General features: G+C 46.9%; 176 protein-coding genes, 3 tRNA genes, 3 pseudogenes and 1 riboswitch (2 of these 183 running past the window's edge). Of the genes and pseudogenes, 85 read left to right on the top strand and 97 right to left on the bottom strand.

The window, feature by feature from the left end:
- Both ftsY and BN4_RS01495 read left to right on the top strand, forming a co-directional pair.
- Positions 1 to 1,116 carry the 3' portion of a signal recognition particle-docking protein FtsY gene (gene ftsY / locus BN4_RS01500; RefSeq protein WP_041720081.1) on the top strand. Its footprint begins 291 nt before the window's first position, so only the last 1,116 of its 1,407 coding nucleotides appear in the window; its start codon lies beyond the left edge, outside the window; its stop codon occupies positions 1,114 to 1,116.
- Positions 1,117 to 1,139: 23 nt separating this feature from the next.
- A complete protein-coding gene (locus BN4_RS01495; RefSeq protein WP_015413582.1) occupies positions 1,140 to 2,609 on the top strand; it encodes a 30S ribosomal protein S1 in 1,470 nt (489 codons plus the stop codon).
- An 85-nt stretch (positions 2,610 to 2,694) separates the two neighbouring features.
- Here the strand turns inward: BN4_RS01495 and BN4_RS01490 are convergent, their stop codons facing one another.
- Positions 2,695 to 3,525 carry a pseudouridine synthase gene (locus BN4_RS01490; protein WP_015413581.1) on the bottom strand — a complete coding sequence of 277 codons (831 nt, stop codon included), beginning with the start codon at positions 3,523 to 3,525 and terminating at the stop codon, positions 2,695 to 2,697.
- A 177-nt stretch (positions 3,526 to 3,702) separates the two neighbouring features.
- On the opposite strand from BN4_RS01490, the gene BN4_RS01485 reads away from it, so the two are divergent.
- The 6 genes from BN4_RS01485 (at position 3,703) to BN4_RS01460 (ending at position 14,210) form a co-directional block, all read left to right on the top strand.
- Positions 3,703 to 4,593, top strand: a complete 891-nt coding sequence (locus BN4_RS01485) for a DMT family transporter (RefSeq protein ID WP_015413580.1) — start codon at positions 3,703 to 3,705, stop codon at positions 4,591 to 4,593.
- A gap of 3 nt (positions 4,594 to 4,596) precedes the next feature.
- Positions 4,597 to 7,743, top strand: coding sequence for a UvrD-helicase domain-containing protein (locus BN4_RS01480; RefSeq protein ID WP_015413579.1), 3,147 nt, complete (start codon positions 4,597 to 4,599; stop codon positions 7,741 to 7,743).
- The gene (locus BN4_RS01475; protein WP_015413578.1) at positions 7,744 to 10,632 is read left to right on the top strand and encodes a PD-(D/E)XK nuclease family protein; all 2,889 of its coding nucleotides are present in this window, start codon (positions 7,744 to 7,746) and stop codon (positions 10,630 to 10,632) included.
- Between the two features lie 454 nt (positions 10,633 to 11,086).
- Positions 11,087 to 12,286: an L-2-hydroxyglutarate oxidase gene (lhgO, locus tag BN4_RS01470; protein WP_015413577.1), complete on the top strand. Its 1,200-nt coding sequence runs from the start codon at positions 11,087 to 11,089 to the stop codon at positions 12,284 to 12,286.
- 87 nt (positions 12,287 to 12,373) lie between these two features.
- Positions 12,374 to 13,474: an NAD(P)H-dependent flavin oxidoreductase gene (locus BN4_RS01465; protein WP_015413576.1), complete on the top strand. Its 1,101-nt coding sequence runs from the start codon at positions 12,374 to 12,376 to the stop codon at positions 13,472 to 13,474.
- 373 nt (positions 13,475 to 13,847) lie between these two features.
- On the top strand, positions 13,848 to 14,210 hold the full coding sequence (locus tag BN4_RS01460; protein ID WP_015413575.1) for a hypothetical protein: 363 nt from the start codon (positions 13,848 to 13,850) through the stop codon (positions 14,208 to 14,210).
- Between the two features lie 432 nt (positions 14,211 to 14,642).
- Here the strand turns inward: BN4_RS01460 and BN4_RS01455 are convergent.
- Positions 14,643 to 14,718, bottom strand: a tRNA-Lys gene (locus BN4_RS01455).
- A gap of 98 nt (positions 14,719 to 14,816) precedes the next feature.
- Between BN4_RS01455 and BN4_RS01450 the strand changes: the two genes are divergently transcribed.
- Both BN4_RS01450 and BN4_RS01445 read left to right on the top strand, forming a co-directional pair.
- Positions 14,817 to 16,634 (top strand): protein-disulfide reductase DsbD family protein, encoded by a 1,818-nt coding sequence (locus BN4_RS01450; protein ID WP_015413574.1) that lies wholly within the window; start codon positions 14,817 to 14,819, stop codon positions 16,632 to 16,634.
- Positions 16,635 to 16,655: 21 nt separating this feature from the next.
- The gene (locus BN4_RS01445; protein ID WP_015413573.1) at positions 16,656 to 17,846 is read left to right on the top strand and encodes an iron-containing alcohol dehydrogenase; all 1,191 of its coding nucleotides are present in this window, start codon (positions 16,656 to 16,658) and stop codon (positions 17,844 to 17,846) included.
- A gap of 171 nt (positions 17,847 to 18,017) precedes the next feature.
- Here the strand turns inward: BN4_RS01445 and BN4_RS01440 are convergent, their stop codons facing one another.
- Positions 18,018 to 19,241, bottom strand: a complete 1,224-nt coding sequence (locus BN4_RS01440) for a M24 family metallopeptidase (protein ID WP_015413572.1) — start codon at positions 19,239 to 19,241, stop codon at positions 18,018 to 18,020.
- An 80-nt stretch (positions 19,242 to 19,321) separates the two neighbouring features.
- On the opposite strand from BN4_RS01440, the gene BN4_RS01435 reads away from it, so the two are divergent.
- The 9 genes from BN4_RS01435 (at position 19,322) to BN4_RS01395 (ending at position 28,122) form a co-directional block, all read left to right on the top strand.
- Positions 19,322 to 19,741: a CoA-binding protein gene (locus BN4_RS01435; RefSeq protein ID WP_015413571.1), complete on the top strand. Its 420-nt coding sequence runs from the start codon at positions 19,322 to 19,324 to the stop codon at positions 19,739 to 19,741.
- The gene (locus tag BN4_RS01430) at positions 19,738 to 20,175 is read left to right on the top strand and encodes a YkgJ family cysteine cluster protein (RefSeq protein ID WP_041720079.1); all 438 of its coding nucleotides are present in this window, start codon (positions 19,738 to 19,740) and stop codon (positions 20,173 to 20,175) included. The genes BN4_RS01435 and BN4_RS01430 overlap by 4 nt, the downstream gene beginning before the upstream one ends.
- Positions 20,176 to 20,191: 16 nt before the next feature.
- Complete coding sequence (locus tag BN4_RS01425) at positions 20,192 to 20,971, top strand: J domain-containing protein (protein WP_015413570.1); 780 nt, start codon at positions 20,192 to 20,194, stop codon at positions 20,969 to 20,971.
- Between the two features lie 311 nt (positions 20,972 to 21,282).
- On the top strand, positions 21,283 to 21,924 hold the full coding sequence (gene hisH, locus BN4_RS01420; protein ID WP_015413569.1) for an imidazole glycerol phosphate synthase subunit HisH: 642 nt from the start codon (positions 21,283 to 21,285) through the stop codon (positions 21,922 to 21,924).
- Complete coding sequence (gene hisF, locus BN4_RS01415) at positions 21,914 to 22,693, top strand: imidazole glycerol phosphate synthase subunit HisF (RefSeq protein WP_015413568.1); 780 nt, start codon at positions 21,914 to 21,916, stop codon at positions 22,691 to 22,693. The genes hisH and hisF overlap by 11 nt, the downstream gene beginning before the upstream one ends.
- Positions 22,694 to 23,149: 456 nt before the next feature.
- Positions 23,150 to 23,932, top strand: a complete 783-nt coding sequence (locus BN4_RS01410; protein ID WP_015413567.1) for a FadR/GntR family transcriptional regulator — start codon at positions 23,150 to 23,152, stop codon at positions 23,930 to 23,932.
- A gap of 18 nt (positions 23,933 to 23,950) precedes the next feature.
- Positions 23,951 to 25,588: a choline dehydrogenase gene (gene betA / locus BN4_RS01405; RefSeq protein ID WP_015413566.1), complete on the top strand. Its 1,638-nt coding sequence runs from the start codon at positions 23,951 to 23,953 to the stop codon at positions 25,586 to 25,588.
- Positions 25,589 to 25,608: 20 nt separating this feature from the next.
- Positions 25,609 to 27,084, top strand: coding sequence for a betaine-aldehyde dehydrogenase (gene betB / locus BN4_RS01400; RefSeq protein ID WP_015413565.1), 1,476 nt, complete (start codon positions 25,609 to 25,611; stop codon positions 27,082 to 27,084).
- Between the two features lie 84 nt (positions 27,085 to 27,168).
- On the top strand, positions 27,169 to 28,122 hold the full coding sequence (locus tag BN4_RS01395) for an ABC transporter substrate-binding protein (protein ID WP_015413564.1): 954 nt from the start codon (positions 27,169 to 27,171) through the stop codon (positions 28,120 to 28,122).
- A gap of 101 nt (positions 28,123 to 28,223) precedes the next feature.
- On the opposite strand, the gene BN4_RS01390 is transcribed toward BN4_RS01395, so the two are convergent.
- From BN4_RS01390 to BN4_RS01355, 8 genes are read right to left on the bottom strand one after another with little or no spacing between them, the layout of a single operon-like run.
- Positions 28,224 to 28,793, bottom strand: coding sequence for a single-stranded DNA-binding protein (locus BN4_RS01390; RefSeq protein ID WP_015413563.1), 570 nt, complete (start codon positions 28,791 to 28,793; stop codon positions 28,224 to 28,226).
- 44 nt (positions 28,794 to 28,837) lie between these two features.
- Positions 28,838 to 29,182 (bottom strand): hypothetical protein, encoded by a 345-nt coding sequence (locus tag BN4_RS01385; protein WP_015413562.1) that lies wholly within the window; start codon positions 29,180 to 29,182, stop codon positions 28,838 to 28,840.
- 9 nt (positions 29,183 to 29,191) lie between these two features.
- Positions 29,192 to 29,842 (bottom strand): hypothetical protein, encoded by a 651-nt coding sequence (locus BN4_RS01380; RefSeq protein WP_015413561.1) that lies wholly within the window; start codon positions 29,840 to 29,842, stop codon positions 29,192 to 29,194.
- 44 nt (positions 29,843 to 29,886) lie between these two features.
- Positions 29,887 to 32,154, bottom strand: coding sequence for an acetyl-CoA carboxylase carboxyl transferase subunit alpha/beta (locus BN4_RS01375; RefSeq protein WP_015413560.1), 2,268 nt, complete (start codon positions 32,152 to 32,154; stop codon positions 29,887 to 29,889).
- Positions 32,155 to 33,573 carry a biotin carboxylase N-terminal domain-containing protein gene (locus BN4_RS01370; RefSeq protein ID WP_015413559.1) on the bottom strand — a complete coding sequence of 473 codons (1,419 nt, stop codon included), beginning with the start codon at positions 33,571 to 33,573 and terminating at the stop codon, positions 32,155 to 32,157.
- A gap of 12 nt (positions 33,574 to 33,585) precedes the next feature.
- Positions 33,586 to 33,969: a PilZ domain-containing protein gene (locus tag BN4_RS01365; RefSeq protein ID WP_015413558.1), complete on the bottom strand. Its 384-nt coding sequence runs from the start codon at positions 33,967 to 33,969 to the stop codon at positions 33,586 to 33,588.
- A gap of 45 nt (positions 33,970 to 34,014) precedes the next feature.
- Entirely contained in the window at positions 34,015 to 34,758 is a 744-nt protein-coding gene (locus tag BN4_RS01360; protein ID WP_015413557.1) for an OmpA/MotB family protein, read from the bottom strand.
- Positions 34,759 to 35,511 (bottom strand): motility protein A, encoded by a 753-nt coding sequence (locus BN4_RS01355; protein ID WP_015413556.1) that lies wholly within the window; start codon positions 35,509 to 35,511, stop codon positions 34,759 to 34,761.
- A gap of 89 nt (positions 35,512 to 35,600) precedes the next feature.
- Here BN4_RS01355 and BN4_RS01350 point away from each other — a divergent pair, with 89 nt between their 5' ends.
- Positions 35,601 to 36,440, top strand: a complete 840-nt coding sequence (locus BN4_RS01350) for a purine-nucleoside phosphorylase (protein ID WP_015413555.1) — start codon at positions 35,601 to 35,603, stop codon at positions 36,438 to 36,440.
- Between the two features lie 64 nt (positions 36,441 to 36,504).
- The gene (locus BN4_RS01345; RefSeq protein WP_015413554.1) at positions 36,505 to 37,167 is read left to right on the top strand and encodes a FlgO family outer membrane protein; all 663 of its coding nucleotides are present in this window, start codon (positions 36,505 to 36,507) and stop codon (positions 37,165 to 37,167) included.
- A 43-nt stretch (positions 37,168 to 37,210) separates the two neighbouring features.
- Here the strand turns inward: BN4_RS01345 and BN4_RS01340 are convergent, their stop codons facing one another.
- Both BN4_RS01340 and BN4_RS01335 read right to left on the bottom strand, forming a co-directional pair.
- A complete protein-coding gene (locus BN4_RS01340; protein WP_015413553.1) occupies positions 37,211 to 39,385 on the bottom strand; it encodes a RelA/SpoT family protein in 2,175 nt (724 codons plus the stop codon).
- A gap of 15 nt (positions 39,386 to 39,400) precedes the next feature.
- Positions 39,401 to 41,035, bottom strand: a complete 1,635-nt coding sequence (locus tag BN4_RS01335) for a peptide-binding protein (protein WP_015413552.1) — start codon at positions 41,033 to 41,035, stop codon at positions 39,401 to 39,403.
- Positions 41,036 to 41,228: 193 nt separating this feature from the next.
- On the opposite strand from BN4_RS01335, the gene BN4_RS01330 reads away from it, so the two are divergent.
- The 3 genes from BN4_RS01330 to BN4_RS01320 all read left to right on the top strand — a co-directional run bounded on the left by BN4_RS01330 (position 41,229) and on the right by BN4_RS01320 (position 48,030).
- Complete coding sequence (locus BN4_RS01330) at positions 41,229 to 44,438, top strand: DEAD/DEAH box helicase (protein WP_015413551.1); 3,210 nt, start codon at positions 41,229 to 41,231, stop codon at positions 44,436 to 44,438.
- A 117-nt stretch (positions 44,439 to 44,555) separates the two neighbouring features.
- A complete protein-coding gene (locus tag BN4_RS01325; RefSeq protein ID WP_015413550.1) occupies positions 44,556 to 45,443 on the top strand; it encodes a hypothetical protein in 888 nt (295 codons plus the stop codon).
- A gap of 313 nt (positions 45,444 to 45,756) precedes the next feature.
- The gene (locus tag BN4_RS01320; protein ID WP_157871235.1) at positions 45,757 to 48,030 is read left to right on the top strand and encodes a GGDEF domain-containing protein; all 2,274 of its coding nucleotides are present in this window, start codon (positions 45,757 to 45,759) and stop codon (positions 48,028 to 48,030) included.
- Positions 48,031 to 48,078: 48 nt separating this feature from the next.
- On the opposite strand, the gene ettA is transcribed toward BN4_RS01320, so the two are convergent.
- The 9 genes from ettA to BN4_RS01275 all read right to left on the bottom strand — a co-directional run bounded on the left by ettA (position 48,079) and on the right by BN4_RS01275 (position 59,234).
- Entirely contained in the window at positions 48,079 to 49,761 is a 1,683-nt protein-coding gene (gene ettA / locus BN4_RS01315; protein WP_015413548.1) for an energy-dependent translational throttle protein EttA, read from the bottom strand.
- 99 nt (positions 49,762 to 49,860) lie between these two features.
- Positions 49,861 to 50,691 carry a thiamine pyrophosphate-dependent enzyme gene (locus BN4_RS01310; protein ID WP_015413547.1) on the bottom strand — a complete coding sequence of 277 codons (831 nt, stop codon included), beginning with the start codon at positions 50,689 to 50,691 and terminating at the stop codon, positions 49,861 to 49,863.
- 17 nt (positions 50,692 to 50,708) lie between these two features.
- Positions 50,709 to 52,394, bottom strand: coding sequence for a 2-oxoacid:acceptor oxidoreductase subunit alpha (locus BN4_RS01305; protein ID WP_015413546.1), 1,686 nt, complete (start codon positions 52,392 to 52,394; stop codon positions 50,709 to 50,711).
- A gap of 73 nt (positions 52,395 to 52,467) precedes the next feature.
- Complete coding sequence (locus BN4_RS01300) at positions 52,468 to 52,974, bottom strand: ferritin (RefSeq protein WP_015413545.1); 507 nt, start codon at positions 52,972 to 52,974, stop codon at positions 52,468 to 52,470.
- Positions 52,975 to 53,126: 152 nt separating this feature from the next.
- Positions 53,127 to 55,334, bottom strand: coding sequence for an SF1B family DNA helicase RecD2 (gene recD2 / locus BN4_RS01295; RefSeq protein WP_015413544.1), 2,208 nt, complete (start codon positions 55,332 to 55,334; stop codon positions 53,127 to 53,129).
- A 20-nt stretch (positions 55,335 to 55,354) separates the two neighbouring features.
- A complete protein-coding gene (recR, locus tag BN4_RS01290) occupies positions 55,355 to 55,960 on the bottom strand; it encodes a recombination mediator RecR (RefSeq protein WP_015413543.1) in 606 nt (201 codons plus the stop codon).
- 9 nt (positions 55,961 to 55,969) lie between these two features.
- Positions 55,970 to 56,281, bottom strand: coding sequence for a YbaB/EbfC family nucleoid-associated protein (locus BN4_RS01285; protein WP_015413542.1), 312 nt, complete (start codon positions 56,279 to 56,281; stop codon positions 55,970 to 55,972).
- A gap of 29 nt (positions 56,282 to 56,310) precedes the next feature.
- A complete protein-coding gene (gene dnaX / locus BN4_RS01280) occupies positions 56,311 to 58,182 on the bottom strand; it encodes a DNA polymerase III subunit gamma/tau (protein WP_015413541.1) in 1,872 nt (623 codons plus the stop codon).
- 128 nt (positions 58,183 to 58,310) lie between these two features.
- On the bottom strand, positions 58,311 to 59,234 hold the full coding sequence (locus tag BN4_RS01275) for a branched-chain amino acid transaminase (RefSeq protein ID WP_015413540.1): 924 nt from the start codon (positions 59,232 to 59,234) through the stop codon (positions 58,311 to 58,313).
- A gap of 188 nt (positions 59,235 to 59,422) precedes the next feature.
- Between BN4_RS01275 and BN4_RS01270 the strand changes: the two genes are divergently transcribed.
- From BN4_RS01270 to BN4_RS01245, 6 genes are read left to right on the top strand one after another with little or no spacing between them, the layout of a single operon-like run.
- Complete coding sequence (locus BN4_RS01270) at positions 59,423 to 60,634, top strand: aminotransferase class I/II-fold pyridoxal phosphate-dependent enzyme (protein ID WP_015413539.1); 1,212 nt, start codon at positions 59,423 to 59,425, stop codon at positions 60,632 to 60,634.
- A 3-nt stretch (positions 60,635 to 60,637) separates the two neighbouring features.
- Positions 60,638 to 61,936 carry a homoserine dehydrogenase gene (locus BN4_RS01265; protein ID WP_015413538.1) on the top strand — a complete coding sequence of 433 codons (1,299 nt, stop codon included), beginning with the start codon at positions 60,638 to 60,640 and terminating at the stop codon, positions 61,934 to 61,936.
- 12 nt (positions 61,937 to 61,948) lie between these two features.
- Positions 61,949 to 63,145, top strand: a complete 1,197-nt coding sequence (locus BN4_RS01260) for a cofactor-independent phosphoglycerate mutase (protein ID WP_015413537.1) — start codon at positions 61,949 to 61,951, stop codon at positions 63,143 to 63,145.
- A complete protein-coding gene (locus tag BN4_RS01255) occupies positions 63,145 to 63,564 on the top strand; it encodes an acyl-CoA thioesterase (RefSeq protein ID WP_015413536.1) in 420 nt (139 codons plus the stop codon). Before BN4_RS01260 ends, BN4_RS01255 begins: the two co-directional genes overlap by 1 nt.
- A gap of 52 nt (positions 63,565 to 63,616) precedes the next feature.
- Complete coding sequence (locus tag BN4_RS01250; protein WP_051053297.1) at positions 63,617 to 64,459, top strand: amidohydrolase family protein; 843 nt, start codon at positions 63,617 to 63,619, stop codon at positions 64,457 to 64,459.
- Positions 64,460 to 64,509: 50 nt separating this feature from the next.
- Positions 64,510 to 64,737 carry a YgdI/YgdR family lipoprotein gene (locus tag BN4_RS01245; RefSeq protein ID WP_015413534.1) on the top strand — a complete coding sequence of 76 codons (228 nt, stop codon included), beginning with the start codon at positions 64,510 to 64,512 and terminating at the stop codon, positions 64,735 to 64,737.
- A 46-nt stretch (positions 64,738 to 64,783) separates the two neighbouring features.
- On the opposite strand, the gene dgt is transcribed toward BN4_RS01245, so the two are convergent.
- The 13 genes from dgt to BN4_RS01180 all read right to left on the bottom strand — a co-directional run bounded on the left by dgt (position 64,784) and on the right by BN4_RS01180 (position 77,931).
- Entirely contained in the window at positions 64,784 to 66,058 is a 1,275-nt protein-coding gene (gene dgt, locus BN4_RS01240) for a dGTP triphosphohydrolase (RefSeq protein ID WP_015413533.1), read from the bottom strand.
- A gap of 105 nt (positions 66,059 to 66,163) precedes the next feature.
- Entirely contained in the window at positions 66,164 to 66,874 is a 711-nt protein-coding gene (locus BN4_RS01235; protein ID WP_041720078.1) for an amino acid ABC transporter permease, read from the bottom strand.
- A gap of 56 nt (positions 66,875 to 66,930) precedes the next feature.
- Positions 66,931 to 67,692 carry a basic amino acid ABC transporter substrate-binding protein gene (locus tag BN4_RS01230; RefSeq protein ID WP_015413531.1) on the bottom strand — a complete coding sequence of 254 codons (762 nt, stop codon included), beginning with the start codon at positions 67,690 to 67,692 and terminating at the stop codon, positions 66,931 to 66,933.
- Between the two features lie 71 nt (positions 67,693 to 67,763).
- A complete protein-coding gene (locus BN4_RS01225; protein ID WP_015413530.1) occupies positions 67,764 to 69,299 on the bottom strand; it encodes an ABC transporter ATP-binding protein in 1,536 nt (511 codons plus the stop codon).
- A 3-nt stretch (positions 69,300 to 69,302) separates the two neighbouring features.
- Complete coding sequence (locus BN4_RS01220; protein ID WP_015413529.1) at positions 69,303 to 70,220, bottom strand: ABC transporter permease; 918 nt, start codon at positions 70,218 to 70,220, stop codon at positions 69,303 to 69,305.
- A gap of 8 nt (positions 70,221 to 70,228) precedes the next feature.
- Positions 70,229 to 71,293 carry an ABC transporter permease gene (locus BN4_RS01215; protein ID WP_015413528.1) on the bottom strand — a complete coding sequence of 355 codons (1,065 nt, stop codon included), beginning with the start codon at positions 71,291 to 71,293 and terminating at the stop codon, positions 70,229 to 70,231.
- Positions 71,294 to 71,308: 15 nt separating this feature from the next.
- Positions 71,309 to 72,442, bottom strand: coding sequence for a BMP family ABC transporter substrate-binding protein (locus BN4_RS01210; protein WP_015413527.1), 1,134 nt, complete (start codon positions 72,440 to 72,442; stop codon positions 71,309 to 71,311).
- A 127-nt stretch (positions 72,443 to 72,569) separates the two neighbouring features.
- Complete coding sequence (gpt, locus tag BN4_RS01205) at positions 72,570 to 73,052, bottom strand: xanthine phosphoribosyltransferase (RefSeq protein WP_015413526.1); 483 nt, start codon at positions 73,050 to 73,052, stop codon at positions 72,570 to 72,572.
- 67 nt (positions 73,053 to 73,119) lie between these two features.
- Positions 73,120 to 74,571, bottom strand: coding sequence for a dihydrolipoyl dehydrogenase family protein (locus BN4_RS01200; RefSeq protein ID WP_015413524.1), 1,452 nt, complete (start codon positions 74,569 to 74,571; stop codon positions 73,120 to 73,122).
- 4 nt (positions 74,572 to 74,575) lie between these two features.
- The gene (locus BN4_RS01195; protein ID WP_015413523.1) at positions 74,576 to 75,265 is read right to left on the bottom strand and encodes a TVP38/TMEM64 family protein; all 690 of its coding nucleotides are present in this window, start codon (positions 75,263 to 75,265) and stop codon (positions 74,576 to 74,578) included.
- Between the two features lie 5 nt (positions 75,266 to 75,270).
- The gene (locus tag BN4_RS01190; RefSeq protein ID WP_015413522.1) at positions 75,271 to 76,221 is read right to left on the bottom strand and encodes a glucokinase; all 951 of its coding nucleotides are present in this window, start codon (positions 76,219 to 76,221) and stop codon (positions 75,271 to 75,273) included.
- A 97-nt stretch (positions 76,222 to 76,318) separates the two neighbouring features.
- A complete protein-coding gene (locus BN4_RS01185) occupies positions 76,319 to 77,194 on the bottom strand; it encodes a motility protein A (RefSeq protein ID WP_231856562.1) in 876 nt (291 codons plus the stop codon).
- A gap of 14 nt (positions 77,195 to 77,208) precedes the next feature.
- Positions 77,209 to 77,931, bottom strand: a complete 723-nt coding sequence (locus tag BN4_RS01180) for an OmpA/MotB family protein (protein WP_015413520.1) — start codon at positions 77,929 to 77,931, stop codon at positions 77,209 to 77,211.
- A 182-nt stretch (positions 77,932 to 78,113) separates the two neighbouring features.
- Here BN4_RS01180 and BN4_RS01175 point away from each other — a divergent pair, with 182 nt between their 5' ends.
- A complete protein-coding gene (locus BN4_RS01175; RefSeq protein WP_015413519.1) occupies positions 78,114 to 78,737 on the top strand; it encodes a Maf family protein in 624 nt (207 codons plus the stop codon).
- The gene (locus BN4_RS01170; RefSeq protein ID WP_015413518.1) at positions 78,734 to 79,204 is read left to right on the top strand and encodes a phosphatidylglycerophosphatase A family protein; all 471 of its coding nucleotides are present in this window, start codon (positions 78,734 to 78,736) and stop codon (positions 79,202 to 79,204) included. Before BN4_RS01175 ends, BN4_RS01170 begins: the two co-directional genes overlap by 4 nt.
- A 58-nt stretch (positions 79,205 to 79,262) precedes the next feature.
- Here the strand turns inward: BN4_RS01170 and pal are convergent, their stop codons facing one another.
- The 12 genes from pal to cutA form a co-directional block, all read right to left on the bottom strand.
- On the bottom strand, positions 79,263 to 79,823 hold the full coding sequence (gene pal, locus BN4_RS01165) for a peptidoglycan-associated lipoprotein Pal (protein WP_015413517.1): 561 nt from the start codon (positions 79,821 to 79,823) through the stop codon (positions 79,263 to 79,265).
- A 124-nt stretch (positions 79,824 to 79,947) separates the two neighbouring features.
- On the bottom strand, positions 79,948 to 81,255 hold the full coding sequence (locus BN4_RS01160; protein WP_015413516.1) for a PD40 domain-containing protein: 1,308 nt from the start codon (positions 81,253 to 81,255) through the stop codon (positions 79,948 to 79,950).
- A gap of 5 nt (positions 81,256 to 81,260) precedes the next feature.
- Positions 81,261 to 82,115, bottom strand: a complete 855-nt coding sequence (locus tag BN4_RS01155; protein ID WP_015413515.1) for a TonB family protein — start codon at positions 82,113 to 82,115, stop codon at positions 81,261 to 81,263.
- 21 nt (positions 82,116 to 82,136) lie between these two features.
- The gene (gene tolR / locus BN4_RS01150) at positions 82,137 to 82,553 is read right to left on the bottom strand and encodes a protein TolR (protein WP_041720076.1); all 417 of its coding nucleotides are present in this window, start codon (positions 82,551 to 82,553) and stop codon (positions 82,137 to 82,139) included.
- A gap of 8 nt (positions 82,554 to 82,561) precedes the next feature.
- A complete protein-coding gene (locus tag BN4_RS01145) occupies positions 82,562 to 83,269 on the bottom strand; it encodes a MotA/TolQ/ExbB proton channel family protein (protein ID WP_041720529.1) in 708 nt (235 codons plus the stop codon).
- A gap of 113 nt (positions 83,270 to 83,382) precedes the next feature.
- Positions 83,383 to 84,033 (bottom strand): histidinol phosphate phosphatase domain-containing protein, encoded by a 651-nt coding sequence (locus BN4_RS01140; protein ID WP_015413512.1) that lies wholly within the window; start codon positions 84,031 to 84,033, stop codon positions 83,383 to 83,385.
- A 6-nt stretch (positions 84,034 to 84,039) separates the two neighbouring features.
- Positions 84,040 to 84,531: a bifunctional nuclease family protein gene (locus tag BN4_RS01135; RefSeq protein WP_015413511.1), complete on the bottom strand. Its 492-nt coding sequence runs from the start codon at positions 84,529 to 84,531 to the stop codon at positions 84,040 to 84,042.
- Positions 84,525 to 85,874 carry a tRNA (N6-isopentenyl adenosine(37)-C2)-methylthiotransferase MiaB gene (miaB, locus tag BN4_RS01130; RefSeq protein ID WP_015413510.1) on the bottom strand — a complete coding sequence of 450 codons (1,350 nt, stop codon included), beginning with the start codon at positions 85,872 to 85,874 and terminating at the stop codon, positions 84,525 to 84,527. The genes BN4_RS01135 and miaB overlap by 7 nt, the downstream gene beginning before the upstream one ends.
- A 74-nt stretch (positions 85,875 to 85,948) precedes the next feature.
- Entirely contained in the window at positions 85,949 to 86,527 is a 579-nt protein-coding gene (locus BN4_RS01125) for an adenylyl-sulfate kinase (RefSeq protein ID WP_015413509.1), read from the bottom strand.
- A gap of 2 nt (positions 86,528 to 86,529) precedes the next feature.
- On the bottom strand, positions 86,530 to 87,612 hold the full coding sequence (locus tag BN4_RS01120) for a phosphotransferase (RefSeq protein WP_015413508.1): 1,083 nt from the start codon (positions 87,610 to 87,612) through the stop codon (positions 86,530 to 86,532).
- A 29-nt stretch (positions 87,613 to 87,641) separates the two neighbouring features.
- Positions 87,642 to 88,577, bottom strand: coding sequence for a carbohydrate kinase family protein (locus BN4_RS01115; protein ID WP_015413507.1), 936 nt, complete (start codon positions 88,575 to 88,577; stop codon positions 87,642 to 87,644).
- A gap of 80 nt (positions 88,578 to 88,657) precedes the next feature.
- A complete protein-coding gene (gene cutA / locus BN4_RS01110; protein ID WP_015413506.1) occupies positions 88,658 to 88,972 on the bottom strand; it encodes a divalent-cation tolerance protein CutA in 315 nt (104 codons plus the stop codon).
- A 131-nt stretch (positions 88,973 to 89,103) separates the two neighbouring features.
- On the opposite strand from cutA, the gene nth reads away from it, so the two are divergent.
- The 3 genes from nth (at position 89,104) to BN4_RS01095 (ending at position 91,513) form a co-directional block, all read left to right on the top strand.
- Positions 89,104 to 89,739 carry an endonuclease III gene (gene nth / locus BN4_RS01105; protein ID WP_015413505.1) on the top strand — a complete coding sequence of 212 codons (636 nt, stop codon included), beginning with the start codon at positions 89,104 to 89,106 and terminating at the stop codon, positions 89,737 to 89,739.
- Positions 89,740 to 90,852, top strand: a complete 1,113-nt coding sequence (gene tgt, locus BN4_RS01100; RefSeq protein WP_015413504.1) for a tRNA guanosine(34) transglycosylase Tgt — start codon at positions 89,740 to 89,742, stop codon at positions 90,850 to 90,852.
- Positions 90,853 to 90,913: 61 nt separating this feature from the next.
- Positions 90,914 to 91,513, top strand: coding sequence for a YdcF family protein (locus BN4_RS01095; RefSeq protein ID WP_231856561.1), 600 nt, complete (start codon positions 90,914 to 90,916; stop codon positions 91,511 to 91,513).
- A gap of 13 nt (positions 91,514 to 91,526) precedes the next feature.
- On the opposite strand, the gene BN4_RS01090 is transcribed toward BN4_RS01095, so the two are convergent.
- From BN4_RS01090 to lysS, 12 genes are all read right to left on the bottom strand, one after another.
- Positions 91,527 to 92,915, bottom strand: coding sequence for a YihY/virulence factor BrkB family protein (locus BN4_RS01090; RefSeq protein ID WP_015413502.1), 1,389 nt, complete (start codon positions 92,913 to 92,915; stop codon positions 91,527 to 91,529).
- A gap of 77 nt (positions 92,916 to 92,992) precedes the next feature.
- Positions 92,993 to 96,160 (bottom strand): AsmA family protein, encoded by a 3,168-nt coding sequence (locus tag BN4_RS01085; protein WP_015413501.1) that lies wholly within the window; start codon positions 96,158 to 96,160, stop codon positions 92,993 to 92,995.
- The gene (locus BN4_RS01080; protein WP_015413500.1) at positions 96,160 to 97,068 is read right to left on the bottom strand and encodes a damage-control phosphatase ARMT1 family protein; all 909 of its coding nucleotides are present in this window, start codon (positions 97,066 to 97,068) and stop codon (positions 96,160 to 96,162) included. The genes BN4_RS01085 and BN4_RS01080 overlap by 1 nt, the downstream gene beginning before the upstream one ends.
- A gap of 134 nt (positions 97,069 to 97,202) precedes the next feature.
- Complete coding sequence (locus BN4_RS01075) at positions 97,203 to 98,036, bottom strand: LpxI family protein (protein WP_015413499.1); 834 nt, start codon at positions 98,034 to 98,036, stop codon at positions 97,203 to 97,205.
- 9 nt (positions 98,037 to 98,045) lie between these two features.
- A complete protein-coding gene (lpxA, locus tag BN4_RS01070; RefSeq protein WP_015413498.1) occupies positions 98,046 to 98,858 on the bottom strand; it encodes an acyl-ACP--UDP-N-acetylglucosamine O-acyltransferase in 813 nt (270 codons plus the stop codon).
- Complete coding sequence (gene fabZ, locus BN4_RS01065) at positions 98,858 to 99,316, bottom strand: 3-hydroxyacyl-ACP dehydratase FabZ (protein ID WP_015413497.1); 459 nt, start codon at positions 99,314 to 99,316, stop codon at positions 98,858 to 98,860. Before fabZ ends, lpxA begins: the two co-directional genes overlap by 1 nt.
- Positions 99,309 to 100,355 (bottom strand): UDP-3-O-(3-hydroxymyristoyl)glucosamine N-acyltransferase, encoded by a 1,047-nt coding sequence (gene lpxD, locus BN4_RS01060; RefSeq protein ID WP_015413496.1) that lies wholly within the window; start codon positions 100,353 to 100,355, stop codon positions 99,309 to 99,311. Before lpxD ends, fabZ begins: the two co-directional genes overlap by 8 nt.
- Positions 100,356 to 100,361: 6 nt before the next feature.
- A complete protein-coding gene (locus BN4_RS01055) occupies positions 100,362 to 100,880 on the bottom strand; it encodes an OmpH family outer membrane protein (protein ID WP_015413495.1) in 519 nt (172 codons plus the stop codon).
- A 24-nt stretch (positions 100,881 to 100,904) separates the two neighbouring features.
- Positions 100,905 to 103,328, bottom strand: coding sequence for an outer membrane protein assembly factor BamA (gene bamA, locus BN4_RS01050; RefSeq protein ID WP_231856560.1), 2,424 nt, complete (start codon positions 103,326 to 103,328; stop codon positions 100,905 to 100,907).
- 280 nt (positions 103,329 to 103,608) lie between these two features.
- On the bottom strand, positions 103,609 to 104,292 hold the full coding sequence (locus BN4_RS01045; protein WP_041720075.1) for an ABC transporter ATP-binding protein: 684 nt from the start codon (positions 104,290 to 104,292) through the stop codon (positions 103,609 to 103,611).
- Positions 104,285 to 105,514: a lipoprotein-releasing ABC transporter permease subunit gene (locus BN4_RS01040; RefSeq protein ID WP_015413492.1), complete on the bottom strand. Its 1,230-nt coding sequence runs from the start codon at positions 105,512 to 105,514 to the stop codon at positions 104,285 to 104,287. The genes BN4_RS01045 and BN4_RS01040 overlap by 8 nt, the downstream gene beginning before the upstream one ends.
- Positions 105,515 to 105,545: 31 nt before the next feature.
- Positions 105,546 to 107,054, bottom strand: coding sequence for a lysine--tRNA ligase (gene lysS, locus BN4_RS01035; protein ID WP_041720526.1), 1,509 nt, complete (start codon positions 107,052 to 107,054; stop codon positions 105,546 to 105,548).
- A gap of 275 nt (positions 107,055 to 107,329) precedes the next feature.
- On the opposite strand from lysS, the gene BN4_RS01030 reads away from it, so the two are divergent.
- The 5 genes from BN4_RS01030 to BN4_RS01015 all read left to right on the top strand — a co-directional run bounded on the left by BN4_RS01030 (position 107,330) and on the right by BN4_RS01015 (position 112,493).
- Positions 107,330 to 107,405 (top strand) — tRNA-Asn (locus tag BN4_RS01030).
- 545 nt (positions 107,406 to 107,950) lie between these two features.
- A complete protein-coding gene (locus tag BN4_RS17605) occupies positions 107,951 to 108,115 on the top strand; it encodes a hypothetical protein (RefSeq protein WP_157871233.1) in 165 nt (54 codons plus the stop codon).
- Between the two features lie 193 nt (positions 108,116 to 108,308).
- On the top strand, positions 108,309 to 109,967 hold the full coding sequence (locus BN4_RS01025) for a Na/Pi cotransporter family protein (RefSeq protein ID WP_015413489.1): 1,659 nt from the start codon (positions 108,309 to 108,311) through the stop codon (positions 109,965 to 109,967).
- 33 nt (positions 109,968 to 110,000) lie between these two features.
- Complete coding sequence (locus BN4_RS01020; RefSeq protein WP_015413488.1) at positions 110,001 to 111,035, top strand: hypothetical protein; 1,035 nt, start codon at positions 110,001 to 110,003, stop codon at positions 111,033 to 111,035.
- 72 nt (positions 111,036 to 111,107) lie between these two features.
- Positions 111,108 to 112,493, top strand: coding sequence for an MBL fold metallo-hydrolase (locus BN4_RS01015; protein ID WP_015413487.1), 1,386 nt, complete (start codon positions 111,108 to 111,110; stop codon positions 112,491 to 112,493).
- 156 nt (positions 112,494 to 112,649) lie between these two features.
- Here BN4_RS01015 and moaC read toward each other — a convergent pair whose 3' ends face one another.
- From moaC to BN4_RS00995, 4 genes are read right to left on the bottom strand one after another with little or no spacing between them, the layout of a single operon-like run.
- Positions 112,650 to 113,129: a cyclic pyranopterin monophosphate synthase MoaC gene (moaC, locus tag BN4_RS01010; protein WP_015413486.1), complete on the bottom strand. Its 480-nt coding sequence runs from the start codon at positions 113,127 to 113,129 to the stop codon at positions 112,650 to 112,652.
- 1 nt (position 113,130) lies between these two features.
- Positions 113,131 to 114,249: a molecular chaperone DnaJ gene (dnaJ, locus tag BN4_RS01005; protein ID WP_015413485.1), complete on the bottom strand. Its 1,119-nt coding sequence runs from the start codon at positions 114,247 to 114,249 to the stop codon at positions 113,131 to 113,133.
- A 2-nt stretch (positions 114,250 to 114,251) separates the two neighbouring features.
- Positions 114,252 to 114,479 (bottom strand): DNA-directed RNA polymerase subunit omega, encoded by a 228-nt coding sequence (gene rpoZ, locus BN4_RS01000; RefSeq protein WP_015413484.1) that lies wholly within the window; start codon positions 114,477 to 114,479, stop codon positions 114,252 to 114,254.
- 39 nt (positions 114,480 to 114,518) lie between these two features.
- Complete coding sequence (locus tag BN4_RS00995) at positions 114,519 to 115,859, bottom strand: DUF4340 domain-containing protein (protein ID WP_015413483.1); 1,341 nt, start codon at positions 115,857 to 115,859, stop codon at positions 114,519 to 114,521.
- Positions 115,860 to 116,030: 171 nt separating this feature from the next.
- Between BN4_RS00995 and BN4_RS00990 the strand changes: the two genes are divergently transcribed.
- The 13 genes from BN4_RS00990 to BN4_RS00930 all read left to right on the top strand — a co-directional run bounded on the left by BN4_RS00990 (position 116,031) and on the right by BN4_RS00930 (position 127,459).
- Complete coding sequence (locus BN4_RS00990; RefSeq protein ID WP_015413482.1) at positions 116,031 to 116,780, top strand: tRNA lysidine(34) synthetase; 750 nt, start codon at positions 116,031 to 116,033, stop codon at positions 116,778 to 116,780.
- A 60-nt stretch (positions 116,781 to 116,840) separates the two neighbouring features.
- Positions 116,841 to 117,746, top strand: a complete 906-nt coding sequence (locus BN4_RS00985; RefSeq protein ID WP_015413481.1) for a M23 family metallopeptidase — start codon at positions 116,841 to 116,843, stop codon at positions 117,744 to 117,746.
- 194 nt (positions 117,747 to 117,940) lie between these two features.
- Positions 117,941 to 118,732, top strand: a complete 792-nt coding sequence (fliR, locus tag BN4_RS00980; protein ID WP_015413480.1) for a flagellar biosynthetic protein FliR — start codon at positions 117,941 to 117,943, stop codon at positions 118,730 to 118,732.
- Positions 118,733 to 118,740: 8 nt separating this feature from the next.
- A complete protein-coding gene (gene flhB, locus BN4_RS00975) occupies positions 118,741 to 119,805 on the top strand; it encodes a flagellar biosynthesis protein FlhB (RefSeq protein WP_015413479.1) in 1,065 nt (354 codons plus the stop codon).
- Positions 119,806 to 119,868: 63 nt separating this feature from the next.
- Complete coding sequence (gene flhA, locus BN4_RS00970; RefSeq protein WP_015413478.1) at positions 119,869 to 121,971, top strand: flagellar biosynthesis protein FlhA; 2,103 nt, start codon at positions 119,869 to 119,871, stop codon at positions 121,969 to 121,971.
- A 15-nt stretch (positions 121,972 to 121,986) separates the two neighbouring features.
- Positions 121,987 to 123,066 carry a flagellar biosynthesis protein FlhF gene (locus BN4_RS00965; RefSeq protein WP_231856559.1) on the top strand — a complete coding sequence of 360 codons (1,080 nt, stop codon included), beginning with the start codon at positions 121,987 to 121,989 and terminating at the stop codon, positions 123,064 to 123,066.
- Positions 123,067 to 123,083: 17 nt separating this feature from the next.
- Complete coding sequence (locus BN4_RS00960; protein WP_041720074.1) at positions 123,084 to 123,911, top strand: MinD/ParA family protein; 828 nt, start codon at positions 123,084 to 123,086, stop codon at positions 123,909 to 123,911.
- Complete coding sequence (locus BN4_RS00955) at positions 123,853 to 124,638, top strand: FliA/WhiG family RNA polymerase sigma factor (RefSeq protein ID WP_015413475.1); 786 nt, start codon at positions 123,853 to 123,855, stop codon at positions 124,636 to 124,638. The genes BN4_RS00960 and BN4_RS00955 overlap by 59 nt, the downstream gene beginning before the upstream one ends.
- Positions 124,639 to 124,661: 23 nt before the next feature.
- On the top strand, positions 124,662 to 125,042 hold the full coding sequence (locus tag BN4_RS00950; protein ID WP_015413474.1) for a chemotaxis response regulator CheY: 381 nt from the start codon (positions 124,662 to 124,664) through the stop codon (positions 125,040 to 125,042).
- Positions 125,043 to 125,065: 23 nt separating this feature from the next.
- Positions 125,066 to 125,800: a flagellar basal body-associated FliL family protein gene (locus BN4_RS00945; RefSeq protein ID WP_015413473.1), complete on the top strand. Its 735-nt coding sequence runs from the start codon at positions 125,066 to 125,068 to the stop codon at positions 125,798 to 125,800.
- Between the two features lie 3 nt (positions 125,801 to 125,803).
- A complete protein-coding gene (locus BN4_RS00940) occupies positions 125,804 to 126,130 on the top strand; it encodes a hypothetical protein (RefSeq protein ID WP_041720073.1) in 327 nt (108 codons plus the stop codon).
- A gap of 90 nt (positions 126,131 to 126,220) precedes the next feature.
- Positions 126,221 to 126,628, top strand: coding sequence for a hypothetical protein (locus tag BN4_RS00935; RefSeq protein ID WP_015413472.1), 408 nt, complete (start codon positions 126,221 to 126,223; stop codon positions 126,626 to 126,628).
- A gap of 3 nt (positions 126,629 to 126,631) precedes the next feature.
- Positions 126,632 to 127,459 carry a hypothetical protein gene (locus BN4_RS00930; protein WP_015413471.1) on the top strand — a complete coding sequence of 276 codons (828 nt, stop codon included), beginning with the start codon at positions 126,632 to 126,634 and terminating at the stop codon, positions 127,457 to 127,459.
- A 280-nt stretch (positions 127,460 to 127,739) separates the two neighbouring features.
- On the opposite strand, the gene lpxC is transcribed toward BN4_RS00930, so the two are convergent.
- From lpxC to BN4_RS00880, 10 genes are all read right to left on the bottom strand, one after another.
- Complete coding sequence (lpxC, locus tag BN4_RS00925) at positions 127,740 to 128,660, bottom strand: UDP-3-O-acyl-N-acetylglucosamine deacetylase (RefSeq protein ID WP_015413470.1); 921 nt, start codon at positions 128,658 to 128,660, stop codon at positions 127,740 to 127,742.
- Positions 128,661 to 128,839: 179 nt separating this feature from the next.
- Positions 128,840 to 129,694: a peptide chain release factor N(5)-glutamine methyltransferase gene (gene prmC / locus BN4_RS00920; RefSeq protein ID WP_015413469.1), complete on the bottom strand. Its 855-nt coding sequence runs from the start codon at positions 129,692 to 129,694 to the stop codon at positions 128,840 to 128,842.
- A gap of 20 nt (positions 129,695 to 129,714) precedes the next feature.
- On the bottom strand, positions 129,715 to 130,782 hold the full coding sequence (gene prfA, locus BN4_RS00915) for a peptide chain release factor 1 (protein WP_015413468.1): 1,068 nt from the start codon (positions 130,780 to 130,782) through the stop codon (positions 129,715 to 129,717).
- 3 nt (positions 130,783 to 130,785) lie between these two features.
- Entirely contained in the window at positions 130,786 to 131,733 is a 948-nt protein-coding gene (locus BN4_RS00910) for a DUF1385 domain-containing protein (RefSeq protein ID WP_015413467.1), read from the bottom strand.
- A gap of 199 nt (positions 131,734 to 131,932) precedes the next feature.
- Complete coding sequence (rpmE, locus tag BN4_RS00905) at positions 131,933 to 132,154, bottom strand: 50S ribosomal protein L31 (protein WP_015413466.1); 222 nt, start codon at positions 132,152 to 132,154, stop codon at positions 131,933 to 131,935.
- 178 nt (positions 132,155 to 132,332) lie between these two features.
- Positions 132,333 to 132,650, bottom strand: coding sequence for a TusE/DsrC/DsvC family sulfur relay protein (locus BN4_RS00900; RefSeq protein ID WP_015413465.1), 318 nt, complete (start codon positions 132,648 to 132,650; stop codon positions 132,333 to 132,335).
- 213 nt (positions 132,651 to 132,863) lie between these two features.
- Complete coding sequence (locus BN4_RS00895) at positions 132,864 to 134,591, bottom strand: YcaO-like family protein (RefSeq protein WP_015413464.1); 1,728 nt, start codon at positions 134,589 to 134,591, stop codon at positions 132,864 to 132,866.
- Positions 134,588 to 135,310 (bottom strand): class I SAM-dependent methyltransferase, encoded by a 723-nt coding sequence (locus tag BN4_RS00890; protein WP_015413463.1) that lies wholly within the window; start codon positions 135,308 to 135,310, stop codon positions 134,588 to 134,590. Before BN4_RS00890 ends, BN4_RS00895 begins: the two co-directional genes overlap by 4 nt.
- Positions 135,311 to 135,335: 25 nt before the next feature.
- Positions 135,336 to 136,067 carry a Tim44 domain-containing protein gene (locus BN4_RS00885; protein ID WP_157871232.1) on the bottom strand — a complete coding sequence of 244 codons (732 nt, stop codon included), beginning with the start codon at positions 136,065 to 136,067 and terminating at the stop codon, positions 135,336 to 135,338.
- Between the two features lie 49 nt (positions 136,068 to 136,116).
- A complete protein-coding gene (locus tag BN4_RS00880) occupies positions 136,117 to 136,515 on the bottom strand; it encodes a response regulator (protein ID WP_015413461.1) in 399 nt (132 codons plus the stop codon).
- A gap of 186 nt (positions 136,516 to 136,701) precedes the next feature.
- Between BN4_RS00880 and BN4_RS00875 the strand changes: the two genes are divergently transcribed.
- The 4 genes from BN4_RS00875 (at position 136,702) to BN4_RS00860 (ending at position 139,619) form a co-directional block, all read left to right on the top strand.
- On the top strand, positions 136,702 to 137,031 hold the full coding sequence (locus BN4_RS00875; protein WP_015413460.1) for an SHOCT domain-containing protein: 330 nt from the start codon (positions 136,702 to 136,704) through the stop codon (positions 137,029 to 137,031).
- Positions 137,028 to 137,804, top strand: a complete 777-nt coding sequence (locus BN4_RS00870) for an HD domain-containing protein (RefSeq protein ID WP_015413458.1) — start codon at positions 137,028 to 137,030, stop codon at positions 137,802 to 137,804. Before BN4_RS00875 ends, BN4_RS00870 begins: the two co-directional genes overlap by 4 nt.
- Positions 137,805 to 137,854: 50 nt before the next feature.
- Complete coding sequence (locus tag BN4_RS18270; RefSeq protein WP_015413457.1) at positions 137,855 to 138,634, top strand: sterol desaturase family protein; 780 nt, start codon at positions 137,855 to 137,857, stop codon at positions 138,632 to 138,634.
- A 76-nt stretch (positions 138,635 to 138,710) separates the two neighbouring features.
- Positions 138,711 to 139,619, top strand: coding sequence for an NAD(P)/FAD-dependent oxidoreductase (locus tag BN4_RS00860; protein WP_015413456.1), 909 nt, complete (start codon positions 138,711 to 138,713; stop codon positions 139,617 to 139,619).
- Here the strand turns inward: BN4_RS00860 and BN4_RS00855 are convergent.
- A complete protein-coding gene (locus BN4_RS00855) occupies positions 139,616 to 140,251 on the bottom strand; it encodes a flagellar brake protein (protein ID WP_015413455.1) in 636 nt (211 codons plus the stop codon). The two genes, BN4_RS00860 and BN4_RS00855, sit on opposite strands and share 4 nt — an antisense overlap.
- Before the next feature lie 91 nt (positions 140,252 to 140,342).
- Here BN4_RS00855 and BN4_RS00850 point away from each other — a divergent pair, with 91 nt between their 5' ends.
- Positions 140,343 to 140,639 carry a hypothetical protein gene (locus BN4_RS00850; protein WP_015413454.1) on the top strand — a complete coding sequence of 99 codons (297 nt, stop codon included), beginning with the start codon at positions 140,343 to 140,345 and terminating at the stop codon, positions 140,637 to 140,639.
- Between the two features lie 10 nt (positions 140,640 to 140,649).
- Here BN4_RS00850 and BN4_RS00845 read toward each other — a convergent pair whose 3' ends face one another.
- Both BN4_RS00845 and BN4_RS00840 read right to left on the bottom strand, forming a co-directional pair.
- Positions 140,650 to 141,792: a YibE/F family protein gene (locus BN4_RS00845; RefSeq protein ID WP_041720072.1), complete on the bottom strand. Its 1,143-nt coding sequence runs from the start codon at positions 141,790 to 141,792 to the stop codon at positions 140,650 to 140,652.
- 71 nt (positions 141,793 to 141,863) lie between these two features.
- Positions 141,864 to 143,372, bottom strand: coding sequence for an alkaline phosphatase (locus BN4_RS00840; protein WP_015413452.1), 1,509 nt, complete (start codon positions 143,370 to 143,372; stop codon positions 141,864 to 141,866).
- A 230-nt stretch (positions 143,373 to 143,602) separates the two neighbouring features.
- Here BN4_RS00840 and BN4_RS00835 point away from each other — a divergent pair, with 230 nt between their 5' ends.
- The 8 genes from BN4_RS00835 (at position 143,603) to BN4_RS00800 (ending at position 150,663) form a co-directional block, all read left to right on the top strand.
- On the top strand, positions 143,603 to 144,343 hold the full coding sequence (locus BN4_RS00835; protein ID WP_041720523.1) for a cytochrome c3 family protein: 741 nt from the start codon (positions 143,603 to 143,605) through the stop codon (positions 144,341 to 144,343).
- 8 nt (positions 144,344 to 144,351) lie between these two features.
- Positions 144,352 to 145,563: a 4Fe-4S dicluster domain-containing protein gene (locus BN4_RS00830; protein ID WP_157871230.1), complete on the top strand. Its 1,212-nt coding sequence runs from the start codon at positions 144,352 to 144,354 to the stop codon at positions 145,561 to 145,563.
- A complete protein-coding gene (locus tag BN4_RS00825) occupies positions 145,560 to 146,567 on the top strand; it encodes an RnfABCDGE type electron transport complex subunit D (protein ID WP_015413450.1) in 1,008 nt (335 codons plus the stop codon). The genes BN4_RS00830 and BN4_RS00825 overlap by 4 nt, the downstream gene beginning before the upstream one ends.
- On the top strand, positions 146,546 to 147,124 hold the full coding sequence (gene rnfG / locus BN4_RS00820; protein WP_015413449.1) for an RnfABCDGE type electron transport complex subunit G: 579 nt from the start codon (positions 146,546 to 146,548) through the stop codon (positions 147,122 to 147,124). Before BN4_RS00825 ends, rnfG begins: the two co-directional genes overlap by 22 nt.
- Positions 147,125 to 147,135: 11 nt before the next feature.
- A complete protein-coding gene (rsxE, locus tag BN4_RS00815) occupies positions 147,136 to 147,813 on the top strand; it encodes an electron transport complex subunit RsxE (RefSeq protein WP_015413448.1) in 678 nt (225 codons plus the stop codon).
- A gap of 9 nt (positions 147,814 to 147,822) precedes the next feature.
- Positions 147,823 to 148,398 carry an electron transport complex protein RnfA gene (locus BN4_RS00810; protein WP_015413447.1) on the top strand — a complete coding sequence of 192 codons (576 nt, stop codon included), beginning with the start codon at positions 147,823 to 147,825 and terminating at the stop codon, positions 148,396 to 148,398.
- Between the two features lie 10 nt (positions 148,399 to 148,408).
- Positions 148,409 to 150,514 carry an FAD-dependent oxidoreductase gene (locus tag BN4_RS00805; protein WP_015413446.1) on the top strand — a complete coding sequence of 702 codons (2,106 nt, stop codon included), beginning with the start codon at positions 148,409 to 148,411 and terminating at the stop codon, positions 150,512 to 150,514.
- Between the two features lie 72 nt (positions 150,515 to 150,586).
- Positions 150,587 to 150,663 (top strand) — tRNA-Val (locus BN4_RS00800).
- A 405-nt stretch (positions 150,664 to 151,068) separates the two neighbouring features.
- Here the strand turns inward: BN4_RS00800 and BN4_RS17865 are convergent.
- On the bottom strand, positions 151,069 to 151,311 hold the full coding sequence (locus BN4_RS17865; protein WP_015413445.1) for a hypothetical protein: 243 nt from the start codon (positions 151,309 to 151,311) through the stop codon (positions 151,069 to 151,071).
- Positions 151,312 to 151,346: 35 nt separating this feature from the next.
- Positions 151,347 to 151,532 carry an Outer membrane lipoprotein (fragment) gene (locus tag BN4_RS17415; protein ID WP_015413444.1) on the bottom strand — a complete coding sequence of 62 codons (186 nt, stop codon included), beginning with the start codon at positions 151,530 to 151,532 and terminating at the stop codon, positions 151,347 to 151,349.
- Positions 151,533 to 151,548: 16 nt separating this feature from the next.
- On the opposite strand from BN4_RS17415, the pseudogene BN4_RS00785 reads away from it, so the two are divergent.
- Positions 151,549 to 152,723 (top strand): annotated as a pseudogene (locus tag BN4_RS00785) (IS3 family transposase).
- A gap of 31 nt (positions 152,724 to 152,754) precedes the next feature.
- Here BN4_RS00785 and BN4_RS18010 read toward each other — a convergent pair.
- The 7 genes and pseudogenes from BN4_RS18010 to BN4_RS00760 form a co-directional block, all read right to left on the bottom strand.
- Entirely contained in the window at positions 152,755 to 153,054 is a 300-nt protein-coding gene (locus BN4_RS18010; RefSeq protein ID WP_015413440.1) for a CbbQ/NirQ/NorQ domain-containing protein, read from the bottom strand.
- Positions 153,055 to 153,066: 12 nt separating this feature from the next.
- A complete protein-coding gene (locus BN4_RS00780) occupies positions 153,067 to 153,666 on the bottom strand; it encodes an AAA family ATPase (RefSeq protein WP_015413439.1) in 600 nt (199 codons plus the stop codon).
- Between the two features lie 297 nt (positions 153,667 to 153,963).
- The gene (locus tag BN4_RS00775; RefSeq protein WP_015413438.1) at positions 153,964 to 154,593 is read right to left on the bottom strand and encodes a hypothetical protein; all 630 of its coding nucleotides are present in this window, start codon (positions 154,591 to 154,593) and stop codon (positions 153,964 to 153,966) included.
- On the bottom strand, positions 154,583 to 155,467 hold the full coding sequence (locus tag BN4_RS00770) for an ankyrin repeat domain-containing protein (RefSeq protein ID WP_157871228.1): 885 nt from the start codon (positions 155,465 to 155,467) through the stop codon (positions 154,583 to 154,585). Before BN4_RS00770 ends, BN4_RS00775 begins: the two co-directional genes overlap by 11 nt.
- Positions 155,468 to 155,543: 76 nt before the next feature.
- Complete coding sequence (locus tag BN4_RS00765) at positions 155,544 to 159,629, bottom strand: hemagglutinin repeat-containing protein (RefSeq protein WP_231856626.1); 4,086 nt, start codon at positions 159,627 to 159,629, stop codon at positions 155,544 to 155,546.
- A 435-nt stretch (positions 159,630 to 160,064) separates the two neighbouring features.
- Positions 160,065 to 160,802 (bottom strand): annotated as a pseudogene (locus BN4_RS18265) (filamentous hemagglutinin N-terminal domain-containing protein); the annotation flags it as partial.
- 81 nt (positions 160,803 to 160,883) lie between these two features.
- On the bottom strand, positions 160,884 to 162,458 hold the full coding sequence (locus tag BN4_RS00760) for a ShlB/FhaC/HecB family hemolysin secretion/activation protein (protein WP_015413435.1): 1,575 nt from the start codon (positions 162,456 to 162,458) through the stop codon (positions 160,884 to 160,886).
- Between the two features lie 323 nt (positions 162,459 to 162,781).
- A riboswitch (cyclic di-GMP riboswitch) is annotated at positions 162,782 to 162,860 on the bottom strand.
- Positions 162,861 to 163,423: 563 nt separating this feature from the next.
- Between BN4_RS00760 and BN4_RS18285 the strand changes: the two genes are divergently transcribed.
- Entirely contained in the window at positions 163,424 to 163,783 is a 360-nt protein-coding gene (locus BN4_RS18285) for a tyrosine-type recombinase/integrase (protein ID WP_083863059.1), read from the top strand.
- A gap of 150 nt (positions 163,784 to 163,933) precedes the next feature.
- Here the strand turns inward: BN4_RS18285 and BN4_RS18280 are convergent, their stop codons facing one another.
- Positions 163,934 to 164,251, bottom strand: a complete 318-nt coding sequence (locus BN4_RS18280) for an IS5/IS1182 family transposase (RefSeq protein WP_051053197.1) — start codon at positions 164,249 to 164,251, stop codon at positions 163,934 to 163,936.
- 41 nt (positions 164,252 to 164,292) lie between these two features.
- Between BN4_RS18280 and BN4_RS17600 the strand changes: the two genes are divergently transcribed.
- A complete protein-coding gene (locus BN4_RS17600) occupies positions 164,293 to 164,730 on the top strand; it encodes a hypothetical protein (protein ID WP_157871226.1) in 438 nt (145 codons plus the stop codon).
- Positions 164,625 to 165,218, top strand: a pseudogene (locus BN4_RS17995) (tyrosine-type recombinase/integrase). The gene BN4_RS17600 and the pseudogene BN4_RS17995 overlap by 106 nt, the downstream one beginning before the upstream one ends.
- A 448-nt stretch (positions 165,219 to 165,666) precedes the next feature.
- Here BN4_RS17995 and BN4_RS00740 read toward each other — a convergent pair.
- A complete protein-coding gene (locus BN4_RS00740; RefSeq protein ID WP_015413432.1) occupies positions 165,667 to 166,227 on the bottom strand; it encodes a hypothetical protein in 561 nt (186 codons plus the stop codon).
- A gap of 182 nt (positions 166,228 to 166,409) precedes the next feature.
- Between BN4_RS00740 and BN4_RS00735 the strand changes: the two genes are divergently transcribed.
- From BN4_RS00735 to rfbD, 11 genes are all read left to right on the top strand, one after another.
- A complete protein-coding gene (locus tag BN4_RS00735; protein WP_015413431.1) occupies positions 166,410 to 168,137 on the top strand; it encodes an aldehyde ferredoxin oxidoreductase family protein in 1,728 nt (575 codons plus the stop codon).
- A gap of 97 nt (positions 168,138 to 168,234) precedes the next feature.
- The gene (locus BN4_RS00730) at positions 168,235 to 168,462 is read left to right on the top strand and encodes a MoaD/ThiS family protein (RefSeq protein ID WP_015413430.1); all 228 of its coding nucleotides are present in this window, start codon (positions 168,235 to 168,237) and stop codon (positions 168,460 to 168,462) included.
- Positions 168,463 to 168,465: 3 nt separating this feature from the next.
- Positions 168,466 to 169,302 (top strand): HesA/MoeB/ThiF family protein, encoded by an 837-nt coding sequence (locus BN4_RS00725; protein ID WP_015413429.1) that lies wholly within the window; start codon positions 168,466 to 168,468, stop codon positions 169,300 to 169,302.
- Positions 169,303 to 169,438: 136 nt separating this feature from the next.
- Positions 169,439 to 169,825: a winged helix-turn-helix domain-containing protein gene (locus BN4_RS00720; protein WP_041720068.1), complete on the top strand. Its 387-nt coding sequence runs from the start codon at positions 169,439 to 169,441 to the stop codon at positions 169,823 to 169,825.
- Positions 169,826 to 169,879: 54 nt separating this feature from the next.
- A complete protein-coding gene (locus BN4_RS00715) occupies positions 169,880 to 170,704 on the top strand; it encodes a substrate-binding domain-containing protein (protein WP_015413427.1) in 825 nt (274 codons plus the stop codon).
- 56 nt (positions 170,705 to 170,760) lie between these two features.
- Positions 170,761 to 171,456: an ABC transporter permease gene (locus BN4_RS00710; RefSeq protein ID WP_015413426.1), complete on the top strand. Its 696-nt coding sequence runs from the start codon at positions 170,761 to 170,763 to the stop codon at positions 171,454 to 171,456.
- A complete protein-coding gene (locus tag BN4_RS00705; RefSeq protein WP_015413425.1) occupies positions 171,453 to 172,109 on the top strand; it encodes an ABC transporter ATP-binding protein in 657 nt (218 codons plus the stop codon). Before BN4_RS00710 ends, BN4_RS00705 begins: the two co-directional genes overlap by 4 nt.
- A gap of 18 nt (positions 172,110 to 172,127) precedes the next feature.
- Positions 172,128 to 172,835 carry a molybdopterin-guanine dinucleotide biosynthesis protein MobB gene (locus BN4_RS00700; protein WP_015413424.1) on the top strand — a complete coding sequence of 236 codons (708 nt, stop codon included), beginning with the start codon at positions 172,128 to 172,130 and terminating at the stop codon, positions 172,833 to 172,835.
- A gap of 24 nt (positions 172,836 to 172,859) precedes the next feature.
- Positions 172,860 to 173,312, top strand: coding sequence for a tRNA (cytidine(34)-2'-O)-methyltransferase (locus BN4_RS00695; protein WP_015413423.1), 453 nt, complete (start codon positions 172,860 to 172,862; stop codon positions 173,310 to 173,312).
- 142 nt (positions 173,313 to 173,454) lie between these two features.
- Positions 173,455 to 174,471 (top strand): dTDP-glucose 4,6-dehydratase, encoded by a 1,017-nt coding sequence (rfbB, locus tag BN4_RS00690; protein WP_015413422.1) that lies wholly within the window; start codon positions 173,455 to 173,457, stop codon positions 174,469 to 174,471.
- Complete coding sequence (rfbD, locus tag BN4_RS00685; protein ID WP_041720067.1) at positions 174,471 to 175,352, top strand: dTDP-4-dehydrorhamnose reductase; 882 nt, start codon at positions 174,471 to 174,473, stop codon at positions 175,350 to 175,352. The genes rfbB and rfbD overlap by 1 nt, the downstream gene beginning before the upstream one ends.
- Here rfbD and BN4_RS00680 read toward each other — a convergent pair.
- Positions 175,349 to 178,027: a cyclic nucleotide-binding domain-containing protein gene (locus tag BN4_RS00680; RefSeq protein WP_015413420.1), complete on the bottom strand. Its 2,679-nt coding sequence runs from the start codon at positions 178,025 to 178,027 to the stop codon at positions 175,349 to 175,351. The genes rfbD and BN4_RS00680 overlap by 4 nt on opposite strands.
- Positions 178,028 to 178,295: 268 nt before the next feature.
- On the opposite strand from BN4_RS00680, the gene BN4_RS00675 reads away from it, so the two are divergent.
- On the top strand, positions 178,296 to 179,204 hold the full coding sequence (locus BN4_RS00675) for a glycosyltransferase (protein ID WP_015413419.1): 909 nt from the start codon (positions 178,296 to 178,298) through the stop codon (positions 179,202 to 179,204).
- A 98-nt stretch (positions 179,205 to 179,302) separates the two neighbouring features.
- Here BN4_RS00675 and BN4_RS00670 read toward each other — a convergent pair whose 3' ends face one another.
- The 5 genes from BN4_RS00670 to BN4_RS00650 all read right to left on the bottom strand — a co-directional run bounded on the left by BN4_RS00670 (position 179,303) and on the right by BN4_RS00650 (position 184,660).
- Positions 179,303 to 180,244: an aminotransferase class IV gene (locus tag BN4_RS00670; RefSeq protein ID WP_015413418.1), complete on the bottom strand. Its 942-nt coding sequence runs from the start codon at positions 180,242 to 180,244 to the stop codon at positions 179,303 to 179,305.
- 11 nt (positions 180,245 to 180,255) lie between these two features.
- Entirely contained in the window at positions 180,256 to 181,281 is a 1,026-nt protein-coding gene (locus BN4_RS00665) for an aspartate-semialdehyde dehydrogenase (RefSeq protein WP_015413417.1), read from the bottom strand.
- Positions 181,282 to 181,299: 18 nt separating this feature from the next.
- Entirely contained in the window at positions 181,300 to 182,172 is an 873-nt protein-coding gene (locus BN4_RS00660; RefSeq protein WP_015413416.1) for a methylenetetrahydrofolate reductase, read from the bottom strand.
- A 128-nt stretch (positions 182,173 to 182,300) separates the two neighbouring features.
- Complete coding sequence (locus tag BN4_RS00655) at positions 182,301 to 182,690, bottom strand: (deoxy)nucleoside triphosphate pyrophosphohydrolase (protein WP_015413415.1); 390 nt, start codon at positions 182,688 to 182,690, stop codon at positions 182,301 to 182,303.
- Complete coding sequence (locus tag BN4_RS00650; protein WP_015413414.1) at positions 182,687 to 184,660, bottom strand: ATP-binding cassette domain-containing protein; 1,974 nt, start codon at positions 184,658 to 184,660, stop codon at positions 182,687 to 182,689. The genes BN4_RS00655 and BN4_RS00650 overlap by 4 nt, the downstream gene beginning before the upstream one ends.
- Before the next feature lie 113 nt (positions 184,661 to 184,773).
- On the opposite strand from BN4_RS00650, the gene BN4_RS00645 reads away from it, so the two are divergent.
- From BN4_RS00645 to BN4_RS00635, 3 genes are all read left to right on the top strand, one after another.
- A complete protein-coding gene (locus BN4_RS00645; protein ID WP_015413413.1) occupies positions 184,774 to 185,079 on the top strand; it encodes a GIY-YIG nuclease family protein in 306 nt (101 codons plus the stop codon).
- 73 nt (positions 185,080 to 185,152) lie between these two features.
- Positions 185,153 to 185,386 carry a hypothetical protein gene (locus tag BN4_RS00640; protein WP_015413412.1) on the top strand — a complete coding sequence of 78 codons (234 nt, stop codon included), beginning with the start codon at positions 185,153 to 185,155 and terminating at the stop codon, positions 185,384 to 185,386.
- A gap of 8 nt (positions 185,387 to 185,394) precedes the next feature.
- Positions 185,395 to 185,862 carry a hypothetical protein gene (locus tag BN4_RS00635; protein ID WP_015413411.1) on the top strand — a complete coding sequence of 156 codons (468 nt, stop codon included), beginning with the start codon at positions 185,395 to 185,397 and terminating at the stop codon, positions 185,860 to 185,862.
- Between the two features lie 132 nt (positions 185,863 to 185,994).
- Here BN4_RS00635 and leuB read toward each other — a convergent pair whose 3' ends face one another.
- The 4 genes in view from leuB to BN4_RS00615 are tightly spaced (at most 55 nt apart) and all read right to left on the bottom strand, a layout consistent with a single transcriptional unit that may run on beyond the window.
- Positions 185,995 to 187,062: a 3-isopropylmalate dehydrogenase gene (gene leuB / locus BN4_RS00630; protein WP_015413410.1), complete on the bottom strand. Its 1,068-nt coding sequence runs from the start codon at positions 187,060 to 187,062 to the stop codon at positions 185,995 to 185,997.
- A gap of 55 nt (positions 187,063 to 187,117) precedes the next feature.
- On the bottom strand, positions 187,118 to 187,609 hold the full coding sequence (locus BN4_RS00625; RefSeq protein ID WP_015413409.1) for a 3-isopropylmalate dehydratase small subunit: 492 nt from the start codon (positions 187,607 to 187,609) through the stop codon (positions 187,118 to 187,120).
- 12 nt (positions 187,610 to 187,621) lie between these two features.
- Positions 187,622 to 188,881, bottom strand: coding sequence for a 3-isopropylmalate dehydratase large subunit (leuC, locus tag BN4_RS00620; RefSeq protein WP_015413408.1), 1,260 nt, complete (start codon positions 188,879 to 188,881; stop codon positions 187,622 to 187,624).
- Positions 188,882 to 188,884: 3 nt separating this feature from the next.
- Positions 188,885 to 189,657: the 3' portion of a 2-isopropylmalate synthase gene (locus BN4_RS00615; protein ID WP_015413407.1), read on the bottom strand. The gene runs 763 nt beyond the window's last position; only the last 773 of its 1,536 coding nucleotides appear in the window; the start codon falls outside the window, past its right edge; it ends in the stop codon at positions 188,885 to 188,887.

Below are 189,657 nucleotides of genomic sequence, written 5' to 3'. Positions count from 1 at the left end.
GGCATTGAAATAAAAGGGCCTGTTCTTTGGGATCGGCTTACTTTTCTCTTCAAGGCACTCGGTGCTCCTGCTTCAGAAGCTCAAGAGTTTGTCAGTCAATTCGATGCATGGCTGACCGAAATGGGCTACCAGGCCGTTTCCGAATTCAAATCTGAACTGCAATATCGTTTGGCCCTGGTGCTAGAACTCGAAGATGAAGAAGATGAACGTGACCGTCTCTTTCTAAAACTCTCCGAAGGTATTTCCAAAACCAGAGAACAGATAACAAAACGTATTGACAGTTTGCTCTCTTCCCATTCAAAACTCGACGATGCCTTTTGGGAAGAATTTGAAGAGATTCTGATCATGGCAGATGTCGGTATGGAAGCAGCAACTCAACTCATGGAAAACCTCAAGGAACGAGCCCGCAAAGCCGGAACGGATGATCCTGAGGATTTTAAAGACATTCTGCGCGATGAGCTTGAGGATATTTTCAAAGTTCCTCCCCGAATTGAGGCTGTTAATCCTCCTGAAGTTTTGATGATGGTTGGCGTCAACGGAGTTGGCAAAACAACAACCATTGCCAAACTTGCTCACCGGGCGCAAATGCAGGGACGCAAGGTACTGATCGCAGCAGGTGATACATTCCGCGCTGCGGCCATCGAACAGCTTGAAGTATGGGCTCAACGCATTGGTGCCGGTTTCTTCGCCAAGGCAGAAGGAAGCGATCCGGCTGCTGTGGCATATGAAGCAATGGACAAGGCTGTCAACGAAGGGTACGACCTGCTTCTTCTCGATACAGCAGGTCGTTTGCATACTAAAGTAAACCTGATGGAAGAACTCAAAAAAATTGAACGTGTAGTTGGTAAAAAACATGAAGGGGCACCGCACCGCTGTGTCTTGGTTATTGATGCTACTACCGGGCAAAATGCTCTGTCACAAACAAAACTTTTTAATGAAGCGGTCGGCGTGGATGAAATCATATTGACCAAACTTGACGGAACAGCCAAGGGTGGCGTCGTGGTGGCCGTAACTCTTCAGAACAAACTTCCGATCACCTTTGTGGGACTCGGAGAAAAGATGGAAGATCTTCGCCCATTCAACGGCAAAGACTTTGCGAAAGCCTTACTCACTTAACCCTATTAAACGACGGTAGAAACGTGTCTGAAGAATTCAAGGAACGTAATGGCGTGGAAGAAGGCGAAGCCAGCTTCGCCGAACTGTTCGAACAGTACAGCGAAGGCGGCGGAGATGATCTGAACATAGGAGACAAAGTCTCCGGACAGGTTATACAAGTTGGCGAAACCACAATCTTCGTCGATACCGGCACTAAACTGGACGGCATTGTTGAAAGAGAAGAGCTTCTGGACGAAGAGGGAAACTGCACAGTCCAGGAAGGCGATACGGTAGAACTGTACGTTGTCGGCAAGGATTCCGGCGGAATCAAACTTTCCCGAGCATTGTCTGGTATCGGTGGTATCGCCATGCTGGAAGAAGCCAAAAGCGCAGGACTCCCGGTTGAAGGCAATATTGACTCAACCTGTAAAGGTGGTTTCAATGTTACTGTCATGCACCGTCGGGCATTTTGTCCTGTCAGTCAGATTGACAACCGCTTTGTGGAAAATCCAGAAGAGTATGTTGGCAAAACCCTCGAATTTCTCATTACCAAACTTGAACAGAATGGTCGCAATGTCGTCATCTCTCGACGCACCTTGCTGGAACGAGAGACTGCGCAGGCCATGGAAGCATTTACAGCGGAATCCGGAGTCGGCGATGAAATCGAAGGCATTGTGACCCGTCTCGCTCCATTTGGGGCCTTTGTGGAAATCATGCCGGGTTTGGATGGCTTGGTACATATCTCACAGATATCCCATGGCCGTATCGGACACCCGGAAGAAGCTGTTTCCATAGGGCAGAAGGTTAAGGCAAAAATTACAAGCTATGAACATGATGACAAAGGACGTCTTAAAATTTCCCTGTCCATGAAAGAACTCGCACAGGACCCGTGGGAAACAATTTCCGCGACGTTTACTGAAGGAGACAAAGTTACAGGCAAGGTTGTTCGCCTTGCTGATTTCGGCGCATTCGTTGAGATAGCACCCGGTATTGATGGCCTCGTGCATGTGTCTGAAATGAGCTACACGCAGCGGGTGCACAAACCTTCTGACTTTGTGCAGGAAGGTCAAACTGTTGCAGTCAAAATCAAATCCATAGATGCGAATGCGCGCCGCATCGGATTGTCCATGAAAGATGCCGAAGGTGACCCTTGGATGGATATTGAAGAGAAATTCCAGTCAGGACAAAAAGTCACAGGAATTGTGGAGAAGCACGAACAATTCGGGATATTCATTCAGCTGGAACCTGGAATAACAGGCCTTTTACCCAAGTCTGTTATTGCCCGCTCTGAAAAACCTGCCTCGTTTGAAAAACTCCACTCAGGGGACTCTGTTGATATTATTATTGCCCAGGTACGAGCTGGGGAAAGAAAGATATCTCTGACGACCGGAGATGTCCAAGATGATGGTTCTTGGAAAGAGTTTGCTCCAAAGAAACAAAAAACATCTCTCAATACTGGCGGTATGGGGCTTTTAGGAGCCAAATTGCAGGAAGCGATGGACAAGAAAAAATAATGCACCATAATGAATAATAAAGAAAAGCCCGCCCAGTTTCACCTGAGCGGGCTTTTCTTACTTTAAAATTTCTTTTTGATACTCTCTATTGCCATGGCGCATCAATCGATGCTGAAAAACCAGGTAACTCAACCCGGTAATGACAAAGACTTAGCAACTTACCGTCTCCCCCATTGCCATAGAGGGGATCTCCGAGAATGGGATGCCCTAGAGATGCCAAGTGAACACGAATCTGGTGCCGCGCTCCTTTATTAATCAAACACCTGACAACAGTCGTATCTTTCTCATGATCATGAGAAAGGACGTCTACAGCCGTCCAACGCCTCTCGTCTATTGAATCTTCGCCAAGCGTCCGTGTCTTTTTTCGATTATCAGCATCAAGCGTAGTTTTGATCGTAAAAACTCCATCTAAACGCCCGTGTACTTTGGCCTGATAAAATTTCTTAATTTTTCCCGATGACTCAAGCTCTCGATACAAACTTGCCCCTTCATTACTCATTGCAACGAGAAGCAACCCGGACGTTAAGAAATCCAAACGATTGAGCAAGATTGGTGATTCCCCATCCAAAAGATCAGGTAATAAAGATTCAATACTTAGAGAGTCTTTTCCGGCAATATCGGCCGAATGGATACCCCCAGGTTTGAAAACAGCAGCAAACAGACCAGCTTTTTTGACAACACGCACGCCAAATTGATTCTGCGACATTTGCCTATCCTTTGAGAGCAGGACAATCTCTTGTCCGCCCTTCACCTTATACCCCGGTTTTCTAATTCTCTCTCCTGCCAAGACAGTCCCTTCGTTGCAAAGGCGACGCCGTAAACGCAACCCTGCATCAGGAACAATTTCTGCCAGGAGTTTATCAAGACGCACACCCTCCAGCTCATCCGGTACAATATATATATCCTTATTTTCCATACGGCGAAGTATATACGGACAGCCCCTTGGAAGGCAATGGATTATCTTGTCCCCCTTTGACGCAAAGAATGAAAAAGCCTAAATGAATTCTGCGGATAGTGCTTCACTCTAACCAGATCAAGGTAGATATATGCAAACGATTTATGCCACCCTCATTGTTCGAAAAAGGATATCTTAATGGACTTCCGTGGTTTTCTCTATGTCGTCTGTGCTGCCTTTATGTGGGGAAGCACCGGAATATTTGCCAAAGAACTCTTGGCAGAAGGCATTGCTCCTTTGGAAATAGCTTTTTGGCGAGCAATGTTAGGATGGGTTCTCTTCGCAGTTCATGCTTTCCTTCGGAAACAAGTCTCAGTCAGGCGAAATGATCTCCCCGTCATATGTGGATTTGGTATAATCTGTATTACGCTCTTCTACGGTTCATATCAAATTGCCATTCGTGATATCGGCATGGCAATGGCTGCAGTACTCTTGTATACAGCGCCTGCATGGGTAGCGTTGATGTCCTGGCTTCTCCTCAAAGAAGAAATGACACCAGTAAAAATGCTCAGTGTCCTCATAACCATTATTGGAGTTGGGTGCATCTGCCTCGGTCCCACAATAGTAAGCGCAACAACCATGCCATTGAACACATTTGGTCTGAGTATGGGCCTCATCTCAGGGTTCACTTATGCACTCTACTATATTTTCGGGAAAAAATTTTTCCACAAGTATCCTACCCCGACAATTTTTCTTTACGCTTTACCCATCGGTTCAGCCATGTTGTTTCCATTCATCGAGTTCCAACACAAAACACCTTATGCTTGGGGACTTCTTGTTGGTTTGGCCGTGGTAACAGCTTACGGCGCTTTTAGCGCATACTATGCAGGACTGAAACGACTTGAAGCCACGTATGCTTCTGTCATCGCAACCTTTGAACCTGTTGTAGCCGCAGTTTTTGCCTACCTCCTTTTTGATGAACACTTTTCTCTGTCAGGATATGCTGGCAGTTGCCTGATCATCGCAGCCGTTTTTCTGGTTGTTATGTCTGGTTCCAAAACAAGCCACACAGCCGGTGTCGAGGTATAGTCAATGTCAGAACTTAAACAGGTCAAAGCCTCAGCAGGATCAGGCAAGACATATCAATTGACCAGCCGATTCCTCAGCCTTCTGGAAAATGCAGAATCAGACAGTAAGCCCTTTGCCTGCACCAGCAGCCCCCGACACGGCTATGCATGGCCGGAAATCATGGCTGTGACGTTCACCAACAAAGCTGCAACGGAAATGAAAGAAAGGGTCGTAGTCGGCCTTAAGGAAGCTGCTTTAGGGTTGAATACCAACCTGTCGGAATGCTCCTCTGAAACAGCTTCAAAAGCCATCGACACTATATTACGTCGATACCATCGACTCAACATTCGTACTATTGATTCCCTCCTCGCATTACTTCTCCGGCTTTTTGCGCTGGAATTCGGCATCCGTCCTGATTTTCAAATCGTCTTCGAAGAACGGGAGCTTTTCGATACTGTCTATGATCATTTCATTAATATGTGCATAGAAAGCGGCAGTGAACAGGACTTACTCTCTTCCACAGTTTCCACCATGATACAAAACGAAGGGAAAGGTGGGTTCTGGATGCAGGACACAGTTCGAAAACGACTTTTCGAGATGGCACAATTCCTTCGGACCGAAGAAACGCCCCTCCTGTGCGACCAGGAAACCATAAAGGGCTTATTGACTGCAACATTTGCAGATTACAAACAAACCATCCAGTGCACTTTGGAGTATTTCACTGACACAGGACTCCCATTTGACAAACGATTTGTTACTTATCTGAAAAAGAGCCTCGCCACTGAGCTTTTTGAGACACCCAAGGACTCGACCTTTATACACAAACCAAGCTTACAGGACTGCGTCAATAAAGCTGGAAAAGAGAAAGTTGATGCTCGGGCAGAAGCAGAATATGCCGCCCTCAAACGGGCATGCTCCCACTATGCTATAGAGCACGCGACATTGACAGGAGCTTACTTTCTCGCTCCAGCTATCAATATTGCTCTCAGGCTTTTAAATGGACTGGATGAACTGCAAAAACAACGCGGATTGATCCTTGGTTCTTCCCTTGCCGGGTTTGTCAATGCTCTCTTGGCTTACGGTGACCCTGTCTCCGAGGCTTACTGCCGCTTGGGATGTCGGCTGCATCATCTTTTAGTGGATGAATTTCAGGACACCAGCCGTGCTCAGTGGCAGGCCATCACTCCCCTCGCGCAAGAATGTCTGGCCAAAGGCGGCAGCCTTTTCTATGTCGGAGATGTCAAACAGGCTATCTATGGTTGGCGTGGCGGCGACTCCGCTCTTTTTGATGAAGTTATGATGCAACCAGAGGTCGCTTCGCTCGCTCTTACCAAAGAGCATGACTCCTTACCTGCGAATTGGCGGAGTTTTAAAAACATTGTTGAATTCAACAATACCTTTTTTGACAACTTCACAAATCCATTCCAATCCTCCGAACTCACGGAAACGCTTTTCAAAGGTGCTCCTGAAGACTTCCGAAAATCTTTTGCTGAGGAGCTCACTCAAAGCTTTTCAGCATGCTCACAAGCCATTTGCGATAAGAACCTCACAAGTGAAGGCTATGTTCGCATGGAACTCCTTTCTGGTGGCACCAATGACGAAACCGAAACAGCGGTTCTTGATTCTCTCAGTCAACTTCTGGATGAACTGACACAACGGCGACGTTTCCGTGACCTGGCGATTCTTGTCAGAACACATACCCATGCTTCGCTGATTTGTGATCTGCTGGTCCAGAAAAACATTCCGGTCATTACGGAAAACTCTCTCCAACTTGATAGGCACCCTATCATCCGTCAACTTGCAGCTTTTCTCGCATTTCTCGACTTTCCAAGGGATGATCTCGCATTTCTTACTTTTGCTTCAGGTCGAGAAGTCTTTCAGGCTGAGGCCATGATGGAAGAAACTGATTTTCTTGACTGGCTCAGTCATCCGAGAAAACGTCCTCTTGGAGTCTGTTTCCGAGAAGATTTCCCCAATGAATGGAAATATTTTATTGAGCCATTTTATAATCAATCAGGGCTAATGACGCCTTACGACCTTGTCCGAGAAGCCATTCGCACATTCCGAGTATTTGAACGCCATCCCGAAGCAGAACTGTATGTCCGCCGTTTTCTGGAGGTTATCCACCTGGCAGAAGAAAATGGGTATGGTTCACTCTCGGGATTTCTCGAATACTGGGAAGAGAAATCAAGTGAAGAAAAGGTCCCACTGCCAGAGAATATTGATGCAGTGAGAATTATGACTATTTATAAATCAAAGGGACTTGAATTTCCCGTGGTCATCATCCCGTTTCATAACTGGGCAGCCAAACCGGACAAGGATTTTGTTATTCGCTCTCATAAAAAGCATCGTCTTCTGGTTCCCATGAGAAAAGGACTCGGAAAACCGTACCTTACCAGTCTTGGCCGATCCGCAAAGGAACAACTCAACCTTCTCTATGTCGCCTGGACTCGGGCACGAGAGGAACTTTACGGATTTTTCACGGAAAGCTCTGCAAAATGCCCTGCATCAGTAGCTATGAATCTTTTTTTGAATATGAATGATGAACCTATTTTAGAATATGGCAGCATACCGACACAAGGGAAAATATCAAAAGTGGAACCAGCCAAGCCTCCAGTTATACTTGAGGAACAAGATCAATATCCTCAGCTCATGGAATGGCTCCCCCGTCTTCGGATCTATAGGCATAACCTCGACGAGTACTTCTACAATGAAAAGATGAGAGGGGAAGTCGCCCACAGAACCATGGAGCACTTACAAGTGACTGACAATGATCTGATCGATATGAATAGGGCCATCTCTCTGGCTTTTCAAGATTTTCCTGCGCTGGGAGCTTTGGGAAAAAAAGAATTCGATCGTCTTGAAGATGATCTTCGAACCATGGTCGGCTGGGTCCTTGGTAATCCTACCTTACGACAATGGCTCAGTGGAGGAGAAAAAGAGCCGGAAATCATGGACGCTGAAGGGAATTTCAAACGGTTTGATCTTCTCTGTCGCACCCCGGAAACAATCGTCGTCGATTTCAAGACAGGCCGCCCCTCGCCAAAGAATCAGGAACAAGTGCTTGATTATATGCAGATACTCAATCAAATGAGTGGGTTAACACCAGCAAAAGGCTACCTTGTCTATCTTGACCTTCAGGAAATTCGTGAAGTCAGGGAGACTAATTAGATGAGAACATTCACGCTTATTCCCTGGAATCAGGATTTCATGACCGCTCTTTCAGATATCCTGGTTCAGCGAGATGACTTGAGTCAATGTACGGTGCTTTTCCCTCATAACCGGCCTAAAAGATATCTCAAAATCCATTTAAAAGAGGATATAAACCTCCCTCGACCTGTTTTTCTCCCTCGCATGATTTCCATTGTCGAATTCATTACAGAAATCAGACGAGAAATGATCACTCCTCCTGTGAAACCTGTTCATCAACTTGATCTTGTCGAATTGTTACGTGAAATTATCAGTGACCTCAGACAATCAGGGACAGGGCTACTGGCTCGCTTGCCGGAATTGAGCAGAGAAGATTTTCTTCCTTGGGGCATTCGCTTGGTAAAACTCATGGAGGACCTTCTCCGCCAGAATATGGAACCGGAAGACCTAAAGTATATGGAAGGAGAAGTTTCGCAATATGCGAGTGGCTTGCTGGAACAAATAAGCACCATTCACCACGAATATATCACCCGGCTCTTTGCTCGGAACTGGACAACTCCAGGGCTTGACTGGCGGTTCATTACGAAAAACATTGCAAAAATTTCAGACCATTTGGCAGATTCACCTATCATTGCTGCTGGTTTTTATGCCCTCAGCGGCGCGGAAGACATTCTATTCAGACGGCTGTGGGATGACAATGTCCTTCATCCCATAATTCATTCCGACCCAGCCCTTGCGGTAGGAGGGCGAAAACATTGGGCCACCACTGAGCATACAGCCTGGCTCAACAGATGGAGAACCAAAGCGGAGATCCCGCCGGGGTTTATTCCTTCAACACACGAACCGAATGTCCGCTTCTGTGAGGGATTCGACAGACACTCCCAACTCGCAGCATTATCTGACGATATGGAGGCTACACGCAGTCTTGATGATAGTGCCGTCATCCTTCCCGATGAAGGAGCAATGCTTCCGGTGCTCCATCATTTGCCGGACAAGGAACCCAATATCTCCATGGGGTACCCCCTTGACCGAACGTCCTTGGCCCGGCTGATTGAAGCCATACTCACCTTACAAGAAAACAAATTGGAAGACGGCCGATATTACTGGCGCGATGTCGTCAACCTGATCCGTCATCCTTACCTGAGATTACTGGGAGCTGATGACAAACCATTGCGAAAAATCTTTCATGTTTGGGAGGCAGACATACGATTGGGAGAACGATATATATCCCCTCTTGAATGGAAACCGCCCTATGCAGATAAAATCCTGGTAGAGTTGAACGAAAAGGAAGCCGATCCTCTCAGACTCATGATACTGAATTGCTGTATAACCACTTTCGAAACAATCAACTCTCTCGAATCACTGGGGAGTGCCCTTGTCAAACTCGCCTCCATGCTCCACAAATACGGTGAAAAACTGTGGCATACGTATCTGGTAGATGCCGAATGTTTATTCAGATTGACAACATCCGTTATACCGCAACTCAACAGTGTTGAATCTGCACAAGAGGAATTCAGCAAAACAACCTTGTTTTCCTTGCTCCGGCAAATTCTTTCGCAAGAAAGGGTATCATTTGAGGCTGAACCCTTGGGTGGGCTACAGGTCTTGGGAGTACTTGAAACACGATTGCTTCATTTCAAACAGCTTTTCATTCTTGACGCTGTGGAGGAAAGACTGCCCGGAACCAATCCATACGACCCGCTTCTCCCTGACCCTTTGCGCAAACTCCTCGGCCTTCCTGATACAAGAGAACGTGATAATGTCTCTGGTTATAACTTTTACCGTCTTCTCATGGGGGCAAAAGAAACCGTTATCTATTACCAAAGTGGTACGAAACCGGGGGTGCTGGATTCCAAATCAGTCCGAAGTCGGTTTGTTGAACAACTTCTTTGGGAACAGGAAAAGAAAAGTCAGGAACTTCTGACTGACGGAAGTGATATGATTCACACTGTTACTTTTCCTGCGGGATCATTGCAGCAAAATACCAGCTCAATAACGATGACCTCTCAATTACGGGAAGCCTTGCACAAAACGCTTAAAGAAAAAGGATTATCTCCGTCCGGCCTTGATCGCTATCTCCAGTGTCCAAAACTTTTTTTCTATCAGACAATCGGTAGGATTCGCCCTGTTCAACAAGTGGTGGAAGACGGAGACAGAAGTGAATTCGGCACCCTTATCCATGACGTTCTCAGTGAATATATGCGCCCATTCATTGGGAGAAAAACCAACTTTGCTTCTTTGGACCCAACGCCACTTCTATCCATGTTTGAACAGCGTTTCAAAGAGAACGCCAATTTTACACATCTTCCCTATGACACACGATTGGCACTCACTCAAACAGGCCGTTTTCGCCTCAAAGCCTTCCATGAAACACAGATCCCGGCCACCCTTCTCGGGCTTGAAAAAAAACTGGTTACAACTCATGCTTCACACTCTCTTTCCATTCCATTGACGGGCTACCTGGATCGGGTTGAAGAGCGCGATGAAGGTATTGTCATCCTGGATTACAAAACAGGCGGCGGAGTTCTTCCGCAAAAAGGATTCTGGGAAGATATGGAAATTTGGCAACGGATATACGATGTAACAGATGGAGTCCCTGACAAAACATTCCTGACAGACCTTGCGAAATCAGTCCAGAGTATTCAACTCCCGATGTACATGTATCTCTTTCAACAATGCGAGAAAAAAACTCCGCATGATGCGGGACTCATCAAGCTTGCAGAAAATGGAAAAACAGAGCTGCTCTTTGGCAAAAAATGGACTGATGCAGAGCGATTGGACGTAGTTGAAGCCATGACACCAAAGCTACTCAAGGCACTCATTCATCATATGTTAACAACAGATGAAATGAGTGCCCAGCCTGGACGAAGATGCCAATGGTGTGACTACAGAATCCCTTGCGGACAATGAGGAAAAACAATATGCAATAGCATGGTGGCTCAATTAGCCGAGTGTCCACCATGCGCCTTGAAGATGGAAAACACATCCCGAATTGTACCGAATAATTTGTCAGAGAACATGATATCCGATCAGCACTCTGTACCTTGATTGGCGAAGTAGATATGGGAAAGATTGTCGCTGGCTCCGTCAATGCGGTGAGAATTATTATACCGATCATGAAATCCTGCGTAAAGCACATTTTTTTGGGGGACAGAGCTCCTTTTTATCGATGATGAAAATGCACCAACACTTCATATGCATGCATCATTGGGACGAGGTGTAGAAGTCATAATAGATATATTCGTCCCGGACTCGATGTCTGGCTGATTGAGGAAGTGCTCATCACAGCCATTGTCCAAACCCACATGATAAGAAAAACGGATGAGGAAAGTGCCCTCAACTTGCTGAAAAAAGGATAAAATTCATGTTTTCTGGGGAAATAGTCATTTGCGGGGGGGGGATAATTGGGCTCACATTAGCCCGAGAACTCCTTAAGATCGGAGCAGATGATATTATCATTTTTGATAAGGAAAAAGAGTTGGGATGCCATGCTTCCGGGAGAAACAGTGGGGTGCTTCACGCCGGAATCTACTATGATCCCGGCACACTCAAGGCTAACATGTGCCTAACAGGTAACCAACGTATGCAGGCGTATTGCGAAGAGTACGGTCTCCCCATCCTTAAATCCGGTAAAGTTATAGTCGCTCGGAATGAAGAAGAACTGACCACTCTTGATGAATTACAACGCAGAGCAGAAGCCAATGGTGCAACCGTGGAAATGCTCGATGAAAAGCAGCTCGCAGAAAGAGAGCCGAACGCCAAGACTTTTGAACGGGCACTCTTTTCTCCCATGACCGCAGTCGTTGATCCCAAAGCAATTATTGCTCAACTGAAGTTGGAATTGGAATCATCCGGTAAAGTTCGTTTTTTTAGGGAAACACAATTTATCAAAAAAAAACCAGGCAACGACCAAATCGAAACGGATCAAGGAGATATTGCCTATACAATCTTCATCAATGCAGCTGGAGCATTGAGCGATAAAGTGGCTCAATCATTCGGTCTTGCAAAAAAATTTCGTCTTTTGCCGTTCAAGGGAATCTATCATCAACTCACAAAGTCGGCAGCACAAAAGATACGAGGCTCAATATACCCTGTCCCCAACATCAAAAATCCATTTCTTGGGATTCATTTTACAAGAAGTCCACATGGCAATGTTTATCTTGGACCGACAGCCATTCCCGCATTTGGCCGCGAAAACTACGGACTCTTCAAAGGAATTGATTTTGAAAGCCTCTCAATTCTATACAGAGATATCCACCTGCTCATACGTAACCCAAAGTTTCGGGGAATTGCACAAGAAGAGCCTAAGAAATATATTTTCAAACATTTTTTTTCTGACGCGGCAAAGCTTGTCAAGCACCTGACTCCTGACGACCTCGTTCGCTGTTCCAAGGTTGGTATCCGTCCACAACTGGTTGATGTCAGCACCAGTCAACTTGTCATGGACTTTGTCGTTGAAAAGCACGAAAATACAATCCATATTCTCAACTCCATTTCCCCAGCCTTTACAAGCTCCATGTATTTCGCTGAGTTGATTGTCAATAATTATATCAACCATATATAAAATTCAATTCAAACGACTGTTTATCTTGACTTGACCATATTTTGAGCGCACATACGAAATACTCAATACTATAGATGAGGTATATTCATGAAACTTCCTACTTTGTCATTTGGTGATTTAACTGCCAAGTTGCCCATAATTCAAGGCGGCATGGGAGTTGGAATTTCACTCTCCGGTCTCGCGAGCGCTGTTGCTAATGAGGGCGGAATTGGTGTTATAGCAACATCCATGATAGGTATGCGCGATCCAAAACGCGCCAAAGATCCTGAAGGAGCCGACCATCGAGGGCTCATTGAAGAAATAAGAAAAGCACGTGCAAAAATGACTGATGGTCTTTTGGGCGTTAACATAATGTGCGCCCTGACCAACTATGGAGATATGGTACGCACTTCTCTGCGTGAAGGGGTTGATATCATTATCTCTGGTGCAGGCCTCCCCCTTGATCTTCCCGGCTATCTTCGGGAAGTCTCAGAGGATGTCAAAACCGAGATGAAGACAAAACTCGTTCCCATTGTTTCCTCTGGCCGTGCGGCTTCTATCTTATGCCGAAAGTGGTTAAATAAATTTGATTACCTGCCTGACGGTTTCGTTGTCGAAGGACCGAAAGCTGGTGGACATCTGGGCTTCAAGGCAGAGCAACTCGAACAGCCTGAATACCAGCTTGAAAACATCATGTCTGAAGTTATTCAGGCAGTGACACCATTTCGCGAACAGCACAATAAAGGAATACCAGTGATAGCCGCAGGAGGAGTATACACTGGTGAAGATATAGCCAAGTATCTCGAACTGGGAGCTGCTGGCGTCCAGATGGGAACCCGCTTTGTCGCAACCTATGAATGCGATGCTGACGAAAAATTCAAACGGGCATATGTTCAGGCACAAAAAGATGATGTCACTATCATCAAAAGCCCTGTAGGGTTGCCTGGAAGAGCCTTAAAAAATGCATTTCTGGATGCTGTCGCTACTGGATTGAAAAAACCGAAAAGATGCGTTCATAAATGCCTCCACAGTTGCGCGGAGGAAAAATCCCCCTACTGCATAGCCCAGGCCTTGGTTAACGCGTACCGAGGTAGACTCAAGCATGGTTTCGCATTTGCTGGAGCCAATGCTTACCTTGTCGATAAAATTGTTTCAGTGAAAGAACTCATGAATTCTCTCAAGGACGAGTACGAAAAAAAGATAAAATAGGCTTGATCGAAGCCTCCTCCCCAATAACACAGAAACCCCATTCTCCATGAGGATGGGGTTTTCTCATGCTCCACCCCCTTCTCCAATCGTAAATATTCATAACAGACAGTGCCGATAGGGTGGGAACATGAAGTGCTCTATTCCGGGAAATACGAATGACTGTTTTTGTGGAATATCGAGCCTCCTTCTCGGACCCAAACAACTTAAAAAGTGTCGAAAAGACTTTCGATGACATCCTATCAATGGGCAAATTTTACTTCATTCATTATAAAATTCCCCAAGTGAGTTATTATAGAAATCTCAAGCTTTCCCATTTCTTCTCACTGATATATGCTTGGATAAATCTTCAACCCACCGAGAAAGGAGACTTACTATGCCCAATATGGACTACCCTGGTCCCTGCCCCAGTTGCATGGGAATTGACGGCTGCCCGACTGAAGCTGGAAAACAGGAAGCCGTTGCTCATTACTGCAAAGGCCTCGAAATGGAGTTGAATACCTGGAAGGCCCGTCTGTATGACATCCTTGCAGCTGACCAAGGGGATGATATTGCTGATACTGTGATCCTGATAAAATCAACGGTAAAAGAACTGGAAGTTATTGCCAACGAGATGCAGCAAATTTGCCCGACAAATATGGGTGAACAAGAAAAGGTAATTGGAGGTAAACTGGAAGACCTTCGAGTTCATTACACGAAAGCTCTGGAAGTTGTCGCGCCAGGTTGGTTTGGAGGCTAGACAACCATTTCAAAAAACCGAACACCGCTTCGCTATTTCCAATGAAAGCTCAAATCAACCTTTTGCAAACGAGGTTGTCTTTGAGCTTTTTCAATAACAAATACGTTCACAACACGCCTCACTCAAAAACAACTTCCTTCGAACACGTTACCATCGTTTGAGAAAGACACCGAAGCAGTTCATACACCCACTGCACGTGTGCCATTCTTTGATATCCCACAGCTCTCATTGACGTTGTATCAAAGATGTGTAGATGATAGATACAAAAGATACGCTCGGTGGATGAATAAAAGAGAATCCCTTTCTCCTTCAAGAGTATTAACCTTGTAGAATCAAGAGATAAACCAAAGCCATGACGATCACGCCAATCTTGCAATTAGACAAAGAAAAATCCCAACAAACAAGCGTTGTTGGGATTAATGAATTTCAGAGTGGTGGGTCACCAAGGAATCGAACCTTGAACCTCCGGATTAAGAGTCCGCTGCTCTGCCAATTGAGCTAGTGACCCACTCGGTGCCGTGCAGTGCTGCACGACGGAGAGAATTACTATTAGCCACAGTCAGATTTGTCAACAACAAATTTTCACTTTTTTTACATAGGGCTCAAATGAACCTAACCAATCAATTTACCAAACGGTTTATAGCCATCCTGATATGCATGACATGCAGCCCGGCCATGGCCCAATTACCGTCTTCCAAGGCTCCTTTGACGCTCCCGATCCAAGCATTCAGGACAGAATCAGGAGCAACAATACTGACTGTGAAAATTCAAATGGAGCACGAATGGTATACCTATGCGGATACCCCTGGCGGCATGGGCAAACCCACAAAATTTTCAGGGCAGACACTCCATGGAAAAACTCTCATCCCCTTCTACCCTGAAGGGATACAAAGTTCAGATGCTTTTGACCCATCGGTTACTGTCTATAAATATAAAAATGGCACGTTGCTTTTTGCCACGGCTCCACCGAAAAGCCAGTTCCCCTTCCAACTCCGCTTGGACCTTCTGCTATGCCACCCGACCAGATGTGTTCCAATTCGACGCGACATACAATTCGGAGAATCTCTCGACATCGACACATTACCCCAAGCTGAAGTACAAAATTGGTGGCCCCAATATCAGAAACTCTCGAATACAATAAAACAGCAGGAATCCCCTCTTTCTCCACAAGAAAAGGTACAGGAAAACAACGAGGTCACTCAATGGAATTTCTCTCCTCTTTATCTCCAACCCGGACTTGAGGTCACAGGAATCTTCTCTGCCATACTTATGGGGCTCTTAGCAGGCTTAATACTTAACATTATGCCCTGCGTCCTGCCCGTGGTAAGTCTCAAACTCTCTGCACTCCTCAACTCAAGCTCACTGGGAAATGAGGAATCCCGCATCGCAGCATTTCGAGAGCATAATATTTTCTTCGCGCTTGGGGTTCTGACTTTTTTTATCTTTCTAGCCATAGTACTTGGAGCAACAGGCCAGGCATGGGGTGCGCTCTTTCAACACCAATGGCTCGTTCTCGGCGTGGCAGGGATAATTTTTGCCCTTTCGCTCAGCCTTTTTGGACTGTTCCATCTTCCTGTCATTGATCTTAAATTCGGCTCAAAAAGCAAAAATCCCAAAGTTCAGGCCTTTTTTACCGGAAACCTCACAACACTTCTTGCGACACCGTGTAGTGGCCCCTTTTTAGGCGGAGTCTTGAGCTGGGCGCTTGTACAAGGCCCAATCATCCTTATGACTGTCTTTGTCTTCATTGGCATTGGCATGGCTTCTCCATACATGCTCATGGTCATTAATCCTAAGCTTTCCCGTTTTTTACCAAAGTCAGGGCCATGGATAGAGTTTGTTGAAAAGGGAATCGCTTTTTTTCTTGTCGGAACAGCCTGTTATTTGCTCGCAATAGCGCTTGGAGGCAACTCGCTTCGCATCCTTGGACCACTATGGGCGTTGGTTCTTAGCGGATGGCTATGGGTTCGCACGAGACCAAGCCGGACTCTTTGGAAATGGGGGATACGCATCATATGCGCAGTTCTCGTTATTGGAATAATTCAGTGGACAACCCCCTCAAAAGTCGATGACGAGATATGGGAAACATTCACTACACCCCAATTCCAAACTCTATTAGGCAAGAAAAAGCTTTTCCTGGATTTCACGGCAGATTGGTGCCCTACCTGCAAGGTGCTTGAAGGGACAGTCCTCACTCCTGAAAATATCACTCGTTGGAAGAAAAAGTACAACGTGGTCTTTGTAAAAGTGGATATGACGGACCAAAACCTGGAGAATGAGGGGCTTCTTAAAGCCCTCGGCTCCATGTCCATTCCGACTGCGGCTCTTTTCCCTACTGGCTCAAAGAGTCAAAATCCATTGGTTCTGAGAGATCTTTTCACTCAATCTCAACTTGAAAACATATTGGAATCGTGGGAAAAGTAGCGCTCAACATAAGGAGAAACAATGCTTAATTTTCAATATTTCATGCCCACCAGAGTCATTTTCGGACCGGAAACCCTGAACCAGTTGGGCGACAGTCCACATCTTCCACGAGGCAAAAAAGCAATGATCGTGGTTGGAGAATCCGGTATCATGATTAAACTTGGATACCTTGCCCGTGTTCAAAGCCTTTTATCAAAGCAGGACGTACAAAGCATTGTTTTTGATAAAATCATGCCAAACCCCGAATCTGATATGATTGATGAGGCCGCTGCCATTTGCCGTGAAAATGACATTGATTTCATCATTGGTCTCGGCGGAGGGTCTACGATCGACTCAGCCAAGGCTATTGCTCTCATGGCGACCAATACGGGAAAATATTGGGACTACATGCAGTCCGGCACAGGAGGCGGTGAAGAACCCCAAAGCAATGCATTACCTATTGTAGCCATCCCGACGACAGCCGGAACTGGTACGGAGGCCGATCCGTGGACAGTGATAACAAAATCAGGTTCAGCTGAAAAAATCGGCTGGGGCAACGACTCAACTTTCCCAACATTATCCATCGTCGATCCAGCGCTCATGATTTCTGTCCCTCCGCGGCAAACGGCTTACACAGGAATGGACGCTTTCTTCCACGCAGTGGAGGCATACCTTGCGACATGCCGTCAACCCGCAAGTGACATGCTTGCCTTGGAAGCTGTTCACCTTATTGCCCACACCCTTCCGGAAGCGGTCGCAAACGGAGAGAATCTTGAGGCGCGTACCGTCATGGCTTGGGCAAGTTCAGCTGCCGGGTTATGTGAATCCTACTCGTCCTGCATTTCCCAACACTCTCTGGAACATGCCCTCTCGGCTTTCCACCCCGATCTCCCCCACGGAGCCGGTCTCGTACTGATATCCAAGGCCTACTTTGGCTTTCTCGCATCTCGTGGAGAAGAACGACTTGGAGACCTTGCATTGGCCATGGGTGACACTCTCCAGGAAAACCTGGAAGAGGATATACCTGGTGTGGCATTCTTAGATGCACTGGACAAATTGATTGAAGAAATCGGACTTGGGGACGAGAAGTTGTCCGATTATGGTGTCACCCGAGAAGAAATCCCTATGCTGGCAGAAAATGCTTTGACAACCATGGGAGCTCTTTTCGATATAACGCCAGTCACAATGTCTCAAGAGGATGTCATCGCGATCTTCGAGGCGGCTTACCAATAGATAAAAGGGGCGCACGGTTAAACCGTACGCCCCTCTTTCAGTGGCTCGTAATAAAAAATCCTCTTCGACAAAAAACTTTATTTTTTAGATCCACACAATCGAACCAGACCTCTCCCCTCTTCCTCTATTCCATGATGAAAGAAACAGCGAATAACCACTAAGGGAGTGTCTCTAAAAGACCGGCACCATTTCATAAGAATCCCCTGAAATACTCCGAGCACCATCTGAAGTAATTTCAAAAGTATTTTCAACCCCCACCATGGCAACTCCCTGAATTCCTTGCTTGGGCTCAATAGCAATCACCATGCCTTTCTGAAGCGGCATATCAAACCCTTTGGCTATTGGTGGGAATTCATCAATGGTCAATCCTATCCCATGTCCGATAAATGGGACCTTGTTCTCATCCAGCCCCATGAACCCTTCACCGAAACCTCTCTTATCCGCCTGATCAATGCAATAAGCATAAAGCTCACTCGGTGTAACCCCGGGCTTGGCATGTGTGCAAACCCAATTCTGCATTTCGATACAAAATTCATGAGCCTTACCAATCTCACTAGGAATTGAATCTTGAGGACCAGCAAAGTACGCTTGAGTTTTATCTGTATGGTAGCCTTCAAGCTGAAAACCAATATCCAACATGAGCGGCTCCCCCTTTTCCCAAACTTTGTAAGCACTTCCCATCAGAGCCGAGCCAGGGTGCTCTCCTCGCAGCCCCAAAGGCCCATTGAACGCGCTGGGATAATTCCCGGAGTCACCGGCAGAGACATGCCCAAGGAAGCATTCCTCCCCGTGAGCCTGCATCCGTAAAACCCCCATATGTCCTTTAGAAAAGAAAACCTGCCACGCCAAATGGGATATTTCGCGTTCAGTCATCCCTGGATGGATCAATCCGGGCAGGATGTTGTAGAGACACTCATGATGCAACGCTCCACAACGCCGAAGGATTTCAAGTTCAAATTCTGATTTCACCATCTTGGCCAGAGCCACGGCCTGATCTCCTGGAATGAGTGTATGCTCTTTCAGTTTGGCTGAGAGCATATTTCCCAGTTGCCAGTTTAACCCTGCCATAACAACGGCCATACTTTTGGTGAATGGACTTCCTGCGTCGGCACAAAGCGAAGAAAGCTGGGAATAGGACTTGAACGGTAATATATGTTTGAGGCTCGATTCTAAACGCCCTCTTGCAACACCTTTCCTTAACAGGAGAACAGGGGTACCTGTTAAGGGAAGCCAAAGAACGCCCTGACCGAAAGTTCCAGTCAGATAATAAATATTGAGCCTTGAAAAGACGAGAATCCCTCCGGCATCAGGAGCGACTGTTTGCAGATGTAAACGAACTGCTTGATGACGACGGTCAAGCTCTGCAGCCGGAATATGATTTGTTGCATCAAACATGGTATGACTCCCTGGATATAACAACTAGGCAATGGAGTTGGATTACTGTAAAAGGATCTTCTCCCAAACAAGGAAAAGAAATGCAGTACAGTGATAAAGAGCTAATAGCCCTGCTCAATAAGGTCAAGACCATTGCCATAGTGGGTGCAGTTGATAAACCCAACCGACCAGTAAATGGGGTCGCTCGTGAAATGATTGCGATGGGATATAATATTATACCGGTCCACCCCAACCGAAAAGATGTGTGGGGACTCAAGACGTACAAATCAATCAAAGAGATACCTATTCCTGTTGATATTATTGATGTCTTTCGCCATGCCGACGCCTGTCCTCTGCATGCTCAGGAGGCGCTTGAGATGTCCCCCTCCCCTGGATGCTTTTGGATGCAGTCTGGTATATCCAGTTCCGAGGCTCGTGATATCTTGCATAAAAGCGGCATCACTGTGGTTGAAAACCGATGTCTTAAAGTTGAATTGCGACGCCTGGGAATGAGACAATGAAAAAACCTGCTTTTGAATGCAAAATGTGTGGCCACTGCTGTCATGGTGAGGGTGGAATTGTGCTGACTGAGAAAGATCGCATCCGCCTTGCTGCGCACCTAAATATCGATGTGGAAGAACTTATTGCTCGATACAGTGAGAAACGAGGAGGAAAACTCCACTTGATCACAGGGAATGACGGGTACTGTTTCTTCTTCAAGGAAGGTTGCGGAGTCCATCCGGGAAGACCCGATATTTGTCGAGCTTGGCCTTATTTTCGAGGTAATCTCATAGATGCTTCAAGCTGGGAAATGATCCAGGAATATTGCCCTGGAGTAAATCCAAAATCAGGACATGATGAATTCGTTCGCCAAGGAAAACAGTATTTGCGAGATGAAGAGCTTTTGCGGTATGATCCTGATTGCTCTCCCAATGCTTTGATTTCTGACGATTAATTATGAGGCTTTGTCCATGACACTTCAGGAATGTTATCGAATACTCAACATCAAATCCGGGGCTGGATTAGATGAAGTCAAATCCGCCTTTCGAAAATTGGCCTTCAAATATCATCCCGATCTCAACTCAACCCCTGGCGCGAGTATAAAATTTCGGGAAATAAATGAAGCATATGTTATAGCCAAGGGGCTACTGGAAAAGCAGCACCAAAATAAAACGAAAAATCGAAAAACTTCACATAAAGCTCAAAAAACACAGGCGGAAGGAGCCAAAGAATACGCACAGCAGCAAAAGCAGACACCCCCCAAGGCTGAACCAAGAACAGAATCAACCCGCTCAAAACACCAGAAATTTTACTACAAGGAAGAAGAGGTTCTTAAGACAATACTCAATGACCCCTTCGCGAAGAAAGTCTTTGAGGATATTTATAGTCAAATCAGAACAAAACAGCCGGGTTACAAGGGACCACTGGAGCTCAAAAAAAGGAAACTCCAACTCCATTGGGGAGATCGTACTCTCAACCTTGATTTTACCAAAGGAGTTTCTGGCTCCATCAAATCATGGCTCAAGCACCAGATGGACCATGAACAAACGGTCCACTTTTCAGCCACACATCTCATGCCTGGACGAAAGGTTCGCATCTCTGTGGAACAAAAATTTACAGAGGGGCCTAAGACGATTGAAGTCACACTCCCTGAAGATTTTGTCGTCGGCAGACCCATTCGTCTCAAGGGGCTTGGCAGAAAGCTTGGCCCACTCACAGGTGATCTTCTCTTACGCATCCTGGCAAAATAAGCCCTCGCTTCTTTCTTTTTTTCCCTGATTCCTTTTCGCATGCATTAGTGAAAGGAAGTCGGTGCCAGCTTCCTCCTTATCCAAAGACACCACAGCATCGCCGATGTTTCCAATTACACCAATCCAAAACAGCCCTCAACAAGCCTCACAGAACAGACAAGGTTCTGCTCCAAACAAAATCATGAGTCCTCAGACCTCTCCCTGACAAAAGACACCGTTTGATAAACAAATCTGAAAATCGAAAAAACCCTTGTTTTCCGAACTTTTTTTTACTAGGTGGTCATATGAAGACAAATTTATCGGAGGGACACATGCTCGCCATTTTTGACTACAAAGCGGGAAATCAAACTAGCGTACATCGAGCTCTTCAGAGCCTTGGTATCCCGAATAAGATCACTAACGACCCCGACGAATTGAATGATGCCAGCGGGATCATATTTCCTGGTGTCGGTGCAGCCGGGCAAGCCATGGAAGAATTGCACTCAGCGGGCCTGGATGAAGTTATCAAGAGCTTGATCTGGCAAAAAAAACCGGTGCTTGGCATCTGTGTCGGTTGCCAGATACTTTTGGATTACAGTGAAGAAAATAATACAAAAGCACTTGAAATCATCCCCGGCGAATGCCGCCTTTTCAATCCATCTTGGGTAGATTATGAAAATATTCCAATCCGCGTCCCCCATATGGGATGGAACCAAGTCGAGCTACAACAGGAATGCGACCTTTTTGCAGGGATAGATCCTGACGCAGATTTTTACTTTGTGCACAGTTATTTCCCTGCCCCTGCCAAAGAATATGTAATCGCGACAACCCGATACGGAATCGACTTCTGCTCCGTTCACGGCCGGGAAGGATTGTGGGCAGTCCAGTTCCATCCGGAAAAAAGTGGGCGCCCCGGTTTGAAATTTCTCAAAAACTTCTACAATTATTGTCAGGAGGCCGCCGATGCTGAGTAAACGAGTCATTCCCTGTCTCGACGTTCGAAACGGACGGCTAACCAAAGGTATTAAATTTGAGGGCAATGTCGACATTGGCGATCCTGTTGAGACAGCCAAAAAATATTACGAGGAAGGCGCCGACGAAATTGTCTTTTATGATATCACAGCCTCCCATGAGGCCCGTGGAATTTTCCTGGATGTCGTGGAAAAAGTCGCCTCTCAGATTTTCATCCCATTTTCTGTAGGTGGAGGTATAAATACTGTCGATGATATGCGTGATGTACTTCTCGCCGGTGCTGAAAAGGTCTCAGTCAATTCTGGAGCAGTCAAGAATCCAGACATCATCAGCGAAGGAGCTGCTCGATTTGGCGCACAATGCGTTGTCTTGGGCATGGACGTCAAACGAGTAGATGTGTCAGACGAGATTCCATCCGGCTTTGAGATAGTTATCCACGGTGGACGGAAATACATGGGACTTGATGCCGTCGAATGGGCCAAAACAGGAGAGGCTCTCGGTGCTGGTGAGATTTGCCTCAACTCCATTGACGCTGACGGTGTAAAAACTGGCTATGACATTGAATTAACAAGAATTATTTCCGAAGCTGTGACCATTCCCGTTATTGCTTCCGGAGGGGCTGGTAGTCCCCAACACATGGTTGAAGCTGTGACAAAAGGACGCGCCTCTGCCGCACTGATTGCCTCAATTGTCCACTACGGGGATTATACAATCCCTCAACTCAAGCAATACATGAAAGACGAGGGGGTCCAGATACGTTCTATCTGGTAACCATTTTATCTTCTTCCATCCAACAAAAAAAGGCCGCAGTGATTTTAACTGCGGTCTTTTTTTTCTTTACCGCTCATCTCACCCCATCACATAAATTTATATTTTCTTACAGAGACTTGGGTTTATCAAAAGAGTATTCACACCCCCTCTGTAGAAGCCCACTTTTTTGGTCGTACCATTCTTTTCAATTCCTGGGCTCAACCTATTAACACGAAACAGAGAGTACATGTTGCCTCTTCCCCAAAGTCTGTTCACATCCTCCGTACAATTCTCATAACACTTCGTCATTGAAATACTTTTCACATAATAACCCTTATATTTCTTTTTTCGGAAAGAATATAAGGACGTGCCCCCTTGACCTTTTTTAATCCTTTCCATAGAATGGTACTACCAAAGACGGGGAAAATTACGTTTATATCTCATAAATGCCGAAAAAACATCCTTTAGGTAGCACCATTGAATCCAGAAAATAAAAAGAGTTCTCTTTTCCTTCCTGTCCAGGCTGGAAGAGCCAGTGAAGAAATAGCATTGCAAATTGAAGCTGCAATCATGGATGGCCGACTTGCTCCAGGCGAACGATTACCCAGCGAAAGAGGCATGCAATCACAATTTGGCACTGGACGCGGCGTTGTGCGCGAAGCGCTCAAAATCCTGAAACAAAAAGGGCTTCTTGAAGTGAAAAAAGGCGCTAAAGGTGGAGCGTATGTTCGCCAGCTTGATGTGAGCAATGTTTCTGAATCTTTGGCTCTTTTCTTAAAACAACACCCTATTGCTCCTGAAAAAGTCATTGAGTTTCGTGAGTCTCTCGACAGAACAATCACCCAAATGGCCATGGCCCAAGCGACGCAAGCAGAAAAAGAAGCACTCCTAACAAAGGCTCTGCAGTTGAAAGACATGCTCACTGAGCCAACTCCAGACCTCATAACGAGTGGAGAATTAGACAGGCAGTTAAATATCACGTTGGCTCAAATGGCCCAGAATCCCCTTTTTGAATGGGTCATGAACGCCATTCAAATGGGATTTAGCTCCTACGACTACGCTTTATATGAAAACCCTATCTTCCGAAAAAAAGCCGCCACGAATTGGTGTGACACAGCCAACGCCATTGTTCAGGGAGAACTGATGCGGGCCTTGTCGTTTATTGGACATCACTATGTTCTATTGCGGCAATGTGTTGAGCATAAGACACCCTCCATTCAAGAATCGGATGCAGCCTTCCTTCTAGAAAACGACAAATAGCAATTAAAGAGAAAAAACATGAAGCAGTATGATTACATTATCGTCGGTGGTGGATCCGCAGGTTCAGTCTTGGCAAACCGTTTGAGTGCCAACCCTGAAAATAAAGTTCTTGTGCTTGAGGCTGGATATCCAGACTTCAAATTGGATTTCAGAATTCATATGCCCGCTGCCCTTACCTATCCCCTTGCAGGGAAAACCTACAATTGGTGGTATGAATCCGAACCGGAACCCTACATGAATAATCGACGCATCTATCAGCCAAGAGGCAAGGTGCTTGGTGGCTCCAGTAGTGTCAACGGAATGATCTACATCCGAGGAAATGCCCTGGACTATGAAAAATGGGCTCAGGAAGATGGGCTTGAGAACTGGTCATACTCCCACTGCCTTCCGTATTTCAAGCGTTTCGAATGCCACACATCCGGTGCTGATGAATATCAAGGAGCTGTTGGTCCTCTCTACTTAACAACACCAGAAAATGATAATCCTCTGTTTGGAGCCTTTTTCGATGCGGTTCAGCAAGCGGGGTATCCTCTGACTAAAGATGTTAACGGATACCAACAGGAAGGATTCGGCAAATTTGATCGCAACACGTTTCAAGGTCGTCGGTGGAATGCCGCTCGCGCCTACATTCACCCAGTAAAAAAACGTCGAAACCTGACTGTCAAATGCAAAGCTCTGACAACGCGTATTCTTTTTGAAGGAAAGCGCGCAGTTGGCGTGGAATATACCCGAGGCAAAAAAACATTCAAAGCCTACGCTGGTGAAATAATAAGCTGCGGTGGAGCTATCAACTCTCCTCAATTACTGCAACTTTCCGGAATTGGAAACGGAGAAGAACTTTCTTCTCTCGGAATTGATGTTGTTCAGAATCTTCCGGGTGTCGGCGAAAATCTTCAGGATCACCTTGAACTCTATGTTCAATATGCTTGTAAAAAACCTGTCAGCATGTATCCCGCTCTCAAATGGTACAACCAGCCTCTCATCGGACTCAAGTGGCTGTTGGCTGGCAAAGGAGAAGCTGCAACGAATCATTTCGAAGCCGGTGGATTTATCCGAGGCAACGAGAATGTGAAATATCCCAACCTCCAGTACCATTTTCTCCCTATCGCCATTCGTTACGATGGCTCTGCCCCAAATACCGGACATGGATATCAAGTCCATGTGGGCCCAATGAATACGGATATTCGAGGTCATGTAAAAATCAAATCCTCCGATCCGGCGCAATATCCCAGTATCCTGTTCAACTATCTCTCCACGGAACAAGAACGCCGTGAATGGGTTGAAGCAATCAGAAAAACACGTGAAATAATGACTCAACCAGCCTTTGATGAATTCCGAGGTGAAGAATTGGCACCTGGAAAACAAGCACAAACCGATGAAGAGATTCTCGACTTTGTCGCAAATGAAGGAGAATCCGCTTACCATCCAAGTTGTACCTGCGCTATGGGTACCCATGATATGGCTGTTACGGATTCTCAACTGCGGGTCCATGGCGTTGAAGGACTCCGTGTTGTTGATGCCTCAGTCATGCCATATGTGACAAATGGTAATATTTACGCACCAGTTATGATGATTGCAGAAAAAGCTGCAGACATAATCCTTGGCAATACCCCACTTGCCCCGGAGAATCTCCCCTTTTATAAACACGAACAATAAAAAGTAATGAGAGGACACCGATGACACGCAGCAAGCTCTATATCGACGGTCAATGGGTTGAAGCCAAATCAGGCAAGAAACGCGATATAATCAATCCTTACGACGCATCGGTTATAACCACAGTTGCCGAAGGCGGACGAGAGGATGCCATTGCGGCTATCAAAGCGGCTAGAAACGCGTTCGACAATGGAGGCTGGCCACAGACTCCGGCAACGGAACGAGCGCGGCTTCTCTTTAAATTGGCAGATCTTATCGAACGCGATCAAGAAGAATTGGCACGACTTGAAAGTCTCGATACAGGCAAGACGCTTGAAGAAAGCCGGTGGGATATGGCCGACATAGCAGGCATCTTTCGCTACTTTGCCGGATTAGCAGATAAAGATGCCGGAGAAGTCATAGCCTCTCCGAACCCATCATCATCCAGTACTCTCGTTCGTGAGCCTGTTGGTGTTTGTGGACAGATATCACCGTGGAACTATCCCCTCCTCCAGGCTTCCTGGAAAATGGCCCCGGCGCTTGCTGCAGGATGTACCATTGTCATGAAACCAAGCGAGATCACCCCCTTGACCACGCTCAAAGTGACAGAGCTTGCCGAAGAAGTGGGCTTTCCCAGGGGAGTAGTCAATACCGTCCTTGGAATCGGCTCGGAAGTTGGGGCTGAATTGGCGGAGAACACGGATGTTGACCTTGTGTCATTCACAGGGGGGATATCGACCGGCAAGACGATAATGCGCGCAGCAGCCGAAAACGTTAAAAAGGTTGCCCTTGAGTTGGGAGGGAAAAATCCCAATATCATCTTTGATGATGCGGATTTTGATCTGGCCGTTGACTATGCCCTCAATGGAGTCTTTTTCCATGCCGGCCAAATATGCTCAGCCGGAGCACGAATTATGGTGCAGGACGGTATCCACGACAAGTTTGTGGAAGCGCTGAAATGTCGCATGGAAAAAATCGTCATAGGGAATGGATTTGATGACAAGACTCAAATGGGGCCGCTCATTTCCGCCCAGCATCTGAAAAAAGTTCAACGCTATATGGATATAGCACAAGATGATGGAGCCAAGCTGATTTTAGGAGGCACAACTCCAACAGATCCAACTTTGAAGGATGGATTTTTCTTCATGCCGACGCTTTTTGTAGACTGCACGAATGACATGAAAATCGTACAGGAGGAAGTCTTTGGGCCAGTTATCACTGTCGAACGATTCTCCACTGAAGAAGAGGTTGTAAAACGAGCTAACAGCACCATCTACGGACTTTCAGCAGGCTTTTGGACCAAAGACCCTGATCGAATTAAAAGAGTCTCTTCAGCCCTTCGGTTCGGCACGATCTGGGCCAATGACTTCAACGTCTACTTTGTTCAAGCACCCTGGGGCGGTTATAAACAATCCGGCCTCGGTCGAGAGCTGGGAAAAGCTGGCCTCGAAGAGTATACCGAGGTTAAACACATCTACCAGAATCACGCAACAGAGGCCTTTAACTGGTTTGGCGTATAAAGTGTGAACACAACGCACCTCCCGTGCGTGAGGCTGGAGGAATATCCGCTTCCTCCAACCTATAATCTTAACTGAGGAGGTTTGATGTCTTCTGGCCTGAGGCGATACATACTCGTCTTTTTCATATTACTGACCCTTTTGTGCTCTTCTTTTACCGCATTTGCTGCTGACAAAATCACAATTGCCAGTGTCTCATGGACAGGTGTCACTATCAAATCCGAGTTGGCTGTTTCAGTTCTTGAAGGACTGGGGTATAAAGCTGAAAATAAAGTCTTTTCAGTTCCCATAGCTTACTCGGCTCTTTCTACAGGCGATGCAGACGTCTTCTTCGGCAACTGGATGCCCTCAATGGCCAACATAGCTAATAAGTTCTTCGCTGGCGGCAAGGTCATCAAATACGTCGCCAATATGCCCAATGCAAAATATACCTTAGCAACCCCAACCTTCTGCGCTGAAGAAGGCCTCAAGGATTTTACGGATATCGTCAAATTTGGAGACCAACTGGACTGGAAGATATATGGAATCGAACCAGGCAATGATGGAAACATGATCATCCAGAAGATGATTGATAACAATATGTTTGGCCTTGGTAAGTTTGAGTTAGTCGCATCCAGTGAAGTTGCTATGCTCGCCCAAGTTCAAGCATACGCTCAAAATCATAAGGCAATCGTCTTTCTCGGTTGGGCTCCTCATAGCATGAACGAGCGCATCGACATGACTTATCTTACAGGAAGTACAGCGCAAACATTTGGCGAAAACGACGGCACTGCAACGGTTTGGACAAATCTTCGGAAGGGATTTAAGGAAGAGAATCCAAATGTTGCACGTCTTTTCAAGAATATGCTCTTCCCTGTCACCATGATGAACCAAATAATGACTTCCGTTCATGTTTCAAAAGGTCTTGGTCTTCATCAAGCCGGACTCAAATGGCTTAAAGAACACCCCGCCACGTATGAAAAATGGCTTACTGGAGTCACTACCTCAGACGGCAGTCTAGCTATTCCGGCACTGAGAGCGTATTTGGAATCAAAAATCTAACTTTACACAAAAAGAAGAGAGTGGCGTGCCACTCTCTTCTTTTTGTGTAGATCTCTTTATCACTCGAGTTCAATCATGCAATATCATGAAAATCTTCTCTTCTAGAACGGGACATCATCCATACCACTTGCTTCTGACGGAAAGGCCGGACCAAGATCTTCTTCAGCCTGCTGAGGCTGCCCCTGATTTGGATTCTGCTGCTGATACTGGGTATTCTGCTGCTGGTAGCTTTGTTGTTGGGCTTGGGGAGCCTGCTGGCCTTGCTGCTGATAATTATTCTGTTGTTGGTAACCACCTTGATGCCCACCCTGAGCAGCCTGTTGCCCATCAGGAGCACGATCAAGCCCCTGAACGTTATCGGCAACAATCTCTGTCATATACCGATCCTGACCTGTATTTTGATCTTGCCATTTACGGGTTTGCAACTTGCCTTCAACCATGATCAAACGCCCTTTAGTCAAATAATTACCACAAAATTCTGCGGTTTGACGCCAGGCAACGACGTTGTGCCATTCGGTACGTTCAACTTTCTGACCGGTCTGCCTGTCGCGGTATCCTTCATCGGTAGCGACTGAGAATTTGGCCCGAGCCTGTCCATTCGGGGTGTAGGACAGTTCAGGGTCACGCCCAAGTCTGCCAATGAGGATCACTTTATTCATGCTACCAGCCATATCAACTCCTTACGTTGCTTTCATTCTTTCCGCTAAAATCATTATCAAAATTTTGCCGCGATATAATCCAACTCACCCAAACAATCTTCCAGATCATATGTCAATCCATCTGCTAGCTTGGGGTCTCTCGCAGCTAAGGCCTTTTCTATTTTGAGGCGTATATCTTCAGCTTCATCTGCTTTATCGCGTAATGAGGTTGCTTGCTCAGATGGAAGAAGCCCGGCCCGCACAGCATCATAGAGAGCTTGTGCCAAGTCAAGAACTCCCTTCTTGGGGACGGCATCACCACCCTCTTCCCACACAAGTTTCCACAAGGCTGGCCATGTATTGCGCACTTCATCTTCACTGAATGTCCATGCAGAAACCCGAACCTGAAGCAACTTGCCCATCTTCGCCTCCTAAGCCATTTCTTCCCATTCGCTCTGAATACGAGCAACAACATCCTGAATAACCGTCAACTGATCTTCCGGACAGATGCCAATAAGAGGCTCCCCCTCATCAACATTGTCACCACGCCCAAAATAGACTGAATAAATAATCCCCTCCGGACCAGAATACACCAATGGAGTTTCTCTTTTCATCCGGGAAACAATCATCAGTTCCATACCTTCAACAACCTTTACCGAACGTTTTCCAGAGACTTTGAGCTTCTGGTCAACCTCAGGAACAAAGTAATACTTTGCACGCTCCGGTGCACGGAAAAGATAGAGAGCTTCCTGCAAGATCAGTTCAATAACTTCTTTGCGAGTAAGATAATGTTTAAGAGTAACAAGCGGTTCACCTGCTTCTACGAACTGCCCCTCAAGTTCGGTTCTGACTGATTCTATTTCGCCCTTTTCAGGTGCCTGGATTATCTTTTTATTCTTTTCCCGTGTCAGATGAGCCAAGAGCGTTCCGGGTTTCTCATTGAAATCACCACTTCTCCCACGAACCGTGTCTCCTTTCTTTAAATCAGCGAATTCGACAACACCGGTATGTGGAGCTGGAATGACTATCTCCCGATATGGAGAAGCTTTAACTTTATCAAGTAATTCTTTAATATTAAGCACTCTTATTTCCTTGCATAGAATAATTGTAAAGCCGCCGAGGCAAGCTACCGATAATATAAGTTGCGTCCCCCCATGGTCAAGAGCGACTGGTGGAGGTTCTTCCTGACTTCCCGACGATCCCATATCCCATGAATATGCCCGCGTGACAACGCATGATATGCACGGTGATAATCAGGCGGAACAACCATCCCTGTCGTCTCAGCTATCACACCAGGACCAGCAAAGCCTATGTTCGAGGACTGTACTGCAAATTGATATGGAGAACAGCCGAGAAAACTTGCGACCGGTCCGGCATAGGAATTGGTATCATAGAGGACGAGATAAAGACCTCCGGCATCAATATAGCGACGAACTGCAATAGTGCAACGAGGCATCTGGATAACGCCATTAACGCCTTCCTGAATGCGAATCCCAGCTGTTCCATGAACATAGGCAATGAAGGGTTGCCGTTTTCGACCAGCACGTTCCGCCGCCCGAATAAATTTTTCACCTTCCGCCGCACCAACGCTCCCACCACGAAATGGAGCACATAAGACAGCCACAACAGTTTGTACGTCTTCTATGGTCGTTTCAAACGTAATACACGCTGATTTGAGTCCTGTCTTTGCCTTGGCCTTATCCAGCTTTGAGTCAAATTGCTCATAGCCCAAAGGATTCACTGATTCAAGTTCCCGATTGAACTCCTTCCCATGAGTATACTCGAACACATTTTTGAGATACCAACGGTATTCCATAGGAAAATGATGTCCACAACTGGGACAAACGCCAGCAAAATCTCCATAGAGATCAGGCCCCCACAGATCGGGGCAATGATGTGTCCTAAAATTCGGGCAGGAAAGAGTCCTGTCTTCCTGACTTCTTGGACTTGTCCATGCCCACGAACTGCCCACCAAACAGGCTCCATCTTCAGGACAGGAAAGTCTTGTCAGCATATCTCTGACTTCGTCCCCTTTTCGTCCTTCCTGTTCATGATTGCCTGGAAGAACCTTATCGAGCGTCTTCTTCAATGGAATGAGCAAGTTATGACGAACAAGATGGGCTTCTGCCCCCAAATCCTCCACCATCGCATCCAATCTTTTTTTTTGCTTGCCAAGTAAATCATGTCGAACAAATGAGTGAGCAGCCTCGACTGTTCCTCTTGTTGCTGTAACAGCCCTTTTCAAAAGTCCGGTGCCATCGAGTCTCGCGTGTCGACTCATGGCTCGATACTTGCATTGTCGCAACTCAACCAACCGAGTCAAGGCCGATTTCGAAAGATTCCAGCGCATGTAAATGGATTCCGCGTCATCTGTCTTGCTGGCGCGAACCGCCATAGCTCGATAGAGTTTCATGGATTTGACTTCACTCACGGCCTCATTGGTGGCTTGTATCAACTCCCGTCTTAATTCTCTAAAAAATTCATAGTGATTCGGACGCGCTCCCAGAGGAGGCTCTTGCAGGATTCGATCAATATACCCGTTGTGGAGATTATCTTCGGCCGTAATACAAAGCTGTCTGGCGCACTTTGCAATCAACTCGGGAGTAGCCCGTTTTCCTCTACGTAGACCGCCTTCAATCGCTGCTGCCCCCTCGGGGGAGATCACTGAATAATATCCATGCGACAACATGATTCGTCTATCTCCCAGACCGATAGCCTCAGCCCCCCCGGACCCTCCTTCAGAAAAAACGGAAATCACCGGGGCTCTCAACCCTGCCATCTCATAGAGATTTCGTGCAATCTGCTGGGCTGCACCAGGCCAATCTTCCACCGGATAAGCACCAGGAGTAAAAACAAATGAATGGACTGGGATATTTTCGGTCTCAGCAACCTTCATATAATGGAGGGCTTTTGCATTTCCCGAAGGCTTGACCGAACCACCATTGCGAAAGGATTCTCCGTGGCCTTTTTCCTGGCCGATAACCATGACCATCTGCTTGATAGCCTTGTCACCAACTCGCCTCACAAAAAGAGCACGAGCTATCAGCATTGAAGGATCGATATTAAACTCACCACGACCACCTATTTCGGTATAGTTATCGTAGACATTCTCAAGAATATCTTTCAGGCAGATCCGTTGTGGATGACGAACAATACGAACCCGATCCATGGGAGTTAGTTGGGTATCAAGTTTGCGCTCACAAAAATCAAATAGGTCCTCAAGCCGAGTCATTTCCTCTGCAAGCACACTCCCAGGAAGACCTAGTTCTCGATCGAGGAGATCATTCAATTTGGCAGAGAGCAACCGGATATTGTCGTCTTCCTTTGAACCAAAAATATCACGTATATACGCCAGCCGATCTTTCAGCCCCTGGATTCTTCTATCAATATCCATTTAGAACTCCAGAATCCTGTTCGTCTTTTTTTTAAGAAAGGCTATGTTGGTGTGGAAATTTTCTTCTCTGCCGCCAGCGGTCCCTTCCAGCACAAGTTCTTCAAGAAACTGAAGGCCACGCGCCTTGGCGTCATCCAAATCTTTACCCCAAACAATTGCCAGGGCGAGATTCGGATCGTACTCCATTGGAATTTCGTACTCTTCCCCCTTAGGAACATGAGTGTGAACCTCTAACCAATCATGGTCCTGCCAACCAAGTCGGGTAATTCTTCCGGCACACGGCGTGAATCTATGCTCCGTATTTTCGGACACTATGCGATATTCAATTCCAATGCCTTCGAAAGTAATATCATCCTGCGTATATCGGAGAGGCTCTCCAAGAGCCAGACGCAATTGTTCAGTTATAATATTAACAGTCTTTCCTTGCACCCGTGATATGATCGATGAAACCCCATTCTCAACTTGAATACGAGTATTAACCTCCATGAGGAATGGCTCCCCTTTAGGGGTAACAATCCACTCCCATGTTCCGACGTTATCATACCCGGCTTCATGGGCCATGGATAAAGAATACTTCGTGATATCAGCAAGGACTGCGGCCGCATCAAACGTATATGGTATCACGCCTGGTGCAAACCCCGGAGCTACTTCCAGTCTTTTCTGCTTTCCACTACTCTGAATCGAACAGTTGCGTGTACCAAAATGAATCTGCCGGCCGGTACCTCGCTCACAAACAATCTGGACTTCAAGATGATTGAAGTCAAAAATTCGCTGCTCAATCAGGACGCCTTCATCACCAAAATTTCGCTTGGCATAATTACGTATACGGCGAAAAACAGAGCGGAACTCTTCAAAGCTCCCGACCTCTTCAATCCCCATTCCCCCGCCACCAGCCGACGCCTTGACCATGATGACGCCATCAATAACTCCCTGTGTGGCCTGAAACTCAAAAAGGCTGGCCGCTATTTCCTCAGCTTCAACCTCACTATAAACGGGCCTGTCAGAACCTGGTACCGTTGGGACATCAAGACTTCTGGCGATGCGTTTGGTGTTGATCTTGTCACCCAAATCTCGAATAACCCACCAGGAAGGACCAATAAATTCCATCGGCCTGTCTCGCCGCACAACTCGCCGAGCAAAACGAAAATCTTCAGCAAAAAAACCATAGCCGGGATGCAGAGCTGTAGCCCCGGCATCATCTGCCACAGCAAAGAGTTCATTGGCATCCAGATAGGAAATTATTTTGTAGACGCCCCCCTCTCCAGCCAGTTCCCGTGCCAAATGGACATGTGCGGAATCCCGGTCTTCCTGCGTATATACACAAACAAAATCCAGGTTGAGCTGTGTACATGCACGCATAACGCGCATGGCAATCTCACCCCTGTTGGCTATAAGGACCTTATGTTGGTCAATTGTCATTGGATGTCCTGGCTATTCTTGTTCGCGTTGCTTTTTACGCAACTCTATAAGCCTCTTTTGGACTTCCAAAACAAGCTTGTCGAGCCTTGACTGTTGCTGCCGGCTCAAATCAACAAAATTGATCCCAACAATCCCGTTGTCAAGGACACGCATCACTTCAGCATTGAGTCTCTTAAGAAACAACTTGTCATTGATCAACAACTCACAATCCGTAAATTGTCCTTCTTTGAATCCCTTATCCAAATCCAGCACGGCAAAACCTGTCGCGCTCAGGTCTTTGACCTCAAAACTTTTGTCCAAGGCGGGGAATTGTACGCTCAGCCCAGGAACCCGTGTTCTGAAAGCTTTTCTAAGATGGTCGTCACCACCTGTGGACATTTCGATATCGAATCCCATAACTACCCTCAATAATGATAATAATCTTACACCCGCATAGGAACCTTACTGGCCCATGACACGTTTTTCAAGCACGAACTCAACTCGTCTGTTTTTTGCTCGATAATCGTCTGTCGTATTCGGATAGATAGGATTGAGATAGGCCAGTCCTGTGGCAGTCAACCGGGTAGATTCGATGCCCATTTTGAGTAATTCGCGCAAAACACTGACAGCTCTCAGCGCTGAGATTTCCCAATTATCTTTGAAACGAGACCTTGATGATGGACGACTGTTGTCGGTATACCCGATAATTTTGATGGTCTGATCCTTGTGTTGAATGAAGAAATTTTTGAGTTCTCTCACCACCAATGCCCCCTTTGGCGAGAGATCAATCTGTCCCGAACGAAACATAATATCCCCCGGAACTCGTAGCGTGATTACACCATCCTCAAAATTGGCAGAAACAACGCCTTCAACACCTTTTTTTGTCTGAAGCGTTTTTACCTCGGCAAAAACTTTACGCTGTGATTCAATTATTTGCCGCCGCATGAGGGCTTGGTCAATCAGTACCCCGGCTTCTTCCTGAGATATTTTGCTGGTGGAAATCTTATCCAGCTTGCCCTGAAGAGCTTGTGTCACAGAAGAAAACGTTCGAGAAAATTTTTCAGTATCCAACGTGGACATGGAATAAAGAAGGACAAAAAAGACAAGAAGCAGCATTGAAAGATCCGCAAAAGTCGTGAGCCATTCAGAACTTTCTTCCTCTTCCTCTACTGGAGGATCAAAAGCATCATCGTACCGATCACTCATTTATCTGGCCTCTCGTTCATTCGGCGCCAAAAAGGATGACAGTTTTTCATATACCAGACGGGGATTATTGTTTTCAAGAATTGATTTCGCTCCCTCAAAAATAACCTCAAGATGCAATTGTTCCTGAAGCGTTCTTGCCTTGAGCTTTGCGGCGATGGGGATGAAAAACAATGTCGACATAGCGCTCCCATAAAAAGTCGTGAGCAAAGCCACAGCCATTGCTGGTCCAATGGTCTTTGGATCGTTCAATTGTGATAGCATTTGAACAAGTCCGATCAATGTTCCCATCATTCCGAATGCAGGAGAGAGAGCCGCCAATCGTTTGAAAACATCCTGCCCCACTTGATGACGCCGCCGCATGGAATTGATCTCAATTGCAAGCGTCGTCCGTATTATTTCGGGGTCAGCATTATCAGCGATAAGCTGGCATGATTTTTTGAGAACCATATTTTCGGTCTGTACATTTTCCAAAGCGACAAGCCCTTCCCGGCGGCTGATTTCAGCAACTTTAACCATGATATTGACCACATCACGAACCTTTGTTTTCCGCTGAACGAACATCTTGAATGCAGCAGTAAAGGCTTGTATGACCTCTTCAAACGGAAAAGCGACCATGATGGAGGCAATTGTTCCACCTACAACTATCATCATACCGGGAATATTAACAAAAACATCGACAGCGCCACCAATGATGATCGCACCTACAATAAGAGATAATCCAACAGCAAGACCGAGAAGCGTTACAATATCCATAAAAAGAGCCTATCCTTGGTTCTATCAGGACTATTCCAGGAAAACGTTCATAAAGCACTCAAACAGATGCTTCAATCTCAGGAGTCCACGTGAAATACATCAAGAAGATACAACACTCTGCCGCATATATACAAGAAAATCTAGGCAAAATTCAAGACGGAACTGTCGCGCTCATGACAGGAACCGGGTTAGGGAAATTGACGGATGCAATCGAAAACCCCACAAGTCTCTCCTATGATGTCATTCCAGAATTTCCGGTTTCCACAGTGAAAAGCCATGCAGGTCAACTGATACAGGGAACCATCAGCTCTATTCCCATTCTGGCCTTACATGGACGATTCCACCTTTACGAAGGCCTTGATGCTCGACAAGTCGTTCACGGGATCCGAACCCTCGGAGAACTTGGTATCAAAAAGCTTATATTGACAAATGCAGCCGGGGCTCTCAATCCTTCCTTTCTTACAGGCTCTCCCATGCTGGTCGAAGACCATATCAACCTGACGGGCACAACTCCATTGCGCGGAAAAAATGAGGACAACTGGGGGAAAAGGTTCCCCGACATGTGTTTAGTTTATGACAAGCAATTTCGAAAAATAGCGAAAGACAAGGCCCTTGAACTTGGTATTCACATAGAACATGGTGTATTCATGCAGATTATGGGACCTAATATGGAGACTCCGGCAGAAACAAGAATGTACCGAAACCTCGGAGCCGATGCCATAGGCATGTCAACATGCATGGAAGCCATCGCTGCGCATCATATGGGCATTCGAGTACTAGCTATCTCCTGCCTGACAAATAAAAATTTGCCGGACTGCATGAAGGCAGCTCCTTTGGAACAGGTTATAAGCCAAGCCGAACAATCTTCAGGAGCAATGACAAAACTTATCTGCGCGATCCTAAAGGAAATACATGAAATTACCGAATAAACAGTAACACTGACAATTTTATTGAGATTGTAACCTTCGAAACCGAGAAATAGGACGGGACCGGATGAACAGAGCGGCACTCTTAAGTATACTTTTTGCCATAATTATCATGACGTCCGGCTGTGGCAATCGCTTTTGGGAAGACACCAAGGACACAGTCGGCAACACCTATGATTATGTCTTTGATTCGACTCCCACGGCTCGATCGTTTCATCATCAAGAAGAAATTCCGATTATTGAGATAAACTATGCAGCCGCAGATGTTCTGTATTCGAATACCAACCATAGGGAACTGGCCGCTCATTCGCCTGTCTATGTAGAAACTTTTACAAATCGTAACAACCCCGCCGACACCTCAATCTTTGGCGGTATTGTCACCGAACAAGTAGCTGACCGCCTCGTTCAGCGTGGTATCGTCATCTCCGCTGGCACTCCGGAAGCCCACGAATACTTTCTCCCACACGGTACAACAAAAGAAATGTACACGGACCCGATCAAAGGTACAGTCGCAACTCTTCCACCTCGTTCAGGAAAGCTTACTGGGTATTATGTCCTGGGAGACAGTTATATATACGTCAATGCAAAAATAACCCGTCTTGATGATCACGCTATCATCGCAGGACATAATTGGACAATCCCTATAACCAACAACATACGCGCCATGCTCCCACAACTCAGTCTACCTGAAAATGGTTTAAAACCTTCGGTCAAGACACACTTTCAATAGAGACAGTCAAAGCTCTTTTCTTAGCTAACGAATAAAAAACGAATCAGGAAACACGAAGTGCTTCACGAACGGCTTTCAGTGCCTTGACCTTGGTCAATGCAGAATACAGCTGATTCAAATCTCGGACTTCAACGGTGAACTCCAATTCTGAAGTCCCATCAACCATTGATTCAAATCTCCCTGAATCAATATTTACATCAGACTCTGCCAGCATAGAACAGATCTTACCAAGCATCCCCGGCTTGTTAAGACATTTGACCTTGATTTTTGTTGGGTATGGTTTTTCCTCGACCCCTTCCCAACTGACCTGAGTCAGCCGTTCATCTTCAAAATGTTTGACATTATGACAATCAATCCGATGAATAGTGACGCCCCTGCCGCGAGTAATATAGCCGATGATAGGTTCACCTGGAAGAGGATTGCAGCAACTGGCAAAGCGAACTAAAATATTATCGATACCCGAGATCTGAAGGCCATCCCCTTTAGGCTTCTTTTGCGTTTCCGATTGAGGGGCATGCTCCTTGATCTTTGGCTTCCGTAAATCCAGGGCTTCTCCGTGCATAATAGCATAGAGACGTTTAAGAACTTTGCGAGGTGTATATCGGGAAAAGCCAACCTGCGTGAGCAACTCATCCACACTCCCGCTATTAAATTCATCCAAAAGATGGAGAAAATCCCCATCTTTGATGGCTTTTTGAACATTAATCCCCAGACGACGACCTTCTTTTTCCAGAAGCTCTTTGGCCAAGGCTATAGCCCGTTCTTTCTCAACGGTTCTGATGTAATGCTTGATGCGCGTCCGAGCTTTTGCCGTTTTGACGAATTTAAGCCAATCCCTGCTCGGAACCCTGTTCTTATCTGTGATAATCTCTACGGAATCGCCATTTTGCAATGTACTGTGCAGTGGAACAATCCTTCCGTTCACTTTAGCACCTGCACAAATATCACCGACCTCCGAATGGATAGCATAGGCAAAATCAACAGGCGTGGCACCATCCGGCAACTCCTTGATATCACCATTCGGAGTAAAAACATAAACTTCATCCTGAAACATTTCCAGCCGCAAAGAGGACATGAATTCTCGCGGGTCTGACAATTCCCGCTGCCAATCCATGATCTGCTTCAGCCAAGTATACCGTTCGGCGTCCCGAGTGCCAGCGGTTTTCCCTTTTTTGATCCCCTTGCCAACCTCTTTATATTGCCAATGAGCCGCCACACCATATTCTGCAATCTGGTTCATCTCATCCGTACGAATTTGAACCTCTATGCGTTCTCCGTCCGGACCAATCACAGTTGAATGCAGACTTTGATACATATTAGCTTTCGGAATGGATATATAGTCCTTGAAACGACCGGGGACAGGACGCCACGCAGCATGGATCAAGCCGAGAACAGAGTAGCAATCCTTGAGAGAATCAACGATGATACGAAAAGCAATCAAATCATAGATTTCATCAAAGGTCAGTCCCTGTTGCTCCATTTTGACATGGATTGAATGAAAATGCTTCGTCCGCCCATAAACACGCCCTTTGATTTTATTTTTATTGAGCATGTTCTGAATCAGATCAATGACTTTATCGATATAAGGCTCACCGGCTGCTCGATGCTCTGAAACGGCATCGGTCAACTGCTCGAAGACATCAGGTTTGAGATATCGGAGGCACAAATCCTCCAATTCCGTTTTAACCCGGTGCAAACCCAGACGATTTGCCAGGGGGGCATAAATATCCTGTGTCTCCTGGGCGATAAGTCTCTGCTTGACTGGTTTCATGTATTGCAGAGTTCGCATGTTGTGCAGTCTGTCCGCAAGCTTCACCATGAGTACTCGGATATCCTCGGCCATAGCCAGAATAAGCTTACGAATATTTTCTGCCTGCTGAACAGCCTTGGATTCAAAATCCATCTTGGAGATTTTGGTCACGCCGTCAACAATATCAGCGACATCCGAACCAAAAAGTTCTTCTATCTCATCGACAGTGGTATCCGTATCCTCCACCGTGTCGTGAAGAAGACCTGCTGCAACAGTTGCCTCATCAAGCTGCATGTCAGCCAGTAAATTGGCAACGTTCATGGGATGTGAAATATATGGCTCACCGGAACGGCGTACGACACCATCGTGGGCCTGAGCTGAAAAAACATACGCCCGTTGGATGAGATCCAAATCGGGATGATCTATGTAGGAAGACACCTTATCGGTGATCTGATTAATGCGAATCATGAGGCCTAACTTGGGTTACTGTAATAGCTGGTACGATGTGGGAATCCACCACTTGGTGAAATTATATGCAATGCCGGCCGGAGCCGCTTTTATATTCTGCACACGAGCTTGCACGATTGGCAAGGCTTTCGCCACATACAAAAAACAATATGGAACATCATCATGCAGAATTTGCTGCACTTCATCATATATTGGCTTTCTTTGCTCCTGCCCGACCATTTTTCGGCCTCGCACAAGGAGGTCATCAAGTCTGGCGTTGGTATAACGCGTAAAATTCAAGCCCCCATCAACCGCCATGGAGGAATGCCAGACACTGAAAATATCTGGATCCTGCAAGATGTTCCATCCCAGAATAATCGCGTCAAAGCGCCCCTTATTCACAAATTCCTTTGTGAAGGCAGCCCATTCAATGGTTCGAAGATGAACAAGTATACCGATTTCCCCAAGACGTTGCTGTAAAATAACACCAGTCTTGATACGCTGTGTATTCCCTTGATTCGTCATGATGGAAAAGGCAAAAGGCGTGCCGTCCTTGTCCAGAATCCCGTCTCCGTCAGAATCAATCCATCCGGCATCAGCAAGAAGTTTTCGAGCTTTTTCTGGATCATAAGGTCTCGGCTTGACATCTTTATCATATTGCCATGTCCCTGGTTTATAAGGGCCATTTGCAACTTCTCCAAGTCCGTAAAGAACCCCTTTCACTATCTCCCTGCGGTCGATGGCATAGTCGATTGCCTGCCGAACCCGTACGTCCTTAAAGAAAGGATGTTTCATGTTGAAGCCAAGAAAAGTATACCCGGAAGAAAGGAATTCAAATTTATTGAAACTTCTGTCCCATCCAGGCCCGGATGTCTGATAGAGATACTGGAGTGGCGTCAGCCCCATCGTATCAATATTGCCTGCTTTCAGTTCAAGAAATTGTGTGGAGAGATCAGGAATTATACGATAGACAACGGTTTCAATATATGGCTGGCCTTCGAAAAAATGAGGGTTTGCTTCTAAAATAACTTGTGTTCCAGGTTCCCATTTTTTGAGTAGGTAGGGGCCAGCACCAACAGGCTCACGACTATACTTGGTGTTCAGAAGGTCTTCCCCTTCAAGAACATGTTTGGGTAATATATCCGTTGCCCATGAAACCAAAGCTTTAGCATATGGCTCTTCATATTCAACTTCAAACGAGAAGCGACCTGTTAAGCGAAAAGTTTTCACTGCCTTAAAATTTGTCGCATACGGCGTAGGTGTCTTTGGATCAATGGTGAGTCGATAGGTAAATTCAACATCTTCAGCTGTTAACTGAACTCCATCGGTCCAAAAGATGTCTTTACGCAGTTTGAATTTTATGAGTTTTCCTCCTTTCTCCACAGAAAAAGACTCGGCAGCATAGGGAACAAGGTTGATATTCTTGTCGTATTTCAATAGACCGACATAAATTTGAGAAGCGATGTCATGAGAGGCGCTATCTGATGCAAGTATGGGAATCAGATTACTTGGCTCACCAATGGATGCCTCAATGAATTTGCCTCCAGACTCAGGAGAAGCAGAAATCTCTGCCAGCATTACCGGTTTTACAGGCGTAGCCGGGCCACTCTCACCGCAGGCAGCGAGGAGCAGAAAAGAGAAAAATATGATAACAGTAAAACGCAGACTCATTTTTCCTTGCAAAATTGCGGGGGTTGAATCATATAATTGTGAGTGCATCGGCCAGTTCGGTTACTATGAACCAATGGGTATGAAAAGCCAAGTAGCCGAGTTCAAGAAACATATTTTCTCCATCTTGCCGAATGGGGTGGATCAGGGTACATATTCCTGTCCAATACGGGAAAGCGATAGGAAGAGTTGATTGATGAGTAGCGGTGAAGAACAAATAGTCAAGTCCATTTTGCAGGAATTCATTGGCGATAGCGTTCCAGAATATATTCTGGAGGGTGCCAATGCCATTGTGGCCACAAACGGCGTTTCCAAGCTTGATCTCAAAAAACGAGATCAATACTGGGACATCGATGGCCAGGTTCAGGGTGATGATTTTCAGAACTACACGTCTGAAGTCGGCCTGAATCTCAACGAGCAGACCATCAATTATTATTGTAACTGCCCGGATTCCTTCTCCGGTGTGTGTCGCCATGTTGCGGCAACAGCCGTCAAACTTCTCAAATCTCTTAGTTCGGAGCCGGGCGAACAGGTCCCTATCCCAAGGACGGACTGGAAACAAACTTTCCGCCCATTCTTTGCCACGGAATTGGAGCCGGAAGCTGGAAGGCACTATGTCATATACCGAATATATCCGGAATTAGGCCGTCTTCAAGTCGCCTTCTTCAGAGCCCGACAAAATAAATCCGGAATTTCTCAGGTACAAAATGAAGTAACTTTGGCCCAGATTGTCGAGAATCCTGATTGGTGTGACACGTGTCCGGCCCTGCCCGGTGTAGCTGAGCAAATCGGCCACTATCTTGATTATTGGGGACACAAGGTTGAAATTCCTGCTGGACTTCACTCATGGTTTTTCCGAGCTGTCAAAGGCGAATACTACCTTTACCTCAGGGAATCGGACAAACCGATCACCATCGAATCCAAAACCATGCAGTTGAAACTATCACCTGCCTTGAACGAAGATGGTCTAAATTTTGACATATTGCTTTCACGCGAAGACAAAATGCCCTTCTCCATTACCAATGAAGAAGAGATTTATTTCTATGGGCGCCTCCCCCTCTGGGTTTATTATAAAAATTCCTTCTATCCTGTTCAGACTGGGCTTGACCCAAAACTGGTCCAGGGAATGGTTGAGCAAAAACCCATAGTTCCCCACGCAGACGTCTCAGAATTTCTCGACAGAGTGTGGACACAGATACCAGTATCTGACCTGTACGGTCAGGAGGATTTTCTTGAACGTGTGGGACCCATTTTCCAAAAAGCGGATTATAATCCCAAATTGTATTTGGATGAAGAAGGTTCCCTGCTGGTACTGAAGATTCAAAATATCTACGACAATGAGCACGGTGAATTCATCATGCCTGGGCCGAACCCGGATTTACAAACCGGAAGCTACCACGATGGAGGAAAATCCTACCTCATAAGACGTGCTCAGGACGAAGAAGCACAACTCATGACAGAGTTGCAGGAAATGAATTTCCAGCCAAGAAATAACCACATTTGGTTCATGGAACAGGAAGAGGCAATTAATTTCCTGCTCGACTTCTATCCGCAACTCGTTGAAGCCTACCGAGTTTACGGTGAACAAAATCTGACTCGATACAAGGTGCGGACGACACAGCCGCAAGTCGTGGCCGAAGTCGAAACCGATGAAGAAGAGAAATGGTTCAATCTGGAGCTTTCGGTCGAATATGATGACCAGCGTGTCCCCATAGAGGTCATATGGGAAGCATGGACCAAGGGGAAACGATATGTTCAACTCAAAGACGGCTCATACACAAGCCTGCCTGAATCATGGCTGAATAAACTGGGGCACAAGCTCAAAACCCTCGGATTTGACCCAGAAAAAGCTCCTAAGTCCCAGTTTAACCAGTATGAAGCTCCGATTCTTGAAAAGATACTTGAAGATCTGCCACAAGCCCAGACTGATGAATTCTTTGTTAAGTTGAAAGAAAAGATAAACAATTTTGAAGAGATAAAAATAGTTTCCCAACCCAAGGAACTTCAAGCCACACTCAGACCTTACCAGGTTCAGGGATTAAGCTATCTGAACTTTTTACGCGAATATGGCTTCGGTGGTATTTTGGCCGATGAAATGGGGCTTGGAAAAACTATCCAGACATTGTCCTATATTCAGTCATTGGTGGACAAAGGAATCACCGGGCCGAATTTGATTATTGTTCCGACCTCTGTTTTGCCAAACTGGGAACGTGAAGCACAAAAATTCGTCCCAAATCTTAAGCGGCTCACCATATATGGAGCCAAACGCGATGACCTTTTTCAATATATTAAGGAATCTCATCTCGTTATTACCACATACGCCCTCCTTCGGCGGGACTTGGAAGAACTCCTTAAATATGACTATGCCAGTGTCATTCTTGATGAGGCTCAGAATATCAAGAACCCCAACACGATTACGGCCAGATCAGTCCGAAAACTGGAAGCGGGTTTACGGGTTTGCCTGTCAGGTACGCCTATTGAGAATAATCTTTTCGAATTATGGTCACTCTTCGAGTTCCTCATGCCGGGTTTCTTGGGATCTCAGCACTCGTTTCAACGTGGTATCGTCAAACCCATCAAAGATGGAGATGAAGAAACTCTTGATTACCTGCGCACCAGAGTAAAACCCTTTATCTTGAGACGCACCAAATCCGAAGTTGCCAAGGACCTGCCTCCCAAGATTGAAACCACACATTATTGTGAGCTTGTTGAGGAACAACGAGAACTCTACAATGCACTGGCCATGAAACTGAAGGATCAAGTTTTGAGAGATGTCGAAGAAAAAGGCATGGCCAAGAGTCAGATGTCTATTCTTGATGCACTCCTGAAATTGCGTCAGATTTGCTGTCATCCTCGACTCCTCAAACTGGATATGCCTGGCGTTTCTACCAATCTACCTTCTGGCAAGTTCGATGCCTTCAAAGATCTTGTCGTAGACATTATTGAAGGCGGTCACAAGGTGCTTGTGTTCTCTCAATTTGTCCGAATGCTACATGTTATTCGCAACTGGCTGCAAATTAGAGAAATTCCTTTCACATATCTTGATGGATCATCCAAAGATCGTTTCGAGCAGGTTGACCGTTTCAACGACAGCCCGGATATTCCGATCTTTCTGATCTCTCTCAAAGCTGGTGGCACAGGTCTTAACTTGACGAGTGCGGATTATGTCATCCATTATGATCCTTGGTGGAACCCAGCTGTGGAAAACCAGGCAACAGATCGTACTCACCGCATAGGACAGAAAAGACAAGTGTTCGCATATAAAATGATCTGCCAGCACACGGTCGAAGAACGTATATTGAAACTGCAAGAACAGAAAAAAGGTGTTGCCGAAGCAATTATTCCAGGACAATCCGCTCTGAAAAGCCTGACGCGTGATGACCTGGAAATGCTATTTGAAATATAGTTACAGAAGCATCCACCTGATAGAAATTGTTCCTGTTTACCTTGTTTCGACAAGTTTTTACGCCTTTTTCATTGAGGTGTAACAATTAGTTCTGAGGATTTTACTATAGGGTGAATCATGCAGCCTTTAACGTTCATATATGATACTGCCACACACATTTTCGACCCGCTTCACTATTTCTGGGAGCGCGACGAAACTCAGCGTTCAGTAGCAGGCATTCTTGTCATCGTCTTTTTCCTGGCTTTAGGAACCATTGAAATGAAGCGCCAGGGGTGGATCACCGGCCCTGTTGCCGACATGATTCCTACAAGCCATTACATGGCTATCAACCTGGCTTTTACCCTTGTCCTGATCCTCGAAGTAATCAGTCTGATATTCACCTTACCGTGTTCCATCTCCAAAGCCGTAGGCAAACAATTTGAGATATTGGCCCTTATCCTTTTGCGAAGCTCTTTCAAGACTCTCGCAGGGTTCCCAGAACCCATCACTATTACAGGCCATGAACAGGAGCTATGGATCATCCTCTCTGACGGGGGGGGAGCTATTGCGATATTCGGTTTGCTCGGAGTCTATACACTACTTCGCCAACACCTTGAAGATACTGTTACTAAAGGACAAATCCTTTTTAAATTTGTCGCAGCAAAAAAGATTGTTGCTCTCTCAATGCTTACCATATTCATCGGGATGGCAATAAAAAACGGACTGCTCTTCCTGCACGGAGAACAACCCTTTCATTTTTTCCAAAGTTTCTACACAGTCCTGATATTCAGTGACATCATGCTTGTCCTTATAGCGCAACGGTTCCTGCCTGAATTCCATGCTATTTTTCGCAACTCAGGCTTTGCCCTCGCAACATTACTGATTCGTCTAGCCTTAACTGCTCCACCATTTTACAATGTCCTCATTGGCATAGGATCGGCAAGCTTCGCCTGTGTACTCACGCTTGTATATAATACATTTTACTCCAGTGGTTCGAAATATCGCGGAAAAATGGTTGGGAAATAATTTTCGGAAAAAGAATGAGTCATTCAATTAAAAATCCCCCAGCCATGGCTGGGGGATTTTTAATTGAATGACTCCAAACAAAGTTTTTTCCAGAGAGCACAGAAGAATTATAGAGACCTAATCCTCCCAATTTTATTATTTTTTCCCTTTATGTATCCCATTCTTATTTTACGCCTTTTTATATGTCACAAAATCACTCGTCAATTGTCACTGAGCAGTAACAATAGAGTCTTGGAGAGATGTAGGAATAAGGAACTTGAATTTCGGTTAACCAGAAACACTCAAAAAAAGAGTTGGTTTACGGAAGGGAAAGATGAATAAGTCCTTGCTCGCAAGATTCATGCAGAATTGGAGATTTACAGACCAAGGGGATACGATGCATATGGAGCTACCAGACGAAGTGTTGCAAAAGAAACGCTTCGCTCAAAATACTGTCTTCACGCTTATTCTCATAGCAATAAAAGATTATTATATTCTCAAAGAGATGTATGGAACCAGTTTCATCGAACAGCTAGAATTCGAACTGAAACAAATTCTCAAAGATGAGACAAATAACTCCAATGAAATCGATATAACCTCAGTCGGTCCTGGAGAGGTCGCCTTCCTTTCTCCTCAGAAAAATGCCCCCGCTGACGTCGCTTATGAATTCAAGACCCAAGCCCAAAACGGTCTTAAAAAAACCATGTTTCGCCAAACGGGTCTCGGAATCGACCTTGGGATGGGCTACGCAACGATAGAGATCGGTGAAAAGAATGCTGCGGAAGAAAGCTTCCCCGTAGCCTTAGAAGAAGCAAGGCGGATGATCCGTATTCCCCTGAACATGAAAGGTCTTTCTATTGCCAGCAGATTTAATACGATTCTTTCGCAAGGCTTGGTTTCAACAAAATACCAACCAATTCTCAATTTCAAAACTGGATCTATACTGGGATGGGAAGCTTTGACACGAGGGCCGCAAGGGTCTTCTTTCAGATCGCCTGTCATTCTCTTTGAAACAGCAGAACAATTAGGCCGCCTTTTTGCCTTGGAAAAACTGTGTCGAGAATCAGCAATTGCACATGCCGGAGAACTGCAAGCTGGACAAAAACTTTTTTTAAATATTCATCCCAAAACAATGGCAGATCCTGAATTTACACCAGGAAAGACTCTTGAACTCATGGATAAAGCCGGACTCAATGCAGACAATGTTGTTTTTGAGATTACGGAAAGACACAGTGTTCAAGAATTCGATCTTTTCTACCGCACTCTTGATCATTACCGAAGCCAGGGGTTCAAAGTGGCAGTTGATGATGCAGGTGCCGGGTATGCTGGGTTAACAACGATCGCAGAACTACAACCCGAATATATAAAATTGGACAAATCGCTTATTGACGATATCCACAAGGACCCGGTCAAACGAGCCTTAGTTGAAACAACGGTGACTTTTGCGGATAAAATTGGATCTCAGATAATTGGTGAAGGTGTCGAGTCAATGGAACAAGCTGTTTGCCTGAAAGATATAGGGGTACACTGTGGACAGGGCTTTTTCATGGCTCGCCCTGCATTTCCAAAACCGGAATTGACAACATCCTGTCAAGAACTCCAATCCGTCGGCGATATAGCTAACAAAAGCATCACATGCTCATTACCAATTGGAGACTTGGCAAAACCGCCACATGCCATCACACCAACTCATCTCGTTTCAACTGCACAAAGTTTTTTTAAAAAGAACAGCCGATTCTCAAGCATCATTGTTGCAGAAGACAATATCCCCAAAGGACTTGTCATGGAATATCATCTCAACAGACAGCTTTCGTCGCAATACGGCATAGCTCTTTATTATAAACGGGCGATTGAAACAGTCATGGACCCTACACCACTCATGGTAGATATCGATATGCCCGTTGAACAAGCGGCTCGGAAGGCGATGAAACGAGAACCTCTCAAAACATATGATGATATCATCATTACCAGAAAAGGTTTTTTATACGGTGTCGTTTCAGTTCAGGATCTCCTCAACGCAATGGCAAAAATCCAAGTTGAAATGGCTAAAGGAACAAATCCACTCACAGGCCTTCCCGGAAATGTTTCCATAGAACAAGAAGTTGAAAGTCGCATCCAACAGAAAAGGCGTTTCAGTATTATTTACGCAGATCTGGATCACTTCAAGGTTTATAATGACACATATGGATTCAAAAATGGCGACCAAATCATACGGCTGGCTGCCGATATTATGAGCTGGGCCACAAAGAAACACGCAGGGCAAGAAGCTCGTCTCTGCCATATTGGCGGCGATGACTTTGTCTTGATAAGTTCTCCTGAAGCAGTGGAGAAGTTCTGCACATCGGTAACACGCTGTTTTGGAAGACTTGTCAGGAACTGCTATTGTGCTGAAGATAAAAAAAGAGGTTGGATCAAAGCCAGAGGAAGAGATGGAATGGAACGGAATTATCCTCTTGTTTCAATCTCTCTCGGTGTTATTGAAATCTGCGGGCAGTGTTCCTTGATGGAAATTGGAGAACGAGCCGCACATATCAAGAAATTTGCTAAATCAAAACCCGGAAATTCAGTCGCTGTGGACAGGCGTCCTCCATTGGGAACAGAGAAGTGAAAAGACTCTCCCCTTTGCAGAAGAGAGCCTTTGTACACTCATATCGACTTAACGAGTTAACTTTCTGAATTTAATGCGGTGGGGTTGTTCTGCGTCCACCCCAAGACGTTTTTTACGATCTTCTACATAATCGCTGTAGTTACCCTCGACAAACTCAACCTTTGAATCACCTTCAAAGGCAAGAATGTGAGTAGCGATTCGATCCAAGAACCACCGATCATGACTGATAACGAGAACACAACCCGCAAAATTCTCCAACCCATCTTCCAAAGCTCGCATGGTGTTGACATCGAGGTCATTGGTCGGCTCATCCAAAAGCAAAACATTTGCACCGGATTTGAGCATCTGAGCCATATGGACTCTGTTACGCTCTCCTCCAGAGAGAACATCGACAGGCTTTTGCTGGTCTGATCCCGCAAAATTGAAACGAGAACAATAAGCCCGTGCATTGATGTCCCGATCTCCAAGCTTGATAAACTCTGCACCTTCACTGATAATTTCATAAACAGACTTCCCAGGTATCAGAGACCCCCTATTCTGATCAGCATAGGCAAGTTCGACTGTCTGCCCGACAATCACTTCACCTGAATCCGGTTTTTCCTCTCCATTAATCATTTTGAATAAAGTCGATTTACCAGCCCCATTGGGACCGACAATCCCAACAATAGCATTGGGAGGAATAATAAAATTCAAATCTTCGACCAAAACCTTGTCACCCATTGTTTTGGCAACATGTTCTGCGCTAATGACCTGCTTGCCAAGATGCGCTCCCGGTGGAATATAAATCTGAAGATCATCAGCTAAACGCTGGCTTTCATGACTCACCATGGCCTCATACGCATTGATACGCGCCTTTCCCTTAGCACGGCGTCCTTTAGGGGAAAGCTTGATCCACTCGAGTTCACGCTCAAGAGTCTTCTGCCGCTCAGCTTCCTGCTTTCCTTCCTGAGCCAGCCGATTTTGTTTCTGATCAAGCCAGGACGAATAGTTTCCTTTCCAAGGGATACCACGTCCTCGATCGAGTTCCAAAATCCAACCAGCAACATTATCAAGGAAATATCTATCATGGGTGACTGCGATGACAGTCCCTGGGAAAGTTGAAAGGAATCGTTCCAACCATGCAACGGAGTCTGCATCAAGATGATTTGTCGGTTCGTCGAGCAAGAGGATATCGGGGGATTGTAGCAGAAGGCGACAAAGTGCAACTCGACGCCTTTCACCACCCGAGATCACCGAAACGGATGTTTCTCCAGGAGGACACCGCAACGAATCCATAGCCATATCTAGCTTGGAATCAATATCCCAAGCCCCCTTGGCATCCATGAGTTCCTGTACCTGTCCCTGACGTTCAATCAGAGCATCCATTTCTTCCGCTTCCATGGGCTCTGCAAATTTGTCATTTATCTCATTGTATTCACGAATGATCTCCATGACTTCCCCGACGCCTTCTTCAACGACCTCACGGACTGTTCTGGTATCATCCACCAAAGGTTCCTGCTCCAGATACCCAATACTATACCCATCTTTGACATGGATATCACCATCAAACTCAATATCCACTCCTGCAAGGATCTTGAGCAGCGAACTCTTACCAGAACCATTTAACCCAAGAACGCCGATTTTAGCCCCATAAAAATAGGAAAGTGAAATGCTTTTCAAGACTTCGCGTTGCCCATGCCGCTTGGTAACCCGATTCATGGAATAGATAATTTTTTCAGCTTCGTTGCTCATTCATACCTCGTTAAATACGATTTATCTTTTGCGAGATGCTTCGCAAAGTTGCCTTGATTTGTAAAGAAGAAAGGGGCCATTCAGCCCCTTCCTTCTTTATTATGCGAAAGTTTGAAGTATCTTCTTCAAGTCGTCTTTTTCGTACTGAAGTGTTGCCAGCTTACCGACATTTTCAAATTCCGCTTTATCTTTTTTAAAAAGAACACCAAGAGGAATTTTATCAGGAAATTCATCAGCTTTCTTCAATGCCGCATGCCAATCTTCCGGATCATGATCTTCCAAAATATAGCTGCGCTCTTTGTACCATGTGAACGTGTTAACTTTGTTAAACGAAACGCACGGCTGAAAAATATCGACCAAGGAAAAGCCTTTATGCTGGATAGCTGCCTTAATCATATCAACTAAATGATCTGGCTCACCGCTAAAAGCCCGCGCGACAAAACCGGCCTTCATGGCAATGGCAACCGCGACGGGGTTAAAGGCTTCTGATGCGGCACCATCCGGCTGGGTTTTTGTCACCTGTCCCTTGGTGGTCGTTGGGCTAGCCTGCCCCTTGGTAAGCCCATAAATCTGATTATTATGAACCAACAAGGTAATATCAAGATTCCTTCGAATTGCGGCAAGGAAGTGATTCCCACCCTCTCCATAGGAACATCCATCCCCCGATTCACAAATGACAGGCATCTCCGGATTTGCCATTTTCATCCCTTGGGCAACTGGCAGAGAACGCCCATGGAGACCATTGAACATATTACAATTCATGTAGTGAGGTGCCTTTGCAGCCTGTCCGATTCCCGAGGAAACCATGACATCATGTGGAGCAAGGTCCATTTGCACGAGCGCGTTTTTCAAACTCTTCAGAATGGAAAAATTTCCGCATCCAGGACACCACGAAGTTTCGAATTCACCATATTGCTCTATGGAGACCATCTTTTACTCTCCTCGCTTTAAATGATGCTGTTGAGACCTTGTATGATATATTGCGGAGTCAATGTCCGCCCATCAAACCGAAGAATGGAACTCCCGACAGTAAAACCGGTTTCCTGTGTTACGAGACGAGCGAACTGCCCTGTTGCGTTCCCCTCTACCGAGACAACTTCACCGGCCTTTTCAAGGTAATCCATAAACTGTTCTTCTCGGAGTGGATAAACCTGTTTAAAATGAAGAACAGCGACAGTTTTATTTTCAACCAACTCCGAGGCCTCCAGGCAGGCTCCCAAGGAAGATCCCCAGCACATCAGCAAAATATCTGCCCCTTCTTCTCCATAATAATCAGGGCCAATGACATCCTCATGTAACCCTGCCGCCTTGGAAAGCCTTTTTGAATTTTGCTGAACTCGATTTTGCGCATCCTCTGTTATGATACAATCCTCGCTATGCTCGTGAGAATCAGCTCTCACTACGGCTTCACTAAACCCAGGAATTAAGCGAGGAGAAACGCCATCTTCAGTCAACTTATACCGGAGATATGGTTCTTCACCCGGCTCAAGCAACGGCTCTGTTATCTCCGGCAAAGAATCAATATCAAACATCTCAACGGCTCGATATGAATCAGCAAGATATTGATCAGACAATACGAATATGGGTGTCTGGTATTGCTCTGCCAAATCAAATGCACGGTGTGTCAGGTAAAAGCATTCTTCTATGGTTCCTGGAGCGAAAATAGCCCGGGGAAATTCCCCGTGTCCGGCGTAGAGAACAAGATTCAGGTCTGCCTGTTCGGTTCGTGTCGCCATACCAGTCGCAGGCCCAGGCCGTTGAACAACCACTGAGACCAGGGGAGTTTCCGAAACTCCGGCCAGACTTATGGCCTCAACCATGAGAGCAAAACCGCCACCGGATGTTGAGACAATAGCTTTGGCTCCGGCATATGAAGCGCCGATAGCCATATTAATTGCGGCTATTTCATCTTCAACCTGCTCATATTTCAACCCCAGCGCTCTTCCCTTCAATATCAAATTAGTTGCCACGGTGGTTGCTGGAGTCATTGGATAAAATGAAAGGAAATTACATCCGGCCGCTAATGCTCCCATGGCAATGGCCTCGTTCCCATTCAACATAATTCTATCTGTCCCCACATCAGAGGGGGAATCAATCTTCACACAAGAAAAGGTCTGCTCTTCCACCCAGGAATAAGCGGCTTCCAGCACTGTGACATTGGCCTGGACAACATCATCACCTTTCTTCTTGAAAGATTGTGTCAACAGTCCTTCAACAATAGAAATATCCATGCAGACTGCCGCAGCAAGCACACCTAAAGCGACTGTATTATAAAATAACGGCTTCGCTGCTAATGCTTTGAAGGGGACGGATAAAGAGCGATACTCTCCCGTATCAATATCATCCCCAGCTATGATAACTGCATTTGAAGACAATTTGTCTGCGTGCAAGTCAACAGTTTCAGGGGTTAATGCCACCAGGATATCGATTTCTTCCGTCAGTGACTCCACAGCTGTTGACCCAACGCGGATGGCAAAGGTGTTATGGCCTCCCCGGATACGCGACATGTAAACTTGATTGACCAGCAGATGATACCCTGCACGAGTTACAGCTTTAGACATGAGTTGGCCGATTGTGGCGAGACCTTGACCGGCTTCGCCACCAATAACAATATTGATACTTGTGTCAGACATTGCGACTCCTTTTTACTGCGTCGTCAAAAAGACCGGAACAGGACATCCTGCACCGGTCATTGTCTTCCGTGAGTTAGGCATTTGTCGGAGGTGTAAAGACTCGAGTTCCCAAGTCTCTATCCAGCATAAACAACCCTCCGCCGTCGCCAACCAATTTCAATTTTCCGACGATATCACCAACGGTATCTTCTTCTTCGATTTGCTCTGAAATAAACCATTGCAGAAAGATACCAACAGCATGATTCTTTTCTTCAACCGCCAAATCAGCAAGAGCATTAATACGTGCAGTCACGCCCTGTTCATGCTCAAGAGCATCCTGAAAAGCAGCAAGAGGCTTTTCCCAAGAAGTCTGTGGGGCTTCAATGGTCCCAAGAACAGCACGCCCGCCAGCTTCATTAATATAGTTGAAAAACCTCATGGCATGAAACATTTCTTCCTGATACTGGGCATACATCCAAGCCGCAAAACCACCCAGACCTTCCTCTGCAAAATGGGAAGACATAGAAAGATAAATATGAGCAGAATAGATTTCCCAATTCATCTGCTCGTTGAGAGCTGCTTCAACTTTTTCACTCAGCATGGTGTCTCCTTCAATCTCGGCTCAATAGAGTCCACCCGAGACGTTTTATTGATATTCTTTTCCCCTGAAAGTAAAACCTTTCAAAAGGAATGCCTACACAATACAGCACTTTTCCTGCTCGTTTGCAAGCAGCCTCTGGTCAATGAGCGAATCTACACCAATCGATTCTGTGAAAACATGGTCTGTAGTCTATATGCGAGATGAGTACTTCGTTTACCAGCCGTGGCGTTATTAAGCCCAATTTGAAAAGCGCGTTCGCTCCCTATCAGCACGGCAAGTTCCCTTGCGCGAGTTAAGCCGGTATAGAGCAAATTCCGCTGAAGCAACATGAAATGCTGAGTCACGATAGGCATGACAACCGCCGGATATTCACTGCCTTGAGACTTGTGAACAGAGACAGCATATGCAAGGCCAAGTTCATCCAATTCACTGGATTCCATGACAACCTGATTGCCATCAAATTCGATAAAAAGCTCGTGGTCATCAGGGTCAACGTCAATGATCCAGCCAAGATCGCCGTTAAAGACTTCCTTGTCATAATTGTTTTTTAATTGAATAACCCTGTCTCCCTGCCGGTAAGTAGCAAATTTTCTTTTTAATTCAGGTTTATTCGAAGATGAAGGGTTGAGCCTTTCCTGAAGAGCGGAATTAAGTGCCTGCGTACCGACATCACCTTTATGCATAGGTGTCAGAACTTGAATATCCCGGAGAGGATCAAATCCATAACGTTGTGGTATCCTGTCGCATACACTATCCAGAAGAAGCTTTTGAACCTTTACCGTGTTTTCCTGTGGAATCCAGAAAAAATCCGCATCAGGAGCCTGACTCGGGTGCTGCCTCGGGAATTGGCCATTATTGATCCTATGCGCATTGAGGACGATAAAACTTTCTTGTGCCTGCCGAAATATATGAGTCAAAACAGAGCATGGTATACGGTTGGAATTGATCAGATCGCCTAGAACATTTCCCGGTCCGACACTCGGCAACTGGTTAACATCGCCGACCAGAATGAGGCGACACGTATGAGGAAGAGAGCGAAGAATGGAAACGAAAAGATGAGCATCCAACATACTTGCTTCATCAATGACAAGTACATCTGCTTTCAGTTTTTGGTCCTCGCAATAATGAAAACCACCACTGGGTTGATACTGCAACAGCCTATGAACTGTTTGTGCAGGATGCCCTGTGGCTTCAGACATTCGTTTGGCAGCGCGCCCTGTGGGAGCTGCCTGTTTGATCTTGAGCCCCAACTCTTTGAGAGTGAGCATGATTGCTTTGGTAATCGTCGTCTTACCAGTACCAGGTCCACCTGTTATGATAAAAACCTTATTACTACACGCATCAAAAACAGCCTCTCGCTGTTCGTCGGAAAGAGTAAATCCCAGCTTTCCTTCAACTCTGGGGAGAGTTTTATCAATTTTCTTTCGACTGACCGGGGTAGGATGACTCACCAACTGAAACAGGCGCTGGGTAATCTCATTTTCATGATGATAGTAATGCATCAGATAAACAGCATCTGAGAGGTTCTGTTCGAGCAGGTCTTCGATGCGAATGCGTTTCTTTTCTTCAAGGGCGTAGAGAGCAAGTTCCAGTTTGTTATAATCCCCGGCATCAAGCATCCTGGCGACATCAGCAAGAAGTTTATCCTTGAGAATAAACATGTGTCCTCCCCGTTCACATGAGGAAAACATATGATAAACTATCGCCGCTTCGAGCCGTTGGGCACAATCGGGTTCAAATCCCAGTTTCATTGCCATCTGATCTGCTGTCCGAAAGCCCACCCCACGGATTTCATAGGCAAGATCATATGGATTATCTCTCAACTTCTTCTCAGCCTGCGCGCCATAGAGATGAAATATTTTGCCGGCAAACGTTGTTGGGACCTTGTGGGTCTGCAAAAAGACCAAAAGATTTTTTATCTCCCTCTGCTTCCCCCAGGATTCAATAATATCTTTAAGTTTCTTTTTTGATATGCCTTTGATTTTCAAAAGACGTTCGGGGTTGTCATCCAACAGATCAAGGACCTCGACACCAAACTCTTCAACCATGATAGTTGCCGTTTTTTCTCCGACGCCTTTGATTGACGACTGGAGAAAACGAATGACACCATTTTCAGTGGCAGGGCGTGATTCTTCAAAAGTCCGAACTTCTAACTGCCGTCCAAATTTTGGATGAACAGTCCAGACTCCGTCCAAGTCCAAAGTCGATCCCGCTGTCAATTCCCCCATCGTTCCGACAATAGAGAGAAGTCCGGGTTCATCCTTCAACCGCACACGCGCTATCGTATATCCGTTATCTTTGTTGTAATAGACAACGGATTGTACTTCTGCACCAGTCACCCGGGTTCGATCATCATTCATGAATATCCCTGGCTGCTCTGCTACACTTTCTGTCTATAGACAAGAGACTGTTTGAGTGTCTCCTTATCCATGAACTTGACTTCCGCCCCCACAGGGATTCCCTGCGCGAGGCGACTGACACGAATTTCGGAGAATTCACTCTCGACAAGATTCTTGATATAAGACGCTGTAGACTCGGCATCAAGAGTCGTTCCTAAAGCGAGTATCACCTCAGAAACCGTCCCTTTTCCCAAATGTCGTCGAAGTCTTTCAATCTCCAGATGCCCTGGCTCCACTCCGTCCAAAGGAGAGAGCAACCCGCCAAGAACCAAATATTTACCACGGAACACCCCCATATCTTCCATGGCGAGAAGAGCGTCCCACTCAGGAACAAGACAGAGTTGATCTGAATCTCGAGCAGGATCACCACAGATTGCGCAAGGGCTTGCCTCCGCCAAACAGGCACAATCATCACACAGACAAAGTTTTTCTCTGAGATCCAAAATGGATTGCCCCACCCCACCAGCCCGTTCTCTGGGCATCTTGAGCAGAGTGAGGGCTATTCTTAACGCTGATTTGGGTCCAATGCCAGGAAGGGAGGACAACTGTTCCACCACTTCCCTGAGAGGCCCTGGAAGATTTTGCAAAAAAAGCTCCTAAAACATGCCCGGAATATTTAAACCACCAGTAAGCGAGGACAGTTCTTTTTCCATCACTTCCTTGGATTTCTTGAGGGCTTCATTGGTTGCAGTCAAAATCAAATCCTGCAACATATCTTTATCACCAGCTTCCATGACAGAATCTTCTATGGCAACTTCAGTAATCTCTTGCCCACAGGTTGCCTTGATCGTCACCATCCCACCGCCGCTTGAAGCCTCAACGATGGTTTCTTTCAGTTCTTCCTGCTTTTCGCTCATTTTACGCTGCATGACCTGGGCCTGGCGGATCATTTCATTCATGCCTTTCATTATATTCTCCTCAATACTCTATGTGATTATTATTGTTTACGAGGACTGACAGAGATCAACTGAGCACTAAATGCTTCCATGATCTTCGTCACACCGGGGTGAACCTCAGCCTCTTCCTTGAGTTGCCTGTCCGACTTGCGGACCGCAATATCGCCTGTTTTCACTGTAACTTCAACCGTTGGCCCAAAGTAATCCTTAGTCAGGGATTCCAGTGCCATAAGGACCGGACTTTCTGAAAGTTGAGAACATTGCATACGAGTTCCACACGTGATGACAAGCTCATCTCCCTGCAACTCGCCATTGTTCAAACGAAGTTGGGCTGCTTTCACCGGAGAATTCCCATTGTGCTCGTTGACAAAATCGAGAAAACCATTCCAATCTCTTGCGCCCCGAGGCCTTGAAACTTGCGGAGAGGAGGCTAAAATTCGAGCTGAGGGAGGTAAATGAGGCTCCTCTGAAACAATACCTGCCTCAGGCACCGAAGTCCCCTTTCCCTGACCATCCGCTCGAGGAGGTACAGAAATCCCGGCCGATGGCGACGGAATCGCCGCTGTATGTTCCTGACGATTGGGAACATGGTTCTGACGAGAGGGAAATCCCCCTTGCTGTGCGCTTGGAACGACTCCGGCAGACTGTGCCGGAGCATTAAAACGTTGCCCTCCATACGGAGGAGTTCCTCCACGAGGAGTATTACCGGGGCCACCACCATGTTGCCCGCCAAATGAGCCACCTGCCCCACTGGGGTTAGGCCGCGGCGGAGTGCTACCATTTCCAGTTCCACTGGAACCAACGGCTTCCAGATTGATAAGGTCAGGAAGGCACGTCAAATTCAACAAAAGTAATTCGAGCGCCAAGGCTGGTTCAAGACTCGTCATGACTTTTCTTTGCCCATCCAGCGTCATTTGCCAGCAAGCATGGATATGTGCGGCTTCAAACTTCCCAGCCCACTCCTTCCAAGTCACGGCTTCTTCCCCTGAAAATCCGAGAAGAGGTAAAGCAGCATCTCCTGCCTGACGCAGAAGGAACATGTTGCGCCAACAATTCGTCAGTTCGCGCAAAAAGAACCCAAGGTCAAGCCCTTGATCAAGCACCTGCCGCAGCACCATTCCCACTTCAACAAGGTCCCGTGAATGCATGGCTGCCATCAGCTGAAAAAAAACATCCTGTCCTGCCAATCCGAGGAAACTGCGGACATCCTCCTCGCGCAGAACATCTGTCCCCATGGCCAAGGATTGCCCAAGCAAGGACATTGAGTCACGCACACTCCCGGCGCCACGTTTGGCTATTATCTGAAGAGCACCTGGTTCAAAGGGAAGCTCTTCCATATTCATAATATTTTCCAAATGGGTCACGAGCTCAGACTGAGAGAGCATTTTGTAAATATAATGTTGACATCGACTGATAATGGTTGCCGGGAATTTATGAGGTTCCGTCGTTGCCATTATGAACGTGGCTCGCGGCGGTGGCTCTTCCAATGTTTTCAATAATGCATTGAAAGCCTCTTTGGTCAACATGTGTGCCTCATCAATAATGAAGACTTTGTATCGGCACTCGACCGGAGCATAACCTATATCTTCTTTCAACCGCCTTGCGTCATCAATACCACGGTTGGAAGCACCATCGATTTCAATAACATCAACGGCTACCCCTGCTGTAATCTGCTTGCAATTCGAGCAGACATTACACGGTTCGGCAGTCGGGGCATTGACACAATTCAAGGCCTTGGCAAAAATACGTGCAATGGTGGTCTTGCCAACCCCTCTCGTCCCGGAAAACAGATAGGCCGGTGCGACCTTATCTGTGGCAGCGGCACGGGAAAGAATGGCTTTGATGGCGTCCTGTCCGGCTACATCAGAAAATGTTTGCGGACGGTATTTGGCAGTAAGATTCGATGTACTCATGGGGCCCCGAAGCTTTGGCGCAAGTAAAAGTCATAGGATTATTCACATTGAAAAAGGGAAAACCGACATCCCGCGCCGGATTTCCCTTTTTACCTACCAGATCAAGCACTGGTTTTCTAGACTTTCCATTACACCTGATAGCGATGCAACCAGTGTTCATAATCCGGATTTTCGCCTTTGACGACCTTGAAGTACTCGCTCTGGAGCAACTTGGCGACAGGTCCGGCCAGACCATTACCGATCTGACGACGATCAACAGAACTGACTGGGGTCAACTCCGCAGCAGTCCCGGTAAAGAAAACTTCATCGGCAATATACAGCATATCGCGAGTGAGAGGCTCTTCGCGAGTCTCATAACCCAGGTCATTTGCCATGCTCAAAATGGAGTCCCGAGTCAGGCCGCCGAGCACACCATCGACGCACGGGGTATAAATAACATCATTCACGACGATAAAGATGTTCTCTCCAGTTCCTTCGGAGACATGCCCCGTGGTATCAAGTAGAACTGCCTCATGGTAGCCATCCGCCACAGCCTCGGTCTTGGCAAGCACGGAATTCACATAATTACCGCATGCCTTTGATTTGGTCATCATGACATTCACATGATGGCGATTAAAGGTGCTTGTCTTGATATCAATACCTTTTTCCAAAGCATCTTCTCCAAGATAAGCCCCCCATGGCCATGTTGCGATGATAGTCCGAATAGGATTGTCCCCTGGATGGACTCCCATGGCTCCTTCACCAATAAAGACCAAGGGGCGAATATAAGCTCCGGCCAGTTTATTGAGTTTCAAAGTCTCAATTGCAGCTTCGGTCAACTCCTCTGCAGTGTAAGGAACTTTGATCCCGAGTATTTTCGCAGAATTGACAAGACGCCCCATATGCTCTTCAAGGCGAAAGACCTCAGAAGAACCATCGGCACATTCATAGGCCCGTATGCCTTCAAAAACACCTGCTCCATAGTGGAGAGTATGCGTCAGGACGTGGACATTTGCTTCGTCCCAGGGAACCTGTTTTCCATCAAACCAGATAGTCTCTGATTTCTGTACCATGTGTATCTCCTTAAGGAATTTTCCGTCTCAATGACGTGTATTGCAGCAATAGAATATGGACGCTAAAAAAAACGACCGGAGAGGTCAAGATACTCGGGTGAATATCATCCAATTTCGTTTTGACAGCCCCTACCCTCCAGCGTATGTAAAAAAACTTGCATTAATATATTATTGAGGAGTTTTCAGACATGTCTAAGTTTGCGAGAGTCGACAGACTACCCCCGTATGTTTTTGCCCAGGTCAATGAGCTTAAAATGAAATTGCGCCACGCGGGCGCAGATATCATTGACCTGGGAATGGGCAACCCCGATGTGCCCACACCAAAACCGATTCTCGACAAGCTGGCAGAGGCGGCGTACAAGCCTGGAAATTCAAAGTATTCTGCATCGAAGGGTATTAAAGGTTTAAGAAAAGCCATCCGTGATTGGTATTTTCGCAGATATGGCGTTTCCCTGGACTGGAATCAGGAAGTGTGTGTTACCATGGGAGCGAAGGAAGGCCTCGCTCACTTGGCTCTTGCCATGCTCAGTCCGGGTGATGTCGTCCTAGCTCCGGACCCGGCATACCCAATTCACCCATACGCATCGATCATAGCGGGCGCAGACGTCCGCAGGGTTCCCATCGGCCCGGGACAAGATTTTTTTGAGAACCTTGAAACAGCCGTTAAGCATACATGGCCAAAGCCCAAGTTGCTGATCATTAATTTTCCGCATAACCCAACCACGCAATGTGTTGAGTTGGACTTTTTTCAGCGTATTGTTGATTTTGCCAAGGAACATGAACTCTATGTTATTCATGACCTTGCCTATGCCGACTTTGTTTTCGATGGTTACGAAGCGCCCAGTTTCATGCAGGCCGAAGGAGCCAAAGATGTCGGCGTCGAATTCTTTTCCATGACGAAGAGCTATTCCATGGCTGGGATGCGTGTTGGTTTCTGCGTTGGAAATCCTGACATGGTGCAGGCTTTGACACGTATCAAGAGTTATCTTGATTATGGAATTTACCAGCCAATCCAGATCGCTGCGACCTGCGCTCTCAATGGTGATTTGGGTGATGATCCCAAATTCTGTAAAGATGATATGGACAAAGCCGTCAAGGAAATCATGGCGGTATACACGGATCGCCGCGACGCGCTCTGTGAAGGACTCAATCGCATTGGGTGGGAAGTCACGCCGCCCAAGGCCACCATGTTTTTATGGGCTCCGATCCCCGAAGAATTCAAAAAAATGGGATCTGTTGAATTCTCCAAAATGCTCCTTCAGGAAGCCGAGGTAGCTGTTTCGCCCGGCCTGGGATTTGGTCAATATGGAGATGACCACGTACGATTCAGCTTTGTTGAAAACCGACACCGCACCAACCAGGCTGTGCGTAATCTACGAAAATTTTTCTCTAAAGGATAATACATGGAATCTATCAAACTCGGTATAGCCGGTTTTGGCACTGTCGGCTCGGGGCTGGCAAAGATACTCGAAATGAATGCTGATCGTATAGAAAAACGATTGGGCAAACAGATCGCGATAAAATCGATTCTCGTAAGGGATCTTGAAAAAAAACGAACAGTTGATCCAGGCAAAAACGTCACCTTCACAGACAATGTGGAAACATTGGTCAATGACCCAGAGATTGACATCATCGTTGAACTTATGGGGGGAATTGATACTGCCAGAGAACTCATACTTAAAGCCTTCAGTGCGGGTAAGCATGTTGTAACCGCCAATAAACATCTTTTGGCGGAGCATGGCCTTGAACTTTTTGATGCTGCTCGTGACAAGAATGTTGGCCTCATGTTTGAAGCAAGTTGCGCTGGGGGCATTCCCGTTGTCCAGACTCTCAAGGAGAGTCTGGCCGGAGATGAGGTAGTCACACTGCTCGGGATCATGAATGGTACTGCCAATTATATTCTTTCCGAGATGACGACCAAAGGCGTCAATTTCAATTCAGCTCTCGCTGATGCACAGGATCTCGGGTATGCCGAAGCTGACCCAACTTTCGACATTGAAGGACTGGATACAGCTCACAAACTGTGCATACTTATTCGCATGGCATACGGAGTCGACTATCCTCTCTCCGAAATCCCGATTCAAGGCATTACCGGAATTACCCCTATGGATATCCAGTTTGCACGGGAGTTTGGCTACAGAGTAAAACTCTTGGCACACGTCACTGATATCAAAGGACGATTGGAAGCAGGAGTTCACCCAGCCCTGGTTCCATATACCTATCTTCTCGCGAGGGTCGGAGGAAATTACAATGCTGTTCGGCTCGAAGGGAATGCTGTTGGTCCGATCATGCTTCATGGTCAAGGGGCCGGAGATTTGCCGACCGGGAGTGCGGTCTTGTCTGATATCATGAATCTGGCACGACAGATGAAAAGCCAGTGCTCGTTCCCGGATAATACAGGCTTTGGCAACCAGCCCCTTCGAAAAGCAAAAATTCTTCCTCCTGAAGAATCCGAATCAAAGTACTATTTCAGATTCACGGTGGCCGATCGAACAGGAGTCATGGCAGCTATTACAAAGTCCATGGCTGAGCATGGTGTCTCCATCGCACAATCGGTCCAAAAAGGTGAAGCCGGAGCGGAAGGGGTCCCTCTCGTTATTATCAGCCATGAAACCACGACACGATCTGTCGATGCAGTCATTTCAGAAATTGATGCCATGGACTTCACCGTGGAACCGTGCGTCAAATTCAGAATCCTCTAACCGGAATTCGGGATGAAAATAGTTTACTTAATCGCCGATGGTATGGGCGGATGGCCTCTTGATGCGTTGGGTGGCAAAACAACCATGGAGTTGGCCCAAACCCCACAAATGGATGACTTGGCTGCAAACGGCATTGTCGGAGTAGCCCAAACTGTTCCCCAGGGGATGCAGCCAGGTTCAGATGTTGCCAATATGGCACTGCTCGGCTTTGATCCATCTGTTTACCACACAGGCAGGGGGCCCATAGAAGCAGCCGCCCAGGGCCTTGAGCTTGCCCCGGACGATCTGGTCTGGAGGCTCAACCTTGTCTCTGTCTCAAAACTGACTATTGATGGTATCATGAGGGACTACTCTTCAGGTCATATTGCGACTGAGGTTTCCAGACCCATTGTCGAGAACCTCCAGAAAAAGCTCGGAAACGAAACATATACTTTCTGTCCCGGAATCCAGTATCGTCATCTTCTGATACAAAAAGATGGTGCAAACAGTGATGAGGCAGCCCTCCATATCAATCCACCTCATGATATCACTGATAAATCAATCAAATATGATCTCCGGGCCTTCTCCCGTTGTCCAGATCTTTGGGATCTCGTTTTTGAAGCCAAGGACTTACTCCACGATAGGACTTTCAACACAAGCAAAGCCAACTCCATCTGGCCTTGGGGACAGGGGAGCCCACTCAATCTACCGAATTTCGAAGAAACTTTCGGCCTGAAAGGCGCAGTCATCTCAGCTGTAGATCTTATCAAGGGACTTGGTCACGCATCCGGAATGTCGGTCATAGATGTTGAAGGCGCAAATGGATTGCTGGATACAAATTACCAGGGAAAAGTTGATGCCGCGCTGAAATTCTTGGAAGAAAATGATTTCGTATTCGTTCACCTCGAAGGTCCCGATGAATGCGGACATGGAGGGAATGCAGCCGATAAAATTGAAGCAATTACCCGTTTTGATGCAAAAATCGTTGCACCGCTCAGGGAAGCTCTCAAAAATGAAGAAATCGCCTGGATAGTTACCTGTGACCATTTCACGCCAATAGCCGAACGCACACACACAACAGATCCAGTTCCATTTCTCTTGAATGGGCCAGGCTGTCCCTCTTCTAAAGTAGATGCTTTCAGTGAAGACACTGCGTGCTCGTCCGGTCTGGTCCTGAATGACGGTTACACATTGCTTTCCTATGCTCTCAAACAATTTGGACTCAAATAATGTCGCCCAAGTCAACATTCCCACTCTCTGACAGCTGGTATCATCATTTCGTCTCATACGGAGAAACAGATACCATGGGAGTCTTATATTATGCCGAATATCTTCATCTCTTTGAACGTGCTCGAAGTCTTTACATAAGAGAACGCGGTATGAGCTATGCTGAAGTTGAGAAACGCGGCATAATACTTCCTGTACGTGAGGCAAATTGTCGATACCGTGCCCCTATACGCTTTGACGATGAAATCTACATCAGAGTCGGGATTGAGAAATGGAGCCGGGCATCAATGCGGTTTGTGTATGAGATATGGGATGCAGAAAAAACAACACTTCATGCCACAGGGATGACTGAGCATGCGGCTATTGGGAATGAAGGAAAACCTGTAAGAATACCGGAGTGGCTCAAAGAGCTTTTTGACTGATCATTTTCAAACAGCTGTTTACACGCTCTCCTCTGTCTGGCACCCTGCTCTCATGCGAATAGATGTTCATACACATGTCTTTCACCACAAGATAGCGCAAAAGGTGTTGACTCAACTTGAAGATCATTACTCGATCAGGCCCATAGGGACTGGGATAGTTGAAGACCTTCTTGCTCACCTTGATGCAGCAGAACTGGATCGAGGAGTTGTCTTAACCGCTGCCACAACACCTTCACAGGTTATCCCAGCCAACAACTGGGCTATTTCAATGAAGCATGCTCACGAGAAACTTATTCCTTTTGGCACAATGCACCCTCACAGCTCCCAAATAGAGGCTGAACTTGACCGACTGGAAAAGAATGGCATTGTGGGTTTGAAATTTCACCCTGATTTTCAAGGGTTTAGAATGGACGACTCATCATTTTATGAACTCATGGAGATCATAGATGATAGATTTATCTGCCTTTTCCATGTTGGGGATACCCTTCCACCTGAATTGAACCCTTCCTGCCCTCAGAAGATGGCCAAACTCCGAATGACATTTCCAAAGCCAACCATAGTTGCAGCTCATATGGGAGGATATTGTCATTGGGAAGAATCTCTTAAATTCCTTGCGCCATTGGATATTTACGTCGATTCCTCAAGCACGACAGCCTTTGTGGATGATGTGATGCTTAAGCGCCTTTTCAACTCATTCGGAATTGACCGCATTCTCTTTGGAAGCGATTACCCACTCTTTGATGCCAATAATGAAATCAACCAACTCCAACAGCGACTGAAACTTTCAGAGCCTAATCTCGAAAAGATATTGGGCAATGCGGGGAAACTCTTGATGCATCACCAAGCCGCACTCAGCTCTCCAGCACCTTCAAATAGGTGTTGCTCAAAACATTGAGAGCATAGTATGCTCCCAGCATTGCTTCTTAACAGGCAACAGGATTTGACATGAAAAAAATATATACCCTCATCATACTTGTGACAGTGTCCCTCTCCATATTTGGATGTGGAACAAAATCGTATCAGGTCACCACTAAAAATGGTCAGAAATATACTGCAATGGGCGCTCTCGAATATGACGTCCAATCTCAGACGTATACATTTGAGAATGAAGAAGGAAAACAAATTGTTCTAGAACATCAGGACGTTGATGTTATTCAGGAAAAAAAAGAATAATTTCAGTCACTGCATAGCGCTTCCGGCGAAGAAAGCACCTCTACTTCTAAATAAGATCGATGATAGACCCAAAGTCCGGGTCAAAGAGTCGCTTATATGTTCGGACGACAAATCCATCTGTCATTCCTGATAAATAATCACACAACATCCGTTTTTTTTGTAAATGACTGCTCGTGGCCATCGCTTCATGGTAATGAGCCGGTAAAAGACGAAATGGGTGCGTACCATCTTTCATGTATTCTTCTTCCATTACTGAAAAGAGCTTTCTGAGAATACGTCCGCCCTTATATTCAAGTTGATGCACTTGAGGAGTATGAAAAACAAGTCCTATTGCAAGAGATTTAAGCATCTCGCATAATCGCCTGCTCTCACCTTCAACTAAAATATCAAATTTATAGCGATTCGTTTTCTCACCAAGCGCAGTATTTCGCGTGATCAAGGTTGTCGAATGAATGAAAAGGCCAATCAAACGGGCCAAAGTTGCACTAAAGGAATCATCAACGATAGATTCACAAAGTGACTCCAGGAACGTGATTTCATTCTCTGCATACTCCTTCTCATGAGTATCCAACCAATTACGAATCTTTTTCATCGTAATGAAACCCGCACGTATTCCGTCATCAATGTCATGAATGGAGTAGGCAATATCATCTGCCCAATCCATAATTCGGCACTCCAGGGATTTGAAGGAATTGAGTTCATGCTCAGTCGTCAATCCTTTCAAAAAATCAGGTTGAGGGATAACAAAATCAAGAATATCTTTTTGAAAATCATAAATGAAATGATTCTTTTTTTCTTGAGAATGTGAAAAAAGTGTTTTGTATTTCAGCATACCATCAAGAAATGCCCGTGTGGGATTCATTCCTGACCATTGGGATTTATCGCGATAAAAAAGATCAACGAGAATGCGCAGGTTTTGAGCATTCCCTTCAAAGCCGCCTTCTGCAAACATCAATTCATTCAGGACCTGCTCACCCGCATGGCCAAATGAAGGATGCCCGATATCATGAGCAAGACAGATTGATTCAACAAGATCCTGATCAATATGAAAACCATCAGAGAGTTGTGGTGAGGTGCGATTAAGATGGTTGACTATGGAACGACCGATTTGTGACACTTCCATCGAATGAGTCAATCGAGTTCTGTAAAAATCAAACTCACCAGAGAGGAAGACCTGGGTTTTATTCTGAAGACGACGAAAAGCAGGGGAATAGATAATACGATCACGGTCCTGTTCAAAGGGAGTCCTCCCTTTGACATTTTTAGACTGCCCACGTCCTATCCAATCCGTATCAAAATCGGTATAAAATCTATTTTCCACGCTAGCACCTCCCTATAAATATAACATACTGGGAACATGAGAAAAAAGAAAGTCCCTTCATGAATTCATTTCATGAAGGGACTTTCTTTGTAAGCGGGCAGAGACTTATCCGAGATCCAACACTTTACAAGCGTTCTCTCTCGCTCCACTTCCGGCCGCGAGTTTTCTCTCCAATGCATTGAAAACCCGTGAAAATGAAAAAGTCAAAATAAGGTAGATGCAGCCAGCCCCCACAAGGAAGGGAACATATGTATAGTATCGAGCTCCCAAAACTTTGGCGGTAAACATGAGTTCTGCCACGCCAATAGTCGAAATAAGTGAAGAGTCTTTCAGAAGAACAATCAACTCATTTCCCAAAGGAGGTATCATGCGCTTCAATGCCTGAGGTAAAATAACATAAAACATCGATTGGGTATGCCCAAGCCCTGTGCTTCGTGCTGCCTCCATTTGTCCCTTGTTAATGGACTGGATACCCGCACGAATAATCTCAGCATTATAGGCACCGCTGTTTATGCCAAGAGCAATGACACCGGTTAAGAGAGGGTCAGGTGTAATTCCTTCGCCAGTTATCATCATGTAAATTTGCGGAAAGCCGAGATAAAAAAAGAAAATCTGAAGCAGCATCGGAGTACCTCTGATAACCTGAATATAGATATCGGCGACAATCCGTATACTCAAGCGGCGACTGATACGACATGTTCCGGCTAAAATGCCAAGAAGAAGCCCCAGAGCCAATGCTCCAAAAGTCACTTGCAGGGTAGCCGAAGCCCCAGACAGGATCATAGTGTAATGCTTAAAGACCAAAGAGAAATCCATAACCGGCTCCCCGAACGATGACCGAAAGAGCAAAGCTCTTCCGGTCATACTTCAAACTAAAAGTTCCACTTCTTAACAATCGCATCATAGGTGCCATCTTTCTTGACGGCATCCAATGCTGCGTTGAGTGCAGCCAACAAATCTTCATTTCCTTTTCGGGAAATCATGGCAAACTCCTCAAAAGACAAAGGCTCACCAGCTTTCTTGAAAGTACCATTTTTCATGTATTCATCAGCAACGCTCAAATCAGCGATAACTGCGTCAGCAGCATTATTGTGCAACATCATAAAAGCAATACTATAGCTTTCAGGCTTAATGACAGAAGCACCTTCAATCTTATCTGCCTGCTGCTCTCCTGTAGTCCCGAGCTGTACAGCTATTTTTTTCCCATTCAGATCAGCAACGTTTTTGATATCTGAATCCGGTCGGGTGACTATAACCTGACCACTAGCAAAATACGGAGCGGAGAAGCCAACTTGCTCACGACGCTCTGGGGTAATGCTGAATCCGGACATCCCCATATCAACCTGTCCACTCTGAACCGCAGTTACGATCGCGGCGAATTCCATAGTAACCCACTGCACCTTGACGCCAATTTTCTGGGCAACAGCATCAAGCAGATCAATATCAAATCCAACACGCTCTCCATTGTCCCCTATCGACTCGAAGGGCGGGTAGTCTGGACTGTTGCCAACAGTAATGACGCCCTTTTCCTTGACTTTCTCCAATGTTGTACCAGCAGCGCTTGATATGCCGGAAAAACTGAAAAGCATGATCAGTATCAGAACAAAAGAGATGTGGGCTTTACGGATATTCATGAAACACTCCTCAAAAGAATAAAGGTGGTATCAAGCCGCAACAGCTTGACATAAAGACATCTTCTTTTCCGTTAATCTGTAATTCCAGCCATGAGAGGGCCGATTTTCCCCGAGATTTCAGGATCAGAAGACGACAGCATACCTAAGATCTGTCCTCGATAGATGACAGCAACACGATCTGCCAATTGCAACGCTTCATTCAGATCTCCGGTCACCAGGAGGATTCCCGCAAGATTCCGAGCCTCCAGTAACCGGTTCCAGACCTCTTCCGTGGCCGAAACATCAAGTCCTTGTGTTGGCTGTTCAGCGACAATAAAACGAGGCTCCCTAAAAAGCTCCCTCGCCAAAACAGCCTTCTGGAGATTCCCTCCTGAAAGCTGCCACGCGAGGGCATGGATTCGACCAGGCCGAATATCAAATTTCTCAATGAGATCAATGGTATCTTTCTCAGCCTGTTTCTTGTTCAGCCATGGACCTTTGGAAAATCCCTTGCGCGTCGTTAAAAGCAAATTATCTACTAGATTCTGATTACGAAGAGTTGCAAGGCCTAACCTATCTTCCGGAATATAGCACATGGAGCGATTCCAGGTGGATTCAGCAAAGAACTGACGCCAAGGTTGCCCCATAATAAAAACAGTATCAACAGGAGGTTTGACAAGGCCAGTGACCGCTTCAACCAACGCTTTCTGCCCGTTGCCAGCAACTCCGACAAGGGCAACAATCTCCCCTTGCCTAACTTCAAAATCGATATTTTCAAGCCCCATTCCGGTCATATTCGAGACCTGAAGCACAGTATGGCCGATCTCAACTGGTTGACGGTCAACCTCAAGGAGAACTTCCCTCCCTACCATGCGGGATGCCAGCTCTGCTTTTGACTGAATAGCATTGGGGTCGAGTTCCCCCTCAATCTTCCCTTTGCGAAGAATGGCAATTTCATCAGCCAAAGCAATGACCTCTTCCAATTTATGGCTGATGAAAATGATGGATTTACCCTGCTCTGTCATTCGCCACAGCGCTTCGAAAAGTCTGTTTGTCTCCTCAGGCGTTAAAACAGCCGTCGGTTCATCAAAAATAAGAATCCGACTCTCCCTGTAGAGCAGCTTGAGAATTTCAACAATCTGCTTTTCTCCCATGGAAAGATCACAGACCCGAACAGAGGGATCAATTTCCAAGCCATACCTATCGGCCAAGTCGCCAACTCGGCGAATCATATTATCAGGATTGACCCAGAATCCGCCTTCCTGTCCAAGAAGAACATTTTCGGCAACGGTCATAGATTCAACAAGCATAAAATGCTGGTAGACCATGCCTATCCCCGCAGCGATGGCATCCTTGGAAGAAGAAAAACGAACCGGATTCCCATCAACTTTGATCTGCCCTTCATCAGGGCGATAGCGACCGGCAAGCATACTCATCATAGTTGATTTGCCAGCACCGTTTTCACCGAGCAAGGCTTTTATGCGACCAGGATAAATATCAAGGGTGATGGAATCGTTGGCCGTGACTTTACCAAATCGTTTGGTAACGCCTTGCAGACTCACGACAGGTTGAGTTCCTTCTGCTAAAAGACGAACTCTTGTCGGACGAATAAATTTAAACTCCGCCATACCTTATCCTTCCGGCTCTATATTAGTACCCAAAGCCGCAGGAGCATCAATACGACGTCCACGCGCAGCTGAAAGGATCAAGACAAAAATAGTCAGAAGATATGGCAGCATGAGAAGAAGAGAAGAGGGTAAATGAGTCCCCATAGCCTGAAGTCTCAGTTGAAATGCCATAACACCACCAAAAAGATAGGCTCCAATAACCGCCCTTCCAGGACGCCAAAAAGCAAAAATGACTAAAGCAACAGCGATCCAGCCCCGCCCTCCGGATAGTCCATTGGTCCATAGGTGGGTATACGCCAAGGAGAGATATGCTCCTCCCAAACCGATAAGGAAGCCCCCCGCAATGACAGCAACATATCGCAAGGCTCTTGGCTTAAGACCGACAGCACTCGCGGCTACTGGCATTTCACCAGTTGCTGTAATGTGAAGCCCCAGACTTGTCCTTTTGAAAAAGAACCAAAACAGAACAGGAACTATAAAAGAAATGTACACAAGCATGTCGTGTTTGAAAAAGATATCTCCCAACACCGGAATCTGAGAAAGTAAAGGAAAATCAAATGGAGAAAACCCCGGACTGGAAAGACCGACATACGGAACCCCAAGATAATTAGTCAATCCCAGTCCAAGTATGGTCAAAGCCAACCCGGAAACCACCTGATTTCCCAAGCAGATTATACAAACAAAACCATGCAATGCGCCAAATGCCATCCCGGCACAGCCTCCGGCTAGAAAGCCCAGCCACGGCGACCCTGTCAACGAACTGACTATAAACGCTGCCAAGGCTGACACAGCCATGGTTCCTTCCACACCAAGATTAAGTACTCCGCCTTTCTCAGTCATCATCTCACCGAGAGTGGCATAAAGGATGGGAGTGCCAGATTGCACAGTCGCGGCCAGCAGCGGTATCAAAAATTCCCACATAATTTCAGCTAATCCTGTGAACGCGGCTTGCGTTCCAGCTTATACATCAGAAAAAACTGTCCTGCCAAAACAGTCAGTAAAATCATTCCTTCCATGATGACACCGAATGCTGCAGGAATCTGCAATTCAAGCTGAAGATTTTCGACTCCCACACGGAGAGCAGCCAAGAGGAAGGACCCCAAGGCAATATAGAGGGGTTCAAGCCGAGCGAGCCATGCGACAACAATGGCAGTGTAACCATAACCGACCATAAGGCTCGGCTGCAATCGGTTGAGAACTGCGGAAGTTTCGATACAACCTGCAAATCCAGCGAATCCGCCGGATAATCCCATTACAAACATAACAAGCATTCCATAGCGAATCTTGGCATATTTGGCGACACGAGCACCTTCACCACTCGCCTTGAGTTCAAAACCAAGCCGGGTAAAGCGCATGAATGCCCACAAGACAACACCAACACACACACAAAACAGTAAACCCCAATGAACTTTGCTGCCACCGATGCTACCGATAACAGCGTTGGAAGGGAATTCAGCCGTCATGGGAAATCCAAAACTCTTGGGGTCTTTCCACACACCGAAAACAAGATAGTCCAGGAGCAATATGGCAATGTAGTTCAACATGAGGGTCGAAATAATCTCGTTCACACGAAGCTTGAGTCTGAGAAAAGCTGGGATTAATGCCCAAAGCCCCCCAAGAATAAAGGCCATGAAAAACATCAGGGGGAGAAGAAAGAAAGCCGGAAGGTCCGGAAAAGAAAGTGCCATCCAGGTTGCCCCAATGGCTCCAAGGGCAAACTGTCCTTCTGCACCGATATTCCATATCTGCATTCTAAAGGCCACAGCCACACCTAAAGAGCAGAGAAAGAGCGGAATGGCTTTGAGCAAAGCTCCTTCCAAGGCCCACAAATGCCCAAAACTTCCCTGCCATAAAATATCCATGCCATACAAGGCATCCTTCCCTTGAACAGCAAGGAGCAATGCACTCACCCCAAGTGAAAAGAGCAGGGCGCCCAGGAATATTACCAGGGCGCCCCACTTCCAGGGTTCTTCTCTTTTTCTTATTTTTAGCACTCTGTGTCCAAGGCTTTATTCTGTGGTGCCAATAACACCTTCAACGAACCAGGTCATACCAAGCAAATCACCATCAGGGATAACGGCTCCTTCGGTCACGACAACCTCGCCGTTCTGATTCTTGAGAGGTCCTGCAAAGATAGTGTCATCCCCTGCCACGAGCTTGGCCTTGTGTGCTAAGACTATTTCCTTCACATCTTCGGGAACCATCGGTCCCATCGGCGCGATGTCAACGACACCATCAGCCATGGACCACCATGCAGACTGATTGCCCTTCCAGGTACCATTTTTTATTTGCTCAACAGTTTTGACATAAGCAGGTCCCCAGTTCCAGATAGCAGAGGTCAGATGTGCCTTCGGAGCAAAAGATGCCATGTCGGAATTATACCCAATAGAATATGCACCGGCCTCCTGTGCAGCCTCCTGTGCAGCCGGGGAATCCTGATGCTGAGTAATGACATCGCATCCGGCGTCCAGCAAGGACTTGGCTGCATCCTTTTCCAACGCAGGATCATACCATGTTTTTGTCCAGACAACACGAACTTCAGCATCGGGATTCATCTCTCTTGCACCAATTGCAAAGGCATTGATACCGCGAATGACTTCGGGGATAGGAAACGCAGCCACATACCCAAGTTTGTTGGACTTGGTCATGGCTCCGGCAACAAGCCCGGTCAGATAGCGAGACTGATAGATTCGGCCGAAATAATTACTGACATTCTCAGCTTTTTTAAAACCTGAACAATGCATGAATGCCACATCGGGGAATTCCTTGGCGACCTTCATGGTCGGGTCCATATAGCCAAAACTGGTCGTAAAGATAACATTAAACCCTTTGCGGGCCATATTACGAATAACACGTTCAGAATCTGCACCTTCAGGAACGGACTCAACAAAAGCGGTCTCCGTGAAGTCCAATGCATCCACAGCCTTACGCCCAAGGTCATGAGAGTAAGAATATCCAGCGTCACCAACGGGAGAAACATAAACAAAACCAGCCTTAACTGTCTTGGCAGCCTCTTCTGGTGCTTCTGCCTGAGGAGGCAATGCTTCCGTTTTTTCTTCCTGAGGGGCTTCGCCACAAGCGAAGAGAGACAACATCATCGCCATGGAAGCGACGACAACGAGCAGTTTCAGCATTCTTTTCATGAGGACCTCTCCGTTAACTTTTGATCCAATCTCACTATCTCTGCACACATTTCAGAGCACCATCTTCGGATGCTTTCGACAGACTCATCGAACTCACCCTGCATTCAAACAATCTGGACAGACAGTCCTATTCCACAACTTGAATAATTGGTTCCACAAATTGAGAACCTGCATCCCAGGGAAAAAGAATCCAAGTGTCCTGGCTCACTTCAGTAATATACGTTTCGACCATGGGCCGACCTTCAGGCTTTGCATAAACCGTGGCAAAATGGGCTTTTGGCACCATATCCTGAGCAATTTTAGCTGTTTTTCCAGTATCCACGAGGTCGTCTATCAATAACCAACCATCGCCATCATTATCAATTTTTTTGAGAACCTGAGCCTGCCCCTGTTCTTTCCAATTATAACTGGAAAGGCAGATAGTATCCACCAAATGAATATCAAGCTCACGCGCGAGTATGGCGGCCGGGACAAGCCCCCCCCGCGTAATTGCTATAATACCTTTCCAAGGCCCTTTCTCCATCAGACGCCATGACAATGCCCGGCAATCCCTATGCAGTTGCTCCCATGATACTGGAAACATCTTTTGATATCGGCTTTTATCACCCATACGAAATATTCTCCTTGTTTCGACTCTCGTCTCAAAAGAAGGTGGTCACTTACCCATGTTTGCCCGATTAATCAAGCTTGCAGGCTTTTCCTTGATACCCAAAAAAGAATCGAAGGGTCTTTCGCACCGGTTCTGAAAAAATTTTCTGGGAAAGGATGCTGCCAGCGACTCGTTTGTTGATTTCACTCACTGTCGGGTATGGATGAATAGCAGAAGCAAGTGTGGATAAGCCTGTTTTTCCATTCAGAATAGCTACCCACTCTGAAAGAACCTCCCCGGCATGTGGGCCAACAATCTGCACGCCTAAGGGCTTTCCCTTTTTCGTCAGTAATATTTTAATTCTACCAACTGAGGCCCCCTCAGCTTGAGCACGATCATTCTCCGTAAAACTCTCTTCCAAAACGGAATACTCTCTCCCCGCTTGCTTGGCCGCCTTTTCATTCAGCCCGATACTAGCAAGTTCCGGTTCGGTATATGTACACCAGGGGAGCCATGTATAATCAACTTTGCGAGGAAGTCTGAACGCAACATTGGAAACGACGATCCCCCCTTCATACCCCGCAGCATGAGTGAATTGATATCGACCAGTAACGTCCCCTGCCGCAAAAATATGCTTTTGCGTTGTTCTCAATCTATGATCGACCAACACCCCTTTATGATCAGACTCAACACCTGCATTCTCCAAATGCAGCCCCTCGATGCTCGGAGACCGACCTGTTGCCACCAAAAGTTTTTCGGCCTCAAGACTATACTCTGCTCCATCTATTTCATACCGAACTACGATAGAGTTGTTCTTATCAGAAACTTTTATTGTCTGGGCGCAGAGATGGACAGTGACTCCTTCCGATTGCAAAGTCGTCTGTACAACACTGGCCATATCTCCATCTTCGAGAGACAATACCTGACAATTCCGTTGCAAAACAGTCACATCAGTCCCCAAACGAGAAAAAGCCTGAGCCATCTCACAACCAATTGGCCCGGCCCCGATGATGATCAGTGACTTGGGTAACGCTTCCAAAGAAAAAAGGTCTCGGTTCGTCAGAAAGTCGACGCCATCCAGTCCGGGAATCACCGGAATCGAAGAGTGAGACCCGGTCGCAATCACCCAGAATTGAGCCGAGACCCGTTTCGGCCCATACTCAACAGTATGACTGTCCACGAATGAAGCCTGACCGAAGTCGACCTGCACACCAAGTTGGCAAAATCTGTCTACCGAATCATGCACTTGAATAGCATCAATAACGGATTGAATCCTACTCCCGACTTGTCGGAAATCCACTGGGGGGAGATTGAAAGAAGGAAGCCCAAAATCCGAGGCTCTCCTCATCTCATGATAAACCGAGGCCGTCTTTATCAGGGTCTTACTTGGTACACATCCATAGTGGAGACAATCACCGCCAAGCAACATTTCCTTCTCAAGTAATAAAACCTTCATACCGAGTTGAGCCGCTCCAGATGCGACAGTCAATCCGGCAGCTCCGCCACCAAGTATTCCTATATCAAAGTCATAACGTGCCATATCGCTATCTCCTGGCTTGAATCCAACTCAATGTCTTTTTCATGACCAAAGGGAATAACCCCAATATAATAAACGAAATAATGAGACTTGGTGAAAATAACCCGGAAAGAGATTCCAGTTGCCCGAGTTCTTTACCGGCATTAATGTAAATGACGGTAGCCGGGAACATACCCACTTGCGAAACCCAATAAAAGGTAAAGAGTCGCATGGGTGTCAGCGCCATAACCGTGTTAATGACAAAAAAAGGAATAGCGGGGATCAGCCTCAAAGTGAAAAGGTAAAAAGCCCCTTCTCTCTCAACACCTTCGTTAATTTTTTTAAGACGTTCTCCAAACTTATCCTGAACCCAATCCCGGAACAGGTATCTCGACATAATAAAGGCCAATGTCGCCCCTATTGTACTGGCAAAAGAAACGATGAATACTCCCGTTGCTAGTCCGAAGAGAGCACCACCGGCGAGAGATATCACTGTCGCTGCGGGAAGGGCAAAAGCAGTGGTCAGGACATAAAGCATAAAATAACCGGCGAGAACAAAAAAGGTATGTTCATTATAAAGAGCTTGGAAACTTTCTCTAGAAGATTTGAGGTATTCGAGAGACAAAAAACGTCCCAAATCAAAGAGAATATAACAAGCAATTATCCCAACAAGAATCAATACAAGAGCAAGACGCTTCAGATAATATTTGTGTATCATGTCCCTCACTCACTTCCGAGTAACTGTTGCGCATAAAAAGCTGCCCCAAACAACCCACTTTCCTCATTGGTATTGAGCTTGATTGGGACAGATCGTAAAAAATTTGAATAGACGTGTGTATTGTGAAATTCTTCAATAAAACAAGGATGATTTACCAACATGGTATTTTTTGCGGCCATGCCACCGGCAATGAACAGTCCCCCATGAGCCATCAGGGCAAGGGCCCAATTCCGACAGGCTCTCCCGTAAAATCTGGCAAACCACTTGGCGGTTTCACTCTCCTGGGTGATACTCTGAGAAACGTCCTCAGGAGCCAACGTTTCTCCTGTCAAAAATTCGTGAATCAAAGACAGCCCCAGACCGGTAACCACGCTGTCCCCCTCAGCCCAATTACGCCCACTGCGCTGACAATTGAATTCGGCATACTCCAACTCAGCTCTACCATAAAAAGGGAAAGCCATATGCCCTCCCTCGGAAGGCAGAGCTATCCATGTCCCATGAGTATGGAGCAACGCCGAATAACCAAGACCTGTCCCAGCCCCGATGACCCCTACAACGCCGATTTCTTCAGCAATGCCATGCTGTATAATCAGTGAATCCTCTACGGCAAGAGTTCGACAGGCATAGGCTTGGGCAACGAAATCATTGATAAGCCGAACTGGAACACTCCCAAATGACACTTCGTTGAGATCGACCCCCCATGGAGCATTGGGGAGATTTTCACATACCATCCCATGCTGTACCGCACCGGCAACAGCAAGAGCACCGCTTTGAAATGTTCCGGGCTGAGCAGAGAAATCGCTTGCCCAAAGCTGGCTGAGAAGTTCTTGAAAAGATGAAGCGCCATGGGTTTTCAGCCAGATGGAATCAACCATTTCCAACCGTCCCCCCGAATACTCAAAAAGGGCAAAACGACTGTTGGTTCCACCGATGTCTGCTGCCAAAATATGAGCCATATAAAAGTCTCCTCCCGTGCGAAGGAGACTAGCATAAACAGATGAAAAAAAAAGGAGCCTTACGACTCCTTTTTCAACTTGGTTGTACCCTTTTCAATTATGCAGCTTCTGTTGCATCTTTCAGAAGATCAGGGGAAGCATCCTCGCCAACGGTCTCTAAAGGTTCCTGGAGCTTTTGAACGTACTTTCTCCTTATTTTACGAAGAGTTTCCGTTTTTCCGGCGCGTTGGCTCGGACTCAGGAAGGACACCAGCTTGCGTTCCAGTTTATAAGAATTTTGTTCTTTGCTAATAGCCACGACCCCTTCAAGAACCAATTTTTGATTCAGGAGTTCCGCTCTTGTGGAATAATTGATATTTTCGGCGATGGGAGAAAATATCAAATGGCTCAGAACCAAACCGTAGAGAGTCGAAATAAATGCGACCGGGATATTCTTAAGAATAACTGCGGTATCGTTAATCCCCATAAGCAGACCTATCAACCCGATAACACTTCCCGCTACACCGAATGCAGGAGCTGTTCGTGCCATGGTCAGAAAAAATCGTTCACTCTGTTGGCGACGAAGATTAAAAAAAGCCATTTCCACATTCAATGTTTCGCGAATTTCATCTTCCTTGTAGTTATCCACGAGCAACATCAGCCCACTTTTAAGAAAGGTGCTGATATCGCTATTTTCATTCCTCTCAAGCGAAAGTACACCATCAACTTTACTTTTTACGGACAGATCAAGCAAAGTATTGACAATTTCTTCCGATGTAACACTCCCATTCAAGTAGGTGTTACGCGCAACCATAAATGCGTTCTTGACATGGGATACTGGATAACTGAGAAGCATTGCCGCAACGAGTCCTGAAAGAACAACCAGCAAAGCTGCAACATTCCAATACGCTGCAGCGGTTCCGGTCAAAAGAAAACTTCCAACGAAAATCAAAAGGCTGACAATGACGCCTGCCAGATTTTTCTTATTCATCATTTCCTCCAATCGACTCAAACTTCATTGGTAATTATAATTTCAACCCGTCTATTCATAGTATGATTGGCCTCGGATGTTTCCGGCACTTCGGGGTTATAGGTGCCCCTGCCACTCACAATGATTCGTTTGGGAGCGATAGCAAATTTTCCCATGAGATAATCAGCGACATCTGTTGCGCGTTGACTGGATAAGATAAAGCTCCTTGTTCCCGAGGCTTCATTGGCGGCCGCGTATCCCACGACATGGACTGTCCCTACACTCAGTTTAACAACTCGGGCCACTTCCTGGAGATATTGGTCTGCATCTGGTTTGAGAGTGGATTCTCCGGCAGCAAAGAAAAGTTCACCGCGTAGGGTCACTTTGATCCGGTCCCGTCCTTCTCGTACAACAGTGACACCATCAATTCTGGACCTATAAAGGACCTCACTGCCAGTCACATTGACACTCTCCTGCTTATCTTGTCCCCCGGCTCGACTGGATATCTGCCCAATAAGGCCGATCAGGGGATCCAGAGTGCTGGTTGCCTGAGCTTCATCAGCACTCTGTTGACTAAAGAGTACTTTCACATTCTGATGTGTCTCTGAGTATACAAACAACACCACAAATAAAACAAACATGACCATCATGAGGTCAGACCAGGGTACAGCCCAATCATTCATGCCAGGAGTCGAGGCATGCCCTTCCATTTGGTCAAATGAAGTAAAGCTTGTTATCGTGTTCTTTTCTCTCTCGTTCATGGGCACTCCTGTATTTTCACGATGAGAATACAGCAAGAATTCTGCCAAGGACATAAAATCCCAATATATAAAGCTAAAAAAACAACTAGATCATGAAAACAAAGAAAAGATTCAAGACATGCCAAAAAGCCGTCAGGACACTCGATTGACGCGCCTTCCATTATGAGTGAAGAACAGAAATTATGATAACAACACCATATGGTCCTTTTGAAAATGACGGCCCACTCATACTCGCCTCTGGTTCACCTCGCAGAAAAGAGTTACTTTCCAATCTTGGTTTGAATTTTAAAATCATTCCTTCCACACTCGATGAGCCTGCACCAGACGCTGGAGAAGCTCCGTCTCAGTATGCCCAACGCATGGCAACCATGAAGACATTGGATATTGCCAGACAACAACAGAAACACAGCCCAGTCATAGGAGCTGATACCATAGTTGTCCTGAACCAACGTATTATGGGAAAGCCTGTGGATAAAGAAGACGCCCTGCATATGCTCATGGCGCTTTCTGGAAAAACTCACCAGGTCATCACGGCTTTTTGCCTTGCTCTTGCGCCAAACGATGTAACAACCCATTCTATATCGACGGATGTCACGATGCGGTTTTCCAGAAAGTCAGAGTTGGAAAAGTATATCACAACGGGTGAACCATTGGACAAGGCGGGAGCCTATGCTATCCAGGGAATTGGAGCATTCCTCATCACCAGCATAGCTGGTTCTTATACCAATGTGGTGGGCTTGCCTGTCTCCAGCATACTCGACACATTGCTTACTAAAAAAATCATCAGGGTTAGGAGTTCAAAATGATTCAACACCCCAGACTTGATCGCTTTGCGACCTCTCTAGCAACACTTGGTCCTGTAGGTCATTTCCCCAAAGCTCCTGGGACATGGGGATCTCTTGCTGCTATTCTCACCGCTCCCTGGCTTTTTCTTCCTTTTTCCTTTCCACAACGACTGCTCATCCTTTTGGTGATCCTTTGTGTCGGGATATGGGCCTGCTCTCGTGCTGAAAAAGTATATGCGGAAAAAGACCCCGGCTGTGTCATTATCGATGAACTTTTCGGGCAGTGGCTCGCGATCCTTTTTTGCAGCACGACAAACTGGCAGCTTGCGGTTGCCTTCTGCCTCTTCCGGGGATTTGACATATTCAAACCATGGCCTGTCAAATGGACTGAAAATACCTTTCCAGGTGGAATGGGAGTGATGCTTGACGATGGAGTTGCGGGCCTTTATGCATTGGTCTTTCTTTCTTTGATCACACTTCTTTTTTAGTATAAAAAAAGGCCGCTTCTACAAAGAAGCGGCCCAAGAGCTTCAGACATAAAAGAATCTACTGAACAACAAACTCGGCACGGCGATTCTTTTCCCAGGAAGTCTCAGTATGACCGGAATCGACTGGCCGTTCCTCACCGAAACTGACTAGAGACATACGCTCGGGATCAACACCGAGAATAACGAGGTGTTCATAAGCAGCGCGGGCTCGACGTTCACCAAGTGCAAGGTTATACTCTTCAGTACCACGCTCATCACAATGCCCTTCGATAACAACCCGAATATTCTTGTAACGACGCATGACATTTGCCTTAAGAGCCAACACAGAACGTGCTTCTTCACTTAATTCGTAGGAATCAAAGGCAAAATGAATGACAACGCTGGACAACTCCTCGACCGCCTCCGCTTTGGCGCGAGCTTCTGCTTCAGCAGCAAGCGTGGCTTCATCAACTTTGGGTTCCTCAACTGGAGCTGGGGGCGGCGACCATTGCGTATCATCCTTCACCTCGACTTGTGCGCCAGGAGGTGTACTGGATGTCGTTTTTTTGGCACACCCGGCGGCCATCATAAGCGCCATAGCCAAAATGGTCAGTATGACAATATTCCACTTCAATTTCATGCCAGCTCCTTCGTTAACGCCGTTGACCGGCCATTACTTATATAATTTTCAAGCCATTGGTCAGACTTTCAACTAGATGTACGCCTTCTCCAATAAAAATCAACCCTCGTCGCGTGACAAATCATCATTGCATTGAAGTATCCCACGCCGGGGCAAATGCCGGTTCTGGACCTGTGGAGATCTTCTTGGGCTTGTCTCCATGTCTGGTAGTAAGATACAGTTGATATTCTCCAATCCGACTGGAGGCAAATGCGATAAAGTATCCATCCGGCCCAAACGCAGGGTACTCATCGTTTCCCGGCCCAAAAGTCAATTGTTGTTCACGACCTGTTTCCAGATCATGCAAGAATATCCTGTGCCCATTGGCTGTTCTATGGGTGTAAGCAATATATCGCCCATCAGGACTCAGGCAGGGATGCGTATTGTATTTTCCACTGATTGTCACTCGTCTAATCTTACCGGTTTTCACAGTAAGAAGATAAATATGAGGATTACCAGCCCTGCCCGATGTAAACGCCATGAGGTTGCCGGTTCGATCAAAACTTGGTGAAACATCGATATAAGGACTTTCTGCCAAAATGCGCTTCGGGTTGAATTTTGAATCCAATTCATAGATATTCGTCGCACCATTTCTATTAAGAGCAACGAGCAACCGATTCTGCGGCCCGAACACCGGACTGATGACGGTCTGCCCTAATCCTTTGCTAATCATCCGTATTTTCTTCGTTTTACCATCATAGACTCCAAGTTCATGCCTTGATTTCCCTATATGGGTAAAAACAATCTGCTCTCCGTTTTGTGACCAAGCGGGACTGAGGTTGAATCCACCTAAACGAGTAATACGCTTCAGAGCGCGTCCTTGAGGAAGAATGGTAAATATTTCCTTGGTCTTTCCTTCCTGTTTGACAAAGGCTATAGGGGAATCAAAGAAACCTTTCTTTCCCGTTAAGGCTTCCAGAAAAGCGGAACTAAACCTATCTGCCGCTGGCGGCAATGTTTGCTCGCTCATATCATTATAGGCTTTCCCTACCAGACGACGCCCGCTAAAAGTGTCAAAGATACGAGCCTCCAGGTAATTGCCGTTCCAGCCTGTAGTCAGGCACAAGTCTATTCGAGCCAACTGCATCGGTTTATAATCGATCTCACGCCCCTGCACCCCCGTACTGGGATCCCCACCTAACAATTCAGCCATAGGGACAACGTGAAGAAAGGGAATGTAGCCCAGATTTTCTTTGACAATATTTTCAAAAGACCTGGCAAGGGCTTCAGGCAACGGGCTTCCGCCAATTCCCTTTGGTGGAAGAAGAATGATATTGACCATCTTTTGCCCAGGTCCATGAATATCAACAGAAAGAGGACCGTCCGCAAAGGCTGAGGAAAAAAAGAAAACACTCATCACACATGAAAGACTTATTAATAATATTCGTTGCATACAGATCACTCTGAGAGTTCCTGGCTGTTGAAATTGATAAGAAGAATACGATCCCGTTCCGTACGAGGACGCTCCACGTACTGGGTTTCCTTTATAGCCCGGAGCGTGGAGTTGTCGAATTCAGAGTTGCCTGACGACTCACGTATTATCGAAGAAAGAATCTTGCCATCTTCTGCCAATGTCAATTCGACAACAGTCAGAAGATTAGCCTCCCCTGAAAAAGTGGGGTATCGCCAATTTTTCTTGATCGCCAACCCCACAATAAGGGAATAAACCTCGGAAAGCCCAGAACCAGTTCCTCCGACACCCCCTCCTTCCTTGCCATCTTGCGCACCGTGAGAGTAGACCTGATCACCCTCCTGTTTCTTGAGGGCGGCCAACTCCTTTTGCAAAGCTTGAGCCTTCTTCTGTTCCTCACGCCGCACGGCAGCTTGGGCGGCAGCCAATGCTTCTTGCCGTAACTGCTGGGCAGTCTTTTTGGGCTTTGGTTTGGGCTTTGGTGTGACTTTGGGCTCTTCCTTTTTCTTTTTTATAAGAGTCTTTTTCTTAACCTTCTTTGGGCTGATATCCTCAATCTTGGGTTCCGCTTTCGCTTCTACTGCTGGAGCTTGAACAACGACAGGAGTCGATTCAGGAGCAGCTTCAACTGTTGGGACGGAAGGCACTTCTACACTTTTCTGTATAACTTCCACAACGGGTGCCGGAGCTGTCGGAGGCGGAGCCAAGGAGATAAGGTCAACCGTATATACAGGACGATTCATGTTTACCTGAACATTCGTATCGTTGCCCAGAAACAAAGCGTAGGCAATAAAGCCGGTATGAAGGAGGAGAGAAAGGAAAAGACCGAGGCGAAGCCGCATAATATGAAAATCCCTCAGGGATTACTTCTTTTTGTCATCCTTGTTCTGTTCTGCCACTATCCCCAGGCGATCAATGCCAGCAGCTTTGATCTCACCCATGACCTGCACAACCGTACCATACGCCACTTCTTTATCAGCCCGAAGAAACAACTGTTTCTTCTGTTTGGAGACAAGTCGTTTGAGATGACTTTCGAGTTCTTCAAGTCCAACTTGATATTCATCAAGGAAAAGTGTCCCATCTTTTTTAATGGAGAGGACCAAGTGCTCAGAGTCCTGAGGTAAATTCTTTACAGTTCTCGTTGTTGGCAGATCAACTTCCACTCCCTGCGTCATCAAAGGGGCCGTCACCATGAAAATGATCAAAAGCACCAGCATGACATCAACAAAGGGAGTCACATTGATTTCGTTGAGAAATCCACCGCCCGTCTTGATTGCCATGACGCCGCCTACCCTTTCTTCTCGGCCTTGGATGCCCAAGCGATCTCTCGCTCGGCACGATTGAGAAAAGCACCAGCAAAGTCGACCATTCCGCTTTCGACTTCATTAAGCTTACCAAGGAAATAATTGTAAAAGATCGTGGCAGGAATAGCGACAATCAACCCGATCGCCGTGGCAATCAATGCTTCGGAAATACCTGGTGCCACTGTTGCCAATGCTGCAGATTGAGTCTGCCCTATGGAATGGAATGAATGCATGATCCCCCACACCGTTCCGAATAACCCAATAAAAGGGGCAGCGTTGGCACATGTGGCAAGGAATGGAAGATTTCGCGTCAACACTCTCATTTCCTTAGAAATTCCCTGCTTCAAAACGCGCCGAAGAGTATCCTTGACCAGCAGTCGTTTACGCTCTCGGTTGACGTCCGCCTTTTCCAGCAAACGGAATTCATGCACTGCCAAAGTTGAAACTCGAGCCAGAGGAGTTTGCTCTCTTGTTCCAATCGCTTTGAGTCCACTGGTGAGATCTTCGGAGTTCATGAATGCTTCATAGCCGCTCATGACGCGCTTACGAGCTGTCCCAATTGTGAAAAATTTAAAAAAGATGATGGCCCAACTCCACAAGGACATACACGCCAAAAAGGTCATAACCAATTTTACAGTCAGAGTTGCCCCTAACAAAAGGGTCAGAATGTCACTATCAGGCATCAAGTTCATACTTTCACCCATTCACTGTTTGCGGCTTGTCTAAGCCGATCTTCTTATAATAAAAGCCGCACTTCACAGGCACGACATTGACCTTTTAATCCGAAGAACCATCTCGCCCGGAACTACTTCATGCACCGCTGCACGATTTCCCAGGCATTCCTTTCAGTCTGTAAATATTCTTCCGCCGTAAGCCCCGCGCCATAGGCGATTGTCTTACGCAGATCAGGACCAACCAAATCTCGTGGAGCATGCGCATCGTTATTGACTACCAGTTTGGCACCATATTTACGCGCCAAAGCGGCAACATGTCCGTTTGTATAGCTATGGCCGCCTCGTGTTGTTATCTCAAGAGCAACACCTTTTTCCGCAGCCAACAAAACCTCTTCATCTGTAATCAGGCCGGGGTGAGCCAGTATATCGACTCCCGCTTCAATTGCGGCAAGGTTGGTCCCAACTGCGACTGGTTCCACAGGCGTTTCACCATGCATGACGACAACCTGAGCCCCGGCTTCTCGTGCTTTCCCGACCATCTCGGCTATCAAGGCCGGGTGGACATGGGTCAATTCAACTCCGGCAAGAATATTAATATCGTAAAAATGTCCATGCTTCTTGACGAATCGCAAAACATTTTCCACTGTAAAATACAGAGTCGACTCATCCGCATGATCGGTCATGCAAAGCCCTTTGTATCCAATAACCTCAGCCCGACGGACAAGCTCTGCCGGAATCAACTCCCCGTCACTGAACACTGTGTGTGTATGCAAATCGATCATGTCAGCCTACATCTTGTATTTTGTATCGTCTTCAGACAACTTCTCAAGCTCTTCCATCCACTTTTCCGAGTTCTCGGTTTTGATAACCTCGACACTCTCCTGATGCATAAAGGCTCCAGCTTCCTCAAGAACAGCTTCACCGACAAAAATCGGACACTCAGCCCGCACTGCCACGGCAATGGCATCCGAGGGTCTGCTATCGATTCGCCGAGTTTCATCCGGCATGGCCACAACCAACTCGGCAAAAAAAGTCCCATTTTCAATATCAGTCACTTCAACTCTGGTCACAGAACCTCCCAGACTTGAAATGGTATTCACCAAAAGATCATGAGTCATCGGCCTGGGAAAGGGAACTTCATTGATAGCCGTGGAAATGGCCATCGCTTCCATTGCTCCAATCCAAATAGGCAAAGCCCTCCCGCTTTCATCCTTCAGGACAAGAATGGGAGACTTGCTATGCTCATCCAAAGCCAATCCGAAGATCTCTACCTTTACCATGGAGGACCAATCCTTTCTCCTATGAGAGAATGCTTCTTCGCCTCTGTGATACGAACCGGTACCATCGCTCCAATCAGACCATTTTCCTGATCAATACGAACATTGATAATCCTTCCGGCCGGGTCTCGCCCTTTCCACCATATCCCATCGCCGATCTGTTTACGACTCAAACCTTCGATAAAAGCGGTGGTTTCATGAGATTCCAAATTTTTTAGACATTTTCTAGTAATACTATTCTGCAGAGTCTGCAAGCGCATCAACCTCTCGGAAGCCTCTTTCGGGTCTACTTTAGGCTCCATATTGACAGCCGCAACACCTGGCCTATCGGAGTACTTAAAAGAGAAACTCGACTCAAACCCAACGGATTCGACTAGTTCCAGAGTCTGCTCAAAATCTTTTTCCGATTCTCCCGGGAACCCCACAATAAGGTCTGTTGTCAAGGCTATATCAGGACGCGCCTGTTTCAGGCCCTCGACAATCGAGAGATAACGCTCACGGGTATACTTGCGGCGCATATTCTTGAGAACAGCATCAGAACCTGCTTGAAGGGGCAAATGTAAAGAAGGACAAAGGTTCTCCAATGAGCCAAAAGCCGTAATAACCTCAGGTGCGATGTCTTTCGGATGAGATGTCGTGAAACGAAGCCTATCCAATCCCGGAAGCTCAGCAACTTGATGCAGCAATTGGGCAAAGCTCACACCGGCCCCTCCCTTGTCCTGCCCAAAACTGTTGACGTTCTGCCCCAGCAACGTAATCTCCCGTACCCCGGTTGCAACCAGGGCCCGACATTCTTCAACAACAGCTTCAGGGCGACGTGATTTCTGTCGACCACGAGTGTAGGGAACAATGCAATACGAACAGAAATTGTCGCAACCTTGCATGATGTTGACAAAGGCCTGCCTATTCTCGGGCAAGGTCACTGTCCGCTCTTCCGGATTCTCGCGTTCCTCATAAATTGAAACGAAATCCAAAAGAGCAATCTGTTCATCGCTTCCTTCGGCAATCCGTTCCAACGCATTCGGAGCATTCGCTATTCCATCAGAACCGAAAACCAACTTGACGAAAGGAAAGCGTTCGAAAAAGCCCCGCCCTATCTGTTGTGCGACACACCCCCCAACTGCGGCAAAGACACTTTCATCACGATTCAGATGCGCGGCAACACGCCCAAGCTCACTATAGACCTTCTGCTCCGGCTTATCTCGTACCGAACAGGTATTAAGAATGAAGACTTGTGCTTCGTCTTCATTTGCAACTTCCCACCCCCTGCTTTCAAGGGCACGTGACAACCATTCGGAATCATGGACATTCATCTGACATCCAAAGGTAATTATCTGAAATTTCATTTGTATATATTCCTACCCGGAATCTCAGGCAGCTCAATGTTTACAGAATAGAGAATCCACTCGTCTGAAGCGAACTAAGCTCTCTTCAACCACATGTCCAGAAAGTGCAGGACTTTTCCCAAAGCTTCTTCTTCAGTCAAATAAGAATTATCCAATATAAACTCGGCATCCGGATTTTTTTCGAATTCAACATCGACACCAATGACGTCGCCGAGCCCTGCGAAATGTCTCCCTGTTCGCTTTCGCTCAAGTGCCTTTTCATACAACCCGGCCATAATCTTACCTTCAGCTCGCAGCGACTCTCTTTTGATAGCAATTTCAAGTTCGCAATGAATGAAAATCTCTGCAAACAACAAGATGGATCGACGAGCCAGGGTTCTCATTTCAACTTTATATGCAGAGGCATCCATGACGACGAACACCCCCTTGCTGACTAAATCGACAGCTTCTCCAATAAAAAGAGCATATGCTTCATCCCGTTCTTGAGCAGTATATTCCGGCTTTGGAAAATACTCTTTACGCCGATCATCCATTGCCAAAAGAACCACATCATATTCCTGCTTAGCAAGAAAACGCACGATGCCCTGCGCAATTGAAGATTTGCCACAGCCAGGCAAACCAACAATCCATATTGCCGCTCCGCGGTGACTCACGGCTACTCCAGATATTTGTTAATATTTTCCCAATCGAAGACTGTATCTTCCAGCACATTTTCCATAAAGTGAAAAAGACTGGATCGAACTGAGGTCGGATGATCCGGGTACCATTCGGGTGAAGCAACAACAAGGCCACGAAAGACAAAGAAAGGAGCTATAACCTCAAACACTTCCACGTCACCTGTTTGATTGAGGTATTCACCAAGATATGTTTGGTATAATTGCTCGAAAGCTCCCTCAAGCCGTCCATATTTACGCAAACTCCACAAAAGATAATTGATGGACATGGTCGCAAGGTCATCACCCGGCTCTCCCCATTGCCCACGGCTTCTATCCAGAACCGAAAATTCTCCGGCATCCGTTACCAGTACATTCCATGGATGAAAGTCACCATGGACAGCACTCAGCCTATGAGTATACTTCTTCAGCTTCCAGCGCCAATCAACCAACCGCTTTTCGAGTCTTTTGAAACGATCATCAGAAAAGCCGTTCATGGGATGCGGAAAGGCTTCATCAATCAATCCCAAGATGCACTCACTCGCACCGATCAGATTTCGCACACGCCGACAATAAAGAGGCGGATCATTTTTTTTCTCACCATGTACTCGCCCGATCCATTGAGCAAAGCTCTGTGCCATAGCAAGATCATCTGCCCTGAAATATCCCGACTGGATACGATCGAGATCCTTAAAATAGTCATACCCAGCAAGTTTCTCATTCAAAATAAAAAACTCTTTTGGAGCCTGAATCGGGACCATAGCATCCGAAACATCCACGTAGCCTATTCCTACAGGTTTGACATGCCGCTCCATCTGTGCCGAAGTTTCATATTGAAATAAAAGGATAGCTGCACGATCCCAATAAAATTGATGCCCATACCTATCACCTTTCATGATGGATAAAACGGCCTCGCGAACCTCTCCATCTACTTCAAACTTGATCAATACCGGCTTACCGTAGCCAAACCCCTTCATGCCCTGAGCATCAAGCTGGCCAATATCCCCAGAAGCCAACAGGTGGGCGTCTTCTCCAAATGCCTTCTTTAAATAAGCCTGAATGGATTCGATCCTCAATTCGATCATGACGCCCCTCCTCGTTGGTGGACAAATGACTATATCATTGGACCAAAACTATCCTCGTACCTTTTGATAAATTCATCCATGGTGAATGAATGCTCCTGTGTTCCCTTATACTCAATTGCGTAGGCCGCACAGACAGAACCGAGTTTTGCTGCTTCAGCAACAGTTTTATCCATGGCAAGCCCTTTGAGCAGACCGGAACGGAATGCATCACCAGCTCCTGTTGGATCAACAACAGTATCCACCGGAATAGAGGCGATAGAGGTTTCCTCTCCCTGACAATTCACCGTCGCTCCTTTTTCTCCCAAGGTCGTAATCAAATAAGCGACACTGTCCAGAACTTCGTCCTTACTCATGCCCGTAGCCTTGAGAACCATTTCAAGCTCATAGTCATTGGTAATGAGTATTTCCGCCCCCTTAAAGCACTCAGCAAGCTGCTCGCCGCTAAATGCGGGAATCTGCTGGCCAGGGTCGAAAATAAAAGGAATCCCATTATCACGGTAAAATTTTGCATGATCCACCATATCCCCCATGTTACCGGGAGAAATAATCCCAAGCGCTTCGCTGGCATCAATTTTGGAAAAATCATATTGACTGGGATATTTCATGGCCCCTGGATTGAAGCCTGTAATTTGATTGTCGGATTGATCGGTCGTTATATAAGCGCTTGCTGTAAACTCCTGTTCAACAGTCCGAATACCTTCAACGGTTATACCATGCTGTTGCAACCAGCTATCATACAGGGCAAAATCTTTGCCCACTTGACTAAGCAGTATTGGTTTTTCCCCAAGTAGAGCCAAGTTGTAAGCAATATTTCCACCCGTTCCACCAAACTTTTCATCCAATCCGTCTACAAGAAAACTCACATTTATTATATGTAATTTATCTGGCAGAATGTGGTTCGAAAATTTATCGGGAAAGCTCATGATACGATCAAATGCCAGTGACCCGGAAATATAAATCTGCATTGTTCCTCCATGCTGTAGTCTTTTCATTGGTCGCGAGAGTAAAGGGTTGGAGCACCCGAGTCAACGAAAGGGAGCCGTACCTAGCTGGTTTCATCCCGTATCCATTTGAGAAAATCTGGATTCCCTCCTTCAAGGGGCCATGAAACTATACACGGCACTTCGTAGGAATGAAGCTCTGTAACCACATGTGTCAAACCTTCAATTAATTCAGAACGCGTTTTGGCTACAAGAACAACCTCTTTCGAATGTTCAATCTTTCCTTCCCACCAATAGACGGAGTTCATTCCACCAAGCATATTGACACATGCCGCGAGGCGTTTTTCAACAAGGACTTGAGCTATATGCTCTGCTTCCTCTTGATCACAACATGTCATGTAAACAACTGATTCCGACATTTATCCCCCTTGATGAACAGCTACAGAATGATACATGCTTCAGACAGAGACGCAATGAGAAAACTCGCCATTTCACCCTTGAGCCAAAGGCAGACTGGTGCTAACCAGTGACCCGAATAAACGGAGAGATCATGAGAAAACAAGAACGAGCCTCAGAAATATATAAACGACTTTCCCAAAGATACCCCGCCCCGGAACCAGCCCTGACCTGGTCTACTCCATGGGAACTTCTCGTGGCGACCGCACTCTCGGCCCAATGTACAGATGAACGGGTTAATATGGTAACCCCGGTTTTCTTTGAAAAATGGCCTGATATTCAAGATGCAGCGGAAGCTGATATCTCTGAAATCGAGGCCGTGGTTCGCTCTACAGGTTTCTTCAGAAACAAAGCCAAAAATATACGCGCTGCAGCGAACCGAATCATGACTGAATATAATGGAGAGGTTCCGAAATCCATGGCGGAATTGATTACCCTCGGCGGAGTGGCTCGTAAAACGGCAAGTATTGTTCTCTCCAATGCCTTCGGAATCAATGAGGGAATTGCCGTTGATACACATGTTAAACGCCTTGCCTTTCGGATGGGACTCACCCAGAAAACTGATCCTATACAGATTGAAAAAGATCTCATGCCTCTTTTCCCTAGGGAACAATGGGGAGAAATCAACCATTTTCTCGTTTTCTACGGACGCCAGGTATGCCCAGCTCGCAAACCCAAATGCGATGAATGTGAACTCAACGATATCTGCCCCAAAAAGGGAGTCAAATAAATGAACCAACCCGGAAATTTCATTATTCATGCCACGGATGGCAACGCCAGAAGAGCAACTCTGACAACCGCCCACGGTGAAATTCAAACGCCCATATTCATGCCGGTCGGAACCCAGGGAACGGTCAAAAGCCTCACGCCTCTCGATCTGGAAGAAATGGATGCCCAGATTATTCTCGGCAACACATACCATCTCTACTTGCGACCAGGCGATGATTTGGTTGCCCGCAGGGGAGGTCTGCACGAATTCTCGAACTGGAAACGTCCCATATTAACTGACAGCGGTGGATTTCAGGTTTTCAGTCTACAGGAAATTCGAAAACTGTCGGAAGAAGGTGTGGAATTCAGATCATATATCGATGGCTCAAAGCACTTCTTTTCACCAGAAAAGGCGATCGATATCCAAAAGAATCTCGGCTCCGATATCATGATGGTCCTGGATGAATGCGTTGGGTACGGAGAAGATAAGAAGTACACCAATAAATCCCTCGAAATGACGACACGTTGGGCACAACGCTGCCGGGACCACTACCCGAAAGGCAGTGGAGACCAATTGATGTTTGGTATTGTACAAGGTGGTTTCTTCAAAGATCTTCGCGAAAAAAGCCTTGCTCAATTGCGGGAGATCGACTTTGAGGGATTTGCTATTGGTGGATTATCTGTAGGAGAATCCACCGAGGAGATGTATGATATTCTTCACCACATTGCTCCAATGATGCCTGAGACAAAACCCCGCTACCTCATGGGTGTTGGAACCCCCTTGGATTTGCTTGAAGGAGTTTCGGCAGGCGTGGACATGTTTGACTGCGTTCTTCCATCCCGTAACGCCAGAAATGGCACTCTTTTCACATCCATGGGAAAAATCAATATCAAACGGGCACAGTTCGCTGAAGACGACTCCCCCCTTGACCCCAATTGTAACTGCTACACCTGTCGAAACTTCACCAAGGCCTACCTTCGTCATCTCTATCAGGCCAAGGAATTGCTCTCATACAGGCTGAATACCTATCACAATCTGTATTTTTATCTCGACCTTATGAAACAAGTACGCGCATCTATCGAAGAAGGAACGTTCGCGACACTCAAAGCTCACTATGAAGAAATCTACGCATAGGAGTGAAATTGCAAGGAACACAGGAGCCAAACTTCTTCAATGGATTGGGGGGCTAACTCTTGTGACTGGTATAGCCCTCTTTCTCCTCCTGGCTTCTGCGGGCTATTGGATGCATGTCGATGAAAAAGTGAATAATACAGACTTCATCCTCCCCCTTGCAGGCGACGCTCAAAGAATGATCAAAGCCATAGAACTGTACAAAAAGGGAATTGCACCGACGATTCTTGTCAGTAACGCCTGGAAGGAACCGCCTTCCCAATTACAAAAAATTGAATGGGAAATGGGCTATCCCAACTATTCCGACACAGAATTTTTAAAAAAACTTCTCGAATTGATGGGAGCGGAAAAAGCACATCTGGAAATATTCGGGAATGGCCATATCAGTACGGTAGAAGAAGCAGAAGCTCTCAAAAAACATCTTGATGGAAAATCCGTAAGCCTTTTAATCGTGACATCTCCATCTCATGCTCTACGAGCAAAAATGGTATATAAGAAGACTCTCCCCAAATGTCGAATAACCATCACCACGACAAACGAGGGAGCCTTTGATACAGCATGGTGGAGACACCAAAAAGACGCTCAGAATCTTCTCCTTGAACTCCTGAAAACCGTCCACTATCTGGTAGGCGGAGTCTTTCGGTCCACAGACCCGATTCATTGAATTTCAATACAAGCTAGGCTCCATGCGAATCGCCATTCACCGAAGCCAACTCAAGCACATATGAAGGGTACTGCTCCGCGCATTCAAGCAAAGTAAGATTTGCATCACTTTTGAAAGTCGCTTCTCCCAGTCTGGAAAACAAGGCATCCAGAAAACCGAATTTCTCTGCGAAATCCTTGAAGATCCGATTATCACCATCCATATTAACGACTTTGATCACATCGAGCACACGAACTCCATCCAAAGAACGAGCCGGAGCGTAGACTTCCTGCCCCCTGTCACTCGTCAAGACAGTATAGCCCGCCCGCTGAAGCAGTGTAAATAAATCCGAGATGAGATCACTCGGGGCCATAAGAGCATCTGAAAGACTCTCTACAGATGGGAGAGGCTCACCATGATAAAAACGCTTTGCCAGAATAACCATCATGAGAACAGCAATTTTCTGCCGTTCCAAAGGGGTTGCCTGCCCAAAATAACGTTGCTTGACGAAGGTGTTTATATTTTGCCATGCATAGCTTACTTCAGCCCCAAGCAGAACGATAATCCAGCTTATGTACAGCCAAATGAGCAGAACAGGGAGTTGTGCAAAGCTGCCATAGATAGCATTATATTTGGCTGCTCCTATCTGCCAATAAATATACCCCCATTGTGCGAGCTGCCATAGTATCCCACCAAGAGCTCCCCCCAGTACTGCAGAACTTATTTTGACTCGTACGTGGGGGATAAAGGCATACATCATGCTGAACGCGATGATAATGAGCATATATGGGGTCAATTTCAGAAAAATCGCTTCAAGAAGGCCTATGGTTTCAACGCTCAGCAGTGTGGAAACCATATCCTGCTGTTGCAGACTGACGTTAAAACTTGATGCGACAAAAAGTATAAGAGGTCCAAAGACAATCACAGGGAAAAAATCTGTAACCTTGCGCCACGCGCTTCTTCCCTTGTTCACATGCCAGATGGTATTAAAGGCCTTCTCAATAGTCCCGACAAGAGAAAGAACTGTAAAAAGCAGCGTAGCAACTCCAACCCACCCCAATGCCTGAACATTAGTCCTATCAATGTATTCAATGATCTTATCTGCAACTTCTGGCCTTCCGGTTGTCAGGTAGAGAACCCATTCCCGCATCTTCTCTGAATTTTGTAGCCCAAACCCTTTTGAAATGGAAAATGCTACAGCAAGAAAAGGAACAATGGATAGAATCGTCGTAAATGTCAGAGCAGCCGCACGGATAATACATTGATCTTTGATAAAACCAAATCCTATCAGATAAAGTAGCCGGCACCCCCCTCGCCACAAACGCGTCAGGTAGGGAGTATCTGCTGCGTTCCGTACCCATATACCTTCCAAAAAATGCCGTTTCAATCGCCTTGGCGCATGTCCGATCTGGGGAACATTCATATCTATCTCCATAAGAAAAGAGTGCTCATCGCAACAAGCTTACAATCCAAGCACGATATTAAGCAAGTCGAGGCTTATTATTTAAATAAATCCCGTAAAAATTTGAAGGATTTTTCAGGTAAGGTCAAAATATTCAAGACGGTTTCATTGAGGCTCTTCACTGTTGGCACTTTAACTTCAGGGTCAGAAAGTTTTCCGACAATGTTGATTGTCACACTTGGAATCGCGACAAAATCATTTTGTATGGATACATTGATGGTATTAGCCGGCAGACTGAATTGGCCTGTCCCTTTGGATTCAAGCAGAGGGGGGGCTTCCAACTTATAGTCGTCAATAGTGAAGACCCCATCTCGGACTGAAAAGAAGGCAAAAGCTTTCTTAAAAATTGTCCTTCGCAACTTTGCTTCAGCCGGTTGTTTATCATAACGGGACGACTCCGGTTGAGTCGGTTTGGTGGAAGTATCATACCCAGTAAATTTGAAAGAGCCTTCCCGTATTTCTCCCCAAGCCTTTCCATTCAGGTTAAGAACAATGTCACTGTCTGTCCTGCCTGAACTCGTCAAATCAAAATCCAGCGCAGTTGTTCCACGTACATAATCCCGCCCCGCCATATCTTCCAGCAAAGGTCCGACTTGCATCTTTTCAACCCGTAATTTCAGATGAGTCTCAAGGATCTTGCCAGCACGCCCTGTCCAATCTCCAGACACAAGACCGCCATGAAGTTGACCCGATATCTCGGAAATATGGATCACCCCATTTCGCGCCTGAAGACGTGCCTCCAAATTCTGAGCGAGAACATCTGCCAACTTAAAACTTTCGAAAAATATTTCCCCCTGACCATCCAGCTGACGCAAAAAGCCCAGCGGTAAAGCAACCGGGGAAGAGTCATGATCACTCCCATCAAGTTTTCCCTCAATGGGAGACTCACTTGAAAGTGATAAGTACTTATCCAGGTCAAAATCGCCAGCCTTAAGTGAAAAAGACAATGAAGGACTTATGTACCCCTTTCCGGAGATCATGCCACTGAGAGGAATATCGTCAACTTCACCTTCAATGTTATTAAGAGCAAATCTCTCGTCTTCTACGACAAAATCCCCCTTCAACACCATCTTTTTTAAAATTTTTTCATCAGCAATCTGAACTGGATGTCCCAATAAAATGGAAAGAATCTTACGAAAATCCCCTACCGAAAGATGAAACAGACCTTGGGTTTTGGTGGCGGCCTTCGAATCAATAAAATTAATATCCCCAGACAATGTCGCTCCAAGCCCCTGGAGAGTCACTTTATGAAGTGAACTTATTCCCTTATTAGAATCAAAGGCCATTGTCCCTTTGAAGGAAACCTGATCTGGAGAATCGGATAGGAATATGCCGGAAGTATCACCAGACATTTTAAGATTATTACTTCGAAAAATAAAATCCTTCAGAGAAAGAGAAACAGGCCCTCCTCCCTGAAGTCGAAATGTTTTAGGAGTCTGTCCTGATTCCCGAAATGAAAAACGGGTATCCAACAGGAGAGAGTCCTCTTTGTGAGCTTCCTTTGGTCTGAAACTTAAAGTTCCATTCATATCAGAATACCGCAGGAGGTGGACCTTGCTTTTATGCATCAAAGCTCCGGTCCCGGCCTTCTGTAAAAAGTCAACAGTGCCTTGAAGATGTTGCAAAGCATTTACAATTGGTTCAGCAAGGCCATACTCCGCAGTCTCCAAAGTGAACGCAGCCTTGAGAGCTCCCTGCCCACCTATTTTAAGCGAAGAGGTCTCCAAAAATGGAAATCCTCTCTCGTCTGAAGAGATGACAACGTCCCCTTCACCGCCAACCATAAGTCTTTTTTGCTCAAATTTCGGATTGATATGGAATTTGAAGTTTGCTTCAAGAGATTCATACGAATCACATGAAGCACTAAAAACAGCAGATAAATCGGCTTGCGTCGTATCGAGTTTTAATTTGAGACCACGGAGAGAGTGTCCCTCGATTGTCCCCTGCTCCAAAGAAAACTGGCCTTTTGCAGCCAAGGAAGAAAGCTCCTTTATTGGAATATTTTCCCATATAACACTCTCTCTGCCACCCTCCCTATCTCGAGGTATATAGCTATCGAAATCAATAGTATTCGCTTCCAGGTCGAAGGAAAACCAAGGATGAGAAAAGGAGTGTATACCCAAATCGCCCTTTATGACTTGATCTGCCAAGGTGAACACAGCACCATCCATGATGAATCCAGCTTCATTCACCTCAAAATCCGTACTGAAATCAGCGAGTTGATTTTCTTTGCCCAAAGGAAGTGTATATTCAGGAAGATAACGCTGAAGGGTCGAGTCGAAAGCAAATGGTAAAATCCGAAAATGCCCGAATCCTCTCAGATCGTGAGTCCAATTATCAGTCTCGAGATTCCCTTCTCCTTCTAAGCCGAGAAACCGCACATGCAGTTTATCCAACTTCAATTTTGACTCATCAAAATCCACACTCACATTCGCGGTCAACTCTCCAGGATGTGCTCCTTGAGGAAGAAATCCACCCTCAAACGAAGCTGTAAGAGTGGCGCCATCGAGTCGAAAATGCTCCTCGGCTTCTCCAAGATGAAGAAAACCTTGCAAAGTAACATGTGATTTCAGGTCTCCCGCTTCCCAAATAAGAGCACTCTTTGCAGTAAAAGGAACAGGAACACCCTTTTTGATTGTACCGGTTCTGAGAGCCATTTCACTCAGAACAAGTCTGTCATCCGTTTGAACGTCCCAGTAGTCAAACAGAGCTCCTACGACTTCCAAACCACTGAGAGAAACAGTAAATGCTTTCCCATCAACTGACACGTTATTAGAGCTACGATTTCGTTGTTTCGCTAGGAGAGCCTGATAGTTGAATTCGCCATTGCGCCTTTTGACAACATGGACGTTCATCCCCTCAACGACAATAGTCCTTATCTCTATACGCTTGTCGAATAATGGTAAAAGTCGAACGCTCAGATGAACCGTATCCAACTCGACAAGCGGAACTTCACCCATTTCAGGAGGTCCATCAAGAGCCAAACCAAGAATTTCTAGAGAAAGAGTTGGGTATAGGGCTATATTCAATTCACCATGGAGAGATATAGGTTGACCAATATACTGCTCAACAGAAGCGATAAACTGAGATCGAAATTCATCAGTATCAACATAGTACGATGCCCATAATAAAAGAGCTGCAATCGCCATAACTCCGAAAGCAAAAATCTCGGCAAGAAGGACAGCAAATCGCTTGAATATTTTCACTAATCCACACCGCCTGGACCATCTCGGTGTCCCACTCCCTCCACACTGGTAAGACAAAAGGCTGATCGCCCGAAAGGAAGTCCCGAGTCGTCAGCGACCCGTTGGCATTTTACCTTGAAAGCACAATAGATCCCAGGCCAGACCCCCTCCAGTGATTCAAAATTCCCCTGACCTTTGGCTAATATGAGATCCGCATCTTGCATCCGTTGTAAGAAATCCGGAAGGCACCGGTCAACAACAGTTCCAGGGGTATCGACCCCACTCTCGACAACATCACAAAGTCGCGTCATGCCGACAAATTGAGCATCCTCAAGAGTCGCATCGTTTATAACCGGCTGAGAACGGACTGCATATGTCACATGACACCCCATGCTCTGCAACTCTTCCACCAGCAACATGTCCAGAACGATTTCACCGGTATTGTCACCAAGTATAAGAACCTGGCCTCCGGCAACGGCCTTCTGTCTGAACTCGAAAAAAATTTGAGGATTAATGCCACCAGCCAGAGAATTCAATTCGGCTTCCCAGTCAACATCAAGGTCTATGCCACGGTCGATATAATTTCCGACAATAGCTAACTCAAGAGCCAAACCCAAAGGATCACCATTCGGCGCATCTCTCTCAGCATCAATCTTTTTTTTCAAAGAAGGTAATAATGCAAGTACGCGCTGGTTCGCTTTAAATTTATCGTCTTTGTATAAATCACCACAGCCTGTTTTCTTTTTAATCAGGGCAGACAAATGGCTCGCGATAACGGGGGGAGGGACGCTCAAATCCAATTCAGGTAACATTTTACTCCAAGTCATGATAATATCTTGGTGTAGAGCGTTCTCATTTGGACGAGCGAGACGGGCTTCTTGCAAAGCCATCCTGAAAAAACAGGGAACACAATCTAGGGATGTTTTCATCGACGAATTCCTCATGAGAACGGATAAGGACGTGCTGGATGAACTACCTTGGAAGCACAATAAATATTTGCACATCCTCCGCCTCCTTGGCAAGGAAGTGCATACTCTCAGAACAGGAGAAAAAGGGAGGTGGATTATGAAGTAAATTGTTCCGGAGTTATTCCAACAATGGATATCCCGTGCAAATCTGCGTAGCGAATGGCTTCACTGCGATCAAAAAACAAACTTTTTTCGGCTTCAATCCCAAGGCAGGTAGCCCCTCCTGCTGCCATGGTTTTGATAGTATCGAGTCCCAAACTCGGCAAATCTATCTGCTCTTGCTGGCCTGGTTTGAAAACCTTGAGGACGACACATCCTTTGCCACCAAGTTCACACCCGCGACGAATTGTGACATCTGTCCCTTCAAGAGCTTCAACAGCAGAAACAATACCTTCACGTACCACAACACATTGACCTATATCCATTTTCCCAAGCTCTTTCCCGATTCCCCAAGCAAATCGAAGATCATCCCACTCTCGTTCGTCAGGCGCTTTTTGAGTCATGATACCAGCTGGAGTCAGGAGCCCAGGAAGATACTCGTGAGCAGGCAAAACAGGCATCCCCTCACGTTCAAATTCTTCTGCCAGAATCCCCAGGATAGCAGAATCACCCTTGTTTTTCTGTTTGAAAACAAGTTTGAGCGCTTTCATGTCAAGATGGCGGACATCCATGACTTTCGGTTTATTTATGGTACCAGCCATAATAATCTTTTGAACGCCGTTCTTTTGAAAATAGGCAATCATTTTCTTAAGCTTGCCGAGCTTCATTTCTTCCCAGACATCAGCATACGGGACAACATCCATATTGGTGTGTCCCGTAAAACCGACTATCACAAGTTTATCGCCTCGCTCTTTGACTCCTTGAGCGACTAGAACAGGAAACTGCTTGCCCCCTGCGATCAACCCAATAGTATTCCTATCTCCTGCCATTCCAAAACCTTATGAATCAGAACTACAGTGGCGCTGTTTATGATCAGGAGTCACGCCATTCTTGCTCTCACGAATGAATTCAAGGAGCCTATCAACCTGAGGAATTCCTTGAATCTCTTGTTCGACTTTCTCAAGCCCGGATTCTCTTTTGAGTCCAGATCGAAATATAATTTTATAAGCTTTTTTCAAGGCCTTACAGGCTGTGGAATCAAATCCATTTCTTTTTAACCCAATGAGATTGGGCCCGAATAGCATCCCACGAACGCCATGAGCCAGCATAAAAGGTGGAACGTCAAGCTTATATCCACTCGCACCACCAAGAAAGGCATATTCACCAATGCGGATAAATTGCTGCACGGCAGACATTCCACTAATAATAACATTTCTACCAACTTCAACATGACCGGCCAGATTCACAGCATTGGCCATGATGACATTATCCCCAACAACGCAATCGTGTGCTATATGAGCATAAGCCATGAACATGCAGTTGGAACCAATAGTTGTTTCCCCTGCTCCTTGGGCTGTACCTCGATGAATAGTAACACATTCACGAATCTGGTTATTGTCACCAAGCCGAGTATACGTTGTTTCGCCCTTATAAGCTGTATGCTGAGGTTCCCCTCCAAGTACCGCATGAGGGTGGACATGGTTATTTGATCCCAACTCAGTGTAATCTTTGATCACAACGTGAGACTCAAGGAAAGTCCCGTCTCCGATGATGGCTTCATCCCCTACGACAACGTAAGGCCCGATCCGTACATCGACACCTATTTGAGCAGATGGAGAAACCACCGCAGTGGAATGGATATCAGTAGACACTACATATCCCCTTTATCGGCTATGGCGGCTGAGAATTCTCCCTGAGCAGTGACCTGCCCATCGACCTCGGCAATACCGCGCATACGCCATATATTTAATTTATGTCTTTCGTAGTAAACATTCAAAACAAGTTGATCACCTGGAACAACAGGTCGCCGAAATTTAACTTTATTCAACCCTGTAAAGAGAAAGACTTTGTCATGCAGCGGCTCATCAAAGGAGTTTATAACAAAAGCGCCCCCAGCTTGCGCCAGAGCTTCTAACTGAAGAACTCCAGGCATGACAGGCAATCCAGGAAAATGTCCTTGAAAAAAATTTTCATTCATCGTGACATTTTTATAAGCCTTGAGGCGCACCCCAGGTTCGATCTCAAGAATTCGATCAACCAAGAGAAAAGGATATCTATGAGGCAACATTTCCATTATTTGCCTGATATCCATAATCTTTTCATTATTCATAAAAATCCCCACCTGAACGACTGGATCTCAATGATTCCAACTCTTTCTCAAGTTTCTTGACCCGCTTAAAAAGTTCCGGGAGTTTTGGCAGACAGACACCGGCAGCTTTAAGAAAAGTTCCCGCAGGCATCACAGGAGAACCGGCAAGCTTGCTGCCAGGTTCAACATTCCCTGAGACACCGCTTTGAGCCCCGACCATTGCCCCATCGCCAATTTGAGCATTATCAGCGACGCCAACTTGACCGGCAAGGACCACTCCATTGCCTATCTTGGTACTTCCGCCAATACCAACCTGCCCAATAACCAAACAGTGCTGGCCAATTTCGACATTGTGCCCAACCTGCACGAGGTTATCAATTTTTGTCCCCATTCCAATGCGAGTTGTGTCGAGTGCAGCTCTATCGATAGCAGAGTTCGATCCAATCTCAACATTATCCTCAACCACAACATTGCCTATCTGGGGTATTTTCATATGCCCGGCAGCTGTCTGTGCAAAACCATACCCGTCGCCACCAAGAACTGCTCCAGGCTGCAGGATAACATTATCCCCCAACTCAAGCCCCCCCATGACGACAGCATTAGGGTAGACAATGCAATCACATCCAATAACTGTTTTCTCCCCGACATAACTTCCGGAGAAGAGGACTGTCCCAGCTCCAATATGAGCTTGAGCTCCAACAAAGACAAAAGGATAGACTGTTACGGATTCATCAACGGTGGCATCAGGGTGAATGTAAGCGAGTTCACTGACGCCTTCAAAACAGCCCTGAACTTCAGCAAATAAATCAACTACCCGAGCAAGGTCCATATAGACATTCGAACTGAGCAGAGTCCGTTCTGTCTTGCCAACATACGAGCCGGAAGTGAGGACACATCCGGCTCGAGTTTTTTCCATTTGAGGGGCATATTTGGGATTCACCAGAAAAGATAATTCATCGGGTCCCGCTTTTTCAAGGGTGTTCACTCCGACAATTTCAAAATCCTCACCAGAAAATTCCAATCCCAGCTTTTCGGCTAATGCCGACAAGAGAATCTTCATTGTAAACTACTTACCGGCCTTTTTGAGCTTATTCAACTCAGTGACAATCGCATCAGTGATATCGATACCATCACCCGCATACAAAACTCCCCCAGAAGACTCGAGGATCATCTCATAACCTTTTGCCTTGCCATACTCATTGATAACTTTTTGTACTCTTTCAAGAATAGGCTGCTGTTCTTTCTGAGATTCAGCTTGAATTTTTTGGCGAAAAGCAACAACGCTGTCCTGATGGTCACGTACCTTACGACGATATTCACGCTGCTTATCCTGCTTTGCCTCAAGCTTCAAAGCGATATCTTGATTCTTCAGCTCTGATTCAAGTTTTTTTAGCTCAGTCGCATCTTTTTCAATATTTTTCTGCATGGGCTCAAATTTGGCCTTCATTTTTTCAGCCATAGCCTTTCCGTAGTCGCAGTTTACAATAACATACTGAAGACTGACGACTCCAACTTTACCCTGTGCGAAAGCTGATACACTGAGCAAAAGAGTCAAGATGACTGAGAGAAAGAACACTTTTTTCATTTTATATCTCCTTGAATGTTAACCTTAAAATTGCTGTCCCATCAAAAGTTCGACCTTATGGCGTCCACTCGTTCCGAGTCTATCCAACCCATAGCCATAAACGACTCCGATCGGCCCCATGGGAGAGTACCAACTCAAACCTGCACCAACACTTTTATACAATCCCAGAGAAGGTTTCGTCCCTTCACGCATGGGAGAAGAGAAAATCATCTCATCTTCTTTCCATGAGTTACCAGCATCAAAGAACAACAAAGAATTGATGCCGTACTCTTTACTGAGCAGTCTCTTCAGCTCAAGATTGATATAAAATGCTTTTGTTCCACCTTCTGAGGACTCGTCCGAATCAAGAGGGGTAATATCATAGTTTGAATATCCGCGAATCGAGCCGACTCCTCCCAACTCAAACCTCTCAGCCGCAGGTATGGATGATCCTCCAAAGTTCTTATGAAGAAATCCCGCCCAAACTTTACTATGGAAAACCACCTTTTCCAGCGCAGGCGTCCACCATTCGTGAGACCCAGTGTATTTGACAAAATCATCGGTACCACCAAGAGGGCCTCCACCAAAACGGACACCAAAACCAACTTTGGTTCCAGTTGTTGTAAAGCGGTAACTATCACGCGTATCGCGTCCTACAGTGAGACCTATCTGGCTCAGGAAGTGCGACCCTGCATCATCTTTCACAGTGTCAGAGGCATCATCAGAAATCTCGTCAAGGACATAATAGTCTGCGGTGTAGTCCCACGAAAATTTTGAATATTCACCAATCGGATATGTAAAGGTCGTCGTCATGCCTGTAGAGGTTTTATCGTAATCATCATAATCTTCATCCTTACGATGAGCCTCGATTCCCAAGCCTATATCCGTGTCATCAAGATGGGGATTGGTAAAATTCAAAGTAAAAACAGTCTTTGATGAACTAAACCCACCATTCAAACTGGCACTATATCCTTTACCGAACAGATTAGCCTCAGAGATATTGGCACCAAGATAGACACTGTCATAAGTAGAATACCCTACACCACCACCAATATTTCCCGTAGGCTTGTCCTTGACTTTGACAACGAGATCCATTTCTTCGGGATCACCTGTTGGTAAAGGAGCTATGTCAACCTTCTCAAAATATCCAAGACGGTTCAACAACTCATGAGAGCGCCGCAAATCATCACCGCTGAACATATCTCCATCAGCTAGCCGCATTTCACGCAAAATAACATTATCGCGCGTAACAGTATTGCCTTCCAAAAGCACACGGCGAATATGAACACGTTGATGTTTGGTTATGGAATAAACAACATCAACAGTCTTGGTTTCAGGATCATCTTTGAGGTTGACTTGAACATCAGCGTACGCATAGCCATAATTATTATAATAATTAGTCAGAGCATCAACATCACTTTTCAACAAGGACTGGTCAAAGTATCCATCACCTTCCTTGACCGACCCAACTTTAGTCTGTCCTGCCAGCACCGCTTCGTCATCTATGAGATCACCTTTAAAAAGGATATTTCTCATTTTATAGCGATCCCCTTCCCAAACCTGATAGATGACATCAATACCATCTTCTTTAATTTCAACTTCAGGCTGACCGACTTTGACATCAATAAATCCACGGCTTTTGTAATATGCTTGAATAGCTGCCGCATCACGATTTAAAAGTTCTTCTTTCAAAACACCTGAATTTGATATCCAGGAAAACATGCCACGCTCAGAAAGAGCGAGCACCTTTTTGATATCATCCGGGTCGAGCTGTTTTGCCCCGTCAATTAAGACATTCTGAATATAAAGCTTGGGCCCTTCATCAATGATATAGGTCAACCGAGCAACGCCGGTTCCGGCAGTCTCGATTTCGTGGGTCACATTCGCTTTATAATAACCTTCTTTGCGATACATTTCTCGAATGACACGTATATCATCAGCGAGCACTTTCGGGTTTACGACTCCACCTTTTTTAGTGGAGACAGCTTCAATGATATCTTCTGAGTCGATAGCATCCGCCCCTCGCACGCCTAATGCCTGAATACGAGGCTTCTCTTCAACCACAAAGAGGACTTTCTTCCCATCCGGGACTGTATCAACTTTAACCTCAACATCATCGAAATAACCAAGATCATAAATATTTTTTAAAGCAGTATTGACAGCCTTGGCCGTAAGCATGTCGCCTTTCTGCAAAGTAAGACGCATCAAGACAACATCTTTATCCAGAACCTTTGTTCCTTCAACATCCACCTCTGCAATAATATCCAACCTCAAAAGATCCATTTTCATGCGGTCTACAAGCCCGTCAACTGCAGGCAGAAGATTGATGAGGCCTTGTTCTTTCACGGTAATCTTCTTACCAGGCTTTTGTTCGTATGAATCGACCAGCCTGGCATCCAATGTGAGATCATCACCTATTTGATTTAAAGTTCCATATACTGAAAAACCGGCTCCAGCTTGCAAAGCCAATTTCCGAGCATCATTGGTGTTGAAGGAAATCAGCCCACTCTCTTCTACGAGTGCAGCTACTTTGGAAGTATCAATGACCTCGAACCCAGCCTCGCGCAATCTGTCTGCAAGCAATTCCGGGAGACTTTCCCGAAGATAGGAGAGGTCCTCACCAGCATTAATAGTGAAAGGCAATACTGCTATTTTAACATCCTGTGCCACATTTTCAGCCGCATGGCCTGCAACAGCAACAGTGAGCACAAAAGCGAAAACAACTCCAGACAAAATGCTGCGAAAGCGACTAGTGTGCATACAGTTCTCCTGAGCGCAATTCCACGCGCCGATGCATCATCCCAGCTAAAGCCGGGTTATGTGTCACAACGACGAACGTCATACCCAATTCATTATTAAGGGAAACCAACAAATCGCCAATTTTGGCTCCATTTTCTTCGTCAAGATTCCCTGTAGGCTCATCAGCCAAGAGCACTTTTGGACGTAGTAGAATAGCGCGCGCAATAGCAGCCCTTTGGCGCTCTCCTCCAGACAAAGTTGTCACCTTGTGATCAAGTCTGTGCGAAAGTCCTACCATTTCCAAAGCTTCCTTTGCTTTTCTTATCCCATCCGAACGGCTGAGGCCGGCAATAAACGCGGGCATCGCCACATTTTCCAAGGTTGAAAACTCGGGCAACAAGTGATGAAACTGAAAAACAAAACCAATTTCTCGATTCCGTAATTCAGCTTTCCGCCGATCACTCAAAGAGCAGAGATCAACTCCATTTAAAAAAATTTGTCCAGAAGAACTCTTATCAAGCGTTCCAAGCATATGAAGGAGGGTTGTTTTCCCTGAACCCGATGCACCCAAAACAGCCAAAGATTCCCCTCTTTCAATCGTCAAATCAATTTTTTTGAGAACCCGAACTGTTTCAGAAGGGCCTTCAAACTCTTTTTCTAAAGCGACCAAACGATATATCGGTTCTTTATTCATAACGCAAGGCATCGCAAGGGCTCAACGCCGCTGCGCGACGAGCCGGATAAATTGTTGCAAGAAAACAGAGGAGAAAGGCAGCTGCTCCGATAGCAAAAAGGTCAACAGCTTCCAAACGAACTGGCAGATAATCGACTGGATAAACATTACTTGGGAGCTTGATAAATTGATATTTCTTTAAAAGCAAACTCACCGGAACGCCTATGAGAAAACCTAAAAGAGTCCCTGCAAAACCAATAAATGTCCCTTGCAACATAAAAATTCGACGAATACTGGAAGCGCTTGCACCTATAGACATAAGCACTGCAATATCTTTTGTTTTCTGTATGACCAGCATGACAAGAGTAGTGACAATGCTGAACGATCCAACAAGGACAATCATTGCCAGAATGATAAACATCGCTGTTTTTTCAAGCTCTAATGCCGCGAAAAGGTTAGCATTCATTTCTTGCCAATTCCTGATATAAACAGAAAATGATCCAACCTTTTCCCGCAGACTCCTGGTTATATTCTTGACGTTGTAGACATCATTTACACTGATTTCCAAACCGGACACAGTATCTTCCTTGTAGCCAAGAAGCTTCCTCGCGGCAGGAATAGTCACATACCCCAAGGAAGAATCATACTCGAACATTCCTGTCCGAAAGACACCTGCGACGACAAAACGCTTAACACGCGGAGTGAACCCTGCGGGTCCAGATCTCCCGGATGGCGAAAGCAGATTGACTTCTGATCCCTGTGTCAATCCCAAACGTTTTGCGAGTTCTGAGCCAATGATAATGGCCGGAGAATCTCCAGCCGTTTCCAAATTGGCGACATCGCCACTGACCATATCTTGAGAGAGGGAAAGCACTGCACCAGATGTCGAAGGATCAATACCACGCAGAACAACCCCTTTGACACCATTTCTGGTGGATAGCATCACTTCCGAATAAATGAATGGAGTGACCCCGGTAACCCCGACGACATCTTTGGCTGATTCAGCCAATTCTCGGTAATCTTTAATTCCACCACGTAGGGAAGTCACTAAAATGTGCGAATTGACTCCTAGAATCTTGTCACGCAAATCTGTTGAAAACCCGTTCATAACTCCAATGACGACAATAAGAGCACCGACTCCGAGGGCGACTCCACAGACTGCGAAAATTGAAATAACAGAAATAAATGACTGCTTTCGCAGAGCAAAAAGATATCTGAGTGCAACGAATGTTTCAAATCGCATGAATGGATTGTTCACTGGGTAAGGCTGAGCCTTACCCAACCTCCGGTCTGAGTAATGGGAACAAAATGACTTCACGAATAGAAGCACTGTCGGTCAACAACATGACAAGACGATCTATACCAACCCCTTGCCCTGCCGCTGGCGGCATACCATATTCAAGAGCACGGACATAATCCTCATCCATGAAATGGGCTTCCTCATCACCGGCTTCCTTTTCTGCAACCTGGTCTTCGAAACGTCCGCGTTGGTCAACCGGATCATTCAACTCTGAAAAGGCATTGGCCATTTCGCGCCCAGTCATAAACAACTCAAAACGATCCGTAATCTCCGGGTTCACTTCATTCCGCCGAGAGAGTGGAGAAATATCCGTCGGATAATGATAAATAAAATGAGGTTGGATAAGTTTTGGCTCAACGAGAATATCAAAAAGTTTTGCCTGAAGTTTTCCTAAAACCTCTCCTTCGACAACCTTCTCGCCTTTTGCCTTCACCAAAGCCTTACATTTTTCATAGTCAGAGTAGATATCCTTGGACACTCCTCCGACTTTTTCCAAAGAATCATGAAAAGGCATTCTGATCCATGCTCCAACAGAGAGGTCTATCTGCTCACCCTGATACGGGACAACAGATGAACCTGTCACCTTTTTGGCAACCCGTGAGAACATCTCTTCAGTCAAATCCATCAGGTTTTCAAAATTGGCGTAGGCCCAATAAAACTCCAGCATAGTAAATTCAGGGTTATGCTGAGTCGAAATGCCCTCATTACGGAAATTTCGATTAATTTCATATACTCGTTCAAATCCGCCAACAAGAAGGCGCTTGAGGTATAACTCTGGCGCGATCCTCATATACAATTTCATATCAAGAGCATTATGATGGGTCTCAAAAGGTTTGGCAGTGGCTCCTCCGGGGATGGCTTGCATCATAGGAGTTTCAACTTCCATAAACCCTTTTTCATCAAGAAAATCCCGTAATTCACGAACAATAGCAGTGCGAATTTTGAAAATTTCCTTGGTACGTGGAGTGACAATCAAATCCACATACCTTTGGCGATACCGCGTCTCAACGTCTTTCAATCCGTGATATTTCTCAGGCAACGGACGCATGGACTTGGTGACCAATTTAAAGCTTTTGGTTTTCACCGTTAACTCACCAGTCTTGGTCCGGAAAAGAGTACCTATGACTCCAACAATATCCCCAATATCAGTCTTTTTGAATTTTCTGTATGCCTCAGCTCCCAGTTCATCTCTGGCGACATAGACTTGAATCTTTGCACTACAGTCCTGCAAGTGAAAAAATGTCACCTTGCCAAAAGAACGATATGAGACAACTCGCCCGGCAATGGCGAATTTCTGGTCAGTAGTTTCCAGCTCAGTGTCTGCAGTCTCCGTATGAGCATCCAGGATGGATTGAATTTCGGTGTCTCTGTGAAAGTCGTTCGGATAGAGATGGATATTCTCATCCAAAAGTCCGCACGCTTTCTCGACACGCGTCTTAATAACAGCATTCAGCTCGTCTTTGGCCTGCAGGGCCTCGAGCATTGGCATGAACCGTTCCACATGAATGGACTTGGTTGCAAGCTTGATTTTCTTGGTCTTTTTTTTACTTTGTGACAATTTTTTTATCCCCGGCTCTTGCGAAGTCTAGAAAAATACAAGAGACGCTGATTGCGTAAGCCATATAACGTCTCAGGTCAAGAAAATGAACCTGTTATCCTCGCAAACAGAAAAAATGACTTTTTTTAAAAAACTTTAACTTTTTTCTTGACCACCTCCAGCGATTTGCTTAAACCCTTTTTCGCTTCGACGGCAAATGTTCCCCAGTAGCTCAATCGGCAGAGCGGGTGACTGTTAATCACTAGGTTCGCGGTTCAAGTCCGTGCTGGGGAGCCACCGATAGACCAAGCCCTTATGAGAAATCATAAGGGCTTTTTCTTTCCAAGGTATGAAACCTCCCCCCATCCCCCCTCACTTCTTTGACGCATAGACCGAGTCACTCCATTTACATTCCGGTTGGATATTAGCCGAGTCCTCTTTTTTTAGCAAAGAGCAGTCCTTATCTTTATCCAATGTCTTACTCTTTTATCACCGATATCTTCATATCCTTAAAAAGCTTTCTCATATTCTCTTCGGTGAAAGACTCACAGACTTTGCATTGAATTTAAATAAACCAAACAATCTTTTCCCGAAAAAAAGCTTCTTTAATAAAAAAAGTGAACCTACTCCTTGAAAATATGGCTCCAAGCTATATATGTGAACTATGCCATGAATCGACCATTGTGAACCTATACGAAACCATGAGCTTTTATCTGGCAAAGCAAGCATACATTCAATTGGACAACTTGAGACGACCGCAAACAAATTCAAACCAAACCGAGACTAACAGGTAAAGGAAATATCTTGCCTGCCTGTTACGATTCGGTTAAAAGCAGCCCCTTATGGATACATTACTGATAGCTTCAATCATCGTCGGCGCAGGAACGGTTCTGGCCTTTGTGCTGTTGTGCAGAACACCTAAAACTCGAACCACAGATCGGCCAAGCATTAATATTGATTTTGATACCGCCAAAGAAAGAGAAGATAAGAACCGCTATTTTAGTTAAGCTTTGACGCAAGGAGATGGAGAAAAGCCGTGAGATGCCGGCTTTTCTCCACCCATGCGAAACACTTCCCCCGGTGTCAGACTCTCTGCCCCCAAACATTTTCCTTCGCTACCGACCTTTCTTGCCTTAACATGTTTACTTCGTTATTCTAGGTCATTACATTCTGAACTAAGAGACGGAGCAAACCAATTCAATGATCTTTTCCATCCTCGGCGGACTGTGTGGAGGACTCGGCCTTTTCCTTTTGGGAATGCGCCTCATGACTCAAGGCTTGAGAAACACCGCTGGCCCATCGCTCAGGAAAATACTTGGTCAATGGACCAAGACCCCTCTTCGCGGTCTCTTCTCCGGTTTTATGATCACTGCTCTCGTTCAATCATCGAGCGCCATCACTGTTGCAGTCATAGGATTTGTCAACGCAGGCCTCATGACAATGGGGCAATCTGTAGGAGTGATCTTCGGAAGCAATATCGGCACGACAGCAACCGGCTGGATCGTTGCGGCTGTAGGGGTCAGTGTCAAAGTCAAAGCTCTTGCGTTGCCCCTTATCGGAATTGGGGCGATTCTGAGACTGACAGGTGGGGATTCTCCTCGAAAACACCTTGGTGATGCATTGACAGGCTTCGGCATTTTTTTTCTGGGTATCGAGATACTTCAATCCACTTTTCATGATGTAGAATCCATAATCGACCTGACAATATTGAATTTTGCAGGAATTCAAGGCATTGTCATATTTGTCCTTGTCGGATTCATGCTCACCTTGGTTATGCAAAGTTCAAGCGCTGCCATGGCTCTTGTTCTCACAGCAACGATGTCTGGAGTCGTCAATCTTGAATGTGCTGCAGCCGCTGTCATCGGAACCAATATAGGGACAACAAGTACCGCTGCCATGTCTGTTATTGGAGCCACTGACAATGCCAAAAAAGTTGCCAGTGCCCATATTCTTTTCAATTTGGGCACTGGCATAGCTGCCACCTTCCTGATCCCTCTTTTCCTGAACATCGTTCACAATTTTCAACCATTGGCAGAAATATCGAACCCTGCGACATGCTTGGCGATCTTTCATACAACTTTCAACTTATTGGGTGTTATCCTTTTTCTCCCTTTTACCAACCAACTCGTCCATTTTCTCAATGAACGAATAGGAAAAGAGGCTGCCGATAATGGCAAGCCCAAGTATCTTGATTCGAATGTTCTGAAAGCCCCCACACTGGCAATGGATGCATTATTTATGGAATTAGGAAGGTTGGGGGAAACAATCCGACACATAGGGCAAAAAGCTTTGACTTCAAAGTTCAGACATAAGGATTTTATCAAAGACAAAGCTGCTGTAGAAAGCCTCATTGTCGCCATCCGAAAATATTGCGCGACAATGCAGCTAAATAATCTTCCTGCCTCCGTGGCAGAGAATCTTCCTCTCGCGCTCAGAGTCATCCAGTACTACCGTAAATCACTAAATATTATTGATGAAGCATCGAGTGAGCATGCAGTGCTTAATCATCAACTTCCCGGAATCGCATCCGAATCGGCCAGAAATTTCCGGCGTGAGATTAGAGAGATTCTCAATGTCGCGCACACTCCCTGTTCGCCGGAATTTGCAAACCTCGCTCATTTGATGCAGAATTTGGATAGTCATTATCATGAGTTGAAGGAAGAACTTTTACGTATTGGAGCACAAGGACGACTTGAACTCGATAGAATGGTTTCTCTCCTCGACTATTATTCGTCCATGCGTATGATGTGTGAACAAGCTATCAAGGGGACAACTTACTGGACACTTCTCCGTGATATGAAAACAACATGCGCCCATGCTGACCAAGCAAATAACTACGCCTGGAAACTCGCAGGATAACCTGATATCCCTTTTGCAAATGGAGGCTTCTCTATGAATCGTCATTATAAAGCAGTAATTCTTGTCGCACTCGCACTCATCCTCGCCGCCGGTGCATACTTTCTTATACTCGCTCCAGACACGGAAACATCTGAAATCCACCAACCGGTCAACCCGCCTTCTGAAAAGACGGTCAAGGCGCCGGATTGGGTCAATAAAGGGCAGGAATCCAAACCGGACTACAGCCCGGCAACAACAGAAGCTCACAACGCAACCCCTGTTCCAGAGGAGGAAGAGGCGACCGTTATTGAAATCAAGGAAGACGGCATCGTTTCTTTCTCATTTGTACAATCATTGACAGACTTCCTTCTCAACAATTTTATCCCTCAAAACAAACAAGGCATGCCGGAAACGCGTGCAACAGCCAAGTCCCTGAACATGTATTATGGCTTGGAAATGAAAGGGTTCTCTGTAAGAAGCGATGATATCCGTTTCGCAAGAAAAACGGTTCTTGACTATGTATTTACACCTACAAAAATCAGAGCTCTCTATGAACTCTACCGCCCCGTCCTGATGGCTCAACTTCTTGAAAGAGCAAAGAGTGATGAAAGGACTTACAGAGTCAGCGGAAAGAAAGAACAACGGACTTTGAGCAACAAAGAAATCCGAGCAATGCTTGAACTCAATGCAAAAGAACTCTCACGAATAGCGAGAGTCTTCCTCGCAATTGCTCAAGACCCCTCTATAACAAATATGACGGGAAAATATCTTCAGGCAGCCAAAGCGGTCAAAAGAGCGAATGAACGATTGCAGAATACGATTGCTGATGGTCAGGATACAACTCTGGCAAGCAATCGTCTCAAACAAGCGATCATGCAGCGAGAACAGGATAAGAAGTCTGTCATACTCAAACTCAAACAGGTTTCACCCGGATCAAAGGATGCTGATTTGTTCTATCTCGCTCAATGGAGCTATCGAAGAGTTCTGGGAGAACCACAAGACAAACTCCCTTCATTTGCCGTAGCCTCCGAAATATTGGGAGATCTTGCGCATAAATTCAAAAATGAGGCAGAGAACCTCAAGCAATAGTTCCAGGAAGTATTGCCCTCCTGTCCCCAAAGGGTTTAGTATACCCAATAAACCCTTTGGTAAGGAGAAAATATGTACTTCAAACAAATAACGACTCCAGGTCTCGGTTGTTTTTCCTATATTATCGGATGTCCGGCCGCACGAGAAATGGTCGTCATCGATCCGAAACGGGATATTCAGGATTATCTGGATATCTCGCAGCAAGAAGGCATGAAGATTATTCATGCCATCGATACGCACGTCCACGCAGATCATATCTCCGGAACTCATGAACTGAAGTCGCAAACAGGTTGCGATATCATGGTCTACGAGAGTTCGCCGGTGAACTATCCATTCACACCACTCAAAGAGGGGGATGCCTTCAAAATAGGCAATGCGGGTTTGGAAGTCCTCTCTACCCCTGGGCATACTCCAGATGCCCTCTCCCTTCTGGTCACGGATTTTAGCCGGGGCGATGAACCTTGGATCATTCTAACAGGTGATGTGCTCTTTGTTGGCGACATCGGACGGCCGGACCTGGTAGGCGATGCAAAACTTGATGAGCAGATAGCCAATCTCTACAATTCACTTTATGTCAAACTGGCTCAATATCCTGATCATCTGGAAGTCTTTCCAGCCCATGGGGCAGGTTCTCTTTGTGGTCGCGGAATGAGTTCAAAACCCAGTTCGACACTTGGTTTTGAACGCAGACACAACAAAATGCTCGGCTTCAACTCATATGAATCGTTTCACTTCGCCATGAACAAGGAATTTCCGGCAAGACCCAAAAGCTTTACCCATATCATTTCAACAAACGCCTCGGGTGCTCCTTTATTGGAGAGATGCCCGGTAGATCTGGCAATGGCCCCCGAACAATTCGAGGAAAGGATGCTCGCCGGAGCAGTCGTCCTTGATGTCAGAGATACTGCATCATACGGAGGCTATCATATCCCAGGCTCTCTCAATATAGGGTTCAGCGATGCCCTGGCAAATTGGATAGGTATGGTTGTGGAACCACAGGCAGATTTGCTCTTGGTCATAGACTCTCAGGCCGATTATGACAGAATGCGCACAGAGCTGCATCGTATCGGATATGATAATATCTTGGGGTACCTAAAAGGCGGAATTTCAGCCTGGGTCTATAGTGGCCGTCCAGTCAACAGGCTCTCTATTGACTCTGCCCAGGAAATTCAAACAAATATGGAGCAGGGAGAAACTCTGAGTTTGATTGATGTCCGCACCCCCGTTGAGACAGAATCCGGCATCCTGCCGGGTGCGACTCTCATTCCGCTGGACAAGATACTTGCGGGGGATTTTTCCCTTTCTGAAGACGGTCACCATATACTCTACTGTGCTTCCGGTTATCGCTCCAATATTGCAGCATCCTATCTTCAACAAAAAGGCTATTGGGATGTACGAGCCATGGCTGGAGGATTTCTGGCATGGACCAGAGCCGGATATCCTACCTCCCAACAGTAGGTCAGGGGGATTTTCACCAACTATTTTGTTTTTTTCAGAATACTTCTGTGAAAAGTCGTGTGGAACTCAGAGAATAGAGTCTGAAGCTCTCTGGCGTGGGTTTATTCCACAAAAAAAGCCGCAGTCGTGAAGACTGCGGCTTTTCATTTGATTTTTTCACTCAGCCTGAAAGGTACCACTTTTGCCACCACTCTTGAAAACAAGTCGACAACGGTCAATAACGATATCCTTCTGAACAGCCTTGCACATATCATAAATGGTTGCTGCTGCGACTTGAGTAGCCACCAATGCTTCCATTTCAACACCGGTTTTGTAAGTTGTACGGACTTCTCCTTCCAACTCAATACAGGATGTTTCATCCAAAACGGTGAAACGAATGTCCACATAACTGATTGGCAGCGGATGGCACATGGGAATCAGGTCCGAAGCCCGTTTGGCTGCCTGAATCCCGGCGATCTTTGCAGTTGTCAACACATCCCCTTTAGGAAGTGCATCCTTTTTCAGCAAGTCCAACGTCTCAGGAGCAAGTCTGACAAGACAACGAACAATCGCTGTCCGAGTGCTGTCTTTCTTTGCCGAAACATCGACCATCCGAGCGTTGCCATCTCCATCCATATGTGAAAAGCGATCAGACACGCTACTCTCCCATAACCTTGCTTTTTGCTTTCTTGAAAAAGCCCTTGGCCTTAGTGGACAACTTACCAGACTCAATCTCGGCAAATTCCCGCAACAATTCTTCCTGCCGGGCATTCAGATTAGTTGGAGTTTTGACCTTGATCTCAATCAGCAAATCGCCTTTGTGAGCACTCCCAAGATGCGGAAGTCCAAGTCCACGAAGCCTGAAGATCTCTCCACTCTGTGCACCTTTAGGAATATCAAGGTTCACAGGATCATCCAACGTTGGAACTTCAAGCCGATGACCCAATGTCGCTTCCACAAAGGATATCTCACGACTTATGACAAGATTCTGTGCCTGACGCTCAAAGACTTTGTCTGGCTCAACCCGAATGACCACATAAAGATCTCCAGGAGGACCACCATAAAGACCTCCTTCACCTTCCCCACGAAGACGCAGCCGAGAATTATTATCCACTCCGGCGGGAATACGAACTTTAAGATCCTTGTCAGTGATAACACTTCCACGTCCCATGCATTCTTCACAAGGAGTCGAGATAGTCTGTCCTGCTCCACGGCAATGAGGGCACGTAACCGAAATTCGGAAAAACCCCTGTGACTGCTGCATGGTCCCAGACCCACCACAATGGGCACAAACATCAGGCTCTGTACCCGGTGCTGCACCGGAACCAGCGCATGTCGAGCATTCCTGTTCAACAGGGATCTGTATGCTGACTTCAGCACCTTTGGCTGCTTCTCTGAAGCTGATGTCGAGATTATACCGAAGATCAGAGCCAGCTCGAGGACGATTTCCCCCGCCCCTGCCACCGGACGAAAAGCCAAAGACTTCACCGAAGATATCACTGAATGATCCAAAGATATCCTCGTTACTTGAAAACCCGGAAAAGCCGTTACCGCCAACGCCCTCATGCCCAAAACGATCGTAACTCTGACGCTTTTCGGCATTTCCCAAAATCTCGTAAGCCTCTGCAGCTTCCTTGAACTTGGACTCGGCTTCAGGGTCATCCTGATTACGGTCAGGGTGAAACTTAAAAGCGAGCTTCCGATATGCTGATTTGATTTCATCCTGAGATGCTTCCGCAGAAACCTCTAGAATTTCGTAATAATCACGCTTGGCCATGATTACTTATCATTCTTTCCAGGTTGAACTTCAACTTCACTCGCCGGTTGGTCCGGCAATATTTTGCCAGCAGCTATTTCACGCAAGGAACTGACAATCTCCTTGTTTTTGCTTTCAACCAAAGGTTCGTACCCTTCACGGTACTGTTTGACACGCTTGATACCCATCTGGGTAATGAGAAAACGATTGCTAACCTTTGCGAGACAATCTTCTACTGTGATTCTAGCCATTTTATTCTCCTTGAAATGGTATGCAACCATGCTCCCGGCTCAGTTCTCACTGGAACCGGACGGGAACATTCCCTGCAAGTCTTTGAGTAATCTGCTTGAAACAGGATAGAACATCCCGCCACCATTCTTCATCCAACATTGCCCCTGAGGCAGTTTGGGATCGGCGTAAAATGTTAATTCGGTCAAGGTATCGCCATTTTTATCTGCCAATTTGCAGTACATAAGCCTCACGGCGGAATCTGGCAAATTGTTAATCGGCAATGCCTCGAACTGTAACTCTGTAAATCGCCACAGGAACATGTCAATGCCCTGAAGGTCTTTTTTACTATCCAACAACCGCCACCCTGACGTGCTCCGTTCAATGGCATAATTATTTTCACCGTGTATGACAACGAGTCTGGCAACGGTCCCCAGATCAAGTTTGATAACAGAACGCCCTTGCACGTCAAACGCACTTTTTACCAGCTGCCCGACACTTTGCGCATCAAGTAAAAAAGGAACAGTGAGCCATGAAGATTGCCCCAGATACTGCCCAGGATTTTCTTTTACGGTATAAAAGGCAACAGTGGAAGGTTCAGAATCCGTTCCACGCCACAACCGAAGAGTCAAAGCAGGAATCCTTTTATCGACATCAGTCGATTCCAGAACGAACTGCCGGGCTTGGAGAAGGGCAAGAGAATGGATGTAGAGTTTAAGGGCTGAATCCGATGCAGGTTTTCCTTTGAGGTATCCGGGAAGAGAAAAAAAGTACCCTTCTTTATGCTTTTCAACGAGCCAACTTGAACCGAAAGGTTGCACGAGTTGCACTTTTGAAATTGCATTTTCATCAAAAAAAAGAACTCGTTTGTCAAAAAAACTTTCCGCAGTCAGCGCAAGGTTACCCAGAACTTTCTCATTGAACTCGTAAACCAATTCCGGGTTACGAGAATTCCACCCATAAACAACGGAATGATCACCCGATGCCAGTTTGATGGTCAAAGGCTTTATCGTGGATTTTCGAAAATTAATAATAACCTTTAAATCAGGTTTTTCAATCCCGAATTGTCTCTGTCGGCCAGAATCAAACCTCCCTAGAGAACGAAGAGGTTCCACAGAGGCCAATCGACGCAGGAATTCATCAACTTTGTCTGAGACTGCACGAGCTTTTATACTCGATGTATCCCCAGAAATCTGGACCTCCCATTCACTTTGTTGTGAAGCTGCGAGGGTAAAACGGGGTGTATCCGCCAGCTGAAAATGAATAGAGCGAACCGCATCAAAAGAATTTGGCAACCACCGAGTGTGGTCGACATTCTCTTTTTGCAGTGTAGTATACCAATAGCCTGAGGCCGAAAAGACGACCAGAACGACTAAAGTCAATACAAACGTTATTCGCTTCAAAAAGACATCCCTCCAAAAGGGAAAGCCAACGGTGATTTTGACAGACTTGCGCCACGCTTAACAGGGAAGCAAAAAAGACTGCCTCAACCAGACTTGCAAGTCAAGCAAGAATCATCTATCAGCCCCAACAGATATGCACCGTATAGCAAAAAACAGGCAGGAGAAAAAGAGATGGCATCTTGGGGAAAACTGACATTCGCGCAAAAGAAATGCGTCTCGGCAACGGGAAAACTCATGCAACAAACTGACATGGTTTCTCCTGGTGCCCGAATCGGCATCGCGGCATCCGGTGGCGTGGACAGTTTTCTCATGCTCAAGGTGTTGAGTATCAGAAAAGCAATCATGCCCTTCCCTGTGGAGCTTATGGCTCTGCATATAAACGCTGGCTTCGATATCACATCACATACTCCGCTTGTTGACTGGTGTGCAGACCACGGCATTGCAGCACATGTCGAATTGACAAACTATGGCCCTAGAGCACACACAGAGGAAAACAGAAGGAACTCACCATGTTTTTACTGTAGCATGCTTAGACGAAAACGACTCTTTGAACTCTGTAGAGACTATGGCTTGACCCATCTTGCCTTCGGACACAACGCCGATGACAACGTCGTCACCTTTTTCATGAACATCCTGCAAAATGGTCGAGCTGACGGGATGGCAGTCAATGAACCTTTTTTTGATGGCAAGCTCAATGTTATCCGACCGACCATGCTTCTTGATAAAAAAACCGTCATCAAAGCAGCAAAACAATGGCAACTCCCGGTGTGGGAAAACACGTGCCCTTCCAACGGTTACACCAAAAGAGATGAAGTTCACACATGGTTGCGACAGACGTGGAAGCATGACAAAAGAATAAAAAACAATATCTTCAATGCCATAACCCGCCAACAGGTTGACTTGACAAGTAAAAAAGTCTAGACTATTTTTGATTCTAATTACATTCGACACACATAAAACATATAAGGAACTGGAAAGGCGATGCTTTTCAGAAAATATCATATAGTTGTCTTCAAAGATAAACAGGGTTCCTGCAAGAAATTCCAACTGCGTGGCTGGCTTATAGCCGCCCTTTTTATAGTGATGGTCGGCCTTACGGCAGGCAATGTCCTATTATGGAATAAATACGCAACGCACTCCCGGCTTGAAAAAGGGCTGAACTTGGCAGAGAAAACCGTCCAGGAACAGAAAACACAGCTTCTGAGCCTTTCCCAAAAAATTTCTTCACTTCAGAAAAACCTCGGCCGTATAAGGGATTTCGATTCTAAACTCCGTGTCATGATCAACTTGGATCAAGATGGCAGTCAGGCAGCGGTTTCTAAGGGAGGTCCCACAAATGAAAACTTCTCGAAGGGATACCTTCCGCTGTACCGTCAAGAATTATTAGCCCGCAAAATGCATGAATTCCTGAGCCAACTCAATGTCGAAGCTCGTCTTGAGGAAGTTCGACAACAGGAAATCATGCACACATTACGCAATAATCAGAATATATTGGAGGCGACGCCTTCCATCTGGCCAACATCTGGCTGGGTTACATCTGGTTTTGCATGGCGTACTTCTCCATTCACCGGGAAAAGGGAATTTCACAAGGGTATTGATATCTCAGCTCCTCGCGGCACCCCTATCTACGCCCCCGCTCGGGGAACTATAACCTTTACCGGGCGTGACGGGTCATACGGATTGAGCATTCGGCTGAAACACAATGCTAGCCTATCGACAAGATTTGCCCACCTCCATCGTATTGCAGTAAAAAGTGGCAAGATAGTGACTCGAGGAGAGCTTATCGGATATGTAGGAAGTACAGGGCGCAGCACAGGTCCTCACCTCCACTACGAGGTTCGCCTGAATGGTGTCCCTGTCAATCCGAAACGATACATTCTGAACTGATCAGAAGTTTGAAATGTCACCAATATGCCCTCTTGGAACAGGACTTCCAGGGGGGCTCTTTCTTTTTTTCTCGTTATGGAAAACGAACAGAAATCACTCTCTTCCTTCTTTTGAGATCTGAAATTGCACGAGTATTGCAAAGAATATTACGAGTAATACAAAAAGTATTTCGAAGTTTTTATAGAGGACATGGAATGGACATCTTCGGATTCAATCCGAGCGACTTGCTCAGTTTTTTCCTGACTGTTTTCAGGCTCAGTATTGTTTTATTTCTACTTCCTTTTTTTGGAGGAAACTCAATTCCGACGTTACTCAAAGCAACGCTTGTTCTTGTCCTCTCCATAGCCCTTTGGCCTCAATTGTCATTCCCTGGCACACTGTTTCCTAAAAGCATTGTCGATATAACCATCATGATCCTTGGCGAAATTATTCTTGGACTCATCCTCGGCCTTCTCGTCAATTTTCTTTTCGCAGCGGTTCAGTTGGGTGGCCAGATAATCGGATTTCAGATGGGTTTTGCCATGGTAAACGTTGTTGACCCCATCACCGGTGTCAGCAATGCCGTCACTGCGCACTTCCTTTACATGTGCACCATGCTCACTTTTTTGGTGCTCAATGGACACCTGCTTCTTATCAAAGCGGTTGGCATGAGTTTTGAATATATCCCACCGGGAGGACTCTTGATAACTCCAGGTTTGGCAAATCATATATTTGAATTTTCCAACTTGATGTTTGTCCTCGCCATACGGATAGCCGCACCTGTTATGGCTGCTCTTTTCCTTATAGATCTTTCACTTGCCCTCATATCGAGAGCTGCTCCCCAAATGCATGTTCTTGTTCTTGGTTTCCCTATCAAAATCAGTATAGGGTTTTTCTTTCTTGGATTTCTTTTCAGCCTCATGTCTGTTTACGTTGGAGACTTCCTGCACCAGTTGGAGCCAATTTATCGTGGCGTAATGAAATTGGCCGCACCAGAACTTCCATAGGCTGAACCATGGCACAACAAGACCCAAGTAAAACAGAAAAAGCCACAAAAAAACGGCGAGATAAACAACGAGAAGAAGGTAATGTTCCTAAAAGCGCCGAGTTTTCAAAGGCCATTGTTCTTTTGGCAGGAGTTTTGGCACTTCGCTTTATGATCGGATTTTACCACGATCAGTTCACCGAAATCTATGAGTGGACCTTCCGTGAAGGCGTCAATATCACGTTAAACAAAGCCACTGCATATGCTCTCTTTACTTGGAGTGTAAAAAAAATGGCACTCCTGGTTCTTCCTTTTCTCCTGACTCTCGTTGTCGTCTCCTACACAACGATGCGCCTTCAGGTCGGACAACTCTGGTCTACAAAGACAATGAAACCCAAATTTGGAAAGATGTTCAACATACTGGGCGCATTACAAAAACTTTTTATCAGCCCAAAAACATTCATCAACCTGGGCAAAAGTATCCTGCAAGCATTTGCAGTGGGGCTTGCACCCTACATTGTCATCCAACAGGAACTTCCCAATCTCCTTCCCCTTTTTTATGCGAACACTCATGGCATAATCGCATACCTCCTGTCTGTTGGTTACAAAATGGCCTGTTATGCCCTGGTTCCCATGATGCTCATCGCCCTTGTGGATCTTTGGTATACCCGCTGGGATTATGAAGAGCAGCTTAAAATGTCCAAGGATGAAATCAAGGATGAACGAAAACAAGCTGAAGGTGACCCCAGGGTCAAACAAAAACAAAAACAAAAAATGATGGAAATGATGGTCAGTCGGATGTTTCAAGACATACCCAAAGCCGATGTCGTCATAACCAACCCGACCCACTACGCAGTTGCCATTCAATATGATGTCATGGTTGCACCGGCTCCTTTAATTCTTGCCAAAGGGGTGAACCGTGTTGCTGAAAGGATCAAGGAAGTTGCACGAGAAAACAACGTGCCCATTGAAGCCAACCCTCCCTTGGCACGAGCTTTGTATAAACAGGTTGAAATCGGGGAAACTATCCCGGAGGAATTATTTCAAGCTGTTGCCGCCATCCTAGCAAAACTGGATAAGTTCAGAAAACGCTAGAGGTTACAGAGTCATCTTTCCTCCAGGCAAACTCCAAAAAGCTGCCCGCGAGGTGTCAAAAACATGGCTCAGTCTCCAAGTACTCCTGTCGCACCCAGGATAGATTATCAAAAATTCGCCAAGCAGGGCGACGTTCTCCTCGCTGGTGGAGTGGTGACCATCCTTTTCGTGATGCTTATCCCCCTCCCCACATTTTTCATTGATTTCATGCTGACAGTGAGCATCTCACTCGGATTGGTTGTTCTGGTAACCTCTATGTTCATGACCTCCCCTCTTGAGTTTTCAATTTTTCCTACCTTGCTCCTCGTCACCACACTGCTTCGCCTTGCTCTCAATGTTGCGACAACAAGAGCAATCCTCCTTCATGGAGACGAAGGAACTGACGCTGCAGGTTCCGTCATCAAAAGCTTTGGAGAATTTGTCGTTGGTGGTAATTACGTTGTGGGAATTGTCATTTTTTTGATCCTCTTCCTTTTGAATAAAAAAGTTATTGTCACAGGTACCACCCGAATCGCAGAAGTTGCAGCCCGTTTTACCCTGGATGCCATGCCCGGTAAGCAGATGGCAGTTGAAGCTGACCTCAATGCCGGATTGATAACGGAAGAAGAAGCCACCGAGCAACGCAGTCTGATGCGTCGTGAGGCAGACTTCTACGGAGCCATGGATGGAGCCGGCAAATTTGTTTCTGGAGACGTTAACGCCGGTTTCATGATTACCTGCATCAATATTATTGGCGGGTTTCTTATTGGAGTCATCCAAAAGGACATGCCATGGATGGATGCAGCGCAAACGTACACCCTGCTGACCATTGGTGATGGCTTGGTAGCCACCATCCCCTCCCTTATCATATCGACTTCGGCTGGTATCATTGTTTCACGAGCTGCCGCTGAAGCCAAAATGGGTGAGGAATTCATTGGACAGTTATCCTTCCATTATCGCGCGCTCAAGCTTGTTTCAGGGATACTTTTAATCTTTGCCATAGTTCCAGGAATGCCGACACTCCCATTCATGCTTCTTTCCGCTATCATCTTCGGTGTTGGGCATCTTTCCTCTAAAAACTTCCAGGGACTTGAGGCAACCGAAGCAGAGCAGGAAAAGGCCAATGAAGCATCTACCCTTGATACACCAGAAGAAGTCCAGGCCTTGTTACCACTCGACCAACTCGAATTGGAAGTGGGGTATGGCCTTATTCCATTGGTTGATGAAGAACAAAGTGGCAATCTTTTGTCTCGAATTCGTTCTATCAGACGGCAATTTGCCCTTGATATGGGTGTCGTTATTCCCTCTCTTCATCTCCGCGACAATTTGCAACTCAAACCAGGCGAATACCGCGTTGTCATCAAAGGAAACCCGGTCGCTCAGGCAGAACTCCTCATTGATCATTACCTGGCAATGGATCCGGGTGATGCGAAGCATCGAATTCAAGGAGTGGATACAGTGGAGCCGGCTTTCAACCTTCCTGCAATCTGGATTCCTGAAGCCCAAAAAGAGGAAGCAATGCTGGCTGGCTATACAGTCGTTGACCCATCCACTGTTATTGCCACACACATAACAGAAGTTTTCCGCCGAAACCTGCATGAATTCCTCGGACGTCAGGAAACACAGGAATTACTCGACAATCTGGCGAAGCGTGCACCGAAGGCCGTTGAAAGCCTCGTCCCCTCAGTGCTGAGTGTCGGAGGAGTGCAAAAAGTGTTGCAAGCTCTGGTTCAAGAAAATGTTTCTATTCGAGATCTGCTGACCATAGTTGAAACTCTCGCGGATTACGGTGTTGCCACGCAAGAACCTGCACAGTTGACTGAATTCGTTCGAGCCAAGATGAGCCGTACCATCGTCAAACCGTACCTTGGAGAGGAAGGAGTGCTTCCTATTATCACTCTGAGTCCACAAATAGATGAAATACTCAGTACTGCTATGCGCCCGGCCGAACAGGGGGGATACCTGGCTCTCGAACCCGGAACAGCACAGCAAATAATTCAGGCTATTAACAAAGCAACCGAAGACGCCATGGTGGCCGATGGCCAACCCGTCCTTTTGGTTACACCGCAAATACGAAATCAATTTGCTCAACTTCTGACTCGATTCATCCCGACTCTGCCTGTCATTTCACAGGCAGAAATACCGGCAGATATAAAAATACAAGCAGCAGCGACAGTTGAACTATAGGATAAGCCAATGAGAATGATGACATTCAAAGCCGCTACATCGACGGCTGCATTTGCCAAGGTCAAGGCCGAACTGGGAGAGGATGCCGTTATCCTTTCCAACAAAACGATCACGGAAAAAGGGGTTAAATCCTGTGAAATAGTTGCGGCTGTGGATTCGTCTCCAGTCTCTCTCGGGGGGGGCAAACCCCAACGCCAAACAAAAGAGGACTACGTTGAAAGCGCCCTGCAGCACGGCACAAGCTGGCAACGAGAATGGAGTCAGATCAAAGGGCAAATAATGCAACTGATGAAGCCCCAGATGGATTTGGACCTTCTCTCGCCGAAACAAAAGCTTGCAGTAGAGTATCTTGAACGGGAAGAAGTCAATGAGACTGTTTTAACTCATATATTTTGTTCACTTCGGGAAGACAAAACCCGCTCCATAGTGCATGCTCTTGAGACTATGATCACTACACAAAAATTTGACGCCGTCCAATCACCAACAAAGTTTCAAGCTTTCGCAGGACCTGGAGGTTCAGGAAAGACATCCACACTCGTCCGATTGGCGCTCAAAGAAAAAAAACAGAATCCTCGAGCGCGCATCTGTCTTGTCACGGCTGACGGAGGTCGAGGCAAGGGGCGCTTGGTGCTCAAACACTATGCAGAGCTTTCTGGATTGGCATTCAGAGAAATCATTACGCGCGATGATTTTCACCTTCTCCAAAAAGAAGCACACCAATTCGATACGATATTGATAGACTTGCCAGGACTCCCGAACCGCACGAATCTTGCTGAATGGACAGCCCTTTACGGCTTGGCAGGCTGCGATGACTTGGCGATTCATCTTGTCCTCAACCCATTTTATAGTCCGAGACAATTCGAACGATTCATGGAAAAGTACAAAAGTGAACAACTTGCAAGCGTTATCTGGACGAAACTCGATGAAGCCTGTACATTTGGTGCACTCTTGAACATGGCGTTCGCCTCTGGGCTGCCGGTTTCCACTCTTTCGTACGGTTCCGGACTCAAAAACAGCATAGCGCCTGCCACCAAAGAAATGATATGGCGTTTGCTGTTCATGCGAAAATTGCCCAACGGCGACATTCAACCTTAAGGAGATACGATTACGCCATGACTTCCAACTTCCCCATGGTTCTTTCCGTCACCTCAGGCAAAGGTGGGGTGGGAAAAACCAATATGTCAGTCAACCTGGCTTACTCTCTCAGCGCAGCTGGAAAAAACGTAGTCTTGCTTGATGCCGATCTCGGCTTGGCGAATGTCGACGTCATTCTGGGCCTTGCACCGGAGCATAACCTTTTCCATCTCTTCCACGAGGATATGACACTGGAAAAGATATTACACCAGACACCCTATGGATTCAGCATTCTTCCTGCTTCCTCAGGCGTCAGTGATATGGTAGACTTGGACAAGGGACAAAAAATTGACCTGCTTGATGCCATGGACACGCTTGAAGAGAGTGTTGATTACCTCATTGTAGACACGGGAGCAGGCATCAATGACAATGTCCTCTATTTTAATCTGGCAGTTCAGGAGCGTCTACTGGTCATTACTCCTGAGCCGACTTCATTGACAGATGCTTATGCCCTCATAAAGGTGCTCAAACTCCAACATGGGGTCGAAAGGTTCCGTGTTTTGGTCAATATGGTTAAAGACAAGAAAACAGCGAAAGACGTTTACATCAAACTGCTCAATGCATGTGATCATTTTCTTGACGGTATTTCTCTTGATCTTGTCGGATTCATTCCTTTCGATCCAAACGTCCGTAACTCGGTCATTGCACAAACTCCATTTTGTCACAAATTTCCCAGAACACCGGCTAGTACTGCGGTACGTCAAACCGCGCAGAAACTTAACGCATGGCAAGTAAAACCTAATACTGATGGCAATATTAAATTCTTCTGGAAGAAACTCCTCTTCCAAGAACGATCCGTGGCGTGAACTGGAGCAGGGCGCCAAGCGTTGGGACGATTTCTCCCCAAGAGACCGGGAGAATATCGTCCGCTTCTACGCGCCCAAAATCCGCATACTCGCCCTGCGCCTCAAGGCGAAACTGCCACAAAGTGTTGAGCTTAACGAACTCATCAGCGCAGGGAGCCTTGGGTTGCTTGACGCTTTGGGAAAATTCAACCCCGAACTGGGTATCAAGTTCGACACCTATTCGGAAAATCGAATAAAAGGGGCAATGCTTGATGAATTGCGCCGCATGGATTGGTTCTCACGAGGTCTGAGGCAAAAAGTCAAAGTTCTGGAGGATGCTCAGCGGCACATCGAACACGACACGGGTTTTCCAGCTACTTCAGAACAATTACAAGCCCATACAGGGATGTCTGAAAAGGAAGTACAGCAAGGTCTGGAGGCTCTGCACAACCAGATGTGCCTGAGTCTTGATACGTTCCATGAGAACATGGTCAGCCGGAAAAGCATGACTGACGATGAACCATTTCAATCAACAGCTTTTCAAGAGATTGTTGACAAAGTAGCCAATCTCATTGAGGAATTGACGCCAAGGGAAAAATTGGTCATATCTTTATACTACGGCGAGGAATTGAATATGAAAGAAACTGCGGAAGTTATGGATATAACAGAGGGCCGTGTTTCACAACTTCATTCCCAAGCCTTGATAAAATTGAGAAAAACGTTCAGAGCTCGTTACGAAAACGAGTAGGCTATGCACAAAGGAGACACCCCATGAGCTATGATAAAAGCATGCGCGTTCTTGTTGTCGACGACTTTTCCACTATGCGCAAGATCGTGAAAAACATTCTGCGCCAGCTTGGTTTTACCAATATAGTCGAAGCTGACGACGGCTCCACTGCTTGGGAAGTTCTCAACAAAGATAACATTGACTTCATTGTTTCTGATTGGAATATGCCTACGATGTCTGGCATTGACCTTCTGCGCAAGGTTCGAGCAAGCGAAGAATATGCAGATATTCCCTTCTTGATGGTCACCGCAGAAGCTCAGCAGGAAAATATCATTGAGGCAGTTCAGGCCAAGGTCTCAAACTATATAGTGAAGCCCTTTACTCCTGAGACTCTGGGCCAGAAGATCGATAAAATCTTCGCTTAACATCAGCCTGTCAGGCAATAAACATGGTCCTGCTAGTCCCGGATGACTCAGAAGATTTAGCTGAAGAAGTTTTTGGAACTTCTGATGATTCCGGGCAGCCAAAAGCGCAATTGGATGATGGAGAAGCAAGCAAAGCCACGCAAAAAGTCGATCTCGACTTGGACGATGCTCCCTTCCTGGAAGATGAAGAGGAAGAAGAGGATGAGTTAGCCTTCAGCGAAGAGGAAACTCCTCTTCTCGAAGAAAAAAAGAAAAGCGGATTTGATTTCAAATCCCTTTTGAAGAATAAAATGGTTCTCGCATTTGGTGGGATCATCCTCCTCCTAATAGTTGTAATAATAATCCTCCTTTTCCGTTCGCCAGAAGAAACAGAATCACCACCGCCCCCTCCCCCCCAAGTGGAAGAACCTGTTCAACAGGAAATCATCCCTGAAGAAGTTGTGGAAGAAACTCCAGAAATTCTCATTCGCCTTGATCCGTTTCTTATCGAACAAAGAGACAAAGACAATACGATACGTTTTCTTGAAGTAAGGATAGTCGTCAGCACATTGGAAGACGGATTGGCAAGGCAGTTTAAACAAGAGACATACACTGTCCGTAACGCACTGTTCTACTACTTGAAAAATAAGGATTTACAGTTCTTGTCCGATAAGAATAATAGCGATAAACTCAAGAAGGAACTTTTGGCCATCATCAACCAATACATGGGCTTTGGTCAGTTTGATACCCTTCTATTTGAACAATACCTCGTGAGGTAGATTATGAGTTCTACTCCACTTGATCTTCCGATCCTGATTTCACAACTTCCTTATGTTGCGAGGCTTGCGCACGCCGAAAAAGCCAAACCAGAAATTGAAAAACAAATTTTTGGTCCCCTCCTTCAAGAGCAGCTCAAGAAAAAACAAGGCAAAGTTCAACAGGTTGACAAAAAGCAACGCCTTTCCCAAGTTGATCAGGATGGAAGAGGGGCGAACCAACAAACACTCTCAGAAAGACATCCTCAACAAGAAGACACAGATGAGCAGCTCGAAACGGAAACGTCAAATCATTCTCCATGGTCAGGGAACATCGTTGACGTTAAGATTTAACAATGTGAGTTTTCTTTCTCGAAATGATAAAGAGTTGAACTCTCATCCCTTGCCACTAGTGTAATCAAACACGTAACAGACGAGCCTCATATGTCCGATATACTTCTTATCCTTTTTACTCTCAGTGAAATTGTTCTGCTGAGTATTGTTGTCTTGTTCTTTCTTCGCTTACGAAAATCGGAAACCCTTCTTTCTGCCCTTCAGGCTAAACAGGAAGAATTTATAAAGCGACTTCAGTTCAATACCCAATTGGAAAATGAGCTTGTTGCAACATTTGAACAGCGCCAACGGGAACTGGTTCAACTCAATGAAGACGTTGAAAAAAGAAGTAAAGAACTCAAAAAACTTGTCGACCTCGCAAACGACTACTGCAAATCGCCACAATTCATGCGTGAAATCATTTTGAATGGACATCGTGCTGGTAAACCTGCCAGCAAAATGGCTCAGTCTACAGGCCTGAGTCTTGAAGAAGTTGAACTGATTATAGACCAGGCATAAAATATGCGTATTCGAAACTCTGGTTCAGGATTTTTCGGCTTTGGGAGCGGGGGCAATAGATCTGATTCTTTCAAACAGGGAAGAAAACCAGGACAAAAAATACGCGGAACCATTATCGAATGGATTTCCGAGGATATGGCATGGGTCGATATCGAAGGGCATAGACTTTTGGCCCAACTCAGATCAAAACCTTCCATAGGGACACAACTCATCTTTCTCGTTGTCCAACTGAATCCTGATATCATTCTCAAAGAGATAGGGTATGCGACCCAGAACGAGACTGGAATTCTCTCACACGCAAGAGATTTTGAAGCAGCTAGATCTCTCTTCGAGTCCACCTTTCGAGCTTCTGCACACTCCTTATGTCACATTCCTCCCCATGAACGGAAAGGACAATTCCTAACACAACTCATAGACCACAAACGTCTTCTTGCAAACTATCTCGATACAATTCTGTGCATGAATTACATTGGTAAAACAATCTCAGAAAATCTTTCAATTCAACTCTTCTATATACCATGGTGTGTTCCCTTAGGAAAGAGACACCTGGGAGTGCTAAAACGAGGCAAGGACTCTACCAAACTCATTGAATCAATAATAGAATTTGATCATGAAAGAGTCGGCATGGTCCGTCTGGAGTTTCTTTCAAAACAAAAGAAAACAGCCTACAGGGCAAAGCTTCAACGACCTGGAAAAATCAAAAGCCTTAAAGACTTTTTACAAGAACAACTGCATCAATATTCTGCAAAGCCATGTGAATGCCTTGGAATTTCCACACTCCCCAAGCACTCTCATGGGGGAATTTTGTCTGAAATCATGTTTAGAAAATAGAAAATCCCACTCAAGTCGAGACTATTTCTATAAATGCTGAAAAGACACTAGGGAAAATCGCTCACGACGGGATTGTTAGGTGGCTTTGTTATCAACGACTCTGGCTACATCCTTGAAAAGCTCTCTTCTCCCCTTCGATGAAGGCGGGAGAGATTATGAAAAAATATTATCCTAGCAAGAATCCCCCAGAAACCAATGTTTCTGGGGGATTCTATTCATTCATCAACCTTTAAAAAAAATGCCCTCACTTGAGGCGGACATTCAAATTCCAACAAAAAAATTAAACAGTGACAAATGCTGGTTCTAACGTCTCTTCATGAACTGCATCTTCAGAGGAAGAAGGAGCAGCAAGTGATTTCGCTTCAAGATACAGACTCCTATTGCTATCCAGGTGACGCAAAAAGGCATTATTCATCGCATGTCCTGAAGCAAAGACCTCAAAAGCCCCTTGAAGAGGCGCGCCAAGAATTGCCATATCACCAACAAAATCAAGTAGCTTATGTCTTACAAACTCATCCTTGTAACGCAAGCCCTCGGCGTTGAGTACACCATATTCATCGAGAACAATCGCATTGTCCAGAGAGCCACCCAAGGCCAGTCCATTTGCATGGAGATAATCTACTTCCTTGAGAAAACCAAAAGTCCTGGCCTTGGCAATCTCAGCAACAAAATTTTCTGGAGTCAGATCAAATTCCAATTGTTGAGTTCCAATAAGCGGATGAGCAAACTCAATCGTATAATTCACACAAAAGCCGTCATGCGGCCGCGCTTTGATAAACTTACCATCCTGCTCAAAATCAACAGGCTTCTTGATAGCCAAGACATTTCGAGGCTTACCCAACTGTCGCTTGCCAGCTTGTTTCAGCAGGTAAACAAATGAAGCAGCACTCCCATCCATAATAGGAAGTTCTTTGCCAGTGACTTCAATATGAATATTATCAATCCCCATACCACTGACAGATGCAAGAAGATGTTCAACGGTCGCAACCGTTTCCCGCCCGTCACCCAAGACAGTGGCCAGCCCGGTTTCAACAACCAACGAGGGAGCAGGTGTCAGAAAGGTAGAACCGGAATCATTACGAAGTGAAAAGAGGATTCCAGTATCTTCAGCAGCTGGGCGAAGGACTAATTCTACTTGTTTGCCACTGTGCAAACCGATCCCTGTGCAACGTACTGATTTATGTATGGTAGTCTGTAGCATTATTCCTCCGATTGATAACCACATTCATATAGCAATTTTAATGCCACTCCTATAATTAGAGGTAATGCTTTGAATTTATATACTTTTTTTGTCGCAAAAAAATCTAGACATGTGTTGTATTCTCGCAACATCTTGTATTTTTACAACAACAGAATTTATGACTTGTAGTTTTTTTGAGATTATTTTTTCTGCAGCTTGAGTACCCGATCATGCCCAGCCAAGTCTTGAACGACATCAACCAGACAAAGCCCGTGGACATCTGTCTTGAGAAACTGTCCAACAGCTTCGGCCTGCTGAAAACCAATCTCCAAAAAAGCCAGCCCGTTTTGCTTTAATCCCATTTCAATTTGTGGCAAAAGTGCTTTAATATGGTCAAGTCCATCAACTCCGCTGACCAAAGCCGTAAGAGGTTCAAACTTTGTAACCTCAAAACTCGCTCCATCATATTCATCCTGCGGAACGTAGGGAGGATTGGACACAATGAAATCTAAAGACTGCGCCTTGAACAAGGGCTCCATAAAATCCCCAAGAAGAAAGGCTATTCGCTGCTCCACTCCGTGTAAGAGAGCATTCTTTTTTGCCACACGAAGTGCATCCAAGCTAAGATCAACAGCTATGCCCTTTGCGTGTTCGAAAAGAGTAGCCAAGGTTACCGCTATCGCTCCTGACCCCGTGCCCAGGTCGGCAAAAGAGAGCGAAGCCTCAGCGTCGAAGCTTTTCGTGACCTCCTCAATAATATGTTCCGTTTCAGGGCGTGGAATGAGTGTTGAGGAGTCAACCTTGAAATCCAGCCCATAAAACTCTCTATTACCGAGCAAGTATGCGAGAGGCTCACCCTTGGCACGCCTCTCTACCAAAGAAAAAATACATTCGAGATCAGTTGGGGAGACACTCTTGTCCCGCTCAAGAACGAGAGATATTCGCGAACAATGAAGCACCTCGGAAATGATAACCTCCGCGCTAAGTCGAGGAGAATCAACATTTCCAAGACGTGCTTCACTTGTCTTGAGAATTTCGAGAATAGATGGGGTCATCGCGCCACACCCCGGCAAGGCTATTCGCCCTGCCGCTTCATGGCTTCAGATTGATAGTGGCTGATGAGCGCATCAGTCAATTCGGCAAGTTCTCCTTCCATGACCTGCGGCAACTTATGCAAGGTCAAATTGATGCGATGGTCAGAAACGCGTCCTTGGGGGAAATTATATGTCCTGATACGCTCGGAACGATCTCCTGTACCGACCTGACTACGCCGCGCTGCATCTTCCTCTGCCTTGGCCTTATCCTGTTCCAATTGCAATAATCTGGAACGCAAAACTTTCATAGCCTTGGCTTTATTTTTATGCTGCGATTTTTCATCCTGACAAATAACAACTAAGCCTGTTGGCACATGTGTAATACGAATTGCAGAGTCTGTTGTGTTGACTGACTGCCCGCCGGGGCCAGAGGCACGAAAGACATCAACTCTCAGGTCTTCATTTCTAATGTCGATATCAACTTCTTCAGCTTCAGCCATAATGGCGACTGTCACTGCGGATGTATGAATGCGTCCCTGCGACTCTGTCGCTGGGACACGTTGAACTCTATGTGTCCCAGACTCATACTTAAGCTTGCTATAGACTTTGTCGCCTGCGATTGAAGCTATGACTTCCTTGAGCCCACCAGAACCTGTTGAGTTGGAACTCATTTCCTCAACTTTCCACCTGTTCTCTTCCGCATATCGAGTATACATGCGGTACAGATCGGCTGCAAAAAGCGCAGCTTCATCTCCCCCCGTACCTGCCCGGATTTCAAGAATAATATTCTTTTCATCCATAGGGTCTTTAGGCAGAAGCAGCACTTTCAGTTTCGCCTCCAGAAGAGGCAATTGTGGCTCAAGCTCTTCTATCTCTGCTTTGGCCATTTCGCGGATATCTTCATCTGCGTCATCCAGCATTTCTCTGTTATTGCCAATTTCCTGGGAAACGACCTTATAGTCCCGAAAGACTTTGACTATATCTCCCAAATCAGCATGCGCTTTGGAAACCTTCTTGTATCGCTCCTGGTCATTAAAAATACCAGGCTCGGCAAGCTCCTGCTCCAATTGCATATATTTCACTTCGATTTCTTCAAGCTTGCCAAACATATTTTAGCACTCCTCAGCGTTCACAGCGCACTGCAAAGCAGCAATGGCCACTTCCAGCTGACTGTCGTCCGGTTCCTTGGTAGTCAATATCTGCATCATCAGACCAGGCCAACACATGACCTTACAAAAGAAACTTTTATTATACTTCCCGGCAAATTTAATCATCTCATACGCAATACAACTAACCGGTGCCATCAGAAATAATTTCATGCTGACAATATATAAATGTTTGAGGACAAAGACCTCAGGTGAATAAAATGTCAGAAGGAATGGGACCAGAATAGCATAGAGCATTATCGAGATAACAAGCACAAAAAGCAAAAAAGCTGTGCCACAGCGGGGATGAAGTCGGCTATAAAAATGGGAGGACTGAGGAGACAATTGCTTTCCCTCTTCCCAGGTCCAGATAACCTTATGCTCAGCGCCATGGTATTGAAACACCCGACGAATATCAGGAATAAAGGAAATGGCCAGGATATAACCGACAAAAATCACCATTTTTATCAGGCCATCCCAAATATGAAAACTCAAGGATTCAACATCGCCTGCCATACCAAGATATTCCATACCTATAGATAAGAAATGAGGCAGCACAACAAATAGCCCAAGAGCAGCACCTAAGGCCAGCACCATCGTCAAAACCAGATGCCACGTCGTTAATTCACCATCTTCTTCGTCATCATCTGCCGCTTGGACGGCAGAAAAATTCAACGCCTGAATACCATTGACCATTGTCTCAATCAGAATAGGAAATCCACGCAAAAAAGGCTTCTTGAGCCAAGGATGTCGAATCAGTGTGAACCAAGGACGGACCTCAGTCACAATTTCGCCGCTTGACTTACGAATGGCGATAGCCAGGTTATCTTTTGAACGCATCATAACGCCTTCGATAACCGCCTGCCCACCCACAGATTGGGGTGCCGCCAAGGCAAAAAGACCACGTAGATTCAAACTATTACCCTCCGGTCAAAAAGATGGCGATACGCAACTCTTCCTTAATAACAAAGCCAGACTCAAACGTCGACTCAAGTAAAAGAACTAGGAATTCTCTTACTATTTGTAAAGACCGTCAAATAAAACAATATGCCTCCGCAGGGATTTCTCCCAAACGAAGGCATATGATCACGGCTTTCGCCGAAAAAAGAAGGAGCTACTTTTCTGTATTCTTGCCGAATGCTGCGTACTTCTTACGGAAACGATCGATACGACCAGCAGTATCAACAAAACGCTGCTTGCCAGTGTAAAAAGGATGGCAGTTAGAACAGATTTCAACCTCAAGCTCTTCGCCCTTGGTAGTCGTCAATTCAGCTTCGTAGCCACAATGGCAACGGATTTTAGCCTTGTAAGTAGTGGGATGAATATCTTTTTGCATGACGCTCTCCTGTCATTGATTTCGTTTGGAACTCGGTCTTATACGTAGGAAAGACCTCGTTGGCAAGCACAAAATCTATCATTTATCCAGACTTTCAACACTCTGAAATAAATTTGTCTACGGACAAAAAAGGCGAACGCCGAAACGTCCGCCTTTAATAATCAAGCTCGATTGCGAACTATACGCAGCCGGTAGGCTTGGGCAGGCCAGCCATTTTACAGGCGCCTTTACCAGGTCCGGACGGGAACAGCTCGTAGATCTGTTTCAGCTTGAAGCCAGTGACCTTGGAGAGAATACGGACCATCGGTGCGATGCCGTTCTTCTTGTAGTAGTCCTGCAAGAAGTCGATGACTTTCTGGTGATCTTCGGAAATCTCCTTGATACCTTCAGACTCTTTGACGAAGTCGACCCACAGCGGAGTCCAATCTTCGAACTTCTGCAGGAAACCGTCCTCATCAACCTCAAAAGAAGAACCCTGGAATTCAACAACAGCCATTTTATCCTCCTAAGTGGATAGTTTTTCATGCTGAGCTTCGAAATACACGAAGCTACCATATCCGTGTAAACAGCGATCCGCTGTTTGATACCTATATAATTGGAGCATCGGCTAAAACCGTGGAAGGACATTACTTCCCCACCATGAGTTTTGTCAAGCGCTCTGACCTTTTCTATTCAACAATGACAAAGCTCAAATATCATCAACAACACACTAGATTTGCTTGAGTTCATCATAGTGAGTTCGAGCATATTCCAAGTTCGGGTCCAACTTGAGCGCGGCTTTAAGATAATCAAAAGCCTCCGAAGTATTCCCCATAAATTTATGACATAATCCGAGATTAGCTAAATCATGGGGAGACCCGCTGTCCAAGGTCAATGAAGCTTGAAAATCTTTAGCTGCTTTCTCGTACAGTTCGCTTTTGAAATAAGCGACGCCACGAAGATTGAAAAATTCCTTGCACTCGGAATCAAAACTAACCGCATCATCAAGGTGCGGAATGGCATCAGCCCATCGTTCCAATTGCGACAAGGCATAAGCCTGATAAAATGCAGCCAAGGCCCGCTCCTGACTATCGGGTTGCAGTGGTTCAGCTTCCCCAAACTGCTCCACAGCGTATTCAGCATCGCCCATTCGGAGTGCCAAAAGTCCCTTAAAAAAGGGTATGAAATACGCATTGGGATAGACTTCAGAAAGGATTTCAAACCCTTGCAAAGCATCTCCGAATTCAACGTCTTCGGCAAGAATCCGACCAACAAAAAGCCCGATACATCTATTTGGTGTCCGCTCCCGAAAATCAAAACCTGGAACAAAACTGTAATTGGTGGTCACCATCAAGTCTGGGTGGCGGGTGTCAACAGAATAAAGCGGCGTTCCCTTGGCCTCAAGTCCTTGAGCCAATACCATCAATTCATTATATATATTGTCATCTTCAGTGGAAGGCAAAGATTCCAGAGAAACAACGTCTCCCTTTCGCAGCCATTCCAACTGTGCAAGATCTGTCAACTTGGGCAAGCCAGAAGCTTCATAGACTCTACTGGTCTCAAAATCTCCTGCAAGTTGGGCCACCTCAGTAATTGCACGAATAGCGGCCTTCACTGGTGAAGCGGCTGTTCCAGCGGTAAACACAATTTCACTCAAGGCTGGGAATGTCTTTTCATCCCAGGCAACAGCAGCCACGGTAGGCACCGGGTAGCCTTCTGTAAAATCCTTGAGGAGCAAGTTGACTCCATTACGCTCGAAGCACTCGACCAGACGGCGAAAAACAGGATCATCACACGTCGCCGAATCTATTGTCGGCACCACGGAACGAGCTCTGTCCACGACAGCACACACATGCCGCTCGACTAATTCGCATGCTCCTTGTCCAATGGATTCCTCAAAAGTATTCCCAGCAGATGAACCATTGAATTCATTTAATTTTTTAAACCAGTCCAGCGGAACATATTCCTGTTTGCCTGTCGCGATATTCAAAGCAGGATGAAAACGCCACTGAATAAGATCCATGAGACGAACTGCATCTGCAGGATGAATTTCTTCATCCACCGAAGCTATGATCATCTGAATATCAACAACCTGCCCCGGCCACTGCTCCTGAGCTTCAGACCATGTCAATTCCACAAAATTACTTTCATCAGACCAAAAACTGAAATAGGAAAATCGCTCAACTAACTCCATCAACGCTGAAGCTTCAGCCTGCTCAGGGGAGGCCCCTTTACCCATTTGTTTCCTTGTTGGCATGACCTTTTGGGCTTCTGGACCACAGGTACTCACAAAGACGGGAATTCCCAATCTCCCTGTGTCTACCCTCTCTGTCTGAGCCAGAACTCCCTCACATTTTTCTGCGAGCAGATTTTTGACCCTCCTGACGGTTTCTTCAGGAGAACAGGCTTTATCCTGATCCGTATCATACTTCTTAAAACAATCCTTGAGTTCTATCACTGCTCTTTCCTCTTGAATCTGAAGAGGTTCACAGGCTGATCATCCCCGGTTTCCTGATCTTTGAAAGAGACTGTCGATTTCATAATATTAAAATGGGTATTGCATGATGCAAAGAAATTTCTCGCCGCCCTTTTCAGATCAAGCGAGAAGAAGACTTCACCTTCCAGGCCTTCGATAAGATTTTTTTCAACAAATGGAGCCAAAAGGTTAAAAGACTGTTCATCGTATAAAAGTTCCGCGCCGACGATGCAGTCATACCGCTCAGCCAGCGGAGTCTTAAAATCTGTTTTGACTGTTTTGGCCCGTGCCTCCAGTCCATTTTTTAGAATATTGATACGGCTAAAAAGAAGAGCATCCTGATCATGATCTGCAAGCGTTACCCGAAGTCCACGCTTTGCGAAAACCATAGTTGAAAGGGCAGCCCCGGCGCCAATTTCCAGAACCGTCTTGTTTTCACCCAGAGAGAACTTAGACAAAGAGTGTCCCAAGACAAGACTCGCTGGCCATATTTTAGCCCAAAGAGGCAATGAGACAGTTTTGCCTGCTCTCGTTTTATCCATCAATTTATCAATATATTGCTGCATATTCTTTATTTGCAAAACAAAAAAAGAATGATCTCCCACAGAAACAGGCTGAAACTCAACCTCGCCGAATTTTTTTACGGCCAGGTTGATCAACGAATCCATGGGCTGATCAAGATTATACTCTTTCTCAGCCACGATTTCCTCCAAGCGGTTTTACTGGCTATTGATCAACTTTATTGATTTTTTCTAATGTCCACAGGCTCTTTTCCATGGCATCCTCGCGAGAGAAATCCCATACGGCTTTGATTTGCATAGGCTGCTCTCCAGAGACTCCCCTGCGGATCTGTGCATCATAAAAAACAGAGGCAAGGGTCCGCCCTTCCTCTGTTTTCACTTCCATCAAACGCGCATCGAGAAGCATGATCTCAGTACGTACTCCGGAAGGAAATTCCTGACTCTGTTTAACTGCATCGGTATAGACTTCGTCTGAAAGAAAAATTTTCAACTCATCAAAATCTTGGCTGTCTGAGGCCTGCTGAAACCGCGAAAACAGAATTTTGGCTCCTTCAATGAATTCAGCTTCATCGAAACCATCCACCCGTATTTCAGCTTGCGCATCCCCTGTTTGGCTATCATTCTTCTCAGACCCCAATTGCCCCCACATTTGCCGCGCAGCTTCATGCCTATCCATAGGACGAAGTACACGTCCTTGAGGCCTGGAATTCTTGGATGTATCATTATCCGAGTGTTTCTCGGAGTTGCTTCCTCCCCCCATTCTGCGTCGAAACATACGAACCAGAAAATAGGCAATCACGCCCAGGAGAAGGATATTGAGTATATGCCCACCGGAAGAAGGCGTTTGCTGTTCTGCGAACGCGGGCAGAACTGTAGCCGGAATAAGAAGCAAAACAGCAAGACAACGGCACCACAAGGCCAACAAACACTGAATCATTTTTTTTATTTGAATCATAATATTGGGGGATAAAGAAAATATGAGTATTTCAATCAATCAGTTCAAGATCTTTTAGAATAGCATGAAGACTGTCGACTTCGATGGGTTTAGGCAGGTAGGCAGCTGCGCCCCCTTTATAATATGCTTTCACAACCGTTTTCGGATCATTTAACGCTGTAACCATAATAACTTTGGCTTCTCTGGAAGCAGGAATACCAAGCTTGCTTTCTATACCGCGAATTTCCTTGAGTGCCTGATGCCCATCCTTGTTGGGCATCATGATGTCCATACAGAGAAGATCGTACGGTCTCCCTTCATCCAGGGCATGCCGAAAAATATCAACACATTCAACTCCATCGGAAGCTGTGTCGCATTCCCCAAAATCAGACAGCAACGCTGTCAGGAGTTTCCTACTCGTGAACTCGTCTTCGACAATCAGAATTCGCATTGCTCCTCCACTGAGCCACTGAGAACCAACACCTTCAAAATCAAACTCATGGTGGACGATAGTCACTTAAAGGACTTAACACAAGAGGACGAGAATCATTTTTTCCTCCCCCCAAAGCGCTTGCCACGCAGTCATTTGCTACGTAGGGAAAGACCATTGTTCACTTGAATCTTCACGGAGATAATGATGTCTTTCCCTTTCTTGTCATTCTTTATGGCTGATTTTTTTGATTTTCTAGACAGCCCTGTGTGGCGGGGCTGGCCTTTCAACTCCGGGTATGGAGAACAAATTGGCCCGGCAATTGCCAGAATGATTTTTGTCTCATTTATATTTATCGCTATCATACTTTTTCTCCGCCTCCTTTACGGTCCAAATGGATTCTTCCGTGACAAAGAGATGGACAGAGAAGCCGAAGAAGAGCGTATCAAAGAACGCAAAGAGCTTAAGGCTCTCTTTGAGAAAGGCGAAATCACCGAATTTGAATATGAGATCAAATTGAAAAGGCTTGAGGAATGACCCTTTCGATTGATGAACACGTCGACACCCTCATAGGCTTTGCCAATGGCCATTTTCACAATGAAAAAGCGTATGATGCCCAGATCCAACTGAAAATCACCCATTCCCTCGCCGTTCTTGAGAATGCGAAGGCCATTATTCGCTCCGAAAAGATCTCCCCCCATGAGGCCGACCTCTGCCACCTTGCCGCTCTATATCATGATATAGGAAGATTCCCACAGTTCTCCCGCTACCAGACGTACAATGATCGAGACTCGATCAATCACGCCAGATTGGGTGTCCTCACTCTCAGGACACTTTCTCTTCCGAAAGGTCTGAGCGACCAGGACTGGAGGACCATCCGCTTCGCAGTCGGTCAACACAACCTCAAAACAATTCGCCCAGACCTCCCTGATCATTTGAGACATCCAACGAATGTCGTCCGTGACGCAGACAAGCTTGACATATACAGAGTCATGGTTGAGCACTTTACCAGTCAAAACCCCGACCCTGTCGTTACTCACGGCTTCGTCGAAAAGCCTGGGGAGTACTCCTTGGCAGTCTACGATAGCATCATGGCCAGGGAAACCAGTGATTACCGACTGATCCAGAGCGCAAATGATTTTAAATTATTAGTCATAGGCTGGGTATATGATTTATACTATACTCAATCCTTGCAGCTACTCAGGGAAAAAGGATATTTGGATATTCTTTTTTCCCTCTTGCCAGATGATGAAAGAATCCAGGCATTGAATAAAAGAATTACAAATTTCATGGATGAAAGACTCTCTTGATTAAAACACTTCATACAAGAAAAAAACGGATCTTCTAGCAGGAAAGAAGAATGAATGAAGCAACAATTCGTCTTGGTTTCTTTGCAACACTATTAACCGTCGTTGCTCTTCTCGAAACTATATACCCGAGACGCCCCCTTCAAACATCAAGACGGCGACGCTGGCTCTCCAACATTTCCATTTCTTTCATATCGACTGTCCTTATTCGCACACTCTCTCCAATGATTCCCACTGCTATGGCCCTGTACTGTTTCGAACACGGATGGGGCGTGTTTAATTGGTTGAAACTCCCAGCCTGGGTTGAATTCATTTGTGCCATCCTCTTCCTGGACATGCTTATCTATTGGCAACATGTCTTCTTTCACAAAATCCGCCCACTCTGGAAAATCCATCGTATGCATCATGCGGATCTCGATATAGACTCCAGCACGGGCATTCGATTTCACCCACTTGAAATACTCCTTTCTACTTTGATAAAGTTCCTTGGTATTCTTTTTTTTGGTCCTTCTCCCATGGCTGTCCTGTTTTTTGAAATTCTCTTGAACAGCTGCGCCCTTTTCAATCATGCAAATATATTTATTCCACTCCACATAGACAAAATTCTTCGCCTACTCATCGTCACTCCTGATCAACACCGCATCCACCACTCAACAGATATGCGTGAGGCAAACAAAAATTTTGGGTTCAACTTCCCGTGGTGGGACAGACTCTTCCAGACATACCAGTCACAGCCAGCATTAGGCCATACAGAAATGCACATAGGTATGAATATTTTTCGCTCGCCTGAATATATACAGATAAGAAAAATGCTCAGCATCCCCTTTCTCTAATTTCATCCCTGTACATTCCGAACTGAGTGTTTATTACATCACTCTGACAATCCCTTTGATACTACGGAGGCTCTTAATGACTGAACCAACTCTCTACGATGTGGTCATACTCGGAACTGGTCCAGGTGGGCTTCAGGCCGCCATCCACGCTGCACGCAAAAAGGCCAAGACACTCCTGCTTGGCCGAATGGACAACAGCAGCTTGTATTGGGCACATGTGGAAAACTATTGTTGCCAACTTAAAATTTCAGGTGAAGACATCCTGAACACCGGACGAGAGCAGGCTATCAGTTTCGGTGCAGAAATCAGAGATGAAGATGTTTTGAAAATAGAATCTGACGGTTCTTTATTTTCTCTCGAATTAGAATCGGGAGAGCTGATTACAGGAAAAACCGTTGTTATTGCGACAGGTTCCAGCCGCAACAAACTCAAAGTTCCCGGAGAAAAGGAACTACTGGGTAAAGGTGTCAGTTATTGTGTCGATTGCGATGCAGGATTCTATAGAAATGAAGTTGTCGCTGTCACTGGCTGCCGGAGCGCTGCGGCCAGTGGCGCTGTGGCTTTGACCAACTTTGCAAGCGAAGTGCACCTTTATTGCGAAGAATTGGATGTTGCAGAAGGACTGATCACTCAATTGAAAGAGACCGGCGTCAAAGTCCACAATGGTTCGAAGATTCAGAAAATACTCGGAGAAAATGAAGTTACGGGCGTTCTTCTGGAAGATGGATCCTCCCAAAATGTCAGTGGAGTATTCATTGAGCTTGGCGCAAAGGGTGTTCTGGAGTTGACAGCCATGCTCGGAATCCAACTTGACGAATCAATGAAATACATTGACGCTGACAAAAAACAACGCACCAATATTCCAGGTATATATGCCGCAGGTGATATTTGTGGTCCTCCGCTTCAGATGGCAAAAGCTGTCGGTGAAGGCTGCGTGGCGGGGATAGAAGCTGCAACCTACGCGAAAAAACTTGAAATGGATTAAATTCGAGCAAGAGCACAGCACAGACGCGAGTCGATAAACTGGGCTATTCTAGAGCGCATTTCAAACTCATCCTGCTCATAGTCAAGGACGGCATATTCGATGCCGTCCTTGATAAAAAGATTCTTGATACGACAATCGATGGCATAACCTTGGTCAACATTGAATGGATAAAATTTCAAAGTCACGATCAGGCCAGAAAAATCTTGAAGGAAGGGTGTCAGCCCACCATTTAAAAAGCGAATCCGTGTGGAATGGGCAGACATATCCTCAACGACAATCAATGCAGCCCTCTCCCCTTCAACAACCAGTGAACCGGGGAAATGACACGCACACCGAGGCTCACTCCGTTCCTCTGCATCAAAAGTATGTATGGGCTTCTCCAACTCAAAAAGACTATGTACCGATTCGATTTGATTCAAAACCCGAGAACGAAACCCTTTCAAAGAGCCTTTATGCGCGAAACGCACGAGGACATTCTGGTCCGTGCGGAGCCGTTCGATGATAGGAAGAGAAACCGGAGAGTAAACGAGCAGACGACCGTCATTTTTCACATCGGCGACAACGCTCAGGAACCGATCCCCAAACGTCGAGAACTCAATGAGAACCTTTGCACCAACTCCGAGTTTGACCACCCTCTATCCTCCTCTCTGAATATTAGATGATAGCCATTCACACAGCAATTATATACACCTTTCTTATGCACTCTTTCCCGGAAGGAAATCAATGGCAACAGTCTTAAGAGCCTTGGGCATGCTCTCTTGGATAGGATGTGCCCTGACCCTCACCTTTCAATCGCTGTCATGGATATTCACTGGAAATTGGCGATCTTTGCCACTCCTTGATATAAGCTCGACCTTTCTCGGGATGGATTTCCTCTCCATTATTCACTCACTCCCTCTGGAGATGGCAGTCAAGGCAATATATCTGCTCTCAACAACGGAACTGGCTGTTATTTTCTGGTGGGCCGGGATCTTTTTTTTCATAGTTACCCTTCTTTGGAAAGTACTCCTCAAAAAATAGCGCTCTCTGCTCAATCAACAGAATTTGCATTTGGAGGAACAAGTAACAGACCGCCAATGAGCGCCGTGAACGGAGCAACTGTCACCAACCCGAAACTCCCGACAAGAGTCTTGAGGACCTCGGCTGCTACGTAGATGAAATTGAAGGTGCTTCCCAAGGGAATTCCTTGAGCCATAAAGGCCATCAACAAGGTGACATAGCCACCAGAATAGGCCAAAAGCAAAGTCGTAGTCATAGTCCCCACAACAGCACGCCCCACGCGTATACCTGACCAGACAGCTTCCACTCTGGATATATTCGGATTTTGGGCGACGACCTCTCCCATACTTGAGGCCACATCCATAGCCAAATCCATCACCGCCCCTGAAGAAGCAAGAAAAACACCAGCCATGAAGACTCGTGACAAATTAAGATGCCCGTACCCGGCATACAAGAGAGTTTCCGCAAAAGGCATCACTGCACCATGAACATGAAACGCCCCTGTAAAAACAACAGCCAACAGGCAACTGGAAAGTACACCCAGAAAGGCTCCTCCAAAAGCTGTCATCCCGGTCCGATTGATACCAGCGACTAGAAAAATAATAACAGCGCTCAATAACGCCACAACGCCAAGCGCAAGCCAGACAGGATCGGCACCGCCAAGCAAAAGCGGTACGAGGACTTTCCAAAGCATCATCCCCGTAAAAACAAAAGAGAGCAGAGCCTTAAGCCCCGTCAACCCTCCAAAAAGCAATAAAAGTCCGGCAAAGAGTCCAAGGAGTAAGAGTTCCAACCCCAGTCGATAATGTGCCTGTGGATTAATGAAAAGAACTTCTCCATGGGCACCAATTGTCATAATAACATATGCGGTATCACCAGCTTGGAAAAGTTTGTCACGATCCAGTTGTCCAAGAAGCTGATTATGCGCATCAAAAATTTCCCCCTCAAAAGGGCCGTCCAGAATCGTCAACGACAGGCCTTGCTCTCCTTTTCGTATCAGCCCGAATTCCTGTATATTCGTATTGTCAACGGACGTCACTCGCCCAGTACATCGGACAGCAGTTTCATCTGTATTCTTTTCAAATCCAGTTGGCAGAAAATACATCGCCACGGCCAAGAGTGAAAAAACGACGACCAAATAGATATCTCGCCGTTTCCTATTCGATATCTGCATATGCCCTTCAGTTAAAAGGGGCGAGTCAGCGAAGTGCCGACCCGCCCGATATTTCATTGAAACGTTCTGGATTATTTCACTGCCAATTCAAGACGCTCGGCATCGACATACTGGGGCTTGGCAGGCACACCCATGACAATCATGATTTTCTTGGCAATATCGGTATTGTCATAACTTCCATTGAACAACTCCGAACCAACACCTAACGCCGAAGTGGATACAGGCACTCCGGTGTGCTTGTAAGAAGTCCAGCCAAGGCCCGCTTTTTGGTTGAGTACGTGGGTCAAGGTTACTGCCAAGGGATCATATTCTCCATAAAGAAGGTACTCGGCCCCCTTTGCTTTTGGAGAATCAGACATACTACGATTGAACGCCATTTTGAGTTCGTCGATCTGAAAACCTTCCAGGACAGTTGGGTCGACCTTGGGATCCCCTGCGAACTTGAGGCCGAATTCCTTGGTTACCAGCGATTTCATATCATCAAAAGAACCACCCTTCTCCTTGAATGCCACGAGGATCTCATCAGTAAATTTCTGAAAGGATACTTTCTGATTTCCCAATATCTGGAAATATGAACCATATTTGGTCCCGGCGAATCCAAGAGTCAATCCGCCACATTCATGGTCACCTGTCACAACGATAAGGGTTTCGTCCGGGTGTCTATCATAAAAATCAACAGCTTGGCTGACGGCATTATCAAATGCGATGGTATTGAGAATAGAAGCAGTGGCATCGTTCGCGTGACATGCCCAATCAATCTTTCCACCTTCGACCATCATGAAAAAGCCTGTTTCATTATCAAGCAATTCGATGCCCTTGGCAGTAAACTCAGGTAAAGTGATATCGGCATCGGTCATATCCATAACATAGGGAAGCGCCTGCCCATCCTGCAGCCATTCATTCCAGGCGAGCACTTTCCCATCGGCTGGAGTCAGCGATTTGAAATCAGCTTTGTTGCGAACGATTGTATATCCGTTATGTTTTGCTCTGGACAAAGCATCTCCCAACGGGGACTCGGATTTCTTGCCGGTCGGGTCCTTAAGCCCTCCACCTGCGAAATAATCGAAACCGGACTCTGCCAAGGCATAATCAATTTCATGATACATCTTTCGGGTTTTGACATGCGCATAAAACGCGGCCGGAGTAGCATGATCTATGGAGACACTTGAAACAATGCCAACTTTCTTCCCCTGTTCCTTCGCTATTTCTGCCACAGTTCTCACAGGCTTAAAGTTCTCATCCACACCAATATAATTGATGTTTGTCTTGATACCCGACGCTAAGGCGGTTGCGGATGCAGCTGAACCGGTTATGAATCGGTCATTTGCAAATGTCGTTGTCACACCCTGAGCCGGGAAAGTATCAATGACCAATTTTTTCCCGGTATATGCAGCTGTGGCTGCTCGCTGAGGAAGCCCCATCCCATCACCGATAAACAGAAAAACGTATTTTGCTGTTTTCTCCACTGTGTCCTCTGCCCGAACAGAGACAGGTTCCTGAGAGCATCCCCCCAATAAGCTCAGTCCACAAAGAACCAAGAACACCCCTAATTCCATAATTCTTTTCCCATGCACGTTCATCTTAATCCTCCGAATGTCACGTTGTCCAAACCAGGCAAGACCTGATCAATAAGCCATCCTGATACATGAACACATACTCAGAGAACATGACCGAACGGTGTCAATGCCATGACAATTCAACATTCTTAAATTTATCATGTTGAGTGACAGATCTATTTGACATTATGATAGACGAAACATTGTTTTTTCAGCTACAAAGTCAAAATACGTCTAAAATCGAGGTCGATATTTTGCCAAGACGCTACTATCCAATCGCCATATTGACAGGGTTATTTTTCATCGCAGCCCTGACTGGGTACCTGACACCTGATGAACAGAGACAGGCTCCGACTCGTACACTCCTGAATAACAAAGCAGGAAAAGTCATTTTTGCCCATGCTTCACATGTGGAGCTGCAAAATCAAGAGTGCGTAACCTGCCACCACACCTCTACGAATGAACAAAGACCTCTCCAGTGTTCCCGGTGTCATGTGAAGAGGTTTGATGCAGGCTTTTTAGCAAATCACCCCTCTGAATTCGACCAAACACAATGCGTGCATTGTCACCATCGAACTGCGACCATCGAGAATTTCTCACACGATGCACACACAGAAGACTATGTGCCAGAAGATTGCCAGGCCTGCCATCACGACAAATCGATCGAGCCTGAACCTCAATCTTGCTCCAACTGTCACAAGGAAAACGCAACCGAAGGGATGATAAGTCTCAAAGAAGCCAGTCACAGCCGTTGCGCGGACTGCCATGATGACTTCTTTGAGGCTGGTCCGAAAGGATGTAAAAAATGCCACGCAAGAAAAACGGAAGGCCTGACACCTGCACCACAGCGTTGTTCAAGTTGTCATGAAGAATCGATAGATATGCTTATTCCCACGACAACCAATGCATACCATGCACAATGCAGAGGGTGCCATGAACACCAAAGTTCTGGCCCCTATGGAGACGACTCCTGCTACAAGTGCCACATGAAGTAGAGGGCGATATGACGATGTCGACATACAGTTTCAGTTTACTCACCGGGGAGACAGGTCCACTTGTCAAAGGTTCAAGCCCGGACCGATTGAGCATTCCAGCCCAGGCCCACACCCCCATTCTCGCTGAGGGTGATCAGGTCCTGTCGGGAACAAAAATAGCCAAAGCACGACTTTCCGGATTGGGAGATCTGCATGCACCTCTTGCTGGAACAATCCGGGAAATTACCCCTGAAGCAATTGTTATGGATGTCGGCAGAGCTGGGCACGCCCCCGAAAGCCCCGCTCCTGAGGAGGGGGGAGAGGAACTGAAAGAATGGTTGAGAAGCCAGGGAGTCAGTGTCCGACACCTGGAGAAGGTGACGACTCTCGTTGTCAATGCTGTCCCACCTGAACCTGGTATTTCCACGTATGATCCGCTCCTCAAGGATTATCGTAAAACTGTCGAGCTTGGCTTGGAAACAATTCAGCGAATAGCCGAACCATCCAAGGTATTCCTCGTCGCGGCAAAGGGAAATAAAGCCAACGCCTTTCCAAACTGCACAGTCCTTCACGTCTCACCGGTATATCCAAATGGCCTTGATCAGTTGGTTCTCAAAACTGTCACAGGCGAAGAAACCCTTATCGGCAAGAAGCCGAACGACGCTGCCATCTTTTCCGTCAGTGATCTCTATTTTATCGGCAGAGTCATGGAAACAAGCCGCCCTCTTACCGAAACAGTGATGACTCTTGGGGGCCAAAACCACTTGATCAAAATTGGAACCCCAATAGGACATTTGGTCAAGGAAGCCGGAGCTACAGTCATGCCTGGAGACAGGGTCGTTCTTGGGGGACTCATGAGAGGCATGACAGCCCTCAACCTCCAGCAGGGAGTAGATAAATCCACAACGGGGCTCACCATTCTTCGCAGCAAAGAAGGACTTATTCCCACAGATAATTTCTGCCTGGGGTGTGGAGAATGTGAGCGACATTGTCCAGCCCGCATTCTGCCTGGAATGATCAGTCGATGTTCCGAATTCAAACAATTTGAAAGGGCTGAAGATTTCCATATCCACTCTTGTATCGAGTGTGGACTTTGCAGTTATTGGTGCAAAGCGCAGCGTCCTCTACTTCAATATATTCGACTCGCCAAATACGAAATAGCATTACTGAGAACCTCATCAGATGCCCGCGAAGAGGAATTCACCAGCAAAAGCGACCAACAGGACGAGGTCAAAGCATGATAACCAAACCAATCCAGCCCATACTCACAGTCATAGTCCCTCCCCACGCCCATTGTGGGAGAACAATTAAAGGCTCCATGACTGAAACTCTTATCGCATTATTGCCAGCAGTTATCATGGCTATTGTGGCATTCGGCATTGGAGCCATGCGTGTCATGGCACTTTCATGCCTGGTTGCTATCCTCAGCGAAGCGTTTTGCAACAAACTGACAAAACGAGAACAATCTCTCGATGATCTCAGCGCTCTTCATACAGGGCTTTTATTCTCTTTCTTGCTTCCGGCCTCCGCTCCCTGGTGGCTTGTGACAGTTGGTGCAGCCACAAGCATTATCCTTGGAAAAATGATTTTCGGCGGTCTCGGAGGAAATCCACTCTGTACACCTCTAGTCGGCTGGGCAGCGTGCCGCATATCATGGGGGGTATACATGGACACCAACTCAACCATGCTCACGTCCAATCTCCCCGCTCCATTGCAACAACTTAAATTTTTCGGACTTGATGCCATTCAATCTCTGGATACGAATTCTTTGTTTCTTGGCAACCAACTCGGAGGCCTGGGAGAAATTCAAATAGCAGCCTTATTGGCCGGTGGCGCTTTTCTTCTTATCCGCCGCCACATCAGTTGGGAGATCCCGGTTGCATTCATTGTCGGGATTGCGGGCACGGCATGGTGCTACCAAATAATGGATCAAACATCCTATGCCTCTCCTCTTTTCCATCTACTTTCCGGAGGAGCCATATTTGGAGCTTTTTTCCTGGCCCCTGACCCCGCCACATCTCCCATGGGACGTATCCCATCACTTCTTTATGGATTCATGGCAGGTGCTATGGTCATTATCATAAGAGTCTATGGAATTTACCCTGATGGTGTTCCGTTTGCCATTCTTTTATCCAACCTCTTTACCCCTCTGCTCGACCGAATCCGCCCCAAACCGTTCGGCGGCGCTTACCGTATACCTCAAGACCTGGAGGAGCCGACGCAATGCGCGAAATGCTCAAAATGATATTTGTCCTGTCGCTGATCTGTGGTCTGTCCGGGTTGACTCTGGCCACAGTGAGAGATGCGACCAGTGCCAAAATTGAAGAACAGGTATTGACCTATGTCCAAGGTCCGGCTTTGAAGCAAGTCTTCACCGACTTTGACAACAATCCGGTTAAAGACCGCAAGACATTTGAATTGGCAAATGAGTCGGTAACGGTCTTTCCCGCCATGAAGGAAGGGAAACTCACAGGTGTGGCATTCGAAAGATATGGGACAGGATACGGAGGCCCGGTCGGTGTCATGGTAGGTATCAACACCACAGGTACGCAGATAGCCGGGATAGGGATAACAACATCGAAAGAAACGCCAGGGCTGGGAGCCAGAGCTTCTGAACCCGAATACCGGGAACAATTCAGGAATCAACCCAGTGATGGTATAGACCTGACCAAGAACGGTGGACCGATTCAGGCCATCGCTGGTGCGACAACAACATCGACTGCAACGGTCAATGCCGTGAATGATGCAGTCAAGATTTTCATGCAAATCAAGGACAAGTTCCCCGAAAGCTGGGGCTCTTGAGGTGATAGACTATGAGTAGATTATGGACAGAGTTTTCTAAGGGGCTTTGGAAAGACCTTCCACCTTTCAAGGTGGTCCTGGGCTTATGCCCAACATTGGCGGTGACCAAAACAGCATATAATGGATTCGGCATGGGGCTTGCCGTTATTTTCGTACTCGCCCTCTCGAACATGCTGGTTTCCATTTTACGCAATGTCATCCCGGCAAAGGTTCGTATTGCCTGTTATATTGTCGTCGCCGCCTCTCTGGTCGTCTGTGTTGAACTTCTCATGCAAGCCTATACGTATCCACTGTATTTGCAGTTGGGAATTTTCGTTCCTCTCATTGTTGTCAACTGCATTATCCTTGGCCGAGCTGAAGCGTTTGCATCCAAGAATCCGGTCTTTCTCTCCATTGCCGACGGTCTTGGCATGGGAGTCGGATTCACCTTTTCACTCACCCTGCTTGGGTCCATTCGCGAACTCTTCGGCTATGGAAGCTGGTTCGGCATGAATGTTGTTGGCAGTTGGTACAAACCATTCAGTTTCATGGTTGAAGCTCCGGGAGCATTTGTCTGCCTCGGGCTGCTTTTGGCAGGTATGAATGCCTTCACGAACTGGCAACGCAAGACACGAGGACTGGAAGCCATAGAAGGCCCGGTCCACGACTGCCAGACATGTGGCCTCTGCGCCAAAAAGCCTACGATCTAAGGAGAGGACATGGATTATTTCGTACTCATCATAGCAGCTATATTTGTCAATAATATAGTTCTGGCTCAGTATCTCGGCAATTGTCCTTTCATTGGAACTTCCAAGGAATCCGGAGTCGCTTTGGGGATGGGGTTGGCCGTCATCTTCGTAGCCACCCTGGCTGCCGCCATAACATGGTGTGTCCAGAAATACCTCCTTGGCCCCTACGACCTCGGCTATCTCCAGACAATAACGTTCATCCTGGTTATCGCCGCACTCGTCCAATTTGTTGAGATGTTTTTGAAGAAAGTCATCCCTCCATTGTACAAATCTCTTGGGATCTTTCTTCCGCTCATCACAACGAACTGCGCAGTTCTCGGTATTTCAATCATCTGCCAACGAGAAGGATTTACATTAATTGAAACAATCCTCTTCTCCATAGCTTCCGGTATCGGTTTTCTGCTTGCTCTTGTAGTCCTCGCCGGAATCCGAGAACGACTCGACCTGGCGCGAGTTCCGGTGAGCTTGAAAGGAACCCCGTTAGCCCTGATCATGGCTGGCCTCATGTCTCTCACTTTCTTCGCCTTCAAGGGTATGGCATCCTAGGAGTGTATAAATGATTACATCTTCTGTCCTCGTCCTTCTCGGCATTGGTTTTACGTCAGCGGTCATCCTCGCTGTCGCATCGAAAGTACTCTATGTCTATGAAGATCCACGCATTTCACAAGTTGAAGGAGTTCTGGCAGGTGCCAACTGCGGAGGATGCGGATTCCCCGGATGCGCTGCTGCGGCCCAAGGTGTGATCGACGGTAAAGCCGGAGCCACAGTCTGTGTTATCGGCGGAGATGAAATCGCCAAGAATGTGGCCGCAATCATGGGGCTTGAATTTGCAACCATGGAAAAACAAATTGCCTTTGTCGATTGCACCGGCGGTATCCGTGCCGAAGACAATTACGACTACAAGGGAGTTCTCGATTGTCGAGCTCAGAATTTGCTCTACGGTGGGAGCAAGATGTGTCCGGAAGGCTGCCTTGGTTATGGGACCTGCGTTGATGCCTGCCAATTCGGAGCTATTGAGATGGGGCCCAATGGATACCCTGTCGTCGATCCAGAACTCTGCACAGCATGCAATGCATGCGCAATAGTCTGCCCCAGAGGGGTCATAACTATTTGGGGGCTTTCCGCGCGATTGACACATCTCAACCTGGAGACTGACTGCCTTGCTCCATGCCGTCAGGAATGCCCTGGGCAAATCAATATTCAACGATATATAGAGCAGGCATCGCGCGGAGATTATGCCGGAGCTCTCAAAACGATACGGGAACGCATTCCCATGCCACTTTCCATTGGGAGAGTATGCCCCCACCCCTGCGAAGATGCGTGTCGCCGAGGACAAGTTGATGTCCCTATCGGGATCAACATGATCAAACGTTTTGTGGCAGACTGGGAAATGAATTCAGGACAGCGACTCCCGATTGAATGCGCACCGGTCACAGGGCGCAAAGTTGCTGTAATCGGCGGAGGACCAGCCGGAATCGCCTGTGCCTTTTTTCTGCGCAGACTGGGACATAGTCCCACCATATTTGAATCTATGCCCCAACTTGGTGGACAGCTCCGCTATGGTATCCCAAAATACAGGTTGCCCAAAGAAATACTTGATTGGGAGCTGGAAGGGATACTTGAACTTGGTATAGAAGCAAAAACAGAACAGAAATTCGGGACTGATGTCACGCTAAAAACTCTTAAAGAACAAGGGTTCGAAGCCGTTTTCCTTGGCATTGGAGCATGGATGAATCTAAACCTGCGCATCGACGGCGAAGATGCGGAAGGAGTCGAGACCGGGACGGAATTCCTCACCAAGGTTGGTTTGGGAATAGAAACCGGGATAGGCAAGAAGGTCGTGGTTGTCGGTGGAGGCAATACAGCCATTGACGCAGCACGTTCCAGCGTCAGGCTCGGTGCCCATGTCACCCTCATGTATCGTCGTACTCGCGATGAAATGCCCGCTAATGCGGAAGAAATCATTGGAGCGGAAGAAGAAACGGTCAACTACCTTCTTCTTGCTTCTCCCAATAAAATAATCAAAGACGAAAATGGCCGTGTGACCCACCTTGAATACATCAAGATGGAACTTGGTGAACCAGACGCTTCAGGAAGACGGAGTCCCATCCCAATCGACGGGTCGGAAACACTCCTCGAATGCGACACTATCTACACGGCAATAGGACAAAAACCAGAACTGTCATGCCTCTACGATGAGTCTGGAGTCTGCGAACTGGAAGAAACCCGATGGCGTACCATTGGCGCTGACCCAGATACCATGCAAACGGCCCTCCCTCATGTCTTCGCTGGTGGCGATATGCGAATCGGCCCATCCCTCGTCATCACAGCCATGGGAGAAGGCAGAAAAGCAGCACGGTCCATTCACCAATACTTGACTGAAGGAACACCACATTACTCAAGTAGACTACAACGCGATCTTATCCCGTACACCATGTTTACCCATGTCCCGGATGTAAGCACACGCAAACGCCCGGATATGCCCCACCTCCTTGAATGCGACGAACGGACCTGTACCTTCAAGGAAATCGAAGGCACCTTGACTGAAGCGGAAACCAAACATGAAACGTGTCGTTGCCTCCGATGCGGACTGACATGCTACAATCGTGACCGAGATGAAGGTCAAGAGTGCGAATTGCATGAATGCGTCGAAGTGCCCTAAAAAAAGCTTGCAAAGTAAAAATCTTGCAGATATATGAATCCTCCCTTCAGACAAATGTCTCAAGAAGGAAACGGGCGATTAACTCAGCTGGTCAGAGTGCCACCTTCACACGGTGGAAGTCACAGGTTCAAATCCCGTATCGCCCACCACTGAAATTCCAAAGAATGCCAGGCATCCCAGAACTTTATAGGGCCTGGCATTCTTCTTTTGTGCTCTTCCGCGAAAAAGCTGTATTCACCTATTTTATGCCCTTTTTCACCCTGTTTTAATAAATTTGGCACACAAATTGACACATGCCATCCGTAGTCAAAAAATAAAAAAAGAGTCATAGCGATCTAGCTATAACTTTTAAAATTTATGGTGCCGAGGGGGGTGGCTCGGTTTTTTACTCGAAAGAGAATTGCGCTAACTAATTAAATTTTAATAATAACTCGACGCTGTCTCAAAATATGAATTTCGAGTTTGACCCAGTTGAATGACTCCCCAGCCCTACGCAACTTCAAGGTCTACTTCAACGCATCAATTTATTGAGAGCCGCCAGCGGCTCTCTCTTTTTACATAGCCCGGATTATCAAGCCTTCGTTTCCACCAGCCTCCCCTTCAATTTCGTCCTCCAGTTCATCCCCCTCTTCCCCGTCTTGCTCGACGGTACGGGGTTTGTAGCCCTCTTCCGTGGCAAAGACGCCAGTTAAGTCAGGATGCCAACAGCCACGCCGCCGATGAAGGTCCAGAAATCGCGCAGAATCATCTCCATGGTTTAGGTTTCGAATTTTGCACTGCAACGATTGTAGCGCCATTCACTGATGATATTTCGATCAATGTGATCACCGACCTAACCACCCACTGCGGAACCAACAAAGAAGCCTGCGATGGCACCAGCCAGCACTCCGGCAACCGCGCCAGTGGATGCGCCGAAGTATCCGGCAACCCCACCGGTTAAGCCGCCAACAGCGGTTCCGACTTTTTGGGTAGTATTGACTAAAACGATAAAAGAAGTGGGTCTAAGAAACTGGACCACAGCTTAAGGTGGACATATAGAAGCCAAAGGAGGCTTTTCGAAGTCCAAAAAGAGAAGAAGATTTACTGCTGAATTCAAAGCCCGAGTTGCCCTGGATGCATTGTCCGAAGAACATACTCTTTCCGAACTGACCAGCAAGTATGGTGTCCACACCAATCAGATCTCCCAGTGGGAGAAGCAAGCCAAAGAACAAATCGTTGCCGGATTTTCCGGCAAGGCCCAAAAGAGCCAGCAAAGGATGAAGCGCACATCAAGGAGCTTCACGCCAAGATCGGGCAGCTCACTATCGAAAAGGATTTTTTGCAACAAGCCTTCGCCAAAATCTGAGCTGTGAGCGAAGGCGTGAAGTCGTGGACAAAGAGCATCCAATGCTCAGCGTCCGACGGCAATGCAGAATTCTTAGGCTGCAACGCTCAACGTATTACTATCAGCCGATCGGCGAATCTCCGTACAACTTGGAGTTGATGAAACGCATCGACGAGTTGTTCATGGAGTTGCCGTTCTTCGGCTCCCGGCAGATGCGCAACATCCTGCGAGATGAAGGGCATCAGGTTGGTCGTGGTCGAGTGCGTCGGTTGATGCGCAAGATGGGATTGATGGCGATTTATCAGAAGCCGAAGACGAGCTATCCCCATCCACAGCATAAGACGTACCCGTACTTGCTGCGTCATCGGGCGATTACGAAGCCTAATCAGGTTTGGTGCGCCGACATCACGTACATCCCGATGAAACGCGGATTCTTGTACCTCGTGGCGATCCTGGATTGGCATAGCCGTGCTATTTTGTCTTGGCGCTTATCGAACACGATGGAAGCCGACTTTTGTGTCTCGGCTCTGGAGAACGCAATTATGCGTTACGGCGTGCCTGAGATATTCAACACGGATCAGGGTAGCCAGTTTACCAGCTATGAGTTCATAAAGACTTTGCGTGATGCTGGAATTCGGATCTCAATGGATGGACAACGTTATGATTGAACGACTCTGGAAGTCGCTGAAATATGAATGCGTTTATCTGCGGGAGTTGGAGACTGGCTCTGACTTGCGGAGTGCTTTGGCCTGGTGGTTTGAATTTTACAACAACCGCCGTCCTCACAAGACCTTTGACGGCAGGAAGCCGATGGAGAAATATCAAGCGAGACCCACCCCAGAGGGGGTCCCCCCCCCTCTGGGGTGGCCCCGCCAGGCGGCGTGACCAGTAAAACTGTCCACCTTAAAAATGCCGCTCAGCGGTCCACCAAAGTGGACCCACTTCTGGTCACAGGTTGGATTCCCTGTCGGGCTAATGGTTGGAAGCGGACGGTCAAATCCGCCCAGCGGATGAGGATCCGGGTCGAGAGGGTCACCTCTATAGTGTCGCGGAAGTTGCCGTCTGCCTCACCCATAAACAATTTGCGGACCTCGTTGGCGTATTCCACCATCTTGGTCCGCACGTCCTTGGGCAGCCCAGGGACCTTGCGATGCAGCAGCTCCCGCTCTACCTTGGGACTTGGGTAGCCGATTTCACAAAGCCAGAAACGATCCATAAACGCCAGATTTTACCGCTGTGCCCCCTGGTAAAGGTCGGTCTCATCAGCCCCGCCGTTGGTGTTGGCCGTGGCCACGAACCGAAACAACGGATGCGGCTTGATGACCTCGCCGCCGTTCTCCAGGATGCACAGCGGATCACCGTCCAGGATACCGTTCAGCCCGGCAGCAGTCGCCGGCTTGAGAAGGTCGATTTCATTTAGGAGAAAAAGACCGCCGAACTTCATGGCCAGCGCAAGCGGTCCGTACTGAAAAGACATGTTGGAATCTTCCAAGGTCAGATGGTCGACCATATCAGGAAACTCCAATCGCCCATGGCCGGTGATGTCGAACACCGGGTAATTCAGCTTAGCCGCGAGTTGCTTGATGAGACTAGTTTTGCCCGAACCGGCAGGCCCGAATACGTACAGTGGATCAGACGAATCCATGAACCAGACCACGGCGTCGCGGCTGGAGTCATGGAACAAATATTCAGGGTTGAGGTCCGGAGTGAATGAACACGGAATCGCAAATCCGCGAACCGTGCGGTTAGAGTTCTTGCCGTTAAATATCTCACCGGCATCGTGCTCGGTTGGTTGGAGAGTTTGCAGTTCGTTTCGACTATCATTCATCGAATTTCCTCCTTTGGAATAAGCCCCCCCCCACTCCGTAGCGGAAGTGGGGGTAAGGATGTATTGAACGCAAAAACGCCGAATGTTCAGGTAAATAATATAGCTGTAATTAATTGAACAGCACCGTCATCATAAGGATGTTGATTTATTCATCGCCTCTCTGTCTGTTACAGGTGGTGATGGTTAGGCTATGTCAAAGGACAAGAGAAAGACCCGGCGTGAACCGGGCCTCTTTTCCACTATTTGTGGAATTTAATTAGTAAGGTATCCCCGAAAATCCCCTGATTCTAATTTTGCTTAGTCTACCTTGAAATACCGTATCTTTCCCATTCGTTCGACGGCTTCGGTCATGGTTTCCGCGTTCATGGGCCATTTGTCGGTCTTCATGTATTCCTGTTTTGAGCGCCAAGCCATGTAGACTTTGGCGAAGGATTGATCGACCTGACTCATGAAAAGAAAACCGCTCTCCGTGTTGTAGCCATTGACAACAAGCGGGTCCACGAGGTCTTTGCACATATAGGTCATGATGATCATGCCATTCTCTGCGTTGACGATCTTGGACTTCGTCTGCACTTTGCAGCCAAGGGCAAGGGCATTCAATGACTCGTTGATGAATCGCTTCATGTCGTATTCCGGTAGGTAGAAACCATAAACACCGTAGAGGTTCGTCCAGCTATCAAATTCCTGGTCTTTGGGGATTTGTTCAAGGGTAAACAGATTGCGTTGCTGGTCCCGGAAGAATTTTGAGTTGCCAAGGTCTTTGACTTCATTCACCCACATGGGCGGTGGAAAAGTAAGGACGCCTTGGTAGAGTTTGATAGTCTGAGTAATGGTTTTCACCTGTGAGAGGTCCGTACTTCCTACCGCAGATGCATTTGCAGATAAAACAAGCAAAGCGAGCATAAAAATTAAGTATTTACGACTCATTGCCATTCCCCTTTTTCATTTTCTGTCTTTCAATCTCAAGCTCATAAGCTGTAGGCTTTGTATCCAAGACTGCAGGGCGAAACTTTTCAACATCCGCAGGAATGGCGAAATTCATTCCTTGTTTTTCAAGAAAGTCGATGCAACGCCAAAACCACATGTTGTGGATTGAATCTTCTTGGTTCAGGATATCATGGAGAAGGCTTGACCATATGGCTGACATTGGGCCTGAGATGTCATTCCCTTTTGCAAATTCTTTGGCCCAGTCATATGGCGCACCGGCCATATAGTCTGCTCCATGCTTAAGCAGAAAATAACATAATTCAAAATTTTCAATAGTTACTGAACGCATCAACGGTGTTTGAGAATAATGCCCATTGTAGTTCAGATTGGCGCCCGATGAATATAGTACAGCAAAAGCAGTTAGATACTTTCTTTCTATAGTAATCAAAATGGGCCATTCATAATAATTGTTCACCATCAAATTGGGATTTCCTCCTGCATCCAATGCCAGTTGGAGGTAATCAGTACCAATTTTTGGCGATAATTCTGTTGCCAGATGAATGAATGCCCACTCCCATCCTCGCTGCGTGTCCCATTTATCCCAAATGGCATTAGGGTCTGCGCCATGCTCAAAGAGACACTTGAGTCCAGCTTTATTAGGACGGTAGAGTAGCCATCCGATAACAGTGATTCCGTTTTCCCCAACTGCATTGGGGTTCGCCCCATTTGCGATGAGTTCATCCACTCTTTCCAGATCGCCTTCGGAAGCGGCAGTAGCCAACTTCTGGGCCATGCGGTCCTCAGGGAATACGTCGGATACTCGAATTTCTCTTTTGGGAAGTTGTTGTAACGCGACCTTTGTAACAGCAAACATGCCCTCACATGCATTGAGTAGGCAGAGGCACACCAATAACATTGTAACTTTAATGATTACGTTCATAATATTCGGTTTACGGTTGGGTTGGTGTTTCAAAGGCCGACAACATGGCTTCAATGCCATGAGCTCCACCACCTTCAATGACATATCTTTCGCCTACCGCAGTGGGGAGCATGAAATTCAACATGTCTTGAAAATTCGTCAAGAGATCGCCCCTACTCGAATATGATTTGACCTTATTTTGTACTATGTTCACATCCCCTCCGATGGCGGTGTATGTGTCTTTATGGACTCCAGCCGGATTAAAAACTACTGCACTTGAAACATATTTTGTGGAAGCTGCAGCAACTGCCATGCCACCACCAAGGGAGTGTCCAGTAGCAGTTATTGTTTTTGCGTGGAGAGTGTCCGCTAATGCTTTAATTGCATTGAGTTGCTCATTTAGCTTGGTATACTGCCCAAGATCAGTGCCGAAAGCCTGAGGGAGGTTTGTGGATGTAAAGTCCTTCATCTCATCTGAGCCTCGATAAACTGCCACCAACTCTTTCGTTTCCTCGTTGAAAAAAACTTGGGTGGTCATTCCTATATCGCTGTCACTCAAAAGAGCAGGCAATTCTGGGACCTTTTGAACAATTTCAGCGTCTGTCAATCGCTTGAAGCCATCTGACCCTGAACAAGCGTCATCATATGAACAACTTGAAAGCCTTGCCTTTGGGCCATCTTCCTTTATCTGCTTTTCACTCAACTCCGGTGCCTTTATCTGCTCCGCAAGTTCGCTGACAATGGCGCTCAAGGCACCCTGTACCGGGTCTCCTCCTGCTACGGCAGCGCCTGCCGCTCCGGTTGCGCCCGTGAGGATGAGGTTGACCGTGTCGTTCAATTCCTCGGAGGTTATTTCACCTTTTGCATAGCTTGCAAAGGTGGAACCGAGGGCCGTGCGGAAAGATTCCTCAAGTCCTTCGCCCTCAACGATTGTACTGGTGAGGGTTTTTACCGTGGTTTTTGCCATAACCTCACCAGCAGAGCCCATCTTGGCAAAATCGCTGGCATATGTGCTGAGCGTTCCGGCCATGATCATTGATGCGGCAAGCGAGCGCAAGCCGTCGATAGAGGCAATGCCAGAGAGATTGCTACCGAGATCACCGCCAGCAGCAGCGTCAGCAACGCTTGTAATAACCTGTGACCCTATGGACACAATGCCTGCGGTAAGGGCGGTGTACATTGCCATTTGCATACTACTGGCTACAGTCAGCGTCTCCGCACCTGAAACGACCAAAGTTGAGACACCATTGACCATTGCGAATTCAAGCCCAGTTGCGGCCAACGCCAAGCTTGACGCTGCTCCCGCTGTCACAGCCGAAGCCACAAGAGCTATGATCAACATCCCGCCAGCGCCGAGGCCGCCGTCGGATTTCGACCACTGGTCATGGATTTCCTGGACTGCCTGCCAGTCAACGTCGTCACGCTCCAGAAGGTCGCCCATCCATTCGAGGCCCTCCACGTTGGAGAGCAGAGCAGCGTCCTTGCGAACGTCGCCCGTGGACTCCTTGAACTCCACCACCACGCCTTGGGGGGTGGTAATGGTCAGCGCGCCGCCGGACTCGATAAGCGTGTGGATAACGGTTTCGTCTATCGTCCCCTTGTCGCTGGACGACCACGTGAGAAAGCCCATGTCCGTCTTGAGCTTGCGCTCATATTTCCTGTCCTTGCTGACCAGCATGGAGACCTGGCCTTCCTCGGACTCGATGGTCATGGTGTCGCCGGACTCGATGCGCGCGGATTGGATGATCACGTTATCCTTGGACGTTATCGCCACTTTTTGCCCGGCCTTGATCTTCGCCCGGTCATTCGTGGTGGTGTCCAGTTCGCTCAGGTCCATGGACTTGGCACCCATGAATCCGGACTTCTCTTCCTGGAATTTCGAGTAGTTCTGAACCTGATTGGGCGTGACCTGAATCTCCCCCTCGGCCTTGAGGGTGACGTCCTGCGCGGCCTGGATGCGGCTACCCTGATGGATCAGATCGCCTTGCCCCGAGGTTCCGGCCTCGACATCCACCGAGCCGCCGGACTCGATGACCGAAGCGATGGTAGTCTGTTGCTTCATCTCCCTGGTGGTGGATTTCTTGCCGCCGAAGAAACCGCCTCCACCGCCCTCGTTGTGGGCATAGAAATCGGTCGTGTCAGTGGCGGCAGTCACGGAGACGTTGCCGCCCGCCTTGATGGATGCGTCACCGCCGGATTCGATCTCACTGCCGTGGATGGCCACGTCCTGGCCGGCCTCGACGGTCAATGCGCCGTCGGTCTTGATGGTGCTCTTGCGGTTGAAGGTCGAATCGGTATGGGTATTGAAATCCGAACCGGAAGCACGATGCTTGAAGGTTGTTTCCATCGTGGACACGGCCACGTTGCCGCCAGCTTTGAGGGTGGCATCGCCACCAACTTCCACATCGGAACCGAGGATACCGATGTCGCGGCCCGCCTCGATGGACAGGCTGTTTTCGGCCCTGACCTTGCCCGCCTTTGCTCTCTGCGTGTAGGTCGTGTCCGCGTTGGATTGTTGGATGGTGTCGGCGGCGATGACCACGTCATTCCCCGCCTTGAGGGCGACGTTCTCGCCCTCGATGGTCCCACCAGTATTGCGGACGGAATCCGTTGCGGTCACGGCTACGTTCCGGCCGGAGACGGTTCCCTTGTTGTTGAAGAAATTGTCGGCAGTGATGGTCACCTGGCTGTCGGCCTTGATCAATCCCGCGTTGGCCATGTCGCCGGTGGTATTGATCGCCACCTCCTTGCCCACGATGACCGAGCCGCCCTGGGCGATCTTTTCCAGACTGGCGGAGGCGAGGTAAACCACAGGCACTAACACCTGCTCGCCGTTCACCTCCCGGCTCTCGAACCAGACGATGTCGCTGGTCAGGGCTGCGACCTGATCGGCAGTCAGGGATATTCCCACGGAAAGGCTGAGATCGGTATGAGCCTGAACAGCGTTATCCATAAGCGCCTTGAACTGTTCCGCGTCGGTGGTGGTGCCAGACTCAAGGAAACGCCGCCCGGAAAGCTCAAACATCTGTTCGCGCACAAGGCGAGTTTCACAATAATCGTCACAGAGCCGCTTATTGGCCTCGGCATTGGGATCGAACCCCATGCGCGAGAGGGCGTAGTCCGAACCGTAGAACGTGTCGAGGTTGGTCAGGGCCGGGTTGGTTTCGATTTGATAATTTTGCGCCGGGTTCGTGTTGGCCTTGAACAGGCCGTTGGATGGCAGACCGTCGGTCAGGGTGGTGACGTCCGCCACCTTCTGCTGCTGCGTGGCCGGGGCCGGCGGATTGATGATGCCGCCCCGCTCGGTAACGCCGTTTGCCACGGCCCCGGAGGAGATAATCACACGGTTGCCTGCGTCGAGGGTGCCGTAAGCGTAGCTGGTTGCCTTCAGGGCGACTTCCGTGCCGCCTCCCAGGGGAATGACAGAGGGGGAATTGTGATTCTGGAAAATTCCGCTTCCCCATTTGTAGGTGGTGCGCTCGTATATGCCCATGCCCACGTTTTCGAACGTGTTCGCGTTGATCGTGATGTCGCCGGTGGCTGTGGTGATCTTGCTGACGGTATTCTTTGCATCGCCTGCTTCGATGAGGATATTGCCCTGAGCCGCGATACTGGAACCGAGATTCTGCCCGGTTGCGGTGTCCTGCGTGGTGGTAGCCGAATAGACCACACCGCTGCCCATTCCGGTGATGATGTATGCCCTGCCGCTGGCGGCCACGGAACGCGCTCGAGCGAGGTCTGTCTTTTGGGTGGAGGTCAGGTAATTCGCATCGGCGGCGAGCTTCTGATCGGTTTCCGCAATGGCGGCCAGCAATTCATCGCGCGTCACCACATGCCGTGAAGCATCAATTCCGGCAGCGGAAAATTGCGCAGGCGTCAATTGGTGGGCGACATTACTCACGCCGAAGCGCGGGGAGCCTATGTAACGGGTAAACAGGCTGTAGCACTCGTCACCCTCATCGCCGTAATACCAGTAACCGCCCTCGGAATACGCCAGTTCCGAAGAGCCTTGCGTCAGGACAAACCGCGAGTTGTTGTTATTGAATGTGGTCGCACGAAAAGTCAGGCTTCCGTCCAGGGATTCTATTTGGCCGGAATCGTTTTGGAGCGTTCCCATCTTCTGCCCGGCGGCCGATCCCTCCAGGACCATGTCGCCCTTGGACAGAAGAATGCCACGGTTGTTGTGCAGTGTGCCTCCGACCCGGTAAAGCGCTGTTCCGGCGGAGTAGATGGTACCGGTGTTGTTGACGTCGGTCGCGGTGACGGTGGTTTTGCTGTCGCCTGCGATCAGATGGTCATTGTTCAGGGTACCCGCGTTGACCACGGCCTTGTCCGCACTGACGATGGCCGTATCCGCAGAATCAAGTTTGGCTACGGTCACAGTTTGGCCAGTCAGGGTGGCGGTATCAGCGGCCCTGACGGACCCGGAGACCGCCACTTCGCCATTGGCGGACGTGATCGTCAGATTCTGGGCGGACGAGATCTTGCCCTTGATCTGAATCCTGCCGTCGGCGGTCATCTCCAGATTCTCGGTGGCCTGCACTATGCCCGTAGTGTTGACGCCCACACCGGCTTCGGTCCCAACGAGCTTGATGCGGCCGGCGTACATGCCGCCCAGCGCGGCGGAGTCGATGGATACGGCAGGGGCGGCGGAACCGTCGGGCGCAAGGGCGGTGGTTGTTCCGGCGACCGGATTATGCCGGTTCTGGCCGGTGATGATGTTCAACTGCTTGGCATAGATATCCGCATTGATTTGCGCCGCGCGAGTGACGATCTCGAAGGCGTCGATGTTGTTGGCGTTGATCCCAGCACCCTCGACGAGGATGTCGCCGCCGCGCACGTCCAGCCCCTGGAACGCACCGCCGCTGAACTGCGGAGTGCCGGTCGTCATCGTGGCCTTGGGCGTGTTGACGAACCCGCCGCCGTTGATTGATATGCCGTTGGGGTTGGCCAGAATATAGTTGGCGGACTGGCCGAAAATCTCCGTGTATCCTTGGATGGATGACCTGCCGTTACCGGTAACCTCGTTGAGGATGGTCGAGGCCGCCGTGCCACCGAGATTGGCGTTGGGAGCCAGTGCGCCGCCGAGTTGAGAGACGCCCGGAGCGACCGCGTTGTTGAGGATCACACCCTGTGCACCGACGTTGAAGTCGGTGAACATATTGTGTGACATGCCGTTTTGCGGGGCCGCGATGTTGACCAGCGGCACGCCGTTTGGGGCCGCATCGACGGTCGCCTGGTTGGCTGCCGGGGCCGCCGCGTCTGGCGTGATCCCTGCCGCGTGCACCATGTGGGGTGGACAGAGGATGAGGCCGATGAGGAACGCGATGAGGAGATGTTTCACGAATTCGAGCATGGAAGACTCCGGCAGCTAGAATGAATATTTGATGGAGAAATAGGTTTCTATTTCATTTTTTTTCAGAAAGGACGGGGCGTCCAGCGGATGGCAGGCGGCGAGGTCAGCGACAAGGCGGCCGCCCGACGTTCGTAGACCGACCACAGCGCCCTGGAGCGAGCCTTGCTCTTCGGCTTCCTTGGAATCGCGTCGGATGTAGCCTGCGTCGTATGCCGCATACAACTGCGTGGTACCGAGCCAGTCGTCCAGAGTCGGGGATGTCTGGGGATCTCCCGGAAGGCTCACACCCAGTTCGTTGCGCACATACGTGCCGATGTCCCCGGACAAGCTGTCGTCGTGAAAGCCGCGAACCGTGTAGCGGCTGCCGATGCTGATGCGCTCGGCGCTGTAGAGGGTGTTTTCCGACCACTGCCCCGAAAACGACGTATTCCAGTAGAAGCTGGTTTTTTCGACCTGAAATGGACGGTAGTAGCTGCCCGAATAGGTGATTTTGGTAAACTCGCTGCGAGGGTCGTCGTGGTTCAGATTCCTGTCGCGCTTGGCACCGAGAACCGGCACGCCGCGACTCATGGCGATCTGTCCCGATGCGACTCCGCCGAAAATACGGCGGCTGTGATTGAGCGACGCGCCCACAACCGAAAGGACCTGGCTGGTGGATGCGAGCTTCGCGCCGTTGAAGTAGTTCTGGGTATCACGAAGGGTGAAGGAGATCCCTGCGGAGGTCTTGCCGTCCTGGTCGCGCTGGAGCATGCGATCGACCGACAGGGACGTGGTCGTGGTGTCGCCGTAGGAGCTGTAGCCCGCACCGCCACTGTAGAGAGCGGTTCGATAATCGTAGTAGCTAAACGAACCGGAGAAGGTCCAATAGCCAAACGGAACCGTGTAGAAGGCGTTGTAGGTCGCGCTTTTCTGGTGCTCGTCGTTGAGCCACGCTTCGGCGTCCGCGTTCACGGTGACGGAGAGCAGGTCGTTGACACCGAGCAGGTTGTCCTTGCCCAGGGACAGGACGTACTGGTTGCGTCCGGTGGAGTCCTGTCCGGAGTTGTCGAGACCGGCGGAGGCACGCCATGTCCTTTTGCGCTCGTTCGAGACGACGACCTTGCTGCTTCCGGGCTCATTGCCGGGCACCAACTCCATCTTTGCGTTGTTGGATGGGAGCCGGTTCATCTGGTCCAGCCCTTGCTCGATGTCCCGTAGGTTGAGAAATTCACCGTCGATGCCCGGAAAGGCCGACGAGAGCTCCCGCGTCAGCTCCTGGCCGTCCTTGAATTCTATACCCTCGACCTTGCCCTCAACCACCAGGATCACAAGCCTGCCGCTCGAAAAATCCTGCTCCGGGATGGCGGCGCGAGTGGTGACGTATCCCTTGTCGATATAGGCGTTGGTGATGTCGCGGACGAGGTTGTTCGCATCGGCCAAGGTCAGGCACCGTCCGACGTAGGGGGCGACGATCGCATCAATTTCGCGTCGGCTCAGTAGAGTGACACCGGTCAGTTCAACGCTCTTCGCCTCGAAACACGGTGCGTCCGGCGCAGCTTTCGGCCCCTCGGGAATACGGAACTCCTCGCCAGACGGTGGCTTGTCGAGCAACTCCCGATGTTCACGCTCCAGCTCTTGGCGGCGCTGTTCTTCTTGCTGTTGGATTTGCTACTGCTGCCGAATTGCGTCGTCAACCGGTGCGGCATGGGCCTCAACACCGCCCACAAACACAAGATACAGTAAGGCGAGAAGAACATAAAAGTTTTTTCTGCTCAGAACTCAACTTTCGACTCGGCCATAAGGCCGCTTGCCCAGACATGTAACCTCACGGATGCCCCCTCGTAACGCGCAAGCAAAGGCCCGCGCATAAAATGCGACATATTCCAAGCAAGCCAATGCAATAGAGAGGAAGCGGGAGTTTTGACGATGCTCCGTTCGGCAACCCGGCCATCTCGCAAGCGAGCCCCGTAGGCTTTCCGTCTTCACCTTACGATGGATTTTGCTTTATACTATGTATCATTCGGTTGAAGCCCCCCCCTGGATGCTTATCCAAATGAAGTACGATTAAATATTATGCATCAATCGATATGTCAATGTTGTAATTGACAAATGATACGCGCCCCCCCACGCGGAGGTGAGCTCACAATGTTTGAACGCTTTTCTCAAACTGCATTGCTCAAACCCGTCCTGATCGGGTTCACATACAGCCGCTCGAACGGCCTTCCATACTTCTCGCAAGCCTCAATCGCCTCCCGAGCCGAGATTTCGTCATCGAGGATTGCCATGAACTTCTCTGCCAGGAGTTGGCGGTCAACTACTCCACATCAATTTTGACTATCCACTAGAAAGCAAAAATATCGAAATGCAACATGCTAACTAATATGTAAAAGTTAACGAGCTTTACAATTTGTCTTTTCCTGTAATTTAAGATAGTTAAAAAAATCAACCGACCCCATTTAAAAACGCCTTTGATACTCGTTAACTTTTAATTATTTTTAATATAAGTTAACTAAACATTCGAGGCAATCATTATGCAGAAAGGAATAAACTAAAATCACCCAAAACCGGGCTCTCGAATTACTGTCGATCCTGTTCGTAAGCTGCGAGACGTAAAAGCCACCAAAGCCATCCTCGCGAGCAAGCCTCGCGACTTGGCTCTATTCACACTGGGAATCAATACGAATCTTCGTGCTTCGGATCTTTTACGGATCACAATCTGCAGGATTAGGGATCTAGAAGCTGGCGATGAGCTCGTTCTAAATGAGAAGAAGACGGGTAAAGAGCGACGGATAACACTCAACAAAACAGTGATAACCGCCCTGTGTAGATATTTGGGTGAAGTAGACTTAGGTGACACCACCCCACTCTTCCAAAGCCAGCGAGGTAACGGCCAAGCATTGACCGTCCCGTCCGTAAACCGGCTTGTGAAGCAGTGATGCAGGTCAATCAACCTGAAAGGGAATTATGGCAGCCACAGTCTTAGGTTGTATCGACATTCACTGAATCCACATTGTGATGGCAGCCAAGGCGATCAAGCTACTGTAGTTTGAAGATTTTCTTTTATAACGCCTTGCAATTCTTATAAATTATTTAAAGAAGCCAAATGTGCGTTCAATGGTATTACGTAACTTATATCGTTTACGATCATATGGCCTTTGATACTTTCTGTGCTTCCGGGGAGGAATTACCGCCTCACCACCTGTCTTTTTTACGGCATCCAAGACTTGTTGGGAATCGTAGCCTTTGTCGGCGAGCATGTATTGGCATTCGAGACCACGAAGGAGTTTTGGGCCTTGAGTGCAATCATTACGTTGTCCTTGCGTGAGATGGAAACGAATCGGCTTTCCTTCCCCATCGGTACACAGATGAATTTTGGTTGTCAGCCCACCTCTGGATCGCCCCACAGTCGCACACGAGTCCCCTCTTTCCCGGTAATGGTCTATTGATGAGCGCGGACGAAACTCTGTGGAGAGAACAAAGCACCCCGACCCTCACGGCCTTGGAGTGGGCCAACGCTCATCTCGACTTTGCCAGACAACGCTTTGTTCCCAAAGTCTATGAAGCTAAACAACTTGCATTCATGCGGCTGCTGGAAGTCTTTCCGGGAGACCGTCAAGTCAATGAACTGAGAATGCCTCAGGCTATGGCTATCATGCAATCCGTGGCAACTCAAAGGGGAAACGGTCCCGCCAATACCGCTCGAAAACATCTGTCATCCGCATGGGCGTGGGGAACTAAATACCTTACCTGCTCATGCCCCGAGACAATCCGTTTTCGATGGTGGACCGCCTTCCCGCCGACCAACACCCCAGGCGCATGCCTACCGAAGAAGAGTTCTGGCAAGTATTCCATACCGCCCAAGGACAGGACAAAATCCTTCTGAAAACGGCACTCCATACGGCGGCACGGAAGAATGAACTCTACAGCCTGCACTGGTCGGACATAGACTTCGCGGGACAAAAGATTCGTCTGGGAACTAGAAAGCGCTCAGGCGGTGGCATGGAGTATGACTGGATTCCCATGACTCAAGAAATCTACCAAGACCTTCTCATGCACCATCAAACCCTGGAAGGAATGAGAAGCGACATAGTCTTCAGCAACCAGGAAGGGGGCTAGTACAGAAACCGGTTTAACTTCATGCCCACCCTGTGCCAGCGTGCTGGAGTGGAACCGTTCGGGATGCATGCAATCAAACACCTGTCGGCATCGATACTGGCCAAGGCAGGCGTTCCCCTGCCAACCATCCAGTTGATACTGAGGCACAGACGGGTAACGACTACGGCGATATATATTCCAAGCCTTGGCGTGAGCAACATTAACCTTGATGGCATATTCAACAATCCACAGGGGACAATTCCAGTCAATTCATAAACAATACGCCCGTCCTTCGGGGCGGGCGTATGTGCCAAATCTGGTACGCATTTGGCACACAACTCGACTGACAAAGGTAACGAAAGTCAATAAATACGGCACTTGAAGACACACCAAGGAATCTTCACACGGTAGAAGTCGGCAGTTCAAATCTGCCATCGCCCACCATTTATTTCGAGTATTGCAAGGCGATAGCTGAGGTTTTCCTCGTGAAAAGACTTCAATTTCAAGCCTCCGGTTATACTACTGGAGGCTTTTTTCCTTTGTCCCCCATTAATCCAAGGATGCCAAAATGAGAGAGACTTAGGTACTCCTTGAGAGCCATGTCTGTAAAACATATCGCTTTATTTGGACAACCAAGCTTTCTCTTTGAGTGCATAATTTCGATTCAGTTACTTCTCCTCAATGAAAAAGATAAGAACCTTCACATCTTTTCCTCGCGCTTCTTTTACTCAATAAACTCGACTTGAATTTCGACATCACTCGTATTCCGAAAGCACAACTCCGAATCCCAATTCATTACATACGCTGAATTCTTCTCAAGAAAAGCTGTAAGGTCATGCGTTTTGATTCGTATCCCCTGTTCAAGAAGATCAGTTCCAGTCTCCACGGCAAGCGTACTGAAAACTTTAACAAGGACAGTAATCTCTTCGCTTCTTGCACCTTCAAGCCTCATGGACTCAGCCGCAATTCCACTTCTGAATTCCTTATAAGGGTTGTCCCGCCCCATACAAATCCCCACCAGACCAGGCATTGCACTGCCTAATGCAACACAGTCTCCAGCTCGAAGAACCGCGCCATCTATATCATCAACAGGACGACTGTTGAGAAAAACGGTTCTGACAGCATTGTCCACAAATGAGTTCTCGAACTTCATGGTTTCCACCATGAATTGACGAACTGTCATTCCTGAAAATGTTGATAGATAGAATCCTTTTTGCAAAATGAAATTCCATAAAAATCGTCCTTCAGCTTTCATTCGAATTTTCATGCATGTTATGGCAGTCACACTGACTCTCCTTTTCCGTTTATGAAACTTCAATCTCTAAGCATTATGTCGAACTAGGCATAATACATTGTTTTTCTTTGACTTTTTTTTATTACATTGTGTATAAAAGTCAAACTTCACACAAGGGAAAGCTAAGGTTTCGCGAATTTCATTGAAGAAACAATAACCAGGTGAGGATCAACATGCCGCAAATTCTAAGAATTAACACAAGAACCCAAGAGTACTCCTTTGAGGAAGTCGGAACCTATGCCAACCTCGGTGGACGGGCATTGACATCAAGGATTATCAATCAGGAAGTTCCTGCTGACTGTCATCCGCTGTCCAGTGAGAACAAACTCGTGATTGCAACGGGCCTGCTTGGCGGTTCTACCGCAGCAAACTCAGGACGAGTCTCTGTTGGAACAAAGTCACCTCTGACTGGCGGCATAAAAGAATCCAACTCTGGCGGCCTCTTTGCTCATAAAATGCCAAAGATGAACCTCTTGGCGATCATCCTTGAAGACAAACCAACAGACGAAACCCCTTTTTCAACAATTTTCATTTCTGATGGGAAAGTCGAATTCCGTGATGCCTCGAAGATAGTTGGTATGGACAACTATCCTGCACACGATATTTTACTGGAGGAATACGGCAACAAACTCTGCGCAGCCATGATCGGACCGGCTGGCGAAACTGTTCGAAAGACTGCAACAATCCAGTTCACTGACCCCTACAAACGTCCGGCCCGCTCTGCTGGACGTGGCGGAACAGGCGCAGTGATGGGGTCAAAAAAGATCAAAGCTCTTGTTCTCGACCCTGAATTCAACAACAAAGTTACTGCTGCGGATCCAGAGACTTTCAAAACAGCCCGAAAGACCTGGGTCAAGATGCTTCAGGATCACCCGGTCACAGGCCAAGGATTGCCAGGATTCGGAACTTCAGTGCTGGTCAATGTTGTCAACGAAGCAGGGGCGTTGCCGGGCAAGAACTTCCGCTATGGACAGGTCGAGCATGCTGCAGATATTTCCGGTGAAAAGATTGCCGAAAACATTGAGGCTCGTGGCGGGAAAACAACTGAAGGCTGCCATGCTGGGTGTGTCATTCAATGCTCACAGCAATACAATAATGACAAGGGTGAATATATCACCTCTGGCTTTGAATACGAAACAGTCTGGGCATTTGGCGGCAATGCCCTGATCAAAGATATTGATCAAATTGCTATTATGGATCGAATCTGTGACGAGAAGGGAATGGATACCATTGAAATGGGTAACACTATTGCCGTTGCCATGGATGGTGGCATCATTCCATGGGGAGATGGCGAAGCAGCCATTGACCTTCTGAACAAGGTCGGTACTAACGACCCCATGGGAATGATCATCGGCAATGGAGTTGACTTTGCAGGCGGAGCGTTCGGTGTCGAACGCCTGCCAACGGTCAAAGGACAATCCATGCCCGCTTATGACCCGCGTGCAGTCAAAGGCGTTGGTGTTACATATGCCACGTCTGCCATGGGTGCCGACCACACCGCCGGATACGGAGTTGCTCAAAACCTCCTCAAGGTTGGTGGAGATATTGATGGACTCAAAAAAGAAGGAAACGTCGAGCTTTCCAAAAATTTGCAAATAGCCACTGCGGCGATTGATTCCATGGGATTCTGTCTCTTTGTCGCTTTTGCTGTCCTGGATGCATCTGATGGAGTACAAGCCATGGCCGATCTGGTTCAAGCTTACACCGGCAACACTTTCACGACTGACGACCTGGTCAATCTCGGCATACACTGCATGCAGGATGAACAAGAATTCAATAAGCGTGCAGGGTTCACAAAAATGGATGACAAGTTGCCACGTTTTTTTGAAACAGATCCCCTGCCTCCTCATGGAGTTATCTGGGATCTTGATGAGGATGAACTTCAGGGAGCAAAAGTTTAGCTTCAAAGATAAATAGTCACTTAAAGAGACCGGGAAATTCCCGGTCTCTTTTTGAATCTGTATTGACCTTACGTTTTCAAATGTCTAGGCTGACGATATGGGTATAGAACTAAAATGCTTTGCGACATTGGCTCAATTTCTGCCTGAAAATCATGAAGATTTTTCTATAGATCCAGGCGAAACCATACTCTCACTCATGACCAAACTCGGTATTCCGGCAACCGAAGTTTCACTCATGTTCATCAACTCTGCCCGCGCTTATCCTGAAAGTGAAATCAGAAATGGTGACCGGGTCGGACTTTTCCCACCTGTAGGCGGCGGATAAGCCATGATCTCCCTTGCGGATATGATAACGGAACAAGCTGAACCATATTCTTCTTCAAAGGGAGAATCGCAACAGGTAATTTCAAGTGAAGCAATTGCAGCAATCGCCAAGCACCATGCTCAACCCGGTTCTTCAATTGAAGCGCAAGCTCTTCGACAAAAAATCACTCCTCTCCGCTACCTGAGAAATCAAAACGCAATCCCTGCACAAGAACAGATTCTACTCCTTGAATCCAGTATTGCTCAAGTAGGGCTGGGTGGACTCGGAGGAACACTGCTCGATATTTTTCTCCGCACAGGAATCGGGAGTATTAAAGCTGCTGACGGTGATTTATTTGAAGAAAGCAATCTCAATAGGCAATCTCTTTCTACCCAAAAGACTCTCGGTTGGGAAAAATCACGAGCTGCCAACCAAAGGGCTTACACCATAAACCCATCTGTATCATTCGATGCCCGCCATCTATTTCTGAAACCAAAAGAACTCCCGGAGTTCCTGACTGGAGCAGATATCGCCATTGACGCTTTAGGCGGATTGGAAACACGGCTGGCACTGCAGCAGGCTGCTGCCCGAGTGGATATTCCTCTGGTAACCGGTGCTTTGGCAGGATGGACAGGCTATGTTGGAGTGATATTGCCCGGTCAACCTGGCCCAGCTGAAATCATGGGGCGGAACAATGCAGCGGAAGAGATGCTCGGGTGCCCGGCACCGACTGTGACACTCATCGCTTCGCTCATGGCGGCACTCACGGTCCAACTGCTCTCAGGTCACCCCTCCCTTCTTGCCGCCTCAATCTTTGTCATCGACCTCAAATCACTCACTTTCGAAAAAATATCCCTATAAGATATTCGATCAGTGCCAGATCGTACCCCTCATACCATGAGTTGACTTAATACGTGAAGTACTGCATATACTTATTTTTATTCAGTGCATTTTAATCCAATGCGCTTTAACAGCAAAACGGAACATGCGATTTACCATGACTGATTCAAATGAAGCGACACTCCGTCTTAGAGTGTGGATCGAGCAGAAGAATGAAATCTATATTGGCATAGGCAGCACCTTACTCCTGCAACACATCCAGAAGCTCGGGTCTCTTCGAAAAGCTGCTGAGGCACTCGGGATGTCATACCGACGCGCATGGGGAAAACTGAAAAATGCCGAAGAACGAATTGGCCAACCTTTGGTCGCCAAGACAAAAGGGAAAGGGCAAAGATTCAACCTTTCACCTTACGGCAAAGAACTCATGGAAAAATTTCTCCATTTTTACTTGGATGTAGAAAACTACGCCATGCGGAAAGCTTCCGAGGTGTTGGAAATGGATGTTCAAAAATCCGGTGAATTTTACCGAGACGATACCGAATAGCTATCAGTCCGACATTTGGGTTGATATAACACTTAACAGTTTACGGAGATTGCAATGAAAAGATTTTACTCTTTTGCACTGGCACTTGTTCTGACGCTCGCGCTGGCCATGCCTGCAATGGCGGGTAAAACCCTGATGATGGCAACCACAACCAGCACTGCAAACACTGGTCTTCTGGATGAACTGATTGTTCCCAAATTCATGAAAGATACCGGCATCGAAATAAAATTTGTCGCCATAGGCACTGGTAAGGCCCTGAAAATGGCTGAGAATTGCGATGTCGATGTTGTCCTGGTGCACGCTCCCGGCGCTGAAATGAAATATGTGGAAAAAGGTGTGCTTATTGACCGCAAGGAATTGATGTACAATGACTTTGTCATCATCGGCCCCGCATCTGATCCAGCCGGAGTCAAAGGCATGAATGTCACCGATGCCTTGAAGACCATTGAGGCTCAAAAAGCCGTCTTCACAAGCCGTGGTGATAATTCCGGTACAAACAAGAAGGAAATTTCATTGTGGAAGGCTGCAGGTATGGCTGTTCCAGAAAAGGCTGAATGGTATGTTCAGACCGGACAAGGTATGCTGCCAACTATCAACATCGCCAATGAAAAAAACGGATACACCATGACAGACCGTGGAACCTACATCAAGTATGCTGATAATCATGGTGGTAATGCCCCTCTCAAAGTCCTGGTGGAAGGAGACAAGGTTCTCTTCAACCAATACAGCGCTCTTGCCGTGAACCCGGCTCATTGCAAAGATGCTCAGTATGATCTGGCAAAACAATTCATCGCATGGATGGCCTCTCCTGATACTCAAAAAGCTATCGGAGAATTCAAACTGCTCGGCAAGAAGCTCTTCATTCCAAACGCCCAGTAAAACAACACTCACACGGGGGGAGGGCCAAAAGCCCTGCCCCCTGACATTGGAAATGTATGGAATTTCTCCTACAAGGTTTTCTCCAGGGATTCGTTCTCCTCTTCTCAGGTGATGCGGAAACGTATTCAGCCATTCTTACCACGGTCTGGGCTTCATCTCTCTCCATGGCCTGTAGCCTTGCAATCGGAATCCCTCTTGGATTTCTCCTCGGACATAAAAGGTTCCCAGGAAAAAAATCCGTCAGAACCATCGTTGATACTCTTCTTTCCTTTCCCACAGTCGTTATTGGACTTCTTGTCTATGCCTTCCTCACGAAACACGGTCCTCTGGGCGGAACCGGCCTTCTTTTTTCCGTCCCCGGCATAGCCATGGGCCAAACCCTCCTAGGATTGCCCATTATCATCGCCATGACAGCCAATGCTGTCGAGGGGCTTGATACACGCTTACCCATGACTCTTATCACCTTGGGTGCGAATCCACGCCAAATTTTATGGGCCACAATCATGGAAGCCCGTTTCTCTCTTATGCTTGCAGCCATGGCCGCCTATGGCAGGATCGTCTCTGAAGTTGGAATATCCATGATGGTGGGTGGGAATATCAAATGGCATACCCGGACCATTACGACCGCTATAGCTCTGGAAACCGGCAAAGGTGAGTTTGCCGTTGGGATTGCTTTGGGCATGGTCTTGCTTACCGTCGCCCTTATCGTCAATATTTTTGCTTCAGGCCTCAAAAAAAAGGCAGTCCAATGACGACCCCACTCATCACTTTGGACCATATTCACCAAGCATATTCTGGTAGAACTGTTCTGAATATTGAAAGTCTTGCAATTGAAAGCGGCAGCATCATCGGGTTGGCCGGTCCCAACGGGTCCGGAAAATCCACACTTCTGCGTCTCCTGGCCTTTTTGGACAGCCCCAATCAGGGCACTCTCTCATTCATGGGATCACCCACTTCCACCAAACCCGGAGCCGTCCACCGCCAAGTCACCTTATTGGTACAAGAGCCTTACCTGCTCAAACGCACTGTTCACGCAAACATAGCCTATGGCCTTAAAGTACGAGGCAAGTCGGACATTTCTACCAAAGTTCATAATGCTCTCATTGAAGTAGGCTTGGCTCCAGACTTATTCATGGCAAGACAATGGTATGAATTGTCCGGCGGAGAAGCGCAACGAGTTGCCCTTGCCGCGCGACTGGTGCTCAAACCGAAAGTCCTGCTCATGGATGAACCGACAGCAAGCTTGGACACTCAAAGCGCAGAGCGTATCCGCAAAGCTGCACTTCAAGCTCGGGCCAACAACGGGACCAGTTTGGTCATTGCCAGTCATGACTTGAAGTGGCTTGAAGAGGTCAGTGACAAGACTATCCACCTTGCCGATGGATATATTACCGCTATAAAATGATACTTCCGGGAGAACACCATGAAGGCCATTTCTCTGGTCGGACCGAAAAAATCCGGCAAAACAACTCTGGGCATCAAGTTAGCACAATACTTCAAGAAACAAGGACTGACTGTCTCAGTCGCTAAATTCAGCCACCATGACCTCAACTGGCAGGATACAGATACGACAAGGTATGCCGAAATCTGTGACACCGTCGCAGGTTTAGGACCCAATGAAACTTTTATTCATTGGGACGGCCATCGCTTTCTACCTGATCTGCTTCCCTTGCTCACTGCCGATGTACTTATCGTTGAAGGCGGAAAAGAGCTTGGTTTTCTGCCCAGAATCCTCTGTCTCTCCGGCGACCTTTCTGATGGAATCGAATGGCTCCATCCAGAATTGGCTCTTGGCTCTTATGGAGAAAGAACACTCGGGCCCATTCCAGTCTGCAAGACTATCGAAGAACTGGGGGATCTGGTTTTGGAAAAAGGGTTTTTCCTGCCGGGTATGGACTGTGAAACCTGCGGACGCCCAGACTGTAAAGGCTTGGCAGAAGACATCGTCAAGGGAGTTGCCACACCCGAAGCTTGCTTGGCCATGCACAATTCAATCACCGTTGATATCAATGGAGCCCCTGTCGGTATGAAACCATTCGTCGAAGAAATCATTTCCGCATCCATCCGGGAAATGCTCAGAACCCTGAAAGGATATTCTCCGGGTAAAGCAACTCTCACACTGGACGTCTAAGAGTGAAAAAGGTAGTTCCCGGTGATGCAAATAGCTCTCTATGAACCGGAAATACCACCGAACACAGGCAACATAGCTCGCCTCTGCGCTGCAACGAAAACCCCGCTCCACCTCATTGAGCCTTTAGGATTCCTGGTGGACGATAAACATCTGCGACGGGCCGGACTCGACTACTGGCCCCACGTAGATGTCTCCATTCACTCCAACTTCGAAGTCTTCCTTGATACGGTCAAACCCGAACGGTTGGTCCTGGCCAGTGCAAAAGCTGCCACAGCTCACCACAAATTCCAATTCCATTCGAATGACGTCCTCCTTTTGGGACCGGAAACACGGGGATTGCCACAAGATTTGCTTGAACAATACCCTACCTGTGTGCGAATTCCCATTTGGGGAAAAGTACGCAGCTTGAACCTCTCAACAGCCACAGGCATTCTTCTCTTTGAAGCATTACGCCAAACAGAGGGTCTCCCGGACTGATTTTCAACGGATCAAACAAACTTGACGATCAATGACCCAAGACAGTTTCTCCTGTCTCTTGTTTTTTCCCCATACGCCTTGTACTAATCACTCAGGTAGTCATGCTGCCATATAACCCACAAAACAATACGATACACTCATCATGAAAGTACTCATAACCGGTGGCTGCGGATTCATAGGAACCAATTTCATACGCCTCATGCTTGAGAAACACCCGGATTGGTCAATCACCAACCTGGACAAACTCACGTATGCAGGGAATCGTCTCAACCTGCTTGATCTTGAGGAGAATGAAGCCCGGTATTCATTTGTCCGGGGAGATATCGGCGACCGAGATCTTCTCATGGACCTGCTGTCTGGAAAGGCGTTTGATGCTGTTGTCAACTTTGCTGCTGAATCACATGTAGATCGGTCAATAAATGATCCTGCCCCATTTGTGACCACTAATATTCTCGGAACACAGACTTTGCTTGAGTGCGCACGCCAATGTCATGTCTCCCGTTTTGTACATATTTCGACTGATGAAGTGTACGGTACTCTCGGGAATGTCGGACAATTTATTGAAACGACCCCCCTGACTCCGAACTCCCCCTATTCAGCGAGCAAGGCCGGAGCTGATCTTATGGCTCGAGCATATTTTGAAACCTATGGATTCCCGGTCCTGATCACCCGTTGTTCGAATAACTACGGCCCATATCAATTCCCGGAAAAGCTCATACCACTGATGTACATGAATGCCATCAATGATAGGCCACTCCCGGTTTATGGTGATGGAACGAATATACGGGATTGGATCTATGTTGACGATCACTGCCTCGGCGTTGAGCTGACGCTGCTCAAAGGACGGGAAGGACAGGTTTACAACTTTGGTGGAGATGCAGAAGAAACCAACATCAATGTCGTTAAAACGCTTTTATCCATAGTGGGCAAACCGGAAAGCCTTATAACCTATGTCACCGACAGACCCGGCCATGACAAACGATATGCCATGAATTTTGCTCTTGCAGCAGAAGAACTCGGATTTGCCCCCACCGTCAGCTTCGCGACAGGGCTACAAAAAACCATCGCATGGTATGAATCAAACCAACAATGGCTCAATCAAGTTCAAAGCGGTGAGTATAAGAACTTCATGGACAGATGGTACAAGGAGCGTTCCTAGTGGACCTCAAAGGTAAACACGTCATTATTTTTGGGGGAAAAAATGGACTATTGGGGAAAGCTGTCACCAAAGCTCTCCTCGTCGCCAAGGCTCTTCCGATCCCCCTCTCCAGTTCGGATTGCGACATCCTCAACCCCAAGGGAATTGAGAAGATTCTAAACAAAATCAATCCGGACCTTATCATCAATGCTGCCGCATATACGAACGTTGACCGTGCTGAAGATGAAACAGAAGCCGCATTTTCCCTCAATGCCACCGCCCCTCTACTCCTAGCAGTTGAAGCAGCCAAACGGGACATTCTCCTTGTCCATTACAGCACAGATTTTGTGTTCAGAGGGGATAAGAAACGTCCGTACGGGGTCACTGACAAACCGGGCGCATTCTCGGTGTATGGAATCAGCAAGGCCGAAGGGGAAAGAAACCTGCTCGAATTTGGCTATGACAAGACTCTGCTTATTCGTATTTCGTGGCTCTTCGGGGCAGGGAAAATGAATTTTGTCGAAAAGATCCTTTCCTTTGCTCAAAGGGAAATGCAGATTACTGTCGTCAACGATCAAATAGGATCGCCCTCATATACCACTGATATAGCTGAAAACACTTTGGCCCTCATCAGACATGACGCCAATGGCATATACCATCTCGCCAATTCAGGGACAACGTCATGGTTCGGACTTGCATCAGAAGCTGTCAAAATAGCCGGGCTAAACTGCACTATTGAGCCGGTTCCGTCACACAAGTATCCGACCAAAGCAGTCAGACCAAAATACTCAGTGCTTGATCTTTCCGACTTCACCCAACTCACAGGGATCACACCCCGTTCATGGCAAGAGGCACTGAAGGAATATATGGGACATGAATTCCCAGAACTCAAAAGCTCCTAGGACATCAAGTCACGGACCTTGATATTAGCGTCACCGAGTCGACCTGACAACATTGTGACCATATACTTATGAAGAGCTGAAACGAGCATGGGAGCGCGCTTTTCTACGGCTGCCAATTTCTCTGTTGTCATCATGTACAAAACGCAGCGTTCTGTAGCTTTGAGAGTCGCAGTCCGAGGTTCTCTGGTATAAATCCCCATTTCCCCGAACACGGCACCCGGACCTACTTTTTTCAACCGCAAAATCTTTCTGCCTTCCATCTCCAGTTCTACATCAAGTCGGCCGGATTCCACAAAAAAGAGTGAATCAGAAATATCCCCCTGCCTGAACAGGACTTCGCCCTTCGCAACTTCGACTCGTTTCAAGACCTTCATGAGGGCAGGAATATATTTCGGCTCAGGAAAGACCGGAGCCAGAAGCTCAGGTAAGGTCATCTGCTTCATGTGAAGCATATTTTCCGCATCCAGCACATGGTTTTCACACCATTCCAATGCATAATCCAAATTGAAAAAGACCTTGAATGCACCGTGGTGATCACCGAGATGTCCACTCTTCTCAAGATGCTCTTCAAGTTCGAGCGGCGCACTGGTTATGATTATATCAATCCCATACTCTTCTCCAAGTTGATGCAACTTTTCAAAGCCGACGCTCGCAGCAGAAGCGACCCCACTCACCATTCGAAAATCCAAGATCAGATACTCCACCGGCAGAAGGTCTCTTTCCTCCATCCTTTCACGGATATTCTTGATAAGACTTCGCATTGACCCCAGAAAGAGAAAACCTTGCAACCGGATGACATGAATATGATCGCCATACTCCTTGAGTGTCCGTTGCTGAGCCGGAGCTCTATCAACATTGCTGCGGTGGTTCGCTCCTGAAAGAATATTTCGTATAACACCACCTCGGCTATTCCGGCTCACAGTTACCATCAAGGCCAAAGCGACACTGAATCCGACTCCAACCACCAGCCCGCATAGAAGAGTCGTGAGAAAAACGCTCCACAACATCCAAAGATCGTCTCGACGAGTAAAAGCAGTTTTGGCTTTGAACATCCACCCATTCACAAGCGCAACCCCAGAAAAAAGCAACAATCCTTCCGGCACAAACCGAGGAATCAGAGGAAGCACGGTATCCACAAAATATAATCCAGCAGCACACACGATACCCGCAACAATGCCGGAAAGTGGTCCGGTTGCGCCGGTAGCACGATTACCGGCACTCCGACCATAGGAAAGGGCCGACGGCATACCTCCGCATAACCCGGAAATAATGTTTGTGATGCCAAGAGCCTCGAACTCTTTGCTCAAATCGACTTCTTTCCCCAAGAGCAATTCGAGTCTGGTTGTTCTATACATGGTTGTCAGCATGACGAGCAAAGCCAACGCGCCGATAAAGAGGATATTCTCTCTCATGATATGCCATTGGATTTGATGAAATCCAGACTGAAGCAACTTGACCGTAAATAAGGGAACGCCTCCCTCCAAATCAGGGACAGGCATGGCAAGAGACTGTGTAATGACATCATTGCCCCATATACCACAGGCATAGCCGACGGCAGAGGCGACGAGAAGAAGACCTAACAAAAACAGGGAATTCTTGAATCTGTGAAGTCCCATGAAGAGAACGAGGCCAAAAACAACCCCTGGCCCCATACTTGAAACGCATTCAGCGGCATTCATCCCAAGAAGACAATTCTTGAAAGTATCGAGAACATTTCCCCAATCCATGGGAAAGTTCCCCATCCACTCAAAGGCCACAATGACCACGCACACTCCAACAGCCCCAATCACTCCACCAATGATCTGAATAGGTATATATCTGGTGAGTTCTCCGGCCTTCAGTCGACCCACCAGCCACAAACCAGCACCAGCGGAGAGAGAAGTGACAATGATGGATGCAATGATGGTAGCTGTTATTTCTTCTGGCAAATAGGTTCCTGCCATGGTTCGATAGATAGAACCAAGAAAGAAAAGAAGAATCGCAGCTGAAATGGTGCCAGGGCCGGAAACAGCAAATGGAATTCTGCTCATCAAGGCAAAAACAAAACACCCAATAGCCATCCCCGTCAAAGCAGTGGAGAGGATATACGGCAACAACTCATGCACGCCGTTTTGAGAAGCTGCGAGCAACGACATGGCCACTGCAAAATAAAAGGCGAGAAGACCGGAGACCAAACCGGAAAAAACATTCAACGCAAGATTCCCTTCAAACAGTCTCCACCCCTGCCACTCCTCTTCTGCATCAAGAGAAGTGCTTGAAACATTGAGATTGCCCGGAAAATCAGACTCCCAAATATCGGGCGCATTTTCGTTGGCCAAGTCACTTACGTCGATATTCTCTTCTGTCACCTTCAGCGCGTCAGAGTTTCTTTTGAGAGCATGACCACAATGGGCACACGTGGTCATCGCCTCATCAGAGTCCTGCATCACATGCCCACACTGATCGCAGACAATATCTTCGCCCTCACCTATGCCCTGGGATATCTGATCCACCCTATTTGAATTGGTCACACCCAGCTCAATGCTTCCTGTTTTTTCAAAAGAATGACCACCCGGCAAGAGGGTCTCGACAATGGTCACACCTCGACCGCACTCAGGGCACTTTGCTTTTTTCCCCGTAAGAGAATCCGGGACATTCCGTTTGTATTCGCAGGAATCGCATTTAAAAATCGCCACGCATCACCACCATGTGAAGTATGAGTAAGATCGTCCGATCATAAGGGGACGCCCCAGAGAAAACCAATGACTTTTATAAAACATACGTGAAGGTTGGGTCCTGTGCAAGCAAAGGACTCAAGACAACGACATCGATTTATTGCAAGTGAAACACTTTTGTCCCTAAAGATTTCCATTATTACGCCGATAAAAAAAGCACGAGTGAGGATAATTTTATACTCACGCATAGAGCGAGTGTCTCTATATATCAACCCTCTGGTGGAAAACGATGCAGACGATCAAGAATGTCTCCATACTCGTTTCCGACTTGGAACCCCATCCAGGCCTCCCCCGCTTGCTGCAATCAATTGCCCGACAATCAACCGGCTTAGAAATGGTTGAAATTCTTATAGTTATAGAAGAAGGAAATTCAACAGTATCAAATTCTATCTGGTCTGCCATTGCCGGAATTGAAGCAATTCACTTGATACCAGCTCCAAAGACTCTCTCACCTTCGGAAGCGCGCAACCTCGCAGCCCAGTCGGCACAAGGAGATTTGATCCTTTTTGTCCGTTCCGACTATCGTCTTGATCCCAAGTATCTGACGACAGTGCTCTCAGTCTATGAAAGTTCACCTGAGGCGGATATTGTTTACACTGACTATATCCGCCTGGCTCCGAGAAAGGCTTCGTCCATTCGACCTGGCATGGTTCAATTGCCTGACTTTGATGAATCCTTGCTCCAATCCAGAAACATTCTTGGACCAGCTGTGAGTATGAGACGTGAGGCTTTTGAGAGAACCGATGGATTCAAGAACAACACGATCTATCGCGACTGGGAAATGTGGATTCAAGCTGCCAACACCGGAAGCAGATTCTTCCATATAAATTACCCTCTGGCATCATGTGAACATGTCAAGATCAGCTTCCGGGAACGAGCAGAAGATGGTCGATGCAAGGCAATGATCGTCATAAACAATCAGGCTTTTTTCCACATTCATACTGTGAAGTGGGCACTGTCTTATCTCCGAGGAGAATCCTGGGCACAGGCCGCACATTTTATGGTAATCCCTACCGCCGTGGAGGTTTCACGCATGATTCACGAATTTCATATGAAGACAATGGGAACCGACGTCCTCGCACAAGAGGCGATACGTCAATTCGATCTGTCCCCACTGACAGTGGAAGCCAGCAGGTAAAAAGATGAGGCCACCCAATATATGGGCGGCCTCTACCAAATGTTTATAGCAATCTGCAAAACATGGCTGTCTCAACCATTTTTCATCATACCATCAGGCTACAAAGCAATACCGTTTTTCTCCAAATCTTCTACCAGTAATTCTCGAATTCGGTAAGCCACAGGCCCTGGCCGAACATCATGAATAGGTTTCCCATTGAAGCGCACCACCGGGATAGCATCCCCAGTCGTGCCGACAATAACCACTTCCCTGGCTTCGAGGATTTCTTCTTCACTGATCCCACGAAAAATAATTGGCATTTCTCCCTTGATCAGATCAACGGCACGCATGAGCGTCGTTCCCGCCAGAGCATTGGTGAATTCAGGTATGACCAATTTACCATCCTGAGAAACTATACAGACATTTTCAGTCGCCCCTTCAGCCAGGAACCCATCACCATTAAAACAAAATGGGAAATCATATCCCTTCTCTTCTGCTTCGCGCTTCATTAAAACGTTTGGCAGATAGTCGATGGATTTGATTGTCGCCAGATAGGATTGCTTGGCGGGAATTGATGTTTTGAAGGCGGTAACACCATTTTCATAGACGGTATCAGCTTTGTGATGAAGAGCATACGAGACGACATACAGACTGGCCTCTGGGCACTCAGAAGGATAAATACCAAAGCCGCCGGGCCCGCGTCCGAGAAGCACACGAACCATACCGTCATCACTCTCTCCGGCACGCGCCACATCCAGCACAAGCTGGCTGATTGTATCCCAGGAGCATGGAGGTTCCAGGTAGATAGCAGCACTTGACCGCTTCATACGCTCCATGTGAGGTTCCAGCTGATACAGCTTTTTCCCCACGAATTTCATCGTTTCAAAGATACCATCTCCCCGATGAACAAGATGATCATCCCAAGGCATGAGCATCAAAGCTGGATCGGTACAGATCATCCCGACACGATGCTCATAAAAAGCATGAACCTCCGATGCGCCAGGACGTTCACACTCAAGCATGGCCTTCAGATAGGTGTCCTTGTCTGCAATTTTCACCATCTTATTTTTCCTTAGGGAACGCGAAGTAGATTTCGTTGTATCAGCGTCTCAGCAATCTGAATGGTATTCAGCGCGGCACCCTTGCGAATATTATCGGAAACCACCCACATGTTAATACCGTTCTCAATGGTTTCATCTTCACGAATACGGCCGACATAGGTTGCATCATCACCAGCGGCATCTACCGGCATGGGGTATGCTTTCTTCTCTGGGTAATCTTCGACTATCACACCGGGAGATTTCGCAAGAAGAGCGCGAACATCATCTGCCTTCATTTTCTCTTGGGTCTCTATATTCAAAGATTCGCTGTGCCCATAAAATACCGGAACCCGAACACAGGTCGCTGTAACCTTGATTGTGGGGTCCCCCATGATCTTGATGGTTTCGTGAACCATCTTCATTTCTTCTTTGGTATATCCGTTTTCCATGAACACATCTATCTGTGGCAGACAGTTAAATGCGATCTGATGAGGATAGACATCCGCCACAACAGGCTGTCCCGACATCAGACGACGAGTCTGGTTTTCCAACTCTTCAATAGCCTTCTGCCCTGTCCCGGAAACAGCCTGATATGTGGAAACCACAACCCGCTTGATCCGAGCTTCATCATGAATAGGCTTCAAAGCAACCATCATCTGAATAGTTGAACAATTGGGATTGGCAATGATGCCTTTATGCCAGTCAAGGTCTTCCGGATTCACTTCAGGCACAACCAAAGGACACTCATCATCCATACGCCAGGCAGAAGAATTATCCACCACGACACAACCTGATTGAACAGCGATAGGTGCAAATTTTTCGGAAGTTGACCCACCTGCGGAGAACAGGGCCAAGTCAACACCTTCAAAAGAATCTTCAGTCAACTCGACAACAGTCAACTCTTCTCCTTTGAACTCCACTTTCTTGCCAGCACTCCTGGCAGAAGCCATCGGAATTATTTTGGAATACGGAAATTCTCTCTGTTCCAGAACCTTCAACATTTCCTGACCGACCGCGCCGGTTGCTCCACATACGGCTACAACGGGATTGCTCTTCATTACTCTCTCCAATCTCTCTTAAAAATTCAACTTTCTGCCAATTTCGAGACAAGCCTCCGCTCGATTAAGCGTATACAAATGAACACCCGGTGCGCCCCCGTCCACCAATTCTCTGGCCTGTTTGACAGCATATTCCATTCCAAGGGCATACACAGCATCGTCGCCGCCTTCAGTATGTGCTTTTTCCAAAGCACTCAGGAATTTTCCAGGGATGGCGGCTCCACACAGACCAAGGATAAACTTCGCGGAACGGAGGCTCATAATAGGCAACACACCGGGGATAACCGGCACATCCGATCCCATGAGCTTCAAACGTTCAACATAATCAAAATAAAGGCGATTATCGAAAAACAATTGAGTGACAAGAAACTTGGCACCTTTTTTTACTTTAAGATCAACCATATCCAAGTCAGATTGAATGGTCGATGACTCTGGATGCGGCTCTGGGTAGGCTGCGCCACCAACACATATTTCAGGATACCGCTCTCTTATAAACTCAATAACATCCGTCGCATGTTTGAATTCCTGCGCATTAAAATCAAAATCAGGAACCCCAGCAGGAGGATCGCCGCGCAGAGCCAACACATTTTCGATATTGGCATCCCGCAAGTTTCGCAAAAAAGCATCCAGCTTTTCTGCAGAAGCTCCCACACTAGTAAGGTGTGTTATCGGCTCTATTCCATGATCCCGTTTCATGCGGGTTGCGATTTCAAGAGTGTTATCCTGAGTGCCGCCACCGGCGCCATAAGTCACGGAAGCAAAGAGAGGCTTCAGTTCCTTGAGCTTTTCGACCACATCAAAAAAGCCTGGCCATGCATCTTTTTCCTTTGGGGGAAAAAACTCCAAAGAAATAAAAGGACGTTTTCTCTCGATCAAATCACAGACACGCAATGGATACTCCTTAAAAATTCGTTTCGAAACCTGCTTATTGTTTAAACAGGTAAGTGAAATTACATACGCCTTCTTTACGGAACGTTCAATGACGAAGTGACTGTCATTCCCGCCATGTCCTGATTCAATTAGTGATGCAATGCTTCAACAATCGCGATGTCAGCGGGAAGGTATTCGAGTGTCGGAGGCAGGGAGGGGTCAACCCACTGTAATCGTTGATTCTCAAGAGGCTTCAGTTCTCCAGAATAGGCTGTAATGGTATAAAACTGCAACCCGACAAAAAAATCATCATATTCATGGACCAAGTGACGCCAAAATGAAAACTCTGTCGGAGTAATGTTCAATTCTTCCTGCAATTCGCGAACAAGGGCTGCATCGCGAGCCTCCCCTTTTTCAACCTTGCCACCGGGGAATTCCCACATCCCGGCCATTCTGAACCCCTCTGGACGTTCCACAGCAAGATACTGCCCATCTTTCCAAATAACACCCGCGACGACATCAAGTACCGGTTTCATCATTCGTCTCCAAATTCAGTGGTCACAGCTTCAATCTGTTCTTCCAACTCTCCCATGCGAATCATAAGGTTATCAGCCCATTCCGTTGCATCTTTATAAGCGGCATTCAACTTCAATGCATCTTCAGGTCTTTCATATGTCGCGGGGTCATTCATCTTCATTTCAAGTTCCGCCTGTTCATCAAAAACCTTTTCAAGGTCGGATTCCAACTTTTCATATTCCTTTCGCAACGGCTTGAGCTTACGATAGAGAGTATTTCTATTCTCTGCCTGTCGCCGTTTTTCATCTTTACTCAATTTACGCTTTTCCCTGATTTCTTCAGGCTTACAGGAGGCAACTCCGGCCTTGCATGCTTCTTCCTGTTTACGCTTTGCGTAAAATCCTTCAAAGCCTCCAAGATACTGTGTAATACCTGTCTCTTCAAGAGACCAGACCTCTTCGGCAACTTCATTGAGCAAGTAACGATCGTGAGCGACAAAAAGTAACGTGCCTTCATAATCCTTAAGCGCACGAATCAAACCCTCTCGAGTCTCAATATCAAGATGGTTGGTTGGCTCATCAAGAATAAGAAAATTTGCACGAGCCAAAAAAAGAGTTGCTAAAAGGAGACGACTTTTTTCTCCACCTGAAAGCGCTTGAACTTTTCTTTCAAAAAAAGCCTCTCCAAGAAGAAACAGCCCAAGTACACTCATGACCTGCTCTTCTGTCAAACCGGGGTCCGACAGACGTCGAATCTCACTGATGACCGTATTACCAAGATTCAAGATTTCGTGCTGGTGCTGACTGAAATACCCGACCTCTGTCCCATTACCAATCTTGGTATGCCCTGCATATGGTTGCAAATCCCCCATAATCAGCTTGAGGAGCGTAGACTTCCCCGCCCCATTAGGAGCCACAAGAGCAATCTTCTTGCCCCTGAAGAGCTGAAAATTGAGCTTTGGCCAGACAGAGTTTTCTCCCTCATAAGCAAACTCAAGATCAACAGCGGCAACTGGAACCTTATCGCCACGCTTCGGAGCAGGGAGACGAAAATTGAGGCTTTTCCCTCGGTGGGAAGTCGCTTGTACCTCTTTTATCTGATTCAATTCCTGTTCAAGCTTCTCAACTTTCTTGAGCTTACTTTGAGCTTGAGCTGCCTTACGAGCTTTCACTCGAAATTTGTTGATATATTTGTACTCATTTTCAATCCGAGCGGAAAGCTTGGCAGCTTCTTTGGCTCGCTGATCTGCATTTTCCGCATCCCAAGCAAGAAAATCATCAAAATTTCCCCGCCTTAAAACCGGTTTCCCCGCACCAAGAAAAACAACATGCGTTGCTACACGGTTAAGGAATATCCGATCATGGACAACAAAAGCCAAGGCTCCCCGAAAATTCAAAAGATATTCTTCAAGCCACTCGACTGCTTCCAAATCCAAATGGTTGGTCGGTTCATCAAGAAGCAGGATATCGGCTCCCTGCAACAGGACCCTCCCAAGCTTTGCCCGTTCTCGCCACCCACCCGAAAGCTCACCAAGTGTTTTGAGCAAATCTTCATCAGCAAACCCCAACCCACTCAATATGGCTCTGGCTTTATGGTCGGGATTATACCCGTACAATTCCTCGAACTCAGCCTGCCGATGTGCCAATTTCTCGATACGATTACCGTCATCAGCAGCGACAGCCATCTCCCAATCCTTCCAGAAGGAGTTCCACGACGGCAATGCCGACAAAACCCATGACAAAAGGGTTTCGGCAAGAACATCGCCTTTCATCTCCTGCTCGACATACCCAACCCGCGCTGTTCGGGAAACCGTCACTTGCCCTTCATCCTGTTCGATCTCCCCGGCGAGAATCTTGAGCAAGGTACTCTTTCCGCACCCGTTAGGGCCGGTAAGGGCAAGACGCATACCTGGGGTGACCTCGAAAGCGACATCTGAAAAGACAGATTCGCCTCCGTAGGATTTACCAAGACTTTGGACAGTAATTCGGGACATAATGAAAGATTCCTTTTTCGTTGAGCACAGTGGATATAATGGTCACCGCCATTATGCAAGCTTCGCGATATCGAGGCTTTGACCACATGAAAACTTCCCGTTAGAGTCAGCCAATGCAAAAATGGTCCGTTTATCTTCTGAAGTGTTCTGATGAGACGCTTTATTGTGGCATTACGAACAATCTCCAACGTCGACTTGCCCAACACAACTCAGGCACAGCTTCCAAATATACCCGCTCTCGAACTCCGGTCGAATTGATCAGCAGTGTGGATGTTGCGGATAAAAGCACGGCCCTCAAGCTCGAAATCAAAGTCAAAAAACAGCCACGATCCCAGAAGATATGGTTTCTTGAATCCCAAGGTAAGGCAAAAGCAGGGCCTGATCTTGAGGAAGAGCTTACAACCTTGCAAAATCTATAATTATCAGGTATTTATAGTATGCATCTTAAAAATATTCTTTCTTCGAAATCGACTTTATCCCTATGATCACACCATGCTTGATACCAGTACATTTTACCTCATACTTACCATGGCAGCATTCCTCTTTGTCGCCACCATTATTATCCACTACCATGCAAATACCGATAAGGTCAGACGCAAAAAAGGCGAAGTTGAAGCGTATACGGCAAAAACGACACAAAAAATTGCAATTATCGAAGCTGAGATTGCTACCCTGAAAGAAAAGAAAGAACAATTGGACGAAGAAATCGAATCGTTGAAGGTTTAATTCCAACCATGTTGATACCCATACTTATCTTCGTCATTGCGGCCATCTGTCTCTTTTTCATAATCAACTCTATCTCGACAAACCGTGCCAGACGAATAAAAAAGCTTGAATTGCAAAAACTCAGAAAATACCAGCAATACGAGCAGTTGCGTAAACAACGAATACAGCTGCGCATAGAAATTACTGAAAAAGAACAAGCCCTTGCAGCTCTGAGAAAAAATCAGGCTGGCATTACCACCATTTCAGCAAATGAACTTGATCTGAATGATGTCGATGAAAATGTGAAAATAGGACGATATTTGATTCAGGAAGGCAAGATCACGCGCGAACAGAATGCCAAGGTACTCGGTAAAATAAACGTCATGCAAATGGACTACTTGGGTTCCTGTCTGGCTCTTGGTTTCATTGACCTTGAAACCGCAAAAAAAGCCATCAAAATCAATCGAGTTACAACGAACTCTTTTGAGTTGAATTAATAAAGACACTCAACAATAAAGCAAAACCATTGGGGGATTCTCCAAGTGGTTTTGCTCTTTTCATTGCCAACTCAAAGAAGGCATTCACAATCCCCCTGACCACCATTAAAGAGGATCAGGGGGAGAAGTAATTTAAAGATTTTCCAAAACAGCATTCCCCATTTCGACACAGCCAACAGCTTTGCCGCCTTCCTGCCAGATGTCGCCTGTACGATACCCCTGCTCCAGGGTTTTCTCAACTGCCTGTTCAATGCAATCAGCTTCATCTGTCATATCAAAAGCATGCCGTAACATCATTGCGACAGACAGAATCGTTGCCAAGGGATTAGCTTTATCCTGCCCTGCAATATCCGGTGCAGACCCATGAATAGGTTCAAATATACCAGGATTGCCTTCACCGAGGGATGCAGATGGAAGCATACCGATTGAACCAGTAATGGCAGCGGCAGCATCAGAAAGGATATCACCAAAAAGATTGCCTGTCACAATCACATCAAATTGCGAAGGGTCACGAACAAGCTGCATAGCAGCATTATCCACGTACATATGTGACAACTCAACATCTGAGTAGTTCTTATGTTCATCAATGACAATTTCACGCCAGACACGTGAGACATCAAGAACATTGGCTTTATCCACAGAACAGACCCGGCCGGAACGCTTGCGGGCAGCCTCAAAAGCAACTTTCGCAATACGACGAATTTCATGTTCATAATACGTCATGGTATTATACCCAAAACGCTCGCCATCTTTTTCGCCGTCAAAGCGAGGCTCACCAAAATAAATACCACCGGTCAGTTCTCGAACAACCATGACATCAAGCCCCCTGGCCACGATATCGGGACGCAGGTAACAAGCATCAGCCAACTGCTTGAACAAATTGGCCGGGCGCAAATTTGCGAACAGATTGAGTTCCTTGCGAATACCCAAAAGCCCCTTTTCGGGACGAATGGCAGGATCGATGGTATCCCATTTGGGACCACCGACAGCTCCCAGCAAAACAGCATCGGCATCCTTGCATTTGGCAATGGTTTCCGCAGGAAGAGGAACACCTTCTGCATCAATGGCACACCCGCCAATAAGGGCTTCGGTCGTTTCAAATGTTTGCCCGAATTTTTCACCGACTTTCTCCAGTACGCGGAGCGCCTGATCCACTATCTCCTGGCCTATCCCGTCACCGGGAAGTACACAAATCTTCATTTCTCTCTCCAATTATTTCTATCTCTCTTCTACAATCCCGCAGTGTGATCGGAAATTAGCCTAATTTCTTTTTTGCATATTCTACCAATCCACCAGCATCCAGAATTTCCTGCATGAAAGGAGGAACGGCAGCAGCCTGAATCGTCTCCCCCGTCGTCAAGTTTTTTATGGAACCGGTCGCAGTATCGACTTCTATTTGATCTGTATCACCGATTTTCTTGATATCGTCACCGATCTCAAGCAGTACCAGTCCCATATTAAAACCATTGCGATAGAAAATCCGGGCAAATGACTGAGCAATAACAACAGGAATCCCCGCACCCAGGATTGATATTGGAGCATGTTCACGAGAAGAGCCACACCCAAAATTCTCCCCTCCTACCATCACGTCATTGTCCTTGACTCGTTTAACCCAACCAGCTTCAAGCCCTTCCATGCAGTTGGCACCGAGTTCTTTGGCATCAGTGGTTACCAAAAAACGAGCAGGAATGATTGCATCCGTATCTATATGATCGCCCACCTTATGAGCGGTTCCAGCAACTTTCATTATCTGTATCTCCTACAGTTTGGCAGGATTGATGATTTCTCCGGCAACAGCACTTGCGGCTGCAACGGAGGGATTGGACAAAAACACTTCGCTCTCCAAAGACCCCATGCGCCCCTTGAAATTACGATTGGTCGTGGCAATGGAACGTTCTCCACCGGCCAAAATCCCCATGTGACCTCCCAAACAGGGACCACAAGTCGGAGGGCCAACAATACATCCGGCATCCATGAAGATTTCCATCAGGCCTTCTTTCATACACGCTTTCCAAATGCTCGGAGTGGCAGGTAAAATAATACAACGAACCTTGGAATTGACTTTGCGTCCTTTCAAAAGAGCGGCTGCCTCACGCATATCTTCAATACGACCATTGGTACAAGAACCAATAATCGATTGATGAATCTGCAACCCGGAGGTATCATCGACAGCCTTGACATTATCGGGAAGATGCGGACAAGCGACCTGTGGAGCCATGTCGGTCACGTCAATCTCAAGTACCCGCTCATAGGTGGCATCCTGATCGGCTACCATAGCTTCTCCGCCTGAAAACCCTGCGGTAGCGGCATAATCAAGTGTCTTTTGATCAACAGGGAACAAACCGACCTTTCCACCTGCTTCAATGGCCATGTTGGCGATAGTCATACGTCCTTCAACAGACATGTTATCAACAACTTCGCCAGAGTACTCCAAGGCTTTGTAGAGAGCACCAGAGACACCAAGGCGTCCTATTTGATTCAGCACGAAATCCTTGGCACCGACAAACTTGCCTGGGGTTCCGGTCAAATTGACTTTGATCGTCGGGGGAACCTTGAACCAGGTCTCTCCAAGAGCCATGGCAGCACTGATATCAGTGGACCCCATACCTGTTGCGAAAGCTCCCAAGCCACCATAGGTGCAAGTATGAGAATCAGCGCCGATAACAACATTGCCCGGCCCAACAATCCCTTTCTCTGGCAGCAGGGCGTGCTCGACACCGACCTCACCACATTCATAGTAATGGGTAATGCCCATCTCTTCAGCAAATTCACGGACGACTTTCACCTGCTCAGCCGAATCAATATCCTTATTGGGCGTGAAATGATCACACACCAGAGAAATCTTATCCTTATCAAAGACCTCCTGTGCTCCCATCGCCTTGAAGGATTTGATTGCCAACGGTGCGGTGATATCGTTGGCCAAAACCATGGAAACCTTGCACTGGACAATTTGCCCGGCACCAGAGATCACCTGGTCTGTATGTTTTTGTAAAATTTTCTCAGCTAATGTCTGACCCATTGTCTATTTCTCCTCTTTGGCTTTTTCCAATCTGTTCAAAGCGTTGACCATTGCCAGCGCGCTTGCCTTGACAACATCTCCATCGTTGGCACGCCCCACGGCCTTCACGCCTTCATGCTCAATGCGGACAGCGACACTGGCCAAAGCATCCGAGCCTTGTGTCACTGCATTGACCGTATATACTTCCAGCTTGGGATCTATCCCTACCAAGGAGTAGATGGACTGGAACGCGGCGTCAACAGAACCTTCACCGAATTCGCTGGTTCGCCTGACAGCAACCTCATCCCCTTCACTGCCGAATTCCATGACCATGGCAGCGTGTGGTGGCACATCTCCTGTGCCAGAAAATACGGACATATCAATCAACCGAAAACGATCTCGACGGCGGTAAACGCTCTCAAGAATCATGGCTTCGACATCTTCATCAAACACATGCTCTTTTTTATCAGCCAGATCTTTAACGGCTTTGAAAAGAATCATGACCTGCTCGTCATCCAAGCTATATCCAAGTTCTATAGCCTTGTTTTTTACGGCATGGGAGCCAGAATGCTTACCGATTACGATATCATTACTCGTTCTCCCAATTGATGCCGGAGTCATGATTTCATAGGTCAACCGATTCTTGATGACACCATCCTGGTGCACACCAGATTCGTGAGCAAAGGCATTCGCTCCCACAATGGCTTTATTGGGCGGGATTGGCATCCCTATTATTTGAGAGAGACGACGACATGAAGGGAAAAGTTGCTCTGTCTTGATTCCTGTTTCAACGTCGT

Source organism: Pseudodesulfovibrio piezophilus C1TLV30 (assembly GCF_000341895.1).
GTDB classification, from domain to species: Bacteria; Desulfobacterota; Desulfovibrionia; order Desulfovibrionales; family Desulfovibrionaceae; genus Pseudodesulfovibrio; species Pseudodesulfovibrio piezophilus.
This window is presented reverse-complemented; position numbering and strand designations above follow the sequence as displayed.

Bases quoted from the DNA above. Each gene is read 5' to 3' on its own strand.
- prmC (WP_015413469.1), bottom strand. From the start codon at position 129,694: ATGACCCCATCTATTCTCGAAATTCTCAAGACAAGTGAAGCACGTCTT.
- BN4_RS00940 (WP_041720073.1), top strand. From the start codon at position 125,804: ATGAGTTCTACTCCACTTGATCTTCCGATCCTGATTTCACAACTTCCT.
- leuC (WP_015413408.1), bottom strand. From the start codon at position 188,881: ATGGGTCAGACATTAGCTGAGAAAATTTTACAAAAACATACAGACCAG.
- gpt (WP_015413526.1), bottom strand. From the start codon at position 73,052: ATGGGTGATAAAAGCCGATATCAAAAGATGTTTCCAGTATCATGGGAG.
- BN4_RS00730 (WP_015413430.1), top strand. From the start codon at position 168,235: ATGGGTATAGAACTAAAATGCTTTGCGACATTGGCTCAATTTCTGCCT.
- BN4_RS00825 (WP_015413450.1), top strand. From the start codon at position 145,560: ATGATAACCAAACCAATCCAGCCCATACTCACAGTCATAGTCCCTCCC.
- BN4_RS01250 (WP_051053297.1), top strand. From the start codon at position 63,617: ATGCGAATAGATGTTCATACACATGTCTTTCACCACAAGATAGCGCAA.
- BN4_RS01275 (WP_015413540.1), bottom strand. From the start codon at position 59,234: ATGGTACAGAAATCAGAGACTATCTGGTTTGATGGAAAACAGGTTCCC.
- rpmE (WP_015413466.1), bottom strand. From the start codon at position 132,154: ATGCAAAAAGATATTCATCCCACTACTTACAAGGCTAAAATCCGTTGC.
- BN4_RS01360 (WP_015413557.1), bottom strand. From the start codon at position 34,758: ATGAGTGATCGGTACGATGATGCTTTTGATCCTCCAGTAGAGGAAGAG.
- BN4_RS01390 (WP_015413563.1), bottom strand. From the start codon at position 28,793: ATGGCTGGTAGCATGAATAAAGTGATCCTCATTGGCAGACTTGGGCGT.
- lpxC (WP_015413470.1), bottom strand. From the start codon at position 128,660: ATGCTACAGACTACCATACATAAATCAGTACGTTGCACAGGGATCGGT.
- BN4_RS01355 (WP_015413556.1), bottom strand. From the start codon at position 35,511: ATGGATATTGTAACGCTTCTCGGTCTTGCTGTTGGATTATCTCTTATT.
- BN4_RS01170 (WP_015413518.1), top strand. From the start codon at position 78,734: ATGATTCAACACCCCAGACTTGATCGCTTTGCGACCTCTCTAGCAACA.
- BN4_RS01220 (WP_015413529.1), bottom strand. From the start codon at position 70,220: ATGTGGGAATTTTTGATACCGCTGCTGGCCGCGACTGTGCAATCTGGC.
- betB (WP_015413565.1), top strand. From the start codon at position 25,609: ATGACACGCAGCAAGCTCTATATCGACGGTCAATGGGTTGAAGCCAAA.
- BN4_RS01230 (WP_015413531.1), bottom strand. From the start codon at position 67,692: ATGAATATCCGTAAAGCCCACATCTCTTTTGTTCTGATACTGATCATG.
- BN4_RS01335 (WP_015413552.1), bottom strand. From the start codon at position 41,035: ATGAGTCTGCGTTTTACTGTTATCATATTTTTCTCTTTTCTGCTCCTC.
- BN4_RS00725 (WP_015413429.1), top strand. From the start codon at position 168,466: ATGATCTCCCTTGCGGATATGATAACGGAACAAGCTGAACCATATTCT.
- dnaX (WP_015413541.1), bottom strand. From the start codon at position 58,182: ATGAGTACATCGAATCTTACTGCCAAATACCGTCCGCAAACATTTTCT.
- BN4_RS00735 (WP_015413431.1), top strand. From the start codon at position 166,410: ATGCCGCAAATTCTAAGAATTAACACAAGAACCCAAGAGTACTCCTTT.
- BN4_RS01140 (WP_015413512.1), bottom strand. From the start codon at position 84,033: ATGATCGATTTGCATACACACACAGTGTTCAGTGACGGGGAGTTGATT.
- BN4_RS01120 (WP_015413508.1), bottom strand. From the start codon at position 87,612: ATGATCGAATTGAGGATCGAATCCATTCAGGCTTATTTAAAGAAGGCA.
- BN4_RS00780 (WP_015413439.1), bottom strand. From the start codon at position 153,666: ATGAATGATAGTCGAAACGAACTGCAAACTCTCCAACCAACCGAGCAC.
- BN4_RS17600 (WP_157871226.1), top strand. From the start codon at position 164,293: ATGAGCGCGGACGAAACTCTGTGGAGAGAACAAAGCACCCCGACCCTC.
- BN4_RS01425 (WP_015413570.1), top strand. From the start codon at position 20,192: ATGACACTTCAGGAATGTTATCGAATACTCAACATCAAATCCGGGGCT.
- BN4_RS01480 (WP_015413579.1), top strand. From the start codon at position 4,597: ATGTCAGAACTTAAACAGGTCAAAGCCTCAGCAGGATCAGGCAAGACA.
- prfA (WP_015413468.1), bottom strand. From the start codon at position 130,782: ATGTTTGGCAAGCTTGAAGAAATCGAAGTGAAATATATGCAATTGGAG.
- flhA (WP_015413478.1), top strand. From the start codon at position 119,869: ATGGCTCAGTCTCCAAGTACTCCTGTCGCACCCAGGATAGATTATCAA.
- BN4_RS17605 (WP_157871233.1), top strand. From the start codon at position 107,951: ATGGATACATTACTGATAGCTTCAATCATCGTCGGCGCAGGAACGGTT.
- BN4_RS01370 (WP_015413559.1), bottom strand. From the start codon at position 33,573: ATGACAATTGACCAACATAAGGTCCTTATAGCCAACAGGGGTGAGATT.
- fliR (WP_015413480.1), top strand. From the start codon at position 117,941: ATGGACATCTTCGGATTCAATCCGAGCGACTTGCTCAGTTTTTTCCTG.
- BN4_RS01190 (WP_015413522.1), bottom strand. From the start codon at position 76,221: ATGGCTCATATTTTGGCAGCAGACATCGGTGGAACCAACAGTCGTTTT.
- BN4_RS01310 (WP_015413547.1), bottom strand. From the start codon at position 50,691: ATGGTCTCCATAGAGCAATATGGTGAATTCGAAACTTCGTGGTGTCCT.
- BN4_RS00885 (WP_157871232.1), bottom strand. From the start codon at position 136,067: ATGATTCAGTGTTTGTTGGCCTTGTGGTGCCGTTGTCTTGCTGTTTTG.
- BN4_RS01255 (WP_015413536.1), top strand. From the start codon at position 63,145: ATGTCGCCCAAGTCAACATTCCCACTCTCTGACAGCTGGTATCATCAT.
- BN4_RS00965 (WP_231856559.1), top strand. From the start codon at position 121,987: ATGATGACATTCAAAGCCGCTACATCGACGGCTGCATTTGCCAAGGTC.
- BN4_RS00640 (WP_015413412.1), top strand. From the start codon at position 185,153: ATGCTTGATACCAGTACATTTTACCTCATACTTACCATGGCAGCATTC.
- nth (WP_015413505.1), top strand. From the start codon at position 89,104: ATGAGAAAACAAGAACGAGCCTCAGAAATATATAAACGACTTTCCCAA.
- cutA (WP_015413506.1), bottom strand. From the start codon at position 88,972: ATGTCGGAATCAGTTGTTTACATGACATGTTGTGATCAAGAGGAAGCA.
- BN4_RS00810 (WP_015413447.1), top strand. From the start codon at position 147,823: ATGGATTATTTCGTACTCATCATAGCAGCTATATTTGTCAATAATATA.
- BN4_RS01445 (WP_015413573.1), top strand. From the start codon at position 16,656: ATGCTTAATTTTCAATATTTCATGCCCACCAGAGTCATTTTCGGACCG.
- BN4_RS00700 (WP_015413424.1), top strand. From the start codon at position 172,128: ATGAAGGCCATTTCTCTGGTCGGACCGAAAAAATCCGGCAAAACAACT.
- pal (WP_015413517.1), bottom strand. From the start codon at position 79,823: ATGAAATTGAAGTGGAATATTGTCATACTGACCATTTTGGCTATGGCG.
- BN4_RS01460 (WP_015413575.1), top strand. From the start codon at position 13,848: ATGCCCAATATGGACTACCCTGGTCCCTGCCCCAGTTGCATGGGAATT.
- BN4_RS01270 (WP_015413539.1), top strand. From the start codon at position 59,423: ATGTCTAAGTTTGCGAGAGTCGACAGACTACCCCCGTATGTTTTTGCC.
- BN4_RS01285 (WP_015413542.1), bottom strand. From the start codon at position 56,281: ATGAAAGGCATGAATGAAATGATCCGCCAGGCCCAGGTCATGCAGCGT.
- BN4_RS00845 (WP_041720072.1), bottom strand. From the start codon at position 141,792: ATGCAGATATCGAATAGGAAACGGCGAGATATCTATTTGGTCGTCGTT.
- BN4_RS01135 (WP_015413511.1), bottom strand. From the start codon at position 84,531: ATGGTAAAGGTAGAGATCTTCGGATTGGCTTTGGATGAGCATAGCAAG.
- BN4_RS01430 (WP_041720079.1), top strand. From the start codon at position 19,738: ATGAAAAAACCTGCTTTTGAATGCAAAATGTGTGGCCACTGCTGTCAT.
- BN4_RS01160 (WP_015413516.1), bottom strand. From the start codon at position 81,255: ATGCAACGAATATTATTAATAAGTCTTTCATGTGTGATGAGTGTTTTC.
- betA (WP_015413566.1), top strand. From the start codon at position 23,951: ATGAAGCAGTATGATTACATTATCGTCGGTGGTGGATCCGCAGGTTCA.
- BN4_RS01080 (WP_015413500.1), bottom strand. From the start codon at position 97,068: ATGAAAACATCCCTAGATTGTGTTCCCTGTTTTTTCAGGATGGCTTTG.
- BN4_RS01015 (WP_015413487.1), top strand. From the start codon at position 111,108: ATGTACTTCAAACAAATAACGACTCCAGGTCTCGGTTGTTTTTCCTAT.
- BN4_RS01340 (WP_015413553.1), bottom strand. From the start codon at position 39,385: ATGATTCGCATTAATCAGATCACCGATAAGGTGTCTTCCTACATAGAT.
- BN4_RS01305 (WP_015413546.1), bottom strand. From the start codon at position 52,394: ATGTCTGACACAAGTATCAATATTGTTATTGGTGGCGAAGCCGGTCAA.
- BN4_RS00960 (WP_041720074.1), top strand. From the start codon at position 123,084: ATGACTTCCAACTTCCCCATGGTTCTTTCCGTCACCTCAGGCAAAGGT.
- BN4_RS18270 (WP_015413457.1), top strand. From the start codon at position 137,855: ATGAATGAAGCAACAATTCGTCTTGGTTTCTTTGCAACACTATTAACC.
- BN4_RS00720 (WP_041720068.1), top strand. From the start codon at position 169,439: ATGACTGATTCAAATGAAGCGACACTCCGTCTTAGAGTGTGGATCGAG.
- BN4_RS00770 (WP_157871228.1), bottom strand. From the start codon at position 155,467: ATGTTTGCTGTTACAAAGGTCGCGTTACAACAACTTCCCAAAAGAGAA.
- rfbB (WP_015413422.1), top strand. From the start codon at position 173,455: ATGAAAGTACTCATAACCGGTGGCTGCGGATTCATAGGAACCAATTTC.
- BN4_RS01245 (WP_015413534.1), top strand. From the start codon at position 64,510: ATGAAAAAAATATATACCCTCATCATACTTGTGACAGTGTCCCTCTCC.
- BN4_RS01385 (WP_015413562.1), bottom strand. From the start codon at position 29,182: ATGGGCAAGTTGCTTCAGGTTCGGGTTTCTGCATGGACATTCAGTGAA.
- BN4_RS00655 (WP_015413415.1), bottom strand. From the start codon at position 182,690: ATGATGAAACCGGTACTTGATGTCGTCGCGGGTGTTATTTGGAAAGAT.
- BN4_RS00695 (WP_015413423.1), top strand. From the start codon at position 172,860: ATGCAAATAGCTCTCTATGAACCGGAAATACCACCGAACACAGGCAAC.
- BN4_RS01465 (WP_015413576.1), top strand. From the start codon at position 12,374: ATGAAACTTCCTACTTTGTCATTTGGTGATTTAACTGCCAAGTTGCCC.
- tolR (WP_041720076.1), bottom strand. From the start codon at position 82,553: ATGGCAATCAAGACGGGCGGTGGATTTCTCAACGAAATCAATGTGACT.
- BN4_RS00840 (WP_015413452.1), bottom strand. From the start codon at position 143,372: ATGAACGTGCATGGGAAAAGAATTATGGAATTAGGGGTGTTCTTGGTT.
- BN4_RS00715 (WP_015413427.1), top strand. From the start codon at position 169,880: ATGAAAAGATTTTACTCTTTTGCACTGGCACTTGTTCTGACGCTCGCG.
- BN4_RS01045 (WP_041720075.1), bottom strand. From the start codon at position 104,292: ATGAATAAAGAACCGATATATCGTTTGGTCGCTTTAGAAAAAGAGTTT.
- rnfG (WP_015413449.1), top strand. From the start codon at position 146,546: ATGCGCGAAATGCTCAAAATGATATTTGTCCTGTCGCTGATCTGTGGT.
- ettA (WP_015413548.1), bottom strand. From the start codon at position 49,761: ATGAGCAACGAAGCTGAAAAAATTATCTATTCCATGAATCGGGTTACC.
- BN4_RS00775 (WP_015413438.1), bottom strand. From the start codon at position 154,593: ATGAGTCGTAAATACTTAATTTTTATGCTCGCTTTGCTTGTTTTATCT.
- BN4_RS01345 (WP_015413554.1), top strand. From the start codon at position 36,505: ATGAACAGAGCGGCACTCTTAAGTATACTTTTTGCCATAATTATCATG.
- BN4_RS01440 (WP_015413572.1), bottom strand. From the start codon at position 19,241: ATGTTTGATGCAACAAATCATATTCCGGCTGCAGAGCTTGACCGTCGT.
- BN4_RS01075 (WP_015413499.1), bottom strand. From the start codon at position 98,036: ATGGCAGGAGATAGGAATACTATTGGGTTGATCGCAGGGGGCAAGCAG.
- BN4_RS01090 (WP_015413502.1), bottom strand. From the start codon at position 92,915: ATGAATGTTCCCCAGATCGGACATGCGCCAAGGCGATTGAAACGGCAT.
- BN4_RS00930 (WP_015413471.1), top strand. From the start codon at position 126,632: ATGCGTATTCGAAACTCTGGTTCAGGATTTTTCGGCTTTGGGAGCGGG.
- leuB (WP_015413410.1), bottom strand. From the start codon at position 187,062: ATGAAGATTTGTGTACTTCCCGGTGACGGGATAGGCCAGGAGATAGTG.
- BN4_RS01300 (WP_015413545.1), bottom strand. From the start codon at position 52,974: ATGCTGAGTGAAAAAGTTGAAGCAGCTCTCAACGAGCAGATGAATTGG.
- BN4_RS00875 (WP_015413460.1), top strand. From the start codon at position 136,702: ATGTCTTTCCCTTTCTTGTCATTCTTTATGGCTGATTTTTTTGATTTT.
- BN4_RS01325 (WP_015413550.1), top strand. From the start codon at position 44,556: ATGCAGCCTTTAACGTTCATATATGATACTGCCACACACATTTTCGAC.
- BN4_RS18010 (WP_015413440.1), bottom strand. From the start codon at position 153,054: ATGGATCGTTTCTGGCTTTGTGAAATCGGCTACCCAAGTCCCAAGGTA.
- BN4_RS01450 (WP_015413574.1), top strand. From the start codon at position 14,817: ATGAACCTAACCAATCAATTTACCAAACGGTTTATAGCCATCCTGATA.
- lpxD (WP_015413496.1), bottom strand. From the start codon at position 100,355: ATGAAGATTCTCTTGTCGGCATTAGCCGAAAAGCTGGGATTGGAATTT.
- dnaJ (WP_015413485.1), bottom strand. From the start codon at position 114,249: ATGGCCAAGCGTGATTATTACGAAATTCTAGAGGTTTCTGCGGAAGCA.
- BN4_RS01475 (WP_015413578.1), top strand. From the start codon at position 7,744: ATGAGAACATTCACGCTTATTCCCTGGAATCAGGATTTCATGACCGCT.
- BN4_RS01155 (WP_015413515.1), bottom strand. From the start codon at position 82,115: ATGCGGCTTCGCCTCGGTCTTTTCCTTTCTCTCCTCCTTCATACCGGC.
- BN4_RS01175 (WP_015413519.1), top strand. From the start codon at position 78,114: ATGATAACAACACCATATGGTCCTTTTGAAAATGACGGCCCACTCATA.
- BN4_RS00805 (WP_015413446.1), top strand. From the start codon at position 148,409: ATGATTACATCTTCTGTCCTCGTCCTTCTCGGCATTGGTTTTACGTCA.
- BN4_RS01235 (WP_041720078.1), bottom strand. From the start codon at position 66,874: ATGGATTTCTCTTTGGTCTTTAAGCATTACACTATGATCCTGTCTGGG.
- BN4_RS17865 (WP_015413445.1), bottom strand. From the start codon at position 151,311: ATGGCGCTACAATCGTTGCAGTGCAAAATTCGAAACCTAAACCATGGA.
- BN4_RS00670 (WP_015413418.1), bottom strand. From the start codon at position 180,244: ATGGTGAAAATTGCAGACAAGGACACCTATCTGAAGGCCATGCTTGAG.
- BN4_RS01025 (WP_015413489.1), top strand. From the start codon at position 108,309: ATGATCTTTTCCATCCTCGGCGGACTGTGTGGAGGACTCGGCCTTTTC.
- BN4_RS00900 (WP_015413465.1), bottom strand. From the start codon at position 132,650: ATGGCTGTTGTTGAATTCCAGGGTTCTTCTTTTGAGGTTGATGAGGAC.
- BN4_RS00860 (WP_015413456.1), top strand. From the start codon at position 138,711: ATGACTGAACCAACTCTCTACGATGTGGTCATACTCGGAACTGGTCCA.
- BN4_RS00710 (WP_015413426.1), top strand. From the start codon at position 170,761: ATGGAATTTCTCCTACAAGGTTTTCTCCAGGGATTCGTTCTCCTCTTC.
- BN4_RS00945 (WP_015413473.1), top strand. From the start codon at position 125,066: ATGGTCCTGCTAGTCCCGGATGACTCAGAAGATTTAGCTGAAGAAGTT.
- BN4_RS01185 (WP_231856562.1), bottom strand. From the start codon at position 77,194: ATGATGAATAAGAAAAATCTGGCAGGCGTCATTGTCAGCCTTTTGATT.
- BN4_RS01375 (WP_015413560.1), bottom strand. From the start codon at position 32,154: ATGGATATTGATAGAAGAATCCAGGGGCTGAAAGATCGGCTGGCGTAT.
- BN4_RS01330 (WP_015413551.1), top strand. From the start codon at position 41,229: ATGAGTAGCGGTGAAGAACAAATAGTCAAGTCCATTTTGCAGGAATTC.
- BN4_RS00645 (WP_015413413.1), top strand. From the start codon at position 184,774: ATGCAAAAATGGTCCGTTTATCTTCTGAAGTGTTCTGATGAGACGCTT.
- BN4_RS00985 (WP_015413481.1), top strand. From the start codon at position 116,841: ATGCTTTTCAGAAAATATCATATAGTTGTCTTCAAAGATAAACAGGGT.
- BN4_RS01145 (WP_041720529.1), bottom strand. From the start codon at position 83,269: ATGAACTTGATGCCTGATAGTGACATTCTGACCCTTTTGTTAGGGGCA.
- rsxE (WP_015413448.1), top strand. From the start codon at position 147,136: ATGAGTAGATTATGGACAGAGTTTTCTAAGGGGCTTTGGAAAGACCTT.
- BN4_RS01260 (WP_015413537.1), top strand. From the start codon at position 61,949: ATGAAAATAGTTTACTTAATCGCCGATGGTATGGGCGGATGGCCTCTT.
- BN4_RS00955 (WP_015413475.1), top strand. From the start codon at position 123,853: ATGGCAATATTAAATTCTTCTGGAAGAAACTCCTCTTCCAAGAACGAT.
- BN4_RS01490 (WP_015413581.1), bottom strand. From the start codon at position 3,525: ATGGAAAATAAGGATATATATATTGTACCGGATGAGCTGGAGGGTGTG.
- fabZ (WP_015413497.1), bottom strand. From the start codon at position 99,316: ATGAATAATGAAAAGATTATGGATATCAGGCAAATAATGGAAATGTTG.
- BN4_RS00705 (WP_015413425.1), top strand. From the start codon at position 171,453: ATGACGACCCCACTCATCACTTTGGACCATATTCACCAAGCATATTCT.
- rpoZ (WP_015413484.1), bottom strand. From the start codon at position 114,479: ATGGCTAGAATCACAGTAGAAGATTGTCTCGCAAAGGTTAGCAATCGT.
- BN4_RS01055 (WP_015413495.1), bottom strand. From the start codon at position 100,880: ATGAAAAAAGTGTTCTTTCTCTCAGTCATCTTGACTCTTTTGCTCAGT.
- BN4_RS00635 (WP_015413411.1), top strand. From the start codon at position 185,395: ATGTTGATACCCATACTTATCTTCGTCATTGCGGCCATCTGTCTCTTT.
- BN4_RS00950 (WP_015413474.1), top strand. From the start codon at position 124,662: ATGAGCTATGATAAAAGCATGCGCGTTCTTGTTGTCGACGACTTTTCC.
- BN4_RS01435 (WP_015413571.1), top strand. From the start codon at position 19,322: ATGCAGTACAGTGATAAAGAGCTAATAGCCCTGCTCAATAAGGTCAAG.
- BN4_RS00850 (WP_015413454.1), top strand. From the start codon at position 140,343: ATGGCAACAGTCTTAAGAGCCTTGGGCATGCTCTCTTGGATAGGATGT.
- hisF (WP_015413568.1), top strand. From the start codon at position 21,914: ATGCTGAGTAAACGAGTCATTCCCTGTCTCGACGTTCGAAACGGACGG.
- lysS (WP_041720526.1), bottom strand. From the start codon at position 107,054: ATGCTCGAGGCCCTGCAGGCCAAAGACGAGCTGAATGCTGTTATTAAG.
- tgt (WP_015413504.1), top strand. From the start codon at position 89,740: ATGAACCAACCCGGAAATTTCATTATTCATGCCACGGATGGCAACGCC.
- flhB (WP_015413479.1), top strand. From the start codon at position 118,741: ATGGCACAACAAGACCCAAGTAAAACAGAAAAAGCCACAAAAAAACGG.
- miaB (WP_015413510.1), bottom strand. From the start codon at position 85,874: ATGAAATTTCAGATAATTACCTTTGGATGTCAGATGAATGTCCATGAT.
- hisH (WP_015413569.1), top strand. From the start codon at position 21,283: ATGCTCGCCATTTTTGACTACAAAGCGGGAAATCAAACTAGCGTACAT.
- BN4_RS00675 (WP_015413419.1), top strand. From the start codon at position 178,296: ATGCAGACGATCAAGAATGTCTCCATACTCGTTTCCGACTTGGAACCC.
- BN4_RS00880 (WP_015413461.1), bottom strand. From the start codon at position 136,515: ATGCGAATTCTGATTGTCGAAGACGAGTTCACGAGTAGGAAACTCCTG.
- BN4_RS01265 (WP_015413538.1), top strand. From the start codon at position 60,638: ATGGAATCTATCAAACTCGGTATAGCCGGTTTTGGCACTGTCGGCTCG.
- BN4_RS01395 (WP_015413564.1), top strand. From the start codon at position 27,169: ATGTCTTCTGGCCTGAGGCGATACATACTCGTCTTTTTCATATTACTG.
- BN4_RS01115 (WP_015413507.1), bottom strand. From the start codon at position 88,577: ATGCAGATTTATATTTCCGGGTCACTGGCATTTGATCGTATCATGAGC.
- BN4_RS01195 (WP_015413523.1), bottom strand. From the start codon at position 75,265: ATGATACACAAATATTATCTGAAGCGTCTTGCTCTTGTATTGATTCTT.
- BN4_RS00935 (WP_015413472.1), top strand. From the start codon at position 126,221: ATGTCCGATATACTTCTTATCCTTTTTACTCTCAGTGAAATTGTTCTG.
- BN4_RS01485 (WP_015413580.1), top strand. From the start codon at position 3,703: ATGGACTTCCGTGGTTTTCTCTATGTCGTCTGTGCTGCCTTTATGTGG.
- lhgO (WP_015413577.1), top strand. From the start codon at position 11,087: ATGTTTTCTGGGGAAATAGTCATTTGCGGGGGGGGGATAATTGGGCTC.
- BN4_RS00870 (WP_015413458.1), top strand. From the start codon at position 137,028: ATGACCCTTTCGATTGATGAACACGTCGACACCCTCATAGGCTTTGCC.
- BN4_RS00650 (WP_015413414.1), bottom strand. From the start codon at position 184,660: ATGTCCCGAATTACTGTCCAAAGTCTTGGTAAATCCTACGGAGGCGAA.
- BN4_RS00665 (WP_015413417.1), bottom strand. From the start codon at position 181,281: ATGAAGAGCAATCCCGTTGTAGCCGTATGTGGAGCAACCGGCGCGGTC.
- BN4_RS00830 (WP_157871230.1), top strand. From the start codon at position 144,352: ATGACGATGTCGACATACAGTTTCAGTTTACTCACCGGGGAGACAGGT.
- BN4_RS01180 (WP_015413520.1), bottom strand. From the start codon at position 77,931: ATGAACGAGAGAGAAAAGAACACGATAACAAGCTTTACTTCATTTGAC.
- BN4_RS01200 (WP_015413524.1), bottom strand. From the start codon at position 74,571: ATGGCACGTTATGACTTTGATATAGGAATACTTGGTGGCGGAGCTGCC.
- BN4_RS01320 (WP_157871235.1), top strand. From the start codon at position 45,757: ATGAATAAGTCCTTGCTCGCAAGATTCATGCAGAATTGGAGATTTACA.
- BN4_RS00990 (WP_015413482.1), top strand. From the start codon at position 116,031: ATGGCATCTTGGGGAAAACTGACATTCGCGCAAAAGAAATGCGTCTCG.
- BN4_RS01040 (WP_015413492.1), bottom strand. From the start codon at position 105,514: ATGCGATTTGAAACATTCGTTGCACTCAGATATCTTTTTGCTCTGCGA.
- BN4_RS01365 (WP_015413558.1), bottom strand. From the start codon at position 33,969: ATGGGATTCGATATCGAAATGTCCACAGGTGGTGACGACCATCTTAGA.
- BN4_RS00625 (WP_015413409.1), bottom strand. From the start codon at position 187,609: ATGAAAGTTGCTGGAACCGCTCATAAGGTGGGCGATCATATAGATACG.
- recD2 (WP_015413544.1), bottom strand. From the start codon at position 55,334: ATGAATGATGATCGAACCCGGGTGACTGGTGCAGAAGTACAATCCGTT.
- BN4_RS00765 (WP_231856626.1), bottom strand. From the start codon at position 159,629: ATGGGAACGCTCCAAAACGATTCCGGCCAAATAGAATCCCTGGACGGA.
- BN4_RS01020 (WP_015413488.1), top strand. From the start codon at position 110,001: ATGAATCGTCATTATAAAGCAGTAATTCTTGTCGCACTCGCACTCATC.
- BN4_RS01210 (WP_015413527.1), bottom strand. From the start codon at position 72,442: ATGAAAAGAATGCTGAAACTGCTCGTTGTCGTCGCTTCCATGGCGATG.
- BN4_RS01225 (WP_015413530.1), bottom strand. From the start codon at position 69,299: ATGGCGGAGTTTAAATTTATTCGTCCGACAAGAGTTCGTCTTTTAGCA.